At 50.8% G+C, this 222329-nt stretch carries 188 protein-coding genes, 2 tRNA genes and 1 pseudogene (2 of these 191 cut by a window edge); 112 read left to right on the forward strand and 79 right to left on the reverse strand.

Annotated elements, in window-relative coordinates:
- The 4 genes from phnE (R0134_RS01800) to phnD all read right to left on the reverse strand — a co-directional run.
- On the reverse strand, positions 1–569 hold the 5' portion of the coding sequence (gene phnE, locus R0134_RS01800) for a phosphonate ABC transporter, permease protein PhnE (protein ID WP_319783204.1). Its footprint begins 247 nt before the window's first position; only the first 569 of its 816 coding nucleotides appear in the window; it begins with the start codon at positions 567–569; its stop codon lies beyond the left edge, outside the window.
- 13 nt (positions 570–582) lie between these two features.
- Positions 583–1392 (reverse strand): phosphonate ABC transporter, permease protein PhnE, encoded by an 810-nt coding sequence (phnE, locus tag R0134_RS01805; protein ID WP_319783205.1) that lies wholly within the window; start codon positions 1390–1392, stop codon positions 583–585.
- The gene (gene phnC, locus R0134_RS01810; RefSeq protein WP_319783206.1) at positions 1389–2222 is read right to left on the reverse strand and encodes a phosphonate ABC transporter ATP-binding protein; all 834 of its coding nucleotides are present in this window, start codon (positions 2220–2222) and stop codon (positions 1389–1391) included. The genes phnE (R0134_RS01805) and phnC overlap by 4 nt, the downstream gene beginning before the upstream one ends.
- A gap of 71 nt (positions 2223–2293) precedes the next feature.
- Positions 2294–3259: a phosphate/phosphite/phosphonate ABC transporter substrate-binding protein gene (gene phnD, locus R0134_RS01815; protein ID WP_319783207.1), complete on the reverse strand. Its 966-nt coding sequence runs from the start codon at positions 3257–3259 to the stop codon at positions 2294–2296.
- Between the two features lie 228 nt (positions 3260–3487).
- Between phnD and R0134_RS01820 the strand changes: the two genes are divergently transcribed.
- From R0134_RS01820 to R0134_RS01870, 11 genes are all read left to right on the forward strand, one after another.
- On the forward strand, positions 3488–3652 hold the full coding sequence (locus R0134_RS01820; RefSeq protein ID WP_319783208.1) for a hypothetical protein: 165 nt from the start codon (positions 3488–3490) through the stop codon (positions 3650–3652).
- A gap of 100 nt (positions 3653–3752) precedes the next feature.
- On the forward strand, positions 3753–4637 hold the full coding sequence (locus R0134_RS01825) for a LysR family transcriptional regulator (protein WP_319783209.1): 885 nt from the start codon (positions 3753–3755) through the stop codon (positions 4635–4637).
- A gap of 479 nt (positions 4638–5116) precedes the next feature.
- Complete coding sequence (locus R0134_RS01830; RefSeq protein ID WP_319783210.1) at positions 5117–6094, forward strand: DUF1852 domain-containing protein; 978 nt, start codon at positions 5117–5119, stop codon at positions 6092–6094.
- 42 nt (positions 6095–6136) lie between these two features.
- Positions 6137–7168 carry a methionine synthase gene (locus R0134_RS01835; RefSeq protein ID WP_319783211.1) on the forward strand — a complete coding sequence of 344 codons (1032 nt, stop codon included), beginning with the start codon at positions 6137–6139 and terminating at the stop codon, positions 7166–7168.
- Positions 7169–7383: 215 nt separating this feature from the next.
- On the forward strand, positions 7384–10269 hold the full coding sequence (locus R0134_RS01840; protein WP_319783212.1) for an ATP-binding protein: 2886 nt from the start codon (positions 7384–7386) through the stop codon (positions 10267–10269).
- A gap of 171 nt (positions 10270–10440) precedes the next feature.
- Complete coding sequence (locus R0134_RS01845; protein ID WP_319783213.1) at positions 10441–11271, forward strand: ATP-binding protein; 831 nt, start codon at positions 10441–10443, stop codon at positions 11269–11271.
- Positions 11268–11888: a hypothetical protein gene (locus R0134_RS01850; protein WP_319783214.1), complete on the forward strand. Its 621-nt coding sequence runs from the start codon at positions 11268–11270 to the stop codon at positions 11886–11888. Before R0134_RS01845 ends, R0134_RS01850 begins: the two co-directional genes overlap by 4 nt.
- Positions 11888–13147, forward strand: coding sequence for a hypothetical protein (locus tag R0134_RS01855; RefSeq protein ID WP_319783215.1), 1260 nt, complete (start codon positions 11888–11890; stop codon positions 13145–13147). Before R0134_RS01850 ends, R0134_RS01855 begins: the two co-directional genes overlap by 1 nt.
- Complete coding sequence (locus R0134_RS01860) at positions 13144–13587, forward strand: hypothetical protein (RefSeq protein ID WP_319783216.1); 444 nt, start codon at positions 13144–13146, stop codon at positions 13585–13587. Before R0134_RS01855 ends, R0134_RS01860 begins: the two co-directional genes overlap by 4 nt.
- Before the next feature lie 70 nt (positions 13588–13657).
- On the forward strand, positions 13658–15268 hold the full coding sequence (locus tag R0134_RS01865) for an IS1634 family transposase (protein WP_319783217.1): 1611 nt from the start codon (positions 13658–13660) through the stop codon (positions 15266–15268).
- Positions 15269–15350: 82 nt separating this feature from the next.
- Complete coding sequence (locus R0134_RS01870) at positions 15351–15695, forward strand: hypothetical protein (protein WP_319783218.1); 345 nt, start codon at positions 15351–15353, stop codon at positions 15693–15695.
- A 320-nt stretch (positions 15696–16015) separates the two neighbouring features.
- Here R0134_RS01870 and R0134_RS01875 read toward each other — a convergent pair.
- From R0134_RS01875 to rpsU, 5 genes are all read right to left on the reverse strand, one after another.
- Positions 16016–16092 (reverse strand) — tRNA-Ile (locus R0134_RS01875).
- Positions 16093–16281: 189 nt separating this feature from the next.
- Complete coding sequence (rpoD, locus tag R0134_RS01880; RefSeq protein ID WP_319783219.1) at positions 16282–18123, reverse strand: RNA polymerase sigma factor RpoD; 1842 nt, start codon at positions 18121–18123, stop codon at positions 16282–16284.
- Positions 18124–18399: 276 nt separating this feature from the next.
- Positions 18400–20184, reverse strand: coding sequence for a DNA primase (gene dnaG / locus R0134_RS01885; protein ID WP_319783220.1), 1785 nt, complete (start codon positions 20182–20184; stop codon positions 18400–18402).
- A 79-nt stretch (positions 20185–20263) separates the two neighbouring features.
- Positions 20264–20707, reverse strand: coding sequence for a GatB/YqeY domain-containing protein (locus R0134_RS01890; protein WP_319783221.1), 444 nt, complete (start codon positions 20705–20707; stop codon positions 20264–20266).
- Between the two features lie 14 nt (positions 20708–20721).
- Positions 20722–20937 carry a 30S ribosomal protein S21 gene (rpsU, locus tag R0134_RS01895; protein ID WP_087035180.1) on the reverse strand — a complete coding sequence of 72 codons (216 nt, stop codon included), beginning with the start codon at positions 20935–20937 and terminating at the stop codon, positions 20722–20724.
- A 176-nt stretch (positions 20938–21113) separates the two neighbouring features.
- Here rpsU and tsaD point away from each other — a divergent pair, with 176 nt between their 5' ends.
- Entirely contained in the window at positions 21114–22139 is a 1026-nt protein-coding gene (gene tsaD, locus R0134_RS01900; protein WP_319783222.1) for a tRNA (adenosine(37)-N6)-threonylcarbamoyltransferase complex transferase subunit TsaD, read from the forward strand.
- Between the two features lie 266 nt (positions 22140–22405).
- On the opposite strand, the gene plsY is transcribed toward tsaD, so the two are convergent.
- Positions 22406–23023, reverse strand: coding sequence for a glycerol-3-phosphate 1-O-acyltransferase PlsY (gene plsY, locus R0134_RS01905; protein WP_319783223.1), 618 nt, complete (start codon positions 23021–23023; stop codon positions 22406–22408).
- Positions 23024–23151: 128 nt separating this feature from the next.
- On the opposite strand from plsY, the gene folB reads away from it, so the two are divergent.
- Positions 23152–23508, forward strand: a complete 357-nt coding sequence (folB, locus tag R0134_RS01910; protein WP_319783224.1) for a dihydroneopterin aldolase — start codon at positions 23152–23154, stop codon at positions 23506–23508.
- An 86-nt stretch (positions 23509–23594) separates the two neighbouring features.
- On the forward strand, positions 23595–24392 hold the full coding sequence (locus R0134_RS01915; RefSeq protein ID WP_319783225.1) for an undecaprenyl-diphosphate phosphatase: 798 nt from the start codon (positions 23595–23597) through the stop codon (positions 24390–24392).
- An 18-nt stretch (positions 24393–24410) separates the two neighbouring features.
- On the opposite strand, the gene cca is transcribed toward R0134_RS01915, so the two are convergent.
- The 10 genes from cca to putA all read right to left on the reverse strand — a co-directional run bounded on the left by cca (position 24411) and on the right by putA (position 39183).
- Positions 24411–25559 (reverse strand): multifunctional CCA tRNA nucleotidyl transferase/2'3'-cyclic phosphodiesterase/2'nucleotidase/phosphatase, encoded by a 1149-nt coding sequence (gene cca / locus R0134_RS01920; protein ID WP_319783226.1) that lies wholly within the window; start codon positions 25557–25559, stop codon positions 24411–24413.
- A 22-nt stretch (positions 25560–25581) separates the two neighbouring features.
- Positions 25582–26376, reverse strand: coding sequence for a formate dehydrogenase accessory sulfurtransferase FdhD (gene fdhD, locus R0134_RS01925; RefSeq protein WP_319783227.1), 795 nt, complete (start codon positions 26374–26376; stop codon positions 25582–25584).
- A gap of 35 nt (positions 26377–26411) precedes the next feature.
- Positions 26412–26507: transfer RNA gene (locus R0134_RS01930), tRNA-Sec, on the reverse strand.
- A gap of 51 nt (positions 26508–26558) precedes the next feature.
- The gene (gene selB, locus R0134_RS01935) at positions 26559–28472 is read right to left on the reverse strand and encodes a selenocysteine-specific translation elongation factor (protein WP_319783228.1); all 1914 of its coding nucleotides are present in this window, start codon (positions 28470–28472) and stop codon (positions 26559–26561) included.
- Complete coding sequence (gene selA, locus R0134_RS01940) at positions 28469–29872, reverse strand: L-seryl-tRNA(Sec) selenium transferase (protein ID WP_319783229.1); 1404 nt, start codon at positions 29870–29872, stop codon at positions 28469–28471. Before selA ends, selB begins: the two co-directional genes overlap by 4 nt.
- 56 nt (positions 29873–29928) lie before the next feature.
- A complete protein-coding gene (gene fdhE / locus R0134_RS01945) occupies positions 29929–30873 on the reverse strand; it encodes a formate dehydrogenase accessory protein FdhE (protein ID WP_319783230.1) in 945 nt (314 codons plus the stop codon).
- A 132-nt stretch (positions 30874–31005) separates the two neighbouring features.
- On the reverse strand, positions 31006–31638 hold the full coding sequence (locus R0134_RS01950) for a formate dehydrogenase subunit gamma (RefSeq protein ID WP_319783231.1): 633 nt from the start codon (positions 31636–31638) through the stop codon (positions 31006–31008).
- Complete coding sequence (gene fdxH, locus R0134_RS01955; protein ID WP_319783232.1) at positions 31631–32581, reverse strand: formate dehydrogenase subunit beta; 951 nt, start codon at positions 32579–32581, stop codon at positions 31631–31633. The genes R0134_RS01950 and fdxH overlap by 8 nt, the downstream gene beginning before the upstream one ends.
- 9 nt (positions 32582–32590) lie before the next feature.
- Positions 32591–35653, reverse strand: a complete 3063-nt coding sequence (gene fdnG / locus R0134_RS01960; protein ID WP_319783233.1) for a formate dehydrogenase-N subunit alpha — start codon at positions 35651–35653, stop codon at positions 32591–32593.
- 242 nt (positions 35654–35895) lie between these two features.
- Positions 35896–39183 (reverse strand): bifunctional proline dehydrogenase/L-glutamate gamma-semialdehyde dehydrogenase PutA, encoded by a 3288-nt coding sequence (gene putA, locus R0134_RS01965; protein WP_319783234.1) that lies wholly within the window; start codon positions 39181–39183, stop codon positions 35896–35898.
- A gap of 403 nt (positions 39184–39586) precedes the next feature.
- Here putA and R0134_RS01970 point away from each other — a divergent pair, with 403 nt between their 5' ends.
- Entirely contained in the window at positions 39587–40537 is a 951-nt protein-coding gene (locus tag R0134_RS01970; RefSeq protein WP_319783235.1) for a hypothetical protein, read from the forward strand.
- Between the two features lie 491 nt (positions 40538–41028).
- Here R0134_RS01970 and R0134_RS01975 read toward each other — a convergent pair whose 3' ends face one another.
- From R0134_RS01975 to R0134_RS01985, 3 genes are all read right to left on the reverse strand, one after another.
- Positions 41029–41646: a TIGR04211 family SH3 domain-containing protein gene (locus R0134_RS01975; RefSeq protein ID WP_319783236.1), complete on the reverse strand. Its 618-nt coding sequence runs from the start codon at positions 41644–41646 to the stop codon at positions 41029–41031.
- 118 nt (positions 41647–41764) lie between these two features.
- Positions 41765–43030, reverse strand: a complete 1266-nt coding sequence (locus R0134_RS01980; RefSeq protein ID WP_319783237.1) for an inorganic phosphate transporter — start codon at positions 43028–43030, stop codon at positions 41765–41767.
- Between the two features lie 21 nt (positions 43031–43051).
- Positions 43052–43732, reverse strand: a complete 681-nt coding sequence (locus R0134_RS01985) for a TIGR00153 family protein (RefSeq protein ID WP_319783238.1) — start codon at positions 43730–43732, stop codon at positions 43052–43054.
- A gap of 167 nt (positions 43733–43899) precedes the next feature.
- Between R0134_RS01985 and R0134_RS01990 the strand changes: the two genes are divergently transcribed.
- Together R0134_RS01990 and glnE are read left to right on the forward strand one after the other, a co-directional pair.
- Entirely contained in the window at positions 43900–44934 is a 1035-nt protein-coding gene (locus R0134_RS01990) for an inorganic triphosphatase (RefSeq protein ID WP_319783239.1), read from the forward strand.
- 208 nt (positions 44935–45142) lie between these two features.
- Positions 45143–48016 (forward strand): bifunctional [glutamate--ammonia ligase]-adenylyl-L-tyrosine phosphorylase/[glutamate--ammonia-ligase] adenylyltransferase, encoded by a 2874-nt coding sequence (gene glnE, locus R0134_RS01995; RefSeq protein WP_319783240.1) that lies wholly within the window; start codon positions 45143–45145, stop codon positions 48014–48016.
- Between the two features lie 186 nt (positions 48017–48202).
- Here the strand turns inward: glnE and lpxL are convergent, their stop codons facing one another.
- Entirely contained in the window at positions 48203–49126 is a 924-nt protein-coding gene (lpxL, locus tag R0134_RS02000) for an LpxL/LpxP family Kdo(2)-lipid IV(A) lauroyl/palmitoleoyl acyltransferase (protein WP_319783241.1), read from the reverse strand.
- Positions 49127–49364: 238 nt separating this feature from the next.
- Between lpxL and hldE the strand changes: the two genes are divergently transcribed.
- Positions 49365–50792 (forward strand): bifunctional D-glycero-beta-D-manno-heptose-7-phosphate kinase/D-glycero-beta-D-manno-heptose 1-phosphate adenylyltransferase HldE, encoded by a 1428-nt coding sequence (gene hldE, locus R0134_RS02005; RefSeq protein WP_319783242.1) that lies wholly within the window; start codon positions 49365–49367, stop codon positions 50790–50792.
- Positions 50793–50850: 58 nt separating this feature from the next.
- Here hldE and R0134_RS02010 read toward each other — a convergent pair whose 3' ends face one another.
- From R0134_RS02010 to R0134_RS02020, 3 genes are read right to left on the reverse strand one after another with little or no spacing between them, the layout of a single operon-like run.
- Positions 50851–51921: an ABC transporter substrate-binding protein gene (locus tag R0134_RS02010; RefSeq protein WP_319783243.1), complete on the reverse strand. Its 1071-nt coding sequence runs from the start codon at positions 51919–51921 to the stop codon at positions 50851–50853.
- Complete coding sequence (locus R0134_RS02015; protein WP_319783244.1) at positions 51918–53327, reverse strand: sensor histidine kinase; 1410 nt, start codon at positions 53325–53327, stop codon at positions 51918–51920. Before R0134_RS02015 ends, R0134_RS02010 begins: the two co-directional genes overlap by 4 nt.
- Complete coding sequence (locus tag R0134_RS02020; protein WP_319783245.1) at positions 53324–53995, reverse strand: response regulator transcription factor; 672 nt, start codon at positions 53993–53995, stop codon at positions 53324–53326. Before R0134_RS02020 ends, R0134_RS02015 begins: the two co-directional genes overlap by 4 nt.
- A 124-nt stretch (positions 53996–54119) precedes the next feature.
- Between R0134_RS02020 and R0134_RS02025 the strand changes: the two genes are divergently transcribed.
- From R0134_RS02025 to R0134_RS02040, 4 genes are read left to right on the forward strand one after another with little or no spacing between them, the layout of a single operon-like run.
- Positions 54120–55109 (forward strand): Bug family tripartite tricarboxylate transporter substrate binding protein, encoded by a 990-nt coding sequence (locus R0134_RS02025; protein WP_319783246.1) that lies wholly within the window; start codon positions 54120–54122, stop codon positions 55107–55109.
- 11 nt (positions 55110–55120) lie between these two features.
- On the forward strand, positions 55121–55555 hold the full coding sequence (locus R0134_RS02030; RefSeq protein WP_319783247.1) for a tripartite tricarboxylate transporter TctB family protein: 435 nt from the start codon (positions 55121–55123) through the stop codon (positions 55553–55555).
- A gap of 4 nt (positions 55556–55559) precedes the next feature.
- Positions 55560–57083 (forward strand): tripartite tricarboxylate transporter permease, encoded by a 1524-nt coding sequence (locus tag R0134_RS02035; RefSeq protein ID WP_087035152.1) that lies wholly within the window; start codon positions 55560–55562, stop codon positions 57081–57083.
- Positions 57080–58093, forward strand: coding sequence for an AbrB family transcriptional regulator (locus R0134_RS02040; protein ID WP_319783248.1), 1014 nt, complete (start codon positions 57080–57082; stop codon positions 58091–58093). Before R0134_RS02035 ends, R0134_RS02040 begins: the two co-directional genes overlap by 4 nt.
- A 352-nt stretch (positions 58094–58445) precedes the next feature.
- Here R0134_RS02040 and tolC read toward each other — a convergent pair whose 3' ends face one another.
- Entirely contained in the window at positions 58446–59750 is a 1305-nt protein-coding gene (gene tolC, locus R0134_RS02045; RefSeq protein ID WP_319783249.1) for an outer membrane channel protein TolC, read from the reverse strand.
- A 235-nt stretch (positions 59751–59985) separates the two neighbouring features.
- On the opposite strand from tolC, the gene nudF reads away from it, so the two are divergent.
- The 6 genes from nudF (at position 59986) to parC (ending at position 67373) form a co-directional block, all read left to right on the forward strand.
- Positions 59986–60600 (forward strand): ADP-ribose diphosphatase, encoded by a 615-nt coding sequence (gene nudF, locus R0134_RS02050; RefSeq protein WP_319783250.1) that lies wholly within the window; start codon positions 59986–59988, stop codon positions 60598–60600.
- A gap of 501 nt (positions 60601–61101) precedes the next feature.
- Positions 61102–61470 (forward strand): DUF1249 domain-containing protein, encoded by a 369-nt coding sequence (locus R0134_RS02055; RefSeq protein WP_413641444.1) that lies wholly within the window; start codon positions 61102–61104, stop codon positions 61468–61470.
- Positions 61471–61601: 131 nt separating this feature from the next.
- Positions 61602–62399, forward strand: a complete 798-nt coding sequence (gene cpdA / locus R0134_RS02060; protein ID WP_413641445.1) for a 3',5'-cyclic-AMP phosphodiesterase — start codon at positions 61602–61604, stop codon at positions 62397–62399.
- A 1-nt stretch (position 62400) separates the two neighbouring features.
- Entirely contained in the window at positions 62401–62982 is a 582-nt protein-coding gene (locus R0134_RS02065) for a YqiA/YcfP family alpha/beta fold hydrolase (RefSeq protein WP_319783252.1), read from the forward strand.
- A 232-nt stretch (positions 62983–63214) separates the two neighbouring features.
- Positions 63215–65110 carry a DNA topoisomerase IV subunit B gene (gene parE / locus R0134_RS02070; RefSeq protein WP_319783253.1) on the forward strand — a complete coding sequence of 632 codons (1896 nt, stop codon included), beginning with the start codon at positions 63215–63217 and terminating at the stop codon, positions 65108–65110.
- 13 nt (positions 65111–65123) lie between these two features.
- Positions 65124–67373, forward strand: a complete 2250-nt coding sequence (gene parC, locus R0134_RS02075; RefSeq protein WP_319783254.1) for a DNA topoisomerase IV subunit A — start codon at positions 65124–65126, stop codon at positions 67371–67373.
- Between the two features lie 66 nt (positions 67374–67439).
- Here the strand turns inward: parC and R0134_RS02080 are convergent, their stop codons facing one another.
- From R0134_RS02080 to R0134_RS02110, 7 genes are all read right to left on the reverse strand, one after another.
- Positions 67440–68978 carry an aldehyde dehydrogenase (NADP(+)) gene (locus R0134_RS02080; protein ID WP_319783255.1) on the reverse strand — a complete coding sequence of 513 codons (1539 nt, stop codon included), beginning with the start codon at positions 68976–68978 and terminating at the stop codon, positions 67440–67442.
- Between the two features lie 10 nt (positions 68979–68988).
- Entirely contained in the window at positions 68989–69984 is a 996-nt protein-coding gene (gene araD1, locus R0134_RS02085; RefSeq protein WP_319783256.1) for an AraD1 family protein, read from the reverse strand.
- A 4-nt stretch (positions 69985–69988) separates the two neighbouring features.
- Entirely contained in the window at positions 69989–71161 is a 1173-nt protein-coding gene (locus tag R0134_RS02090; protein WP_319783257.1) for an L-rhamnonate dehydratase, read from the reverse strand.
- A 113-nt stretch (positions 71162–71274) separates the two neighbouring features.
- A complete protein-coding gene (locus R0134_RS02095) occupies positions 71275–72300 on the reverse strand; it encodes a 4-hydroxythreonine-4-phosphate dehydrogenase PdxA (RefSeq protein ID WP_319783258.1) in 1026 nt (341 codons plus the stop codon).
- Positions 72297–73598, reverse strand: coding sequence for a TRAP transporter large permease (locus tag R0134_RS02100; RefSeq protein ID WP_319783259.1), 1302 nt, complete (start codon positions 73596–73598; stop codon positions 72297–72299). The genes R0134_RS02095 and R0134_RS02100 overlap by 4 nt, the downstream gene beginning before the upstream one ends.
- Positions 73595–74215 carry a TRAP transporter small permease gene (locus R0134_RS02105; RefSeq protein ID WP_319783260.1) on the reverse strand — a complete coding sequence of 207 codons (621 nt, stop codon included), beginning with the start codon at positions 74213–74215 and terminating at the stop codon, positions 73595–73597. Before R0134_RS02105 ends, R0134_RS02100 begins: the two co-directional genes overlap by 4 nt.
- 3 nt (positions 74216–74218) lie before the next feature.
- Positions 74219–75190: a TRAP transporter substrate-binding protein gene (locus tag R0134_RS02110; protein WP_319783261.1), complete on the reverse strand. Its 972-nt coding sequence runs from the start codon at positions 75188–75190 to the stop codon at positions 74219–74221.
- Between the two features lie 276 nt (positions 75191–75466).
- Here R0134_RS02110 and R0134_RS02115 point away from each other — a divergent pair, with 276 nt between their 5' ends.
- A complete protein-coding gene (locus R0134_RS02115) occupies positions 75467–76204 on the forward strand; it encodes a FadR/GntR family transcriptional regulator (protein WP_319783262.1) in 738 nt (245 codons plus the stop codon).
- 321 nt (positions 76205–76525) lie between these two features.
- Here the strand turns inward: R0134_RS02115 and R0134_RS02120 are convergent, their stop codons facing one another.
- The 11 genes from R0134_RS02120 to R0134_RS02170 all read right to left on the reverse strand — a co-directional run bounded on the left by R0134_RS02120 (position 76526) and on the right by R0134_RS02170 (position 84992).
- The gene (locus R0134_RS02120) at positions 76526–78484 is read right to left on the reverse strand and encodes a methyl-accepting chemotaxis protein (protein WP_319783263.1); all 1959 of its coding nucleotides are present in this window, start codon (positions 78482–78484) and stop codon (positions 76526–76528) included.
- Positions 78485–78735: 251 nt separating this feature from the next.
- Positions 78736–79179, reverse strand: coding sequence for an 8-oxo-dGTP diphosphatase MutT (gene mutT, locus R0134_RS02125; RefSeq protein WP_319783264.1), 444 nt, complete (start codon positions 79177–79179; stop codon positions 78736–78738).
- Positions 79169–79360 (reverse strand): DNA gyrase inhibitor YacG, encoded by a 192-nt coding sequence (gene yacG / locus R0134_RS02130; RefSeq protein ID WP_319783265.1) that lies wholly within the window; start codon positions 79358–79360, stop codon positions 79169–79171. The genes mutT and yacG overlap by 11 nt, the downstream gene beginning before the upstream one ends.
- Positions 79357–80091 carry a cell division protein ZapD gene (zapD, locus tag R0134_RS02135; protein ID WP_319783266.1) on the reverse strand — a complete coding sequence of 245 codons (735 nt, stop codon included), beginning with the start codon at positions 80089–80091 and terminating at the stop codon, positions 79357–79359. Before zapD ends, yacG begins: the two co-directional genes overlap by 4 nt.
- A 51-nt stretch (positions 80092–80142) precedes the next feature.
- Positions 80143–81288, reverse strand: coding sequence for a radical SAM family heme chaperone HemW (gene hemW / locus R0134_RS02140; protein WP_319783267.1), 1146 nt, complete (start codon positions 81286–81288; stop codon positions 80143–80145).
- Complete coding sequence (gene rdgB / locus R0134_RS02145; RefSeq protein WP_319783268.1) at positions 81288–81974, reverse strand: RdgB/HAM1 family non-canonical purine NTP pyrophosphatase; 687 nt, start codon at positions 81972–81974, stop codon at positions 81288–81290. The genes hemW and rdgB overlap by 1 nt, the downstream gene beginning before the upstream one ends.
- Positions 81975–82085: 111 nt before the next feature.
- Positions 82086–82508 (reverse strand): DUF4426 domain-containing protein, encoded by a 423-nt coding sequence (locus R0134_RS02150; RefSeq protein WP_319783269.1) that lies wholly within the window; start codon positions 82506–82508, stop codon positions 82086–82088.
- Between the two features lie 39 nt (positions 82509–82547).
- Positions 82548–82844, reverse strand: coding sequence for a DUF167 family protein (locus R0134_RS02155; protein ID WP_319784284.1), 297 nt, complete (start codon positions 82842–82844; stop codon positions 82548–82550).
- A gap of 2 nt (positions 82845–82846) precedes the next feature.
- Complete coding sequence (locus tag R0134_RS02160) at positions 82847–83407, reverse strand: YggT family protein (protein ID WP_319783270.1); 561 nt, start codon at positions 83405–83407, stop codon at positions 82847–82849.
- Between the two features lie 9 nt (positions 83408–83416).
- On the reverse strand, positions 83417–84238 hold the full coding sequence (gene proC / locus R0134_RS02165) for a pyrroline-5-carboxylate reductase (RefSeq protein WP_319784285.1): 822 nt from the start codon (positions 84236–84238) through the stop codon (positions 83417–83419).
- Positions 84239–84299: 61 nt separating this feature from the next.
- Positions 84300–84992, reverse strand: a complete 693-nt coding sequence (locus R0134_RS02170) for a YggS family pyridoxal phosphate-dependent enzyme (protein WP_319783271.1) — start codon at positions 84990–84992, stop codon at positions 84300–84302.
- Between the two features lie 35 nt (positions 84993–85027).
- On the opposite strand from R0134_RS02170, the gene R0134_RS02175 reads away from it, so the two are divergent.
- The 3 genes from R0134_RS02175 to yaaA all read left to right on the forward strand — a co-directional run bounded on the left by R0134_RS02175 (position 85028) and on the right by yaaA (position 88085).
- Complete coding sequence (locus R0134_RS02175; protein WP_319783272.1) at positions 85028–86065, forward strand: type IV pilus twitching motility protein PilT; 1038 nt, start codon at positions 85028–85030, stop codon at positions 86063–86065.
- A 12-nt stretch (positions 86066–86077) separates the two neighbouring features.
- On the forward strand, positions 86078–87187 hold the full coding sequence (locus R0134_RS02180) for a PilT/PilU family type 4a pilus ATPase (protein WP_319783273.1): 1110 nt from the start codon (positions 86078–86080) through the stop codon (positions 87185–87187).
- 124 nt (positions 87188–87311) lie between these two features.
- Positions 87312–88085 (forward strand): peroxide stress protein YaaA, encoded by a 774-nt coding sequence (yaaA, locus tag R0134_RS02185; RefSeq protein ID WP_319783274.1) that lies wholly within the window; start codon positions 87312–87314, stop codon positions 88083–88085.
- A gap of 556 nt (positions 88086–88641) precedes the next feature.
- Here the strand turns inward: yaaA and R0134_RS02190 are convergent.
- Positions 88642–88794 carry a hypothetical protein gene (locus R0134_RS02190; protein ID WP_319783275.1) on the reverse strand — a complete coding sequence of 51 codons (153 nt, stop codon included), beginning with the start codon at positions 88792–88794 and terminating at the stop codon, positions 88642–88644.
- Between the two features lie 205 nt (positions 88795–88999).
- Between R0134_RS02190 and R0134_RS02195 the strand changes: the two genes are divergently transcribed.
- Positions 89000–90325 (forward strand): IS4 family transposase, encoded by a 1326-nt coding sequence (locus R0134_RS02195; protein WP_319782802.1) that lies wholly within the window; start codon positions 89000–89002, stop codon positions 90323–90325.
- Between the two features lie 75 nt (positions 90326–90400).
- On the opposite strand, the gene srmB is transcribed toward R0134_RS02195, so the two are convergent.
- Positions 90401–91762, reverse strand: a complete 1362-nt coding sequence (srmB, locus tag R0134_RS02200) for an ATP-dependent RNA helicase SrmB (RefSeq protein ID WP_319783276.1) — start codon at positions 91760–91762, stop codon at positions 90401–90403.
- A gap of 72 nt (positions 91763–91834) precedes the next feature.
- On the opposite strand from srmB, the gene R0134_RS02205 reads away from it, so the two are divergent.
- Both R0134_RS02205 and brnQ read left to right on the forward strand, forming a co-directional pair.
- Positions 91835–92578, forward strand: a complete 744-nt coding sequence (locus R0134_RS02205) for a tRNA1(Val) (adenine(37)-N6)-methyltransferase (protein WP_319783277.1) — start codon at positions 91835–91837, stop codon at positions 92576–92578.
- Positions 92579–92815: 237 nt separating this feature from the next.
- The gene (gene brnQ / locus R0134_RS02210) at positions 92816–94132 is read left to right on the forward strand and encodes a branched-chain amino acid transport system II carrier protein (RefSeq protein WP_319783278.1); all 1317 of its coding nucleotides are present in this window, start codon (positions 92816–92818) and stop codon (positions 94130–94132) included.
- A 183-nt stretch (positions 94133–94315) separates the two neighbouring features.
- Here the strand turns inward: brnQ and fldB are convergent, their stop codons facing one another.
- Complete coding sequence (gene fldB / locus R0134_RS02215) at positions 94316–94831, reverse strand: flavodoxin FldB (RefSeq protein ID WP_319783279.1); 516 nt, start codon at positions 94829–94831, stop codon at positions 94316–94318.
- Between the two features lie 74 nt (positions 94832–94905).
- On the opposite strand from fldB, the gene xerD reads away from it, so the two are divergent.
- The 3 genes from xerD (at position 94906) to R0134_RS02230 (ending at position 99654) form a co-directional block, all read left to right on the forward strand.
- Entirely contained in the window at positions 94906–95793 is an 888-nt protein-coding gene (gene xerD / locus R0134_RS02220) for a site-specific tyrosine recombinase XerD (protein ID WP_319783280.1), read from the forward strand.
- A 663-nt stretch (positions 95794–96456) separates the two neighbouring features.
- Positions 96457–98202, forward strand: coding sequence for a single-stranded-DNA-specific exonuclease RecJ (gene recJ, locus R0134_RS02225; protein WP_319783281.1), 1746 nt, complete (start codon positions 96457–96459; stop codon positions 98200–98202).
- Positions 98203–98685: 483 nt separating this feature from the next.
- On the forward strand, positions 98686–99654 hold the full coding sequence (locus tag R0134_RS02230) for an IS1595 family transposase (RefSeq protein WP_319781742.1): 969 nt from the start codon (positions 98686–98688) through the stop codon (positions 99652–99654).
- A gap of 422 nt (positions 99655–100076) precedes the next feature.
- On the opposite strand, the gene R0134_RS02235 is transcribed toward R0134_RS02230, so the two are convergent.
- Positions 100077–101960: a methyl-accepting chemotaxis protein gene (locus tag R0134_RS02235; RefSeq protein WP_319783282.1), complete on the reverse strand. Its 1884-nt coding sequence runs from the start codon at positions 101958–101960 to the stop codon at positions 100077–100079.
- 211 nt (positions 101961–102171) lie between these two features.
- The gene (locus tag R0134_RS02240) at positions 102172–104052 is read right to left on the reverse strand and encodes a methyl-accepting chemotaxis protein (protein ID WP_319783283.1); all 1881 of its coding nucleotides are present in this window, start codon (positions 104050–104052) and stop codon (positions 102172–102174) included.
- Between the two features lie 206 nt (positions 104053–104258).
- On the opposite strand from R0134_RS02240, the gene prfB reads away from it, so the two are divergent.
- The 4 genes from prfB (at position 104259) to R0134_RS02260 (ending at position 109855) form a co-directional block, all read left to right on the forward strand.
- Positions 104259–105357, forward strand: a protein-coding gene (prfB, locus tag R0134_RS02245) for a peptide chain release factor 2 (RefSeq protein ID WP_319783284.1) whose coding sequence is annotated in 2 segments (ribosomal slippage) — positions 104259–104333 and positions 104335–105357 — 1098 coding nt in all. Because the reading frame shifts where the segments join, the coding sequence is not laid out codon by codon here.
- A 22-nt stretch (positions 105358–105379) separates the two neighbouring features.
- A complete protein-coding gene (gene lysS, locus R0134_RS02250; RefSeq protein ID WP_319783285.1) occupies positions 105380–106867 on the forward strand; it encodes a lysine--tRNA ligase in 1488 nt (495 codons plus the stop codon).
- Between the two features lie 1071 nt (positions 106868–107938).
- On the forward strand, positions 107939–108754 hold the full coding sequence (locus R0134_RS02255) for an HNH endonuclease (protein WP_319783286.1): 816 nt from the start codon (positions 107939–107941) through the stop codon (positions 108752–108754).
- Between the two features lie 132 nt (positions 108755–108886).
- Positions 108887–109855 carry a hypothetical protein gene (locus R0134_RS02260; protein WP_319783287.1) on the forward strand — a complete coding sequence of 323 codons (969 nt, stop codon included), beginning with the start codon at positions 108887–108889 and terminating at the stop codon, positions 109853–109855.
- 257 nt (positions 109856–110112) lie between these two features.
- Here R0134_RS02260 and R0134_RS02265 read toward each other — a convergent pair whose 3' ends face one another.
- The 6 genes from R0134_RS02265 to R0134_RS02290 form a co-directional block, all read right to left on the reverse strand.
- A complete protein-coding gene (locus R0134_RS02265) occupies positions 110113–110523 on the reverse strand; it encodes a DUF3597 domain-containing protein (RefSeq protein ID WP_319783288.1) in 411 nt (136 codons plus the stop codon).
- Positions 110524–110718: 195 nt separating this feature from the next.
- Positions 110719–112788: a nitric oxide reductase activation protein NorD gene (locus R0134_RS02270; RefSeq protein ID WP_319783289.1), complete on the reverse strand. Its 2070-nt coding sequence runs from the start codon at positions 112786–112788 to the stop codon at positions 110719–110721.
- Between the two features lies 1 nt (position 112789).
- Positions 112790–113608, reverse strand: a complete 819-nt coding sequence (locus R0134_RS02275; RefSeq protein WP_319783290.1) for a CbbQ/NirQ/NorQ/GpvN family protein — start codon at positions 113606–113608, stop codon at positions 112790–112792.
- A gap of 1 nt (position 113609) precedes the next feature.
- Positions 113610–115052 carry a cbb3-type cytochrome c oxidase subunit I gene (locus R0134_RS02280; protein ID WP_319783291.1) on the reverse strand — a complete coding sequence of 481 codons (1443 nt, stop codon included), beginning with the start codon at positions 115050–115052 and terminating at the stop codon, positions 113610–113612.
- A 47-nt stretch (positions 115053–115099) separates the two neighbouring features.
- Positions 115100–115933, reverse strand: a complete 834-nt coding sequence (locus R0134_RS02285) for a c-type cytochrome (protein ID WP_319783292.1) — start codon at positions 115931–115933, stop codon at positions 115100–115102.
- Positions 115934–116437: 504 nt separating this feature from the next.
- The gene (locus R0134_RS02290) at positions 116438–117373 is read right to left on the reverse strand and encodes a metallophosphoesterase (RefSeq protein WP_319783293.1); all 936 of its coding nucleotides are present in this window, start codon (positions 117371–117373) and stop codon (positions 116438–116440) included.
- 297 nt (positions 117374–117670) lie between these two features.
- Between R0134_RS02290 and R0134_RS02295 the strand changes: the two genes are divergently transcribed.
- Positions 117671–117940: a YkgJ family cysteine cluster protein gene (locus R0134_RS02295; protein ID WP_319784286.1), complete on the forward strand. Its 270-nt coding sequence runs from the start codon at positions 117671–117673 to the stop codon at positions 117938–117940.
- Between the two features lie 177 nt (positions 117941–118117).
- Here R0134_RS02295 and R0134_RS02300 read toward each other — a convergent pair whose 3' ends face one another.
- The 3 genes from R0134_RS02300 to R0134_RS02310 are packed head-to-tail and all read right to left on the reverse strand — an operon-like array spanning position 118118 to position 121410.
- Positions 118118–118933: an ABC transporter ATP-binding protein gene (locus R0134_RS02300; protein ID WP_319783294.1), complete on the reverse strand. Its 816-nt coding sequence runs from the start codon at positions 118931–118933 to the stop codon at positions 118118–118120.
- The gene (locus tag R0134_RS02305; RefSeq protein WP_319783295.1) at positions 118926–120179 is read right to left on the reverse strand and encodes an ABC transporter permease; all 1254 of its coding nucleotides are present in this window, start codon (positions 120177–120179) and stop codon (positions 118926–118928) included. Before R0134_RS02305 ends, R0134_RS02300 begins: the two co-directional genes overlap by 8 nt.
- Positions 120166–121410 carry an efflux RND transporter periplasmic adaptor subunit gene (locus R0134_RS02310; RefSeq protein ID WP_319783296.1) on the reverse strand — a complete coding sequence of 415 codons (1245 nt, stop codon included), beginning with the start codon at positions 121408–121410 and terminating at the stop codon, positions 120166–120168. Before R0134_RS02310 ends, R0134_RS02305 begins: the two co-directional genes overlap by 14 nt.
- A 1077-nt stretch (positions 121411–122487) precedes the next feature.
- On the opposite strand from R0134_RS02310, the gene pgaA reads away from it, so the two are divergent.
- From pgaA to R0134_RS02350, 8 genes are all read left to right on the forward strand, one after another.
- Entirely contained in the window at positions 122488–124944 is a 2457-nt protein-coding gene (pgaA, locus tag R0134_RS02315) for a poly-beta-1,6 N-acetyl-D-glucosamine export porin PgaA (RefSeq protein ID WP_319783297.1), read from the forward strand.
- Between the two features lie 19 nt (positions 124945–124963).
- Positions 124964–126958, forward strand: a complete 1995-nt coding sequence (gene pgaB, locus R0134_RS02320; RefSeq protein ID WP_319783298.1) for a poly-beta-1,6-N-acetyl-D-glucosamine N-deacetylase PgaB — start codon at positions 124964–124966, stop codon at positions 126956–126958.
- Complete coding sequence (pgaC, locus tag R0134_RS02325) at positions 126951–128282, forward strand: poly-beta-1,6-N-acetyl-D-glucosamine synthase (protein WP_319783299.1); 1332 nt, start codon at positions 126951–126953, stop codon at positions 128280–128282. The genes pgaB and pgaC overlap by 8 nt, the downstream gene beginning before the upstream one ends.
- Positions 128279–128734: a poly-beta-1,6-N-acetyl-D-glucosamine biosynthesis protein PgaD gene (pgaD, locus tag R0134_RS02330; protein WP_319783300.1), complete on the forward strand. Its 456-nt coding sequence runs from the start codon at positions 128279–128281 to the stop codon at positions 128732–128734. The genes pgaC and pgaD overlap by 4 nt, the downstream gene beginning before the upstream one ends.
- A 309-nt stretch (positions 128735–129043) precedes the next feature.
- Positions 129044–130036, forward strand: coding sequence for a TRAP transporter substrate-binding protein (locus tag R0134_RS02335; RefSeq protein WP_319783301.1), 993 nt, complete (start codon positions 129044–129046; stop codon positions 130034–130036).
- A gap of 98 nt (positions 130037–130134) precedes the next feature.
- The gene (locus R0134_RS02340; protein ID WP_319783302.1) at positions 130135–130779 is read left to right on the forward strand and encodes a TRAP transporter small permease; all 645 of its coding nucleotides are present in this window, start codon (positions 130135–130137) and stop codon (positions 130777–130779) included.
- Positions 130776–132056 (forward strand): C4-dicarboxylate TRAP transporter large permease protein DctM, encoded by a 1281-nt coding sequence (dctM, locus tag R0134_RS02345; RefSeq protein ID WP_319783303.1) that lies wholly within the window; start codon positions 130776–130778, stop codon positions 132054–132056. Before R0134_RS02340 ends, dctM begins: the two co-directional genes overlap by 4 nt.
- A gap of 316 nt (positions 132057–132372) precedes the next feature.
- Positions 132373–133791: an L-serine ammonia-lyase gene (locus R0134_RS02350; protein WP_319783304.1), complete on the forward strand. Its 1419-nt coding sequence runs from the start codon at positions 132373–132375 to the stop codon at positions 133789–133791.
- A 165-nt stretch (positions 133792–133956) separates the two neighbouring features.
- Here R0134_RS02350 and cls read toward each other — a convergent pair whose 3' ends face one another.
- Positions 133957–135423: a cardiolipin synthase gene (gene cls, locus R0134_RS02355; RefSeq protein ID WP_319783305.1), complete on the reverse strand. Its 1467-nt coding sequence runs from the start codon at positions 135421–135423 to the stop codon at positions 133957–133959.
- Positions 135424–135787: 364 nt separating this feature from the next.
- Here cls and R0134_RS02360 point away from each other — a divergent pair, with 364 nt between their 5' ends.
- Positions 135788–136078, forward strand: coding sequence for a YkgJ family cysteine cluster protein (locus tag R0134_RS02360; protein ID WP_319783306.1), 291 nt, complete (start codon positions 135788–135790; stop codon positions 136076–136078).
- Positions 136079–136610: 532 nt separating this feature from the next.
- On the opposite strand, the gene R0134_RS02365 is transcribed toward R0134_RS02360, so the two are convergent.
- From R0134_RS02365 to R0134_RS02380, 4 genes are all read right to left on the reverse strand, one after another.
- On the reverse strand, positions 136611–138032 hold the full coding sequence (locus tag R0134_RS02365) for an aspartate aminotransferase family protein (RefSeq protein WP_319783307.1): 1422 nt from the start codon (positions 138030–138032) through the stop codon (positions 136611–136613).
- A 280-nt stretch (positions 138033–138312) separates the two neighbouring features.
- Positions 138313–139824 (reverse strand): NAD-dependent succinate-semialdehyde dehydrogenase, encoded by a 1512-nt coding sequence (locus tag R0134_RS02370; protein ID WP_319783308.1) that lies wholly within the window; start codon positions 139822–139824, stop codon positions 138313–138315.
- A gap of 460 nt (positions 139825–140284) precedes the next feature.
- Positions 140285–140767 carry an Lrp/AsnC family transcriptional regulator gene (locus R0134_RS02375; RefSeq protein WP_319783309.1) on the reverse strand — a complete coding sequence of 161 codons (483 nt, stop codon included), beginning with the start codon at positions 140765–140767 and terminating at the stop codon, positions 140285–140287.
- A gap of 85 nt (positions 140768–140852) precedes the next feature.
- Positions 140853–142040 (reverse strand): M24 family metallopeptidase, encoded by a 1188-nt coding sequence (locus R0134_RS02380; RefSeq protein WP_319783310.1) that lies wholly within the window; start codon positions 142038–142040, stop codon positions 140853–140855.
- A gap of 566 nt (positions 142041–142606) precedes the next feature.
- Here R0134_RS02380 and R0134_RS02385 point away from each other — a divergent pair.
- On the forward strand, positions 142607–143893 hold the full coding sequence (locus tag R0134_RS02385) for a dicarboxylate/amino acid:cation symporter (protein WP_319783311.1): 1287 nt from the start codon (positions 142607–142609) through the stop codon (positions 143891–143893).
- A gap of 131 nt (positions 143894–144024) precedes the next feature.
- On the opposite strand, the gene R0134_RS02390 is transcribed toward R0134_RS02385, so the two are convergent.
- Together R0134_RS02390 and R0134_RS02395 are read right to left on the reverse strand one after the other, a co-directional pair.
- Positions 144025–144462 (reverse strand): PACE efflux transporter, encoded by a 438-nt coding sequence (locus R0134_RS02390; RefSeq protein ID WP_319783312.1) that lies wholly within the window; start codon positions 144460–144462, stop codon positions 144025–144027.
- A gap of 144 nt (positions 144463–144606) precedes the next feature.
- On the reverse strand, positions 144607–145512 hold the full coding sequence (locus tag R0134_RS02395; RefSeq protein WP_319783313.1) for a folate-binding Fe/S cluster repair protein: 906 nt from the start codon (positions 145510–145512) through the stop codon (positions 144607–144609).
- Between the two features lie 124 nt (positions 145513–145636).
- Here R0134_RS02395 and R0134_RS02400 point away from each other — a divergent pair, with 124 nt between their 5' ends.
- Together R0134_RS02400 and R0134_RS02405 are read left to right on the forward strand one after the other, a co-directional pair.
- Entirely contained in the window at positions 145637–145912 is a 276-nt protein-coding gene (locus R0134_RS02400; RefSeq protein WP_319783314.1) for a succinate dehydrogenase assembly factor 2, read from the forward strand.
- Entirely contained in the window at positions 145881–146279 is a 399-nt protein-coding gene (locus R0134_RS02405) for a protein YgfX (protein ID WP_319783315.1), read from the forward strand. The genes R0134_RS02400 and R0134_RS02405 overlap by 32 nt, the downstream gene beginning before the upstream one ends.
- 192 nt (positions 146280–146471) lie before the next feature.
- Here R0134_RS02405 and nadB read toward each other — a convergent pair whose 3' ends face one another.
- Positions 146472–148112, reverse strand: a complete 1641-nt coding sequence (gene nadB, locus R0134_RS02410; RefSeq protein WP_319783316.1) for an L-aspartate oxidase — start codon at positions 148110–148112, stop codon at positions 146472–146474.
- A gap of 342 nt (positions 148113–148454) precedes the next feature.
- Between nadB and rpoE the strand changes: the two genes are divergently transcribed.
- The 10 genes from rpoE to pdxJ all read left to right on the forward strand — a co-directional run bounded on the left by rpoE (position 148455) and on the right by pdxJ (position 157185).
- Entirely contained in the window at positions 148455–149033 is a 579-nt protein-coding gene (rpoE, locus tag R0134_RS02415) for an RNA polymerase sigma factor RpoE (RefSeq protein ID WP_319783317.1), read from the forward strand.
- 28 nt (positions 149034–149061) lie between these two features.
- Positions 149062–149703 (forward strand): sigma-E factor negative regulatory protein, encoded by a 642-nt coding sequence (locus R0134_RS02420; RefSeq protein ID WP_319783318.1) that lies wholly within the window; start codon positions 149062–149064, stop codon positions 149701–149703.
- 113 nt (positions 149704–149816) lie between these two features.
- Positions 149817–150791, forward strand: coding sequence for a MucB/RseB C-terminal domain-containing protein (locus tag R0134_RS02425; protein WP_319783319.1), 975 nt, complete (start codon positions 149817–149819; stop codon positions 150789–150791).
- 46 nt (positions 150792–150837) lie between these two features.
- The gene (locus R0134_RS02430) at positions 150838–151305 is read left to right on the forward strand and encodes a SoxR reducing system RseC family protein (RefSeq protein WP_319783320.1); all 468 of its coding nucleotides are present in this window, start codon (positions 150838–150840) and stop codon (positions 151303–151305) included.
- Between the two features lie 156 nt (positions 151306–151461).
- Positions 151462–153258: a translation elongation factor 4 gene (gene lepA / locus R0134_RS02435; protein WP_319783321.1), complete on the forward strand. Its 1797-nt coding sequence runs from the start codon at positions 151462–151464 to the stop codon at positions 153256–153258.
- A gap of 2 nt (positions 153259–153260) precedes the next feature.
- A complete protein-coding gene (gene lepB, locus R0134_RS02440) occupies positions 153261–154175 on the forward strand; it encodes a signal peptidase I (protein ID WP_319783322.1) in 915 nt (304 codons plus the stop codon).
- Positions 154175–154843, forward strand: coding sequence for a ribonuclease III (gene rnc / locus R0134_RS02445; protein WP_087036946.1), 669 nt, complete (start codon positions 154175–154177; stop codon positions 154841–154843). The genes lepB and rnc overlap by 1 nt, the downstream gene beginning before the upstream one ends.
- The gene (gene era / locus R0134_RS02450) at positions 154840–155745 is read left to right on the forward strand and encodes a GTPase Era (RefSeq protein ID WP_319783323.1); all 906 of its coding nucleotides are present in this window, start codon (positions 154840–154842) and stop codon (positions 155743–155745) included. The genes rnc and era overlap by 4 nt, the downstream gene beginning before the upstream one ends.
- Positions 155745–156455 carry a DNA repair protein RecO gene (gene recO, locus R0134_RS02455; RefSeq protein WP_319783324.1) on the forward strand — a complete coding sequence of 237 codons (711 nt, stop codon included), beginning with the start codon at positions 155745–155747 and terminating at the stop codon, positions 156453–156455. The genes era and recO overlap by 1 nt, the downstream gene beginning before the upstream one ends.
- Positions 156448–157185: a pyridoxine 5'-phosphate synthase gene (gene pdxJ / locus R0134_RS02460; RefSeq protein ID WP_319783325.1), complete on the forward strand. Its 738-nt coding sequence runs from the start codon at positions 156448–156450 to the stop codon at positions 157183–157185. The genes recO and pdxJ overlap by 8 nt, the downstream gene beginning before the upstream one ends.
- Before the next feature lie 148 nt (positions 157186–157333).
- On the opposite strand, the gene barA is transcribed toward pdxJ, so the two are convergent.
- Complete coding sequence (barA, locus tag R0134_RS02465) at positions 157334–160099, reverse strand: two-component sensor histidine kinase BarA (RefSeq protein WP_319783326.1); 2766 nt, start codon at positions 160097–160099, stop codon at positions 157334–157336.
- Between the two features lie 80 nt (positions 160100–160179).
- Between barA and rlmD the strand changes: the two genes are divergently transcribed.
- The 5 genes from rlmD to R0134_RS02490 all read left to right on the forward strand — a co-directional run bounded on the left by rlmD (position 160180) and on the right by R0134_RS02490 (position 166253).
- Complete coding sequence (rlmD, locus tag R0134_RS02470; protein WP_319783327.1) at positions 160180–161496, forward strand: 23S rRNA (uracil(1939)-C(5))-methyltransferase RlmD; 1317 nt, start codon at positions 160180–160182, stop codon at positions 161494–161496.
- A gap of 14 nt (positions 161497–161510) precedes the next feature.
- On the forward strand, positions 161511–163724 hold the full coding sequence (gene relA / locus R0134_RS02475; RefSeq protein WP_319783328.1) for a GTP diphosphokinase: 2214 nt from the start codon (positions 161511–161513) through the stop codon (positions 163722–163724).
- A gap of 104 nt (positions 163725–163828) precedes the next feature.
- The gene (gene mazG / locus R0134_RS02480) at positions 163829–164641 is read left to right on the forward strand and encodes a nucleoside triphosphate pyrophosphohydrolase (protein ID WP_319783329.1); all 813 of its coding nucleotides are present in this window, start codon (positions 163829–163831) and stop codon (positions 164639–164641) included.
- Positions 164642–164814: 173 nt separating this feature from the next.
- Positions 164815–165636, forward strand: a complete 822-nt coding sequence (locus R0134_RS02485) for a flagellar protein MotX (protein WP_319783330.1) — start codon at positions 164815–164817, stop codon at positions 165634–165636.
- Positions 165637–165797: 161 nt separating this feature from the next.
- On the forward strand, positions 165798–166253 hold the full coding sequence (locus R0134_RS02490) for an Rrf2 family transcriptional regulator (protein ID WP_087036965.1): 456 nt from the start codon (positions 165798–165800) through the stop codon (positions 166251–166253).
- Between the two features lie 93 nt (positions 166254–166346).
- On the opposite strand, the gene R0134_RS02495 is transcribed toward R0134_RS02490, so the two are convergent.
- Both R0134_RS02495 and R0134_RS02500 read right to left on the reverse strand, forming a co-directional pair.
- On the reverse strand, positions 166347–167612 hold the full coding sequence (locus tag R0134_RS02495; RefSeq protein ID WP_319783331.1) for an HlyC/CorC family transporter: 1266 nt from the start codon (positions 167610–167612) through the stop codon (positions 166347–166349).
- A gap of 96 nt (positions 167613–167708) precedes the next feature.
- The gene (locus tag R0134_RS02500) at positions 167709–168497 is read right to left on the reverse strand and encodes an inner membrane protein YpjD (protein WP_319783332.1); all 789 of its coding nucleotides are present in this window, start codon (positions 168495–168497) and stop codon (positions 167709–167711) included.
- Positions 168498–168641: 144 nt separating this feature from the next.
- On the opposite strand from R0134_RS02500, the gene ffh reads away from it, so the two are divergent.
- From ffh to R0134_RS02530, 6 genes are all read left to right on the forward strand, one after another.
- A complete protein-coding gene (ffh, locus tag R0134_RS02505; protein WP_319783333.1) occupies positions 168642–170030 on the forward strand; it encodes a signal recognition particle protein in 1389 nt (462 codons plus the stop codon).
- Between the two features lie 215 nt (positions 170031–170245).
- The gene (gene rpsP, locus R0134_RS02510) at positions 170246–170497 is read left to right on the forward strand and encodes a 30S ribosomal protein S16 (protein WP_087036974.1); all 252 of its coding nucleotides are present in this window, start codon (positions 170246–170248) and stop codon (positions 170495–170497) included.
- A 25-nt stretch (positions 170498–170522) separates the two neighbouring features.
- Positions 170523–171044, forward strand: a complete 522-nt coding sequence (gene rimM / locus R0134_RS02515; RefSeq protein ID WP_319783334.1) for a ribosome maturation factor RimM — start codon at positions 170523–170525, stop codon at positions 171042–171044.
- A gap of 30 nt (positions 171045–171074) precedes the next feature.
- Entirely contained in the window at positions 171075–171824 is a 750-nt protein-coding gene (gene trmD, locus R0134_RS02520) for a tRNA (guanosine(37)-N1)-methyltransferase TrmD (RefSeq protein ID WP_319783335.1), read from the forward strand.
- 33 nt (positions 171825–171857) lie between these two features.
- Complete coding sequence (rplS, locus tag R0134_RS02525; protein ID WP_319783336.1) at positions 171858–172235, forward strand: 50S ribosomal protein L19; 378 nt, start codon at positions 171858–171860, stop codon at positions 172233–172235.
- Between the two features lie 140 nt (positions 172236–172375).
- Positions 172376–173557 (forward strand): MFS transporter, encoded by a 1182-nt coding sequence (locus R0134_RS02530; protein ID WP_319783337.1) that lies wholly within the window; start codon positions 172376–172378, stop codon positions 173555–173557.
- Positions 173558–173665: 108 nt separating this feature from the next.
- Here the strand turns inward: R0134_RS02530 and mutH are convergent, their stop codons facing one another.
- Positions 173666–174328: a DNA mismatch repair endonuclease MutH gene (gene mutH / locus R0134_RS02535; protein WP_319784287.1), complete on the reverse strand. Its 663-nt coding sequence runs from the start codon at positions 174326–174328 to the stop codon at positions 173666–173668.
- 688 nt (positions 174329–175016) lie between these two features.
- Between mutH and rppH the strand changes: the two genes are divergently transcribed.
- The 7 genes and pseudogenes from rppH (at position 175017) to R0134_RS02570 (ending at position 182676) form a co-directional block, all read left to right on the forward strand.
- A complete protein-coding gene (gene rppH, locus R0134_RS02540) occupies positions 175017–175529 on the forward strand; it encodes an RNA pyrophosphohydrolase (protein ID WP_319783338.1) in 513 nt (170 codons plus the stop codon).
- Positions 175530–175695: 166 nt separating this feature from the next.
- On the forward strand, positions 175696–177957 hold the full coding sequence (gene ptsP / locus R0134_RS02545; protein ID WP_319783339.1) for a phosphoenolpyruvate--protein phosphotransferase: 2262 nt from the start codon (positions 175696–175698) through the stop codon (positions 177955–177957).
- A 316-nt stretch (positions 177958–178273) separates the two neighbouring features.
- On the forward strand, positions 178274–179101 hold the full coding sequence (gene lgt, locus R0134_RS02550; RefSeq protein WP_319783340.1) for a prolipoprotein diacylglyceryl transferase: 828 nt from the start codon (positions 178274–178276) through the stop codon (positions 179099–179101).
- Position 179102: 1 nt separating this feature from the next.
- Positions 179103–179897 carry a thymidylate synthase gene (gene thyA, locus R0134_RS02555; protein ID WP_319783341.1) on the forward strand — a complete coding sequence of 265 codons (795 nt, stop codon included), beginning with the start codon at positions 179103–179105 and terminating at the stop codon, positions 179895–179897.
- A 194-nt stretch (positions 179898–180091) separates the two neighbouring features.
- Positions 180092–181285, forward strand: coding sequence for a Na+/H+ antiporter NhaA (nhaA, locus tag R0134_RS02560; RefSeq protein ID WP_319783342.1), 1194 nt, complete (start codon positions 180092–180094; stop codon positions 181283–181285).
- A gap of 125 nt (positions 181286–181410) precedes the next feature.
- Positions 181411–182354: pseudogene (nhaR, locus tag R0134_RS02565) on the forward strand (transcriptional activator NhaR).
- 22 nt (positions 182355–182376) lie between these two features.
- Positions 182377–182676 carry a metalloregulator ArsR/SmtB family transcription factor gene (locus R0134_RS02570; protein ID WP_319784288.1) on the forward strand — a complete coding sequence of 100 codons (300 nt, stop codon included), beginning with the start codon at positions 182377–182379 and terminating at the stop codon, positions 182674–182676.
- Positions 182677–182833: 157 nt separating this feature from the next.
- Here R0134_RS02570 and rpsT read toward each other — a convergent pair whose 3' ends face one another.
- Positions 182834–183094, reverse strand: coding sequence for a 30S ribosomal protein S20 (rpsT, locus tag R0134_RS02575; RefSeq protein WP_087037002.1), 261 nt, complete (start codon positions 183092–183094; stop codon positions 182834–182836).
- Positions 183095–183333: 239 nt separating this feature from the next.
- Between rpsT and murJ the strand changes: the two genes are divergently transcribed.
- The 6 genes from murJ to ispH all read left to right on the forward strand — a co-directional run bounded on the left by murJ (position 183334) and on the right by ispH (position 190608).
- Positions 183334–184848 (forward strand): murein biosynthesis integral membrane protein MurJ, encoded by a 1515-nt coding sequence (gene murJ, locus R0134_RS02580; protein ID WP_319783343.1) that lies wholly within the window; start codon positions 183334–183336, stop codon positions 184846–184848.
- A gap of 67 nt (positions 184849–184915) precedes the next feature.
- Positions 184916–185863: a bifunctional riboflavin kinase/FAD synthetase gene (gene ribF, locus R0134_RS02585; protein ID WP_319783344.1), complete on the forward strand. Its 948-nt coding sequence runs from the start codon at positions 184916–184918 to the stop codon at positions 185861–185863.
- A gap of 5 nt (positions 185864–185868) precedes the next feature.
- Positions 185869–188688, forward strand: coding sequence for an isoleucine--tRNA ligase (ileS, locus tag R0134_RS02590; RefSeq protein WP_319783345.1), 2820 nt, complete (start codon positions 185869–185871; stop codon positions 188686–188688).
- Positions 188689–188723: 35 nt separating this feature from the next.
- Positions 188724–189206: a signal peptidase II gene (gene lspA / locus R0134_RS02595; protein WP_319783346.1), complete on the forward strand. Its 483-nt coding sequence runs from the start codon at positions 188724–188726 to the stop codon at positions 189204–189206.
- Positions 189199–189633, forward strand: coding sequence for an FKBP-type peptidyl-prolyl cis-trans isomerase (gene fkpB / locus R0134_RS02600; RefSeq protein WP_319783347.1), 435 nt, complete (start codon positions 189199–189201; stop codon positions 189631–189633). The genes lspA and fkpB overlap by 8 nt, the downstream gene beginning before the upstream one ends.
- Positions 189634–189663: 30 nt before the next feature.
- Entirely contained in the window at positions 189664–190608 is a 945-nt protein-coding gene (gene ispH / locus R0134_RS02605; protein WP_319783348.1) for a 4-hydroxy-3-methylbut-2-enyl diphosphate reductase, read from the forward strand.
- 105 nt (positions 190609–190713) lie between these two features.
- Here ispH and R0134_RS02610 read toward each other — a convergent pair whose 3' ends face one another.
- Positions 190714–191139, reverse strand: coding sequence for a type IV pilin protein (locus tag R0134_RS02610; RefSeq protein WP_319783349.1), 426 nt, complete (start codon positions 191137–191139; stop codon positions 190714–190716).
- Between the two features lie 97 nt (positions 191140–191236).
- On the opposite strand from R0134_RS02610, the gene R0134_RS02615 reads away from it, so the two are divergent.
- The 14 genes from R0134_RS02615 to R0134_RS02680 all read left to right on the forward strand — a co-directional run bounded on the left by R0134_RS02615 (position 191237) and on the right by R0134_RS02680 (position 203764).
- A complete protein-coding gene (locus R0134_RS02615; RefSeq protein WP_319783350.1) occupies positions 191237–191740 on the forward strand; it encodes a GspH/FimT family pseudopilin in 504 nt (167 codons plus the stop codon).
- Positions 191734–192387 carry a type IV pilin gene (locus tag R0134_RS02620; RefSeq protein WP_319783351.1) on the forward strand — a complete coding sequence of 218 codons (654 nt, stop codon included), beginning with the start codon at positions 191734–191736 and terminating at the stop codon, positions 192385–192387. The genes R0134_RS02615 and R0134_RS02620 overlap by 7 nt, the downstream gene beginning before the upstream one ends.
- Positions 192387–193496, forward strand: coding sequence for a PilX N-terminal domain-containing pilus assembly protein (locus tag R0134_RS02625; RefSeq protein ID WP_319783352.1), 1110 nt, complete (start codon positions 192387–192389; stop codon positions 193494–193496). The genes R0134_RS02620 and R0134_RS02625 overlap by 1 nt, the downstream gene beginning before the upstream one ends.
- An 11-nt stretch (positions 193497–193507) precedes the next feature.
- The gene (locus R0134_RS02630) at positions 193508–193969 is read left to right on the forward strand and encodes a type II secretion system protein (protein WP_319783353.1); all 462 of its coding nucleotides are present in this window, start codon (positions 193508–193510) and stop codon (positions 193967–193969) included.
- A gap of 123 nt (positions 193970–194092) precedes the next feature.
- On the forward strand, positions 194093–195721 hold the full coding sequence (locus R0134_RS02635; protein ID WP_319783354.1) for an NAD+ synthase: 1629 nt from the start codon (positions 194093–194095) through the stop codon (positions 195719–195721).
- A gap of 111 nt (positions 195722–195832) precedes the next feature.
- The gene (gene glnB / locus R0134_RS02640; protein ID WP_087037032.1) at positions 195833–196171 is read left to right on the forward strand and encodes a nitrogen regulatory protein P-II; all 339 of its coding nucleotides are present in this window, start codon (positions 195833–195835) and stop codon (positions 196169–196171) included.
- 137 nt (positions 196172–196308) lie between these two features.
- Entirely contained in the window at positions 196309–196818 is a 510-nt protein-coding gene (gene luxS, locus R0134_RS02645) for an S-ribosylhomocysteine lyase (RefSeq protein ID WP_319783355.1), read from the forward strand.
- 136 nt (positions 196819–196954) lie between these two features.
- Positions 196955–199291 carry a ribonuclease R gene (gene rnr, locus R0134_RS02650; protein WP_319783356.1) on the forward strand — a complete coding sequence of 779 codons (2337 nt, stop codon included), beginning with the start codon at positions 196955–196957 and terminating at the stop codon, positions 199289–199291.
- 85 nt (positions 199292–199376) lie between these two features.
- Complete coding sequence (gene rlmB, locus R0134_RS02655; RefSeq protein WP_319783357.1) at positions 199377–200111, forward strand: 23S rRNA (guanosine(2251)-2'-O)-methyltransferase RlmB; 735 nt, start codon at positions 199377–199379, stop codon at positions 200109–200111.
- 476 nt (positions 200112–200587) lie between these two features.
- Entirely contained in the window at positions 200588–201514 is a 927-nt protein-coding gene (locus R0134_RS02660; RefSeq protein ID WP_319783358.1) for a DMT family transporter, read from the forward strand.
- A gap of 304 nt (positions 201515–201818) precedes the next feature.
- Positions 201819–202187: a 30S ribosomal protein S6 gene (gene rpsF / locus R0134_RS02665; RefSeq protein WP_087037044.1), complete on the forward strand. Its 369-nt coding sequence runs from the start codon at positions 201819–201821 to the stop codon at positions 202185–202187.
- 28 nt (positions 202188–202215) lie between these two features.
- Positions 202216–202443, forward strand: coding sequence for a 30S ribosomal protein S18 (rpsR, locus tag R0134_RS02670; protein WP_086963916.1), 228 nt, complete (start codon positions 202216–202218; stop codon positions 202441–202443).
- A gap of 38 nt (positions 202444–202481) precedes the next feature.
- Complete coding sequence (gene rplI, locus R0134_RS02675) at positions 202482–202931, forward strand: 50S ribosomal protein L9 (RefSeq protein ID WP_087037046.1); 450 nt, start codon at positions 202482–202484, stop codon at positions 202929–202931.
- 95 nt (positions 202932–203026) lie between these two features.
- Positions 203027–203764: a ferredoxin--NADP reductase gene (locus R0134_RS02680; RefSeq protein ID WP_319783359.1), complete on the forward strand. Its 738-nt coding sequence runs from the start codon at positions 203027–203029 to the stop codon at positions 203762–203764.
- 89 nt (positions 203765–203853) lie between these two features.
- Here the strand turns inward: R0134_RS02680 and R0134_RS02685 are convergent, their stop codons facing one another.
- On the reverse strand, positions 203854–204021 hold the full coding sequence (locus R0134_RS02685; RefSeq protein WP_169712996.1) for a hypothetical protein: 168 nt from the start codon (positions 204019–204021) through the stop codon (positions 203854–203856).
- A gap of 276 nt (positions 204022–204297) precedes the next feature.
- Here R0134_RS02685 and R0134_RS02690 point away from each other — a divergent pair, with 276 nt between their 5' ends.
- The 6 genes from R0134_RS02690 to R0134_RS02710 all read left to right on the forward strand — a co-directional run bounded on the left by R0134_RS02690 (position 204298) and on the right by R0134_RS02710 (position 211776).
- A complete protein-coding gene (locus R0134_RS02690; RefSeq protein ID WP_319783360.1) occupies positions 204298–205230 on the forward strand; it encodes an NADP-dependent oxidoreductase in 933 nt (310 codons plus the stop codon).
- A gap of 49 nt (positions 205231–205279) precedes the next feature.
- Positions 205280–208090 carry a pitrilysin family protein gene (locus tag R0134_RS02695; protein WP_319783361.1) on the forward strand — a complete coding sequence of 937 codons (2811 nt, stop codon included), beginning with the start codon at positions 205280–205282 and terminating at the stop codon, positions 208088–208090.
- Positions 208091–208154: 64 nt separating this feature from the next.
- Positions 208155–209744 (forward strand): glutamate--cysteine ligase, encoded by a 1590-nt coding sequence (gene gshA / locus R0134_RS02700; protein WP_319783362.1) that lies wholly within the window; start codon positions 208155–208157, stop codon positions 209742–209744.
- A 241-nt stretch (positions 209745–209985) separates the two neighbouring features.
- Positions 209986–210135 carry a DUF5522 domain-containing protein gene (locus R0134_RS16505; protein WP_413641420.1) on the forward strand — a complete coding sequence of 50 codons (150 nt, stop codon included), beginning with the start codon at positions 209986–209988 and terminating at the stop codon, positions 210133–210135.
- 112 nt (positions 210136–210247) lie between these two features.
- A complete protein-coding gene (locus R0134_RS02705; protein WP_319783363.1) occupies positions 210248–210928 on the forward strand; it encodes a helical backbone metal receptor in 681 nt (226 codons plus the stop codon).
- A complete protein-coding gene (locus R0134_RS02710; protein WP_319783364.1) occupies positions 210925–211776 on the forward strand; it encodes a hypothetical protein in 852 nt (283 codons plus the stop codon). Before R0134_RS02705 ends, R0134_RS02710 begins: the two co-directional genes overlap by 4 nt.
- Before the next feature lie 297 nt (positions 211777–212073).
- Here R0134_RS02710 and R0134_RS02715 read toward each other — a convergent pair whose 3' ends face one another.
- From R0134_RS02715 to R0134_RS02725, 3 genes are all read right to left on the reverse strand, one after another.
- Complete coding sequence (locus R0134_RS02715; RefSeq protein WP_319783365.1) at positions 212074–214671, reverse strand: autotransporter domain-containing protein; 2598 nt, start codon at positions 214669–214671, stop codon at positions 212074–212076.
- A 613-nt stretch (positions 214672–215284) separates the two neighbouring features.
- Positions 215285–216253 (reverse strand): IS1595 family transposase, encoded by a 969-nt coding sequence (locus R0134_RS02720; RefSeq protein WP_319782237.1) that lies wholly within the window; start codon positions 216251–216253, stop codon positions 215285–215287.
- A 225-nt stretch (positions 216254–216478) separates the two neighbouring features.
- A complete protein-coding gene (locus R0134_RS02725) occupies positions 216479–217225 on the reverse strand; it encodes an outer membrane protein assembly factor BamD (protein ID WP_319783366.1) in 747 nt (248 codons plus the stop codon).
- Between the two features lie 111 nt (positions 217226–217336).
- Between R0134_RS02725 and rluD the strand changes: the two genes are divergently transcribed.
- The 3 genes from rluD (at position 217337) to clpB (ending at position 221894) form a co-directional block, all read left to right on the forward strand.
- Complete coding sequence (gene rluD / locus R0134_RS02730) at positions 217337–218317, forward strand: 23S rRNA pseudouridine(1911/1915/1917) synthase RluD (protein WP_319783367.1); 981 nt, start codon at positions 217337–217339, stop codon at positions 218315–218317.
- A gap of 26 nt (positions 218318–218343) precedes the next feature.
- Positions 218344–219090 carry a peptidoglycan editing factor PgeF gene (gene pgeF / locus R0134_RS02735; protein ID WP_319784289.1) on the forward strand — a complete coding sequence of 249 codons (747 nt, stop codon included), beginning with the start codon at positions 218344–218346 and terminating at the stop codon, positions 219088–219090.
- Between the two features lie 230 nt (positions 219091–219320).
- Positions 219321–221894: an ATP-dependent chaperone ClpB gene (gene clpB, locus R0134_RS02740; protein ID WP_319783368.1), complete on the forward strand. Its 2574-nt coding sequence runs from the start codon at positions 219321–219323 to the stop codon at positions 221892–221894.
- Between the two features lie 145 nt (positions 221895–222039).
- On the opposite strand, the gene R0134_RS02745 is transcribed toward clpB, so the two are convergent.
- Positions 222040–222329, reverse strand: partial view of an NnrS family protein gene (locus R0134_RS02745; RefSeq protein WP_319784290.1) — the 3' end only. Its footprint extends 913 nt past the window's final position; the window shows 290 of its 1203 coding nt (coding positions 914–1203); the start codon falls outside the window, past its right edge; it ends in the stop codon at positions 222040–222042.

A 222329-nucleotide genomic window follows, 5' to 3' on the forward strand; every position in this document is an offset into this window, starting at 1 on the left:
ACTTGTGCTTGGCTGGCGCCGGTGGCATTAATCGCCTCTACCGGTGCCGGGTTTATCTCTTCGATGGCTTCATAAAGCAGTTTGCCTACAAAACCAATGGAGCGCAGGGCGATGGCAATAATACCCGCCAACACACCCGGCCCAAGCATAGTCACCAGCAGCATGGCCCAAATTAATGAGTTGATAGAACGTGAGGCCACAATAATAACCAGTGCGCCACTGCGAATTAAAGGATGTGGGCTGGTGTTGCGGGCAGCTAAAAAAGCCACTGGAAAAGCCATCGCTACTCCCAGTGCAGTCCCTAGGGTGGCGATATTAAGCGTGTCCCACATCGGTTTCCAGAGATGCTGTGCATAGCTCCATTCGGGTGGCAGCATACGGCCAACCAGATCGACACCTTGTTTACCCGCATCCTCTACAAACACCCACATGGTGTTGTCAGAAATCTGTTTCCAGCACAGCAAAAAAAGACAGGCACCCGCCAGCCAAGCTAAATAGGTCAGCCATTGGGCACGAGTAGTGCGCAGGCGCCAAGTCGGTACACTTTGCTTGGAGTTATCTACAAACATAACGATATCCTATTCATTGGGTCCAGCGACGCACATAGCTCGAGCCGTACTCAGACAGCAGCACAAACGCAATGATGATGAGTAAGATAGCGGCCGAGGTATCGTATTCATAACGGCTGATGGAGGTGTTGAGGGTAGCGCCAATGCCGCCAGCTCCAACAATGCCGATGATTGCAGATTCGCGAAAGTTAATATCCAGACGATACATAGAGAGCCCAATTAAGCGCGGCATCACTTGTGGTTGCACGGCTTGATTGATGGTTTGCCACCAGCTTGCCCCAGTGGCGCGTATCGCTTCCACTTGGCGCCAGTCAAGATCTTCAATATCCTCAGCCAGCAGTTTCGCTATAAAGCCAATGGTGGCAAAGGCGAGCGTTAGCATCCCCGCCAAGGGGCCAAAGCCGAACATCACCACAAATAGAATCGCGATAATGATCTCTTGGAAGGTGCGTGACACCGTAATAATACTGCGGCAGAGATAGTAAACCGGCCACGGTGAGATATTACGCGCAGCGCCCAGCCCAATTGGCACGGCCATTGCCACGCCAATGACGGTGGCGGTGAACGTCATGGACAAACTCTCGAGAATACCTTCGTAAATGTCGCTGGAGCGACTGACGAAGTCCGGTTGCGCAAATGCCGCCAAAAAGTTAAGACCGCGACTCGCACCTTCAATGACCCGGGCCCAATTAACATCGACCGTTGACAGGGCAAGGACCACATAAGCCGCGAGACCCAATGTTAATCCCCAGCGTAATTTAGCACTCTTGATTATCGGCAACCGCCGCCAGTGCCCCCGTTCTGCTAGCTGCTGACGATTCATATAGCTTCGCCTGTGGTGAAAGATAACGGCCGCAAGACCTGCTGATTTGCGGTTCGTTTCTCTCCCACCTGTGCATTTAATCGGCTATCCCACTCCTCCTCCCCATAAATAGTGGTGAGCGCCTGTGCATCAAGCTCTTGAGGAGTGCCATCGAACACAATTTTACCGGCGCGCAGCCCGACGATACGGTCAGCAAATTGCTGAGCTAAAGCGACGTCGTGGATATTAATAATGGCCGCCAGCTTACGCTCGTTACAGAGCTCGCGGATCAGGCGCATGATCAGCCGTGATGTTTTAGGATCAAGGCTTGCGGTCGGTTCATCTACCAGTAATAAGTTAGGTTGCTGGATCAGTGCCCGAGCAATACCGACTCGTTGGCGCTGACCACCAGAAAGGGCGTCGGCACGTTTGTCCATGGCATGGGATAAACCAACCCGCTCCAATAATCGAAAGGCTTCGGTGATATCTTTTTGAGCATAACGGCGTAAAAAACTGCGCCAGAAACCCACATAACCAAGCCGCCCCGAGAGCACATTTTCCATTACCGTTAGGCGCTCCACCAAAGCATATTCCTGGAAAATCATCCCCATGGCGCGACGTGCTCTACGCAGGTTCCCACCCGATAGGTGGGTTAACTCAGTGCCCTCTAGACGAATGCTGCCACTCGAGGGTTCTACCAAACGATTAACGCAGCGGATCAGGGTACTCTTACCTGCTCCAGAAGGACCAATCAGCGCCATCACTTGGCCCGGAGGTAAATTGAGATCTATTCCTACCAAGGCATGATCACCCGTGGGATAGCGCTTATTAACCTGAGATAGAGTCAGCACAGCGTTACTTCCTTTATTTAAATGTGAGACAAATGGGACTCGATAACAGTATCCGGTCAGCGTTATCGGGCTTAGTCACATTGGTAAGTCACGTCGTTCGCTTCATCTATGCTACGGATCACCGCCCAGTGCTCCTTAAAGTTCATCGGGATAAATTTCGACTCACCAGAGTTGGCGAATTCCTCTTTTAAGGCGCTGCCTTCCCAGTTATAGCTAAAAAAGGCCTCTTGCACTTTTTTGGCAAGATCTGGGTGCAGGTTGTAGACGTGCCCGTAGCCAGTAGTGGGGAAGGTTTGGGAGGTGTAGAGTATTTGGTAGTCATCGGCACTGATCACGTCACGCGCGAGCATGCGCTTGGATACAGAGTTGGCGATAGCCGCCGTTTCATAATCTTGATTGATAACCCCCAAGATAGAGTTGTCATGGGAACCGGAAAAAGCCGTATCAAAGTCTTTTTCAGCTACTAAACCAAACTCACTCTTTAGCAAGGCAGAGGGGGCTTTAAAGCCAGAGTTAGACGTGGGCGACGTGAAAGCCATACTGCGCCCTGCTAAGTCAGACATCTCCTTAATGCCACTGCCAGGGTAGGTGATAATCTCCATCTCGTAGCCAAAACTGTCATCGGCAGCGGCCATCATAGTGAAGGGTACAAAGCCGGCGCAGTTCACTGCAATAGGGTTAGAGCCTGTGTTAAAGCCCGCTACATGAAGACGTCCTGCGCGCATCGCCTCCAGTTGGGCAGCATTAGACTGCACTGGGAAAAACTGCACCCGCTTACCGGTGACCGACTCCATATGCTTGAGAAAATCAGCCCATACCTCGCCATATACGGCAGGGTCTTCTACTGGCGTATAAGAAAAGACTAAGGTGCTAGGGTTGATCCACTGCGACTCATCAGTGGGTACATCCGCCACCAAGTCGCCATTGGTATCAGTGAAGCGCGAAGATAAATTAGCGCTGGCCGTCATGCTTATAGTGGCAAGGACGCCTGCGATGGTGGCGGCCAGCAAGGTACGAGATAAGGGGGCATTAATCATGGTAACTCCGCAGTTTAATAAATGTTTGATAACAAGTGCACAACTGCAGCAACCATGACGCTTAACTATGACAATCCCGAGTCTGTGGGGTGACAAGCCTGTTAAGGGCAGCGCTGGCAAGCCCAGAACTCCCCTTTAGGGTGAGGTAACGAACGTTTTTTAAACAATGTCGCTTTGTTTGATCCACAGATTACATTGTGATCTGATACTCCCTTTTGTCGGACAACAATGAACGTTGATGCCTTTTCTGAGTACTTTGGTGAGCTGAAAACCCGACGTAATAACGCTAAAATCGACTATTCCCTGTTCGATCTACTATTTTTCTTAATCTGTGACGTTATCCCTAGTGCAGAGGACAGGGTAGATATCTTGGCAAGGGTGATGGTATTTTAACCAATTTTCAATCAGGCTTTAACAATGAAAGTAATAATGGATTTGCAATAACCCATGAATTATATTCATGGTATTAAGAGCAAAAGACAGGAGTTATGTGATGTTAGAGCGGTTTCACCTTGAAGTACTGGCAGCAATAAAAGAGCAAGGAACGTTAACCCAAGCGGCTGAGTCGCTAAACTTGTCTCAGTCTGCATTGAGCCACAGCATCAAAAAATTAGAAGGCCAGATAAAAACTCCTGTTTGGCAAAAAGAAGGCAGAAGCTTACGTCTTACTCATGCAGGTGAACAAATATTAACGCTGGCCAGTCGGGTATTGCCGCAATTTAAACACACTGAGCTGCTATTGAGTCAGATAGTGAAAGGCGAAATGGGTTCACTGCGCATCGGCATGGAATGCCACCCTTGCTATCAATGGTTGTTAAGAGTGATTGAACCTTATCTTGATAAATGGCCAAACGTGGACATTGACGTGAAGCAGGAATTTCAGTTCGGCGGTCTGGGTGCTCTCCATAGCTACGAGATAGATATTCTGGTCACACCTGATCCCTTATATAAACCTAATTTGACGTTTATACCGGTATTTGACTATGAACATAGGCTGGTCGTTGCATCATCTCACCCCCTTGCCATGCAAGACTCCATCATGCCCGAGCAGCTAAGTGAAGAGGTGTTATTTAGCTATCCGGTAGAGCCTGAGCGGTTGGATATTTACAGTCATTTTTTAAATCCTGCTAAGTGCACCGTCAAAAAACACAAGACCATCGAAACCACGGAAATAATGTTACAAATGGTGGCAGCCGGTAGAGGTGTGTGTGCCTTGCCGGGTTGGTTGGTGGATGAATTCGCTAAAACCATGGCCATTAAAAGTCTCCGGCTCGGTAAACAGGGAGTTAAAAAACAGATTTTTGTGGGGATACGAAAAGGCGAAGAGCAGATTAATTACCTAAGCGATTTCATTGCTCAGGCTCAGGATGTTAGGTAATAACTCAGTTTTCCTTGCAACTCACACACTTCTGCAATCGTGGTTCATTGACCTTACGGATAGATGAAGGGGCTATCCGATAGTAATACTACCATCCACATCATGGCCGCGAAGGGGCGGTTTTCGCTTTATTGGCGGCGCCATCGACATCGCTCTCGTGCAGATACAGCTGCATCTGCAAGCGACTCCAAGCTGTGAAGGTGACATACCGTTTGCCTAAGAGAGCATAGATTGGCGTTACTCATGACGTTTACTCATGCATTGATGAAATAATATCACTTTTGTTCATGCCACCATCCGCGTATAAATATAGCTATTCGCAGCTCTAGACATCCAGACTGCCAAGAGCATTACAGTGGATTATTAATTAGCTATAAACCAAAACAGACTGTGCAGACTACTGGCCAGAGCAATCGGTAAGCCCAGCAACAGCCAGCACACCTTCAGGTTTTATTGCCGGAAAAGGGATACCAAACATCATGAGCAACGACTTTAGCTTCGCTATCAACAGCATTAATTTCGACGAAAATTATCTTCCTTCAGACAACTCGCGCATTACTACTAACTTTGCCAACTTGGCCAGAGGCGAGAGTCGTCAACAAAATTTGCGCAACACCTTAGCGATGATCAACAATCGTTTCAACGCCCTAGCACACTGGGATAACCCCAAGGCCGATCGTTACTCTGTAGAGCTGGAAATCATTTCCGTTGATATGAAGGTACAGGGCAATGAGATTGCCTTTCCTAGCATTGAAATCTTGCAGACCTATATTGTTGATCACATCACCAAGCAACGTATTGCAGGCATTGTAGGCAATAACTTTTCCTCTTATGTGCGAGATTATGACTTTAGCGTTTTGCTGTTGGATCATAATAAAGGCCAAGCTAAATTTAGTATTCCAGAGGACTTTGGTGATCTGCATGGCAAACTCTTCCAATACTTTTTGAGCTCAGATACTTACCAGCAAAACTTTAAGAAACTGCCGGTAATCTGCCTCAGTGTTTCAGATAATAAGACCTATCATCAGACTGAAAATCAGCATCCTACCTTAGGTGTTGAATATCAGCCTAATGAGTCATCGTTAACTGAAACCTACTTTAAGAAGATGGGCTTTGAAGTGCGCTACTTTATGCCGCCTCATTGTGCTGCACCGTTGGCGTTCTATTTCTTTGGTGACTTGTTAAACGATTACAGCAATCTTGAGCTGATAGGCACAATCAGCACCATGGAATCGTTCCAACGAATTTACCGCCCAGAAATTTATAATGCGAACGCTACCGCTGGAAAAATCTATCAGCCAAATTTAAATAATTTAGATTTTTCATCAACGCAAATTGTTTATGATCGAGCAGAGCGTAATCAGTTAGCAGTGGCTCAAGGGAAGTTTACGGAAGAAAACTTCATCAAGCCCTATCAAGCGATTCTTGAAGAATGGTCCGCTAGCTACGCTTCTTAAGTTCGGTCTTTATAATTAACGAAAATATAAACGGTACTTATTATGAAAAAATTATTACCTACATCAACGGCAGGCAGTTTACCTAAACCTTTATGGTTGGCAGAGCCGGAAAAAATTTGGTCACCTTGGCGACTAGAAGGTGAAGAGTTAGTTGAAGGCAAGCAAGATGCACTGCGCGTGTGGCTGCAAGAGCAGCAGCACGCCGGCATTGATATTGTCAGTGACGGCGAGCAAACCCGTCAGCACTTTGTGACGACTTTTATTGAACACTTGAATGGCGTGGATTTTGAGCAGCGCAAAACCGTAAAAATTCGTGACCGCTACGAGGCCAGCGTGCCTATGGTAGTGGGTCCGGTGAGCCGCCAAAAGCCGGTGTTTGTGGAAGACGCTAAGTTCTTACGCCAGCAAACCAAGCAACCGATCAAGTGGGCGCTGCCCGGCCCCATGACCATGATAGATACCCTTTATGACGATTATTATAAAAGTCGCGAAGAGCTAGCCTGGGAGTTTGCTGCCATCCTCAACCAAGAAGCCAAAGAGTTAGAAGCGGCGGGTGTGGATATTATCCAGTTTGATGAGCCTTCATTTAACGTGTTTTTTGATGAAGTGAACGACTGGGGCATTGCCGCGTTAGAAAGAGCCATAGAAGGTCTTAAGTGCGAAACTGCCGTGCATATTTGCTATGGCTACGGCATTAAAGCCAATACCGATTGGAAAAAGACGCTGGGCTCAGAGTGGCGCCAGTACGAAGAAGTGTTCCCAAGACTGCAAAAATCTAACATCGATATTATCTCATTGGAATGTCAAAACTCTCATGTGCCTATCGAACTGTTAGAGCTGATCCGTGGTAAAAAGATAATGCTGGGCGCCATTGATGTGGCCACCAATGTTATTGAAACCCCAGAAGAAGTGGCCGCTACCCTGCGCCGCGCCCTGCAGTTTGTGGATGCGGATAAGCTGTATCCTTCTACCAACTGCGGCATGGCACCTTTGTCTCGTGCTGTAGCAAGAGGCAAGCTACACGCCTTAAGTGCCGGCGCCGAGATCGTGCGCCAAGAGCTGCTGGCCAAGTAAGCCATTGTCGATGAATTAATACTGCACAGAGCAAAAAGCCGCTACCTAAGTAGCGGCTTTTTTTATGCGTGTTTATAACTGGTCGCTGCCACTTGTTTATTACTTGTGTCCGGACAACTATAGTGATTAGCTAAATAATACGAACGTTGGCGCGCACTAACTCTATTTTTCTAAAAAAGTCAGGCCCTAATTAAAAAGGATACCTTAGGATGCAAATGGCGAAATTACTGAAAGTTATTATGATCCATGGACATATGCCTGGAGTGGTAGAATTAGAGTTAGATGGTCATACCAATATTTGCGGCGATAATGCCTCTGGTAAAACGACTTTGCAGCGAATGATCCCTGTATTTTATGGAGAGCAGCCTAATAAAGTGGTGCCGCGCACCCGGTTAAGTTTCGATAAATATTATCTGCCCCATAAAAACAGCTATGTGATTTATGAATACCAGCGACCCCAGCATGGTGCAGCTCAGGTAGTACTCACTAAGCGTGTCGATGGCATTGATTATCGCTTCGTGGATGCGCCGTATCAGCCTGAACATTATTTGCTAGAAAAAAAAGACGGAGTCGTAGCCCGTGAATACCGCGACTGGACACAAGCAATGCGGTCCCTCGGTATTGATATAACGGCTAAAATGTCCAGTACTACCGAATATCGTAATATTATTCTTAATGATATTAAAAACGATCGAAGCAGCCGTAGTGAAAATTTAAGACTTCGCCAATTGGCTGCGCGCTATGGCTTGGCTGACGATAAACACAATTTACGCCATATGGAAAAGCTAGTGTCAGCGGTACATGCCAAAGAAGGCAAAATGAGCACACTAAAGAGTATGTTGGCGGCCATTCTGGAAGAAGATGGCTATCAGCATCCGACTAACACCATGACCGGCGACAAAATCCGTAGCTGGTTGCGAGATCTTAAGCAGTTTATGAAGATGGATAAACTGCAGCAATCGTTGACAGATATTGAACGGGTAAGTGCCGAGCGTATAGAAAACTTAGCCCTGCTTTGGCATTTAAAAGACTTGGTAGACACCAGCTTTAGCCAACAGCGACAACACAAAGCAGATACAGAAGCTGGCCTTCAAGCGCTAAAACGGGCAATCAGTGAGGCTGGTAGCAGCTATGAACAAGCTCGCAGTAGGTTGCGCGAACAGAAAAATGATGCAGCTACGGATCTAGATAAAAGTCAACGACAACTGGCAGACGCGCAAATTCAATACGATGCCTACCGCGATGCGGATATGGAGCGCATTGGCCGCGAATTAATACAATTGCCCGAGCGCCGTAACGAGCTACAAGGCCTTGAGCAGCATTATCAGCTAATGACAGCCGCGCACCAAGGTGTCGTGCAAGAATTACAAGCACACCAATTGCAACTCGCGCAGCAGCTACAGCAGGCAAACGCTAAGATCCAGGAAAGTATCAAAGATCACACCGCACAGCAGCAGCGACTTCATCAAGATGAATTAGAAGCCACTAAGGCCCTAAGCCAAGCTGGGTTACACCAACAAACTGCGCTGCACAGCCAGTACGAAGCTCGGCTGACCCCGCTTCAAAATGAGCGGGCGGCAAAGCAAGCTCAAGTTGAATGGTCGATGCTGAATGTCGACGAGCTTGAGCAGCGCAACCTAGCGGATCTGCGCTTAGAAAAAACCCAAGCACAGCTGGACGACCAAGCAAAGTTGGTGAGTAAACAGCAACATGCTCTCACTGAGGCTCTTAGTCTGCGCGAAAAAAGCGCTCAGCATGAACAAGCAGCACGTAGCGCCGTAGCGCAAGGAGAACTGCATCTTGAACAGTTGGGTCAGCGTTTAGAGCCAGTTTCTGGGAGCTTACAGCAGTTTTTATCACAACATATAGAGCACTGGCAGCATAGCTTTGGTCGGGTGCTAGCCGAGCCCTTGTTGCAACGCACCGACTTAGCGCCGCAATTGCGTGAAGCTGTCTTGCCGGCCAATCCTGCACTCCACTCAGTATTTGGCGTACAGCTAGACTTACACGCCATTGAGCTGCCAGATTATGCCCTTACCGAAGAGCGAGTGCGTGAGCAGCTTGAGCAAGCCAGTGCCCAGTGGCAGCGCCAAAAGGTGCAGCTTAGCGATACCGAAAAAGCCTTAACAAAAGCCGTAGAGCAGGCCAAAGGTCAGCAACAAGCACTGGATGCGGCACAGTTACAAGAACGCAGTCTGGTGCGTGATGTGGAGTTTGCCCGAGATCATAAACAGCGCTTAACTCATGAACATAAGCAGTTGGATCAAGCACGTAAAAAAACCATTCAACAGCGTATTCAACAATTACAGCTGCAGTTAGAGCAGCTAAAGCAACAACAGCACACCGCCTTAGCTGAACTTGAAGCCGAGCAAGCCGCGCGGGCAATAGAGCAAACCGCAGATTTTCAAGAGCGCCAGCAAATGCTGCAAGAGGCCATTGATGACTTAAATAAGGAAAGTTCTCGCTTAGACGTCAGTTATAAAGAGCGAAACAAAGAGCTGGAACAGGCGTTTAGCGCCAAGTTGGCGGAGCAGGGCGTAGATGACCAAAGGCTACGCCAGCTTAAGCTGCAAATCGCCAGCTTACAGCAGGGTATCCGGGATATTAGTAACCAAGGGGACGCCTTTAGTACTTATCAGCAGTTTATGAACGTCACTTGGCTGGGCTTGCGGCCCACTTGGTTGCACACCGAGCAGTTGGCACAACAGCAATTGCGTACAGCAACCGCGGCCTTAGTGCAGCATGAGACAGAATATAACGCTAAACAACAAGTAAACCGTACCCAGCTTATTGAGTTAACGGCACAATTAGAGAAAGTCGAAAAGCGCGTGCAAAGTTTACAGGCCGTAGTGTCGCGCATGGCAGGTTTGCCAAATGCCGGGCGGTTGCCGTCACCAGAAACCATGGCGGGACTTGAGCGGGGCGATGTTAGCGAACAAATAGCCCGAGCCCATCAGTTGCTTGACGAGCAACAAAAACTGGCTAAGCGGTTAGAAGACGGAGTGAACGCATTAGAGGCGGATATTCGCAAAGATGCTGATTTACAATTTGTGCGCTTTATGGAAGATGCTTTCTCCCAATTAGGCGAAGCTCCAGGGTGAGATCTCACACATTTTGCAAGGTTTAATTGTATGGTTTTCATACGAATATAGAAGCTAATGATCCTTCTTTAATCATGGGTTAGTATGCTGGTCGGGTGAATATCACCCAAAATATTATATTTGGTTGAAATATGAACAAAGTTAAATCCCGCCCTGGGCGAAGCTCCGGATATGCAAGCCCGAGTAAATACGTTAGCCGACATTATTAGCGTACTAGAAGCTAAGCAACAGCAAACCCTTGAGCAGGGCAGAACCATAGGTGATGCCTTATTTAAGTTCTTTACCGTGTTTAACGATATTCATAAGCGAGTGAGTGACTATAGTCGCCGTTTAACCCAAGCGGTAGGCGATGAATTAATTCTGGATGGCATTGATAAAGCGGAAGTTAAAATCAGCTCAACCATTGATGAACTGGGCTTTTGGCAACCGTTAAAAGAAATGACTTATTATTATCGACAATGGCAAAGCTCTGGTGATCTTATTCCATCCAGCGAGTATTTAGAGCGTGTCAGTGATGTGGCCGAATTACTTAAAGCCAATCAAGAGTACAGTATTGAGTCTTTGTTAAAGCTGCAGCTTAATTTAATTGAAAACGGCGAGTCGGTGGTGATCCGTAACGACCGCCAGCTAACCGACTCATCGAGTAATGGCATGGCCTACTTGATCTTATGTAAATTTTTATTGGCCTTTACCCGCTTACTAAGGCCTGAGGCGGCTGGCGTAACAATTCATTGGCCGATTGATGAAATTGGTACCTTGGCATACCACAACGTTGAAAAGCTATTTGATGCCTGCGACCATAATAACATCAATATTTTAGGCGCCTTTCCTAACGCCGAGTCAGAGGTGCTGCTGTTGTTTAAGCATAGATATTTAATAGAGCCGCACCTAGATCAGCCCAATAAAGGGCAACTAAAGCGTATTAAACCCCGAGTTTCTGAACTATCAAAGAAGCTACAAGAACTGCAGCTCAGTGCTAAGGCGCAGGAGGTACAAGCATGATGTTGCTGGGTCCGTTACTGGAAACCATGTTAGCTGGCCAGTTTGTGTGCGCCATTACCTACGAAGAGCTATTTGCTAAGTTACAGGACGACGAAGTGCGTGAGCGCATTGATGAGTACTTAAAACCATTGAATCGACGGTTGGCTGCAAACCATGATCACAGCGTGTATTTTTTGGCCTATCGTGATATCGACGACCCTGCACGAGCGCATTTAAAGCAACAGCTGGCGGTGGTGATGAGTTCCTTATTGCCCCTGCTTGAATGGCTTGCTTATGTGCAAGAGGCCATGGGCAGTGATGCTGTATTAAGCGCCGACGATACTTTAAAACTGCAAGAGCTCATTGTAAAAACTGAAGATAACCCCAGTTTGCGTCAGCGTTTACAAGATCTTGCCAATGATAAATTTTTTGGCTCAAGTGCAGACTCGGTTGATGCACAAGCCAAACAAATTGCCCGACGCTTAGTAGAGCACGGTTATCTTATTCAACCCCATGGTCACCGTTTATACTTTACGGTCACTGGAAAAATAGATTATTTACTCGATCTAGTGCGTTTTATTAGAGACGAAGAAAACATCCCGCTCGATGACAGCCCTCGGCAAACGGAGCTGTTGTAATGGCCAAATTTAATGACAACAAACATCATGTCAGTAACTTGTTCGAAGTGGGCACTGAGCGCTTAAAGCTGATTGGCGATAACGCCAAGCTACTGATGCAAGGCTATTTAGCTGGTGGTATAGATCCGAGCACAGTAAGTGAACGCACCTTGCGGCGGCTTATTAGTGCGCGAGTGTTATACCAACCCGACGATAGCCAAGCTTTAAAGTTGCGCCACCCAGTAACCCAGTTGGTGGCCGCCTTGGTGACCGATGAAAGCCGCCGTGCTATTCATGCCGATATCGCCGATAAGCTGATGAGCATTCATAGCTTCGTTGAAGGGTTACGGGAAGCACAGCGTACAGGCGACAGCCTGCGAGTAGATAGCCAAATGTTGCGCATAGACGAGGCGGTGTATGATTTAACTTCTCAATTTGAGGAGGCAATTTTTAGTTTGTGGCACCGGCTTAACAGCAACTTTGGTTTTGTTAATAACTTAAGCGACAAGATCCGTGAAAATAACCGAGCCCAGCAGCAAATAAATCGGTTAATCGATGGCTTGTCGTTAATTGATTTTGATGAGTTGATTGAACTGGCCGCCAACAATCCGGCACTGCGAAAAATTTTGGTGACGCGATTACAGCAACAAATGAGTGCGCACCAAGGAAGCTTGCTGGAAGTGCAAAAGCGCTTAGTGGAACTAATGACCCGTTTTCGCGAGCAGCAAGAACGAAGCTTGCTAGTATTGAATATGGTCGGCTTCTTACGTGAACACCCCAGCTTTATGGTGGGCGATTACTCTTATCGTAGCCAGGTGCCCACTTTAGTGAATTATGCAGCGCCTATTGTGCCTGCGGCGGCAGTGGCGCTAGATAAACCCGAGCAGCAACCCGAATTGGTAAATTTGGTACATACCTTGTATCGCGAACTAGCTATTAAAGCCAAAACAGAGGTAGTGAGTGTGACCGCTGCCGCTGTGAATATATCAGCGCAGCAGCAAGTAGTAGAGGCACGACAGCAACAGCTAAAAGAAGATGCCATGCGCTATTTTATTCATGTGTGTGAAGCAATACAGCCACCCTCGGCTTTGGTCTTTTTAGTCGAACAGCAGCTGCAATGGTCGCCAGAAGTCTGGCTGTTTCAAGTGCTAGCCGAATACAATACCTTGCCGCGCCACGAGCAACAGTTATTTAGCTTAACGCGTGCAGAGCGACAAGAAAGTCGGTTTAACCACTTACAGATCATTGAAGATATAGAAGTGAGGTATCAAGCAGCATGAACCGTGATTTGACCCCTCGTGAACGTAAGCTACTGCACTTACTAAGTAGTAAGCTGCAGTATAAAAGTCGTGTAATACGAAAGCTTAAGGGAGCGGATCTGAGTATATTAGCTTGGTGCGAAGCGCAAGACTTACTGCTGCATTCCGTCGTTCCGTTAGCCAACAGTGACGTAGAATATGGTTATAACGCGGAACTAATCCAAGCTATTGAAATGCGTTTAGTCTTGCTCGGCTTAGCGCCACTAGTGGCCGACATGAAAGTCTCAAGTTTAGAACAGGCTAAGTTAGGCACAGCCGAGCATAAATCAGTACGGATTAAGCCCCGTGAACAGCGAGTGCTGCACTTAGATAACATTCAAATAATTGACCAAGACCAAAGCGAGCTGGCAGTAGAGCAATACTCAGAAATAGTAGTGGTTGAACCGACATTCCGCACCTAATTTCCTGATTTGTTTTTCTTGACATGGATCCGCCAGTTTGATCCTATTACTTCTATTTGGCGGCAGTATCATGACCACTCCTTCTTATCGCATCAAGAATCTCGACCATCTAGGCCTAGTGGCTGGAATGTGCCGTGAGCTCGGGCTGGCACGGATGGTTGACGCTATCCTGCCGAAGCAGGCGGAGCATTATGTCACCCATGGCGAAGCCCTTGTTGCCATGATAATCAATGGCTTAGGCTTTCATAGTCGCACCTTACACATGGTGCCCCAGTTTTTCGCCGACAAGCCTACCGAGCGCCTACTGCGTCCGGGGATATTACCTGAACACCTTAATGATGATGCGCTAGGCCGGTGCCTTGATGCGCTGTTTGATGCCGATGTTTCCCTGCTCTATCAAGCCATGGCCGAACAAGTCGTCACACAGTTGGGTTTGAAGAGCAGCGCCGTTCACCTTGATATCACCAGTTTTCATGTGGATGGGACTTATGCTCAGGATGAAGATGCAGCAGGTATCCAGCTCGTTAAAGGCTACAGTCGTGATCATCGGCCCGAGCTGAACCAAGTGGTGCTGGAGCTCATTTGCGAAAATATAGCCGGAATCCCCGTGTATATGCAGGCGATGAGCGGGAATACCAATGATCAGAGGGCCTTTTCTGACGTCATTCGCCACCACGTCCAGTCTTTAAAGTCGGCTCAACAAAGCCGTTACTTTATCGGTGATGCCGCCTTGTATACCGCGGAGTCTATCTTAGCGTTACATCAGCAAAATCAATTGTTTGTTACCCGTGTGCCAATGACTTTAAAAGACTCAAAGCACGCCGTCTCGTCCCTCAAAACAGACCAGCTGGCAGCGCTGGGAGAGGGCTATTATGGCTACTGGCTCGAGGCTGACTATGCCGGCGTTCCCCAACGTTGGTTGATGGTGCGTAGTGAGCAGGCAACGCATCAGGAACAAAAGACCGTTATCAAGAACCTGCTTAAAACGGGTACTCAAGAGCTCAAGCAGTTCCAAAAGCTATGTAAAAAAGTCTTTGCCTGCCAGCAAGATGCCGAACAAGCATTGACTGACTTTTGCAACGGGCTCAGTGTGTTACGGATAGAAGATGGCGCATCAATAGCCCGCCCAGCCTTTAGTGGCAAAGGCCGACCTAAAAAAGGTCAAGCTCCGGATAGTATCGATTACCTTCTTACCGGACAGGCCGTGACTTGTCTCAAAAAAGTCGCTAAGGCCAACGAGCAATCAGGCATTTTTATCTTAGCCACCAACGACATGAGCGATGATCTTGATATGGCTGAGCTGCTTGCCGCCTATAAGTCTCAACAGACTGTTGAGCGCGGCTTCCGATTCTTGAAAAGCCCTGACTTTATGGTCTCTTCTCTGTTTCTGAAAAAGCCAGAGCGCATCGAGGCATTGTTGATGATCATGACCTGTAGTCTGATGGTTTACGCTGCGTTAGAGCACCGGATCCGCCAGTCTCTGCGGCAGAAAGACCTGACTTTCCCCGACATGAAAAATAAGCCGAGTCAAAACCCTACTGCTCGCTGGGTATTTCAGTGCTTCGGTGGCATTCATGAGCTTGGTGTAGGAGAAGCGCCACCCCTCGTTGTGAACCTTCAGCCTCCGCAGCAGACTATCGTTAACGCTCTCGGGGAACACTACCTCACTATTTATTCTTAAATCAGGTGCGGAATGTCGGGTTGAAAATCTTGATTGTTTCTACGAGTTTGCACGCTTTAATTTACCGTTGGGCGCCACTAGTTTGGTGATTTACCGCGGTGATGCACATTACAGCCAAGGTCGTGCCAAGCTACTTAAGCGCTGGAAAGAGGGGGCTTACGGGCCGTTAAAATACTTTGGTGACTTAGACCCAAAAGGTTTACACATTGCTATGAGCGAAGGCTTTAGCCACATTGCCGTGCCTAAGTTTACTTGGTTCACTACCCGTGCAACCGCACAAGCATATCCGAGTAAGCAACACGACACGGCTGTAAATCTGCAACACAGTGGCCAACTACAACCTTATATCGCCTTTATGCAACGTCATCAGCGGGCATTGTTGCAACAGTGGTTGCAAAATGTATCACTTCAATGGCTGCCTCTCTAATCGGGCTAGTTTAGTTATTTTTTGTGGAGTTGAGGTTCGATGTAGTGGGGCTATAAGTATAAGGGATTCCGCTTGGTACTGTTTCTTGTAATGACAGTTTTCCTTACTAACTCATGAAGTTATGAAGAACGATAAAAAATGAAAATATGTGTTTTTAGCCGCCCGTATCTTCAGCTAAGAGGGCTTCGGCAGTCTTGCGAAGTAGGATAATATGCTCTGTTAGTTTTACAGATTGGTGTTACTTGACCCACTCTTTATCATAGGAGTGCAGGCAACAAAAAAGGGTTAGCAGATATTAACCTGCTAACCCTTGCTGTATATGGTGGCCCCTCCCAGACTTGAACTGGGGACCTAACGATTATGAGTCGTGTGCTCTAACCAACTGAGCTAAGGGGCCAAAAGTGGTGAGATTATAGGTAAAGCGGCTCTTGCTGTCTAGTCGGGTGGGCTGATATCAGTTTGATTTTTAAGCAGTTGGTACAATATTTTACAAAGAGATTGGGCGAACGAAAATCAGGCAAAGAAAAAGGGCGCTGTTGCGCCCTTTTTGGTGTGGTATTCACTCTTTATTCGAGACTGGTATTGCTTACTCGTCGAGGAAGCTGCGCAGTACTTCTGAGCGGCTAGGGTGGCGTAATTTACGCAGCGCCTTAGCTTCAATTTGGCGAATACGCTCACGGGTTACGTCAAACTGCTTACCCACTTCTTCCAGCGTATGATCGGTATTCATGTCGATACCGAAACGCATGCGCAAGACCTTAGCTTCACGGGCGGTAAGGCCAGAGAGCACGTCTTTAGTGGCGTTACGCAGGCTTTCGCTGGTGGCTTGATCCGCAGGCAACGACAAGGTGGTGTCCTCGATAAAATCACCCAAGTGGGAGTCTTCATCATCACCAATTGGCGTTTCCATGGAGATCGGCTCTTTGGCGATTTTCAGCACCTTGAGTACTTTGTCTTCTGGCATCATCATGCGGTGTGCCAGTTCTTCTGGCGTCGCTTCACGGCCCATCTCTTGCAGCATTTGGCGGGATACACGGTTGAGCTTGTTGATGGTCTCAATCATGTGCACCGGAATACGAATGGTGCGCGCTTGGTCAGCAATAGAGCGGGTGATGGCCTGGCGGATCCACCAAGTGGCGTAAGTTGAAAACTTATAACCACGACGGTATTCAAACTTATCCACCGCTTTCATCAAGCCGATGTTGCCTTCTTGGATCAAGTCGAGGAACTGCAAACCACGGTTGGTGTATTTTTTGGCAATAGAGATAACCAGACGCAAGTTAGCTTCAACCATCTCTTTCTTAGCACGGCGAGCCTTGGCTTCACCTATGCTCATGCGACGGTTGATATCTTTAATCTGCAGTATGGTCAGATCCGCTTCTTCTTCAACGATTCTGAGCTTGCCAATCGAGCGCAGCACATCTTCGGCTACGTCGTTTAAGCGCACAGCCCAGGCAGTTTTTCCGGTGGCCAGCAGAGTGTTAAACCACTCAGGATTACTTTCGTCTTTAGAAAAAGCCTGTACGAAAGTTTTCTTTGGCATCTTGCACTGTTCAACACACAGCTTAAGGATCAAGCGCTCTTGAACGCGTACGCGGACCATAGTATCGCGCATGGCATTGACTAAGCGGTCAAACTGCTTAGGGATCAGGCGAAATTCACGGAAGATATAAGCCAGTTCGGTAATTTCTTTCGCGGCTTCTGTGGAAGCTCGGCCTTTGCTGTCAATAACGCCACGCATAATTTCGTACTGCTCACGCAGCACACTAAATTTTTCGCGTGCTAATTCAGGACAGGGGCCGGTATCTACTTCTTCCTCATCCTCTTCATCCTCTTTATCTTCTTCGTCGTCTTCTTCTTTCTCTTTTTCGCTTAACTCAGAGCCAATGTGCGTGGCCATGGGGGCTGCAGGCTCGGTGGCGTCCGGGTCGAGAAAGCCGGTGATGATGTCGGTAAGTTTGATTTCACCGGCTTCAAAACGGTCGAATTGGTCTAACAAGGTCGTAATGGTGGCCGGGTATTCAGACACCGAACTTTGTACCTGGTTAATGCCTTCTTCGATACGCTTGGCGATTTCAATCTCGCCTTCACGGGTCAATAGTTCAACCGTGCCCATTTCGCGCATATACATACGCACAGGGTCGGTAGTACGACCAATTTCAGACTCTACAGAAGCCAGTGCTTGAGCGGCGGCTTCGGCGGCGTCTTCATCGGCCGAGGTTTCAGACATCATTAAGTCATCGGCATCGGGGGCGGTTTCTACCACCTGAATGCCCATGTCATTGATCATTTGAATAATATCTTCAATTTGATCTGAGTCGACAATGTCTTGAGGAAGATGATCGTTAACATCGGCATAAGTCAGGTAGCCCTGTTCTTTACCTTTGGCAACGAGAAGTTTAAGCTGTGACTGAGGGGTTGGCTCCATAGAACTCGTCCGATTTAGATAGTGCAAGAGGGTGTAAGCAATGAGGCACACTAGTACTTAAAAAGTAATAACTAGTGGCGCACAAATAGCCGATTATAACAAAACTTGACCAATGCTTTTTGCGTTGGTGTGCTTGCTAACACTCCAGCCTTGATGTTCGGAGAGTGTGTTGCAGCGTTAATTGGGTCTAATTACCCATAAATGGCCGTATTTCAGGCTTAAATATCTATATTGGGACGCAAGCGCCCCTTTTCAATGTTCAGTTTTTTCTGTTTGTTAGTTCCTACTGGCTTTGCTTTCGCTAAGCAGTAGCATCAATTCTTGTTTTTCTGCGGTAGTTAGACCGCTTTGGCTGCTTTTTTGTTGCAGCGCCTCAATACGGGTCGCGAAATAATCTTCGATTAATACCGCAAATGTATCTTTTAATTCTTGTTCTATTTGATCTCCTGCAAACAACTCGTCGGCCATGGCCAAGCGAGCCAATGCGGGCGCTGAGCTGTGTCCACGCCAATGTTCGAGTAATTGCGCTGTGGTCATCAAAGGCTGGCCTTGTACTTGGGCCAACAGCATTTGCAGTAGATCTATGCCTGCTAACGGTAGCAAAGCCACCTCTTCGGTGTCTGCTGTTTGCAAACTCGCAGCGGCAGCCGGATATTGTAGCACAAGGGCAATGGCGCGGCGAATAGGGGTCAGCTTAATCTTTTTGCTCTTGGGGCGCGCAGGCGTGCTGGCAGGCTTAGTTTCTTGCTGCAAACGGCTAAATAATTCCCGCACTCGACGCTCATTTTCTCCCCAATTAAGCTGGCGAGATAACTGCGTGATCAAGCCTTCACGGCTAAAGCCTTCTGGTACTTTTAAGATGGCGACCGCGGCTTGATTGGCCAGTTCATGCTGGCCTGCATCGCCCGCCATGGCATCTTGCCCAAGCCGCTCGAACAAAAAGTCACCAAAGTTTTGCGCCTCATCTAACAGCTTGCCAAAATTCTCGGCGCCTAATTGGCGCACTAAGCTGTCGGGATCTTCACCATCGGGTAAAAAAACAAACTTTAAGCTGCGGCCATCTTGTAACAAGGGTAGAGCATTTTCCAGTGCGCGCCAGGCGGCTTCGCGGCCAGCGCGGTCGCCGTCATAGCAACAGATCACTTCGCGCGTGGTGCGAAACAATAGCTGCAAATGCTCGGGCGTGGTGGCGGTACCTAGGCTGGCTACGGCATAGTCGATGCCAAATTGCGCCAATGCCACCACGTCCATATAACCTTCAACAATCAAGATGCGCTCTGGATTGCGGTGGGCTTGGCGTACTTCATATAAGCCGTACAGCTCGCGGCCTTTATGAAATACCGGCGTTTCCGGCGAGTTTAAGTACTTAGGCGTGCCATCCCCTAATACTCGACCACCAAAGCCGATCACCCGGCCTCGGCGGTCGTGAATGGGGAACATAATACGATCACGAAAACGGTCATAAACCCGACCATTCTCGCTTTTTATGAGCATACCGCCTTCAATGAGTTGCCCTTCTGCCTCGTTGTTACCGGCAAATTGGCGCTTCACCGCATCCCAAAGGTCTGGCACATAACCAATATTAAAGCTTTTAACCACTTCGCCACTTAGGCCGCGTTTTTTAAGGTATTGAATGGCGGTTTGTGATTGGCGCAGCTGAGTTTGATAAAAACGACTGATGTCATTTAGCTGGGCGTATAAGTCTTGGCGTATGGCCTTGGCGGCGGCTTGTTGTTGAGGTGTTTGTGATGAATGGGCATTTTCTCGCGGCACCGTGAGTCCGTGCATGCCGGCCAGTTCGTCTATGGCATCCAGAAACTCTAGGCCATCGTACTCCATTAAAAAACCCAGCACAGTGCCGTGCGCGCCACAGCCAAAGCAGTGATAAAACTGTTTTTCGTGACTAACGGTAAAGGAGGGGGATTTTTCATTATGGAAGGGGCAACAGGCTTGGTAGTTTTTGCCTGCTTTTTTCAGCTTAACCCGCTGATCGATAAGATCGACTATGTCGGTTCTGGCCAACAAGTCGTCGATAAAAGATTGGGGGATTCTGCCTGACATTATTCACCGGGGTAGCGAAAAAAACAAAGCCGTGCATCTAAAAGAGGCACGGCCCGTTGGTAAGATAAAACGTAAACCCTTAAGCCAGTCTGGCTTTAATGCTCGCGCTTACCTTGCCCATATCTGCACGCCCCTGGATTTGCGGCTTTAACACCGCCATTACTTTGCCCATATCTTGCATGCCAGTAGCGCCGCTAGCGGCGATGGCATTAGTGAGCAAAGTTTCCAGTTCGTCTGCGCTGAGAGGTTGCGGCAGAAATTCCTGCAGCACCACGATCTCTTGAAGCTCACCATCAGCTAACTCTTGGCGACCGGCCTGCTCATAGAGAGTGGCGGCGTCTTTGCGCTGTTTTACCATTTTGGTAACTATGGTGATGACGTCGTCATCGTTCAAGGTTTCGCGGCTGTCTATCTCTTTTAAATTGATCTCTGCCAGCAGCATTCTCAACGTACTAAGGCGCGCCTTGTTTTTGGCACGCATAGCAATTTTTTGCTGTTCAGACAGTTGGTCTTTTAAGGACATGAGATCAATAACTGTTAGTACAGACGAATGCGACGTGCGTTTTCACGAGACAGCTTCTTAGCATGACGCTTAACAGCGGCAGCTTTAGCGCGCTTACGCACTGTAGTTGGCTTCTCGTATTGCTCACGACGACGCACTTCAGACAGGATACCGGCCTTTTCGCATGAACGCTTGAAGCGTCGCAGAGCTACGTCGAAGGGCTCGTTTTCACGTACTTTAATTACTGGCATGTGCCTCTCACCTCGGTTAACTGATTTTTTATTAAACCAGTCTGACTATAAAATGGTGCGAAATTCTACTCCGAAGCCTTACCTAAAGTAAAGTCCGAAGGCGGTCCGCTGGTTAAAAAACCACTAGAAGTGTAACATAAGCTCCTCTTGTTCAATAGTCCAGCGATAAGACCAACATGCGTGTATTAGGTATAGAAACCTCCTGTGATGAAACTGGCATTGCCATCTATGACGATAAGCTCGGCATTATGGCCCATCAACTCTACAGTCAGGTGGCGCTGCATGCGGACTATGGCGGTGTGGTGCCTGAGCTTGCTAGCCGCGACCACATTCGTAAAACCATTCCTTTAATTGAAGCCGCACTTGCAGATGCGGGCTGCACCAAAGACGACATCGACGGCGTGGCTTTTACCGCTGGCCCTGGTTTAATGGGCGCGCTGTTAGTGGGTGCAACCATAGGCCGCAGCTTAGCTTTTGCGTGGGGCAAGCCGGCAGTGGCCGTGCATCATATGGAAGGTCATTTGCTGGCCCCCATGCTGGAAGAGCGCGCGCCTGAGTTTCCGTTCGTGGCGCTGTTGGTCTCTGGCGGTCACACTTTATTGGTGCGCGTGGACGGTATTGGCCGTTACGAAATCTTAGGCGAGTCCGTAGACGATGCGGCCGGTGAAGCCTTTGATAAAACTGCCAAGCTGATGGGTTTAGATTACCCCGGCGGGCCACGGCTAGCCAAGCTGGCAGAGCAGGGCACACCAAAGCGTTTTGTTTTTCCGCGACCCATGACCGCAAAGCCGGGCTTGGACTTTAGCTTCTCTGGCCTAAAAACCGCCACCGCGACCACCATTGCCGCAGAAATTGCCGCTGGCAATTACTGCCTGCAAACTCGAGCCGACATTGCCCATGCTTTTCAGCAAGCGGTAGTGGATACGCTGGCTATTAAGTGCAAGCGGGCGTTGATACAGACGGGCTTGAATCGTTTGGTAGTAGCGGGTGGCGTGAGTGCTAACATATCGTTGCGTGAACAGTTGAGTGAGCTGATGGCGAGCTTAAATGGCGAAGCTTTTTATCCGCGCAATGAATATTGCACCGACAATGGCGCCATGATCGCCTTCGCCGGTTTGCAGCGCTTAAAAGCCGGGGATATTGAGCCATTAGCAGTACGGGCACGACCGCGTTGGCCGCTGGATGAGTTAACGGCGGTATAAAAGTAGCGCTGAGCACTAAGCGCCCGGCTAAATAAAGGGCGTAAAGACTAAAGAATTTTTCGCCACGGAATACACGGAAGAACACGGAAAAATTAAGATAAAAACCAAGGACGAACTTTTACTGGGTTAAGACCCTACAAGCCATACGCGCTTGTCGTTTTTGATTTTTTTTACGTCCCCGTGTTCTTCCGCGCCTCACGTTACAAAGATGGTCTTGTGTCTTGCTCTGGGTGTTTAGTTTTCAGCTGAGCACTTAGCGCTCGGCGCTATTCTTCACCTGTGTTATCTTCGCGCTTAAATCTATCAAGCATCGGTTTTTCTTGGCGGTGATAGAGGCGGCTGATGTTGCCGTGGTGGCGTAGGATGATCAGGCAAGACAGTAACGACACCGAGAGCGTGTATTCGGGCTTAATGAAATAGACATACAGCGGCGCCACTAAGGCGGTGAGCAAAGAGGCTAACGACGAATAACCGAACAGGCCTAAGCACACCAGCCAAGTCAGCATCATCAGGCCGGCCATGTCCATGCCGAGCGGCAACAGCGTGCCCAGTGCTGTGGCCACCGCCTTACCGCCGCGAAAGTGGAAGAACAGCGGAAACATATGGCCCAAGCAGGCGGCCATGCCAATAAAGGCCAAATACAGCGGCCCTATTTCTAAAAACCATCCTAAATAAACCGGTAATGTGCCCTTCATAATATCGAGCAATAGCACCCACACCGCGGCGCTGCGATTACCGGTGCGCAACACATTGGTCGCACCCGGGTTACCAGAGCCGTGGCTGCGGGGGTCGGGTAGGCGGTAGAGGCGCGAGATCAGCACGGCGCTGGAGATGGATCCCCCCAGGTAGGCGAGCACTATCATAAAGAAGATGAGGGCCGTCATTGCGGTTTATACCTCGGGATCAATCCGTTACTATGGCGAGCTTAAACCGAGTTAAGAATTAAGCAGCTAGAGTGCTGCGCGCTTGGCTCGATTCCGAATATTACTCAGCTTAACAGAAGATAGAGACGATGGATAAAGTGTTTGTAGAAGGCCTAGAAGTGCTCACTACCATAGGCGTTTATGAGTGGGAAAAGGGCATTAAGCAGAAGCTGCGCTTTGATCTAGAAATGGGTCACGATAATGCGCCAGCTGCACAAAATGACGATATTAACAAGGCGCTCGATTACGCCACCTTGTCGCAGCTAGTCACCGAATATGCTGAACAGCATCAATTTGAACTGATAGAAACCATGGCCGAGCGCGTAGCTGAGCTAATCTTCGCCCGTTTTGCCGTGCAGTTTGTAAAAGTGCGCCTTACTAAGCCTAATGCCGTAGTGAATGCCGCCGGTGTGGGCGTCGAGATTTTAAGAACGCGTAAAGTATAAAGGTGAGATAAGCGCAGTTTAGCGGTCATTAAATTGTCATCTGCGCTCATTAAGATGAAACCGTTAGCGGCTAAGAGAGTGAGCAGATGGAAGTGCATGTAATTTTACTGGCGTTGATCCAAGGCTTTACAGAGTTTTTACCTATCTCTAGCTCGGCCCATTTGATTTTGCCCTCGGTATTATTGGGCTGGCAGGATCAGGGCATGGCCTTTGATGTGGCCGTGCATTTGGGCAGTTTGTTGGCGGTCTTGTATTACTTTCGTGTCGAAGTGGTCAGCCTCACTCACGCTTGGGTGGGCTCGCTAGCAGGGCGAACGGCGACGGGGGAATCTCGCTTAGCTTGGTGCATTATTTTGGCCACTATTCCTGCTTGTGTTATCGGGGTCTTGTTTGGTGGTTTCATCTCAGACTTCTTACGCTCCGGCTGGGTCATCGCCGTCACCACCATAGTATTTGGCTTGTTGTTATGGTGGGCTGACAGGCGCGCGCAATATCTTAAAAGTGAATATCAAACCGGTTGGCGCGGCGCCTTTCTATTAGGTTGCGCGCAGGCGATAGCCCTGATACCCGGCACGTCACGCAGCGGCATTACCTTAACCGCCGGCTTAATGTTGGGCTTGACCCGCAGCGCCGCCGCGCGTTTTTCTTTTCTGATGTCGATCCCGATTATCTTCTTAGCGGGCAGCCACCAAGCCGTGGGTCTGTTAAGTGAAGGCGCAGTCATTCCCTGGTCGGTGATGGGCTTAGGCGTGCTGGTGTCTTTTATCAGTGCGCTGGCCTGTATTCACCTGTTCTTGGCCTTGATCAACCGCATTGGCGTACTGCCGTTTGTGCTGTACCGATTAGGCCTAGGCGCCGTGCTTATTTGGGTGATGGCTGGCTAGTCATGTGAGCCCGACAGCTTAAGTCAGCCAAAGCTGTAGTTGCGCTAATCGCGCTTGTTTAATGGCCTCGCCAATGGCGGGGCCTTTCAGTCCTTGGGCGACAAAGGGACCGGCAGTAATGGCTTGTAGCTCTTGAAACCACTGCCACAATTGCGCGCGCTGCGGGTAGGATGCAGATGCTGTACTTGAATCTAATGCGGTACTGGCTTGCCAATCCGCTTGAGCGCACAACAGTAATTGCGCAAAGCGCTCGGGCCTGCGCCAGCTATCGGTTGCTTGGAATAACGCCAATATATCTTCTGCATCATCTCGGTTTGGCTCTCGCAGCGAATGAATTATTTGGTGCCAACGACTGCTTAATATCGCCAACTCTTTATGCTCGGTGGGCACCTTGCTGCGTTCGCACAGAGCGGTGAGCGCAGCCACGTCCAGTTGCAAAGTGAGGGCGGCAAAGCGACAAGCTAACTCGGTGGTGAGCTGGGTGCCATGCCATAAGGCTTGCAGGGCATGGGCCTCGGTGGGCGAAAATAGTTTTTCCAGTTCTGGGAACAAGGCGTCAAGCGCATTACAGCTGCGTAATACTTCAAAAAACACCTGTGGCTGCTCGCAGGCTAAGGCCTTTTCTGTTTCTTTCCATACTCGTTCAGGTGTCAGTGCGCTTAACTCGCCGCTGGCGGCAATTTGGCGCATTAGCATTAATGTTTCATCGGCCACCCTAAAGCCTAGATGATGAAAGCGGGCGGCAAAGCGTGCTACGCGCAATACGCGCAGTGGGTCTTCGCTAAAGGCATCGGATACATGGCGCAAGGTGCGCGAATCAAGGTCTGCTTGGCCGCCATAAGGGTCATACAAGGCGCCAGCTTCATCTTGAGCGATGGCATTAATGGTGAGATCGCGGCGGCTTAAGTCTTCTTCCAGGGTGATATCTGGGCCAAATTCGCAGATAAAACCGGTATAGCCAGATCCCGCTTTGCGCTCGGTGCGTGCTAGCGCGTATTCGTTTTTACTTTTGGGATGCAAGAACACCGGGAAGTCTTTGCCCACTTGCTGATAGCCCAGTTTTAACAGCTGCTCCGGCAGGGCGCCCACCACAACATAATCTCTGTCAACAACGGGCAAGCCTAACAGCGCATCGCGCACCGCGCCGCCGACTAAATAAATTTCCACTTTCTATCCTTTACATACGTTTTTAATCAAGAGTAGAGCAGGCAGACGCCGCATAGACTCTGGGCTGCTGCTGATAGGGCAAGTGTATCAAGTTGAGCTGATAGTGCCGAGCCTGCTCGACTGCCAACACAGTAGGGGCGCTCAGGGTGATAAGTGTAGGATTATAAGTACGCACCATTTTTAGGATCAGCTCTATGCTGCAACGGCTGGTGACTAACATCATACCAGTCGGATTGGACTGGCGGTGATGCCAACCTAATAGTTTATCGAGCGCATTATGGCGACCCACATCTTCACTGGCATGCTGGATTTCACCCTGCATATTGGCAAAAAAAGCGGCGTGCAGAGCGCCACAATGTTGATTCAGTTTTTGCCAAGCAGGCAGTTGCGCGCGCAGGCTCATCAGCGCGTCGATATTGGGCAGTTCGCTGGTTGGTAAAGGTGGCAACTTAGGGATAGCTGCTTCTAACGATTCGATACCACATAAGCCACAACCGGTACGGCCAGCCAGATTGCGCCTTTGCTCCTGCCACGGCTGATGGCAGCGATTAGCCAGCGTGACGTTGGCGATGATGGCGTTTTGTTGACTAATAAACTCGAGGTCGTGAATATCTCTGTGGTGCAGAATGATGCCTTCGGTTAACAAAAATCCAATGATAAAAGCTTCCAGCTGATAGGGGCTGACCATCATAACCGCGTGATTCACGCCATTGAGAGTAATGGCTAACGGGACTTCATTGGCGAGGATGTGCTCTGTGCCTGCCTGTGTGCGCACAGCTTGGCTGGGTGCCAAATTATCTAAGGTCGCATCGTCCATCGAGAGTCCTGTACGAAAAGATGAGAGCAAATAAATGGCGGAAAGTAGTAGGAGTCGAACCTACCTAGGAGCGTCTAACACCCCCAACTGGGTTTGAAGCCCAGCCGCACCACCGGATACGATTACTTTCCATTTTCTATACATAGGCTACAAGAGCCAGCACTCACAATGCCCCCATCAGGCTAGCTTGTAAATAGCATATTGTCGGGCCGGATCACATGTCTATCATGTAGTCGTCGGCTATAGCCAATTCGTTGAAAAAATTCGAGTATTTGCAGCGTTCTCTTGCGCCCCAGCGCCAATTGATCCCGCAGTTCGGCGGCTTTTATGCCCTGATTTTTGGGATACTGGCGCAACAGCTGTGCCAGCTGCTCGATATGCTGATGATGATAGAGCAAGTCGGGCTGTACCTGATACAGCTTGCCCTGTTGCACCAGCTTACGGCCCAGTTGGCGGATTTCTTGTTCTGGTATTTCTAATAGGCTTGCCAACTCGCGTACCCAAGGTGGATCGTACTGTCCTTGGTGAGATAACAGCAGGATTTTCTCCGCCAACTGCTGCTCTTGCTCACTGAAGCTGACCGTATGCTGAGGCAAGTGATACCAAGCGCCTTGTAACTTAAGTCGCTGGGCTTGCACCAGCGTCTGTAAGGCACTTTGCCACAAAGAGATCGGCATAGCGGGAGCCGTCATGCGGCGCAGTCGGTCGGCGCCGATACCTGGCTCATCCGGATAGCGCAAATGAGCCTGCTCAAGCGTGTTTTCAATTTGGCTTAACAGAGCTTCCCACTGCGATTTATCCATCATCACGGCCGACTGCTTATTGGTCGTAGGCTTTACCCAGAGTGCAGAGTCGAGAATTACCAGCTGCTCGACATCTCCGTGAATTAGGCGCTGTAAGTCTGGGTAGGAAATGCCGTAAGGCGCTTGGCTGAGTAAGGGGGGCAGCTGCTGGTCAGTTAGATAATTAGCTATGCTCGCCAGCCAGCTCAAGCGCGCGGGAGTCCGGCGTTTTCGATCTGGGCCATTGGCATCCAGTACCCGCCCGCCGCCTAGAGTCTGCTTGGCTTGGGCGTTGCGAATAATAAAGCGGTCGCCGGGCATGGCGCACTGGGGGCTATCAAAGACCAGTTGCGCATAAGCCTGCTCGCCTGCTTGGAGGGTCTCTTTGCTGAGCGGCACCACATGCGCCATCACATGGGCCGCGCCTAGGTGCACATGTACCGGCATCCAAGTGGTGATGGGCTGCGCAAGATTACTCAGTAGCTGTAATTGCACATCGACACGGATTGACGGTGTAAAGCAGCGTTCATCGGCGAGCCAGTCGCCGCGCTCTATCGTCTCTTTGGCGATATTGGCAATATTAAAAGCGCAGCGCTGGCCGGCATACGCGTTGGTGCTAGGCAGGCTTTGCGCATGAATACTGCGCACTCTTATGGGCGTGTTGGCAGGCATTAAGCGCAGTTTAATATCACCGCTTTGCAGATCAAATACGCCACCGTGTACCGTGCCGGTGACCACAGTGCCTTGGCCGCTTAAGGTAAAAGCGCGGTCGATGGCGAGGCGAAACAAACCACTACGATTCGTCATTTTTTGTTGGTGGGCTTGCTGTTGTAAAAAATCACTTAAGGCAGGGATACCTGCACCCGATAAACTATCGACGATAAATTGCGGCGCCGAGCCTAAAAAGGTATGGGCCAGTGCTTGGCCCAGTTGCGCTTGAGTTTGCGCCAGTTGCTCGGGTTGTGCTTTATCTTGCTTAGTAATGACTACACAACCTTGAGTGAGGCCGAGTAGCGATAAAATAGCAATGTGCTCAATAGTTTGCGGCATGATGCCGTCATCTGCCGCTACCACCATCATGGCATAGTCGATGCCAGTGGCACCTGCCACCATGGTATGGATTAAGCCTTCGTGCCCCGGCACATCCACAAAGCCGAGGGTGATATCATCAGCCAACTGTTGATAGGCATAGCCCAAACTAATGGTAATGCCTCTCTCTTGTTCGTCTTTTAAGCGGTCGGTATTCACGCCGGTGAGCGCGCGTATCAGCGCCGTTTTACCGTGATCAATATGCCCGGCAGTGCCAATAATCATAATCGCGTCTGGCTCCATGTGGCCTTTAGCTGTTGTGCTTGCTCATTACTTAAACAGCGGAAGTCTAAATAAAGGGCGTTTTTATGGATGCGGCCAATAATGGGCTGGGCTTGAGTGCGCAACCCGCGCTCAAGCTGCATGATTTGATGGCTGGCTTTGTCCAAGCCTTGATAATTAACCACTAAGCCGAAGCTCGGTAACGATTCAATCGGCATGGCACCGCTGCCAATCTGGCTCAGCATGGGCTCGCAGTTGACCAAATAATCGCTACCCACTGCGTGCTGCAAACTAGTTTGCAAGCTTTCTGCTTGCTGTTGTATCTCAGATTGAGCGCGCGTTAGCAAGCGCAGAGTGGTTAATCGCTCGGGTAATAATTCGGGGCTGCGATATAACGACAGCACGGACTCCAGTGCCGCCATGGTCAGCTTGCCGACTCTCAGCGCGCGCTTTAAGGGATGTTTCTTAATGATGTCGACTAGTGACTTGCGCCCGACGATAAACCCCGCTTGTGGTCCGCCCAATAGCTTATCGCCACTAAAGGTCACTAGATCTGCACCGGCTTGTATGGTTTCTTTCACCGTAGGTTCATGAGGCAGGCCCCACTGTGCCAAATCCACTAGCGTGCCGCTGCCTAAATCTACCGTCACCGGAATCTGATGTTGCAGGCCAAGTTTGACCAGCTCAGACAGTGCCGTTTCTTTGGTAAAACCCACCACCGCATAATTGCTGCAATGCACTTTCATCAGCATGGCGGTGTGCTCACCGATGGCGCGCTCGTAATCTGCATAATGAGTGCGGTTAGTGGTGCCTACTTCCACCAACTTGCTGCCAGCGCTGCTCATAATATCGGGAATACGAAATGAGCCGCCAATTTCCACTAACTCACCGCGGGATACGATCACTTCTTTGGTTGAGGCCAAGGCGTTAAGCATCAGTAGCACGGCGGCGGCGTTGTTATTGACTACGGTGGCGGCCTCGGCGCCGGTCAATTCGCAGATCAGCTCTTCAATCAAACCGTCTCGGTCACCACGCTTTCCGCTGGCTAAGTCAAACTCGAGGTTAGTGGGCTGAGTCAGCACCTGAGTGACGGCCTCTACGGCACAGTCGGGTAATAAGGCGCGGCCCAAATTGGTATGTAGCACGGTACCGGTGAGGTTAATAACGGTTTTTAGCTTAGAGGCTGTTAAGGCGTTGAGCCGCTCGATGAGCTGCGCGATTATGTAGGCGGGGTCTACATCGGCTGTGGTCAGTTGCTGTTGCAGGACCTGAGTGCGCAGCTCCGCTAGGAGCAAGCGCAGTTGCTGTGTAACCAGCGTCAGTCCGTACTGGATGATAGTCGCAGCTAATTCAGGCTTGTGCAGCACCTTATCCAGAGCCGGCAAATCTGCCGGCTGGGCCAAGGGAGCCTGAGCCGAAGAGCATGAGACTAGAAGAGGCGAGGAAGTAGAGATGTTCATTATTGTTCAGCAGCTTGCCATAAATAAGGATTGTTATTGGCGCGATAAAACTGCGCTTCGCCCATTAAAATATCCAGCGGAAGACTGGCTAGATCATCGGCGAAAGCCTCAGCGAACTGCTCTTTATCGAGATAAAAAATCTTGCGGTAATGCTGGCAATGATCGCAAGACTCCGCCTTGATACCGGCACTGCCTTCCTCCAACGAGTGATAAGCCAGCTTTTTGGTATCTTCACAGTGAGTGCAGGTCACGCGCACAATATGCCATTGGCTCGAGCATAACGAGCAGGTAGCGTAGCGGATCTGCTCTTTGGGCCCGCCCAACATAACGGTGCTGGACACCGGCTGGCTGCCACAGCAAGGGCACAAACCAAAAGGTGTGTGCGCAGGAATTTTCTGGCTCTCTAGCCCTGCGACTAACTGGCTCCAGTAAACTTGTAAACCGGCCATGATAAAAGGCGCACGAGCCGCATCGATTTTTTCTAGTTTTTGGTTGAGCAAGTCGTCGGCCTGTTGCTCAATAAGCTCAGGCTTATTGTTAATATCATCAGCCAATTTCACTAAATTGTTGCGTACCGCATCGGTTAGGGGTTTGGTATGAGCCGCTTGCTGCAACAGCTGCTCGAGAATGGCGCTTAGCATAGCGCGCCAAGTGGCGTCTCGCTTAATGCCGCTGGCGCTAAAAGGCGGCATACCGTGAGCTTGCGCTTGGGCAAGCTGTGATTCATCGATGGCGGTTAGTGACCAGTCTTGGGCAAATACCTGTTGCTGGGCATCTGCCAGCTGAGCAATCAATAGCAGATAATCCTCAATCGGATTATCGGTGGCTAAATCTCTCAGCCGCTGGGCGCGCGTGCTAAAGGTGTCCGGCATGGGGGACATAAGGCGCACTACGCTGGTGCGATCCAGCGTTTCTATTTCGCCACGGGTAAGAATTCGCTGCATGAGCACTCCTTGAGTGAAGTCGGTATTTGTCTATTTATAAAAAATTGAAGCACAAAAACCTAAGATAAAAAGCCGTCAAACGAGTCTGGTTATTTGACGGCAGTCGGATAATTATGATGCGAACTTACCCGCTTACTTTAGGTTGGAATCACGCATTTTCTTGCGATACCACTTACGGTGATGCTTCCACGCCCAGCCCGGGGTTACCGTGCCGCGGGTCATGGCGCGTACCGAGCCTTTCACCCAAATGCCCGCGTAAGCGTGCACTATGATGGCGCAAATAAGTACGAAGGCAAACAGTGCATGCAGCAAAGATGCCCAGCGAATCAGTTCCACCGGAAAGGTGAAATAGGTCCGCCACATCAGCACGCCCGAGACCAACAAGCCCAACATCAGCACGATTAATACCCAAAATAGTACCTTTTGGCCACCGTTATAACGGCCGGCTTCCGGCACGCCTTCTTCTTGATGAGAGATAACCTTAGGCACGGCTTTCAACCAAGCTCGGTCGTCCGCCGTCATGCGGTTATCTCGCCACAGCTGCAGCGCAAAGCTGAAGAAGCTGACAAACATCACCACCCCAATAAAGGGGTGCAGGATCCGCGTCCAAGTACCACCCCCTAATAGGTTGCTCAGCCAAAATAGGCTTGGGTGAAATAATGCCACGCCAGAAATGGCCAACAGTACGAAGCTCAGGGCAATCAGCCAGTGATTAAGTCGCTGATTAGCCGTGTAGCGCACAATTTCTTGGTCATCGTTAACCATGTTTGTCCTCCTCGGCCGCTTGTTCTGCAGCCTGCAGCGCCACCAGCTCTGCCGCATGCTTGGCAGCCAGCTCGTCAGCCTTCGTCACCTCTGAAGGGCGATTGCGGATATAGTGCGCCGCGCCCACCAGCGCGGTTAGCACCATGGCCGCCACCCCAATTGGTTTGGCCGGACCTTTCCACAGCGAAACAATCGCGCTGATCTTGGGTGCTTTTGGCAAATCACTGTAAAGCTGTGGTTTGTCCGCGTGGTGCAATACATACATCACATGAGTACCGCCTACGCCTTCGGGATCGTACAAGCCCGCATTGTCATAACCGCGAGACTTGAGATCGCTAATACGCTCGTCGGCGTGATGCTTCATATCATCCTTGGAGCCAAACGAAATGGCGCCCGTGGGGCAAATTTTCACGCAGGCCGGTTCTTGGCCCACCACTACTCGGTCCACGCACAAGTTGCACTTGTAGGCTTTTTTGTCCGTTTTAGAAATGCGTGGCACATCAAACGGACAACCGGTTACGCAGTAACCACAGCCGATACAGCTGTCTTGGTTGAAGTCCACTATGCCGTTGGCATGCTGCACTATGGCACCGGGAGAAGGGCAGGCTGTTAAGCAGCCTGGATCTTCGCAGTGCATGCAGCCATCTTTGCGGATCAGCCATTCCAAATCGCCGTCGTCTTTTTCATATTCAGAAAAGCGCATTACGGTCCAGCTGTTCTCGGTCAAATCGGCGGGGTTGTCGTACACGCCCACGTTATGCCCGACCTCATCTCGCAGGTCGTTCCACTCCATGCATGCCACCTGACAGGCCTTGCAACCTATGCATTGCGACACATCAATAAGCTTGGCAACGCCCCCGCCTTGCACGGGGGAGTTACGAACGCTAGGTGAAGGTGTGGTGGTCGCCGAGCGACGCTTAATATCCATTCCTTGTGAAGCCATGACTTCCTCCTACACCTTTTCTACGTTGACGAGAAAGGACTTAAACTCAGGTGTTTGTGAGTTAGCGTCCCCGACCGAAGGCGTGAGCGTATTGGCCAAGAATCCAGGTTTGGTCACGCCGACAAAGCCCCAGTGAATGGGGATGCCGATGTGATGTACCCGCTTGCCGTCTATGTCCATGCCTCTGATCCGCTTGGTGACCACCGCCTTGGCTTTAATGTAGCCACGGTTGGATGACACCTTCACTACTTCCCCTTGGTTGATGCCCAGCTCGCCTGCCAGCTCGGCGCCAATTTCCACAAACTGCTCTGGCTGAATAATGCTATTGAGCAGCACGTTCTTACTCCAGTAGTGGAAATGCTCGGTTAAGCGATAAGTCGTACCCACATAAGGGAACTGCTCCACTTTACCCATTTCAGCTCTGTCAGCCTCAAACAGGCGCGCGGCTGGGTTATTGGTCGCTCGTGCGTTGTCTTTAAATAAAGGGTTATAACCGAGCGGCGTTTCAAAAGGCTCGTAATGGGTTGGGAAAGGACCTTCGGCCATGTTGCCCTTGGCAAAAAAGCGTGCCACGCCTTCGGGGTTCATGATGAAGGGGCCCATACCTTCAGTGGGTGGCTCATTGGCTTTGAAGTCTGGCACATCTGCGCCTGTCCATTTGCTGCCATTCCAGTGCACCAGCGATCGGCTTGGATCGAAGGGTTTGCCTTCGATATCGCAGGAAGCACGGTTATATAGCACGCGGCGGTTAGCCGGCCATGCCCAAGCCCAGTTTAGTGTCTGACCAATACCGGTGGGGTCGCTGCTGTCGCGGCGCGCCATCATATTGCCTTCTTCGGTCCAAGAGCCCGAGTAAATCCAGCAGCCACCTAAGGTGGATCCGTCATCACGCATTTCGCCAAAGCCTGATAATTGCTCACCAGCTTTGCGAATGACCTTACCTTCACCGTCCATAAGATCAGTTAAGGCGCGGCCATTCAGCTCTTTAGCCAACTCTTCGGCCGTGGGCTCGTAGGGATTAGCATAGGGCCAAGACAGCTGAGTAATAGGCTCGGCAAAGGTGCCGCCCTCGGTTTCGTAGAGCTTGCGAATATGCTGATACAGGGTGGCCATGATCTCGATATCGGTCTTGGCTTCTCCAGGTGGCTCGGCGGCTTTCCAGTGCCATTGCAGCCAACGGCCCGAGTTAACTAAGGTGCCGGCTTCTTCGGCAAAACAAGAGGTCGGTAAGCGATATACTTCAGTTTGAATATCCTTCGAGTTCACATCATTGGACTCGCCCATGTTGCGCCAAAACTCGGAAGTTTCGGTCACCAGAGGATCCATGATCACCATGAACTTCAGCTGAGATAATGATTTGATCATCTTGGCTTTATTTGGCGCTGCGGCTAGCGGGTTAAAGCCTTGACAGATATAACCGTTCATCTTGCCTTGGCTCATCAGCTCATAAACTTGCAGCATGTCGTAGGGTTTATCCAGCTTAGGCAGCAGGTCGAAGGCATAGTTGTTTTCTGCTTGCGCATGATCGCCCCACCAAGCCTTGGCCAGGCTGACATGGAACTTCTTATAGTTCTGCCAATAGCTCAGCTGGTTTTGGCGCAGCGGTTTTTGGGTGCGCTTGGCAATGTAATTATCAAAATCTTGCTCTGCTTCATTAGGCAGCGTCATGTAGCCTGGCAGCAGATTGGTCATTAGCCCTAAATCCGTTAAGCCCTGGATATTAGAGTGACCGCGCAGCGCGTTCATGCCGCCACCGGCAATGCCAATGTTACCCAGCAGCAGCTGCATCATGGCGCCAGTGCGAATGATCTGCGAGCCAATGGAGTGCTGAGTCCAACCCAATGCATAGAGGATGGTTCCGGCACGATCGGGGGTATGAGTGGAGGCCAGTAGTTCACAGATTTGATTAAATTTAGGGACAGGCGTGCCACAAATTCGTGCCACCATCTCGGGGGTATAACGCTGATAATGTTGCTTTAATAGCTGATACACAGAGCGGGGGTGCTGCAAGCTAGGATCGGCAATGACCTCGCCTTGCTCATCCAGTTGGTAATCCCAGGTGGATTTATCGTAATGACTGGTGTCTTCGTTATAGCCGGAGAAAATTCCATCTTCGAAGTCGAAATCTTCATGTATCAAGAACGACAGATCTGTGTAGTTTTTCACGTATTCGTGCTGGATCTGGTTGGTATCAAGCAGATACTTGATAACCCCGCCTAAAAAGACGATGTCGGTACCGGTGCGGATCGGCGCATACACGTCGGCCACCGAGGCTGAGCGGTTAAAGCGCGGATCGACCACGATCAGCGTGGCATTATTATGTGCCTTCGCTTCTGTTACCCATTTAAAACCACAAGGGTGGGCCTCTGCAGCGTTGCCGCCCATAATAAGAATAACGTCGGCATTTTTAATATCGACCCAATGATTCGTCATAGCGCCACGGCCAAATGTTGGGGCAAGACCTGCCACCGTAGGACCGTGTCAAACGCGTGCTTGGTTATCGAATGCCAATATCCCTAAGGGACGTATTACTTTATGGGTGATGTACCCCACTTCGTTACTACTGGCGGATGCGGCCAGCATGCCAGTGGTGAGCCAGCGGTTAACGGTTTTGCCATCGTCAGTCTGTTGAACGAAGTTCGCATCGCGATCTTCCTTCATTAATTTTGCGATGCCGCTATAGGCTTGTTCCCAAGAAATACGCTGCCACGTATCTGAACCGGGAGCGCGATATTCAGGAAAGGTCAGACGGTTAGGGCTGTGAATAAAGTCCACGAGTCCCGCACCTTTCGGGCACAAGGTGCCGCGGTTAACCGGATGGTCATGATCGCCTTCGATGTGCATCACACTTGGCTTGGCGTTCTTGGCGCCATCACCCATGCTGTACACCAAAATGCCACAGGCAACGGAGCAATAGGGGCAAGTGCTGCGAGTTTCGGTGGCGCGCAATAGCTTATATTGTCGCGCCGCCGCAAGAGCGGGGGTGGGTGTCATACCTAACACCGCCATGCTCGACGTTGCTAGGGTGGCACCTGTTATCTTAAAAAAATCGCGTCGGCTGATATTGCTCATGACGCTCTCCTTATGACACAGCGTTTCAGTGGTAAGGGTCTATTGACCCTCATTATTATGCGATACGGTTTCGATAGTGCTGTTAACCCATATTGCGTTTTAATCTATAGATGTGAGTAATATGAATCCCATCAAGCTAACTGTCAGCCTAGTTCAGCACATTCCACTTAGCTATCAGACCATAGTAATAGTGTGAAAAAGATAGGACGCTAATCGTTCTCACTTTTATACCGGCACCAGTACTAGTCCCCTTGGCCGAGCGAGAGCAAGCTGGCATTGCCGCCGATGGCGGTGGTGTTATTGGTAATGGTTTTCTCGGTAATAAAACGGGCCAGATAATGAGGGCCGCCGGCTTTAGGGCCGGTGCCAGACAAGCCTTGCCCACCAAAAGGTTGCACGCCGACCATGGCACCAATTTGGTCACGATTAATGTAGATATTGCCCACGTTGGCGCGCCGCGCAATATGCTCGGAAAACGACTCATTGCGGCTGTGAATACCGAGCGTTAGGCCATAACCGCTGGCATTAATGTCGTCTATCACTTGTTCTAGCTCAGCGGCCTTAAAGCGCACCACGTGCAAGATGGGGCCAAAGTGCTCTTCACTGAGTTCCTTGATGCTATTAATAGCCAGCGCCGTGGGCTGAATATAGTAGCCATGATCACAGTCTGGGCTTAGCGGCGTTTGAGCGATGACTATTTTGCCGGCCGCCTGCATCTGATTCAGGTGCTCGGTGAGCTTAGCTTGCGCTTGGGCGTCGATTACCGGACCCACATCCGTAGACCACAAAGCCGGGTCGCCGACGCTCAGCTCAGCCATGGCACCGCTTAATAGTGCTAATACGCGCTCGGCGATGTCGGTTTGTAAATACAATACCCGCAGTGCCGAGCAGCGCTGGCCGGCACTTTGAAAGGCGGCGCGTACCACATCGCGCACCACTTGCTCAGGCAGGGCGGTGGAGTCCACAATCATGGCATTTTGACCGCCGGTTTCGGCAATTAAAGGAATAATGGCGGCATTTTGTGCGGCTATGGAGCGCTCGGCTAAGGTGCGCTGGGCCAGGGTAAGATTGATATGGTGAGCGGTGGTGGTGGAGCCGGTAAAGCAAACGCCGGCGATCCTCGGGTCTGAGGTCAACGCTTGGCCTATGGTGGCACCACTGCCCGGTAACAGCTGTAACACGGCCGATGGAATACCCGCCTGATGGGCAAGCTGAGTCGCCAAGTGAGCAATTAAACAGCTTTGCTCGGCAGGTTTAGCGATCACCGTATTGCCGGTTACTAAGGCGGCGCTTATTTGGCCTAAAAAAATGGCCAGCGGAAAATTCCACGGGCTAATACAGACAAACACGCCACGGCCTTGAGCTTGTAAAGTATTGCGCTCACCCGTATAACCGGGCAGTAAGGTGGTGGTCATTAAGCGGCGCGCCTGATTGGCGTAATAGCGGCAAAAGTCTACGGCTTCTCGTACTTCGTCTATGCCATCTTGTAATAATTTTCCTGCCTCTCGGGTACACAGTGAAATAAGTTCAACCCTATGCTCTTCTAATAAATCTGCCAAGCGCTCAATCATTTTCGCACGCTGTTCCACGGGTGTATCGCGCCAATCCGTAAAGGCCGCCAACGCGCAGGTGATGGCAAGCTCTGCCTGCGCTTCGCTTGCCATCTGCACCTGACCCAACACTTGCTGTGTATCCTGCGGGCTGAGCACGGCTTGTAATGTGGGGGCTGGCGCTACTGCAGGTGCTGATTTAGGTGTAAGTGCTTTGTAGTCCGCTAACGGGCAGGCTGCCAGTAACGGCGCTGCTTGCCATTCTTTGCTTGCTAACTGTTCCAATGCTTGAAACAAGGGCTGGCGCTGGCCGGCAATATTGAGGTTGATACCTTGGGAATTCACGCGGTCAGCAAAAATGGCCAAGGGCAGCGGGATTTTCTCATTGGCTAAGCTTTCGCACTCTTTCAAGCGGGTGAGCGGATGTTGGATAAGGGAGTCGATGGGTGTTTTAGGATCCAACAATTTATGCACAAACGAAGAGTTGGCGCCGTTTTCTAATAATCGGCGTACCAAATAGGGCAAGAGATCTTTATGGGCGCCGACGGGGGCGTAAATACGACAATTTAGCTCAGGATGCTCAGTGAGTACGACGTCATACAGCTCTTCGCCCATGCCATGCAGGCGTTGAAACTCGAAAGCAGGTAAGACGGTGTCAGCACTAGCATCATGCATGGCTTGAATCGCCACCACCGTATGGGCGTTATGAGTAGCAAATTGTGGGTAAAGCGCGCCTTGGCAGGCGGCACTCAGCAAGTAGCGGACGCACACTAAATAAGAAACATCGGTGGCGGCTTTGCGGGTAAATACCGGATAACCCGTGAGCCCCCCTTGCTGGCTAAACTTGATCTCACTGTCCCAATAGGCACCTTTTACTAAGCGCAGCGGTATCATATCCCCTTGCTCGCGGGCTAAGGCAGACAGCCACATGAGTACGGGTAAGGCGCGCTTTGAATAGGCTTGTACCACTAAACCTAAGCCGCCCCAGCCTTGGTTGGCGGGGTGGCGATAAAGTTGCTCAAATAAGTCCAGTGACAGCTCAAGCCGGTCCATTTCTTCCGCGTCTATGGTCACGAATACGTCTAAAGCACGAGCCTGCTCCAGCAACTTCAGCACTGTGGCAAATAGCTCGCTGAGCACCCGCTGCCGATTGGCTTCTTCGTAACGCGGGTGTAAGGCCGACAATTTGATGGAAATAGACGGGCGCGGCACGGCATCATTATTGAGCTTGGTCTCACCTAAAGCAGCAATGGCGTTGGCGTAGGCCTGGTAATAATGCTGGGCATCCAAGGCGGTCATGGCCGCTTCACCCAGCATGTCGTAAGAATGTGAGTAGCCTTGGTCGCGCGCCTTGCGGCTGGCCTTAAGTGCCTCTTTAATGTCTCGGCCGAGTACAAACTGCTTACCCATGATCTTCATGGCCGTCATCATGGCTGAACGCACTAAGGGCTCGCCTAAGCGATTCAGTAGGCGGTCTAATAAACGAGCAGGATGGCCATCGAGTTTACTGTCGGTGCGGATAACTTTGCCGGTTAGCATTAGGCCCCAAGTGGAGGCGTTGACTAAAGCGGAGTCGCTTTGTCGAAAATACGGTGCCCAGTTGGCGCCTGAGAGTTTGTCTTTGATTAAGGCGTCTATGGTGTGTTTATCGGGAATGCGTAGCAAGGCTTCCGCCAAGCACATCAAAATAATCCCCTCTTGGGTATCCAGGCTATATTGCTGTAAGAATGCCTCAATACCGCCGCTCACTTCACCACTGGCTTGGCGTACTTGGCTGACGAGTTTGTGTGCTTTTTCGGCCAGCTCCGCATTATCTCCTGCACTATTACCTGAACTATCACCCGCATAGCCTGAAAGCTGCTCGATGAGCTCGGCCACATAGGCGTTTTCGTCCACCATATACTGCTCGGTAATGACTTGGCGCAGGTTTAATAGATCACGGGGGACATCATCAGTAAAAGCGGTGGCGACGGTAAACATAACGGCACTCCTCACATTAGAACTTGCTGACCCCTGGAGATGGCTTATAAAACTCTGCAGGTGCGGTTAGCTGCGATACGGTTGTAACGCCAATAACGCGGCACCGCGTCAGGTCAACAGAACCTAATAACCTATACGATTTAAAAGCCAATAACAGTCGCGCCAATGGGGTTTGCCAAGATTTGCGATCTCGATGGCGTTATTCGCCAATGTTTGGCGTGCGCTGGGCTAAGCCTAGTTGGCAAATTAGAAGATTAGAAGGGTTCCTAATGGATATGGCTATGGCTTGTTTGGCCTGCTGCGAGTCCAATAAGCCAGTAAAGCGCGCTTGGGGTGCATTGTTTGCGTGGCGGACTCCTTCTATAATGTGCGCTCTTTTATTTGTAGTAAGCGAACACTGCCTGTGCATTATCAACGTCTTCCTAAAGGGCACTTTGCCCTGACCGTGGTTTATTTGATCACTGGCGCTTCCATTGCAGCCTCCATGGTCTTTTCTCTGTTGTTGTTTTTGTCTCTCGAGCAAGGCCTGCTAATGAAGCTGATGTTTGGCGGCTTAGCGTTGGTATTTGAGATCGGCAAGTTTTATATCTGGTATGAAATGGGCGAGCGTATCAGTCGCCATGATTCTATGGGGGCGGCCAAGGCGCTGTGCTTTTACGCCGTGTTGGCAGGGCTTTCTATCGCGGGCAGTGTGGGCGGCATTAATGCCGCGACCAATACCCTGCTAGAAGGCGACGCGGCCAAAGCCGGAGAAGTGCAAAGCTATAACGATAAAATTGCCGGTCTAGAGCGAGAAATAGACATTAATGAGCAGGCAGCACAGGCCTACATTGATATGAAGCGCATCGCCAATGGCATGACAGATATGCTGGCGCGTAATGCTGATTTACGTCAACGCCAAGATGAGCTGCGCCGCGAGCGAGACCAAGTAGCGGTGACCAGCCAAAGCTCATTGATGGGGCTGATGTCGGGCTTAGCGGAAGGTTTGGGCTGGCCGTTATCAAGGGTGCAATTTGGCATAGTGGTGGTGCTGTCCATATTACTGGATTTTTTTGCGGCCTTTTTTATTGCCTTATTAGGGGATGAGCTGCGCTTTCGGCGTAATCTCAAGCAGCCACCATCAACAGCTACTCCTAATGTTATAAATGACGAGTCGCCTGCGATGCCGGAGCGCCCCGACTATTACCATGAGGTGGTCAACAAGCTGCGCGCCGGCGATCTGCGCTGTGCTAAAGGCGCGGTATCACGGATGTTAGAAAAGCCGATGGAAGAAGTAGAAGATATTTTTCACTGGCTGCTACAAGACGACATTGTGTATCGTAAACCCAACCGACACTTTGCGCTTAAGGGCTAATACAGCGCCAAGCTGAAGATGGCACCAAGCTCTGATATGCCGAGCCTTAGTTTTGGTCCAATGAATTGGATCTAAAAAAGACCAGAGCCAAACCCTAACCTTGGTCATTGCGAGGAGTGCAACGACGCGGCAATCCATGGTTATGTCCCGCGCCGTTGTAGCATGGATTGCCGCGCTACGCTCGCAAAGACGTGATAAGGGCGCATCACAACAGAGCGCAGAGCTAACGCGAAACCTTGATGTCCAACAGAGTATCTACAAACAGCCATAAAAAACACCGTCATCAGACGGTGTTTTTGTTTGCGTTAGCTAAGTGTTGCCTTGGATAATTTCACGCCTTACGCCTTACGCCTTACGCCTTACGCCTTACGCCTTACGCCTTACGCCTTACGCCTTACGCCTTACGCCTTACGCCTTACGCCTTACGCCTTACGCCTTACGCCTTACGCCTTACGCCTTACGCCTTACGCCTTACGCCTACACGAAGGATATTAATTCATCCAGCGGCTTTGATGGCGGCTTTTGCGACGTGGGATCAAAGGTAATAAAAAACCAAACAGTGCACCTATGCCGGCTACCATGCCGCCGTAGAGCAGCCAATCTAAACGCATTTGATGTTGTTCATTGTCCATCAGGCTGGTTAAGCGTTGGTTTTCGCTGTTGAGCTTGTCGTGTTGCTGGCGCAACGCACTTAGCTCGGCTTGCACCTCGGTAAGCTCTTGGTCTTGCAGTTGTAAGCGATTAGTTTTATCGAGCACATCTTGTTCATGGCGCTCATCGACTGAGCTCAGTTGTGCTTTGGTATTTATCAGCTCGCTTTCAATCTTGGGTAGCTTAGAACGAAAGCTCTCTTCGCTTTGTACAAAGGTACCTTCTACCCAACCGGTGCGGCCCTCAGCGTCGCGAATATGCACGTATTTGGTTTGTGCATCGCGCGCCAGCTCAGTGACGGTTTCACCCGCCTTGATGGAGCCAAGAATACGAAATTTATTGCTGGGGCCCGCATGCAGATAGGCATACACGTCATCGGATATATAGCGGTCGGCGGCGTTAGCCATGCTCAGCCAAGACAAGCTGCACAGCAGTGCCACAAGAAGTTTCGATTTCACCTGATGTTCCTTTACTCTTTTCGATAAGGTCATGGTAATAGCTGGGAGGGGGTAGGACAAGAAGAAGGGGGCAAATATGCCCCCTTAAAACGGTACTTCAACGGTAGCTTTCGATGGTTTAGCTAAAAGACCATTGAATAATATAGAAGAAAATAATGGCCAAAATAGCGCCTGCGGGTAGGGTAATTACCCAAGAAACCACTATGTTACGCAGTACGTTAAGGTTTAGTGCCGCAATACCGCGTGCCAAGCCTACGCCCATTACCGCGCCCACTAGGGTCTGAGTCGTGGAAATTGGCAGGCCAGTGCCGGATGCGATCACCACTGTCGCAGCCGTGGCTAACTGAGCGGCAAAACCTCGGCTAGGCGTAAGGTGCGTAATACCCGTGCCCACTGTGGCCATGACTTTATGACCCATAGAGGCTAAACCGATTACAATACCAATGCCGCCTAACGGCAGTATCCACCAAGCAATGCTGGATTGCGCGGCAATTTCGCCCGAGCTTTGTACTATGTTCACCACGGCCGATAACGGACCGATAGCATTGGCCACGTCGTTTGAGCCGTGAGCAAACGCCATGGCACAGGCGGTGACCACCATTAAGATACCAAACACCTTTTCTACGTTGGTGTATTGCATGTCTTTATCGTCTTCACTGTCGTATTGCTTGCGCTTGATGTAAACGCCACACAATATGGCAGAGGCCAAAGAAATCAGCGTCGCCAGTACAAAGCTTTCGGTGTTGTTCATATCAAGGCCGACGTGCTTAAGACCCTTTTGTAAGGTGACCAAACAAATCACCATCACCGTCATAAAGATATAAGCGGGGACGTATTTCTTAGCGGCCGCCAGCGGCTTGTCGGCGTTGAAAATAAGCCGTTGCACGCTAATAAAGATAAAGTAGGCCATTAACCCCGAGATAGCCGGCGTGACTACCCAAGAGGCAACGATGCCGCCAACCTTACTCCAATGCACAGCACTAGAACCTAATGACACCAGTGCGAAGCCGACGATGGCACCTATGATGGTGTGCGTGGTCGACACCGGCCAGCCATAGTACGAGGCTATTAACAGCCAAGTACCAGAGGCTAATAGCGAGGCGATCATGCCAAACACCAGTAAGTCTGGATGACCGGCAAAGGCTTCTGAGTCTATGATGCCGTTGCGTATGGTGGAGGTTACTTCACCGCCCGCCAAGTAAGCACCGGCGAACTCAAAGATCATGGCGATAATAATCGCCTGCTTGATGGTTAGTGAGCGCGTACCCACAGAGGTGCCCATGGCGTTCGCCACATCGTTGGCACCTATGCCCCAAGCCATAAAAAAGCCAAAGGCAGCCGCTATTAAAATAAGCAGAGTGCCGTAGTTAGCAATGATATCCATTTGTATACCTTGTTATGTCGCTCAGGAACGAGACAGCATCAGCTCTAAACGGGCACCAACCCGCTCGGCTTGGTCTGCCAGCTCACCGACCCACTCAATGATTTTGTATAAAAACATGATATCGATAGGATTATAGCCATCCTCAATGAGATGCAGCTGTTTACGCAACTTAGCTTGCATGACATCGGTATCATCTTCTATGCGATCAAGTTGGTTGATCATATCTGAGACCAAATCCATTTCGCGCCCTTTAAAGCCGGTTTCTAACAGCTCGTCGAGTTCGTCAATGGCTTTGGCTGCCTGCGCGGTAGCATCAAGGCACCGGCTGAGGTAATCCATAAAGGCAGCTTGGAGTGGCAGCGGAATAGCCATCTGGCGACCGATAATACGGCCTGAGATGTCTTTCGCTTTGTTAGCAATCTTATCTTGCTGCGTGAGCAGCTCTAACATGTCGGTACGTGCCACTGGCATGAAAAGACCGCGAGGGAGTTTGAGGCGGATTTCCCGTTTTAAGGCGTCGGCTTCCCGTTCGAGCTGAGAAATCCGGCGTTGGATCAGCTCAGCTTGTTCCCAATCTCGTTCCCACATGGCGTCGAAGAAAGGAACCAACTGCTGAGCCGCTTCATGTACTTTCGCCACATGCTTTTGCAAAGGCTTGATAGGGGACTTAGCAAAAAGCCCCAAAATAGTATTTACTGGCATGTCCAATCCTGTGTCGGTGAAAAAACACTCGATACATCTATGTGGCGCGAATGGTAACTTAACTATAAAGGCAAGAAAACAGCATTTTTAATAATACTCTTGGGTTTGTCCCTTGTTATTTATTTTTCACATTAAGAATCAATCGTTTGGAGATTTAGGGCGCGCCTATGAATACTGAGATAGAGCTGAAATTTCTGCTGTCACCCGAGCTGGTGAGTCGCTTACCCGCACTGCTAGCTAAGCATGAAATCTGCCAACACGACCAAAAAACGCTGGCCAATACCTACTTTGACACGCCAAATTTAGCGCTGGGCCGCATGAAAGCAGGACTGCGTATTCGCTGCCAAAACGGCAAGTTAGAGCAAACGGTAAAGCTGGCCGGTAGCCAAGTGGGTGGCCTGCACCAAAGACCCGAATACAATGTTGACTTAGCCGAGCCCCAGCCAGATTTAGCGCGTTTCCCGGCCCATATTTGGCCGGCTGACTTTGTGCTTGCCCAAGTCCAAGCCGACTTGCAGCCGTTATTCAGTACCGACTTTTTACGCCAACGCTGGGTGGTGAAGTTTAATGAGACCGAGATTGAACTGGCGTTTGATACCGGCGAAGTTCGAGCAGGAAAAAAACAGAATCTCATTCAAGAATTAGAGTTAGAGCTGGTGAGCGGTGAAGTTGCTGATATGTTTGCCTTCGCAGCGCTACTGTTGAGCGAGGGGGGGTTACGCTTATACGCGGTATCTAAGGCGCAGCGCGGTTATTATTTGGCCGGCTTAAGCGTCGGTCCGCAGTTACAAACCCTTACTTTAGCGGCTGGCACTGATCTGTCTGAGACAGCACTGCCAGAGACAGAGCAAGATAAGCGCATCTTGCTAAGCAGGCTCGCGCAAGGCGTCGAGCATTGGCAGCATCATGAGCAGGGCGCACTCAGCACCACAGACCAAAAAGACGACTGGCTTGGCCAAGTCCGCGTCGGTGTAGCCTTAGTTGAGCAGAGTCTGGCGTCGTTAAATAGCGCATCGTTAAAAAACAGGTCGTTAAACAATGGCGCATCTGAATCCGTACTGGCTGGTTGGCTTGAAGATCTGACTTGGCTGCAAGCCCAGTTACAAGAGCACAAGATTTTAGACGAGCTGTTCTATAACCCCCGCTACGGTCGTTTATTGTTGCAGTTAACCCACTATTTATATGCCGAGGGCGGCCATTAAATCGCGGCCATAAGCGATCAGTAAAAGAAGAAACGCGGCCCTCGTAGCCGGCAATTTATTCGCCGGTTCTGCGTAGCAGAATGTTTCGACGGGCCAGCTTGTCTTGCTGCTTCTGAGGTTTAGATATAAAACATAAAATCGTGCTGAAGTCCTCTTCACCGAAGAGACGGGCATCTACAGTGCCGCACCCAAGAATTAAGGATTACCCATGATTGCCATGCCCGCTTTGCTGCAACAACAGGCCGATAAACAATGGCTGCGTTTTAAAGAACGTGCGCCTGAGCTGGCCGAGAAAGTAACAGATGCGCGATCTGCCCAGTTAAAAATGCTGTTCGCTTGCAGCGACTTTGCCGTACAAAGCCTCTGTCAGCAGCCTGAGTTGGCGCTGGAATTTGATGATGCCACTGAGCTTAATAATAGTGATCGTGCGGGCGATTATGCGAGCGTTTTGGCGACGCTACTTGATGGCGTGACCGATGAAGCGACGGTGTTGAGAGTGTTACGCCAGTTTCGCCGCAAGCAATTACTGTTGATCGCATGGCGGGAAATGTTGCTCGGTGGTGAGGTAGAAGAAAGCTTTGTGCATATCTCGGCCTTGGCGGATGCACTGATTTTGGCGGCATATCGTTGGTATTACCAAAAGCTATGTCATGAAGTCGGTACGCCGACAGACGCCCATGGTAAAGCGGTGCCCTTGTTGATTATTGGCATGGGCAAGTTGGGCGGGCGCGAGCTGAACTTTTCCTCAGATATTGACCTGATTTTCACCTTTCCCCATAACGGCGTTACCCAAGGCGGGCGGCGCGAGCTGGCTAATCAGCAGTTTTTTATTCGCCTCGGCCAAAAGTTAGTGAATGCGCTGCATCAAACCACGGCGGATGGTCAGGTATATAGAGTGGACATGCGCCTGCGCCCCTTTGGCGAGTCGGGCCCGCTGGCGGTGAGCTTTAACGCCATGGAAGAATATTACCAAAATCATGGCCGCACTTGGGAGCGCTACGCCATGGTGAAGGCGCGCATTATTAATGGTGAGGGCCAATACAGTGACCAGCTGCGGGCCATGCTCAGGCCCTTTGTGTTTCGCCGTTACATCGACTTTGGCGTGATTGACTCATTGCGCCAGATGAAAGCCATGATCGCCGCCGAAGTGCGCCGCAAAGGTCTGCACGACAACATTAAGCTGGGTGCGGGTGGCATTCGTGAAGTTGAATTTATTGCTCAGGTGTTTCAGTTGATCCGCGGTGGCCGTGAGCCCTCACTGCAAGTGCGCCACTTGCCCGCCGCCCTTGCCGCCATTGAAGCGCTGGGCGATTTACCGAGCGAAGATGCCAAGCAATTACATGAAAGTTATCGTTTACTGCGCCGCGTCGAAAATTTCTTGCAGGCCTTTGACGATCAACAAACTCAAACCCTGCCCTTTGATGAGCTGAATCAAGCGCGCTTGGCGTGGCTCACCGGCTTTGATAATTGGCAAGACTGTTATCAGGCCATTCAAGCGACGATGAGCCGCGTGCATCGCCAGTTCGAGGGCTTAATTGGTGATAATACCGAAGCGGAAGAAGAAGGCGCGCCGCAAATTTGGTTCGATATTTGGCAAACTGAGCTCGATGAAGCCGAGCTGCTGCCTTTGTTGCAAGAACAAGGTTTAAGCGAGCTTAAAGCCCGCGGGTTGGCGGTGGGCTTGCTGAGCTTTAAAGCCGAATACTCGCGCCGAGCCATGGGGCCGCAAGGTCGCCAAGCCCTGGATAAGCTGATGCCGGTGTTGCTCGATAAAATTCACGCCACAGAAACCCCCAATCGGCTATTTGCTCGCGTGCAGCATATCTTGCTGCATATTGTCACCCGCTCTGCTTATTTACAGTTATTAGTCGAAAATTCCGGCGCGCTCAAGCAATTGCTCCGTTTGTGTGAAGCCAGCTCTTTGGTGGCCGAGCAGTTGGCGCGCTTTCCGATTTTGCTCGATGAACTGTTATTGCCGCAAACCTTATATGAGCCGATTCCATTAGAGTGCTATCGGGATGAGTTACGCCAATTTTTGCTGCGAGTGCCGGAAGAAGACGTAGAGCAGCAAATGGAAGCATTGCGCCAATTTAAGCAAATTCAGCTGCTGCGCATCGCCGCCGCCGATATCGCCGATACCTTGCCGTTAATGAAAGTGAGTGACCACTTAACCTGGTTGGCCGAGGCCATAGTGGATGAAGTGGTGAATCAAGCCTGGGTACAAATGACCGAACGCCACGGTGTGCCAGAGGCGTTAGTTCATAGCACGGATCGCGGCTTTGGCGTGGTGGCGTACGGCAAGTTGGGCGGCATTGAGCTGGCCTATAGCTCGGACTTGGATTTGGTGTTTGTGCAGCAATCGGACTTGCGCGGCCACACCAATGGCCCTAAGCTCATAGATGTGCGCCAATTTTACTTGCGCCTCGCTCAGCGCATTATTCACTTATTTAGCACGCGCACCGCCAGTGGTGTGCTCTATGAGCTTGATATGCGCCTGCGCCCCAGCGGCGATTCGGGCTTGATGGTGAGCCCACTGGATGCCTATCAGCAGTACTTGCTGAATCAAGCTTGGGTATGGGAGCAGCAAGCGTTGGTGCGCAGTCGCTTTATCGTCGGCGACGCTACTTTGGAGCAGCAGTTTATTGAGATCCGCCAGCAAGTGCTGAGCCAACCGCGGGAGCAGCCATCGCTGGCCGAAGAAGTGATCAAGATGCGCGAGAGAATGCGCGAGCACCTCATTAAAGCTAAAGAAGAAGAGTTTGATTTAAAGCAATCAAGCGGCGGCTTAGTCGACATTGAATTTTTAACCCAATATCTGGTGCTGGCCTTTAGCCATCAGCACCCACAAGCACTCACCCGTTGGTCGGATAATATCCGCATCTTAGAGTCGGCAGTGGCGGTGGGCTTGTTGGAGGAACAAGAAGCTGAGCGACTGAAAACCGCCTATTGCGCGATTCGTAACCGCGGCCACCGTTTAAGCCTACTCGACGAACCCGGCCGCGTGCCCGACAGTGAGCTGTGCACCGAGCGCGAATGGGTAGTAGAGAGCTGGGAGAAATGGCTTAAGCCCGGTGAGGAGTAAGGCGAGAGGAGTGAGGGGTATAAGCTTTGAATCAGCAAGTCCCGCGTAGCGTGACGTATAGCCGTCATACCGGACTCGCTCCGGTATCTTGTCCTAGTTACTAAAACCCAAGGACGAGATCCTGATGTGCATCAGGAAGACGGCAAAACAAAAAAATATCGAGTCAGTTTTAGCTAGGCGCTGCCCTCAATACCTATACGGTATCCCTTTCGGTGTGGTTTTAAAGCGTCTATGTAGCCACATATATTGCTCAGGCGCTAACCGAATGGCGGCTTCTATTACCTGATTGCTGGCGATGGCATCGGTAATGTCGTCACCAATGGGGAAGTTAGTCATAGGCGCTTGGATCAATAACCGATAGCCGTTTTTCTCGCGAATGGTAAAACAGGGCAGGGTGACGGTTTTTTTCACCCGAGCCAAAGTGGCGGTGCCGGTAATGGTCGCCGCTTGCTCTACCGCAAAAAAGGGTACAAACACACTGGCATGACGACCGTAGTCATGATCGGGCGCGTACCAAAGTGCATCGCCTTGGCGCAGCGCCTTGAGCATGCCTTTAATATTTAAGCGGTCCACCAAGTATTTATTCGAGCGGCAACGGCCTTCCACTTGTGCATATTCCAATACCGCATTGGTGTTGGGTCTATACACGCCTACCCCTGGGCGATACAAGCCAAATTGGCGCGCGTTGAGCTCCAGTGTTAAAAAGTGTGCCGATAACAACAGCATACCTTGGCCATTGGCCACGGCCGCATCTACATGCTCGGTACCTTCCATGCGCGTGATGGCGCGCATCCGCCAATCTGGCCAAAACCACGCCATGCCGGTTTCAAATACCGCACAACCCACGCTCTCAAAGTTAGCGGTAAGTGTGCGCTCACGTTCAGCTTCATTGAGCTCCGGCAAGGCCAACTCAAGGTTGCGCCGAGCAATCTTTACCCGAGATTTCAGTACGCGCATCGATAATCGGCCCAAGCTACGGCCAAACGCCATTTGTGCACGCCACGGCAGCAGCGTCACTAATAGCCACAATAGGCTCAAGCCCAGCCAGTTAAACAGGTAACGGGGATGTAATAGCGCTAAAGAAAAAGAAGAAGGTCGAGAATCTCGCATAGCTATTGCCATAAAACAGTTATCGCCATAAACAATTAATGACCGAATTCTAATTAACTTGGAGGCCAAAGACTAGCCCTTCGGGCAGCAGTGCGCCATACGTCGTACGCTTTACGCTGTAAGCACAGAAAATAACTGCGTCTTTTTACGTATGGCGTGCGGCGTAAGGCTTACGGCTATGTTTTAAAGTCGTTTGTGATAAGATTTCGGCTTTCCCCTGTTCAAAAGAGTCGGAACCATGAAGATCAAGTTACCGGAATTCGATAGCGCCAAGGTGCTAGTGGTCGGCGATGTTATGTTAGACCGCTACTGGTCTGGCCCTACCATGCGCATCTCACCGGAAGCGCCTGTGCCCGTTGTTAAAGTTGAGCACAACGAGGAGCGGCCAGGGGGAGCGGCGAACGTGGCGCTCAATATCGCAGCATTGGGTGCAAAGGCTCGCTTGCTGGGCTTAACCGGTAACGATGAAGCGGCCACTGCCCTACAAGATAAAATGCAAGGCGTGGGCGTGGAGTGCGACTTTGTGCGCTTAAACAGTCATCCCACTATTACCAAATTGCGGGTGATGAGCCGTAATCAGCAATTGCTGCGTTTAGACTTTGAAGACAGCTTTGGCCCAGACGATGCGGCGCCGTTAACCGAGAAAACCCGTGCCGCCTTAGATCAGGCGGGCGTAATCGTGCTGTCGGATTATGCCAAAGGCGCCTTAACGCAAGTGCAAGCGCTGATACAGGCGGCAAACCAAGCCGGCGTGCCGGTATTGGTGGATCCGAAAGGTTCCGACTTTGAAAAATATCGTGGCGCTACTTTACTCACGCCCAATATGACCGAGTTTGAAGCGGTAGTGGGTAAGGTAAAAGACGAGCAAGAGTTGGTGGCCCGTGGCCGCGAGTTGATTAAAAAATTCGAATTTAAGGCACTGTTGGTGACCCGCTCTGAGCACGGCATGACCTTAATTCATGCAGACGATCACGAACTGCACTTACCTGCTCAAGCCCATGAGGTGTTTGACGTGACCGGTGCCGGCGATACGGTCATTGCCACGCTAGCGACCGCGCTGGCCGCAGGACTACATTTGGATGAAGCCTGTGCGTTGGCTAACGTGGCTGCCAGCATAGTGGTAGGCAAACTGGGCACCTCGACAGTGTCTGCCATTGAACTGGCCAATGTGCTGTATGGCTCGCCGGAGTCGGGTATGGGCGTGGTGACCGAGCAGCAGCTGAAACAAGTCATGGACGCGGCTCGTCGCCGAGGTGAAAAAATAGTGATGACTAATGGCTGTTTCGATATCTTGCACGCGGGCCATGTGTCTTACCTGAGCCATGCGCGCAAGCTGGGTGATCGCTTAGTGGTGGCGGTGAATATCGATGCTTCGGTACGGGCGCTTAAAGGCGATGGCCGTCCGGTAAACACCGTTGATCGACGCATGGCGGTATTAGCCGGTTTGGGCGCGGTAGATTGGGTAGTGCCCTTTAGTGAGGACACGCCGCAGCGTTTGATTGCCGAAACCCTGCCCGACGTATTGGTGAAAGGCGGCGATTATAAGGCCGAAGATATCGCCGGTTTTGACGAAGTCACCGCCAACGGCGGTGAAGTAAAAGTACTGAACTTTGAAGAGGGCTGCTCCACCACCGCCATTATTCAAGCTATTCGTACTCGAGGCTAATACCTGAGTAAGTAGCTCAAATGTGAAAGAGGCTTGCCGTGACTGGTAAGCCTCTTTTTTATGGCTGGCTTTTGGTCGGCGCCGTGGTGACCGAGCCGGACCAGGCATCAATAAAATGCTGTTTGACCAAAGGGTCTTGAGGCGGCAGCAGCGCGGGCGTGAGTGGTATCAGCGTGACCGGCCCCTGGGCCTGAATAGCGAGCCGCAGTTGTCCTGAGTCTGGCTCCAGCACCGGATGCAGGCCGCTTTGTGCCAACAGGGCTTGACCTTGAGCCGACAGCATCAAGTCGATGAGCTCACCGGCAAGGGTAGGGTGAGGCGCGGTTTTGGGGATCAGCGCCAGTCGCATTAGCATCAAGGTATAGTCGTTGGGCGCCATTGCCACTAACTGGGGGTAACGCGGCAACGCCGATGCCACATAAGAGCCCAGTAGATTATAGCCGATGGCGGCTTCCCCCCTAGCGATGCGGTCCAGCATATCATTACTGCTGTCATCGAGTTGCAGCTTGAGGCCACCGAAAGCTTCTAACAGCCGACCATACATCAGCCCTTGCTGGCTATCTTGACTGGCCAGCAGATAGCCCACGCCGCTGGTCGCAACATCGTAGGTGATAATCTGATTGGCAAACCGGTCAGGGTCTTGTCGTAACAGGGCCAGCAGTTGCTGGCGGCTGTGAGGCTGTGGATGAGGGCCAAGCCGCTCTCGGTTGAACACGGTCAGTATCGGCTCGAAGGTAAAAGCAAACAGCTCGTGCCGCCAGTGTACTTGGCTGGGCAGAGACAAGGTTCGGATCGAGCGATAGGGGCGAGCATGGCCATCGTTGACCAGCTTAAGCTGTAAATCCATGGCCGAGCTGAGCAGCAAGTCCGCCGGTGAGTGCGGAGATTCCTGTAGAAAGCGCTCGTATAACTCTTGTGAGTCGATATCCACAAAACGGATGCCCAGTTGGGGATGCTGCTGCTGAAAGTGCTGTAGCAGTGGTTGTAGATAGCGATAGTCGGTGGCGCTGTAAATAACCAGTTGCTGTTGCATAGGGGAAGCGGCGGGTTGTAAAAACTCCTCTGCCGCTTGTGTGGGGGCGGCTAACAATAACGATAGCCACAGCAAGGCTAAACGAAGCCGATTCATGGGGTGCTCCTGTAAGTGTTAAAACGGATCTCGACTTCCAGCCCACTCGGCTCATTGTCATGCAGATGAATGCCTGCGCCGTGATGCTCGGCGACGTCCCGTGCGATGGCCATGCCGAGCCCCGAGCCCAGATAGCGATGCTGACTGCCCCGATAGAAGCGGGCGAATACCTTTTCTCGCTCCTCAGGGGGAATGCCGGAGCCTAAGTCGCGAATGAGGATGGCCGGTGCCGGCGAGGTACGTAGCACAATCTCTACCCGAGTGTGGGCGGGCGCATGGGCCACGGCATTATCGATAAGGTTATTTAGCATCTGGGTGATCGCTATCTCATCCCCTTGGATCCACAGGGGCGAGGTTGCCGGCTCGAAAGAGAGTTCGACTTGCCGTTGCAGGGCCGGTACCGCCAGAGCTAGGCAGACCTTTTTAGCGATGGCATTTAGCTCTAGCGGCAGTAACTCTTGACTGTGAAAACGATGGTCTAGCATGGCCTGATTCAACAGATGATTCACCGTGAGTGACAGCAAATCGCATTGTTCTATTAATCCGGCTAATAGTCGTTGTCTTTTTGCAGGTTCAACTTCATCGCGCGCGTTTTCGCTTAAGGCGCGCAGGCTGGCTAGCGGCGTACGTAGCTGATGGGCGGCCACCGAAGTGGTGGACTCCATACGTTCCAGCATCTGCTGCTGGCGGGCAATAAAGTGATTGATGGTGTGCAGCAGCGGCAGTGTTTCTTTGGGAACCGGCAATAACAGTGGCGTGAGATCCCGCGGGCGTCGCCGTGCCAGAGCACGAGCAATCAGGGTAAAAGGGCGCAGGGCATAATAAATTCCCAGCCACAGCAGCAATAGGGCGCTGAATAACAACCCCAGAATAAGCTCCAGTGCTGGATACAAAATTTCATCCTTGAGCTGCTCACGAGCGAGGCGGGTTTGTGCCAGTTCGATTTGAATTTCATCAAAGGGCTGGCGCTCAGTATTCAGCCGAGTCAAGCGGGCCACCCGCACCGGCTCACCGGAGAAGTGAGCATCAAAGAAGTCCGGCTGTTGCTGGGTCAGTTGTTGTTGCGAATGTGTGCGGGCGGGTGCAGTGGGTAATGAGTGATAGCCGGTCAAGAAGCTGCCGTTAACACTGATCCGATAAAAAACGCGATCCTGAGGTGCTTGGGCCAGAGTGGCAAACGCGGAGACGGGCATATCGACCACAAAGCCTTGTTCATCGTGGCGAACTGCATTGGCCAGTTGCAGTATGGCGCTGTTGAGCATGAGGTCGTAGCTACGATCGGCGGTTTTTTTGCTGTAAGACACCATCAGTCCCATGGCCAGCAGGCTCAAGCCGATGAGGACCACAGCGCTCAGTAATAGCAGCCGCCGACGCAGATGTGGGTGATGGTTAACCACAGCGCTCACGAATCGATGACCCGTGCTACATAGCCCAAACCGCGCAGCGTCTGTATCTGCAGTGAACTACCCACCAGTTTTTTACGCAATCTTGCCACATACAGCTCTATGGTGTTGGCCGAGGGGGTTTCATCGGCGTTAAACAGCTTTTCAGTCAGCTCCTCCTTGCTCATCACCCGCTCTAACCCACCCAAGAAAATCTCCAACAACCTGAACTCCCGATTAACCAGCGCACAGGGTAATTGATCTATGGTGACGGTTTTCGCGTCACGGTTAAAGATTAAGTTACCGTGCTCACTGATGTTAGAGGCATAGCCTTGCTGGCGCCGCAGCAGGGCGCGCACTCGGGCTTCCAGCTCGCCAAAATCGAACGGCTTAGTGAGATAATCGTCCGCGCCCAGATCCAGCAACTTGATGCGGTCATCAATTTGATCCCGTGCGGTCAGGATCAATACCGGGGTGCCGGTTTTGCGCTGGCGCAGCTCTGCCAACACCCCTTCGCCGCTGAGACCGGGTAAGTTGAGATCCAGAATAATTAAATCGACAGACTGATTGCGTAGCCAGTCGGCGGCCTGGCGGCCATTGCCAATCAAGTCAGTGCCATGGCCCAGCTTCTGTAATCGGTCGGCGATGGCTTCACCCAGTACTCTGGTGTCCTCTATCACAAGAATACGCACGATTTTATCCTCTGTTGGGTCATGACAGCTTGGTGACAGCTTAGAAAGCTAGTATGTCAGATGTTAAGAACTTGTTTCTAGATGAAACAAGTAATAGATGGAATTACCTCAAGGAGATAACGAGATGAAATTAACCCCTCTGGTTCATGCTTTGCTGGGTGCCGGCTTACTCGTGATGGGCACCGGCGCTGCCCATGCCGATTTTACTCCCAAAAAACCGGAATGTATCGCACCGGCCAAGCCGGGCGGCGGTTTTGACTTAACCTGTCGTATTTTAACCTCCAGCCTGGACAAGTCCGGCCTGCTGGACCAACCCATGCGCGTGACCTTTATGCCCGGTGGTGTAGGAGCGGTAGCCTATACCCACATGAACAGTAATCGGCGCACCGATGACAATGCGGTGGTGGCGTTCAGCTCGGGATCTTCTCTTAATCTGGCCCTCAGCAAGTTTGGCAAGGATCTGGACGTAGACGACGCACGCTGGATAGGCGCCATTGGTACCGACTACGGCGCTCTTATCGTCAAGGCCGATGCGCCCTGGAATAATTTAGCCGAGCTGGCTGCCGATATCCAGGCCAATCCGGGCAAGCAGGTATTTGGCGCAGGCGGCACTGTAGGTAGTCAGGACTGGATGAAGGCGGCGTTCTTCTATCGTCAGTTGGGACTGGATCCCCGCACCATGCGTTATGTAGCCTACGAAGGCGGTGGTGATGCCATGGCGGCCGTGCTGGGTAATCACATTCAGGTATTTCCTGGTGACATGTCCGAAGTCAAGGGGCAGCTGGATGCAGGAATAGTACGGGTGTTGGCGGTGTTATCACCGGAGCGCCTGGACGGTGACTATGCCGAGATCCCGACTGCAACAGAGCAGGGCTTTGATATTGAATGGCCGATAATGCGTGGCTTCTATATGGCGCCAGAAGCGTCCGATGAAGCGTACCAATACTGGGTTAATCAGTTTGATGCACTGTATCAGACCGAGGCCTTTACCGAGGTGCGTAACAAGCAAGGCTTGTTCCCCTTGTCCATGTCTGGCGATAAGTTTGAAGCCTATATCAAAACAGAAGTTGAGAAGTTTCAGGAGCTATCTCGTGAAATGGGTCTGCTCAAATAAGAGGTAACATCATGGCTGATCGTCTTTTTTCTCTGGTCTTGATGTTGGCAGCGGTGGCCCTAGGGGTCGCCGCTTGGCAACTTGAAGTGCCTTTTCAGTACGAACCCGTTGGGCCCAAGGCGATTCCGCTGATCTTGGCGGTATTGCTATTTTGCTGCTCGGCTTGGCTAGTGGTTAGGCCAGACCGCTTTAAGGGGGTGTATGAGCGTAGTCTCTTCGGGCGCCACGTGATGGTGGTACTGGGTTTACTGCTCTATGCCTGGAGCTTTGAAATACTGGGCTTTATGTTGGCTACTTGCTTGGTGAGTACCGTGTTTGCGCGCCTGTTTGGCTTAGGGCTACGTAATGCCCTGTTGTATTCAGTGGCGCTGGGTGCGGTGGGCTATGTATTGCTCAGTATCGTGCTGGAGCTAAACGTGCCTACCGGCACCCTATTTGGAGGTTAAGGGTATGGATATCTTATCGGATCTGGCCACGGGGTTTGCGGTTGCCTTAACGCCAATGAATTTGGCACTGGTACTGGCTGGCTGTTTTTTCGGCACCCTGATGGGAGCACTGCCCGGTATAGGGCCGATTAATGGCATCGCTATTTTATTGCCGTTAGCCTATTCCTTTGGCCTTGAGCCTGCTTCTGCCATTATTTTACTGGCGGGTGTCTATTATGGCGCCGAATACGGTGGTCGAATTTCCAGTATTTTGCTGAACGTGCCCGGTGATGCGGGGGCCATTATGACCACACTCGATGGTCACCCTATGGCCAAGCGAGGCGAGGGCGGTCGCGCCTTGGCCTTATCGGCGGTGTCGTCATTTGCAGGCTCCATGGGTGCTTTGCTGTTACTGATCATTCTTGCCCCGATACTAACGCGTTTGGCGGTCACCTTTGGCCCGGCTGAGTTTGTGGCCTTAATGGTGTTTGCGCTGTGCTGCTTGGCCTCCATGGTGGGCTCTCGGCCGGTAAAAACTGTGATTGGTACCATCATCGGCCTAGCGTTGGCTACGGTGGGCGTAGACTCGGGTACCGGGGTATTACGTTTTAGCTTTGGTCTCACCAACTTGTTTGATGGTGTGGACTTTTTGGTGGTGGTAATCGGCATGTTTGCCATCAGCGAAATCTTACTGCTGGTTGAGCACCATTACGGTGGTAACGGCAAAGTCGACAAGGTGAGTAAGTCGTTCGTCAAGGTCGCCGATTTGGTGGCGGTACGTTGGGTCGTACTGCGCTCCACTGTGGTTGGTTTTGTGATTGGCGTGCTACCCGGCACCGGTGCGTCTGTGGCCAGTGCCGTGGCTTACGGTACCGAGAAACGGCTCGCCGGTGAAGACAATGAATTTGGCGAAGGTGATATTCGCGGCTTAGCCGCACCGGAAGCGGCCAATAACGCGGCGGCAGTGGGCTCTATGGTGCCTATGTTAACGCTGGGTATTCCAGGCTCTGGCACCACGGCTATTTTACTGGGCGCGCTCTTGTTGTTTGATGTGACGCCAGGGCCCTTGTTGTTCAGTCAACAGCCCGATATTGCTTGGGGTCTGATTGCTTCCATGTTTATCGGCAATATTGCCTTGTTGGTGTTGAACTTACCGTTGGTCGGTATCTTCGTGCGCATGCTGAGCGTGCGCCAAGCCTACTTGGTACCCGTTATCGTGATGCTGACTTTCGTCGGTATCTACTCGATTCATGGGGCCAGCTTCGATCTGTTCTTTATGATTCTGCTGGGTGTGTTTGGCTTTATCTTGCGCAAACTGGACTTCTCACTGGCGCCGGTCATTCTGGGTCTGGTGTTGGGTTCGGTGCTAGAAGATAACCTACGCCGTGCCTTGTCGATGAGTGCCGGTGACTGGAGCATCTTGTTTCATAACGGTGTAACTATCAGCCTGTGGGCCTTTAGTGTGCTGGTATTGGTGATGCCGTTAATGATGGCGTGGCGCAAGCGCCGCCGCGCGGCTTTGCTGCAAAGTGAGGCGCCGCAGGCATGATGATTTGGCTGCGCACCTGTGCTTTGGGTGCGGCGGGTGGTTGGCTGGCCCATCGGGCCGGCTTTCCATCCGACTGGCTGCTGGGGGCCATGTTAATCGTGGCCCTTGCTGCCATGGCCGGGTTAGATGTACGTTTGCCTAAGACCTTGTTGGCGCCTATTCAGGCCTGTTTAGGCGTGGCGGTCGGCTTACGTCTGGAGTTTGATTTTCCGGCTCCCAGCTCATTGCTGTTTAGCGTGGCGGGCTTGCTGTTGTGTTTGGCTACCCAAATTCCGCTGGGGCAATATATGTTGCGGCGGCTGGGGTGGTCATCTCAAGAAGCGGTGATGGGCGCCTCACCGGGTGCGCTGTCTATTATGGCGGCGTTGGCCACCCAGCTCGATAACCCAATACGGGTGATCCTGTCGCAAACGGTGCGGGTGATTGCCTTGGTGGCTTTGGTGAGCGTCATTATGCTGCTGGAATGGGTGCCCACCTTGGGTATTCCCACCAGCCAAGAGCTGAGCCTGACTCAGACACTGGGCTTAGTATTCGCCGCTTGGCTACTGGGCAGGGGTGGCGCTTGGTTAAAGATCCCCGCCAGTTATATTCTGACTGGCGTGGCCGTATCAGCTACGTATGGAGCCTGGCTGGGCACGCCTGCGGTGCCGGTCAACGGGCTTATTCCGGTGAGCATGATACTGCTGGGTGCTTTGGTCGGTAGCAGGTTAAAGCCGTTGCCTGCCAAAGATATGCTGCAGCTGTTGCTGGTCGGATTATTGATCAGCGTCTCCAGCTCTGTGATCTCTTTGTTGTGGGCTTTTGTGGTGGGCACTTGGTTAGGACTGCCGGTATTTCAGGTGTGGTTGGCCTATGCGCCAGGGGCGGTAGAAGCCATGATTTATCTAGCACTGGTAACCGGTTTAGATCCATCTTGGGTTATTTTCCATCATGTGTTGCGTATCTTGCTACTTGGCCTGTGTGCCGGCTGGCTGATGCGCCGCGCCGGAGCAGGCACGGCACCCGCTTAAAGAGCGCGTGAAGCAAAGCCGTAAACTAAAAATAAAAAAAAGGCATCCAGAATTTGCTCTGGATGCCTTTTTTATATGGAGCACAAAGCGAATCGCTTTGACACGCTTTACGCCTAACATGAGTGACCAAAATAAAAAGGCCAACAACCAGCTCCTGATTGTCATCAGGAAGACGGCATAAGGGCGAGATCCTGATTTTCATCAGTAAATGGCACAAAAAAAGCACCGAACCTGCAGGTTCGATGCTTTTTGGCGTGAAGAGTAAATGGTAAAGGGTGAGGTGTAATACACAGAGCTGGCAGATTCAGGGTTAGCTTGTTCGCTTCACCCTTTACCCCTCACATTTCACACATTACTTTCTAATCAAGCCGTTATTGATTTCTACTAAGTCTTGCTCAGTTAAGTTGCCGGCTGCCTGTTTTAGCTGTAACTGGCTGATAATATAGGCGTAGCGGGCTGCAGCTAGGTTTTGCTTGGCGTTATAGAGCTGGCGCGTAGAGATCAACACATCAACTATGGTGCGGGTACCCACTTCGTAACCGGCTTCGGTGGCATCCAGCGAACTTTGAGCGGAAATCACAAACTGTTCAAAGGCGCGCACCGAGCCTGCAGCGGCACCTACGTCGTTATAGGAAGAGTACACGCGGCTTTTCACTGCGCGAAAGCTACGTTCCAATTGCTCGCTGGCGGCCACATAGTTGAACTGGGCTTGTTTCACCTGTGAGGTGGTGGCGCCACCGCTGTAGATAGGCAAGTTAAAAGATAATCCCAGTGCGGCTTGGTTGTTGCTGCCACTTCTCGCTGATGCTGATTCATCGGCGTAATCATTGTATTGGCTGCCAATACCCGCATTTAGATCCAGCGTAGGAGCATATCCTGCTTGAGCTAACCCAATTTGTTCGTTAGCAATGTCTTTACCGATACGCTGCTTGTGCAGTTCTAAGTTTTGCTCAAGCGCTATCTCTAACCAAGCGTCTGCATTAATAACGGATTTTTCTGGGCTAAACAATTCGGTATTTAGCTTTTCGAGCTGTGCATAACCCATATTGGTCAGCTCACGCAGTACTTCTTTGGTGTTGTTAACCGAGTTTTCGGCGCTGATCTCTTCGGCCAGCGCTTGATCATACTGTGCTTGGGCTTCATGTACGTCCGTCATGGCGCTTAAACCCACTTCAAAGCGTTGCCTCGTTTGTTCAAGCTGGCGGCTAACTGCTTCTTTATTGGCTTGTACGAAGCTCAGCGAATCTTCGGCACTTAGCACATCAAAGTAGGCTTGGCTGGCGCGTAAAATGAGGTCTTGTTGAATTTGTTTGTAATTAACATCTGCCTGAGTGGCCAACTTTTCGGTGATGTCTAAATTTACCCACGCTGATTTACGATACAGTGCCTGACTCAAGCCTAAATTAGCGCCTAGCGTGCCCACATCACTCATGGCGCTATTTGTCATATAGTTAGCATCGGCGCCTAAATTTACCTGCGGCAATAAGGGGGCGCGGGACTCATTAATTTTCTCAAACGCTGCATCGCGCACGGCTTTAGCTTCCCTTACATCAGGATCATTTTGCGTGGCTTGCTGGTAGACATCGAGTAAGTCTTCAGCCTGAGTTGGGCCTGCAGCGCAAAGCAATATTAGGGCCGACAAGAGCGTTTTTTTCATTATTTTTGCCTTATGTAACAGGTGAGCCATGAAGCCGAGCGGGGCAGACTGAGTGTTTTTGTTGGTTAAGTATAAGGGTAACATCACTATTCTTGGTTTAGGCAGCTTATTAGCTAATATCCAATTCACTATCTAACTGGCTATCCTAAGGTGTTAAATCAATTGTGAATGAACGTTCATTCATTTTGAGCGGTAGTCTAAAATATACCGCTTAAATGTCAAGAAAGGAGTCGCTATGAGTACGAACGGGCCTACCCAGTTTGGGCACCTAGATGTAAAATTATTGGCGGAAGACGTCGGCTACCGAGGCTTTTTTCGATTACTGCGCTTAACGTTACAGCATAAGTTATTTGCCGGCGGTTGGAGTAAAGAGATCACCCGCGAGCTATTCGTGCGCGGCCACGCAGCGGCGGTGTTGCCTTATGACCCAATACGGGATGAAATTATCTTAGTGGAACAATTTCGCGTTGGCGCCGTCTATGGTGAAGGCAATCCTTGGTTACTCGAAGTGGTGGCGGGCATTATAGATGAAGGTGAGACGGCCGAAGCTGTGGTACACCGCGAAGCCCAAGAAGAAGCAGGCTTAACTTTCACCTCGCTTACCCCGATCAGCAGTTACTACCCAAGCCCAGGTGGGTGCAGTGAGCGCATTAGCTTATTTTTAGGCGAAGTAGATGCCAGTTTAGCGCCCAAGCACGGTGGTTTAAGTGATGAAAGTGAAGATATACGCGTGCATCGCGTGCCCAGAATGCAGGCTATGCAATGGTTGGCGGAGGGTAAGCTAGACAATGCCAGCACCATTATTGCCTTGCAGTGGCTGGCGCTAAGGCGCGCGGGAGTGATTAAATAGTAGTGAAGAGTGAAGGGGACGAGCTCCAAAACTAAACCTAAGGCCATTTTTGCCACGGAATACACGGAAGAACACGGAAAAATAAGGATTAAATCTGAAAGTGATTTTAATGGTAAGGGCAGAGATTAGAGTCAAGAAACCACGCCCGCCGATTTTGCACAGCAAAATAATAAGGTTAATAGCCAATCGTTACTCAGCAGGTTTGTGTGTGTGCAGTAAATTGAAGTGTCGCTAATCTCGTCGCGAGCGAGAGCCGCTATTCTTAGCCGTTAGAACAGAGGCAGGACTGCAGACTCGAGTGACTAACTTGGCGTGAGTCATAAAAACAGGTGTAATAGTAACGTCGGTGTGGCTGGTCAACCTGCCAGTGGTAGCAGTCGGCGTGCAAGACAACGTCATCAGTAAAGGATGGCAAGGAGCAATGATTTGAATACCCCTGTGGTTCCGCGTCGGTATGTACCGAACTTAAAAACATTGCAGCGTACCTGTGATGTTAACTACATGGCGCTGATGAAGTTACTGCCCCACGACGCCAAAGTGGGCGACTGTGTATCGGTGGGCATCAGCGAACAGGTACTCTTTGTGCTCAAGGTTTTAGAAGTGGCGCCTTACACGTGGCATGTGTCGATTGAGCAATGTAGCCCCCATTTACCGTTTTTTATGCGCATGAAGGTCACAGTTCGCATCTATCACGACGTAAGAATGGCCGAAGTGTGTGCTAGTCAACAGATATTAACCCTGCGTTCGAGTTACTATTACCCAAATGACAAGATGCATCAGCGCAATGAAAAAGAGCAGGTAAACCTATTTTTAGCCGAATGGCTGAAATGTTGCCTACAACATGGATTTAGCACGGTTAAACAAATTTGAATCAGACGCCTATTCAGTTACAGACGCCAACCCTAACACCACACCATGCCGACGGCGTGGTGGACTTGCTGCAGACCACCGATGCTCAGTTACAGACCTTAACGCTCACACCACACCGCGCAGACGGCGTGGTGGATCTGCTGCAGATCACGGATACGCATCTGTTTGCCGATAAAAATGCCGACTTTTTGGGTATCGCGCCTTGGTACAGTGCGCGCGCCGTGGTGGATGCTATTTTAGAGAATGCCCGTGAACTGGATGCCACGCCGCAGGACTTTATTTTAGCGACCGGCGATTTATCCCAAGATCAAACGCCTGAGTCTTATCGTCACTTTAGCGAACTGATGGGCGAGTTGGCACCACCCATATTCTGGTTGCCTGGCAATCACGACGATGGTCATTTGATGCAAGCCGAGCTGGATGCCGCGGGCATCAGCAATGCCAAGCATTTATTGTGCGGCCAGTGGCAGATTTTATTGCTAGATACCCACCTGGATCATGAAACCTTTGGCGAGCTCTCAGCGGCGCAGTTAATCTTGCTTGAACAAGCCATCACTCACTACCCTGAGCACCACTTATTGCTGGCGGTGCATCATCAGGCAATCCCCGTGGGCTGTGCTTGGTTGGACCAACATAATTTGCGCAACAGCGCGGCCATGAAAGCCATCTTGAGCCAGCATCAGGCTTCAAAAGTGGTGATGTGTGGCCATGTGCATCAAGGCTTTGATCAATACGAGCAGGGCATTCGCTATCTGGCCAGCCCTGCGACCTGCATTCAATTCAAACCCTTATCCGATAATTTTGCGCTTGACAGCATGGCACCGGGCTGGCGCGCATTATCTTTGTATCCCGATGGTCGTTTAAGCACCCAAGTGTGGCGCCTTCCCCATCATGCTTTTGCGCCTGATTTTAGTGCCACCGGATATTAAGATGTCGACACTCCTTTATTTGCATGGTTTTAATTCCTCGCCCCAATCCATGAAAGCCCGCGAGATGCAGGAATACTTGCTGCAAAAGCGGCCTGATATCAACTTCATTTGCCCACAATTGGCCACCACGCCAGCCGCCGCATGGGCGCAAATTTCCGAGATTTGTGAGGCGCTTGCAGTTAGAAATAACGGCCACTTTGGTGTGGCTGGCAGCTCACTGGGCGGTTTTTTGGCGACCCGAGTGGCAGAAGTGTGTGGGGTGCGCGCGGTGGTGATTAATCCCGCGGTTAATCCGCAAGTCTTGCTGCAAGATTACTTAGGCGAGCAGCTTAACCCTTATACGGATGAGCGTTATTTACTGACCGCGCAACATATGCAGGAGCTCAGTGAGTTACGCGTAAATGAGCCTAGCTGTATGGCGCGAATATGGCTGCTGCAACAACAGGGCGATGAAGTGCTAGATTATCGAGAAGCGCTGGAGTACTACCGCTTCGCCCGCGTATGCATTCAAAAAGGCGGTGACCATTCCTTTATCGGCTTTAATCACTATTGCGCCCAAATTATCCGCTTTTTGGAGTTGTAAGCTAAACGCCGTGAGGGGTGAATGGTGAGGCGTGAAGCGCAAAACACCGAATCTGCAGATTAAGGATTAGGCCCTCATCCCTTACGTTTTTAGTGTCATTCAACATTAAAAATTAAGCATTCAACATTGTTAATCCCGCTTCATCCCTTATGCATCACCGCTCTTAAAGCTGACAGCCCCTAGGCCTAAGTAGTAAGATGGCGCCCACGAATTCTGATTATTTAGGGTCAACATGTCATCGAGTCAATATACCGCTGATGCCATTGAGGTGCTCAATGGCCTAGAGCCGGTGCGTCGTCGTCCCGGCATGTATACCGATACTACGAGGCCCAATCACCTCGGCCAAGAGGTCATCGACAACAGTGTTGATGAAGCCCTCGCCGGCCACGCCAATAAGATAGAAGTGATACTGCACGCGGATCAATCGCTGGAAGTCATCGACAACGGTCGTGGCATGCCGGTGGATATTCATCCGGAAGAAGGTATCTCGGGCGTGGAGCTTATTTTTACCAAGCTGCATGCGGGCGGTAAGTTTTCTAATAAAAATTATCAATTCTCCGGCGGCTTACACGGCGTGGGTATTTCCGTGGTGAGTGCCTTGAGTACGCGCTTGGATGTGACCATACGCCGCGCCGGTGAAGTGTATGAAATGGCCTTTGAGCATGGCACTAAGGTCAGCGAGTTAGCCGTCACCGGCACCTGCGGCCAGCGCAATACCGGCACCCGCATCCGCTTTTGGCCGGATGTCAGTTACTTTGATTCACCCCGATTCTCGGTATCGCGGCTCAAGCATTTATTAAAAGCCAAGGCGGTATTGAGCCCAGGTCTGACGCTGCGTTTTGAAGATAAAGTTAACGATGAAAGCCTAGAGTGGTATTACGAAGACGGTCTGCAAGACTATCTTGTAGAGTCCGTGAAAGACTATACCTGCCTGCCAGAAGAGCCCTTTGTCGGTAACTTTAGTACCGAATTAGCGGCGGCAGAATGGGCGCTCACTTGGCTGCCCGAAGGCGGCGAGGGCATAGGTGAAAGTTACGTAAACCTGATCCCGACCACTCAAGGTGGTACTCACGTTAACGGCCTTCGCCAAGGCTTGCTGGACGCGATGCGTGAGTTTTGTGAGTTTAGAAACTTACTGCCGCGCGGCGTGAAATTAACGCCAGACGACATTTGGGAGCGCTGCTCCTATATTTTGTCGATAAAGATGCAAGATCCGCAGTTTGCCGGCCAAACCAAAGAGCGACTGTCGTCTCGCCAAAGCTCGGCTTTCGTGTCCGGTGTGGTGAAAGACGCTTTTAGTTTGTGGTTAAACCAGCACACCGAATTGGCCGAACAGATTGCCGAGCTCTGTATCAACAGCGCTCAACGCCGTTTGCGCCAAGCCAAAAAAGTAGTGCGTAAAAAAGTCACCCAAGGGCCGGCTTTGCCCGGCAAGCTAACCGACTGTGCCTGTTCGGATCCGATGCGCGGCGAATTGTTCTTAGTAGAAGGTGACTCGGCGGGCGGCAGTGCCAAACAAGCGCGAGACCGCGAGTTTCAGGCGATCATGCCGCTGCGCGGTAAGATCTTAAACACCTGGGAAGTGGACTCCGGCCAAGTGTTAGCTTCTCAAGAAGTGCACGATATCTCGGTGGCCATCGGCTTGGATCCTAACTCGGAAGACTTAACCGAGCTGCGTTACGGCAAGATCTGTATCTTGGCGGATGCGGACTCGGATGGTTTGCATATCGCCACCTTGTTGTGTGCCTTATTTGTGCGTCATTTCCGCCACCTCGTCGAACAAGGTCATGTGTATGTGGCTATGCCGCCTTTATACCGCATTGATATCGGTAAAGAAGTGCATTACGCACTGGATGAAAGCGAGCGTGACGCTGTGTTGGCGCGCATTAAAGCGGAAAAGAAGCGGGGCAAGATACAGGTCACGCGCTTTAAAGGTCTGGGTGAAATGAACCCCAAACAGCTGCGCGAAACCACGCTGGATCCCAATACTCGTCGCTTAGTACAGCTGACGGTAGACGATATGGAAGCCACCGAAACCTTAATGGATATGCTGCTGGCTAAGAAACGCTCTAGTGATCGTCGCGAATGGCTAGAAACCAAGGGTAACTTGGTCGATCCGCTGGTCTGAGGAAAGAGATTAAATGAGTACTAACGACTTTACGATGGAAGGCGTCGAACGCCTGCCCATGCACACCTTTACCGAGCAGGCGTACCTTAACTATTCCATGTACGTGATCATGGACCGAGCCTTGCCGCACATTGGCGATGGCCTGAAACCAGTACAGCGGCGCATTATTTATGCCATGAGCGAGTTAGGCTTATCTGCCAGCTCTAAACATAAAAAATCCGCCCGTACCGTGGGTGACGTGCTGGGTAAGTATCACCCCCACGGCGACTCGGCCTGTTATGAAGCCATGGTATTGATGGCGCAGCCGTTCTCTTATCGCTATCCATTGGTAGATGGCCAAGGTAACTGGGGCGCACCGGATGACCCTAAATCCTTCGCCGCCATGCGTTATACGGAAGCGCGCCTGTCGCGCTACGCCGAATTATTGCTCTCGGAATTAGGCCAAGGCACGGTTGAATGGATCCCTAACTTCGATGGCACCATGGACGAGCCGCGGGTGCTACCCGCCCGTTTGCCGCACATCTTGATGAACGGCATTACCGGCATCGCCGTGGGCATGGCCACGGATATTCCGCCCCATAATATTCGCGAGCTGGCCGCCGCCTGTGTGCATTTATTGGATAACCCCAAGGCCAACGTGGCCGAGCTGATGCAGTTTGTGCAAGGCCCGGATTATCCGACCGATGCGGAAATTATTACCCCGCGCGCCGATATTCAAAAGATCTACGAAACCGGTCGTGGCAGCATCAAGATGCGCGCCGTCTATGAGATGGAGCACGGTGATATCGTCGTCACCGCTCTTCCTCATCAGGCCAGTAGCGGCAAGATTTTAGAGCAAATCGCCGCACAAATGCAGGCCAAGAAGCTGCCGATGGTGGCGGACTTGCGCGATGAAGCGGATCATGAAAACCCCACTCGTTTGGTGATCATCCCGCGTTCTAATCGCGTGGACGTTGAACAGCTGATGCAGCACTTGTTTGCCAGCACCGATCTTGAGAAAAGCTATCGGGTTAATCTGAATATGCTGGGCTTAAATAATAAGCCGCAAGTTAAAACCCTGGAGATGATCCTCGACGAATGGCTGGTGTTCCGTCGCCAAACCGTGCGTAATCGCCTGCAATATCGACTCGATCGAGTAGAAGCGCGACTGCATATTTTGGAAGGTTTGTTGGTGGCGTTTTTAAGCATCGATGAAGTGATCGAGATCATTCGCGGCGAAGATGAACCTAAGCCGGTATTGATGGATCGCTTTGGCTTATCGAGCATTCAAGCGGAAGCCATCTTAGATCTTAAATTACGTCATTTAGCCAAGTTAGAAGAAGTGAAGATCCGCGGTGAGCAAGATGAATTAGCCGCCGAGCGCGATAAGCTAGCCGCCTTGCTGGGATCTGAGCGTCGCTTAAGTACTTTGATCAGAAAAGAGATCCAAGCCGACGCCGAAAAGTTCGGTGACGACAGGCGTTCGCCGTTAGTTGAGCGCAGCGAAGCCAAAGCCTTAAGTGAAAAAGAGTTGATCCCCAGCGAGTCGGTCACGATCGTGTTATCAGAAAAAGGCTGGATCCGCTCGGCTCGCGGACACGATGTGGATGGTGCGAGCTTAAGCTATCGTGCTGGCGACAGCTTCTTATCGGCGGCTAATGGCCGTAGTAATCAGATGGCGGTGTTCCTATCTAGCATTGGGCGCGCCTACGGCCAAGAAGCTCATGGCTTGCCTTCGGCTCGTGGCCAAGGCGAACCGCTGTCGGGTCGTTGCAGCTTAAGCCCTGGCGAGCAGCCGAACTTCGTGCTGATGGGTGAAGACGAGCGCTTGTTCTTATTAGCGTCGGATGCGGGTTATGGTTTCGTGTGTCGTTTTGCTGACATGGTGAGCCGCAATAAAAACGGCAAGGCGCTGCTGACCGTGCCTAAGGGCGGCTTGGTGCTGCAGCCAGTGGCCATTGACCAGCTTGCCAGCAGTCAGTGTTTAGCGGTGACCAATGAAGGCCGTATGCTGTTGTTCCCACTGCAAGACTTGCCACTGCTCGGCAAGGGCAAGGGCAACAAGATCATCGGCATTACCGGTGCCAAGGTGCAAGCGCGCGAAGACTTCATCAAGCAACTCGTGGTGGTGCCAGCAGGGGCCAGCGTGACCTTGCATGCCGGCAAGCGCAAGCTCACCCTCAAGCCTACCGATCTGGCTCACTATCAGGGTGAACGCGGCCGCCGCGGTGCGCTGTTGCCCCGAGGTTTGCAACGAGTGGACAGTCTGGAAATTGAAGTCTGATCTTCTGCGTTAACTCAGCCTAAATGAACCAAGGCCCACGATGTGGGCCTTGGTGCTTTCTGTAGTTCAGTAACGCCCGACCTGCAGTGCTTCGGGCAGCAGTTCCGGTGGGCAATCCTGGTAGCAGACCGGACGGAGGAAACGCTGTATGGCCGCCGAGCCGACCGAGGTAGTGCGGCTGTCTGAGGTAGCCGGCCAGGGTCCGCCGTGTACCATGGCATGGCAAACCTCGACCCCGGTAGGGAAGCCGTTGAATAGCACTCTGCCTGCTTTACGTTCGAGCAGGGGGAGGAGTTTTCGGGCTAATTCGCTGTCTGGCTCGTCCATGTGTACGGTGGCGGTCAACTGACCTTCAAGGGCGGTTATCACCATAACCAGCTCGTCTTCGTCCTGGCAACTCACGATCAGAGCGCAGGCACCAAACACCTCCTGCTGTAATGGCTCGTTTGCCAGAAAGTGCAAGGCTGTGGTGCGAAACAATTGAGGTTGACAGCGGTTCGGGTCAGTACTGCCCAGTCCTGTTGCCAGGCTTTTTATTCCCTCGGCCCGGGACAGGCTGTTCACTCCCTCTTCATAGGCTTTATGAATACCCGGGGTCAGCATGGTCTGGGCTTCGGCCTGGGTTAGTATTTGGGTGACCAATTCGGCGAAGCGATCAAGTCTCGGGCTGTCCAGCCCCAGTATCAGGCCGGGGTTGGTGCAGAATTGTCCGGCACCAAGCTGGAGCGAGCCGACGAAGCCTGAGGCCAGCGTTTCGGTGCGGTTGGCCAGCGCAGTGGGCAGCAGCAGCATCGGGTTGATACTGCTCATTTCCGCGTAGACCGGGATCGGCTCGGGACGGGCCTGTGCGGCGGCGAGCAGAGCCCGGCCTCCGGCCTGGGAGCCGGTAAAGCCCACCGCCTTGATGCGCGGATCCGCCACCAGCGCCTGACCTACGATGCTGCCGCTACCGTAAGTCAGGGAAAAAACGCCTTCCGGCATCTCAGTCTCCCGGGCCGCTGCCGCCACCGCCCGGCCAACCAGCTCGGAGGTACCCGGATGGGCAGAATGGGCCTTGACTACAACCGGACAGCCGGCGGCCAGAGCCGAAGCGGTATCGCCACCGGCTACGGAAAAGGCCAGCGGGAAGTTGCTGGCGCCGAATACCGCTACCGGTCCCAGGGGAATGTATTGCAGTCGCAGGTCGGCACGGGGCAAGGGGGAGCGATCCGGTTGTGCGGGGTCGATGCGCACGCCTTGCCAGTCCCCGGTACGAACGACCTCGGCGAACAGGCGTAGCTGACCGACGGTACGCGCCCGCTCTCCTTCCAGACGGGCCCGAGGCAGGCCGGTTTCCAGCATGGCTCGCTCGATCAAGGTATTCCCCAGTGACAGTATCTGTTCGGCAATGGCGTCGAGAAAGGCAGCCCGGGCCGCCAACGAACCGTGGCGGTAGGGCTCGAAGGCGGCGTCGGCCAAGGCGCAGGCTTCCGCCACTTGAGCCGGGCTGGCGCCGGCATAGCCAGGTTCGAGTCGCTCATTGGTGGCCGGGTTGATACCGTAAATAGGGGCGGCTTCGCCGCTGGCCGCGCGGCTGCCCAGTAGCAGTTGTGCATTTAATGTCATGTTTTCCTCTTCAGGTCCAGTGGTTGACGGTGGGATGAGCTTCTTTCTGTTGCCAGGCAAGGGAGTTGCGTAACGGGCGACCGAAGGCTGGCAGGTGGATCTCGAACACATCGCCGTCTTGGGTCTGGATGCCATCGCCAAAGCTCAGGGTTGAGGTGCCGAAAAAGTGCACGTGCACATCGCCCGGTCGACGAAACTGGGCGTACTTGAAGTGATGATGTTCCAGGTTGGCGAAACTGTGGGCCATGTTGCCCTCACCGGTGACAAAGGGCTTGTGCCACAGCAGCTCGCCATCACGCAGAATTCGGCTTTGCCCTTCGAGCCGTGTCGGTAATGGATCCAGCAGCAGTTCTGGGCCAAAGCTGCAGGCGCGCAGTTTGGAATGAGCCAGCCACAGGTAATTGGCTTTTTCGGTGACGTGATCGGAGAACTCGTTGCCTACTGCATAGCCCAGGCGCCAGGGCTGGCCTCGGTCGTCGATGAGGTAGAGCCCCACCAGTTCCGGCTCTTCGCCTGCATCCTGGGCGAAGGCGGGTACCGGCAATGGGGCTTCAGGATTCACAACGACGTCACCATCGCCCTTGTAGAACCACTCGGGCTGAGCTCCCTCCTCTCCAGCAATTGGCTTGCCGCCTTCCAGACCCAGCTTGAACATCTTCATCGAGTCGGTGAGCTGCTCTTCGCCCACCGCCAACTTGGCGTGCATGGCGGCGCGGGTGTCGGCGCTGCCCAGGTGGGTCAGGCCGGTACCGGTCACCAGGCAGTGAGCCGGATCAGGATGGCTAAGGGGCACTCGCAACCGGCCTTCGTGCACAATCTGCTCGTAGTCGAGGCGGGTATCGCCGGCACGCAGCAGCGCTTCGTCCGCCACAGAGCGTTCATTAGCCAGGGCATCTTGGGCCAGTTGATAGGTGCCGCCCTCAACCTCGAGCAGACGGATCTGCTCGAGGTTTTCCACCAGGCCAACGGCCAGTCGGCCCTGGTACTCAAATTGAATCAAACGCATGGCTTTACTCCACTATGTTGAACTGGTCGAGGTAGCGTTGGGAGATAGTGATTCCCAGACCGGGCTTGTGCTCGTCGAGATCGATAAAGCCGTTTTCTGGGGTGGGGTCTCCTTCGAAGATGTAATAGAACAGTTCGTTGCCCACCTCGACGTCGTGTACCGGGAAGTATTCGGACATGGGGGAGGCCAGGGTGGACATGGTCAGGTGATAGTTGTGCATCTGGCCGGCGTGGGGGATGACGGGGACGCCGTACACCTCAGCCAGGGCGTTGATCTTGTGGGCCGCGGTAATGCCGCCAACTCGGTTGGTATCGTACTGGATTACCGACACCGCCCGCTTGTCCAGTAATTGCTTGAAACCGTGGCTGGTAAATTCATGCTCGCCGCCGGAGATGGGAATGGAAGTGAGCTGGTTCAGCTCGGCGTAGCCATCGATGTCGTCGGCAAGCACCGGTTCTTCCAGCCAGCGCGGCTCGAATTTTTCCAGCTTGGGCAGCATGCGTTTGGCATACTCCAGGTTCCAGCCCATATAGCACTCCAGCATCAGGTCTACGTCCGGGCCTATTACCTCGCGTACTGCTGCCACGCTGTCCAGGTTCTTGCGCATACCTTCGGGGCCGTCATTGGGGCCGTAACCGAAGCGCATCTTCATGGAGGTAAACCCCTGATCCAGATAGCGCTGGGCTTCGGCCTGCATCTCATTAAGATCGGTGCGATAGAGTTTGGAGGCATAGCAGGGAATTTTTTCCTTGGTGCGACCGCCCAGCAGTTTGAACACTGGCCGTCCGGTGGCCTTGCCCATCAGATCCCAGAGTGCGATGTCGATGGCGGAGATGGCGGCCATAGCCACGCCTTTGCGGCCCCAGGCGTGGGTGGAACGGTACATGCGCTGCCACAGGTATTCGTAATCGAAGGGGTCGTGGCCGAGCACCAGTGGAGTTAGGTACTGGTCGATAATCGCCTTGGCGATGCGCGGTGCCAGGGCGACGTTGCCGATGCCGACCAGACCTTCATCGGTCTCCACTTCTACCACTGTCCAGCCGTGGAAGCGGAAGGTGCCCATGGAGTCACCCTTGTCCCACAGCAGATCCATGGCGTTGGAACAGAAATGGGGTTGTGGCGGTACGGTATGGCCTTTCCATTCAAATACCCTGGCGCGTACATTGGTGATTTTCATATTGGTTATTCCTTATAAAACAATATGTTGTGATTGGTTGTCAGCTTGCTGCGGGCAGAGTCTGCCCGCGAGGCCCCGATTTCTGGGCCACCTTGCCTCATTGATATTCGAGCTTAGTCAGTCGCGGCCAGGGTCCGTCTTCGTTGTGCAATCCCCATTCTGCAGGCGATATCGAAGGCGTTGCGGGTCGGACCCACCTTAGCTTTGCCCTGGCCGGCGATGTCGAAGGCGGTGCCATGAGCCGGAGTGGTAATGGGAATGGGCAGACCGCCTTGCACCGTCACCCCCTGGGAGAAGCCGAGCAGCTTGATGGCGATCTGACCCTGGTCGTGATACATGGTCACCACTGCATCGAAGTCGCCGTCCCGAGCGCGGATGAACAGGGTGTCGGCCGGATAGGGGCCGGTTATCGGGTAGCCTTCGGCCTGGCATTGAGCCACCGCAGGCATGAGTACCTCGATCTCTTCCCTGCCGCAGGTGCCGCCTTCGCCCGCATGGGGGTTAAAGGCGGCCACCGCCACCCTGGGAGCTTCAAATCCGCTCTGTTGCAGCGTCTGGTAGAGCAGCTTGGAGGCGGCCTTGACCCTGTCCACCGTCAGATACTTATAGGCGTCTTTCAGCGGAACATGCGAGGAAATACGTGAGGTCCACAGATGCCCGAGGGTATTGAACTCGCAAAAGTAGCCCTCAGCCCCAAGATACTCGGCAAAAAAATGTAGCTCGTCTTCATGTTCAAGCCCACCCAGCTTCATGGCGTGCTTGTTGAGTGGCGCGAAGCAGATGGCATCCACCTCACCGGCCTGGGTTGCATCCATGCACTGGCGCAGAATTTCCAGGGTGGCAGCACCGCAGGCACCGCTCACCTTGGCATAACGGGCCTGTTCCGGTGCCAGAGTATGAACCGGCAGTAGCACAGGGCCCTGATGTTCATGTACCTCGGTAAAGCGGGTAATTATCGGTAATTGGTGGGCGGTGCCGGCCACGTGTTGGCCCTGCTGCCATTGCCATTCGTCGGCCACCAGTACTATTTTGGCCTGATCGGTGACACCTGGCTCGGACAGCAGTTTGGCGATTAGTTCGGCGCCGATGCCGGCGGCATCGCCCAGAGTCAGGGCCAGCACGGGTTTTAGTTCAGTCATAACGCAGCTCCAGCAGGAGGATAGAAGTAGTCAACCAGGCCCATGGGGATAAAGGGTACGTAGGTCACCAGCATGAGGATAAGGAAGAGCATGAAGATCATTGGCAGGTTGACCCGGGTGACTTCCCACATGTCCGCCTTGGCGATGGAGCAGGAAGTAGCCAGTACCGAGGCAACCGGAGGAGTTTGCTGACCGATGGCCAGGTTGAGAGTAACTATGATGCCGAAATGGATGGGATCGATACCGATCTGCTGTATAAGCGGCATGACGATGGGTACCACCAGTATGATGGCGGCGGCACCATGCAGAAACATACCGAGCAACAGCAGCAGTACGTTGAGCAGGGCCAGCACCAGCATAGGTTCTGTGGTGATTTCCAGTATCTCTCGGGCCAGTTGCTGAGGTAGCTGCATCTCGGTGAGAAAGAGCCCGAGGATGGCGGAAGTGGCGACCAGCAGCATCACCACTGCGGTTTGCACTACACCATCCAGCACAGCCCGGTACAGCAGTTGCAGGTTGAACTCCCGGTAGACACAGCCGCCGATGACGATGGCTGCCAGAACGGCGATGCCCGCGCCTTCGGTGGCGGTGACGAAGCCACCGAAGATGCCACCCAGGATAATTAACGGCAGCAGCAGGGCCCAGAAAGCTTCCCGAAAGGCTTTACCTAGCCGACGGAGTGAAAAGGCCTCTTCTCGGGGCAGATCGTATTTCACCGCATAGTAATAGCAGAAGCCGGCCAGCATGGTCGCACCGAGCAGGCCCGGGATGATACCGGCCACGAACAGCTTGATCACCGAGGTGTTGGAGATGGCGCCATAGAGGATCATCGGGATCGAAGGCGGAATGATGATCGCCAGCGAGGCTGAAGACGAGGTAATAGCGGCGGCGAAGTTCTTGTTGTATTTGCGCTTCTTCATCTCGGGAATCAGGATAGAGCCGGTTGCGGCCACATCTGCTACCGCCGAACCGGATATTTCGGCGAAAAACAGGGATACGCCGACGTTGACCATGGCCAGGCCGCCGCGTACGAAACCGACCAAGGCTGTGACCAGATTGATCAGCCGTTTCGACAGGCCTGAAGTGTTCATCAGGGCGCCGGCGAAGATAAACAGCGGGATGGCGATCAGCGGGAAGCTGGTGGCGCCGTTGAACAGGGTGAGCGGGGCGTTAACTAGGGCATCCCAGCCCATGGTGAGCCAGACACCAACCACCGCTACTACACCAATGGCCACGGCGATCGGCACGTTGATCAGCACCAGAGCGAACAGCGCCAGTATGACGATCAGTAGCATCATGACTTGCTCTCCTTTAGATCTTCCTCGGCCTGACGAATAGCATCATCGATGGCTTCGTGTTCGGGGTCGATGCCGCTGCGCATTTTCTGCCAGGCGCCGGGCATACTGATCAGCTCGCAGATAATGAACAAGGCGGCGCTGATTGGAATCACCGACTGGGTCATATCCATGGTGATACCAGGTAATGACACCATGCGATCCCAGGCAAGTACTTCCAGCACCTGGTAACCAAACCAGGCCATGATGGCGAAAAAACCAATTACTATAATTTCAGATAGAGCAAACAGCAGGCTTCTCAGAACCACGGGGGCTGCGGTGATCAAGCCGGGAAAGCCCATATGCGCTCGTTTGAGTGTGGCCAGACAGGCACCATAAAAGCTGAGCCATGCCAGCCCGATGGAGGCTACCTCGTCATACCATATCAGCGAGCTGCCAAAGGCCCGGTAAAACACCGCCGCCAGCACTATGGTGGTCAGTGCTAGCAGCAGGCCTATGGTGAACACCTCGAGTCCCCGCTCGAGCCAGGTTTTCAAGGACGTGAGCAAGACCGGCATCCTTGTTTCTTGAGTTTGATAAGGTGCCGCCGTGGCGGCACCTTGGGTCAGGGTTCGAGGCATGAGTTATTTCCCCAGGGCGATGGCTTGTTCTACCAGTTGTTTACCACTGGGAACCTGCTTGGCAAAATGGTCATAGACCGGCTGGCTGGCGGCGATAAAGGAAGCTTTGTCAGCCTGATTGACGGTCATACCGGCAGCCTGGAATGCGACCAAAAGATCCTTATCCATTCGTTCGCCTTCGCTAAGTGACCACTGTTGAGCTTCCTTGGCGGCTGCGTGAATGGCGCTCTGTATTTCTTCTGGGAATTTGCTCCAGCCGCCCATGCCGGCCATCAGCCAGATGGGGGAGTAGACGTGATCGGTCATCGACAGATACTTCTGTACCTCGTTGAGTTTGGCTCCCTCGATATTAGTCAGCGGGTTTTCCTGGCCGTCTACTACGCCGGTCTGTAACCCGACAAAAACTTCTGAAAAGGCCATGGGGGTGGGGTTGGATCCCCACTGGCTGAACATCATGGTGCGCCATTCGCTTTGCGGGGTGCGGATTTTCAGGCCTTTCAGATCTTCCGGGGTATTTATCGGTCGGTCGTTATTGGTGATCTGGCGAAAACCGTTTTCCCAGGTGGACAATACCTTGAGCCCCCGGGCCTCGGCCGAGGAGGCGAGTTTGGTCATAACTATCTGTTCGTCTATCTTGAGCAGGTGCTGCCGGTCTTGTACCAGGAAGGGCAGGTCGAACAACGCGAAGTCATCGGAAATGGATGACATGATGGAAGAAATGGCCGCCAGATCCACGGTACCCAAACGCATTTTCTGCACCAGCTGACGTTCGTCACCCAACTGGGCACTGTCGTAATATTCCACTTGATGGGCTTCGCCGAGTCGTTGTTGCAGCTTGTCGGCAAACAGCTTGGCAGTCTGTCCCTGCAGGCTCTGCGGGCTGCCGCCGATGGCGAATACTATCTTGTCGGCATGGGCCTGGGTCGAGGCTAGTGCAAGGGTCAGGGCAGAAGCAGTAAGCAGTTTCTTAAACATGGCATGGTTCCTTGTGATTCCTGTGAGCCGGAGCTTGGCAGGAGAGTGTCCTACTCGTATCGGGTGATAAATCCTAACTGGTATGCTGGTTGGTTTACCGTACCAGTTGGCATTTAATTTAGTCAGGACGAACCAAGGGTGTCAAGGTGGTTGTTAATATTTTGTTATATTTTATTTTTAAAAATGTTTTGGTGTTCCTGTCTGTCAACAAGGTGATGACTTGCTATGATAAATTGAGTGGTCTAGTATTCAGTCCAGTTGCTTGCGGAGGCTCTCATGAAGATGACACAAGATACGGTGTTTGCCTTTGAGCAGACTCTGGAAAACAAGACCAAGAAAGATATTCTGGCGGAAAAAATCATCGAGATGATCGTCACGGGCCTACTCAGGGATAACGATGTTTTGCCTAGTGAGCGGGAGCTGTCGCAGCTATTCGGAGTCAGTAGAGAAACTGTACGTGGCGCTTTACGGCTGGTGGCTGCTTATGATCTGATATCGGTTTCTCACGGTAGTAAAACCAGAATTAACGCAGGTGAAGTCCAGTTGGCGCGTTTCCATGATAGTTATGCTCAAATGAATTCTCTTGGTGTCAACCAATACAATGTCGATACCGTATTCGAAAGCCGCAGCCTGATTGAAGCAGGCATTGCTCGCAAGGCGGCGAAGCGCATCGATGAAGCGGGGCTTGAACAGCTGCACAAGATGCTGGATGCCCAGGCGGAGATGTTCGACAATCCGGTGCACTTCCAGCTGTCGGATAAGAACTTCCATAAGCTCATTGCCGAATATGCCGGCAATGAGCTGTTGCTCAAGTATTCGGAAGAGCTGTATTCCTACGGGCTGAATATTCGCCGCAGTGTCATGTTGGAGTCTGGAGCTATCTCCCGTAGTTATCAGGAGCATGTATTGATTGTTGATGCGTTGGCCAAGGGGGACGAAGATGCAGCAGAGCAGGCTATTCTCCGTCACCTTAATAGTGTTGATAGAACCACGCGAGAGAAAATGACGGACTGACTGAAAGTGCCTTTTTTTGTCTGTTGGTTTGCAACGAGTGGATAAAGCGCCAGGCACCAAGCCAAACATGAACACCGAACTAGCCAGTTCGGTGTTTTTTTTCGTCGTCATCCAGGCGGATGTCAGGAGAATACCAATGGTGAGTTGTGGGAGGGGACTGTGTAGCCTCTGAAACGCAGGCTTAAATATGCTCAGACCTTTATTCAGATTGGTATAAAACGGGGTTTACGAAAACCGAGGGTTGGTTCTCTGCTACAAAAAAGCCGCAAGCTGTGTTGGCTTACGGCTTACGGCTTACGGCTTACGGCTTACGGCTTACGATCAGATCCGGAACTGATTGACCAATTTCCCTAGCTCACCGGCCAGGTCGGCCTGGCGGCCGGCGTGATCGGCAACCTGATTCGATACCTGACTGACCTCACTGGCAGCGCTATGGATGGCACCAATATGGGAGTTGATGCTCTCTGCAACCATGTGCTGCTGCTCGGCGGCGCTGGCGATTTGGGCGGTCATGTCGGTGATTTCATCTACCGATACTTTGATAGCATCGAATGCCTCTCGCGCCTGTCCCGAGCGTAGCACGACTTGTTCCGACTGCTGCTGGCTGGTTTCCATATTTTCTACTGCCCGACTGGTCTGCAGATTGAGTCCGGCCAGCAGGCTGTCGATCTCGGCGGTGGACACCTGGGTGCGCTGTGCTAGGGTGCGCACCTCGTCTGCTACCACTGCGAAGCCTCGGCCATGTTCCCCGGCCCGGGCTGCCTCGATGGCGGCGTTGAGAGCCAGCAGGTTGGTCTGTTCGGCGATGCCGCGGATCACATCCAGAATGGAGTTGATTCGACCACTTTCCGCTTCCAGCTGGCGGATATGCACCGCCGACTGTTTCAGCTGGTCGCTCAGGGCCCGCACGCTTGCCTCGGTGTCCAGCATAACGGCCTTACCCTGATCGCCGGCTAGCTGGCCCTGGGCCGCCGCCACGGCCGATCTGTTGCAGCTGTGAGCCACCTCATTGGCGGAGGCTGACATTTCGGTCAGGGCGGTGGCCATGCGCTCTATTTCCTTCAGCTGATGACCGCTGGCGGTGTCTACCGCCGTTGCGTTCTCGCGGCCGAGGGTAGACACGGCGTCAACCTGATGGGCAGTGTCTTTGATACGGACTACCAGCTGCAGGATGGATTCCAGAAACTGATTGAACCAGCGAGCCAGCTCGCCGGTTTCATCCCGGCTGCTAATGGTCAGGCGTCGAGTCAGATCTCCTTCACCCTGAGCGATGTCCTTGAGCCCCCGGCTCACCGCCAGTATGGGTTTGACCAGCAGTCCGGACAACCACCAGGCCAGCAGTAACACCAGGAGCACCACCAGGGCAGTACTGCCCAGAGTCGTCCATAGCATCCGCTGGGCTGGAGCCAGAATCTCGCGTTCCGGCATCAGGGCAATGAACTTCCAACCGAGGGAAGGAGAGGGATATACCAGAGCCCGAAAGTCCTCACCGCCGAGTTCCATCTCAAGCTGGCCTGAGTGGGTGTTGGACAGGAGGCGGTAATCAGCGTCATCCAGATCGGTCAGGAGACGGGTGTTGTGCTCCGGCCTAGCGGCATCTACTAGCACGGTGCCACCATCGTCGATCAGCATCAGATAACCCTGCTCTCCGAGTCGGGCCTGTTGAGTCATGTTGGTCAGCTCTTTTAGAGACACGTCTATCGCCATAACTCCGTAATCCTGGCCATATTGGTTCTTGAAGCTGCGCACTATCCCGACCATGGTGTCGTCGACCGCCTCCCAGTAGTCGGCACCGGTGCGTACCACCTGGCCGGGAGCAGACATGCCGCTCTGGAAAAAGGGACGAGGACGGGGGTCATAGCCGGCGGTTATATCGCCCAGAGGCCACTGAACATAGCCGCCGTCTTGGGTGCCCATATAGATGTATGCAAGGCCAGAATGACTCTCTGCGAAGCGTTCAAATTCTCGATAGATTTCGGTCTCGGTGCCACCGTTACGATCCGGCGTCATCTTTCGAGCCGGGCTCTGGTGATAAGCGCTGATGCTGGCGTCGGCTCGAGCCAGCAAGGGAGAAGAGGCGAGAAATTCCACGTCTTGGCCTATTTGCTCGAAATGGGCACTGAACGCTTGATCCAGCTTATTAATTTCACTCTGGCCTTGTTCTAGAAAGCGTTCCTCTGCCAACTGTCGAGCCTGATGGATGGTGAAGGCGGACAGCAGTCCTACCGGTAGCAGAGTCGTCAGCAGCAAGGCTAGGATCAATTTATGTTGGATACGCATGGAAATATGACTCACGAGACGAGAAGGAGTCAGTCTAATCAGGGGACACAAAGAGAGTCAATGATGGTTGTTAAGTTTTTGTTTTAGGGATGTGTCTTTCTGTGAAAACTGTGAGCTCGGAGCCGTTTGTGTCGGGTGAGGGTGGGCGCGATATTACCTGCGACCGACGTTATCTGTTCCGTTTACGGCATTCATCGGAATAAAAGCGGTCGCCGGGCCTATATTTTGTTGATGTGGAGTGGATTCCGGCTTCAGTTTCCGGCCTCGGTCTGGAGCATGTCGACAATCGAGCTGTTGGCTGCGGGAAAGTCGTACTGGCTTAGCTCGCTGATTGGCACCCAGCGGCTGGGTTGGCCCTCAAGCCCACTGGGCTCACCGCTAAAAGCGGTGACTTTGCGGATAGCCAGGGTAACGTGCTTGTCGCCGTAGTCGTGCTCGATTTGCATAAGCGGCTCACAGGCCAGCACGGTAATACCCACTTCTTCGGCCAGCTCACGTGCTAGCGCTTGGGCTACGGTTTCGCCGGTTTCTACCTTGCCACCGGGAAACTCCCACTTGTCAGCCTGATGCTGACTGGCGCCGCGGCGACAGATAAATATCTCGCCTTGCTTGTTCTCAATAACGCCTACCGCCACCCACACCGAGTTTTTATTGGCGTTAGCAGGCTGGGTTACAGCCGATGGCTCAGTACTCATTTTCATTATCTTGATCTGGCATCCAGGCCGGTTCGCCCGCAATGCGCTTTTCTTCGTCTGCCCACTCGCCTAAATCAATCAGCTGGCAGCGCTTGCTGCAAAACGGGCGAAACTGACTTTGTTCGCCCCATTCAACAGTTTTATTACAAGTGGGGCAGGAAACGGTTAAGGGAGTGCTCATTTTATATTCGCCAATTCAAATTCTACATTGCCGATATCATGATTATCGACCGGCATGAAACGTACGGTATAGCGGTATTTATTGCCACTGACCACCGGATAAATAGCTTGGTCGGCAGGCACGCGTACCCGAATAATATGGGTGTGCGCCGCATCGTCTTGAAAAAAGCCATTATGCGCGATTTGCGGCTGAAACTGGCCCACATCGCGCCACAAGGTCAGTTGTAGCTCTAATCCTTGCTGCAGCAGCTGCAATTGGCTTAGCCAGCCATCAATATCTTGCTGCTGATTAACCTTGGGCTGGTGCAACCAATAATGTAATTGAGGCACATCAAACGAGCATAAACCGCCCGGAATGGCGAAACGGCTGCGTACCGCGACTAACAGCTTCTCTTCGCGCAGCTGTTGACCAAAACGCGGGGATCGGGGCAATTGCTGGCTTAAATCGGCCAATTGTTGTTCTAGTTCGCTGAGTGCAGCGGTATCTATGCCCGGCACTTCGGCCCACGCGGCTAATTTTTCTTTTTCAATACTTAAATCTTTGGCCAGATCGGAGCGAATATCGCACCGCTCCAGCAACTCAATAATATCCAACAACGCCTTAAACAGCGCCACGGCTTGGCCGTTGGCGCTTAAGCTACGGCACTGTTTAATTTGCAGTAGTAAATCACTCAGGCGTAAATAATTGCGGCATTTTTCGTTTAGAGGATATTCGTAAATAAGTGCTGACATAAGGCTCCGGCCTGCAGAGTGAAGGCTGTAATGAGAGTAATGTTACTCGCATTAGTCGGTAATAAACAAATCGAGCAAGCGATTAAGAAAGCGTCGGCCCAACGGCGTTAACTGCCAATGGTTGTCGGTTTCGCTCAGCAGCTCTAAGCGCAAGGCCTCAGCCAGTGGGGCTTGCAGCTGGTCGGTGCTCATGCCGGTCAGCTCAGAAAACTCTGACTTAGGTATAGCTTCAAATAAGCGTAGCCGATTCATAAAGTATTCCAACGACAGATCCTGCGTGGCTATCGCGTTGTACTGATCCAGATAAGGCCGGTTTGGCTCTAAGTAGCCTTTCGGATGCTTAACCTTCACGGTGCGCACTAACTTACCTTCTAAGGGCAGGGTAATTTTACCGTGGGCGCCACAGCCGATGCCCAAATAGTCACCAAAGCGCCAGTAATTCAAATTATGCTGAGCCTCAAAGCCCGGCTTGGCATAGGCAGACACCTCATAGTGCTGATAGCCGTTGGCCAGGAGCAGTTCATGACCTTGCTCATAAATGTCTGCCAAGGTGTCGTCTTCGGGCAGCACAGGCGGGCGCGAAGCGAAAGGCGTGTTCGGCTCTATGGTGAGCTGATACCAAGATAAATGCGGTGGCGACAAGGCAATGGCATGCTCCAGATCCGAGAGCGCATCATTTAAGCTTTGGTCGGGTAAGCCGTGCATTAAGTCGATATTAAAGCTATTTAAGCCGACGCTGGCCGCCTCTTGTGCGGCAAAGCGAGCTTGCGCTGGGTCATGAATACGGCCTAAACGCGCGAGTTTTTCTGGCTGAAAGCTTTGAATACCAATGGAGATGCGATTCACCCCTGCAGCTTTAAAACCGGCGAAGCGACCGGCTTCGACCGTGCCGGGATTGGCTTCAAGGGTAATTTCCATTTGGTCTTTAAAGGGAATTAGCGCCTTAACGCCGTCCAGCAGTTCTTTAATGGCCGCTGGGCTCATTAGGCTCGGCGTGCCGCCGCCAATAAAAATGCTGTGCAGTGGGCGCCCTTGAGCAAAGTGTAGATCTTGGCGCAAGTCCTCTAACAGGGCGGCAATGTAGGCCTGCTCTGGAATCGCCTCTTTCATAGCGTGAGAGTTAAAGTCGCAGTAGGGGCACTTTTGTACGCACCAAGGAATATGGATATACAGGCTCAGCGGCGGTAATTGCAGCATTAGTTGGACTCTTTAAACGGGGTTTGCAGCGGCGCTTGCTGCGTTAGGTCTTGCTGGCTTTTATCTTCTAATTTTAGGTCTTCTAGCTTTAGATCTTCTAACAAGAGCGCTTGCAGCTGACGCAGTGCTTTGCCTCTGTGGCTTAAGCGATTCTTCTCGGCACTCGAGAGCTCAGCGGCAGTTTTACCAGCCTCTTCTACCCAAAAGATCGGGTCGTAGCCAAAACCTTGAGTACCTTGAGCCAAGGTGGTGATTTCACCTGTCCAAGAGCCACTGCAAATCAATGGCGTGGGATCATCAGCGTGGCGCATATAAACCAGTACGCACCAAAAGGTGGCTTGGCGTTGTGCGCGGGGTACACCAGTCAGCTCGCTCAGTAGTAGTTCAAGATTTTGTTGATCGGTGGCATGCTCACCGGCAAAGCGCGCCGAGTATACACCGGGGCGGCCATCGAGTGCGGCTACGCTAATGCCAGAGTCGTCGGCAATGGCTGGCAAGCCGGTTTTTACGGCCGCATGGCGCGCCTTGGTAATGGCGTTTTCGACAAAGGTAGTGCCGATTTCGATAGCGTCACTCACGCCAAGCTCGGTCTGCGGAGTCACAGTCATGTGCAACTCACCGAGCAGGCTTTGCAGCTCGGCTACCTTCTTGGCATTACCTGACGCTAATACTATCTGTTTGCTCATGATTGCTCTCGTTTTCCCTGCGGACTGTTATACGTTTAACGCCGTACGCTATACGTAAAAAGACGGTGTTGTTCTTTACGTACGGCGTACCACGTAAAGCGGTGTTAACGCTTAATCCGTATAAAAGGTATGACGAAAGCTCAGCTCGCCGCCTTGCTCTGGGCTTTTAATGTCGATGGTAAACAACACGTTGTCTTCATTGCGATACGGATACTGGGCGATGTAATAAATAGCGTCGCCTTCGCGAATGGTCTGAAACTCCAATTTGCGTATGGTACCAATCAATGACTTGCCTTGGCCGGTCATGTTCACTTGCAGCGTTTTCCCGTTTTGGTCGAGCACGGCAATGTTCAACAGACCATTATAGCGGCTACGCTCGATGCGATTAGCACGGGCTATGTCTGGCGTTAAAAAGGTGGAAGGCAGGGCGGTGTAATGCACGGTCCAAGCGCCAATTTTCTGCTCAGCGGCTTGGGCTAAGGCGGGGATGAATAACAGGCTCAGCCATAGGCTGCGTACGAGAGTTTTTAACATGATTGATCCTTAGTAATAATGCGTATCGCCTAACTCAGTTTAGGTTAAGTTGGTGAGCAGTTGCGCCAAGGCCGGCGGTATCACTCGCGGTGACTGCAGCGCGACGCGTTTGTGTCGGCTGCTGTCACCGCTCAGTAGTTGCACTTGAGACTGAGTGACGCGGCATTGCTTGGCTAACCACTTCAATAAATGAGCATTGGCTTTGCCATCCACGGGCGGGGCGGTAATGGCGATTTTTAACGCATCCCCATGCTGGCCAAGAAATTGATCGCGGCAGGCTTTCGGTTGCAAATAAATACGCAAATACAGCACATCCTCGAGAAGCTGTACCGGCAGGGTTAGAGTCCCAGCCAGAGCGAGCCAAAGAGGTCGCTCATTAAGAAGTTCAGCACCTGCAGGATAATAAAGAACACCAGCATGGATAGGTCAATCCCGCCCATGGCCGGAATAATACGGCGGATGGGGGCCAGCAAGGGTTCGGTGAGCTGAAACATCAGGTATTCGACTGGGTTATTACCCTGACTCACCCAGCTTAAGAGCGCACGAATAATTAATACCCAGAACAGCATGGTGCCGATTTTCTTCACTATGGTGAGCACTATTAATAACACCCACTCAAACCAGCTTGCGGCTTCGGCACTAATAATATGTAACGCGTACAGCAAGGCGAGTTTGAGCGCCACCACCAGCACCGCTAAGACCACTGCGGCCATATCGATGCCAAAAAAGCCCGGGATAAAGCGGCGCAGTGGCGTTAATACCGGATTGGTCGCCTTAAGCACAAACTGACTAACCGGGTTATAGAAGTCGGCGCGGGCCAGTTGCAACCAAATGCGCAGCAATATCACCATCAAATACAGATCGCACAGGGTGTTAATTAGATAATAAGCGGTGTTCATTTATTGTCCTTAGAGCTGAGTTTCGAGTTCTCGAGCGCGCATTAGGGCGGCCGTCATGGCATCGCCGACCAGTTGTTCTAGCCCTTGCGCTTGAAAATGCTCAATAGCTTGTGCCGTTGTGCCTCCCTTAGACGTCACTTGGGCTCTTAGCTCACTTAAAGAGACATCTGGGTTGGCCGCCACCATATTAGCGGCACCGAGTGCAGTTTGCTGAACTAAAAGCCGAGCATCGGCCTCATTTAAGCCAAATCGTACCGCTTGCTCTGCCATGGCTTGCATAAATAAGAAGAAATACGCCGGTGCACTGCCGGCCGCGGCGGTAACTTGGTTAATGCCGTCCTCTGCTGCTACCCACAAGGTTTTGCCTACGGCTTGCATCAATAGCTCGGCGTAATCTCGGTCGGTTTGCGCCACAGTCGCCCCCGCATACAAGCCAGTCATGCCTAAGCCCACTAAAGAAGGGGTGTTAGGCATGGTGCGAATAATGCGCGTTTGACCGCTAAGCTCCGTTAAGCGCGCCACCGACATACCGGCGGCAATCGAGATCAGCAATTTACCGGATAGGGTGCTTTCGACATTAGAAATTCCACTCAGCATACTCGCCATCATCTGTGGTTTAACGGCCAGCACTATCACCTCTGCCCACGCGGCGGCTTGGTTGTTATCTTGGCTAATGTGAATACCAAAATCATTGGCCAATTGGTCTAACTTTCCGCGCGAGGGGTTGGACGCCATAATGGCCGAAGCGGGATAACCGGATTGGGTCAGGCCTGCAATTAAGCTGCGTGACATGTTACCTGCGCCAATAAAGGCCAGTTTTCTCTTTTCTATTACAGACTTAGGTGCCATGACAAATAGGGTCTCTTAACGATTAGGCTCAATAGCAACTCGCTTACGCGTTGCGTGAGCCAAAGATAGCCGTGCCCACCCGAACTAGGGTGCTGCCACAAGCCACTGCGACTTCCAGATCATTGCTCATGCCCACGGATAGCGTATCCATGGCGGGGTATATTTGTGCCATTCTATCAAACAGTTGCTGCAACTCTAGTAATTGCGTCGTTAGTTTTTCGTGATCGTCTGTGGCCTCTGGTATAGCCATCAAACCGCGCAAGCATAACTGAGGTAATTCGGCTACTGCCGCCGCTAAAGCAGGTATTTCTTCTGGTAACACGCCGGATTTATTAGGCTCGCGGCTGATATTAACTTGTAAGCAAATATTTAAGGCCGGTAATGACGCTGGGCGCTGAGCGCTTAAGCGTTCGGCAATTTTTAACCGCTCCACGGTTTGCACCCAATCAAAATGCTCGGCGACCGGCTTGGTTTTATTGGACTGCAATGGGCCAATTAAATGCCAGATAATGTCTGGGCAGGGAGTGCTTAAAGCCTGTATTTTATCAATCGCTTCTTGGACGTAGTTTTCACCAAACTGGCGCTGACCCGCACTATAGGCGGCTTCAATATCGGCAATAGGTTTAGTTTTGCTGACCGCCAGCAAGTGCACGCTGTGGGCGTCGCGCTGGCATGCAGCCGTGGCGGCGGCAATTCTATCGTGAACCTGCTGCAGCTGTTGTAGGATAGTATTCATATGGATAATAAAACCAAGGGCAAGAGGGACAGAGAATGGATATTACGGAACTATTGGCGTTTAGTGTAAAGCATAATGCCTCGGATCTGCACCTGTCTGCGGGCGTACCGCCACAAATCAGAGTGGACGGTGAAGTGCGCAAGATTAACTTGCCGATATTAGAGCATACCGAAGTGCACCGTTTGGTGTACGAGATTATGAATGATCGCCAGCGTCAAGAGTTTGAAGACAACCTCGAAGTCGACTTCTCGTTTGAACTGCCAGGCTTGGCTCGCTTTCGTGTTAACGCCTATCACCAAGCACGCGGGGCGGCCGCCGTATTCCGAGTAATTCCCAGCGAAGTGCTGAGCTTAGAACAACTGGGCGGACCGGAAATCTTTCGGCGCATTGCCGAGTATCAAAGAGGCTTAGTGCTGGTCACAGGTCCTACTGGTTCGGGTAAATCCACCACCCTCGCGGCCATGGTGGATCATATAAATGACAACTATAATAAGCACATTCTGACCATCGAAGATCCCATTGAATTTGTGCACAGTAATAAAAAATGCCTGATCAACCAGCGGGAAGTACACAGAGACACCCACTCCTTTAGTAACGCACTGCGCTCCTCGTTACGAGAAGATCCGGATATTATTTTGGTGGGCGAGCTGCGCGACTTAGAAACTATTCGCTTGGCACTCACCGCCGCCGAAACCGGCCATTTAGTGTTTGCGACCTTGCATACCTCGTCCGCCGCCAAAACCATAGACCGTATTGTGGATGTGTTTCCGGGCGCGGAAAAAGCCATGGTGCGCTCCATGCTATCTGAGTCACTGCGTGCGGTGATTTCTCAAACCTTGCTGAAAAAGCCCAATGGCGGACGCATCGCGGCTCATGAGATCATGCTCGGCACGCCGGCCATTCGTAACTTGATCCGCGAAGATAAAGTCGCCCAGATGTATTCGGTGATCCAAACCGGTCTGGCGCACGGCATGCAAACCATGGATCAATGTTTGAAGCAGCTGGTGAACGGTGGTTTGATCTCAGCGGTGGATGCGCGAGCTAAAGCCACAGATCCTCAGAGTATTCAGTAAGCGGAGCAAGTCATGCAGTTAACCTCTTTTTTGCAGGCCATGGTGGAGCAACAAGCGTCAGACTTGTATATCTCGGTGGGCGTGCCTGCCATGATCAAAAGCCACGGCAATTTAGTTGCTATTAGTGATACTAAACTGACCGCCGCCGATGCCTTGGCGCTGGTGGAGTCGTGCATGACGCCGGAGTGGCACATGCGTTTTCATCAGCAGAAAGAAGCCAACTTCGCCATTAGTGATGAGCAGCATGGCCGTTTTCGGGTCAGTGCTTTTTGGCAGCAAGAGAAAGCCGGAATGGTGATCCGGCGCATTGAAAGCAGGATCCCCTCCTTTGAAGAGCTGTATTTGCCCGATAGCCTGCGCGAAGTGGCCATGGCCAAACGCGGTTTAGTACTGTTTGTAGGCGGCACGGGTACCGGTAAGTCGACCACGCAAGCTGCCATGATTGGGCATCGTAATCGCCATGCAGACGATCATATTTTGACCATCGAAGATCCGATTGAATTTGTGCATCAGCATGAGCGTTCTATTATCACCCAGCGGGAAGTGGGCATAGATACTGAATCCTTTGAAGCCGCACTCAAAAGCTCCTTGCGCCAAGCGCCGAACGTGATTTTAATCGGTGAAATTCGCTCCGAAGAAACCATGGGCTATGCGCTGGCCTTTGCTGAAACCGGTCATTTGTGTATGGCGACTTTGCACGCTAATAACGCCAACCAAGCACTGGATCGCATTATGCATTTAGTGCCTGAAAGTAAGCATCGGCAGTTACAGTTTGATTTATCTTTTAACCTGCGCGCAATCGTGGCCCAGCAGCTGATTCCCACTCGTGAAGGCGACAAGCGTCGTGCGGCCTTTGAGGTGCTGCTTAATACGCCGTTAATGGCGGATTTGATCCGCAAAGGTGAGCTGCACCGTTTGAAAGAGGTAATGAGCAAGTCTCGTGAACAGGGTATGCAGACCTTCGATCAAGCCTTATTTGATCTCTATAACCAGAATCAGATCGGTTACAGCGAAGCCCTGGCTTATGCAGACTCAGCCAACGACTTGCGCTTGATGATCAAGTTGCAAGGCGGCGGCACAGGACTGGACGCGGGCTTGATGGATAACGTGACCATAGAGTAGTGAGCCTCAAGTAATGCAAGGGGTGAAGAGAGAATAGTGAGGGGTGAAAACCGCCTGCATTTTATTGATCAAGTTGCATGCTCACGTAATAACATTTTTTATAAAAATCATTTAGAGGTAGCTCATGCTGATCGTCGTTTCCCCTGCTAAAACGCTGGATTTTGATACGCCACCCGTTATCAGTGATTTTACTCAGCCGCAATTATTGGCTGAGTCTGAATTACTGATTGAACGCGCTCGGCAACTGAGCCCAGCTGACATTGGTCAGCTGATGAAGATCAGCGACAAGCTGGCGGGCTTAAATGCGGCGCGCTTTGCCGACTGGCAGCCAAATTTTACGCCCGACAATGCTAAGCAGGCGCTATTGGCCTTTAAAGGCGATGTGTATACGGGGCTAGATGCCGAGAGCTTGAGCGCCAAAGATTTTGAATTTGCACAACAGCATCTGCGCATGTTATCGGGTTTATATGGCCTGCTGCGGCCACTGGATTTAATGCAGGCTTACCGACTAGAGATGGGCACTAAGCTGGATAATGTGCGCGGCAAAGACTTGTATCAGTTTTGGGGCGACATCATCACCGATAAGCTCAATATTGCGCTGGAAGAGCAGGGCGATAACGTGCTGATCAACTTGGCCTCTAATGAATACTTTAAAGCGGTGAAGCCCAAAAGCTTGAGCGGGCAGATCATTACGCCTGTCTTTAAAGACTGCAAAAACGGTCAGTACAAGATCATCAGCTTCTACGCGAAAAAAGCCCGTGGCTTAATGGCACGTTACATCATTCAAAACCAGTTGCGAGAGGTGAGCGAGCTTACCGCCTTTGATACAGACGGTTACTACTTTGTGGAGGCTGAGTCCACCGCCACCGAGCTGATGTTTAAGCGCGACGAGCAGTAGCCCGAAGGGCTGTCCTACGCTTTACGTTATACGCCCTACGGCATCTGGTCCAATAATAGAGAGAGATGCTGAATCCATCTTTCACGGACGGCGTACAGCGCTGAACGTATAGCGTTAAGCGCTCTTTAAGAAAAAGCAAAAAAGTGTGAACCTTTTGCCAAGCTACAGCTCTGATTAGGTGTGCTTACTGAATTTGAATACTCTCTCTTCAGTTTCTTTTTGACCGGTCCTTATGGGCCGGTTTTTTTATGGGCATTAACCGAGGTGAACGGCCCTTTCATGCGCATCAGATAATTATTTTATAAATAATGTAAAAAGCTGGAACCTTTAGCGCAAGCCGCGCTCTGATATTATGTGCTTACTGATTTTATGAATACTCTCTTCTTCATTTGCATTTTTGACCGGCTCTTATGAGCCGGTTTTTTTATGGAAAATTTTTGATAAAAGGAAAGCGTGAAGCAGCAGCTATCTAGGCTATGCCATACCGATACTGAACCGAGTTCAACATGACGAAGATTCAGTATCGGTATGACCATCAAAAGAGGCTGTGTAGTTTTTAGGCAAAGGATTTGCTCACGTCTCTGTGACGGCGACCTTCTATAGCGCGGCGTTCATCGTGTTCTGGCTGCCAGCGCAGCAAGTCGCGTCGGTCGAGGATTTGTCTTCTACAATGCTGGCGCCGCTCTGGGCCCGTGTAAAATTTCAACATGCGGCTCCCTCCTTGGGGTTAGCGTATCCATGAGTGATAAGCATAGCTAACGCTCGCCATATATTTGTCGCTTTATTCAAAAAATTAAACCAAAACAGGCACCCTAGGGTTAACACCGATCAGTTAAGAAATTTTGGCGATCGGTTGACCGATCCTTATACGGCGTCAGAATACCCTCATCACCACATGGTATGAGGGTATTTTTTTGCTTGCTCACTGGTTACTCGACACCGATACATTTGCCGTTCCTGAGTCGTTATCGACCTTTCACAAACACCTTCCTCTGGACTGGATTCATACCGCGCTAGAGCAAACGGATAAAGCGAGTGTCAGGCGGCGAAAGCTCCCCGCCGAGCTGGTGGTCTGGTTGGTTATCGCCATGGGATTATTTCGTGACCGTTCGATTAGTGATGTGGTAGACAAGTTAGATCTTCAACTGACCAATAAGCTGGGAGAGTCCGTCGCGCCCAGTGCCATTCCCCAAGCTAGACAACGTCTGACTAGCGAGCCATTAGCCGCCTTGTTTAACCTCACGGCTGCGCGTTGGATTGCAGAAGAAGACGGTAAGGATACCTGGCATGGACTTCGACTTTATTCTGTCGACGGCACCCAATTTCGCACTGCGGATACCCCCGAGTTAGCCAAACACTTCGGTTACGTTAAACACAGTAAAACGGCCCATACTGAATACCCCGTTGTTCGTCTGTGTGCCTTTAGTTCTCTGCGTAGTCGCATGGTTCATCATGTTGCTTTTGGCCCGAGTCATCAGGGAGAAGTCACTTATACTAAGCAACTGCTTGCGCATGTCCCCGATCACAGCCTAACGATATTTGACCGTTGTTATCTCAGTGCAGAATTATTGATTAACTGGCAACGCCAGCATCCTCACGCGCACTGGATGGTACCCATAAAAAGTAACACCCAATATACGGTGCTGCACTCGTTTTCAGAGTGCGATCATCTGGTGGAAATGAAAGTGTCACCTCAGGCAAGAAAATTAGATCCTTCCTTGCCGGAGCACTGGCAAGCGCGGCTGGTACTTTACCCTGAGCCGGTTAGCAGCAACCATATCAAGGGCGTACTGTGCTCGTTAGTCGATGGACAGCAGCACTCAGGCCAAGCGTTACTGGATGTCTATTTTGAGCGGTGGGAGATCGAAAATAGTTATGGGGAAATTAAACATCGGATGCTGGAGGATACGATTTTATTGCGCAGTCAGTCGGTTGAAGGTGTCACGCAGGAGCTGTGGGGGATTTTACTTGCCTACAATTTAGTGCGGGTGGAGATCAGCCGCATTGCTCACGAGGCAGACGTCTCACCGCTGCGGATTAGTTTTATGATGGCGTTAAGAGATATTCAGGATGAAGTAATGTGGTGTGCCATCGCCGCCCCCGGCACGATCCCCAAAAAGCTGAGGGCCATGCGCGAGCGAGTGAAGCGCTATATTTTGCCTGAAAAAAGAAAACGGCCCAAGAGTAGGACCGTTCGGATATCAAAAACTCGGTACCCCATTCGCTCTAAACACGCTTAACTGAATGGTGTTAACCCTAGGGTGCCTGTTTTGGTTAGCTGTTTTTGTTAGATAAAACGCTAAATAGCCGAGAGTTTACTCGTCGTCATCCTCGTCGTCCCAGTCGATAACGGGGGCGGCCTTTTTCTTCGGCTTAGGGATCACAGCTTCACCAGGTTTAGGACCGGCCCACTTTGGCTTGCCCTTGGCCTTAGTATCACGCAGGCGCACTTTTTCTTTCTTTACTGGCTCGTCTAATTTTTTGCCTTTGGTGTCTTTTCGCTTGCGCGAGTTCACCTTGGCTTCTTTATGCTTAGGTCTGAGCTCTTCAATGATGCGGCGCTTGAGCGCTTCTTCAGTGTATTTCTCCACTTTCACCAGCAGCGGCATATCGTGTGCTTCAACCAAGCTAATGGCGGTACCTTTTTGGCCGGCACGGCCGGTGCGGCCAATGCGGTGCACATACACATCTGCGGTGCGTGGCATATCGTAGTTAATCACGTGGCTGACTTCCGGTAAGTCGATGCCGCGGGAGGCCACGTCTGTGGCCACTAAGATATTCACCCGACCGATGCGAAACCGAGCCAGCGCTTCAATCCGCTTGTCTTGATCCATTTCACCGCGCAGCCACGCATTGTGTAAGCCTTCTTGCTGCAGGCGGCTGGCCAGCTCCATTAAGCGGTCGCGAGTTTTTACAAAAACAATGCTGCGGGTCACATCAGGCTGGCGCAACAAATGCACTAACAGCGCAAATTTATGCTCAGGATTGTCGGCTAAGTGCACCCACTGATTGATTTTTTTACGCTCACTGCGCGGCGGCTCGGCGGCGAGTTGCACTGGATCTTTTAATAGATCGGCGGCAAAGCTCATCAAGCCTCGGCCTTCCAAGGTGGCAGAAAACAGCATGGTCTGGCGGCGCCAGCGCGCTTCGGCGGCAATGCGGTCAACGTCTTTAATAAAGCCCATGTCTAGCATGCGATCCGCTTCATCAAGGATCAGCATCTCGATATCGCGGCTATCAAATGACTCACGGTCTATGTATTGCAGCAAGCGCCCAGGGGTCGCCACTACGATATCTGTAGTTTTGGTGAGTGCCGGCAGATGTTGGCTTTCATGCACGCCGCCAGTGATCACTTCTACACGCAAGTTGGTGTGCTTCACGATTTTTTTCGCGTCTTCGCCAATCTGGATAGCCAGCTCGCGGGTGGGCGTTAAAATCAGCACGCGAGTCGGGCCTGCGTTACGGCGTGGAAAGTCCAGCAGGTGTTGGCAAATCGGCAATAGAAATGCCGCCGTCTTGCCAGTGCCGGTCGGGGCAGATGCCATAATGTCCCGTCCGCTCATGGCTTCGGGGATGACTTGGCTCTGAATAGTGGTCGGTTTTGCATAGCCCATGTCAGCCAGTGCGCGGACCAGGACGGAGTCCAGTTCCAGTTGCTCGAAGGTCATACTGCTCATGATCGGTCTCGTCAGCCTACTAAAAGGCGGTATTATAAGGGAATTGGAATAAAAAAACCTGACAGGATCAGCATGAGTAGCCGTGGTTTTACATTTAAGCAGTTTCACATCAATCATGACCGCTGTGGGATGAAGGTGGGCACTGATGGGATCTTGCTTGGCGCTTGGGCTCACTTGGGTTCTTCGCGGCGTATTTTAGACCTAGGCACAGGCTCTGGCCTAGTGGCACTTATGTTGGCGCAGCGCGCAGCTGATAAGACGAAGTGCCTATCTGCAGTTGAAAAAACAGCTGAGATAGAAATTGTGGGCTTAGAGTTGGATGAGGCGGCGGCAAGCCAAGCCGCCGACAACGTGGCCGCCTCACCGTGGTCAACAAAAATAATGATCGAACAAGGCGCGGTGCAAGATTATCAAGCACCAAGCTTTGATTTAATTGTGTCTAACCCGCCGTATTTTACGCCAGGCCAGTCGTTTGAGAGCCAAGCTCGGGCCAATGCGCGCCACACCGGCAGCCTCAGTTTGGCAGACTTGTTTTCCCACGCTCGGCGGTTATCTGCCCCGCACGGGCAGCTGGCGCTGGTATTACCGCATCAGGCGTTGGCGGTCGCCTTAGTAGAAGCCGAGCTACAGGGCTGGCATTTAGCGCAGCAGGTCGCCGTTTGCACCAAAGTGGGTAAACCGGCGCTGCGTTTTCTCTTATTATTCTCTAGTGTTAAATGTGGTTTTACAGCGGGTGAGCTAGTGATAAATGCTGCTGATGGCGGTTTTGATCCCGCGTATGTTGCTTTAGTGCGCAGTTTTTACCTAAAGATGTAAATTTCGCCTTGAATCTCAGGCTCACACTATTATGCTAACGGGCTGCGCGTCGGCCAGCAGAAACCAGCATATTCCAGTAATACATAGATTATAACTCTAGTCATCTTTCTAGTTATATCATTGTGTGGATAACCAATGTGTGTTCCTAGGAAGGAATCTCTGGTGGCCAGTCGTCTCGTCATTATCGTTTGACTGCAAATGAAGCTCGCGCTTTGCTAGCTGCCGCAAGAGGTGTTCGTGAACAAGTCGTTATCCACTTTTGATGTATTAGGTTTAGGTTTTATGACCTTTGCCTTTTTCTTGGGCGCCGGAAATATTATCTTCCCGCCGCTCACGGGTTTTTTAGCCGGTGAACATTTAACCAGCGCCATGAGCGGCTTTTTGCTGACCGGCGTAGGTTTGCCGTTAGTCACGCTAGTGGCAGCGGCACTGGCAGGGGGCGGCTTACCCACCATGGCTCGGTACTTGCCGCCTATGGTCGTTACTGTGATGGCCACGGCCATTTTTATTATCATAGGCCCCGCCTTTGCTACGCCTCGCACGGGCTTAGTGGCTTATGAAATGGGCTTGAAACCCTTTTTAGCTAACCCTACCCAAACTACCTTGACCCTGTACACCATCGGCTTTTTTGGCTTGGTATTATTGTTGTCGTTGAATCAAGGACGTTTATTGGATGCGGTAGGCAAGGTATTAACGCCGATTTTATTATTGCTGTTAATAGGGCTGGCTTTAGCGGTATTTATCAACCCGCAGGGCACACAGCCGCCGATAGATGATCTCTATTTAGCCCAACCGTTCGTGAAAGGTTTTCTCGAAGGCTACAACACCATGGACACCTTTGCGGCGCTGATTTTTGGCATGCTGATTTTGGACGTACTGCGCCAAAAAGGCGTGACCGATAAGCGGGCACAATCACGCTACTTGATGATAGCGGCGCTGATTGCCGCCGTCGGTTTGGGCTTTGTGTATGTGTCGCTGTTTATTTTGGGTGGCACCAGCTTAGGAGTGGTGGACTCAGCTAACAATGGTGCCGAGATCATCAGCGCCTACGTGTTAGCGCTGTTTGGCCCCCCAGGCTTGTGGATTTTAGCCGCCATCGTGTTCTTGGCCTGTATTACTACCGCCGTAGGGCTTGTGTCTGCTTGTGCCGACTATTTTTATCGCTTAACCGGTAAACTCAGCTATCGCAGCTGGGTGGTGATTAACGCGCTGCTCTGTATGTTGGTGGCTAATGTGGGGCTGGATACCTTGATTGCGGTGTCGGTACCGGTATTAGTGGCCTGTTATCCGGTGGCGGTGGCCTTAGTGTTGGCGACCTATGTGCGGCCGTTAATACGGGCACCCATCTTCGCCTTTCGCTTTATCTTAGCGGTGGCCTTTGCTTTTGGCTTAGTTGATGGCTTGCAAGCGGCGGGTCTAGAAATGAGCGTTTTTCATTGGCTACCAATGTTTGATATCGGCATGGCCTGGGTATTGCCCACCGTGGTCGCGACTGTGATTGGGCTGGCCGTGAATAAGACAGCGCCCAGCGCCCAGCACCAAGCACCAAGCTAAGACCAATAAAGCCCCACATCCATGCTCTACGTGGATGTGGGGCTTTGGCCGCTTGGCGCTATCCTTCTTACTGCGCCGAGCGAAAAGACGTTTCGCTGCGCAAAGCCGGCCGACTAAAGATGGCCTCTACCAGCGCGGTGTTCTCGCCTCACCCCTTACCCCTTCACCCCTCACCGTCTTTAGCTACAGCGCCGAAATCTCTTCCAAGATCTGTGCTACCCAAGTTTCAATGCGCGTATCTGTGTCGTCGTACTGGTTGGCTTCATCCAGCGATAAGCCCACAAAATATTCACCGTCTTCGGTGAGCGCCTTAGAGGCTTCAAACTCATAGCCAAGGTTCGGCCAATAGCCCACTACAGTAGCGCCACAGGCCACTACTTTATCGTGCAATAAGCCGAGTGCGTCTTGAAACCATTCGCCGTAGCCGAGCTGATCGCCCATACCAAACAAGGCTACTACTTGGCCTGCTAGATTGAGGCTATCGATGTCGTTCCAGTGTGACTCCCAGTCTTCTTGCAGCTCGCCAAAATCCCAAGTGGAAATGCCAAAAATCAGGATCGGGTAGTCTTGGGCGCGCGCCAACGGCACATCCTTGATATTATGCAGATCGACCAAGTCAGCGCCGAGTTGCTCGCCAATTTTTTCGGCGGCCATCTCGGTATAGCAGGTCGTTGAACCGTAAAATAAACCGATATTCATGGGATCCCGTTATCATTTCGGACAATGGAACTATCATAACAGAAGCTTTTCTGTGAGCAGAGTTTGGAGTGGTAATGAGTTATCCATTAATTGAACAATTTGTAGATACGCTGTGGTTGGAAAAAGGGCTGGCGGATAATACGCTGGCGTCGTACCGCAGTGACTTAACGCACTTTGCTCGCTGGTTAGACGGCGAGGGCGATAGCTTGGTCGCCGTAGAAGGTTTAACCCTGCAGCAGTATTTAGCCCATCGTTTGGACTTAGGATTTAAGGCCAGCAGCACGGCACGCATGCTCAGTGTATTGCGGCGCTTTTTTCAGTATCTGCACCGCGAGCAGCTGCGTATGGATGACCCTAGCATCTTGATTGCCGGCCCTAAATTACCGAAACGCTTACCCAAAGATTTAAGCGAGCAACAGGTCTTAAATCTGTTGGACGCGCCCGAGGTCGCAGATCCGCTTGAGCTGCGCGATAAAGCCATGCTGGAGCTGCTCTATGCTACGGGGTTGCGCGTTACTGAGTTAGTCAGTCTTTCTATGGAAAGCATCAGCTTGCGCCAAGGCTTAGTGCGCGTCACTGGCAAAGGTAATAAAGAACGCCTAGTGCCGATGGGCGAAGAGGCATTGCACTGGCTGGAGCGTTATTTAAAAGAAGCCCGCGCTTTTCTTCTGGGCGAGCAGCCGTCTGATGTGGTATTTCCGTCGCGCCGCGCCCGGCAAATGACCCGCCAAACCTTCTGGCATCGCATTAAAATTTACGCCCTGCGTGCCGGCATTAACAATGACTTGTCGCCGCACACCCTGCGCCACGCCTTTGCTACCCACCTACTGAACCACGGCGCCGACTTGCGCGTGGTACAAATGCTCTTGGGCCACTCAGATTTATCCACCACCCAAATCTATACCCACGTCGCCACCCACAGACTCAATGCCCTACACCAAGAGCACCATCCGAGGGGATAAGCGCAGCGCCGAGCTAAAAGATAAAGATCAAACCCAAGAGCTATTTTTGCCACGGAACCCACTGAATCCACGGAAAAATTAAGATGAGATAAGAGCGAAAGTACCAAAGGATCTAATTGGTACCTGATTACCCACAAAGCTCAGCCATATTTCAGTGAATTCAGCATCAATGAATTCAATAAGTTACAGGAAGATGCCCGTCTCCTCTCTTGTAGGTGCCCGTCTCTTCGGCGAAGAGGACTTCGGCACGGTTTTGGTTTTATTCTTAAACCTCACAAACAGCCAGCAGAGCTGGCCAGCCGAATAAATTGGCTGCTACAAGTGCTAGACCCTTGGCCTTGGAGCCAACCGGGCAGTGAGAAAAAATAAACCCAAACATTGGGCATAATGGCTGAGGTTCATAAGTAATCAGGAATTGGTAAGAGAAAAAACTAATGGCCTGAAGAACGCAGCATTACTTTAATTAAGTTATTACCAATAAAATGTTTTTCAGATTTGATCTCTATTTTTCCGTGTTCTTCCGTGGATTCCGTGGCGAAGAAATTTTTAGTTTCTAAAGCTCATGTTTAGCTCTGAGATGAGCGCTGCCCTCATTGCATAATTTTTGCTTGGCAGTTAGTGTAAACTCCCTGTTTAAATAACCAGTACTCATGTGACAGCCCTATGCCAGCCCCTATGACCACACCTGCACGCCTGACTATTCGCCGCCGCCAAAGCCAAGACCATCAATTGCCCAGCGACTTGCCCGCTATTATTCAGCGGCTCTATGCCAGCCGTGGCGTGGTTAGCCCCGAGCAACTTAATTTGAGTGCCAATTCCTTACTTAAACCCACCTTTAAGGGCATGAGTGAGGCGGTCAAGGCACTAGTGCAAGGCTTGAGCGAGCAGCGCAGCATAGTGATAGTCGGGGATTTTGACTGTGATGGTGCCACCAGCTCGGCATTGATGGTGCACGGCTTGCGCGCCATGGGCGCAGAAAAAGTGCAGTATTTGGTGCCCAATCGCTTCGATTATGGGTATGGCTTAAGCCCGAAAGTGGTCGATGAAGTGGCGATGATGGGCGGCGAGCTGCTGATCACAGTCGATAACGGCATTTCCAGTATTAGCGGCGTGGCGGCGGCCAATGCGCTGGGCATGACAGTTATCGTCACCGACCACCACTTGCCCGGCCATGAAGTTCCAGATGCCGCGGCCATTGTTAACCCCAATCAGCATGGCTGTGATTTCCCCTCTAAGAATTTAGCTGGGGTGGGCGTGGCCTTTTATTTATTGCTGGCCCTGCGCGCCGCTCTTACCGAGCAAGGTTGGTTTACTCGCCTTGGCCTCACCGCACCTAACATGGGTGAATATCTGGACTTAGTGGCGCTGGGTACGGTGGCCGATGTGGTGGCGCTGGATGATAACAATCGGGTATTAGTGCACCAAGGCTTGCAACGCATGCGCGCGGGTCGGGTGCGGCCGGGTATTCAGGCATTGCTTGATATCTCACAGCGTAATCAAGCGCGCTTAGTGGCCAGTGATTTAGGTTTTGCCTTGGGGCCACGGCTGAATGCGGTAGGGCGGTTAGATGATATGTCGATGGGCGTGGCCTGTTTGCTGAGTGAAAACTTAGATGAAGCCCGCAAGTTAGCCGCCATGATGGACGACCTTAACCGCGAGCGTAAGGCGATAGAGGCCAGCATGCAGCATGAAGCGTTGGCCAGCCTCACCAAAATTCACATCAGCGAAGGCGAGCTGCCAAACGGCTTAGTGTTGCACCAAGATGATTGGCATCAGGGCGTGGTGGGCTTAGTGGCATCCCGCATTAAAGAGCGTTATCACAGACCGGTGATCGCCTTTGCTGAGGCCGGTGACGATGAGCTAAAAGGCTCGGGCCGCTCTATTCCTGGCGTGCATTTACGGGATTTATTAGAAGAAGTCGACCGTCAACATCCAGGTGTAATTGATAAGTTTGGCGGCCATGCCATGGCGGCGGGTTTGTCACTGCGCAAGTCGGCTTTAGCGCCGTTTAAGGCGGCATTTGAGAGCATCGTCGCCGATTGGGTGAGCCCAGAATTATTAGCCGGAGAAATATTAACGGACGGGCAGCTTGAAATCTCAGAACTTAACTTACCGCTCGCCGAGCAACTACGACTCGCCGGCCCTTGGGGCCAGTCATTTCCCGAGCCGTTATTTGATGGTGACTTTAGAATTATCAAGCAACGCTTGGTGGGTGAGAAACACTTAAAGCTAGTGCTTAGCCCAGACGAAGGCCGCACCTTAATCGATGCCATCGCCTTTAATGTGGATCTCAAGGTGTGGCCCAACGCCGCCATCAATGTGGTGCAGTTGGTTTATAAGTTGGACATTAACGAATGGCAGGGTAAACAATCGCTGCAGCTCATGGTCGATAAAATCGCGCCGCTGTAGCCGATCGTGAGGAGTGAGGAGAAAACAGCGTTTGGGTTGTTTTGCTGTCATCCTGAAGCCAATTAGTATCTTGCTCAATGCCGTCATCCTGACGGACGTCAGGATCTTGCTTTAAAGCTTTAATACCTAAGAACGAGATACCGGGGCAAGCCCGGTACGACGGCAAAGTGCTGAGTTTGTGTTTAAGCCGTCATCCTGACGCACGTCAGGATCTCGCATTAGAGCCTTAATACCTAAGAACGGGATACCGGGGCAAGCCCGGTACGACGGCAAAGTGCTGAGTTTGTGTCTATGCTGTCATCCTGATGCCCATCAAGATCTTAGTCTATGCCGTCATCCTGACGCACGTCAGGATCTCGCTTTAGAATCTTAATGCCTAAGAACGAGATACCGGGGCAAGCCCGGTACGACGGCAAAGTGGCTATGTTTGAGTTAATCGTTGAAAGCTATACTTGAATCAGTCACCTCGTGGGAGGCAAAAAGATGAAAAGTACAGGTTTCGCCAAACTTAAACGCCAACTGACTGAACTCCAGCCTCGGCAGCGGCATGAACTGCTGATACTGCTTCAGCAACCAGACTCGTTTCCCGAGCTCATTGCTCGACTAGAAGAACTCACTGCTTCACACCCAACATGCCCTCATTGCCGCGATGATGCTCCCTATAAGTGGGGAAGCATGAATGGTAGACAGCGTTACCGCTGCCGGGCTTGCAAGAAGACATTTACCTCTCTGACCGGCACGCCACTTGCTGGGCTTCGAATGGCTGAGCGGTGGTTGGAATATGCGGAGCAGATGATGGAATCCACAACACTTCGCAAAGCCGCCAAAAAGTGTCAGATAAACTTAGGTACATCATTCAGGTGGCGACACCGCTTTCTGCAACTGGTTGATTATACTAAGTCTTCTGAGCTGGGCGGTATCGTCGAAGCCGATGAAACGTTTATACGTGAATCCTTCAAAGGCAAGCGGGATCTCAGTAAGAGAAAACCTCGCCGCCGTGGTAGCGATAAGAAAAACATTAAGTGGGTCAAAGTGATGGTACTGCGCGACCGCAACCACAACGAAGCCGACTTTGTAATGAAACGCTTTACGCTCAGAAAGCTGGAACGCTGCCTGCTGCCGCGATTACGGTCTGGCGCTGTGCTCTGTAGCGATGGCCATCTTAACTACGAGGCGTTGGCAGCCAAACATCACTTGCTTCACAAGCCGGTTAACAGCAGTGTCGGTCAGCGGGTACGTGAAGAGATATTCCATATCCAGGGTGTGAATGCTTATCACAGTCGACTAAAGCAATGGATAATGCGTTTTCATGGTGTCGCCACCAAGTACCTTCATCGTTACCTTGGTTGGTTCAGGTGGTTTGAGCATACTAGGAAAGCTGATGCTCAACCTATTGATTTTATATGGCAATGTGCGGTTCAGCCGCGTTTTCAACAACTAAAGCGAACATAGCCGGCAAAGTGCTGAGTTTGTGTTTAAGCCGTCATCCTGACGCACGTCATGCTCTCGGTTTAGAGCCTTAATACCTACGAACGAGATACCGGGGCAAGTCCGGTACGACGGCAAAGTGCTGAGTTTGTATCTATGCCGTCATCCTGATGCCCATCAAGATCTTAGTCTATGCCGTCATCCTGACGCACGTCAGGATCTCGCTTTAGAATCTTAATGCCTAAGAACGAGATACCGGGGCAAGCCCGGTACGACGGCAAAGTGCTGAGTTTGTGTTTAAGCCGTCATCCTGACGAACGTCAGGATCTCGCTTTAGAGTCTGAGTGCCTAAAAATAAGATACCGAGTACTAAGATCGAAATAGGGAGCAAATTGCTCCCTATTTTTTATGGTTCGGCGGTGTAATTAGCGCCTTGTGCTTTGCGCTTACTTCAGAATAAAAGCGCTCACTAAGCCGTTCAATTTTCCTGCTTGTTCATGCAAGTCTTTTGATTGCGCCAATGATTGACTGGCTTCTTCGGCTAACTCATCGGCCACGTCTTTAATGGCTGTGGTATTTTGCGTGATTTCACCCGTTACTTGGCTTTGCTCTTCGGCGGCGGTGGCAATTTGGCTGGCCATGTCGGAAATCAGACTCACGGCGGTGGTGATTTCGGTGAGGGCGTCGGCAGCGGCTTCTGCATCTTCCACGCTTAGCTCGGCTAAATTACGGCTGGTCTCCATCAATTTTACCGCTTCTTTGGTGGCCTTTTGTAAGTTAGTGATGGTTTCTTGGATCTCCTCGGTAGAGGCATGGGTGCGTTGTGACAACACCCGCACTTCGTCTGCCACTACCGCAAAGCCGCGGCCTTGCTCGCCGGCGCGCGCCGCTTCTATGGCGGCGTTGAGTGCCAACAAGTTGGTTTGATCGGCAATGCCTTGAATGGTCGACAATACACTGGAGATATCTCTGGCATGCAAGTCCAAGCGCTGAATCACCTCCGCTGCCTGTATCATTTCTCGTGACAGCGATTGAATGGAGTCGCGGGTTTTATTCACCTGCTGTTTACCGTGCGCGGTGCTGTTGCTCGATTGCTGGGCGGCGGTGGCGGTTTGCTCGGCGTTATTGGCAATTTCTTGAGTGGCCGAGGCCATTTCGGTGACGGCGGTGGCCACCATGGTCACTTCTTCTTGCTGGCGGCCCAGCTCGGTGACGGTTTGATTGGCGCGCACCGAGGCTTGCTCCGCATTGCTGCCCAAATATTCGGCTTGGCTACGAATTTGTCCAATCAGCTCCGCTTGGCTGGCTACAAAACGGTTAAAGTTGGTGGCGAGCATGCCCACTTCATCTTGGCTTTGAATGTCGATACGGCGGGTTAAATCCCCTCTACCACTGGCAATTTGTTCTAACGCTTGGGAAACGCGCAATAAAGGCGCCAGTAACCACTGTACTAATAAGCTGATCAGTACCGCCGCCGCAATCACCACTAAGGCAGCGATGCCGAGCTGTTGCAATAACATGGGCGTTAACGGTGCTTCCAGTGCCGCTTGGTCAAGCACCATTAGCAGCTGCCAGTCGGTACCCGACACGGCTTGGCTATAGACCAATTTATGCTCGTCTTTGAACAGCACCTTATGTAAGTGCCCGCTTTGCAGCCAGTTATTTTGATTGGCCACCGTAATATTGTCATCAATGCGAGTGGCAGATTGCAAAATCATCGACTCATCTTTATAGGCGATGATGGTGCCATCGTTACTCAGCATCATGGCATAGCCTTTGGCTGGCAACTTAATGGCATTCACATCTTTAATCAGCTGGCTGATACCGATGTCGCCCGCAATCACGCCACTGACTTGACCATAGGGACGCACGGGCTCTGCCAAGGTGACGACGGTTCCTAGACCGGTGGCATCTTCATAAGGCGCGGTAATAATTGCCTTATTTTCTGCCATTGCTTGCTTGTACCAAGGGCGGCTACGGGGATCGTAACCGGTACGATCGATACTGGGATCGCTGTCGTACATGACGCCGCCTTTACTACCAAAATAGCTAAGCTGAAAGTGGCCGGCTTCTTTAGTTTGTTGTAGAGCGGGTAGCAGTGCCAGCTCAAGCTGTTGCGCTGCGGCAGTCAGCATGCTCTGGCGTATCTCAAACCAGCTAGTGACTTTCTCGGCTTCGAGAACACCCAAGCTGGCGACCAAGGTTTCACTGTCCGCATAAAGTCGAGCTTTCAGATTATGAAAGCTAATCGCGCTTAGTGCCGCAACCGTGATGGTAATGGCAACGATGAAACTCAATAGAATCTTATGCTTTAATTTTAGTTTGTTCATTTTTGATCTTAAACAACGACAACAGGCGGGATGCCGTGATATCGACCGCAACCAGGAAAGCTTTAACTGAATTTTAATATTGTTTAACTATCGAGGCGTCTGCACGCCAAATACCTAGTACAATAGGAGCCCATTTGGATCACAATTGAAGCAAGCCAAACAAAAACAGCCATCCCGACGAGAGTCGAGATGGCTGTTTTTTATTGACCCGTTACAGAATAAAAGCGCTGACCAAACCGTTTAACTCACCGGCCTGTTTGTGCAGATCTTTCGACTGGGCGAGTGACTGCTCGGCATCGTTGGCCAGCTCGTCGGCTACATCCTTGATGGCGGTGGTATTTTGCGTGATCTCGCCAGTCACTTGGCTTTGCTCTTCGGCGGCGGTGGCAATTTGGCTGGCCATGTCGGAAATTAAGCTCACGGCGGTGGTGATCTCGGTCAGAGCTGCGGCGGCGGCTTCTGCATCTTCCACGCTTAGCTCGGCTAAATTACGGCTGGTCTCCATCAATTTTACCGCTTCTTTGGTGGCCTTTTGTAAGTTAGTGATGGTTTCTTGGATCTCTTCGGTAGAGGCATGGGTGCGTTGTGATAACACCCGCACTTCGTCTGCCACTACCGCAAAGCCACGGCCTTGCTCGCCGGCGCGCGCCGCTTCTATGGCGGCGTTGAGTGCCAACAAGTTGGTTTGATCGGCAATGCCTTGAATGGTCGACAATACACTGGAGATATCTCTGGCATGCAAGTCCAAGCGCTGAATCACCTCCGCTGCCTGTATCATTTCTCGTGACAGCGATTGAATGGAGTCGCGGGTTTTATTCACCTGCTGTTTACCGTGCGCGGTGCTGTTGCTCGATTGCTGGGCGGCGGTGGCGGTTTGCTCGGCGTTATTGGCAATTTCTTGAGTGGCCGAGGCCATTTCGGTGACGGCGGTGGCCACCATGGTCACTTCTTCTTGCTGGCGGCCCAGCTCGGTGACGGTTTGATTAGCGCGCACCGAGGCTTGCTCTGCGTTGCTGCCCAAATACTCGGCTTGGCTACGAATTTGCCCAATCAGCTCCGCTTGGCTGGCCACAAAACGGTTAAAGTTGGTGGCGAGCATGCCCACTTCATCTTGGCTTTGAATGTCGATACGGCGGGTTAAATCCCCTCGACCGCTGGCAATTTGCTCTAACTCTTGAGACACGCGCAATAAGGGGGCCAGCAACCACTGTACTAATAAGCTGATCAGTACCGCCGCGGCAATCACCACTAAGGCAGCGATGCCCAGCTGTTGCAATAACATGGGCGTTAGAGGAGCTTCCAGTGCTGCTTGGTCAAGCACCATCAGTAATTGCCAGTCGGTGCCGGGTACGGCTTGGCTATAGACCAGCTTAGATTCGTCTTTTAATTGCACATTATACAGTTGTTCGTTTTGCACCCAAGTGGCGAGATTACGCACAGTAAAGTTGTCGTCGATGCGCGTGGCGGACTGTAAGATCATCGCTTCATCGTGATAGGCGATAACGCTGCCATTGCTACTCAGCATCATGGCATAGCCTTTGGCCGGTAATTTAATGGCGTTAACATCTGCAATCAAGCTGCTAATGGCTATGTCACCAGCCATTACGCCGGTGAGTTGGCCGTTAACTTTAACCGGAGTGGCCAAAGACACTACGGTACCTAAGCCTGTGGCATCTTCATACGGGGCAGTAATAATGGCGTCGTTTTTTTGTACGGCTTCTTGATACCAAGGGCGATTGCGTGGGTCGTAATCGTTGTCATAAACAGAAGAGTCGGTGTCGTGCATCACACCGTCTTTGCTACCAAAGTAGCTTGCGAGAAAGCGACCAGCCACTTGTGCCTGTAACATAGCGGGCATAGGCGCCTGATCGAATTGCTGGCCAGCCGCGGCCAACATGCGTTGGCGTATATCAAACCAGCGTCTTATCTTTTCGCCTTCGCGCTCGCTTAAGCTGGCGACTAGGGTTTCGCTGTCTTCGTAGAGTCGAGTTTTTAGATTATGAAAACTGATGGTACTCAGTGCGGCAACGGTAATGGTAATGGCCACGATGAAGCTGAGTAGAATCTTATGCTTTAATTTAAGGTTATTCATTTTGTATATCTGGCAGCGAGGGGGGTATGTTGCTATCGACCGCTAGAAATAAAACTTTAACTGAATTTTAATCTCGAGGGTGTGGTGAAATGTCGGCAATGACTACTGCGTTTGTGGTCAGCTTTCGGTAGAATTGACGCCTGATGTTGGCACAGCGCCGCATACGCTCAGTACACTTACTCAGTTAATAGAGAGTTATTAGACCCATGTTAGAAGTTAACCCTGTGAATAATAAACTTAAGGAGCTGTCCGAGCGGGCAGAGCTTCTTAGGGGGTACCTTTGACTATGACGCTAAGAAAGAGCGTCTAGAAGAGGTAAACGCCGAGCTAGAGCAGCCGGATGTATGGAATCAGCCCGAGCGTGCCCAAGCACTGGGTAAAGAAAGATCCGCACTGGAAACCGTGGTCGAAACCTTAGATGAGTTAGATCGCGGCATCGTCGATATCGCTGAGCTGGTTGAACTGGCGCAAGAAGAAGACGACGAAGAAACCTTCGAAGAAGCGAAAGCCGACGTAGAAGTGCTGGATAAAAAGCTTATCGATCTGGAATTTCACCGCATGTTCTCCGGTGAGCACGACTCTGCAGACTGCTATCTGGACTTACAGTCTGGCTCTGGCGGTACCGAAGCCCAAGATTGGTGCGACATGGTACTGCGCATGTATTTGCGTTGGGGCGAATCTCGCGGCTTTAAAACCGAAATTATCGAACTCTCTGACGGTGATGTGGCTGGCGTTAAATCCGCAACCGTGAAGTTTAGCGGTGAATATGCCTTTGGCTGGTTACGTACCGAGTCGGGTGTGCACCGTTTAGTGCGCAAATCGCCGTTTGACTCCGGCGGTCGCCGCCACACCTCATTCTGTTCAGCGTTTGTGTATCCAGAAATTGACGACGATATTCATATCGAAATTAATCCTTCTGAGATCCGCGTCGACACCTATCGCGCCTCGGGTGCTGGTGGTCAGCACGTTAACCGTACCGATTCCGCCGTACGTTTAACCCACGAGCCTACTGGTATCGTAGTGCAGTGCCAGAACGACCGCTCCCAGCATAAAAACCGCGATCAGGCGATGAAGCAGCTAAAAGCCAAGCTTTATGAATATGAGCTGCAGAAAAAAAATGTAGAAAAGCAGGCGATGGAAGACAGCAAGTCCGACATCGGCTGGGGCAGTCAGATCCGCTCTTATGTATTGGACGACTCGCGCATTAAAGATTTACGCACTGGCGTTGAAACCAGTAATACTCAGGCCGTACTCGACGGTGGTCTAGACAAGTTTATTGAGGCCAGCCTCAAGTCCGGACTCTAATCAGTTTTTATAAAGGCAAATCATGACAGACCAGTTACTAGACGAAAATAAGCTGATCGCCGAGCGCCGTGCCAAGCTTGATCACATTCGCAAAGATTGTCCGGCCAATGGCCACCCGAATAATTTTCAGCGCGAGCACCTGAGCGCGGACTTGCAAAGCGAGTTTGGTGAGCTTGATAAAGAGGCCTTAATTGAGCTGAATAAAACCGTGTCTGTGGGCGGCCGTATTATGGCTAAACGCGGTCCGTTTTTAGTGTTGCAAGATATGAGCGGTCGCATTCAGGCTTACACCACTAAAGGTGCGCAAGCCATTATTAAAGACCAGTACATCGGTTTAGACATCGGCGATATTATCGGCGTGACCGGTATCTTGCACAAGTCTGGTAAAGGTGACTTATACGTGAGCATGGATAACTTCCAATTGCTGACTAAAGCGCTGCGCCCACTGCCTGAGAAATTCCACGGTTTAACCGACCAAGAAACCCGCTATCGCCAGCGCTATCTGGATTTGATCACCAATGAAGACTCGCGCCATACCTTTATGGTGCGCTCACAGGTGATGGCCGCGATTCGCCAGTTTATGAATGGCCATGGCTTTATGGAAGTGGAAACGCCCATGATGCAAGTGATCCCAGGTGGTGCTTCGGCTCGTCCGTTTATCACGCATCACAACGCGCTGGATATGGACATGTATCTGCGTATTGCGCCTGAGCTATATTTGAAGCGCTTGGTAGTCGGCGGTTTTGAGAAAGTATTCGAAATTAACCGTAACTTCCGAAATGAAGGCCTGTCGCCGCGTCATAACCCAGAATTCACCATGATGGAATTCTACTGGGCTTATGCCAACTATCAGGATCTGATGGACTTCACCGAAGAAATGCTGCGCACCGTCACCACAGAAGTGCTGGGCAGCTCAACCGTACAATACGGTGAAGAAACATTTGAGTTCGGTCAGCCATTTGCACGCATGGGCATGAAAGATTCGATCTTGAAATTTAACCCAGAAGTGACGATTGAGCAGTTGGCCACCTTAGAAATTGCGCTTGAAGTCGCCAAAGACCTGAAGATCAAGACCGAGAAAAGCTGGGGCCTAGGCCGTGTGATCACCGAGATCTTTGAAGAAACCGTTGAGCACCGTTTGATCCAGCCGACCTTCATTACCGAATACCCAGCAGAAGTATCACCGCTGGCGCGTCGTAATGATAACGACCCTAGCATTACCGAGCGTTTCGAGTTCTTTATCGGCGGTCGTGAAATTGCTAATGGTTTTGCCGAGCTGAATGACGCGGAAGATCAGGCGCAGCGCTTCTTAGATCAAGTAAACCAAAAAGAAGCCGGCGACGACGAAGCCATGTTCTTCGACGAAGACTACATCACCGCCCTCGAGCACGGCCTGCCGCCTACTGCCGGCCAAGGTATCGGCATCGATCGCTTAGTGATGTTGTTAACTGACTCACACACCATCCGTGACGTGATCCTGTTCCCAACACTGCGCCCCAGCGCTAAGTAAGGCTTTGCTCGTAAAGCCCGTGAGGCGTGAAGAGTTAGGTGTGAAGAATTAGAAATAAAGAGTAGGCGTGAAGGGTAAAATCTTCACGCCTTTTTTGATCCTGTTTTTTACCGTCATCCTGAAGCCTGTCATGATCTCCGTTTGTCTTTTGTAGGCGAATGCTTGCTCTCGCATTTCGCCGAAGGCGGAAATATTTAAACCTTCCTGCTCTACAAGACCAACAGCTAAAACGTCGGACTACAAAAGGCGGTATCTAACAGCTTATAGCCGTCTGTTAACCGTCATCCTGATGAAAATCAGGATCCCGCTTTTTATTTGATCTTTACGTCAAGAGGCAGCAGGATTATCTCCGCCAACTCGCTACGGGCTAATGACACTCACAGTATAAGCCTACTGCGAACATTCACTGGATGTTCGTTAGGCTGATACAGTTCGTCATGGCGAGACAGGCTCGCCCCATGCGGCGCTCGACAAATGCCATCGATAGCCATGGATGGCGAGAATGTCTGCATTGCAGGAGCCTTTGCTGACTCTGGCATTTAACGGTTGGCTACGATAATTCCTGCCGCTTCTTTCTAATGTGTGGATCCGCCTGAAGGTAGTAGTTGTTAGACAGCGCAGCGTTTTATTTTCTGAAAATTAATAAATTAACAGTACATTTTGTATGGCTTTTCAATTGAACTTCACACTCACTCCGTCCAAAATGGTCACATATGAAAACCATGCTTCATAGTAATGAAGATGCAGCACGTTGCAGCCAGAAAGCTTGAGCGTTTATACAGTATATTTACCCTTGCTCGACTAACATGCTCGTATTTCTGAAACCTGATGCCTATATGTGCTCAATAATATTTTTAAACTCTATATTTATCAATAGTTTGAATCTGGTACGTCCGTTGATGTTGAGCATGAGCAAGCAGTAAAATGAGCATGCGCGTTTTATCGCATGGCAAGGTGCGTGATTATTAAAAATAACCAGCAAGATCAGTTGGTTCTTTGTTTTTTGCTCTGTGGTTTAATGAACGTAAGTACGCATGCTTACAATTAAAATGTTATAACAACGAGTCAAATTTGGCGATTGAAATGAAGAAAAGAAAAAATCATGGCTTGAGTACTCGGGACAAAATTGAACGTTTGGAAAGCAGACTCAAGAACAAGAAAAAAAGCAAAGATCTTTATTACTTGTTAGCGGAGAAAGAACTCCAAGATCGAGCGCGAGAAAAAGAACAGAAACGTAATGCCGAAGTTGCACGTTTAGAAAGAATAGAAGCTGCAAGAATTAAGGTTGAACAATTAGACGCATATATTGAAAAAAAGAGTATTGAAGAGCTCAATATTCTTTGGAAAGTTCGCGAAGAAATTCTGAGCACAAAGCTTTGTTGTGCCAAATTACTTTCTAAAATTCGCTTCCTAAAAGGTATTGATTCTAGCCCAATTAACCCTTTGAGCTTGGTTCTGCACGAGTCGATCGAAGAGCTTGATTTAGACGATGGTTACACTCACCCAGTAATACAAACTGAAAGTAGTAAAGTTCAAACTCTTTCAAAGGTGACTACACGAACTAAACAAAGTGAGTTTCGTTCAATAGTTCTTGAAGCCTATGGTGCTTGCGCCATAACAGGAAGTAAATTACCGCAAGTACTTGAAGCTGCGCATATAGTTCCGTTCAGTGGCAAAAATGACACGTTGGAAAATGGTATTCTACTTCGAGCTGACATACACAAACTATTTGATAGATTCTTACTCTCCATAAATACCAAAACTAAAATTTTAGAGCTAAACCCAGTGCTAGAATCTGAATATGGGGAGTATAGAAAAGTAGTGCAGACAACAGGTAGTATCGATAATTTGTCGTGGCACTATAGTGAGTTCGAAAAGTTGTTATAACAAAGCATTTAAGAGTGATGCCCAACGCTTGGCATTTTCAGTGCAAGGTTGGGTTGTGTGTTTACGGTGCAATGGTCTAGGTTGGGTGGTAGCGTTGCTCACACCTTAATTCGGCGTTATACGGTACATGAAATGAACAAATTTTTGAACAATGGTTATCACAAGATCTTTACTCGTTGGTCGGTTTCTATCTTGCTGCTGGCAACATTCAACATATATGTACCACCTGTGTCGGCCGATAGCTCTTCTCCGTTACTAGCAGCTTACTATGACAATTTTCTCGCTATATGCGGAGCCAAGGTATACGCATGGAGTGACTTTAATGCGCCACGGGAGAGCTTTTCAGGAGTTATCCAGGTCGGTGTGGGTAAACGAAATCGATATGCACTTACAGATCAAAACAAGCTACTTGCCTGGGAAGAAGATCCAACGAAAAGCAAAATTTTGATGGAGAATGTTAAATCTTTTTACGCAGGGAAATCGGGATTATTTGTGATTCGCAATGATGACTCTTTGTGGAACATTCAGACTAAAGACCTGCTAGGTTTTGGTGAAAATCTTTCTATGGACTCTCTACCTATTGCCAGCAACGTTATTACAGCGTCCATAGGAGATAGTGCCAATTATTATGTTACTCGAGGAGGGGCTTTGTTCGTGCAAGGTTTGGCACACCGAGGGCAGTATGGTGATGGTAAGCTCACTTCAACAGATTACTACATCCAAACCTCAGAAAATGCGGTTCAGGTTGCATCACATACTGGACACGCTCTCGTTCTAAAGCAAGACGGTAGTGTTTGGGGAACTGGTGGTAATATCTATGGGCCTTTGGGCAATCACGGTTATGGTGATAAAGCCATTCAATGGGGGCGTATTATGGATGGAGCCAACGCTATTGCCACAGGTAGCAGCCATTCGCTTGCGATAAGACCGGATGGCAGTCTCTGGATTTGGGGGCGCAATGAAAGTCTTGAGCCGAGAAAAGTAATGTCTGACGTCATCGCGGTGGCAGCAGGTAGCCGAAGTACCATTGCGCTAGCTAAAAACTCACTATGGCAATGGAACACTGGTGGAAACCCAAAAAGAATCATGAGTTGCAGATGATGTGCATTAATTGCTTACAGCCGTATAACAAGGCATTTAAAACGTAACTAAAATAGTGGGTTAGGTTTCGCTTCGCTACACATTATAACCCACTATTTTAGTCAGTTTAATGCGGCGTTATAAGTCTTGAATGTATTTCGGTAGAAATGGAGTTGAAAATCTAAAGGCGTGCGAGTTAACACTATCACGCCTTATTTATTTGTACTTTTAGTTACCAGTGACGTCTCTTCCACATGCTAACGCAAAGATCCGCAAGATCAGTCCAATAGATCTTGGGGTACGTTACCGCCGTTGGCGGCGATGCGTGCCAGCACGGCTTTATGTAACCACGTATTCATCTTGGCGGAGTCTGCCATTAAATCTGCAGGGCAGCCGAGTTCGGTGGCGAGCTCTTTGCGTGCCGTTAAACTGCTGTCGATATCGAGCAGCTTTAATAGATCAACGATAGAGGTGCGCCAGTTTAACTTCTGCGAGTTGGCCGCCGCACGCTGTTCTAGCTGAGCAGTAACATCGACGGTTTGCACAGGAGCGGGAGCGGCCGATTCATGCGCAGGGGTTTCAACTGGGCTACCAGCGGTGGGCGTGTCAGTGGGTTTATCAGGAGCTGTTGTTGCAGCCTGAGCCTTGCCCATGCCGAGTTTCTCAAGAATGTTATTAAAAAATCCCATAGTGCTCTCCTTAATTGATGGGTTTTGGCACAAGCCAACCTAATTATTAATGTGACAGCAAAGGTGCGGCTTATTACCAACATTCAAGTGTAGTGTAAATAAACGCAGCCTCAGCTTACTAAGCGCTATGCCTAAAAAATGCGCGCTGCTCAGATGCACGTTATGGCTTTAATTTAAGATTTAGCAGTTATTCACTCAATGAATAACCAATCGCTTTAACCAATCGAGCAGGGCGGTGGGCAGGTTCTCTGGCCGTGGTAGTAGGGCGTAATGATGGGCACCAAAGATGCGCGGCAGGTAGCTGGGTGCTTGCCGGTCGATAGTCAGGCAGAAGGCGGAAATGCCCTGCTGGGTGGCCTCTACAACCGCTTGGCGCATGTCTTCTACGCCGTATTGGCCTTCGTAATCATCTTTATCGTTGGGCTTGCCATCTGATAACAGCAGTAGCAAACGATGGCTGGCTGGCTGCTGCATCAATGACTGCGTAGCATGACGAATAGCGGCACCGGCGCGGGTGTAGCGCTCGGGCTCTAAGGCACTGATGCGTAGCGCAATCTCGTTGCTGAACGGCTCTTTAAAGCCTTTTATCTCGCGTACCATCACCGTATCTGGGCCTTCTCCAGAAAAGGCCTGCACGCAATAAGGCTCACCCATGCTTTGCAGCGCTATGCAGACCAGCAGCAGGGCTTCGCGCTCCACATCAATAATGCGTTTATTGTCACTTACCCAACTGTCGGTAGAGCCACTCACGTCGATCAATAAGGTGATCGCCAGATCGCGATCCGCAGTGCGGCGCGTTTGATATAAGGCATCAGATAAGGCACCGCCGGCGCGAAAGTCTGCGTAGCTGTCGATCCAAGCATTAAGATCGATATCGTCGCCGTCTAATTGTTTGCGCCGAGTGACGCGCTTGGCACTGAGTATCTCAAAGTTACGGCGGATTTGATTGAGCAAGGATCTATGTTGTTCTTGGATGTCGTCTACCCAGGCTTGGGTACCGAGTAGATTCGGCAATACTCGCACCGTGGCACCGGGATCCCGATAGGCTTGGGCGCGAAAGTCCCATTCTGGATATTTGATGCCGCGGCCTTCACGTATCGCGCGCTTGAGTTGCATAGCGGTATTGGTATCCGGCGGATCGTCGGCGATCAGCACTTCTTTCGGCGTGCCAGGCGTAGAGACTAAGCGTGCTTCCGGTAAGTCTGACAGCATGTCGCCAAAGTCATCGGCACTGGTGTCTTCATCTTTATCGGTAGGCCGGTTGAGGCCAAAAGGATCTTCGGCCTGCTGGTGTGGCTCATCAAGCTGAACCATCAACATGCCATCGTCACCTTTGTCCCCATCTTCATCTGCTACCGCTTCTCGTACTTCGGGCCGACGAGGTAGGTGACTGCTGCGCGGTGCCTTAGTGTCGGCGGCTTGCTTATTGCCATCTGCGTCTTCTGCATTCTTGGTACTGGCTTTAGCCGCATTGGGTGTGCGCAGCTCGCCGGTCCACCAGTCTTTTAATAGCGGCGAACCGCCCAAGAGTGACTCGTTTACTTTGGCATTTTCAGCTTGTGGTTTATTAGGCAGCAGCCGCAGGCTATGAATAAGCTCATTGGCGAGCCAACAAGACTGCGCAGACTGTTTACTCAATGGAATGACGGAGTCGGTGATTGAGCTTGCGAGTAACTGTCGTAACCACAGTTCTAACGGTTGGCGTGCTTTAGAAAAGCTCTGCAGCGGCGGGCGGCTTTGCAGCGCATGTTTTCGCAGGTGCATAACAGCATCGTGCATGCCGGGCAGTTGGCGAATGAGCTCGGCATCGGTCGCCCAAGCTTCCAACAACAAATACACGTCTTGTTGTAACGCCGAATCTAGCGCTTGTGGCGGCTTAGCACTGCCACGCACGGCGCGCAGTGCTTGTTGCAAGGCCATCACCCGATACAGCTCGTTGCCGTGATCAATATCAGAGATGCGAGAATCAGCGGGCAACCACAGATAACTGCCATTGGTAGCGGGCAGCGCCTGTTGTAACCAAGGTGCTTGTACCCGACCAAATAGGCGGGACAAAAAAGTAGGGTGTGCCGGATGCTGAGCAATGCGCAGTGGATAACTGTGGCCGGTAATGGCAGTGATCAGTAAGTCTAAACGCGGTGCCACATCGGCTAATAGGGCAGTGGGCGGCCCCACCGGCAAGGGCCGGTAGCGCCGCCACATTCTGCGGGTATAAATGGTGGCGTGACGCGCCGCATCGCTAAGCAGATCTTCGGGTTCTGCCATATTAGATGAAGGTGCCGTCAACCAGATCGCGAAGAGCGGCGATCATCGACGGTTCATCAGATAAGGGTGAAACAATGGCGGCGTAGCAAGCTTCACGCAGCCCAATACCACAGGCCGACAAAGTGGCAGCGGCAATCAGTAAGCGGGTGCTGGGTACTTCTGCTAAGCCTCTATCTTTAAGTTGGCGAATTCGCTCGGCCAGTGCCACCAGTCCGGTGGCAGTGGCATGATCGACGCCGCTTTCGTGGCGCACAATCACGGCTTCGTGTTCGGGAGCGGGAAAGTCCAAGTCCATGGCCACGAAGCGCTGGCGAGTACTGGGTTTAAGATCTTTAAGCATGCGTTGATAACCGGGGTTATAAGACACCACCAGTTGAAAGCCGGGCGCAGCCTGCAGATTTTCGCCTGTTTTATCGATCGGTAAAATGCGTCTGTGATCGGTGAGTGCGTGTAGCACCACTACCGTATCTTGGCGCGCCTCTACTACTTCATCCAGATAACAGATGGCCCCTTCGCGGACGGCCCGCGTTAAAGGACCGTCTTGCCAGACGGTGCCATCATGTTGAATAAGGTAGCGGCCAATTAAATCACTGGCCGCTAAGTCGTCATGACAGGCAATGGTAATTAACGGGCGTTGTAAGCGCCACGCCATATGCTCCACAAATCGAGTTTTACCACAGCCAGTGGGGCCCTTGAGCATCACCGCCAGATTGCGCGCGTGGCATTGCTCAAACAGCGATACCTCGTTGCCTGCCGGCTGATACCAAGGCTCAGTGGTTGGCACCGGTGCCAGCTGGCGTAAGTCTTGAGTGATGCCCATGTTAAAGCCTGCGCTTAGGGCTACTCGGGGCTTGGACCGAGGCATGCGTTGGAGTTTGAGCTGAAGTTGGAATCGGAGCTTCGGCTTGCTCTTCAAACACATCGTAAGCTGGGTCTACTTCGGTCACTTCAAAGCGCGGGCGGCGGCGGAAGAAGTCATAGATAAATAAGCCCACACCCAGCGTGAATAAGGTGGCGGAGGCAATCAGCATAATAAAGTGCACTTGGATTTTCAGCTGTGCATCCAAGTAGCCCATGCCCATAATGCGCTCCAGATAGACTTGGCCGATGCCGGCGGTGGCAAACGACAGCGTCATGCCAAACATACCGCCCAGCTGCAGCCAAAATGACCAGTAACCAATGGAATTATTTTGATTTTTGCGACTGTGCGTCAGTGAAGGCAGGGCATAAGTGATCACGGCCATGACTATCATGGCGTAAGCACCGTAGAAGGCCGCATGACCGTGCATGGCGGTGATCAGCGTGCCGTGAGTCCATTTATTTACGCTCGGCCAAGTATGAGCAAGACCCAGCAAACCGGCGCCAAACAGTGTAAAAATGGCACTGCCCAAAGTCCAATGCAGCGCTAAGTTATTAGGATGCGATAGGCCTGAGCGGCGCAGGGCGCCATAGGCATACATGGCCATCCCCACGATGGCCAGCGGCTCCAGCGCACTAAAGAAACCACCAATGGGTAACCAATAATAAGGTACACCCACCCAATAATAGTGGTGCGCCGTGCCCACGATACCGGCCAGAAATACTAAGCCGACAATGATATACAGCCATTTTTCCATCACTTCTCGGTCGGCGCCAGACAAGCGGATCAGCAGATAAGCCAGAAAACTACCCATGATCATCATCCACACGCCTTCTACCCACAGGTGAATGGTCCACCAGCGATAGAAGATAGAGATGGTGTAGTTATCGTATTCGAGTAAGGCGGGGAAGAAGAGTACCGCGGTACTGACCAAACCCAGCACCAGTACGCCTTCTGTGGTGGTGAAGCGGCCAGATTTTTTGATGGTCATGCTAATGTTATACAAAAATATCAGCATGCAGATAACGATAACAATCTTGTGCGGCAAGGGTTGTTCCAGCAACTTATTGCCAGTGCCGTAGCGAAACAGATAACCGATAACGGCGGCGACACCCATTAGCGTCCACAGCACCAGTTGAATGTAGGCCAGCTTAACGCTGTGCAACTCGGTGCGTGATTCATCGGGGACGATCCAATAGGTGGCGCCCATAAAGCCGGTTAATACCCACACTATCAATAAGTTGGTGTGGATAACCTTAGTCACGTCAAAGGGCAGTATATAAAGTAAGGGATCCGGACCTAAATACTTGGTGGCCGACAGCAAGCCAAACACCAGCTGCAAACCGAATAACACCATGGCCACGGCAAAGTACCAATAGGCAACCGACTGGGACTTATAGCGCATTATCATTCTCCTTATTCACGTTTCCGCTTGTGCGGCAGTCGCGAGCATTATTTTAGAGTAGCGAGAAACGCAACTAGCTGGTCAACTTGTTCGGCCGTTAGGCTGTCCGCATAACCGATTGGCATAAAAGAAGTGCCGCCTGCCGAATACATAGCACCCGGCACTAAGTGCGCAGAAGGCTGAACAATAGACTCATGCAGATAAGCCTCTACATCTTTTGCTTCACCCTGATACTCATCGCTTGCGAGTAGCTGTTCGGTGCGCGTCACTATGCCCGCCAAGCTGGGGCCGGCGCCGTCTGCACCCGGTGTTAAGGAATGACAAGCCTTACAGGTGGGGACTGCAGTAGAAAATAGTTGTTCGCCTAAGGCGCGTGGATCACTGCCGCTGCCTGCCGTAGTAGCCGAGGCTTCAGTGCCGCTCGGGCCTGCACTTGCGGCTTGGCTAAAGCCACCGGTCACTAAAATTGGCCTTGGCGGCCAGTCTTGATTATCTACTTCACTTACCCAGCCTAAAAAGGTGACCAGATCGACGATTTCTTTTTCGCTAAGATCTTGTTTGGGCATTAGGCGGCGATGCTTGTTCTCGTCGTAAAATTTTGAAGGATCTCGCATATAGGCATGCAAATAAGCCTCACCTCTGTGCTGAGTAATCTTGGTGAGATCGGGCGCGTAATAAGCCCCTTCACCAAATAAGGTATGGCAGTTAATGCAATTGTATTTGTGCCACACGTCTTTACCGTGGATCACTTCTGGTGTGATCTTATCGGCGTTGGTGAGTGTGGGAAACTGGCGGTGGCTGTCCAATGTCATACCCAAAAACAAGATGGCAGCAAAGGCGGTAGAACCAATTGCGAACAGCCTAGCTTGTCTATTGTTCATAATGGCGCCTCATCCTAGACGTTGATCCCAGTCCAGTGCAGGACTGTCATGGTGAACGCATAAAGCACTGCGACCAGCATCAAGCCGAGCACGACAAAACTCGCGATGCGTATGGGTTTATAGAACTTATTAGGTTGCATTCAGCTTTCTCCCTAAAGGTTTATCATGCACTGCTAATATGCTGATTTCACTGCACAATAACTTAAGGTAGGAAACATTTTGCAGGCTCGCCAGTACTAAGAACCGGCTAATAGGCAGGCGAACATCATAATATGAGTTTCAAAAGCAAGATAAGCCTAGTGCTGGCGCGAGACACCTGACTGTTAGCGGGCTACAAGATATTAATTTTTAGAGGCTGTTTTGAAGAACGAATACCCTTGCTGAATTTTTTGCTGTGGCGTTTGCGTGTAGAGAACTGGCTGGAAATAAAACGGTGTGGCGATTTATATTCCAGCTCGCGAGCACAAAAGTTAACTGGGTTATTGATGCGTGATTTAAGTGCGCTTAGCGCTCCACCCACACTAGGTGATCGGCAGTGAGCTCGCTTTCACCGCTCCATTGATAGGCACATAACTTGGGGCTGGGGATATTCTTGGCCGCAATACTCCAATCCAGGCAGGCGATATGCTTATTAATTAAATCTGGGGTGCCGTTCATCCAATAATGACCAATAAACAATGGCTTATCGCCATCATAGCCCGCTTGTAAATGGGGTGGCACAGGCTCATGGGGAATTTTCGAAATCACATCGCTGGGCACCATGGCTAAATCGCGATAGGTAATATGATTGCCCGAAAGCCACCAGCTAGTACGAGTACGTTTGCGTACATGGCCATAATTATCGGTAAACTCAACGCCTGCCGGCAGGGCAATTTCCATCCCTTTAAGAATGGTTTCCAGCGCTTCAAAGGCGGCACTGCCGTCACGGCAGAGTTCAGGCCAAGCGCTTTCTAGCACTATTGCGTGTTCGTTTAAGTAGGGAGCTAAGGTGGTGAGATATTCCTGATGCCAACAAGCATGCACCACTCGTAGGCCGGGCAAGTCTAAATACAGCGGCAGCTGTTTAAACCAAGCAATGGCTGCCTGATGAGCAACCGAGCCCTCGCGAATTTGATTTAAAAAGGCCTCATGCTGGTTAAAGTTGTTCTTGGTGTGCGTTCTTAAGAACTGGCCCGGCTGTTCTTTATCGGGGGTCGCCCAAGCGATGGCATTAAATTCGTGGTTACCCATTACCGCTAAGGCATGATTATTATCGACCATGGTTTTGGCAATAGTAATGGTTTTCACTTGTTCGGGGCCGCGGTCCACAAAGTCACCTAAAAAGATCACTTTACGCTCATCGTGTTGCCAACCGTCGGCTTTTTCTTCATAGCCGAGTTTGGTTAACAAGCGCTCCAGCGCGGTGGCATAACCGTGAATATCACCGATAATGTCAAACATATTCATATCCTTGAAAGCGCCGATAAGGGAAACCAGTGACCGTGCCAGTAGATCTTATCAACTTAATAGATCTAATCAAAACCAGCTAATTAAAGTACTTATACTAACAATTTTTCCGAGTAAGGATTCAAGCAAAACTTAGCAGCAGTTAGTTGGTTTTTTGCACCGCTGAAGGGTGCTAAGATACGCTCCATCAGTACTTCAAACAGCGGCCAAAAGCGAGCGTTTGGGGGAATGTTCAACGTAAGATACTTGGTAATCAGCTTGGTAAAATTAGTGACTATTGACGTTAAAAATATAGCGGCAGAAGAAGTAACCTGCGCTACCTGTCGGGCATGCTGCTGCCGGTTAGAAGTGATGCTGATTACGGATACCGGCGTGCCTAAAGAGCACATTACTGAAGATAAATGGGGCGGCGAAACCATGCTGCGCTTAGACGATGGCTGGTGCTCGGCCATCGACCGCGAAACCATGTTGTGCACCATTTATGAACAGCGGCCGTGGATCTGCCGCGAATTCGAGATGGGCTCTGATGAATGCCTTGATGAAAGAGCCGAGCTTTTGTGAGAGAAAGCCGTACGTTTTGCGCTGTACGTTCTACGCCGTACGCTTTACGTAAGTGAAAAGCCTGTCTGCGGTCTTTAGCTTAAAACGTTTAACGATGGTTTAACGGTCAGCGTACGGCGTAAAGCGTTCAACTGTGGTTTAACGTTCAACGTACGGCATAAAGCGCTTAACGGTGGTTTACGGTAAGTCTGCCGAGGCGCCATCATAAACTACGCGGCCATCACTTAAACGGATGGTGCGCGGGCAGCGGGCACTAAGGCGAGGGTCGTGAGTGACAATCACAATGGCGCATTCATGCTCTAGGTTAAAGCGCTCAAATAAGTTAAACACTTCATCTGCGGTTTGGGTGTCTAGGTTACCGGTGGGCTCATCTGCTAATACCAATGCGGGGCGCGTAACCAGTGCGCGGGCTATCGCCACTCGCTGCTGCTGACCACCAGATAAACGGTTAGTGGATTGGCGGATAAAGTTGCTTAATCCCACCTCATTTAATAGATATTCAGCATAGGCGGTTTGCTCTTTTGAGGGTTTCCCGTAGCGCAGCATCAGTGGCATTAGCACATTATCCAATACGCTAAAGGCACTAATTAAGTGGTGAAACTGAAACACAAAGCCAATGGATTCACTGCGCAGTTGCGTACGTTGCTGCTCGCTCAAGCCTGAAGGCAAATGGCCTTGAATTAACTGCCCTTGAATACGCAGCTCGCCTGTTGAGGCTACATCCAACAAACCCATCACATTTAGTAGCGTACTCTTGCCGGAGCCAGAGGTGCCAACCAAGGCCACTAATTCGCCGCGACTGACTTGCAGCGAAATATCATGCAACACATGGTTTTCTAGCGGCGTGTTGGGGTTAAAAATTTTATTTAGCTTATCCAGCTGCAGCACTATTTGCGGCTTGTTTTGCTGTTTGCTTTGATAGCTGTCTTGCTGATTTTTTTGTAGAGAGCCATCACGCGTTAAACGCTCTGAGTTAGGCATAGAGTTAGACATAACGAATCGCCACTGCAGGATCGTATTTCGCTGCCCGACGGGCCGGCACCGCGGCTGCTACAACGCCGGCCACAGTGGCAATTAAAATTGCCGACAGCAGCATGGAAGGCTCTAATCGAAGAACAAATAAGCTCTTGCCCAAGTTGTTAAACAGCAGCACCAAGAGAAACCCCACCAACACGCCGAGCAGCGAGCCTGCTAAGCCCAGCAAGCCGCCTTGTAAGAGAAACACCCGTAAAATTTGCTGCTGAGAACTGCCCATGGCGCGCAAAATACCAATCTCTCGGGTGCGCTGCACCACGCTCACTGCCAACACACTGGCGATGCCAAAGATCACCGACATGGCCACAAATACACGGATCATCTGGGTGGTCATGCTTTGAGATTGCAGGGCATTGAGCAGCTGGCCGTTACTTTCCATCCAACTTTGTACATACAGGCCCGTGAGCTTGCCGATGCGTTGCGCCCAATATTCGGCGGCAAATACATCGTTAATTTTTAGTTCTAAAATGGTCACGCCACCGGGTAGGTCGAGCAGCGCTTGCGCTTGTTTGAGGCTGGTATAGACATAACGGCTGTCTAGCTCGCGTACTCCTAGCTCAAAGATACCCACCACATTCACCACCGTTTGGCGGTTATCTCCGGCATTTAAGCGCAACTTATCACCGGTGCGCAGCCCTAAATCTGTGGCTAACTGACTGCCAATTAACACATCACCGGCATCCACACTAAAGCGACCTGCTTGCAGGTAATCGTTGAGATTAATAATGCCAGAATAACGTGTCGGATCTATGCCCATTAAGGCCACAGAGGCGCGAGCCGTGCCTTTTTGCGCAAAGGCGGGGCCAGAGATTAGCGGCGATACGGTATTTAATATGCCATTAAATGCGCCATAGTTATCTAGCGCATCACGCACTTCTTGCCAGTTATTAATGGTTTGTAAGCGCTGAGCGCGCGGGCTTTCTAATGCCCACAGGTATTTATTATCAGGCGGGGCCGACAAATTATTATGCTGGCGCGTGGCCTCAATCCGAATATGCGCTTGGGTGCCCAAGGTTTTATCGATCACGTTATTTTGCAGGCCAACGATGAGTGCGGTAATAAACACTATGACCGCCGCACCCACCGAAATGGCCACGCTGATCAGCAAGGTTTGCAGCGGATTATCGGCGAGAAAGCGCAGCGCAATGCGCCACTCTATCCACAGTGAATCGCGCAACCGCGCCAAGCGCTTAACGAATAACATGAGGTGCTTGCTCAAAACGCACTCGCGCCGACTTGCCGTCACTAAGCTTATCCGCTTGTAGCTTGTCTGCGTGCACCACAACGTCGCCTTCGTTAAGGCCGGCAATAATCTCACTGTGGGTCATATTGCGTAAGCCTAATTGCACCGGCACAGCGTTCACCTTGCCATTTTTCCAGCGCAATACTTGTGTTTTTCCGCTGGTATTTGTTAACAGATAATCATTGGGCAGCACTAAGGTCGCGTCTCGCTGGTTGGCAATAATATTGGCCGATACCGTCATGCCCTGTAAAAATGCATGGGGCTTTTGCTGGGTGGCTAAAGTTTGAGTTGAGGCATCTGCCAGCACCTTAATATGCACATCTATAGTGCCGCGCCCGCTATCCACGGCTGGTGCGATAAAGCTCACCATGCCTGCTACCGTTTGCTCGGGCCAGGCATCGGCAATCAGTTGTACGGGTTGGTTTAATTGCAGCGGCGCAAAGTTTTTCTCATCTAATGCGACTACTACCTCTAAGCCATCCTCTAATCCGTCACGGGTATTTTCTGTATTGCTGCGGGCGATTTCCAGCAAGACTGTGCTGGGTTGCACTAAGTCGCCGGGCTCCACATTGCGGGTTTGCACGCGGCCAGCAAAGGGCGCATAAATGCGCGTCTTGGCCAAGTCTGCCTCGGCACTGGTAATGCGCTGGCGTAATAATTGTTCTTCGATGCTATTGGCCGCTAAGGAGTTGGCCGTTAATTGGGCACGGGTGAGCAGGGTGTTGGCAGTCAGCTCTAAACGCCGAGCTTGCTCGGCTTGCTCGGTAGAAATAGTGCCTTTGCTGGCCAATGCCTGTCGGCGGCGGGCTTCTCGGCTGGCTTGATTAGCATTTTCTTGCGCCTCTTTAAGTGCGGCTTGCGCTTGAGGGCGACTGATTTTTTGTAACTGCTGCAGTAAGGTTTTTGCTTGAGCTAGGCCAGACTGTGCTTGATCGCGATTTAGCTCAATCAGCAAATCACCTTTATTAACACGGTCGCCTTCACGCACATGGCGGACGAGAACCGTGCCGGTTATCTCACTGCCAATACGGGCTAAGGTCTGGTAGCGCACCTCGCCACTGGCCACAATGCGCAGCTCCAGCGGCTTAAGCTCCACCGTTATTGCGGGTAACACAGGCCCGCGCCATTTTTGCACGCCCACCAAGAGCGCTACGCCCAGCGCGGCAATAATAAGTCCATAAATTATGCGCATGTAAGCCTCGTTAGCACGCAACAAAACCCGAGTTTCTCATTAGCAGAGAGCCATTGGCAGAGAGTAATCGGGGAAAATAGCTATTATCGCTTCATTACTGCTGGTTGCCGTTTATTAACTGAGCTTGCCAACAGCTTTTATCACCAATCGCTAATTAACAAATATTGTCACAGTTGAGCTCGGATAGCTGTCACTCTGTCAGCTTATATAAGCCAAGATCTCATTTTTAGTTTTATGCTCGGCATGCAGACATAACTATGGCTAGCTGAATCCGTTCGAGTGCCCACATTTAGGTGCAGATAGGAGCATTGTTTAAGTTGTATGTGTTGTTTCGCTGTTAACCAGAACCAGAACTTGGGCACAAGGCATCCTTGCTCGATTTTAGTGCTATCACGTTAAAATAATTATTTTCGATATTACGTGATAATAATTTAAATTATCAAGGTTGTTACTGCTGTAAGTATTTTATAAAGTCTGTAATTGGTGGTTAATAATTATTGTTCTTAAATATTTATGTTAGTTAATAAGCAATCGGCCATAACATGTGTGGAAACATAGTCCTTAGCGTCAACGCTGCTGGGCCATACGGTTGAACACTTCCACATTAGTTACAATGGATTACTTATATCCTCGAGATTTTTAGTAAAATATGAACACGTATTCGCTTGGTTGTTGAGCATTTTTAGGTTGAATGAAGCGGTCGTTGCTGTTAATTTAAGCAAGTTCAACAAACTATCTGAATTAATCATCACGCTTTACGATTGGTATCTACGCTTGCAACATGGAGTTCGAACTTTGAGAGGCACGGATGCCTAGACCCCCCGTTTACCCCAATGAACTTAGGATCTGCGTCCTTTATCCTGCCATTTATAGTATGCATCTTACTCGCTCGAGAGCCTTAAGTCGTAACAGAGCTACAGCTGTTATAGAACAACTACCAATGATTAAAAACTTCGTTGATCAGCTTAGCCAAATAGAGTTCTTGCATATCATAGGCGAAGCGTTGATTGACCTTAAAAACTATGGCAGGCCTAGACTGTGAAATTTAAAACTAATGTTGTAAATAAGCTAAGAAGAATGGTCTTACCTAATCTGCACTCAGGCTGCTTTGTGCTGGCTATGGTGTTGTCTGCTATTCCCGTGATGGCCGCTGATGCTACCTATGACAGTTTGGTGAGTCAGGCTAGGGCTGGAAACACTGGCCCTTTATTATCTTGGTTAGAGCAGAATCGTAAGCACCTTAATACAAGCATGCAGGCCGACTGGCTGCAGGTAGCCAACTGGGCTGGTGATGACCAACAAGTGATCTTGGTTTGGGAGGGCCTGCCGCATACCGTCCGTAACCGCATTCCCGAGCGCGGCGTGTTAGCGGTCGCCCGTTCTTATCGAAACCAGCAACAATGGCAGAAATCCTTAGCCATCTGGCAGGAAGTATTGCGCAGTAACCCACAGCAGCAGGATGCTCGTGCCGGTTGGATCATGAGTCTTACAGATGCCGGTCAACAGCATCAAGCTCGCCACGAAGCGGATCGTTTTGTGCTGGAAAGTGGCAGTGATCTTAGCCATCAAGTGTTTGTTTATGTTATCAAAGGTAATGGTAACGGTTGGGATGAGCTTTTTGCTTTAACTCAGTTACAAGAACTTAATCAAGGCGCTGAACAGGCTAACCTCAATCCTATGTTGATGAATGCTTTGGCCGTGGAACAGGTGTCTGCACCTGCGCTTCAGCTTGGGCAACAACTGGATCCGAGCGCCACCACTCTACGCAAGTTGGAGCTGGATCAAGCCGCTGAGCTGGTGCGTATGGCCCAGACTGATAGTCGCGGCGAACAGGAGCAACATCGGATTGCAGACCGCGCTCTAGCGCGCTACACCACATTGCTACAAAACTGGAAAGCTCAGATAGGTACTGATGCCTCTGTTGATGCGGCTATTGAGGCAGATAGTCGGCGTGCGCGCATTGATCGTCTCGGAGCCTATCAGGCGCGTAACCGTTTTACGGATGTCATTGACGAATTCGAACGCCTGCAACAACAGGGAAATTCGATCCCCGCTTATGCTCAGCGCTGGGCCGCCAGTGCTTACCTGTCCAATAGACAACCGGATAAGGCTTATCGTATTCTCAGCGAACTCTTTGTCGGTCAGCCTGCTTCTCAGCTGCCCTCAGAAGATGCACAAGATTTGTTCTTTGCGGCACTGGAAAGCGAGCGTCTTAACGAAGCCGGACAGATCGCGCGGGATATCACTGCCAATACTCCTCAATACCGTTATTACCATGGTTCGACCTCTCCACAGCCCAACGATAACTGGCTCTCTGGCCAAGTACTAGAATCGTATTATTTACAAAAAATTAATCGCCTAGATGCTGCAGAGCTGCATAACCTAAAGCTGAGTGATAGTGGGCCTGGCAACCAAGGCTTACGTATTAACGTAGCAGAAGTATTGTTAGCTCGAGGTCTGCCAAGAGCCGCCGAACGGCAGCTAAAAATTGGTGAAGTGCTAGAGCCTGCCAACTTGGGTTTAGAGCGCCAACAGGCTTATGTTGCACAAAGTCTGCAAGAGTGGGATCAGTTTGACCTGCTGGTTGAAGATGTCATGCAGCGTAGTGCCGATGAGCCAGCTACGCAGCAACTGGTACGTAGCCATCAAGTTGAAAACTTGTCGGAATTTAGGCTTGGCGGCAGTAAAGGTATCTCTTCTGACAATCCGGTGAGCGGTGCTCATGACTTGAATCTGTATTCGGCACTTTATGGCCCACGCATGTATGAACACTGGCGGCCCTTTATCGGTTTCGACTATCGGGCAGGACGCTTTGACGAAGGGAAGGGCAGCGAACGTATTCAAGCTCTAGGGGCGGAATATAGCAGTCGCGATAACTGGGGCGAGCTGGAACTGTCTAACCATAATGCCCGCGGTGACAATGAAACGGGGCTGCGTTTTTCATACTGGCATGATTTCAATGATCACTGGCGCTTGGGTACGGATGTTGAACGGCTAGCGCGTGATACACCACTGCGTGCGATTCGTAGCGGGGTGACGTCTAATCAGGCGGGAGGGTTCGTGCGTTGGTATGAAAACGAACGTCGTCAATACCAATTCAGTTTTGGGCTAAGTGATTTTTCTGACGATAACCAGCGACTCAACTATGCCATCAGCGGTTTAGAACGCCTGTTCACGGGTCCCTATCTGACGGTTGATTTGTTGCCATCTATTAGTATGAGTAGCAACAGTCAGCAGGATGGCGCGTATTACAGCCCTAAACGAGACCTTAGTGTTGCGCCGACTCTATTTGCCGACCATGTGTTGTACCGTCAATATGATCAAGTCTGGCGTCAACAATTTGTGCTGGGTGCCGGTTATTACTGGCAGCAAGACTATGGTGGCGGAATAAGTACCACAGCGGGCTATGGGCAGCGTTATGGGACCAATCAAGTATTTGATGTGGGCGCTATGTTGCTCTGGAGCAAGCAACCCTATGACGGTAAGCGCGAGCATGATTTAAGTCTCGTCTTTGATGTTAACTATAGATTTTGAGGCTGAAATGAAGAGATGTGTGCTACAGGTTGCAGCCATTGTGTTGGCATTGCTCTCAACCATTGCTGCTGCTAAGCCAGCAGATTTTTTGCCGCCCCAACAGCGCGCGCTGCTGAACATGAACAAACCTTGGCCAAAGAATCACTTTTTGGCGTTGGGTTATCACGATGTGGAAGACGAAATAGCCGATGAGCGCTACCTATCGGTCAGAACTAGCGCGCTTAACGATCAAATTGCTTGGCTGCATGATAACGGCTATACCGCCATTAGTGTGCAACAAATTCTCGATGCCCATAACGGCGGCAAATCATTGCCTGAAAAATCGGTATTGTTAAGCTTTGATGACGGTTACAGCAGTTTTTATACCCGAGTCTATCCGCTGCTGAAGGCTTATAATTGGCCGGCTCTTTGGGCACCGGTAGGCCAGTGGCTGGATACTCCCGCTGATCAATCCGTGGATTTTGGCGGCTTGCCGACTGAACGTGAGCGTTTTGCTAATTGGGAAGTGGTGCGTGCACTGAAGGACTCTCCTTTGGTGAATATTGGTTCTCATACTTGGGATTCACACTATGGCGCTCAGGGTAATCCACAAGGCAGTAACCAGCCGGTTGCTGCCCATCGCCAGTACGATCCCGATAAAAAAGAGTATGAAAGCGAAGCCGCATTTCGTAACAGGATCGAGAAAGACGTACGAAAAATCACAGAAAAAATCAAAGAGGTGACCGGTAAATCGCCGATTGCGTGGGTTTGGCCCTACGGTGCGGCTAACGGCACTACGCTGTCAATTGCCCAGGAATACGGTTATAAAATGGCTTTTACCCTGCAAACTGGGCTGGCGAGTGTGGAGGATTTAAGCAATATTCCACGCTTGCTAATCTCAGGCAATCCCAGCATTGCTGAGTTCGCTAGAAAGGTGACTCAATTTGAGGAGCAAGGCGAGACACGTGTAATGCACGTCGATTTAGATTATGTCTACGACAGTGATCCCGCGCAGCAGCGTAAAAACATCGATGCCCTGATCCAGCGCGTATATGACATGAAAGCATCTCATGTTTTCTTGCAAGCGTATGCAGATCCGCAAGGCGATGGCACAGTGAAAGAGTTGTATTTCCCCAATCGCTGGTTACCAATGCGCGCCGATTTGTTCAATTTTATTTCTTGGCAGTTACAAAGCCGATCCAGCGCCAAAGTATATGCTTGGATGCCTGTGCTGGCTTTTGATTTGGATAAGCAGATCCCTCGAGTGCAACGCTGGTCTGAGCAAGGCATTAGCACAGACCCCGCACAATATCGGCGCCTCTCCCCTTGGAGTCCAGTGGCTCGTCAGCAAATTACTGAGATCTACGAAGATTTGGCGTCTCATGCCACATTTCACGGCATCCTTTTTCATGACGATGCATTGCTCTCAGATTTTGAGGATGCAGGTAGTGATGCGCTAGCGGCTTATCAAGCGGCGGGCTTAGGTAATAACATAGCGAGCATTCGTCGTTCTCCTGAACAACTGCAAGCATGGAGCCGTTATAAATCGCAATTTCTGATTGATTTTACAAAAGAACTCACCCAAGCGGTGCGCGATATTCGCGGGCCTCAAGTGAGAAACGCACGCAATATTTACGCTATGCCGATACTCGAGCCAAACGCAGAGGAGTGGTTCGCGCAAAATTTAAACGACTTTATACAGACTTATAATTGGACTGCCGTCATGGCCATGCCGTTGATGGAAGGCGTGTCGCTCAAGCAGAGCAATCAGTGGCTTAAGCAATTAGTCAACACCGTTATGGAGCAGAAAGATGCGCAAAAGAAAGTGTTATTTGAGCTGCAGACCCTAGATTGGCGTAAAGAAGGCGGTCACACGCCGATCCCTACTAGCCAGCTGGCCGAGTGGATGTATTTACTACAAACGAGCGGCGCTCGTCACTTTGGTTATTACCCCGATGACTTCTTGAGTAACCATCCGGATTTGAAAACCATCCGTCCTGCATTTTCACCCTACTGGTACCCAGACTATGACTGATCGAATCTTTGCTTTTTTAGTGTTGTGTATTGCGCTCAGCCTACCGTTAGGTGTGGCCAGCGTATTTACGGGTGAAGTATTGCTTAATTTCGTTTTTTTCTGGCCGTTGTTTATGTCAGGGCTGTGGATCACGGGCGGAATTTATTTCTGGTTCTACCGTGAACGCCATTGGGCGTGGGGAGAGGATGTGGCGCCCCCCGAGCTGCTGGGTAATCCACTGATTTCAATCTTGATCCCCTGCTTTAACGAGGGAGTTAACGCCCGAGAGACCATAGCTGCAGCCATGGCACAGCGCTATGACAATATCGAGGTGATTGCCATCAATGATGGCTCTTCTGACAATACCGCTGAGGTGCTAGATCAGCTGGCACAGGAATACCCACGGTTACGCGTTATTCATCTGGCAAGCAATCAAGGTAAAGCTATAGCCCTGAATACCGGCGCCATGGCTGCTCGCAGCGATTTACTGGTGTGCATAGACGGTGATGCGATGCTCGATCGAGATGCCGCCGCTTACATGGTGTTGCCATTGCTGGAAAATCCGCGTGTGGGGGCGGTCACCGGCAACCCACGCATTCGTACTCGTTCAACACTGGTTGGCCGAATACAGGTAGGCGAGTTTTCTTCAATCATTGGTTTGATCAAGCGTACCCAGCGCATTTATGGGCAGGTTTTTACGGTGTCGGGCGTGGTTGCTGCCTTTCGTAAGCGCGCCTTGGCTGAAGTCGGTTTTTGGAGTAACGACATGGTCACCGAAGATATTGATATCAGCTGGAAATTACAGCTCCAACACTGGTCTATCTTCTTTGAGCCGCGGGCGCTGTGCTGGATCTTGATGCCCGAAACTCTAGCCGGACTGTGGAAGCAACGTTTGCGCTGGGCACAAGGTGGCGCAGAGGTATTTCTTAAAAATATTCGCAATATGTGGGTATGGCGTAATCATCGTATGTGGCCCTTGATTGCTGAGTTTTGTCTATCAACAATTTGGGTGTTTACCTATTTTGTTAGTCTGTTCATCTTTATAGTTGGTCTGTTTGTATCTTTACCTGAAAACCTAGCGATACCACAAATTTTCCCGCCCGCCTTTACCGGATTGCTAATAGGCATTGTTTGTTTGGGGCAGTTCTCGGTCAGCTTATTGATTGAGCGACGCTATGAGAAAAATTTGGCCAATTCATTATTCTGGATTATTTGGTTCCCAGTGGTGTACTGGATGCTCAGTCTATTTACCACTCTGATAGCCTTTACTAAGGTCATGCTTAACGATCGTAGAAAACGAGCCCGCTGGGTTAGTCCTGACCGTGGTATCGGGAGGATTACATGATGAGCCATCCATTGATTTTTACCGAACGCCGCATGTTGCCAAGACTAATTGATAGCCTGTTGACCCTAATCGCTTGGGGCGGATTTCTCTGGCTGATATATCACGGCGTGATTTCTGTCCTGCACATTCAGCCAGAGGTCGAGATACAGCCGTTTAGTCTGACCATTAGTACTATTACTCTCTATTTATTGATCGCATTGGCCAACAGCTTGCTGTTAATTTTATGGGCAAAGTACAATCAGCGCCGTTTTCGCACCGAGCGTCGTACTCGGCGCGAAGAGTTATCTGATGAGCAATTGGCTATGCATTTTGGATTGACACCGGAAATCCTACAGCAACTTACCCAATCGCAAATAATGGTGGTTAGTTACAATCATGACGGGACCACATTGCAAGTTAGCGTCAAGCGTAAGCTGCCCGTCTTAGGCTCGGGTAAACAGTTGTTGCTTTAGTGGCCGTACTTACGTTAGTCGCTAATTATCATTACTTATTTCGTACATACCTCAACGCCAATAAGCCACTCGTATTGATGAGTTAGTCGGGTGGTTTTGCTTGGTATCTTCAGTTTTAAATAATTTGATTGCCCTCTAATAAATGCAATTATTTTTTTCAAAAAAGCTCTTGCGATCGACTTTAGCCGATCCCGTTATGTTTTGGCGTATAAATTGCTGTATAGATAAAAGAGCCTGAGTGTATCTCATGGCTCTAACACCCAATGTCGCCCGTGCGGCATTAATCGTTCTAAGGAAGAGGAAATTTTAATGCTTAAAGTGACCGCTAAAGTACTAGTTTGTGCTGTCTCACTGGGATTGGCTGGGTTAGCGAATGCTGCCGAGCCGATTATTATTAAATTCTCGCACGTGGTTGCCGAGCACACGCCCAAGGGCCAAGGTGCATTGCTGTTTAAAAAGCTGGCAGAAGAGCGTTTGCCAGGCCAAGTAGAAGTTGAGGTGTATTCCAACTCATCTTTATTTGGTGATGGTAAAGAAATGGAAGCCTTATTGTTGGGTGATGTGCAGTTGATTGCTCCGTCGTTAGCTAAGTTTGAGCATTACTCAAAGCCGATCCAGATTTTTGATTTACCCTTCTTGTTTGACGATATTGCCGCCGTTGACCGCTTTCAAAAAGGGCCGGTAGGTCAAGAGTTGTTAACCAGCATGGAAGATAAAGGCATCACCGGTTTAGGCTATTGGCACAATGGTTTGAAGCAGTTATCTGCCAATAAGGCGCTGCGCGTACCTAAAGATGCGCGTGGTTTAAAGTTCAGAGTACAAGCTTCTGCGGTACTGGATGAGCAGTTTAAAGCGTTGCGCGCTAACCCTCGTAAAATGAGCTTTGCAGAAGTGTATCAAGGCTTGCAGACCGGTGTAGTTAACGGTGCAGAAAACCCGTACTCCAATATTTACTCGCAAAAAATGCACGAGGTACAAAAGTACATTACCGAGTCTAACCACGGTTTGCTCGACTACATGGTGATTACTAACACCGAGTTCTGGAATGGTTTACCAGCTGATGTGCGCACTGAGCTGACTGAAATCATGAGTGAAGTAACGGTTGAAGTGAATAAGCTTGCTGAAGAAATTAACCAGCGTGATAAACAGTCAATTATTGATAGTGGCAAAAGCGAAATTATTACATTAACGAAAGAGCAGCGTGATCAATGGCGTGAGCAGGTTAAGCCGGTGTGGAATATGTTTGAAGAAGACATTGGTGCAGAGCGCATCAAGGCAGCAGAAGCCTCTAACCAGCAGTAACTGAGCGAGTCGTCACGCGGCCATTGTGCTGCGTGACGACTGATTTAGCGTTCGTTAGTCGTGTCTGAGTTTTGCTATCCGTTTCGGGGTGAATATTTATGAATGCTGTGCGCCTGATTTGGGACCGCTTTGAAGAAGGTTTTATTGTTTTTTTACTGACGGTAATGACGCTAGTCACCTTTGTTTATGTAATTTTTAATAATTTTTATACTTTTTTTTATGCCGTAGGTGCGTATTTTTCAGAAAGATCTGAAGGTGTGTCTGAGTTTTTTTATACCATTGGTGACTTCATTTTAGACATAGTGCAAACCATGACGTGGAGTAATGCCTTAACCAAAGCCTTGTTTGCTTGGCTGATTTTCTTTGGTTTGGCCTATGGCGTACGTATTGGTGGGCATATTGGTGTTGATGCATTAGTTAAATTAGCCTCGCGGCCCGTGCAGCGCATTATTGCCATTGTTGCTTGTGTTGTTAGTTTGGCTTATGCCGGGCTGTTGAGTGTGGCCAGCTTTGAGTGGGTCAGTACCTTAATGGAAGTTTCGATTGGTGCTGATGATTTAGCTCAGTTTGGCATTAAGCAATGGTATATCGGTGCCATTGTCCCTTTTGGTTTTACTTTGGTATTTATTCGTTTTTTTGAGATTTTAGTGCGGATTATTCGCCACCAACAAGTGGGTTTAGGCTTGGCTGATGAAGCCGCCGATGCCATGAAATTGTCTGAGACAGAGGAGTCTAAAAAATGACAATTCTGTTTTTGTTTGTCGCGTTATTTGCGCTGATGTTTATTGGGGTGCCGGTTGCGGTATCGCTCGGCTTAGCTGGCTCTGTCACTATTATGCTGTTCAGCCCCGACTCGGTACGCTCCTTGGCGATTAAGCTATTTGAAACCAGTGAGCACTATACGCTGTTAGCTATTCCGTTCTTCTTGCTGGCGGGGTCGTTTATGACCACCGGTGGGGTAGCGCGGCGCTTAATTGATTTTGCTAACGCCAGTGTTGGGCACATTCGCGGTGGTTTGGCGATTGGTGCCGTATTGGCGTGTATGTTGTTTGCCGCGTTATCGGGCTCTAGTCCGGCAACGGTTGCGGCGGTGGGCTCAATTGCCATTGCGGGCATGGTGCGTTCGGGTTATCCCAAGCCGTTTGCCGCCGGCATTGTTACCAATGCGGGTACGTTGGGTATTCTGATCCCGCCCTCGGTGGTGATGGTTGTTTATGCTGCTGCCACGGAAACCTCAGTGGGCACCTTGTTTATGGCCGGTGTGGTACCGGGCGTATTACTGGGCGTGGCCTTGATGGTGGCGATTTACATCATTGCCGTGAAGAAGAACTTACCGGCATTACCTCGAGCCACTTTTCGTGAGTGGTTAAGCTCGGCGCGCAAAGCCGTGTGGGGCTTACTGCTGATGGTGATCATCTTGGGTGGCATTTACTCAGGGATGTTTACCCCTACCGAAGCCGCAGCAGTGGCGGCGGTGTATTCTGCTTTTATTGCGTTGTTTGTCTATAAAGACATGCGCGTTAGAGAGGCGCCAAAGGTGGTGTTGGAGTCGGCAAAACTCACCATTATGCTGATGTTTATTATTGCCAACGCCATGTTGTTTGCGCACGTGTTAACCACGGAGCAAATTCCGCAGCAAATTACCGAGATGGTGTTAGAAGCGGGATTACAGCCTTGGATGTTCTTGTTGGTGGTGAATATTGTGCTGCTAATCGCGGGCGCATTTATGGAGCCCTCGGCGATTATTTTGATCTTGGCACCCATCTTATTCCCGATTGCGGTACAGCTGGGCATAGACCCCATCCACCTCGGTATCATCATGGTGGTGAATATGGAGATCGGCTTGATTACACCGCCGGTGGGGCTCAACTTGTTTGTGACCTCTGCCGTAACCGGTATGCCGTTGTCTGAAGTGATTAGGGCAGCGATGCCGTGGCTGATGATTCTGTTGGGCTTCTTGATGCTAGTGACCTATGTGCCAAGTATTTCGATGGGTTTACCACGTTTACTCGGAATGTAGCTGGATGGCGTAAAGCCTGAGGCGTGACACAAAGCGGCTGATAGCGACAGCTCCAGCCGTTTTGTATTAAAAAATTAAGCAAGAGATCCACTAACTCATAAAATAAATAGCTAGATATTATTGTTGTAAATTTAAAGTTATTATTCTCTATGTTACTTCAATGGTCTGTGTTACTCAGTAGGTTGTTACTCTGCTGATTTTTGTTGAAAATAGAATTAAATTACACTGGAAGAAGGGTCACGTATATTTAAATTAGACGATACTTCAGGTGGTTTAATGTCGGTATTGTTTTTTAAAGTTAAATTTAGAGGTTGAAATGAAATCGATTAGTGTGTTTGAAATTATAAAAGTAGGTATTGGTCCGTCTAGTTCTCATACTATGGGGCCTTGGAATGCTGCAGAGTTGTTTTTGAATATCATTCGCAAAGACCATAAGCTATCTGAAGTTAAAGAGGTGTTTGTTGAGTTTTTTGGTTCGTTGGCCAAAACGGGCATTGGACACGGAACCGATATTGCCGGAATGCTGGGGCTTTCGGGTGAAGATTTTAAAACGATTGATACTAAAAAAATCACAGAAAAAATAGACGCGATAAAGTCAGCGGGTGCGCTTAAATTAGGTGGTGAAGTAGAAGTTCCATTCGTATATGGCCATCACTTAATTTTAAATAAGTCTAGAAATTTAGATTTTCATCCAAATGGGATGATTTTTAAAGCGATTTTTAATGATGGAACCGAGCTGGAGCAGGATTATTATTCAATTGGCGGCGGGTTTGTAGCCACACAAGAAGAAACTTCGGCCGATGAGGTTCTTACGCAGACTTTGTATCCATGTCATCATGGCAAAGATATACAATTTTATTGTGATAAATTAGAAATTTCATTTTCAGATTTAGTTTATATTAATGAAGAAAGTTGGCGCACGAGGGACGAAATAAATGCGCACGCATTGGATATTTGGGAAAATATAAAGAACTGCATTTACAAAGGAGTAACTCAAGAAGGTATTTTGCCCGGAGGTTTAAGGGTCGTTCGTAGAGCGGCAGGATTAAATCGGAAGTTGTTAGGGGCAGATAATAAATATAGAAATCAAGCGCAATGGTATAAAATGGTGTTTGATGCCGAGACAAACTTTGTAAATATAAATAAGTGGATTTCTTGTTTTGCATTGGCAGTTAATGAGGAAAACGCAAGCTTTGGACGAATTATTACGGCGCCAACTAATGGTGCAAGCGGAATTATTCCTGCCGTCTTAATGTACTCACAGGCGTTTACTGAGTTTTCAGGAGACGATGCAGTTGTTCGTTTTTTATTGGTCGCAGGAGAAATAGGCACTTTATTTAAGAAGAACGCGACAATTTCTGCAGCCATGGGCGGATGCCAAGCAGAAACTGGCGTATCGTCAGCAATGGCAGCGGCAGGTTTAACTGAAATTATGGGTGGAACACCTGGGCAAGTATTGATGGCAGCTGAAATAGCAATGGAACATCACTTGGGATTAACTTGTGATCCAGTCGGTGGCTTGGTGCAAATACCGTGTATTGAGCGAAATTCAATGGGTGCTATTAAAGCGATTACTGCTGCAAATATTGCCATTGAAAGCGACCCTGCCAATGCCCGAGTTACTTTGGATGAGGTGATTCAAACTATGTGGGAGACCGCTCAAAGTATGAATGATCGATTTAAAGAAACGTCAGAAGGCGGACTTGCGATTGCTGTAAATATTACAGAATGTTAATTGATAAGTAAGTTTAATTAACTGACAAGACAACCATGTTAACTGGTTTGTTCTTTCGTTTGATATTGGCCACTATTGTGGCCAATTTTTTGATCAGTGCCAACGTGAAAAATGCTTCTAACATGGGTGGTTATGTAAGCGATAAGCTGCGTTTCACGTTGCGACTTATAGTACGGGGCCAATGGTTGCGATGACGTTATTCCAGATCCGTCGGTAATAGGGCCAGGCAAGCACCGTGGCCAGTTCCACCGTTTCGGAGCTGGCGATATAAGTTTGCTGGCGTTCGAAAATTGCCATGGTCATGGCTGGATCTTGCAGCAAAATATTGTTCTCGTAATTAAGGTCAAAGCTGCGCAGATCAAGGTTTGAAGAACCAATCAGACTGACACAGCCGTCAATAGTCAGGGTTTTTGCGTGCAGCAGACCGCCTTTAAATTCATAGATGACACAACCCGCATCAAGCAGTTGATGGTAGTAACTGCGGCTAGCAGCAGAAACAATCCAGCTGTCATTCACCTTCGGATAAATTAGCGTAACGGCAACGCCGCGGTGTGCAGCAGCGCACAGCGACTCTAAAAGCGTGGCATCAGGCACAAAATAAGGTGTAGAAATTGTCAGCTCGGTTTGTGCACTGGCAATTAGGTTGGCGAACAGCTGTGGTGTTGCGCCACGACGTTCCGTCGGGCCGACGCCCATTACCTGCGCCGGAAATCCCCCTGCAATGGGTGCGGCTGATGGCTCGGGTTTTGGCTCAGCGTTCAGCTCTACTTTTAATTTAAATCGATCCAACGATTCGCCGGTGGAGTGCATCCAGTCACTGGCGAATAATAGCTGGTTTTGGGCGACCACTGGGCCTTCAAAGCGCAGCATGATATCTACCCACGGGCCGTATTTCGCCTTGGGCAAAAACTCGGGGTCTGCCGAGTTTCGGCTGCCACAATAGGTGATACTTGCGTCAATAACGGTGATCTTGCGATGGTTTCGTAGGTCGAAGCGACTAAGCAGCATGGTGCGGATCAGGTTTCTGAACGACAGCGCCACCGCAAGCTCTACTCCGGCATCTTGCATGCTTTGCCAAAGCTTGGATTTGATTAACGCCCGAGAACCGAGCCCGTCCGCCATTGCACGGCAGGTAACGCCTCGTTGTGCGGCCCGAATCAATGCTTGTGCGACATCTCCGCCGGTATCGTCGTCAAGCCAGATGTAATAGAGCACATGCACGTGATCGGTGGCGGCATCTATGTCTGCGACCAGCCGTGCTCGTGTTTCATCGCCGTCAGCCATCAGTTCAGCGCTATTTCCGTCCACGGTGTGAAACCCGTTAATTGATCCGGCATAGCGAAACCCCGGGCGATAGAGTGGATCGATCAGCTGATCGACACTGGTTCTGTCTCCCATAAAATCCAGTGCTTTCGCCCGAATTTCATCAAAAATTTCATCGTGACGTTTGACGGCGCGTTTGCCAATATCAATTTCACCAAACAAAAAATAAGCGGCAACGCCAAAATATGGCAGCACGTTCAAGACGATAAACCACGCCAAGCGTCCGGGTGGTGATAAGTCATCGCGAAGTAAAATTCGAGCTGTAAATGTCATAACCAAAAGAAAGTGAAGAGTAAGAACAACGGTCATTTATTTTTCTATCCTATCCTATCCATATTCATTTAGGGCCTGCATTTACAGCATAATATTTTGTTCTGGCAGCACTTTGGAGCCGTCATAGCGAGATTACGCAGGCGCCTAATTTCAGGCATCAATAACGCTCAACCATAGCATGAGGCCTAGTGCATGGCAGAATAAAACTAACAAGACACTGATGTTAAGGACACTGCCAGAATGATGCTAATATCTCCGGTGTTGCTTTAACATCAGCATCATCCCCTCAACTATTTGGCTAGGTAAGCTGGGATGATCACCGTCGTCGCAGAGCGACGAAACTTGAGTTCTCACGCTGCAGCGTGGGAGAAATGCGCAATTATGAAGATTGGTAATATACGTGGTTATTGAAGTTAAAAATGTATCAGTAGGCGAAGTGACTTGTGCAACGTGTCAGGCGTGCTGCTGTCGTTTAGAAGTCATGCTAATTAGTGACACCGGTGTTCCCAAAGAGCACATTACCCAAGATCAATGGGGAGGAGAAACCATGCTGCGGTTAGCAGACGGCTGGTGCTCGGCAATAGACCGTGAAACCTTTCTGTGCACTATTTATGAACAGCGGCCGTGGATTTGCCGAGAGTTCGAAATGGGTTCAGATGAATGTCGTGATGAAAGAGCAGATTTTTTATAAGGCATTATCGTACGCCATAAATAAGCTAGGTAAATCTGCCGAGGTACAAGATCGTCCCTGCGGGATTCTTTTGCCGTCATCCTGACGAGCTTGCGAAAGTCAGGATCCCGCTTTTGCCTTAGCGCCCGCATAAAGACAGCTAATACTTTAAATAAGCGAACAGTCAGCACGTTGAGTGGCACAAAGAGGCAGCAGGATTGCCTCCGCCAACTCGCTTAAGTTTAAGGACACTCACCATTTCAGCCTACTGCGAACATTCACGGGACGTTCGGTTAGGCTGAAATAGTTCGTCACGGCGAGACAAGCTCGCCCCATGTGCTGAGCGTTACAGGGAGGTACTTGAAGCGTGTTGGAGGAGTGGACCCTTTATCCGACTTTACATTGCCGCAAAATCAAAACGATCAAACCCGAGATCCTGGCGTGCGTCAGGATGACGGCAGAAAGCACCGAACCAGCAGGTTCGGTGCTTATTTTTTAGTTTGGCGCTATCTCGCTTTCCTGACCGCTTGCGGCCTTAAGCTTACCGCGGCTATTAAGCGGTGACCTTGTCTCTTGTTTTAAAATCGCCACTGCGCACTAATTGATCGGTGACTTTATTCACCGCCTTGGCGGTGCGCTCGACTATGTTGTCGATATCATCTCGGTTGACCACCAGCGGTGGGGCAAAGCCAAGAATGTCGCCGTGGGGCATAGCGCGGGCGATTAGACCTTGTTCCAAACACGCGGCGGCAACTTGTGGGCCCACTTTAAGACTTGGGTCAAAGTGCTGACGTTCGGGTTTATTGCTCGAAAACTCCAGTGCGTGTAACAAACCGACGCCGCGAGTGTCGCCGATAAGCGGATGATCGGCAAAGGTCTCATGCATGCGTTGCTGTAAATAAGCACCGGTGTCGCGGGCGTTTTCGGTTAAGTTCTCGCGGGCAATAATATCTAAGTTACACAAAGCCGCTGCCGCACCAATAGGGTGGCCAGAGTAAGTGTAGCCGTGACCGAAGGCACCCCATTCATCGGTACCTTGCTCTAACACCTTCCATACTTTATCGCCGACAATTACCCCAGATAATGGCTGATACGCCGAGGTTAAGCCCTTGGCAATGGTCATTAAGTCGGGCTTCATATCGTAGTGCAACGAGCCAAAGTCTGATCCTAGGCGCCCAAAACCACACACCACTTCATCGGCAATTAACAAAATGTCGTATTTATCGAGCACGTGATTAATTTCAGCCCAGTAGCTTTCGGGGGGGGGCACTATGCCGCCGGTGCCTAGCACGGGTTCGCCGATCATGGCGGCAACGGTGTCTGGCCCCTCGGCCAAGATCATTTTCTCTAACTCATTGGCACAGTGGTGAGAGAATTCGCGCTCGCTCATGTCGTGATCCGCGCGGTGATAATACACAGGTGCTAGCGTGTGCTTGATGCGGGGCAAGGGCAGGTCGAAGTGAGCATGAAAGGTATCTAGCCCAGTGAGTGAACCCGCTGCAATGGTCGAGCCGTGGTAGCCGCGGTCTCGCGAGATAATTTTCTTCTTCTGTGGCAGGCCGCGCACGTTGTTGTAGTACCACACTATTTTCATTTGAGTTTCGTTAGCGTCACTACCCGACATGCCGTAGTACACCTTACTCATACCAGCCGGTGCCATTTTGATGATGCGATCCGAGAGCTCAATTAGCGCCTCGTTACTGTGGCCCACATAGGTGTGATAGTAAGCCAGCTTTTTTGCCTGCTCATAAATGGCTTCGGCCATTTCGGTGCGGCCATAGCCGATGTTTACACAATACAGCCCAGCAAAAGCGTCGATCAGCTCGATGCCGGTGGAGTCGGTAATACGAATGCCTTGGGCGCCGGTAATAATGCGGCCTTTAATCTCGCCATGGGCATACTGCTTAAGGTGCGTTGATGCGTGAAATATATTCTGGCGATCCATTTCTAACCATTTTTGAGTGTCTAAAGTCATGATGATCTCCTTAATTTTCATGATGCTAAATGGCAATAATTTTTTCTTAAAGACTAAGAAATTCTTTGCAACGGAATCCACGGAATCCACGGAAAAATTAAGATGAGATAAGGTCGAAAAATTCTTATGGGTTAGACCTTACAAATAATGATCTTTTTTCTCCTTTGATATGGATCTTCGTCCGTGCGTACGTACTGTGCTTCTCGTAGCAACAATGGGTTTTTCTGGGGTTAGTGTGAAATATCGTCCCCTTCACCCTTCACCCTTCACCCTTCACCCTTCACCCTTCACTCATTAATCCGCCTAGGCAGTAGTATTTAAGTTGGCTGTATTCATCGAAGCCGTGGCGGCTGCCTTCTCGGCCTAAGCCGGATTGTTTAACGCCACCAAAAGGAATGCCGTGGCCGGTCATTTTCACCGAGTTCACCGACACCATGCCAAATTCAAGGCCGTGTAATAACTGCCAAATGCTGCGAATATCGTGGCCGTATACATAAGCGGCTAAGCCATATTCGGTGTCGTTGGCTTGAGTAATTAGGCTGGCAAGATCGTGGTAAGGCAGTACGCCGGCCACGGGGCAAAAGTTTTCTTCGCGAAATACCTTCATCTGCGGCGTGATATCCGCTAATAACACCGGCATAAAGAAGTTGGTGCCAGGGGCGTGTTCTTGGCTGCCGGCAATAAGCCGTGCACCTTTAATAATGGCGTCATCTACTAACTCTTGAGCTTTGTCGACCGCTTCGCGAAAGATAAGCGGGCCCATAGTCACGTCTTTATCGAAGCCATTGCCGACCTTGATATGGGCCATTTCGTCGGCAAACGCCTGTAAGAAAGCCTCGTATTTCGCTTGAGGTACAAAGATACGGTTGGCGGCTAAACAGTCTTGGCCTGAAGTTTGAAATTTAGCGGCCACGGCGGCTTTGGCGGCCTCGGTAATATCCATGTCTGGCAGCACAATAAAAGGCGCGTTGCCGCCCAGTTCCATCGAGCATTTCTTGACGGTACTGGCCGCTTGGGCGAGCAGGATTTTCCCCACACGAGTAGAGCCGGTAAACGACAGGGCGCGTACGTGTTCGGATTGGCACAGCACTTGGCCAATTTGGCTGCCTTTGCCGGTGATGACGTTATAGACGCCGGCCGGAAAGCCCGCGCGCTCAGCCAGCTCGGCTAAGGCGAGGGCAGAAAAGGGCGTTTCGCTGGCGGGCTTAATAAGTACGGTGCAACCCACTGCCAATGCTGCCGCGGCTTTGCGGGTGATCATGGCGTGCGGAAAGTTCCACGGCGTGATCAGTGCTGCCACACCAATGGGTTCGCGAATAGTGGCCAGCTGTGCATTTGGGATATGGCTGGGAATGGTGTCGCCATAAGCGCGGCGGGCTTCTTCGGCAAACCAGCGTACGAAAGAGGCGCCGTAATCTATTTCGCCACGTGCGTCCGCCAGTGACTTGCCTTGCTCCAGCACCATCAGGCGCGCCAAGTCTTCTTTGTTTTCTAAAATCAGATCGTGCCAGCGCAGTAAGATGGCGGCGCGTTCATCCATCATTAAATCGCGCCAGGGGGCGAAAGCCGCTTGTGCGCCATTTATGGCCTGTTCAATTTGGCTAGGCTCAAGCTGAGTGCAGTGGCCAATCACATCTTCGGTGGCAGGATTAAGCACATCAATATCATGGGGGCCATGCACCCATTTGCCGTTGATGTAGGCCAGCTCGCGCACTAAGCGAGCATCGTTTAAATACGGCATGATGGCGTCGGTCACTTTGCTGGTGATCACGGCTTGTAGTTGTGGACTCATAGGCGCACCTCTAATCGTGAGATAGCGAGTGGCTGCTCGCTCTGTGGTGATGCTTTAAGTCTAGGGGTAGGGCGTTAAGTTACTTTTTGTAAGCTGGGGTAAAAATGCAGGATTCTTCTGTTTGTGAACGGGGAAGTGGGTGTTATTTCTACTGTCTTGCTGACGAAAGTCAGGATCTGGCTTTTGAATTTTAAATCATTCCGCTTCTCAGGACTGCCAAATACTCTTTGTTAAAATAGGGCGGCTACAAAAATAGTGTTTTCTGTAGAGGCCCCCTTTTTGCAATAAGAGTATTCGGCCGGTTTTGCGCAGCAAAACAATAAGGTGAATAACCATAACCCTCGTCATGCTGAAGGTTTAGTTTTTAATGTTTTGTTGCACAAAACCGGCCGGCTGAAGCGGCCTCTACAACAGACGATATTTTTATAGCACCTCACACCTCACAATTCACGCCTCACATTCATGACAGCAACCCCTGCGCATCTTGGATGGTGACGCTGGTGGTGTGTTTGATGGTTTTGGTGACAATGTAGGTAAAGTATTTGTCTATGCCAAGCTCGGAGTCTAACCAATGATCCATCAGGCGTTGGTATTGATCTATGCCGTCACAGAGCACGCGCAGTACGTAATCGACGCCGCCGCCGGTGGCGTAACAATCGACGACATGTTCGGAGGCGAGCATGGCTTGTTCAAAGCGCTGCATGCTGCTGGCGCTGTGACTATTTAGGCTAATTTCTACCAGTACTGTGGTGTGTTTACTTAATACTTGGCCATTAATTCGCGCGCCGTAACCTTCGATAATACCCGCTTTTTCGAGGCGCTTAACGCGCTCCCAGCAAGGACTAACCGACAGGTTAATGGCTTGGGCTAAGTCAGTTTTAGTGATGCGGCCTTGCTGCTGCAAGATTTGTAAAATTTGAATGTCGTATCTGTCTAAGCGCATAGCGTGGCTGACTCCTGTACCCACTTATTTATTAAGAGCTCACTTCCCACAAGCTTCTTTCTTCACGGCTTATTTCTTCGCCCTCTTATTTTTTAACAAAAAGACGCCTTGGATATTGGCTAAGGGTTTCGGCGCCGGTGTCGGTGATCACGATACTTTCAGTGGTCTCCATACCCCAGTCATCTAGCCAGAGGCCGGGCATAAAGTGAAAGGTCATGCCGGCTTTTAATAGGCTTTGGTCGGTATTACGCAGGCTCATGGTGCGCTCGCCCCAGTCGGGCGGATAACTCAAGCCAATGGGATACCCACAGCGGGCACCGTCGCGATTAAAGCCGTATTTTGCCAACTTCGCATTAAGCGCATCGGCAATGTCGGCACAACGATTGCCGGGTTTAGCGGCGGCCAGTCCTGCCTCTAGGCCGGCATTCAAGGCTTCGTTGGCACGTAAGAAATTAGAGGTGGGCTTGCCTAAATAGATAGTGCGCGATAACACACAGTGATAGCGGCGATGGCAGCCGGCTAACTCTAAGAAGGTGCCCTCGTTGTTATTAAAGGGCCGCTCATCCCAGGTGAGGTGCGGGGCGGCGGCATCTTCACCCGAGGGCAGCATGGGCACTATGGCCGGGTAATCCCCGTAATGACCCTCATGACCCTTCATGGCTACCCGAGATATTTCGGCCACCAGCAGATTTTTGGGTAAGCCAGGCTCTATCATATCGAACGCCGCTTGGTGCATGTTTTCGACGATACGCGCGGCAATGCGCATATAGCTGAGCTCGGTTTCTGACTTAATGGCGCGACACCAATTAACGAGGCCGGTGGCGTCCACTAACTGGGCGTTAGGCAAGTTAGCGCGCAATGAAAAATACGCCTTAGGGCTGAAATAGTAATTATCCATCTCCACGCCCACCTTGCCATAAGCCCAAGCTCTCGGTTTGAGCTCTTGGTTGGCCAAGTATTCCATGGCATGCAACGACGGATTCATCACGTAATGATCCGGATACCAGGTAATATTTTCTTCGCGTAGATATACGGTGCGCTTCGCCCCATTGGCATCCATTTGTCGGCCAAACCAAATAGGCTGGCCCACCGGCCCCACCACCACCACCTGAGGCGTATAAAAAGACCAACCGTCGTAGCCGGTCAGCCACGCCATGTTGGAAGGATCATGCACGATCAGCGTTTGGATGTTCTTGCGCTCCATGGAGGCTCTAACCTTGCTTAGGCGCTGCTGATATTCCTTGCGTGAAAAGTTCGGTGTTGAATGCTGCATATGCGGTCTCGCTGCCAGTGTGGGTGTGGGTTGCTGCGTGGGTCGTGGCTGTCTGCCGGACCAGACACAGTACTTATCCCTGCTCCTCTTTATTTGCATCGGCTCAATGTTATGGGGCGGCTACGGGGGTAACTATGAGTGTGACTATAGATGTAGTTAGGGTGACCGATTGTCCGAGTTGTTATTGCTGCTGTTATTGATGATGTTATTGCAGATCGGTATGCCAGTCTGAGTCTTCATTTGAGCATAGCAATGAACTGAGTCTCTGCTGGCTGATGGCGACTAGGGAATTATGTGGTGTTTTTGGGTGCGGTAAGGTTAAGCCGCTGGTGCCGGCGTTAGGATGTGAATAAAAGTCTTCAAATTGCTCCCAATCCGCGAAAAACAATCGGCGGCAAGCTAAAGTTTTGTGACCTCGATCACGAACTCAGGATGAGTGGTGTAAGTTTGGTTGCTGAGCTGTTCTTTAAATGTAAAATCCTGCCACTAGCAAAATCGCCAGCTTACTTCACTGCTTGAGTGGAGACTGGCAGAGGAATTGCTTAGACCTTATTGAGGAAGAAAAAATGCAGGGTTCACTCTCAACTCGTATCTTCGCTGGCCTAATAGTGGGCTTAGTGATCGGTAGCATGATCCAATATTTATTTGCCGATGTGTCGTTATTAAGCAATAGCTTAGTGGGCTTAGCCGAAGGGCTGGGCGGCATGTTTGTGTCTTTGATTAAGCTGATGGTCGTGCCTTTGGTGTATATCTCCATTGTGACTGGCATTTGTGAGCTGCGGGATATCGCCAGCTTCGGCCGTTTAGGCAGCAAGACTTTCGGCCTGTATATCGTGAATACTATCTTGTCGATCATCGCCGCCATTGGCGTGGGCATGATTTTTCAGCCTGGCATGGGTGCAACTCTGCCCAACGGTGCTTCTAAGACCATGGAGTTAGCGACCACAGAAACTCCCGACATTGGCGCCATGCTGGTTGGTATAGTGCCCAGCAATCCGGTGCAAGCGTTTGCCTCCGGCGACATGCTGCAGATTATCTTTATGGCCATTATTACCGGCTTGGCAATTCAAGCCATGGGTGCAGCGGCAGCCCCGGCGATGCGTACTTTCCGCGTAGCCAATGAAGTGATGATGAAGCTGGTTGGCTTGGTAATGACGCTGGCGCCTTACGGTGTGTTTGCGCTGATGATTAGCCTAGGCGCCACGCTGGAAGCCAATACACTGATGTCGGTAGCCGGTTACGTGGGCTTAGTGGTGTTGGTATTAACCTTTTGGATTTTGGTGGTCTACCCAATGGCGGTGTGGATGTTCACGGGTGTTAAACCTAAGGTGTTTCGCCAAGCCACTCGCGAGCAGTTGCTGTTTGCACTGTCTACCGCCAGCTCTAACGCCACCATTCCGGTCACCATGCGTACCTTAACTGACAAGCTGGGCGTATCTAAAGCCATTGCCGGTTTTGGCGTGCCGCTGGGTGCCACCATTAATATGTCGGGCTCGGCCATTTACATTACCCTGGCCGCCATGTTTGCCGCTAATATTTCGGGTACGCCGATCCCAACCGGTGATTTGATCACAGTGGGCGTCACCGTATTGTTAATGTCGGTCGGTGTTGGTGGTGTGCCGGGTGGTGCTGTGGTGATGGCCGGTGTGTTACTGCACCAAATGGGCCTGCCAATTGAAGCCATGGCCATTATTATGGCGGTGGACAGGATCAACGATATGTTCTGTACGGCGTCTAACGTAGTGGGCGACACGGCGGTGAACACCATAGTGGCGAAGATGGAAGGCAACCCTGAGCCCATCACCGCAGAAGAGCGCTTCGCTGAATTGCCAGTGGATGAGAAAAACTCTTAATAGAAGCTTGATTGTCAGACATTTGATCGTCAGATAAAAAAACGGCCCAACAAAGGGCCGTTTTTTGTTTATTTCTTTACTGACAGCGTACGACTTATAGCTTACCGCGGTATTTTATCTTAACGCTCTTTTCAAGTTTGCTGCGCTTGGGATAAGTTATCGGGGATTGGAAATACCTTGTCGTAAATCAGGTTATAAACAAAGGCGTAGCACAAATAAAACGCGGACATGGCCATGCCCATGGTGAAGGCTTCCCAGATGCTTATCTCTAAATACCAAGCAATCATCGGTAAAAACAGCACCAATAAGCCGCCTTCAAAAAGACCAGCATGTAACACGCGGATCAGCGTAGTTTTATGTACGTTGTTACGAATTTTTACCATGGCGTGGTCAAACAACAGGTTATAAATGTAGTTCCACACGGTGGCAATCACCGAGCCCACCACCGCCATCAGGCCCATTTCAAACATGTTGTAGCCGAATACCAGCATGGCGAAGGGGGTAAAAATAAGTAGGCCGATAAATTCAAAGCCTAAGGTATGACGAATACGATCCAGCGTATTACGCATGAAGACTCCTATGTGACGGCTGTGCTCACGCCTCTTGGGGCGTGAACACAGCCGCCGTTAATGGCAACATCAGCGAAACCGAGTGCAGAGCTCGCTGCACTCGGTTGATGGTTGTTTGTGTATCTGGATTTTAGCTAATGAGGCTTAGTCTACCAGATTGTAGGGTAGGGCTTGCAGGCTGAGGCGGCTGTCGTCTTGGCCTTTGATGCGTAACACTGCATCGGGCTCAAGGTTGTTATTCAGCACCGACGTTAAGATGCACTGCTCGCCGTCTTGATAAACACTCAGCACAGTGCCAGCACGGCGCCAGTTTTCACCCAGCTGTAATTCCAAATCTTGATTGGCGCTAATGGGAGCGCTGGCGTGGCCTGACAATACAAACATGGCCTTTTTATTGGCGCCCCGATACTTAGCGCGGGCCACGGTTTCTTGGCCTAAGTAGCAGCCTTTGGTAAAACTAATGCCGTTCAAGGCCTGTAAATTTAGCATCTGCGGAATATATTCCCCCTGATGCTCGGCCTGCATATCTGGCAAACCGGCTTGGATCATTAAGCCGCGCCAATCGGATTCATTGCCCAGTGGCAATTCGGGAGGCGGGGTTCCTGCAGGCAGCAGCAAGAGCGCGTGCTCAGCCGCTACCGGAATAACAACGCCGCCTTGCAGCAGGTTGTTTGAGCCTTCAAATTGCTGATCTAACCAGTAGGATAAGCCCTCACCGGCTAAACCAAATACCTGCCACTGCTCAGTGACTGCCTCAACGTCGGTTTTAGCGAACACCGCGAATTTTTTTAGCTCAGGCAATTGACGCTCCAATAAAGAGGCGTTTAATACCAATAACAGCTCTTCGCCGAGATTAGCCAGCCAAAAACTGGCCCACAAACGGCCTTTACTGTCACAGTGGCCGCCTAGGCTGGCGTCACCGGCATTGAGTAAGTCTACGTCACAGGTAACTTGGCCCTGCAGGTACTTGGTGCGGTCGGCACCGGTTAAGCTGATCACGGCTCGGTCGGTCAGCGGATACAGCACGGGAGAAGAAGAAAGAGTCAACATGGGCGCTCCCCTTAAAGGTTATCAATTAGTTAAGTGTGACCGCCATGGTAAAGATGGCCAACACATTTGTCAGTAGTCATAGGAGCTTATACTATGAGTTTTGTTTTATCTTTTGGAAACAATCATGCTCAAGACCTCGCTCAATGCTTCAAATAAGCCTCGTTTAAGATGGGCGTGCCGCCGTGGCATGCTGGAATTGGATGTGATTTTAGGCCCCTTTGTGGAGCACGAATACGATGGGCTCAACGAGGCGGAACAAAAAACATTTGAACGCTTATTAGAAAGTGATGATCCAGACTTATTCGCTTGGTTAATGAGGCATCAACAAGCGCAAGTACCCGAGTTTCAAGCCATGGTGGAATTCATTCTTGAGCGTAACCAGATTCGAAATCAGCGCTAAACCCTCGCTGTATCACCTGTATTATTTGTTAGCGGTGGCCAGCCTATGGTGGCTGCCCGCTAGCTTTTTGTTACGCGCAGATATACTGCCTTGGTTTACAACCGTGTGGTTATTGGTGTGCGGGTTACTTTATTATCGCAGCCGCGCTTATGCGCTAACCGGCGAATACAACCAAGGTGTGATTAGCTTAAATACACGCAGCGGCCGACTATCCCACCACAGCCGAGTAGGCCCCGGCTTTTTAGTGCTGATGCTGGACGAGCAGCGCTTGCCGGCCTTTTGGCTGTTTCAAGATGCGCTACCCGAACCCGTATATCGACGGCTGACGCAATTAATACTGCAAGCAGATCCCTCCAGAAAACTGTGAGGCGATAAGCGTAAGGTGTGAGGCGAAAGACACCGAATCTTTAAACTTGGTGTCTTTTGTATTGGCCGTCTTCCTGATGTAAATCAGGATCTCTCTTTTTGGTTTTAGTGCCCAATAACGAGATACCGGGGCAAGCCCGGTACGACGGCCACAACAAACTTACGGCGTAAGGCGCAAAACGTACCGCGGTTTCTATGGCTCTAAAATCGTTGGCTTAGGGTTAGGCAGTTTATCTGGGTAATCCAAGGTGTAATGTAGGCCACGGGATTCTTTGCGCGCCATGGCGGAGCGTACGATTAGCTCCGCCACTTGGGCGAGATTGCGCAGCTCCAGCAGGTTATTACTGACCCTAAAGTTGGCGTAATACTCTTGGATTTCTTGCTGTAATAATTCTATGCGCCGTTTGGCACGCTCTAAGCGTTTGTCGGAGCGCACTATGCCTACGTAGTCCCACATAAATAACCGCAATTCATGCCAGTTATGGTGGATCACCACTTCTTCATCAGAGTCGGCCACTTGGCTTTCATCCCACAACGGCAAGATAGGAGGCTCAGGCGTGGTGGCCAGCTTGGCTAAGATATCTTGGCCGGCGGCGCGGGCAAATACAATGCACTCCAATAAGGAGTTAGACGCCATGCGATTGGCTCCGTGCAGGCCGGTGTAAGATACTTCACCGATGGCATATAAACCCTGAATGTCGGTTTGGCTGTGCTCATCCACCATAACGCCACCGCACGTATAATGAGCGGCGGGCACCACAGGCATGGGTTGGCGGGTAATGTCGATGCCGACTTTTAAGCAGCGCTCATAAATAGTGGGGAAGTGCTTGAGGATAAAATCTGCCGGCTGATGGCTAATATCTAAATACATGCACTCGGTGCCAAGGCGTTTCATCTCATGATCGATAGCGCGCGCCACTATGTCACGGGGGGCTAATTCGCCTCGTGAGTCATAATCTGGCATAAAGCGACTGCCATCCGGGCGTTTAAGCAGCGCCCCTTCACCGCGCAGCGCTTCGGAGAGTAAAAAGTTGTTATCATCGGGATGAAACAAGCTGGTGGGGTGAAACTGATTAAATTCCATATTGGCCACCCGACAGCCAGCGCGCCACGCCATGGCAATGCCGTCGCCAGAGCTGACATCTGGGTTTGAGGTATATTGATAAACCTTAGAGGCGCCGCCCGTGGCCATGGCTACGAAGCGGGCGCGAATGGTTTCTACTCGTTCTTTATTGCGGTTCCAGACATAGGCGCCCAACACTCGATTGCCGGTTTGGTTTGTTTCTTGAGCAGGTTGGCCAGTGTCGTTAGCGGCAGGCTCTAGTTTGGCGCTGGTAATTAAGTCGAGTGCGTTAACCCGTTCGAGAATATGAATGTTAGGATGTTGGCGTACGCGTTCGTTTAGCGTGAGTTGCACCGCTTTACCGGTGGCATCGGCGGCATGAAAGATACGTCTGTGGCTGTGGCCGCCTTCACGAGTGAGATGGTATGCCTCTTTACCCTGCGCCGAGGGCTCGGTATCGAAGGGCACGCCTTGATTAATCAGCCATTGAATGGCATCCGGGGCTTGGCGGGCGGTGTATTCGACGACGGCCTCGTCACATAAGCCGGCGCCAGCAATCAGGGTATCGGCCACATGAGACTCTATGCTATCGGTTTCATCGAACACGGCGGCAATGCCACCTTGAGCGTAGAAGGTCGAGCCTTCTGCGAGCGGGCCCTTACTGAGTAAGTGCACTTGGGCGTGATCGGCCAGTTTTAATGCCAGTGAGAGTCCGGCGGCGCCACTACCAATAATGAGTACGTCGCAGAGATATTCAACAGGATCCTTCATAAGTATCATTGACCCACTGTGGATAATTTTTCTATGTTATCGCAAGCGGGCTGTCGGCGCAGCCAGAATCACCGTTCTTAACTGAGTTGAGGGGCTGCTGGTTTGTCACGGTGGTTTTTGCAGTGGTAGAGGGTGGCTTTATACAAGGCAAAGCTTAAGTAATGCAGTTATTCTAGATATATAAGCAATCGCGCCGTAAAAATGTGATTGGCGCAACCACCGTTGAACAGCGAATGGTTAACAGACACTTGAACTTTTCTTCGCATCCGTAGTCAATAGAGATGCGCTTATTACGAGCCGATGGGTTTTAGCATCGGACTATTCGGAGGTTACGCGGCTCCCATGAGCGATCAATTTACAGATCAGCAGCTGGTTGAACGGGTGCAGCGTGGTGACAAGAACGCCTACGGCTTACTGGTTAAAAAATATCAGCATAAAGTGGCGAACCTAGTGTCGCGATACGTGTCCAACTCAGGTGATGTACCGGATGTGACGCAAGAAGCATTGATTAAAGCTTATCGGGCTTTGCCCGGATTTAGAGGCGACAGTGCCTTTTATACTTGGTTGTATCGCATTGCGGTTAACACGGCAAAAAACTACTTAGTGGCGCAAAAACGACGCCCACCCAGTAGCGATGTTGAAGTAGAAGACGCAGAGTATTATGACGGTGGCAATGGCCTAAGAGACCAAGCGTCACCGGAACGACTCATGTTATCGGAAGAGATTAAGCGGGCCGTTTTTGACACCATAGACGCACTGCCCGAAGATCTTAAAACAGCGATAACCTTGCGAGAGCTGGAAGGGATGAGCTACGAAGATATTGCCAACGTGATGGACTGTCCAGTAGGCACAGTTCGCTCTCGAATATTTCGAGCACGCGAAGCAATCGACAAGCGAGTCCAGCCATTACTTCAGGGTTGAACGGAGAATAACTGTTATGGCAAACCACATGGCAAACCATGAAGCCACCAATGCTGCAAACCATGAAGCCACTAATGCGGCAAACAAGGCGGCACACAAAGAGCAGATTTCGGCTTTGGTTGACGGCGAGCTTCAAGACAAGGTCTTGCTGGAGCAATTGAGTAGCGAGCCTGCATTGGCAGATACCTTTGCGCGTTATCATCTGTATGGTGATGCCTTGCGCAACGACTTGCCTACGCATTTGCATCTGGATTTGAGTGATAACATCTTAGCGGCGTTAGCTGATGAAGCACCGCATTCGGTGAGCACTATTAGCACTGGCAGCGCCAATGCTCAGTCACAAGATTCAGCTGAGCAAGCCGTAGCGAGTAATGTGGTGCGAGGCCGCTTTGGTCGTTTGGCGCCCATGATGCGTTACGCCGGGCAATTTGCGATTGCTGCATCTGTATCGGCGGCATTAATTGTGGGCGTGCAACAATACAGCCAGCAAGATATGCAATCGCCAGTGCTCAATACCATACCCCTGAGTGGCAGTGCGACGCCCGTGAGCCTGAATTACCGAGCTCAGTCACAGCAGCCCACGAATGAACAAGTATTATTAGAGCAGCAACGACGTATTCATGAATTATTGATGGATCATGAGTTGCAGCAGCGGTTGCGCCAACACTAGCGCTAGCGTAAACGAGCGGTTGCGCCACACCTAGCAACCGTATAAAAACGAGCGACTGCGCCACACTTAGCAACTTCTTAGTAGCAACTTCATAAAAATTAAAGGTAAACAGTTTGAAAAAACAGGGGCTGAGTGCCGTTATCCTGATATTTGCATGGGTTTTTCCCGGTCTTGTCATGGCCGAAGATGGCTCGGCGCCCAGCTTGTTGCAGCGCATGCAGCAGGCTTATCAACAACTTAACTTTGAGCTGACTCTGATTGAATTTAGCCAAGGTGAACTTGAGCCTAAGCGACTGACTCGGGGCCACCTTGACGGCCAAGTGTTTACCCATCTCACTCACCTCAATGGTCGGCCTCGAGAGTTTGTGCAGCGCGGCGATGAAACCAGTTTCTTCGATGCCAGCCACAGTGGCTATACGCTAAAAAACTCTAATCTGCCTGGTCTTTTTTACCGACTACAACAAATGTCGCTCGACTCTTTATTAGCTAAATATGATGCGGTGTCGGCAGGGCGCAGCCGGGTATTAGGCAGAGTGGCGCAAGTAGTGCGCTTAGTGCCTAAATCAGCGGATTATTACGGCTATATGTTGTGGTTGGATCAAGAAACCGGCTTATTGGTGAGGTTGGATACGTTGAGTGAAGATGCTCAAGTGGTGGAGCAAAGCATGGGCGTGGCACTTAAAGTCAGCGATATGCCGAGCCCGTTAATTAAAGAATTAAAAGCCGCTAATTTGCCTGCATTGGTGTCTGTGTCTGACGTATATCCGGCACCGCAACAGCAGCTGCCTTGGCGTTTTGGCTGGATGCCTGCGGGCTTTGAGCTGCGCTCGCAAGATAAACATAAGCTGCCCATTACCGAGCAAGCGGTGGATTACGTGATGCTCTCTAACAGTTTGGTGGATGTGTCTGTGTATCTGTCTCAAGCCAAAGCGCAGACGGAAGTGAAGCAACAACTCGTGCGCCAAGGTGCCACCCATTTGCTGAGTGTTATTTCGCCTGCCGGTGCAGATATTACCGTGGTGGGAGCGATTCCTGTTGAAACCGCTCGCCAAATTGCCGAGTCCATTACCCGCGTTGAAACGCCCTAATGGTCTTATTGCTTAATGGACTTACAGATAAAGCAGAGGACCGCGCATGATTGAAGAAATAGCGACCGTCTCTGCCGTATATGACGGGCAGGTAGAAGTGGTGTGTTTTAGCAAGTCGGCCTGTGGTCAGTGCAAGCAAAACAGCAACTGCGGTACCGGCATCGTTTCTAAAGCCTTGCCTGGCCGCGACCATAGATTTGTGATCGCCACCGAACTAGCGCTCACCGTGAATCAACAAGTGCGCATTGGCATTCCTGATCACAGCTTGTTGCGCAGTGTGTTTTTAGTGTATTTATTCCCGCTGTTATTAGTGCTGACTGGCGCTTTGTTGGCCAGCATAGGTTTGGGCATGGGTGATGGCGGTACCATTTTGGGTGCGGCCATCGGCGGTACGCTTGGCTTCGTGTTAGCCTCCCGCTGGGCAGGGCGAGATGGGCGTTTAGCAACAGAGCCGGTGATCATCGCCGTCTTGCTGCCCATGGCAAGCGTTGCGTATGAGGCTGATACTCCCTGACTACCTTTGTTTATGCCGCACTAACCCTGACTCTAATGAACCTTGGCACTGCACAGTCGCCACCTAATATTGACTAAGGATTGGCCTCGGTAATGCTAATCCAGTAGAATCCTGCCTTTACCTTTGCTTTTCAGACTACGGACTCCTTATCTCATCATGAAGCACATTCGTAACTTTTCCGTCATCGCTCATATAGACCACGGCAAGTCCACCCTGTCCGATCGTTTGATCCAGGTGTGTGGGGGTTTGTCAGACCGAGAAATGCAACAGCAAGTGCTCGACTCCATGGACTTAGAGCGCGAACGCGGCATTACCATTAAAGCGCAAAGTGTGACCCTCAACTACCAGGCCGACGACGGCGAAACATACCAGCTTAACTTTATCGATACTCCGGGGCACGTAGACTTCTCTTATGAAGTTTCTCGTTCTTTGGCCGCCTGTGAAGGAGCTTTGCTGGTGGTTGACGCAGGTCAGGGTGTTGAGGCACAGACTTTGGCTAACTGCTACACGGCACTGGACATGGACTTAGAAGTGGTCCCGATCTTGAACAAGATTGACTTGCCGCAGGCGGAGCCTGATCGAGTAGCGGCCGAAATCGAAGACATAGTAGGCATAGTGGCCATGGACGCGGTGCGCTGCTCCGCTAAAACCGGTGTGGGTATGGATGAAGTGCTGGAGCGTATTGTCAGCCAAATCCCGCCACCAGAAGGCAACCCAGATGGCCCGCTGCAGGCGCTGATCATTGACTCTTGGTTTGACCCCTATTTGGGCGTGGTCTCTTTGGTGCGGGTGAAGCACGGCAAGCTGAAGAAGCACGATAAGATCAAAGTAATGAGCACCGGCCAAGTGTGGGGGGTGGATCGCATTGGTATTTTCACACCTAAGCAAACCGACACCGACGGCCTCGGCTGCGGCGAAGTGGGCTGGGTAGTGTGCGGTATTAAAGAAATTCACGGTGCACCTGTGGGCGATACACTGACCCACGCTAAGCACGGCGCTGAGTTTGTATTACCGGGCTTTCAGAAAGTGAAACCACAGGTATATGCGGGCTTATTCCCAATTTCTGCCGACGACTATGAAGCTTTCCGTGATGCGCTGGATAAACTCTCGCTCAACGATGCCTCTTTGTTCTATGAGCCAGAAACCTCTAATGCGTTAGGCTTTGGTTTCCGTTGTGGATTCTTAGGCTTGTTGCACATGGAAATCATCCAAGAGCGCTTAGAGCGCGAATACGACTTGGACTTGATTACCACGGCACCAACCGTAGTGTATGAAATCGTCAAAATTGACGGCGAAGTGATTTATATTTCTAGCCCGTCCAATATGCCGGCGCTGAACAATATCGAAGAGCTGCGTGAGCCGATTGCCGAGTGTAATATTCTGGTACCACAAGAATACTTGGGCAACGTGATCACCTTGTGCATCGAGAAGCGCGGTACCCAGAAAAACATGGTCTATCACGGCAAGCAGGTGGCCCTCAGCTACGATATTCCGATGGCGGAAGTGGTACTGGATTTCTTCGACCGTTTGAAGTCGTGCAGCCGCGGTTATGCCTCATTGGATTATGGTTTTAGCCACTTTGAAACCGCTGACATGGTGCGCCTGGATATTATGATCAACGGTGACCGCGTTGATGCCTTGGCCGTTATCACTCACAAAGCCAATGCCATTTATCGTGGTCGTATGTTGGTAGATAAGATGCGCGAGCTTATTCCGCGCCAGATGTTTGATATTGCCATTCAAGCCTCGATTGGTAGCCAGATAATCTCGCGTAGTACCGTTAAAGCCTTGCGCAAAGACGTAACCGCTAAGTGTTATGGCGGCGACGTTAGTCGTAAGAAAAAGCTGCTCTCTAAGCAGAAAGAAGGTAAAAAACGCATGAAGTCATTGGGTCGGGTAGATATACCGCAAGATGCCTTCTTAGCGATTCTTCACGTCGGTAAGGATAAGTAAGTATGGCGAGTAATTTTGCCTTGATTTTAGTGCTGGTCACGCTGGTGACCGGCATTATTTGGGCCTGTGATAAGTGGATGTGGGCCCCTGCCCGAGCGCGCAAGATAGCCGAGGCCCAAGTGGCCCACGGCAATAAAGTGGATGAAGCTGCCTTAGTGCGTGCCGCCAAAGTACCGGGTTGGATTGAGCAAGCACGCTCTATTTTCCCAGTGATTGCGGCGGTATTGATCTTGCGCTCCTTTATTTACGAGCCGTTTCAAATACCGTCTGGCTCCATGATGCCGACCCTGCTGGTGGGTGATTTTATTCTGGTAGAAAAATTTGCCTACGGCTTAAAAGAGCCGGTGGGCAATACCACCTTAATTGCTACCGGCCAGCCTAAGCGCGGCGATGTAGTGGTGTTTAAATACCCAGAAGATACCCGCGTCGATTACATCAAACGGGTGGTAGGCCTGCCGGGCGATAGAGTTATCTATCAAGATAAGCAGCTGTTTATCAAGCCGGCTTGTGATGGCACGGATTGCCCAGACTTTGCTCCTGTGGCCTTGACCCCAGGGCAAGCGGGCGAGTTTTCACAAATGGGCACAGCATTGGAGCGCTTTAGTGAAAATTTAACGGAGCGCGGCCACGATATTCTGCGCAATCCCATACAGCCAGACCGCGTGTCGCTCTATTATGGCCAGCCCAACACGGCTCAGAACGAGTGGCTAGTACCGGCCGGACATTATTTTACCTTGGGTGATAACAGAGACAACAGTACCGACAGCCGTTTTTGGGGCTTTGTACCCGAAGAAAACCTAGTCGGTAAAGCTGTGGCCATCTGGATTAGCTTTGAATTTGAACGTAACGCAGACAGCTGGTTACCTGCTTGGGTGCCCAGTAATGTCCGTTTTAGCCGCATAGGCGCTATTCATTAATGAAAAATTTGCACATTTTAGAAAAGAAAATAGGTTACACCTTTAATGACCAAGCCATGTTGGTACGGGCGTTAACCCACCGCAGCGCCGGCTCACGCCATAATGAACGCTTAGAGTTTTTGGGTGATTCACTGCTGAGCATGGTGATTGCCGATGCGCTGTTCCATCGTTTTCCTCGGGTTAACGAAGGTGACATGTCGCGAATGCGCGCTACGCTGGTGCGAGAAAAAACCTTGGCCGAGCTGGCCCGTGAGTTTGAACTGGGCGAGTATTTAATCTTAGGCCCCGGTGAGCTGAAGAGCGGTGGTTTTCGCCGTGAGTCGATTTTGGCTGATGCGGTAGAAGCCATTATTGGCGCCGTGTATCTGGATGCCAATATTGAGCAGATGCAAACCATGATGCTGGGCTGGTATGAAGACCGCCTTAATGCGATTCAGCCGGGTATCGACCAAAAAGATCCCAAAACGCGCCTGCAAGAACTGTTGCAGGGCAAGCGCAAACCCTTGCCTACCTATACGGTGGAGCAAGTGATTGGTGAAGCTCACAACCAAAAATTTACCGTGCATTGCCAGATTGAAGGCATGGCACAACCTGTGATTGGCATTGGTACCAGTCGTCGCAAGGCCGAACAATCAGCGGCCGAACATGCTTTGGAAGTCTTGCTATGACAGCACAAGAACAAACTTATTGCGGTTTTATCGCCATTGTCGGTCGCCCCAACGTGGGTAAATCGACGCTGCTGAATCAGCTGTTAGGGCAAAAGATCAGCATCACCTCGCGTAAGCCACAAACGACGCGCCACCGCATCATGGGCATCGACACCGAGGGCGCTTATCAGGCTATCTATGTGGATACGCCCGGTTTGCACATCGAAGAAAAGCGCACCATTAACCGCTTAATGAACCGCGCCGCATCCAGCTCTTTGGGCGATGTGGAGATGGCGGTATTTATGGTGGAAGGTACTAAGTGGACGCCGGATGATGAGATGGTGCTGAACAAGCTGCGTCGTTTAGAGTGCCCAGTCGTGTTGGCCGTGAATAAGATTGATAACGTTGAGACCAGAGAAGAGCTGTTGCCGCACCTGCAATGGCTGGCCACTAAGATGGACTTCGCTGATATCGTGCCTATGTCTGCCGAGAAGGGCACTAACGTCGATGTGATTGCTAAGTTAGCTCGTGGCCGTTTGAAGCCGTCACCCCATCACTTTCCCGAAGACTACATCACAGATAGATCGTCGCGCTTTATGGCGGCGGAAATTATCCGTGAAAAGATCATGCGCTTTATGGGTGAGGAATTACCTTACTCTGTAACCGTAGAAATCGAAACCTATGAGGTGAACGACAAGGGCGTGGTCTGCATTAACGGCTTGATCTTGGTGGAGCGAACGGGTCAAAAACGCATGGTGATCGGCAACAAAGGTGCAAAACTAAAAGTGATCGGCACCGAAGCCCGCTTAGATCTGGAACGATTGCTGGAGCAAAAAGTGTTTCTCGAGCTGTGGGTCAAGGTTAAATCCGGTTGGGCCGATGACGAGCGAGCGCTGCGCAGCTTGGGGTACGGTGACGATTGATGAAGGGGCAGGCGGCGTTCGTTATTCACAGTCGCCCCTACCGAGAAACCAGCCAGCTGGTCGAGGTATTCACTCAAGAGCAGGGGCGCCAAAGCATAATCGCTAAAGGCAGCCGACAACCTCGCTCGCCACTTAAAGGGCTGTTACAGCCCTTTGTGCCCTTAAGTCTTACCTTTGGTGGCAAGGGGGAGCTTAAAACCCTATTTAAAGTGGAATCCACGGCACCGGCCATTCGCCTGACCAGTACCGCTTTATACAGTGGCTTGTATCTCAACGAGCTCATTTATTACCTGTTAGAAGCCCACACCCCCTTCGACGAGGTGTTTGATGCTTATCAAAGCACCTTGCACAAGTTAGCGGCGGGTGAGAGCCTTGAGCCTTGCTTGCGCCACTTTGAGTTTTATATGCTCAGTGTCTTGGGCTATGGCGTGGACTTTACCGTCGATGCACAGACGGGGGAGGCGATAGACGCCAACGCTTGGTATCAGTATCAATCGGAAGCGGGCTTTAGCCGTTTATTGAAGCCACAACCCGGCGCCTATGTGGGCGCACACCTAACTGCCTTGGCGGAGTTAGACTTTAGCACCGCTGAGGTACTGCAAGCCGCCAAACACTTTAGTCGCCAAGCGTTGGCCCCCTATTTAGCGGGTCGACCTTTGCGCAGTCGAGCGCTGTTTATCAAAGGAAAGAGAGGAAGTCGCAGTGAGTGAATTATATTTAGGCGTTAATATCGATCACATTGCTACCTTGCGTAATGCGCGGGGCACCAGCTATCCGGATCCTGTGTATGCGGCCACGCTGGCAGAGCTTGCCGGTGCCGACGGTATTACCGTGCACCTGCGTGAAGACCGCCGCCATATTATTGACCGCGATGTGGAAATATTAAGTGACACTATCCAAACGCGGATGAATTTGGAAATGGCAGTCACCGAAGAAATGCTCGATATCGCTTGTCGTATTAAGCCTGCCTTCGTCTGTCTCGTGCCAGAAAAACGCGAAGAAGTGACCACCGAAGGTGGCTTAGATGTGGCCGGCCAGCTAGATAAAGTGACCGCCGCCGTGCAACGCTTGAGTAAAGCTGGCATTAAGGTGTCGCTGTTTATTGACGCCGAGCACAACCAAATTGACGCTGCCGTGGCTACCGGTGCGCCCTTTATTGAAATTCACACCGGCCATTATGCCAATGCCTTAACCGAAGAAGAGCAAGCGGCAGATGTGCAGCGTATTGCCGCCGCCGCCACTTATGCGCATAAGGCAGGCTTAAAGGTAAATGCCGGTCACGGCCTGCATTACCACAATGTGAAACCCATTGCCGCCATTCCTGAGATGCATGAACTGAATATTGGCCACGCGATTATCGCCCGCGCCGCCTTTGATGGCCTAGAAAAAGCCATCCGCGACATGAAGCGTTTAATGCAAGAAGCAAGACAAGGGATTTAATCGTGAAGGGTAAAGGGTGAGGAGAGAGGTGTAACAGGCACTGACCATAAAGCCAAACTGTACGACAGACCTTGAACGAAGAGAAAACGCCGAGCGAATTGCTCGGCGTTTTTATTGCATTATCTTTTCACGCTTCACGCTTCACGCCTTACAAATAAGCCTTCGCCTCTGCTCGTACTTGAGCGAGTCGCTCTTCGAGTTCGAGTAATTCTGGCTCTAATTCGCTAAGCGATTGTTTGGCTAATAAGGCCTGTTCTAGCTCAGACACTAACGACTGTAACGCCGGTACGCCACAGTAGGCGGTCCCGCCATGCAGCTTGTGCAAGGCAGTATACAATTGTTGCTCGCCTAATTCGCCCGATAGCGCCGCATTGAGCAGGGGTTCAAATTCATCAAAGCTCTCTAGCAACAGCCTCAGCATGTCTTTGGCTAGCTCAGGTTTATTGCCCGCTTGTTTCATGGCCAGTTGCCAATTAATTTGGCTGTGCCCTTTATTGGGTTCGGCTGGCTGGGCGAAGCGCTGGATCAGCAGAGCCAGCATATTTTCATCGAGCGGCTTGGCCAGATAATCATCTATGCCTTGCAGTATTAAGCGCTCGCGCTCACCGGCGATGGCATGAGCGGTCACCGCCACTATCGGCGTTATCGCATTGGGGCCCTGACCGGCGCGAATTTCTTGGGTGGCTTGTATGCCATCCAGCAAGGGCATTTGAATATCCATAAAAATGACGTCGTAGTGATTCACGGTCGCCAAATTCAAGGCTTCTTGGCCATTAGAGCAAGTATCAACTTGGCTGACTTGCTCGCGCAGCAGGGCGCTAATCAGTTTAAGGTTGGCGGGGTTATCATCCACGGCTAACACGCGCATCTGCTGCTTTTGGCTGGCGGGCAGTAAAGGAATTTGCAGTAAAGTGACAGGCTCGGTTTGGCCTTGAGCGTCTTGTTCCAAATAGGTTTGTTGATAACTGATTTGCTTTGGGCGGGCGGTTGTGTGATTGAGCAGGGCCTGCGCTAAGCGTTGATAATGAACGGGCTTAGTAAGGCACAGGTGGGCACCGTGGCGCACCAAAGCGTCGGCTAAAATAGGGTCTGTAGAGCTCAGTAACACCACCACCTTACGGCCTTGTGCTTTGTGTTGCTCAATACTCTGCTCCATTTGGCTGGGCAAGGCGTTGGGGCCAAAGCCGAGTAGTACGCAATCTAGGTGCGTATTCTCACTGTGCTCATGTAGTAGCTGCACGCCCCATTCACGCAGTAAGGCATTGGTGGCGCGGCGGCTAAAGTTATCTTCTTCGATATAGAGCACGGTTTTTCGGCTAAGTCTGGCCAGTGGCAGGGGTTCGGCCAGTGGTAATACGGCCCGATTGAGTTCTAGGGTAAAACTAAACACTGAGCCTGCACCTAATTCAGAGTGCAGCTCAATGTTGCCCGCCATCTGATGCACCAGCTTTTGGGTGATCACCAAGCCTAAACCGGTGCCACCATAGCGGCGAGAAATACTGGAGTCCGCTTGATTAAAGGCTTGAAACAACTGGCGACGCTGCACGTCCGAAATACCAATTCCCGTATCTTGTACGTGAATGCGCAGTGCCGCGCGTTCGGGCTGTCTGGCCGGACAGGCATCGACGCGCACATCCACGTTGCCTTGCTCGGTAAACTTAATGGCGTTGCCGACCAGATTGGTCAGCACTTGCTGCAAGCGCAGCGAATCACCCACTAGGCTGTCTTGCACAGCCGCATCTACCCGTAACGAGAGCTCCAGCCCTTTATCATGGGCGCTGGGGGCAAGTAACGTCATCACTTCTTGTAAGGCATCACGCAAGGAGAAAGGCAGTTGCTCCATCTTCAGCTTGCCCGCTTCAAGCTTAGAAAAATCGAGAATATCATTAATGATGCTGAGCAGATTTTGTGCCGACTTTTCGATGGTGGTGAGATAATCGAATTGATTCGCGGTAAGGCGAGTTTTTTGTAATTGCCGAGCAAAGCCGATCACGCCATTGAGCGGGGTGCGCAATTCATGGGACATATTGGCCAAAAACTCGGTTTTGACCCGCGCCGCTTCTTGAGCGCGCTTTTTGGCCATGTCTAATTCAATATTCTGAATCTCAATTTGCTCTAACGTTTCGCGCAAATCCGAGGTGGCTTGATCGACGTTTTGCTGCATTTCATCGTGATATTCAGACAAGGATTTGGCCATGGCGTTAATGCCACTTTTTAGCATGTCCATTTCGCCGGTAAACTCACCGTGCACCCGGGTGTCGAGCCGACCTTCACGAATTTTATAGATGGCGGTGATCATATCGGTGACAGGCTTAGATACGCCCTTAATTAAGCGCAAACCAAAGAGCATGCTCAAGAGCACGCCCAACAGCACTATCAGGCTGGCAAAAAAAGTATCTCTATAATGCACCAGCATGGCCGAGTCGTTGGTCAACTGCATGGCGATGTAACCGATGGAAATAGTCGAGACGTCTTCCCAAGTCGAGTCGGTTTGAATATTGTCGCTAAGTACTGGGGTGCGCAAAATAATGCCGTCCTCACCACTTTCCACCTCGGTGGCGTACGGGATAGGCTCGCCTTGTGCTAAGCGCAGTTGCGTGAAATCTCGATGATAATTAGAGGTGACTAATAAGTGCCCCTGCTCATCAAACAAGGCGATGGCTTTGACCAGCGGGCTATTATTACGATGAATATTACTGAGCAGCCGATTCAGCGCCTCGCGATTGCGGCTGGTTAAGGCCAGCTCGCTGGCCAGCGCCATGGGCTCGATCACGTTGACCCCTTGGCGGATCAGCGACTCTTCTAATTGCTGATAGCGGCTCACAGAAAAGTAGCCGGCTAAAAATATACCAATCAGCAGGGTAGGAATTATGGTGTAGGCGAGTATTCTGGCTCGCAGGCCGTATTTGGTCATAGTGGGCTAATGTGGGACAATACGCGCATCAAATCAACAGATGCTTATGATGACATAGCCGGTTCGAGGCCTCCACGTTTATGGTTCAGTTCTTCAAGCAAAGCAAACCCAAGCTCGCCACTCAAGCGCCGTTAGACGTGACCATCGCTGAAGTGAATAGCCATGGGATAGGTGTGACTCGCCATCAAGGGAAGCCGCTGTTTGTACCGGCCGCCCTTAAAGGCGAGCAAGTGCGAGTGCGCATCGAGCAACAAAATGCCAAGTATCAAACCGCGCGGTTACTAAAAGTGCTGACCCCAGCCGCTACCCGAGCAAAGCCTTTTTGCCCTTATATTAATGAGTGCGGCGGCTGCTCTTTGCAGCATATGGCGGTATTAGAGCAGCGCGCACTCAAGGCGCGCACGCTGGCACAGCTTTTTTCTCGTCAAGGCATCACAGACTTGCCCGAGCCCGAATGGTTAACTGACTCGTCCACCCAAGGCTATCGACGGGTGGCGCGCTTGTCGATCCGCCTGCAAGGCAAGGGCGTGGCGTTAGGGTTTAGACGCAGTCAGTCCCATCAATTGGTGGAAATCGAGCACTGTGGCGTGTTGCGCCCGCAATTATCTGCGTTGATAGCGCCGCTGAGAGCCTTATTAAATGCGCTCAAGGCCACCAAGCAATTGGGTCATATCGAGCTTTATGATGCGAGTGAGGGCGTGGCGGTATTGTTGCGCCACACGGCCAGTTTGTCGGCTCACGATCTGGAATTACTGGTGTCTTTTGCGCAGAGTCGTAATCTGGCGTTATTTTTACAAGACGATAATAATCGTCGGCCTTTACATGTACCTTTTTCACTTTATTATCAGATAGATAATATAAAGCTCTCTTTCACTCCCGGTGATTTTATTCAGATCAATGGGCCGCTTAATGGCCAATTGGTGGTCAAAGCTCAAGACTGGCTGGCACCCACCCCTAATCATGCGGTATTGGATTTGTTTTGTGGTGTGGGCAACTTCTCTTTGCCGCTAGCGTCCGCCGGGCATGCGGTGATTGGCGTAGAGGGAGTGATGGAAATGGTGGAGCAAGCGCGCGGTAACGCAGAAGACAATGGCTTAGATCAAGCGCAGTTTTATCGGGCTGATTTAGCCGCAGACTTCACCCAAGAACCCTGGGCTCAGCAAGGATTTGAGCGGGTGTTATTGGATCCCGGTCGCGCCGGTGCCGAGCAGGTGATGCCTTATTTGTGTGAGTTAGCACCTGAGCGTCTGTTGTATGTGTCTTGTAATCCGGTGACCTTGGCGCGCGACAGCTTGCCATTGTTGGCGGCGGGTTATCGTCTAACACGCTTGTGTTTAATTGATATGTTTCCCCATACGGTGCATTGCGAAGCAATGGCCTTGTTCGAATTGAGTTAAGTTAAGGGATAACTATGGTTGCAGTACGCAATACTCATCTTACCGTCACCTTCAATCTAGAAGAATGGGCGGCGAGCTTGCCGTTCTTGGCAGAAGAACAAGGGCAGTTAAAAGCGCTGTATGAGTGTTGCTTAAACTTGAAAGCGCCGCTGCCGGATTTATTGCAATTACAGGCCCAAGGGGTCGAGATGGTGGGCATACTGCTCACTTTGAGTATGGACATCGAGACCATCAAGGCCGCGATGCTATACCCCTTTGTGGAAGCCGGTCACCTAACTTTGGCGGAAATTGAACCCAAGTTTGGCGCTGCCATACCGCGCTTATTGCAAGGCGTGATTGACATGGAAGCCATCCGCTCCTTGCAGCACGTGCAGAATGAGAAAAACTCAGAAGTACAAGTTGATCGCGTGCGGCGCATGTTGATGGCCATGGTGGAAGACGTGCGCGCCGTGGTAATCAAGCTCGCGGAGCGCATCACCTGCCTGCGTGAAGTGAAAGGTGCCGATGAAGAAACCCGCGTCTTGGTGGCCAAAGAAATTGCCAGCATCTACGCCCCCTTGGCCAACCGTCTTGGTATCGGCCAGCTAAAGTGGGAGCTGGAAGATTTATCGTTTCGCTATTTACACCCCGAGACCTACAAGCGCATCGCGTCTTTGTTACATGAAAAACGGTTGGCGCGCGAAGCGTACATTCATGACTTTGTCAGTGGTTTAAAAGACGCGTTAGCCGAGGCGGGTGTGGTGGCGGAGGTCTATGGCCGACCTAAACACATCTACAGTATTTGGCGCAAAATGCAGAAGAAGCATCTGGATTTTGACGAGTTGTTCGATGTGCGCGCAGTGAGGGTGATCACCCCGCATTTGCAAGACTGCTACGGCGCACTCGGGGTGGTACATACCCAGTTTCGGCATATTCCACGCGAGTTTGATGACTATGTGGCCAACCCTAAACCTAACGGTTATCAGTCGATTCACACGGTAGTGTTAGGCCCAGAGGGCAAAACCGTTGAAATACAAATTCGCACCAGTCAGATGCATCAAGATGCAGAGCTGGGTGTGGCCGCACACTGGAAATACAAAGAAGGCGGCGGTAATACCAAGCAAAGTGGCTTTGAGGATAAAATCACTTGGCTGAGAAAGCTGCTGGCCTGGCAAGAAGACTTGACTGAAAGTGGCTCTTTAGTAGACGAGCTGCGCAGCCAAGTGTTTGAAGACCGCGTGTATGTCTTTACGCCTAAAGGCGAGGTGGTGGACATGCCGCTGGGTGCCACGCCGCTGGATTTTGCTTATTACATTCACAGTCAAATTGGCCATCGTTGTATCGGTGCCAAAATTGATGGTCGCATCGTGCCCTTTACCTATGCGCTGCAAACCGGCGATCAGGTGGAAGTCATTACCCAAAAGCAGCCTAATCCGAGCCGCGATTGGATGAACCCGAATCAGGGTTTTTTACGTACCAGCCGCGCCCGCGCTAAGGTCAGCACTTGGTTTAAGAAACAAGACCGCGATAAGAATATACTGGCCGGCCGTGAAGTATTGGATAAAGAGCTGGAGCGCGTGGGCCTGCAATTTTCCTTGATTAACAAAACGGTATTAGAGCGCTATAACGTCACCCATATCGATGATCTGTTGGCCGGTATTGGCGGCGGCGATCTGCGTATTAACCAGCTGCTTAATTACCTGCAAGGGCTGCATAAAAAGCCCACCAGCGCGGAAGAAGACGAAGCGGTACTGCGCCAATTAGTCTTAAACGCCGCTAAAAAGCCCACCACTGTTAACTCTAAGGGCCATATAGTGGTGGAGGGCGTGGGTAATCTGTTGACCAATATCGCCCGTTGCTGCCAACCGATACCGGGTGATGAGATCACTGGCTTTATTACCCAAGGTCGGGGTATTTCCATTCACCGTGACGATTGCGAGCAATTAAAAGAATTACAAAGCCAGCACCCAGAGCGCGTGGTAGAAGCAGTATGGGGCGAAAATAACGCCGGAGGCTATAAAATCACCTTGCGCGTGGTGGCCACCGACAGATCTGGCTTATTGCGCGATATCACCACTATTTTGGCCAACGAAAAAATTAATGTGGTGGAGTTCAGCAGTCGAGCTAGTCGTAAACAACAAACCGCGACCATGGACATGGCACTGCGCATTTACAACATAGATAGCTTAAGCCGCGCTTTAGCCAAAATCAGCCAATTGCCGGATATTATTGAAGCGAAACGGCTTTAAGAGCCGCGATACGCTTTACGCGGTAGGTTAACACAAGGCGCTGTTCGTCTTTCACGTAAGGCATACAGCGCATAACGTACGGCTATTTTTCTCACAGGAACCCCATGAAATCTTATTCTCTCGACGACTTGCTTGGCATTATGGCGGCGCTGCGTGATCCCGTATCTGGCTGCCCCTGGGATCAAAAACAAGACTTTGCCAGCATAGTGCCGCACACCTTAGAAGAGGCTTATGAAGTGGCGGATACCATTACTCGCAATGCGCTGGATGAGTTGCCGGGTGAGCTGGGTGACTTGTTATTTCAAGTGGTGTTTTACGCACAACTCGGCAAAGAGCAGGCGCTATTTGATTTTAATGATGTGGTACAAGCGGTTAGCGAAAAGCTGGTTCGCCGCCATCCACACGTGTTTGTTAACCATGAGCTTGGTGAGAGCCGCTTTACCAGCGAAGAGGAGATCAAGGCCAACTGGGAAGCCATTAAAGCCGAAGAGCGTCGTCAACAAGATGCCAATGCCACCAGCGCCTTAGATGATATTCCGCGTAATCTACCGGCTCTCACCCGTGCCAATAAAATACAAAAGCGCTGCTCGGCGGTGGGCTTTGACTGGCAAGCGTTACCGCCGGTGCTGGCAAAAATATATGAAGAGCTGGATGAAGTGATGGCCGAGCTAACGCAGCCAGAGCAGGACTCGGCCCGCATCGCCGATGAACTGGGTGACGTGCTGTTTGCCTGTGTGAATTTAGTACGCCACTTGAAACAAGACCCAGAAGCCGTGCTGCGCGGGGCCAATGATAAATTTGAGCGTCGCTTTCGGGGTGTTGAACAAGCTTTGCAGGCCGAGGGTAAACACAGCCAAGATTGTAGTTTAGAAGAATTAGAGGCCTATTGGCGACAAGAGAAGCTAAAAGAACGCTAAGAGAACGTTAGCCACGCCTGACGTTATACGCCGTACGTAAACACCAGTGAGTGTGAGGCGGTATTTTGTCCTTTAACGTATAGCGTACGGCGCGAAACGTTCAGCGGCCGAAGATTGAGTTTCACTTTTCTGGCACCAAGCCGATAGCCAATGTAGGCCAGAGGAAATTGTTGATGATAATAAGATTAGGGCTATTGCTGCTGTGCGTGGTGATTGGCGCGAGCGTTGCCCAAGCACAGACACAAGAAGAAACGGCTAGCCCAAGTGTGGCTACCGCGAGCAGTAAGACCATGGCTGAACGGATTACCACGGCGGCCACGGCCGCCAAGCTCACTACCGCTACTCAAAGCCCTGGTGCAGACGATATACAGCGCCATGATGCCACCGAGGCCAGAGCGGCAGCAGACTCGGCGGTGGCGGCCTTGGCAGATGGCGAGCTGCGTGCCGTGCCCTTATATGAAGAATATGAACTGATTGAATGGATCAATGCCAACCGCCATTTACAGCAAGTGCGAGATAAAGATAACTGCCAGCTAACACAAGACATTGAAGCCAGAGCCGAAGTGTTGCGCCTGCCGGCCTATCAATTTTTATGGGGGGATATGTTGGCTTGGGGCGTCTGTGTGCCGCAGCAATCGCGCCGTGGCTTGACCATGCTCTGGAAAGCCGCCGAGCAAGGCTTGCCAGCAGCGTTAGAGCAGTTAGGGCGTTATTATTACGACGGCACTTTGGTGCAAAAAAACCGCGAGCGCGCCGCGCCTTTGATGCAAGAAGCAGCCAGTTTAGGTTTTGAAAAAGCCCAGTTTACTTGGGCTAAATGGCTGTTGAGTGGTAGCGGCAGCCCGCTGGATTATCCGCAAGCGTATTTGTGGCTTAAAGAAATGGTGCTGAACGATAAAAAGCAGCATCAAGAGGCACAGCGCCTCAGTGCCGCCTTGGCCGCCAGAATGCCAGCACCCAAGGTCAAAGAGCTGAATCATCGTTTGATGTTTTAATGCAGGGTTTTAATACTGTGATTTTAACAGCTAGGTTCTAATACTTAAGTTTAATACTTGGATTTTAATGAATGCACTTAATGCTTAGGTGGGTATTTAATGCCACACTGCTGCACTAATCTGTATTATATATGTACCTTTTACTCACTCAGGAACTGCTCATGAAGTTGACCACCTACACGGACTTTGGTCTAAGAACGCTAATGTACTTGGCGACCTTGCCTGAGGGAGAGCTGAGCTCAGTGGGGCACGTGTCCAAACTGTATGACGTGTCGCGCAATCATCTGGTAAAGGTGGTGAACCAGCTGGCGCGCGAAGGTTATATTAAAGCGGTGCGCGGTAAAAATGGCGGTATACGTTTAGCCAAACCGGCTAGTGATATCAATGTAGGCCAAGTGATCCGCTCTCTAGAGAATAATCTTAATGGCATTGATTGCGGCAGTCCCGCCTGTTATTTAGTGCGGATATGTCTGTTAAAAGACGCGCTGAAAGAAGCCATGGAAGCCTTTTTGGCCGTGATGGAAAGCTATACGCTAGCAGATTTGATCAGTAACCGTGATGAGCTAATGAGCGTGTTCAGCGAGTTAGAGCCTGCGGTTAACATCGAAGTTAAATAAACGCGATACGCTATCAGCTGATAAGACTCGGAATGATTCTTTATTGACGGCGTAAGGCGCCAAGATCTATTTTTAAGCCTTACGCCTTACGCGCTACTTAAAGTAATACGGCAGTACGCGCACCAGCTTGATCATGTTGTTTTCGACTTCTAAGATTTCCAGCGGGTAGCCCGATAAGCGCAGGCCAATGTTTGCCTCAGGGATTTCTTCCAAGTATTCCAGTATTAAGCCATTGAGAGAGCGGGGGCCATCACAGGGTAGCTGCCAACCTAACTCTTTATTAATATCACGAATGCTGGCCGAGCCTTCAATCAGGTAGGAACCATCGTCGAGCGGCTTAATCTCGTCGCTTAAGGTGGGGCTAATAGTCGTGGTGAAATCACCCACTATTTCTTCCAAAATATCATCCAGCGTCACCAAGCCTTGAATATCCCCGTACTCATCGACGATAAGCCCAATGCGCTCTTTGTTGCGCTGAAATTTTACCAGCTGCACGTTAAGCGGCGTGGCTTCGGGAATATAATACAGCTCACGCAGCGCGCGCATTAAGTTGGCTTTACTAAATTCATCTTTGGCTAATAAGCGCAGCGCATCACGGGCGTGGATAAAACCTAAGGCATCGTCGATGCTGTCGCGATAAAGCAGCACTTTAGTGTGCGGGCTTTGCAGCAGACGACGACTCATGTTCTTCCAATCTTGAGTGATGTCTATGCCATAAATTTCATTACGTGGCACCATGATGTCATCCACGGTGACCTTCTCAAGATCTAGGATCGACACCAACATATCTTGGTGGCGACGGGGTATTAGGGCACCCGCTTCGTTGACTATGGTGCGTAACTCTTCGGAGCTAATGGCGTTATCTTCTTGGTTACGCGGATTAATGCGAAACAACATTAATAAGCCATTAGAAATGGCATTAATCATCCATACCGCCGGATACAGCAGCCACATCAAGGGCTTAAGTATAAAGGAGGCAGGAAACGCCACCCGCTCAGGGTAGAGTGCGGCGAGCGTTTTTGGTGTCACTTCAGCAAAAATCAGCACCACTATGGTGAGGCCCACGGTAGCGACCGCCACGCCTAAATCGCCGAACAGACGAATCGCAATCAAGGTGGCAATGGCCGAGGCCATAATATTGACTAAGTTATTGCCGATTAAGATCAGGCCGATTAAGCGATCAGGGCGCGCCAGTAGTTTTTCAACGCGAATCGCAGATTTGTTGTTGTTTTGCGCAAGGTGGCGCAACCTGTAGCGGTTGAGCGACATCATGCCGGTTTCTGAGCTCGAAAAGAAAGCAGAAAGAAAGAGTAAGGCTATCAGGACACCCGTGAGGGTGCCCGTGGTGATTTCGTCCAAGCAGACCATCCTGTGTCATAAAACTAAATAATTACTAAAGTGTGAGCTGTACTTATTGGTCTTTTAGAAAAGCTAGCCCCTCGGTGATTAACAGGTTTAGCCCAATAATACCTCGCGTACGAAACGGCTGCCAAAATAGGCCAGCGTCAGTAATAGGCTGCCGACCACACTGGCCCAAATGACTTTTCGGCCACGCCAGCCCAAACGATAGTGCCCCCAGAGTAAGCCCACATACACACACCATGCAATGATAGTCAGAATTGCCTTGTGCGCTTTACCAGGGCCAAACATGTCTTGTAAGAAAAACAAACCGCTGGAGATCGACAGCGTCAGCACCACCACACCGATAAAAATTAACCGAATTAAGTAGCGCTCTAGCGTCATTAAAGGTGGCATAGAGGGCAGGTTAGTCAGCTTATGGGACTTGAGGCGGTGCGTTAAAAAGCCCAATAAAATCGCCAACAAAGAGGCAATCGCTAACAGCGAGTAAGACATCAACCCTAAGCCGATGTGCAATAACACCTCAGGGCGAGTTTCTAGATACATGCTGTAATGGCTAGGAATAAGCCAATCGGCGGCTAACAATAACGCGGCAAAACCATAGACCAAGGGCATTAATAGCCACACTTTAAAGCGCGCGACCAGCACCGTCATCAGAGCGGCAATAATCAGGCTGATGAGCGATGCCACATTAAGCATGCTCAGGTTTTGTCCTGGCACTAACACTATGATGTCGAACAGCCACAGGCCGTGTAGCGCCATGGCGCACAGCGCAGCCAGCACACTGGCGCGGCCGCTGCGATGCTGCGGGTTGAGTATATTATGCACACAGGCAAAGGCTGCTAAAAAGTAAAAAGCCATCGCCAAAATAGCAAGCAATTCCATAATGAATTTAAGCCATTAATTGGTGAAATAAGAAGAAATATCAGTATACCCTTAACCTAAAGCATATCGCTACCCAAGGTGACTTAAGTTACGCGGATAACTTGGGTATACTAGAAGTAATTTTCGCCAACTGCGGGCTATATCATGTTTGAAAATCTTACCGAAAGGCTGTCGCTGACCCTGAAAAATATCAGTGGTCGTGGTCGTCTGACTGAAGACAATATCAAAGAGACCCTGCGTGAAGTGCGCATGGCATTACTCGAAGCAGACGTAGCGCTGCCAGTGGTGCGGGATTTTGTTAATCGCGTCAAAGAGCGCGCGGTGGGCACGGAAGTGTCCAAGTCCTTAAGCCCAGGTCAGGCCTTCATTAAAATAGTGAACGCTGAGCTGGTGTCGGTAATGGGTGAGGCTAACGAAGACCTTAACTTATCCACCACGCCGCCTGCGGTGATCTTGATGGCGGGCTTACAGGGTGCGGGTAAAACCACTTCAGTGGCCAAGCTGGCAAAATTTTTAAAAGAGCGCCATAAGAAAAAAGTATTAGTGGTGAGTGCCGACGTTTATCGTCCGGCCGCTATTAAGCAGCTAGAAACCTTGGCCGCCGATTTAGGCGTAGAGTGCTTCCCCAGTAATATCGAGCAAAAGCCGGTAGAGATTGGTCGTAACGCGCTGGACTATGGCCGTAAGCAGTTTTTTGATGTGTTGATCGTCGATACCGCCGGTCGCTTGCACATTGATGAAGCCATGATGGATGAAATCCAACAGCTGCATCAGGCGATCAAGCCTATCGAAACCCTGTTTGTGGTGGACGCCATGACCGGCCAAGATGCGGCCAATACCGCCAAGGCCTTTAATGATGCGCTGCCGCTGACCGGTGTGATCTTGACCAAGGCCGACGGTGATGCCCGTGGTGGTGCCGCGCTTTCTGTGCGCCACATTACCGGTAAGCCGATTAAATTTATCGGTATGGGCGAAAAAATTGACGCCCTAGAGCCTTTCCATCCCGATCGCATTGCCTCGCGTATTTTGGGCATGGGCGACATGTTGTCCTTAATCGACCAAATGGAACGCTCGGTTGATAAAGACAAAGCCACCGAAATGGCGCAGAAGCTTAAAAAAGGCAAAGGCTTTGATTTGGAAGACTTTCGCGACCAGTTAGCGCAAATGCGCAGCATGGGCGGCATGATGAGCCTGATGGATAAGTTGCCGGGCATGAGCCAGCTGCCAGACAACGTAAAAGATCAGGTGAACGACAAAATGAGCGTGCGCATGGAGGCCATTATCGGCTCCATGACCCCGCGCGAGCGTCGTCATCCGGATTTAATTAAAGGCTCACGCAAGCGCCGTATCGCCTTGGGCTCGGGCACTGAAGTACAAGAAGTGAATAAATTGCTTAAGCAATTTACCCAGATGCAAAAGATGATGAAGAAGATGTCTGGCAAAGGCGGCATCCGCAAGATGATGGGCCAAATGAAAGGCATGATGGGCCCCGGCGGCATGGGTGGCATGGGCGGTGGCGGTCGACCGTTTTAAGCGCCGAGCCTAATTGTTAGCGTGCTGCGCTGGGCTTTAATAGCTCGGCGGCAAGTTTTGAAATCAGCACGACTAAAATTTAACCGCGTAAGGCCAACAGGCCGCTACCAATTTTGTTGCAATGACAGCCTATTGGAGTACAATTACGCGGCTTATTTTAAGCCAAGGTTCGCACTGTTTGCGAACCTTGTTTGTTCCGTTATATAGAGGACGATATGGTAACCATTCGTTTACAACGTGGTGGCGCTAAGAAGCGTCCGTTTTACCAAGTAGTAGTGGCAGACAGCCGTTACGCACGTGACAGCCGTTTCATCGAGAAAGTAGGCTTCTTCAACCCATTGGCTGCTGGCCAAGCTGAAAAGCTGCGCATCGATCTTGAGCGCGTTAATCACTGGGTTGGTCAAGGCGCGACTTTATCTGAGCGTGTTGCCAAGTTAGTAAAAGACGCAACTAAAGCTGCGGCTTAAGTCTGAATCAAGGTAGGGAATTAAAGTGAGCGAACCTGTAGTAGTAGGCCAACTGGGCGCCGTTTATGGCATTAAAGGTTGGTTGAAGGTCAACTCCTTTACCGACCAACCCGATGGCATTTTCGAATATCAGCCTTGGCTGATGAGAGTTGGCAGTGGTTGGCGTGAAATTAAGGTTTCGGCCTGGAAACGTCATAATAACGGCCTAATTTGTAAGCTCGACCATGTTGAGCAGCGCGAAGAAGCCCAATTGCTAACTGGCTCCGACATTGGCGTAAATGCAGAATTATTTAAAGCACTGCCTGATGACGAGTTCTACTGGCGTGACTTGATCGGCTGTCGAGTGCAGAACACCAAAGGCTATGATTTTGGCCAAGTGACGCAGTTGATGGAAACCGGTTCTAACGACGTATTAGTAGTCAAAGCGAATGCCAAAGACGCTTTTGGTCAGCGTGAACGGTTAATCCCGTTTATTGTTGATCAAGTGATAAAGTCTGTAGATCTTGCAGAGCGCATCATAGAAATTGATTGGGAACCGGATTTTTAACTTAAGTCATCTAGCACGGAGAAAATCATCATGTGGATAGGGGTGGTTAGCCTCTTCCCGGAGATGTTCCGGGCTGTGTCTGACTTTGGTGTAACCGGGCGGGCCGTTAAAGATGGTCTGTTGACATTTGAATGCTGGAATCCACGAGATTTCGCCCAGGACAAACACCGCACTGTCGATGACAGACCTTATGGGGGCGGACCTGGGATGCTAATGATGGTGCAACCCTTGCGTGATGCGATAGCCGCAGCACGAGAGGCAGCCGGTGAGGGAGCTAAGGTCATTTACCTGTCTCCTCAAGGCCGTAAGTTGGATCAGCAAGGCGTCGCCGAATTGGCCCAACAGCACAAGCTGATTTTGGTGGCCGGTCGGTACGAAGGAGTGGACGAGCGCATTATTCAAGCCGACGTCGACGAAGAGTGGTCGGTGGGTGATTATGTGCTCAGTGGCGGCGAATTGCCGGCCATGGTGCTAGTAGATGCGGTGGCCCGTTTGGTGCCGGGTGTATTAGGCGACATGGCCAGTGCGGAGCAAGACTCTTTCAGTGAAGGACTCTTGGATCACCCGCACTACACGCGCCCTGAACAACTGGCGGGAATGGCCGTTCCTAAAGTGTTGTTGAGTGGCAAACACGCCGAGGTAGCCAGTTGGAGAATGCAGCAATCGTTAGGTCGTACCTGGTTAAGAAGACCGGAACTATTAAACAACCTAGCTCTGACTGACACGCAAGAGCAACTTCTTGCCCAATTTATTCGTGAACATCACGAATCTAAACAGTAGAGTTTTCAGTTTACCCTAGGTAAAGGAAGTATCATGAGCAAAATTATTAAGCAGTTGGAAGACGAACAATTACGTACCGACCACCCTGAATTTGGTCCTGGTGATACCGTACGCGTATTAGTACGCGTGGCCGAGGGCGGTAAAGAGCGTCTGCAGGCATACGAAGGTGTAGTTATTGCCATGCGTAACCGTGGTTTGCACTCTGCTTTTACCGTTCGTAAAATTTCTAACGGTGAAGGCGTAGAACGTGCTTTCCAGACTCACAGCCCGTTGATCGGCAGCATTGAACTGAAGCGCCGTGGCCTTGTACGTCGCGCTAAATTGTACTATCTGCGTGACCGTACAGGTAAGGCTGCTCGTATTAAAGAGCGTCTTGTTGCCCGTGGCGCTGCTCCACGTAAAGCTAAGTAATAGCCGACCGGTTGTGTCAAAAGGCCCGCATTTGCGGGCCTTTTTGTTTTTATAGCGTGAGGCGTGAGGGGTTAATTGTGAGGCGTTATCCCTCACTCCTTACCCTTCACCCCTGACGTATTCAAAACAAGGAAATCTCAATGCCGATTACCGTATGGGGACTGGCGATAGCGCAGGCGTTATTGATGTCGGGCAATATTTTGCTGGTGTCGATCTCGGCCTTAGTGGGCAAAGAATTGGCGGCACACCCCGCCTTGATGACGCTGCCGATTGCTTGTCAATTTATCGGCTTAATTTGTGCCACCTTGCCCGCGGCGCATCTAATGCAACGCTTGGGGCGCAAAACCGGCTTCGTGATCGGTAACCTAATCGGTCTGTTTGGTACTTGGGTGGCGCTACAAGGACTGTTAGAAGTGAGCCTAAGCTTATTTGCGCTGGGCACCTTCTTGATTGGTATCGCCATCGGTGTCGGTCAGCAATATCGTTTTGCAGCATTGGAAGCCTGTGCTCAGCCATTGCATGCGCGTGCTATTAGCATGGTGATGGCCGGCGGCGTATTAGCGGCCATTATCGGGCCTAACTTAGCAATCCACTCTCAAGACTGGCATAGCGCTAGCCCTTACGCGGGCGCATTTTACGGCTTATTTGGCCTCTATGTGCTGGCCTTACTCTTGATCCTGTTGTTACCTTTGCCTAAGCCTGCGGTGATCAATGCCGAGGCTCAAGTAAGAAGTTATGGTCAGTTGTTTACTCAACCCTTACTGCTGGCGGCGGTAGCGTCGGGCATGATCGGCTACGGCATTATGGTGTTGATCATGACCGCCACTCCTTTGGCCATGAACCATGATCTGCATGACTTTAGTGCCACGGCCTATGTGATCCAATGGCATGTACTGGGTATGTTTGTGCCGTCTTTCTTTACCGGCGCGCTGATCCGACGTTTCAGCACGCGGCGGGTGATCCTCTGGGGCTGCGGTGCTTTATTATTGAGCGTGCTGGTGAATCTCACGGGGCAAGGTTTTTGGAATTATTGGTGGGGCTTATTGTTATTGGGCGTGGGCTGGAATTTCACTTTTATTGGTGCCACCCATTTATTGACCTTTAGCTACCAGCCGGCAGAAAAAGCCAAGGTGCAGGGCATCAACGAGTTTATGGTGTTTAGCGCCGCCGCCGTGGGCAGCTTATTCGCCGGCCAAGGCTTAGTGCTGCTGGGCTGGGCTTGGTTAAACCTGTTCGCCATCCCGTGGATCTTGCTGGTGGCCTGGTTGATCTGGCGACTAAAAGAGCAGCCCCTTCGGGGAGCGGTAAGCGATCAGCACTGAGTGCCAACCGGTGTGGGTTTGTAGGCGAACGCTTGCTCTCGCATTTCGCCGCAGGCGGAAAGGTTTAAATAACAGTGCAGCGTAAAGAGTCGCGCTCTGCGCTGTCACTCAAAGCATAAAATGCCGGGCCAGTAGGGCGGCGGTAAAGCCGGTTTTAAGGTAGAAGCCGCGCGGTAGCGTCATTATGGGCTGGCCGTGCAGACCCACGGCTTCGGTTAGCGCCTTACTGTTGGCGGCTTTGGGGCGCAATTGCAGTACTTGGCCATGGCGCGCACTTAAGGTCTGAATTTTCCCTAGGCTGATCAGCTCCATGATCTCTTCCCAATCTTGGCGTAATAGCTGTTCTTCTTCTGCCGTGGGTTGCCACCATAAAGGAGGCCCGACGATCCGCTCGCTTGGTGGCGTTTGGCGGGTGCCGATAATGGGGATCCACAGTACACAAGAAAGTTTATTGCGCACGTTTGAGTCTTGCCAGCGCAAACCACTGATGCCGATGAGGGGGGCCACACTGACGAAGGTGGTTTCTAGCGGTTTACCGCGCTCATCCACCGGTATGGTTTTAAGCTCCACGCCCAATTCTGGAAAGTCTTGCTCAGGCTTGGATCCCGCACTGGCGCCTAAGGCTAACTCCAATAATTGACCTATCCAGCCTTTATCTCGGCGCAGGTTCTCCGGCACCGAGAGCCCTAACTGCTGGGCAATTTCCGCTAACGATAAGCCGGTTAATTGTTCGGCACTGTGCAGCAAGGCGGCACGGTCAAGGGGGCGCATTCCTAAATTGTGCAAAATATAATCAACCTTAATATAAAAGATGAATACTGACTGGAAAGACAGTAATCGATGCAAGGTAATGATTTGAAAGGCATTATAACTAACGACGGATCCATCTAACCTAATAACGTTATCATATACGGTTTTTTGCTTACAAAAACAGCCGGCTACACAGGCTTATCCACAGAAATTCTGGATAAGTCAGGTGAATGCTGATTTTAGCATTTTTTTGGGGAAAATTTGCCGAGCACGGCGGTTGTTTTGTTTTGTTAACACTAATTTCACCTTAATGTTGTGGATAACTTGAGGGTGGTTATTTTTTGTACAGGTCAACTTGCTCACAATCAAATAAGTTTAAAATTGCCTGTGCAAAGATCCAGTTAGATCCTTTTTTTTGTTTTTAAGATTATGATTATATTGGTTTATTATTATTGAGTTTTAGGATCAAGCTCTGGCTTACCGATCGGCTTGCTGCACACTTGTGCAAGCTATACAGCCTTTATCACAAGCTTATCCACACAATATGGGGGCAAGTGATCCTTGATGGATCCTTTTTTGTTCATAACTATTGACAAAAACACAAGTTATTCAGAATTGGCTATTTCAGCTATGTGGACAGCATCATTTGCCGCGAATAGGGGAATATGGAACAATCCTCAGTATGTTATTTTTTTAGTCTGGTGATTGCGTGATAGATGGCGACGGTTTTCGTCCCAATGTAGGCATAGTGATCTGCAATCGCAAAGGCCAGGTGCTGTGGGCAAGGCGCTACGGCCAGCATTCTTGGCAGTTTCCGCAAGGTGGTGTGGATGACGGTGAAAGTCCGGAACAATCCATGTATCGGGAACTGTACGAAGAAATCGGGCTGCGACCTGAGCATGTAACTTTGCTTGCGGTCACGCGCCACTGGCTTAAATACAAGCTGCCTAAGCGCTTGGTTCGATGGGACAGTAATCCGGTTTGCATTGGTCAAAAGCAGAAGTGGTTTCTGTTGCGATTGGAATCAGAACAAGAGCCACATATTGAGTTTGGCTGTCATGGCCAACCGGAATTTGATGATTGGCGCTGGGTCAGCTATTGGTACCCGGTGCGCCAAGTAGTGTCTTTTAAACGAGAAGTATATCGACGGGTGTTAAAGGAATTTGCGCCTATCGTGATGGCGGAGCAAGGTCGGCGCGAGTTGCGTAAACGGCCGCGCTAAGCAGCGCCTTACGCTGCACGTTATACGCTGTAAGTGATTGAGGCGTCGGCGTTTTGGCTTGAAGTTCGTGTGCTTCGAGTATGAGAAATCGTAAAATTAAACGTAAGTTGCTTTACGTATAACGTAAGGCGTTAAACGTACGGCGCAACTTAAGGAGTAGGCGGCTGTGTTAAAGGAATTGCGGGAAATCGTCCAGCAGGTTACGGCCAGCTCTGACCTTAATGAGGCCATGAATGAGCTGGTGCGCCAAACCCGCTCTGCCATGAACGTTGACTGCTGCTCTATTTATCTACGCCAAGCACATCAGCAAAACTACCTGCTGGCCGCCACCGATGGTTTGGCGGCCAGTGCGGTGGGTCGCGCTAAAATCCCGCTGGGTGAGGGCATAGTCGGCTTAATTGGCGACAAAGAAGAGCTGATTAACTTGGCCGATGCCCGCTCCCATCCCAAATTCAAATATTTACCTGAAGCCCGCGAAGACGCCTTTATCTCCTTTTTAGGCGCGCCCATTATCCACCAGCGTAAAACCTTGGGCGTGCTGGTGGTGCAGCAAAAGCAGGAACGCTTGTTTGAAGAGGGCGAAGAATCTTTCTTAGTTACCTTGGCCTCCCAGCTGGCCACAGTGATTGCCCACGCCGAAGCCAAGGGCAACTTACGCTCACCTAACTGGCATGGCATGCTAAAGGGCCTAGCGGGCTCCCCTGGGGTGGCCATTGGTCGCGCTTGGGTATGGCGACCACGGATTGCGCTGGCTCAAGTCACCGAGCGCAAGACAGACGATCCACAGTTGCAACATCAGCGGCTGGATAAAGTCTTGATCCAAGTGGAAGATGAACTGAACGGCATGGCGCTGCGGCTGCAAGAATCACAAGCCAGTGAGTCGGTAGCCGTGCTGGAGGTGTATCAATATCTGCTGAAAGATCCGATATTTATTGCCTTGATCCGCCAGCAAATCGATCAAGGTTGGATTGCCGGCAGTGCGGTAAAACGTATCTGTGAACAGCAAATTGCGCAGTTCGGTCATATGTTGGATCCTTATTTGCGTGAGCGAGCGGCAGATATTCGCGATCTCGGCCAGCGGCTGCTCACGCGCTTGATCCACGAAGACGAAGGCATGCACAGCTTGTCGCTCGATGAGCCGGTGATCTTGGTAGCTGATGAAATTAGTGCGACCTTAATCGCCGAAATCCCACCCAATAAACTCAAAGGCATTGTCTCCGCTAAAGGCTCGGTGAATTCACACGCGGCCATTTTGGCACGCTCCATGGGCGTGCCGGCGGTGATGGGCATTGACCATAACTTTGAGTTGCTTGAAGACCGCTTGCTGATTGTGGATGGGTATAACGGTGAGCTCTTGGTCGAGCCGGTGGCGTCTGTGCTGCGCGAATATAAACGTCTGATCAAACAAGAACAGCAAATGGATGCGCTGTTTGCTAGTGTGGGCAATGATAAGGCGCACACCCTAGACGAGGTGCCCGTGACCTTGTTGTTGAATGCGGGTCTCAGCGCGGACACCACCATCAGTGCCAACGATACCGTGGATGGCATTGGCTTATTTCGTACCGAAATCCCTTTTATGCTGCGCGACCGTTTTCCTTCTGAGCAAGAGCAAATCACCACCTATCGGCGGGTAATGGCCAATTACGCGGGCAAACCCGTGTGCATGCGCACCTTGGATGTGGGCGGCGATAAGCAGTTGCCGTATTTCCCCATTGTCGAAGAAAACCCCTTTTTAGGTTGGCGTGGCATTCGGTTAACCCTGGATCATCCGGAAATATTTTTGGTGCAATTAAAAGCCATGCTGCGCGCCAGTCATGGGTTGGATAATCTGTCGATTATGTTGCCCATGGTCACTAACCTCGATGAAGTACGGGTGGCCAGGCGCATGTTAGATAGAGCCTGGCGAGAGGTGTCGGCTGAAACACCCGAGCAGGTGGTGATCCGCTACCCCAGCCTAGGTGTGATGATCGAAGTGCCGTCCTTATTATATCTTTTGCCAGAACTGGCCCCGCTGGTAGATTTTTGGTCGGTGGGCACCAATGATCTCACCCAATATTTACTGGCGGTGGATCGCAACAATGGTCGGGTAGCCAATATTTATGATGCGCTGCATCCGGCGGTATTACGCGCCTTGCAGCAGATTATTGACACCGGTGAGCGTTTTGGTAAGCCGGTATCAATTTGCGGTGAGCTGGCGGGGGATCCGATTGGCGTGTTGATCCTGCTCGCCATGGGTTATCGGCGTTTTAGTATGAACAGCAGTAATATTTTGCGCATTAAATACATAGTGCGCCAATCACGCTGCGACGAGCTAAAAAAACTGTTAGCTGAAACCGAAGGCCAGCAGCAATTGGGTTCGATCAAACAGATCTTCGGTCGCTACCTAGAAGAGCGCGGCCTAAGCGGCTTGCTGCGCGGGCCGCGTTGATTATTGAGAGTGAGGCGTAAGGCGTGAGGCGTAAAGTGGGAAGAAGACGAGATAACCTCAGATTCCGCGTTCTTCTGTTGAAATAATGTTTAGATTGCTTCATTCCAAACCATCCTGCTGCGCAGGACCGTCGAACAAGTTGACGGCTACAAGCAAGGGCTCTTGCCATTAAGATCTCTTTATTCCGTGTATTCCGTGGCAAAAAGAAAGCTTTAATTTTTAACTTTGCGCCCAGCTCGCCAAAGGGCTCGTTTTTCTGGCAATTATTCCTGTGCGATCGCACAATACCCCCTTTTTGTTGTTTCTGGAGAAAGGCATGTCTGAAGGCCACTGGGTGTTCCCCGGTTTCGATCCCATTGCTATCCAAATAGGCCCGCTGGCGGTGCATTGGTATGGTTTGATGTATTTACTGGGCTTTGTGTTTGCTTGGCTAATGGCGACGCGACGTGCGGGCCAGCCCGGCTCCCAATGGACCAAAGATCAGGTGTCGGATGTGCTCTTCTATGGCTTCTTAGGCGTGATCGTCGGTGGTCGCCTGGGTTATGTGTTCTTCTATCAGTTTGATGCCTTCTTGGACGACCCCCTGTATCTGGTTAAGATCTGGACCGGCGGCATGTCGTTTCATGGCGGCTTAATTGGTGTGATCATCGCCCTGTGGTTATTTGCCCGTAAGCAGAAAAAAACCTTTTTTGCGGTGTCTGATTTTATCGCGCCCTTGATCCCCTTTGGTTTAGGCGCAGGGCGTATCGGTAACTTTATCAATGGCGAGCTTTGGGGCCGAGTCACTGAAGTGCCGTGGGGCATTATTTTCCCCGCCGCCGGCATGCTGCCCCGCCATCCTTCCCAGCTGTATCAATTTGCGCTGGAAGGCGTGGTGTTATTGATAATCTTGAACTTGGCTTGGCGACTGCGTGCGCCCCGTGGTGCTATCTCTGGCTTGTTCCTCGCCTGTTATGGCCTATTCCGCTTTATGGTGGAGTTTGTGCGGGAGCCGGATGCGCAGTTAGGCTTGTACCTTGACTTGTTCAGCATGGGCCAGTTGTTATCCATGCCCATGATGTTGGCCGGTGGCATTATGTTGTGGGCCGCTTTTGCTCGCCCCCAGTGGTACACCCGCAATGATTTACTAACGGAGAACAAATAGCGTGAAAGCTTATCTTGATTTAATGCAGCATATTTTAGACAAAGGTGCGGTTAAAGAAGACCGCACCGGCACCGGTACCTTGTCCGTATTCGGCCATCAGATGCGCTTTGATTTGGCTGAGGGTTTTCCGTTAGTCACCACTAAAAAGTGCCATCTCAAGTCGATCATTCATGAATTGCTGTGGTTTTTAAACGGCGACACTAATACCGGCTATCTCAAAGAGCACGGCGTGCGCATCTGGGATGAGTGGGCCGATGACAATGGCGATTTAGGGCCGGTTTATGGCCATCAGTGGCGCAGCTGGCAAGGGGCTAACGGCCAAGTCGTTGACCAAATCAGTGAAGCGCTGCACACCATCAAGACTAATCCCGATAGCCGACGCATTATTGTCTCAGCCTGGAACGTGGGTGAGCTGGATCAAATGGCGCTCGCACCTTGTCATGCACTGTTCCAGTTTTATGTGGTGAACGGCAAGTTGTCTTGTCAGCTTTATCAGCGCAGCTGTGATGTGTTTTTAGGCTTGCCCTTTAATATCGCAAGCTACGCGCTGTTAACGCACATGATGGCGCAACAGGCGGGGCTGGAAGTGGGAGACTTTGTCTGGACCGGTGGCGATGTGCATTTGTATCGTAATCATCTGGAGCAAACGGCGTTGCAGTTAACGCGCCAGCCTTTCGCCTTGCCTCGTTTAACCTTGGCCAGAAAACCGGACTCCTTATTTGATTATGCCTTTGAGGACTTCGTACTCGAAGGCTATGAAGCACACCCGCATATTAAGGGCGCAGTAGCCATTTAACTCAAGATCCAATATGTTATGGGGGCGTTGCTAGAGGCAACAGACCCTAAGGTGTTTGCTTTTTTTTTAATTGAAAATCTATAATTAACGGCAAAGGTGACGTCGTCTGAGCTAGATAACGCAAGGGAATGCCCTTTAGGGATGAGCCGAGTATATTCGGTGGCGGATCGTTGATGAGAAGGAGTCTCTATCATATGGCCTATGTACTAAAACGTTTCCTGGCAATGGAATCTTCTGGCGGTATTTTGTTAATTATTGCCGCCATTATTGCCATGCTGATGGCCAATACGGGTTTGTCTGATATCTATCAGAACGTACTAAATACCCAAATTCAGCTGCGCATCAGTAGTCTTGATTTGGATAAAACCCTCGCTCATTGGGTAAATGATGGCCTAATGGCGATTTTTTTCTTGGTGATTGGCCTAGAAGTGAAACGCGAGCTGGTCTCGGGCGCGCTCTCTAGCCGAGAAAAAGCCATGTTTCCCGCGATAGCTGCAATAGGCGGCATGCTGTTTCCGGCCTTGTGGTTTTTGTTGTTTAACGTTGGCGAAGGCGCAAGCCAAAATGGTTGGGCCATTCCGACCGCCACCGATATTGCGTTTGCGTTGGGCGTGATAGCTTTGCTGGGCAAGCGAGTACCGCTGAGTCTTAAAGTGTTTTTACTGGCGTTGGCCATTATTGATGACTTGGGCGCTATCATCATCATTGCGCTGTTTTATAACCATGGCATATCGATACCCGCGCTGTCGGTGGCGGCATTAGGTATTGGTGGCTTGTACTGGCTTAACCGCGCGCAGGTGAAGAACCTAGTGCCGTATCTGATCTTGGGCTGGGTAGTCTGGGTGGCGGTACTGCAGTCTGGGGTGCACGCTACGATAGCCGGCGTAATTTTGGGCTTTTTGATCCCCCTACATGGAATTAAGTTCTCACCGTCTCAAGAGCTAGAGCGCTTTTTGCATCCTTGGTGTGCCTTTTTTATCTTGCCGTTGTTTGCGTTTGTGAATGCGGGAGTCTCACTTAAGGGCTTGTCTTTATCTGATCTGGCAGCACCGCTGCCGCTCGGCATAATGGCCGGCTTACTGCTAGGCAAACCGATGGGCATCTTTTTAAGTGCTTGGTTGGCGGTACGCTTAGGCTGGGCACAGTTGCCGACTGGCGTCTGTATGAGACAGATATTTGCCGTGTCCGTGCTCTGTGGTATCGGCTTTACGATGTCTATTTTCATCGCCTCTCTTGCCTTCGCACAAACCCCTGAACTGGCTAATCTATCGCGCTTAGGTATTTTATTGGGCTCGACCTTGGCGGCCAGCTTGGGCTACACGCTCTTGTATGTCATTTTGCCACGGCATCAGTTAAAGCCGGTGGGGGAAGTGGAAACGCAAAGCTAACTCGCGTGTAAAGCTTACCTGTTTTGGCTTAAACGGCCATTACGACCGTGACCAAGAACAAAGCGGCTGGGTATTCAAACCCAGCCGCTTTTATTATGATGGGGCACATGTCGTGGAGATTTCCTTTGTCACACCTTAATTACAATCATCTGTATTACTTTTGGATGACGCAAAAGAAGGGCTCGGTGACCAAAGCCGCCGAGGCCTTATTCTTAACACCGCAAACCGTCACCGGACAGGTCCGCCAGCTCGAGCAACGCTTGGGCGGTAAGCTATTCAAACGCAAAGGCCGGCAATTGGAAGCCAGTGAGCTGGGCCAATTGGTGTTTAAGTATGCGGATCGCATGTTTAGCTTGTCCTATGAAATGCTGGATATCGTCCATTATCGTAAAGAAGATCATCTGATTTTTGATGTGGGTGTCGCGGATGCGCTCTCTAAGCGCTTGGCGAGCCGGGTGCTAATGTCGGTGATCCCTAACGACGGCTCGATTCACCTGCGCTGTTATGAGTCGACCCACGAGATGCTGCTCGAGCAATTGAGCGAGCATAAGTTGGATATGATCCTATCGGACTGCCCCGTAGACTCCGCACAACATGCCGGCTTGTTATCGAAGAAGCTCGGCGAGTGTGAAATGGGTTTTTATTGTCGTGAGCCGCTGCCCACTAAACCCTTTCCTGAGTGCTTAGAAGAGCGCCGCTTGCTGATACCGGGTCGTCTACCGCCATGGGCCGACAATTGCGCCATTGGTTAGAAGTACAGGGCTTAAAGCCGCAAATTCTCGGTGAGTTTGATGATGCAGCCTTGATGAAGGCGTTTGCCTTTTTTAATCAGGGCATCTTCGTAGCACCAGCCATTTATCGAGACGCGATTTTGCAATATCAGCCGGTGGTCGAGATTGGCCGAGTTGAAGAGCTAAAAGAAGAATATTACGTTATTTTCGCCGAACGTATGATACAACACCCTGCGGTGAAGCGATTATGCGAAAGTGATTTTAGTATGTTGTTTTCTGGTTTAGACGATTTTTCTACTGGTATTGCGCCCGTCAGCTTTGACGGCGAATTTAGTTAAACATCTTAACGTGGGCATAATGATGGATATGGATGCAATGCGAGCGGGCGCGGCCAATGCCGTTAAGCTGCTGAAGGCGCTGGCGAATGAGCGCAGATTATTTATTTTGTGTCATCTACTCGACAAAGAATTGTCGGTAGGGGAAATGAACCAACACTTAGGTCTAAGCCAATCGGCACTTTCCCAGCACTTGGCCTTGCTCCGTAACGACGGTTTCGTTCGCACCCGTAAAGAAGCGCAAACTGTGTATTACTCACTAAAAAGTGAAGAAGTACGAGAAGTGATCAGCCTACTGCATAAGCTGTATTGCAGTGAGAAGTAATGTTGAAAACCACGCGGTACGCTTTACGTTGCGCGCTTTACGTAATTAACTAACGTAAGGCGTAGCACGTACAGCGTAAGACGTTATTTTCACAAAAATCAGACAATAAAAAACCGGCGTGAGCCGGTTTTTTTTTACGCTGCATAAAGACTGTAACTTACAGAGCTTTAATTTTTGCGTTCAAGCGGCTCTTATGACGAGCAGCTTTATTCTTATGGATCAGACCTTTAGTGGCCATGCGATCTAAAAGAGGTTGTGCAGTGTCAAACGCCTGTTGAGCGTTTGCTTTATCGCCAGTCGCGATAGCTGCAAGTACTTTTTTCATGTAAGTGCGAACCATAGAACGACGGCTGGCATTGTGCTTACGGCGTTTCTCAGATTGAAGCGCGCGTTTCTTAGCAGACTTGATATTAGCCAAGGTAAAACTCCTAAAACTGTCTTAGCGAGTGAGAATAAAAGGCCGAGGAATATGCCTTTTTCACTACGGATTGTCAATTGGTTTGTGCAAATAAACATCGCCCTGTGGTCAGATACAGAGCCGAAGGTTAAACTGTCGGCCGAATTCTACCAGCATTACCCCACCTTCAGCAATTTTCTTACTACGAGGTTTTCATTTTGAGTAAGGTGCTTTTACGATCAGGTCTAATTGTATCGGCCATGACACTGATTTCTCGGGTGTTAGGCTTGGTGCGAGACGTAGTGATCGCTAACTTGTTAGGCGCTGGTGCGTCTGCAGATGTGTTCTTTTTTGCCAACCGTATTCCCAACTTTTTACGTCGTCTATTCGCCGAAGGTGCCTTCAATCAGGCCTTTATTCCGGTGATGACAGAATACAAACAAACTCGCAGTTTTAAGGATACGCAGGACCTAATTGCCGCCGTTTCCGGCACCCTTGGCATGATAGTGACGGTGGTGACCTTAATTGGCATGGTCGGTTCTGGCATTGTGACCGCCATATTTGGCATCGGCTGGTTTTTAGAATGGATGAATGATGGGCCTGAAGCTTATAAATTTGAGCTGGCCTCAGTACTGCTAAAAGTGACCTTTCCCTACCTGTGGTTTATCTGTTTTACCGCCATGTCTGGGGCGATTTTAAATACCTTTGGCAAGTTTGCGGTGTCGTCTTTTACGCCGGTGTTTCTGAATCTGGCCATGATTGGTGCCGCACTCTGGATATCGCCCAAGATGGCGCAACCAGAAATGGGCTTGGCCATAGGGGTGTTTCTCGGTGGCTTGATACAATTTTTGTTTCAGTTTCCGTTTTTGCGCCGCATCCACATGCTGGTGCGCCCCCGCTGGGCTTGGCATCATCCGGGAGTGGTAAAAATCCGCACCCTGATGATCCCCGCCTTGTTCGGAGTGTCGGTCAGCCAAGTAAACCTGTTGTTTGATACCATGCTGGCGTCCTTTCTCGCCACCGGCTCCATTAGTTATTTGTATTATTCGGATCGCTTGTTGGAATTTCCACTAGGCCTATTTGGCATTGCCATTGCCACTGTGATTTTACCGGCCTTATCCAGCCGCCATGTGGAGCAGTCTAAAGAGGGCTTTGCCGCCACCATGGACTGGGGCGTGCGCATGGTGTTGCTGATGGGCTTTCCGGCCATGTTAGGCCTGATTGTATTAAGCGAGCCCATGCTGCGGGTACTGTTTATGCGCGGTGAGTTTGGGGTGGTGGAAGTGACGGCGGCCAGTAAGAGCTTGATTGCCTATGGCGTGGGCCTGCAAGCCTTTATGCTGATCAAGGTGTTGGCGCCGGGTTACTATGCCCGCCAAGACACCAAGACCCCGGTGCGCTTTGGTATTATTGCTATGGTGGCCAATATGGTGATGAACGGTATCCTGATTTTCCCTATGGGCTACGTGGGCTTAGCCTTGGCTACCGCACTGTCTGGCATCTTGAACGCGGGCTTGCTGGCATGGGGCTTGAGTAAGCGTGGTATTTACCATCCGAGCCGTAAAACCCTGTGGTTTGCCGGTAAAGTTGCCCTAGCAAGTACGGCAATGGCTGCGCTATTAGTCTGGTTATCGCCGCCGCTTAGCACGTGGGCACAGTGGGGCATGCTGAGCAGTGCTGGGCATCTGCTGGCCTATATTGGAGCGGGTGCTGTGTGTTACGGTGCCTTACTGGTGCTCACTGGTGTGCGCTTGTCGCATTTTAAAAGCCTATAGAGCTGATCCTAGCGGCGGCCTGAGGTATAATCCGTCGCTTTACAATTTAAGGTCGGCCTTGGAGTCTATGGAGCTTATACGCGGCATTCCCAACATCAAACCCTGGCATAAGGGTTGTGTGCTCACCATAGGTAACTTTGATGGGGTGCATTTAGGGCATCAAGCCGTGCTGCGACGCTTAATTGAGCAAGCGCGCCGCTTACAAGTGCCGGCGTGCGTGATGGTGTTTGAACCTCAACCCAGAGAGTTATTTAGTGGTGGTCAGGCACCGGCACGACTTACCCGCTTGCGTGAGAAATATCAGCAACTGGCACGTCTTGGCATCGACCGTTTATTGTGCGTGCGCTTTAACACTGAGTTTGCCGCCCAAAGCCCGGATCATTTTATTCGCGATTTATTAGTGGATAAACTTGGGGTGCGGTTTTTAGTAGTGGGTGACGATTTTCGCTTTGGCCAATACCGCAACGGCGACTTTGAATTACTCACCCGCGCCGGTGCCGCCTTTAATTTTGACGTGGTCAGCACTCAAAGTTGGCGCAGAAACAGCCAACGCGTGAGCAGCACGCTGATCCGTGAGGCGCTGGGTAATGACAAGCTCGCGGATGCCACCGAGATGCTGGGCCGGCCTTATAGTTTATGTGGGCGCGTGGCACACGGTGCCAAGTTGGGCCGCACCATTGGTTTCCCTACCGCTAACGTGGCATTAAAGCGCCAAGTCAGCCCAGTGTCCGGCGTGTATGCGGTTGAGCTGTGGTTGGAGGGTAAGCCTTATGCGGGTGTGGCCAATATCGGCAATAAGCCGACGGTGAATGGCAGCCAAGCCTTATTAGAAGTCCATCTGTTTGATTTTTCCGGTGATATTTACGGTAAACAGGTGGAAGTAGAGCTGCGCAAAAAATTGCGCAGTGAACAAAAATTCGCTTCCTTTGCGTTGTTAAAGGAGCAAATTCAACGCGATGCCGTTGCAGCCCGCCATTGGTTTGGGTTGACGGCATCAGAACCGAATGGAATGTAGGACTCATGAGCGACTATAAAAACACCCTGAATTTGCCCGAAACAGAATTTCCGATGCGCGGTAACCTGGCCCAACGTGAGCCGGTGATGCTGGCGCGCTGGATTGAGCAGGATCTATACGGCGCCGTGCGTCAGGCTAAAGCCGGCAAAAAGCCGTTTATCCTGCATGACGGCCCTCCGTACGCCAATGGCAGCATTCATATTGGTCACTCGGTAAACAAAATTCTGAAAGACATTATCGTTAAGTCTAAAGGCTTGCAGGGCTTCGACTCACCCTACATTCCCGGTTGGGACTGCCACGGTCTGCCGATTGAGCTCAAAGTAGAAGAAAAAATTGGTAAGCCCGGCGTTAAAGTGACGCCCGCAGAGTTTCGTGAAGCCTGCCGTGCTTATGCTAAAACCCAAATTGCCGCGCAAAAAGCCGATTTTATTCGTTTAGGCGTGCTGGGCGATTGGGAAAATCCGTATCTGACCATGGACTTTGGCACCGAAGCCAACATCATTCGCTCACTGGGCAAGATTATCGATAACGGCCATTTGCACAAAGGCTCAAAGCCGGTGCACTGGTGTACTGATTGCGGCTCTGCATTAGCGGAAGCAGAAGTTGAATACGAAGACCGTCGCTCACCGGCCATCGACGTGCGCTTTAAAGCCGTGGACCAAGACGCTGTGGCGGCACTGTTTGATTGCCCTACCGATCATTTTGGTCAAGGCGCGATTTCAGTGGTCATTTGGACCACCACGCCTTGGACGCTGCCGGCTAACCGCGCCGTGGCTTTGAACTCTGAGCTGAGCTACGCGCTGGTACAAGTAGAAGGCGAACATCCGGAGCGCTTGATCTTGGCCGCCGACTTAGTGACCGATGTCATGGATCGCGCCGGTATCAGCCAGTATCACAACTTAGGCTTCTGCCAAGGCAGTGCGCTTGAGCTGAGCCGTTTTCAGCATCCGTTCTATGACTTCTCTGTGCCTGCTATCTTAGGCGAGCACGTAACCTTAGATGCAGGTACCGGTGTCGTACATACCGCACCAGGACACGGTCAAGAAGACTTCGTGGTGGGCCAGCAGTATGGCCTAGAAATTGCCAACCCCGTGGGTGGCAATGGCGTGTATTTGCCAGACACAGAACTGTTTGCCGGTCAGCATGTATTTAAAGCCAACGATTCAGTGATAGAAGTGCTGAAAGAGCGCGGTGCACTGTTGCATCATCAAGCTTACATGCACTCTTACCCGCATTGCTGGCGCCATAAGACGCCCATTATCTTCCGTGCTACGCCCCAGTGGTTTATCAGCATGGAGCAGGGCGGCTTGCGTGAAAAAGCGCTGGCTGAGATCAAAAAAGTACAGTGGGTACCAGAATGGGGTCAAAACCGCATTCAGGCCATGGTTGAGAACCGCCCGGATTGGTGTATTTCGCGCCAGCGTACTTGGGGCGTGCCGATTGCGCTGTTTGTCCATAAAGACACTCAAGCACTGCACCCCCGTGCCACTGAGCTAATGGAAGAAGTGGCCAAGCGCGTTGAGCTGGCCGGTATTCAAGCTTGGTGGGATCTGGATCCGGCCGAGTTGCTGGGTGAAGAAGCAGAACAGTACGAAAAAGTATTGGATACCCTGGATGTGTGGTTTGACTCAGGTTCCACTCACGCTACCGTGGTTGATCCGCGTCCCGAGTTTGGCGGTCACAGTGCCGACCTGTATCTGGAAGGCTCGGATCAGCATCGCGGCTGGTTTATGTCGTCCCTGATGATCTCCACCGCCATGAAAGGCCATGCGCCTTACAACCAAGTGCTGACCCACGGTTTCACCGTAGACGGCGACGGTCGTAAGATGTCTAAGTCAATTGGCAACGTGGTTAGCCCACAGCAGGTAATGAACAAGCTGGGCGCGGATATCTTGCGCTTATGGGTGGCGGGCACGGATTATTCCGGTGAAATGACGGTGTCTGATGAAATATTAAATCGCAGTGCCGATGCTTATCGTCGTATTCGTAACACGGCGCGCTTCTTGTTAGCCAACTTAAACGGCTTTGATCCGACCACCGATATGGTTGCACCGGATGATATGGTGTTGATTGACCGTTGGGCCGTGGGGCGTGCGCAGGCGATTCAGCAAGAAATCGTCACCGCCTATGACGAATATAACTTCCACTTGGTTACCCAAAAGCTGATGCAGTTCTGCTCGGTAGAAATGGGTTCTTTCTATCTGGATGTGATCAAAGACCGTCAGTACACGGCGAAAGCCGATGGCTTAGCCCGTCGCTCTTGTCAGACAGCGCTGTTCCACATAGTGGAAGCGCTGGTGCGCTGGATGGCACCTATCATGAGCTTTACCGCTGATGAAATCTGGAACTTGTTACCGGGCGAGCGCAGTCAATTTGTGTTTACCGAAGAGTTCTACGAAGGACTATTTGGCTTAAGCGCGGACGAACAGCTCAATGATGGTTACTGGGCGCAATTGCTCACCGTGCGTCAAGCGGTAAACAAGGCCTTAGAAACAGCTCGTAAAGAGAAAGTGATTGGCGGTGCGCTTGAATCCGAAATCACGCTGTTTGTGGATGAGTCATTGGCCACCATCTTGGGTCGTTTGGGCAGTGAGCTGCGCTTTGTGCTGTTAACCTCAAGTGTAACGGTTAAGCCGTTACCGGAAGCCGTTAACGCCCAAGACACCGAGCTGGAAGGCTTGAAGATTACCGTGGCTAAGAGTGAGGCGCAGAAGTGCGGTCGTTGCTGGCACCATGTTGCTGATGTAAGCGCAGAGCATGACCATATGTGTGGTCGCTGTGTGTCTAACGTCTCCGGAGACGGCGAAACTCGCCGGTTTGCTTAATGGCGAACGTGCGAGGCTCACTGCTAGGCGGCTCTATGTTAAATTCTGGTCTGCGCTGGTGGTGGTTGGCCCTAGTGGCCATAGTGCTCGATCAAGTGAGCAAGTGGTTCACCGTGACCTATTTAGAGTTTGGTTATCCAGGGGTGCAAATCACCCCCTTCTTTAACCTTGTTCACGTCTATAACCCAGGTGCGGCTTTTAGCTTCTTGGCGGATCAAGGCGGTTGGCAACGCTGGTTTTTTGCCGGCCTCGCCACCGCTGTTACTGTGTTATTAAGCGTGTGGATGGCTAAAATGCCCAAAGCCGCCCGCTGGCTACCCGCCGCTTATGCATTAGTGATTGGCGGCGCCATCGGTAACGTGATTGACCGACTCTTGCTGGGCCACGTGGTCGACTTTCTCGACTTTTACGTGAACGCTTGGCATTGGCCGGCCTTTAACTTGGCGGACAGCTTTATCTTTATTGGTGCCGCCATGATCATCATCGACAGTCTGAAGAAGGACAAAGTAGATGAATAACCAGATAGGAAACCAGAGTGAAGTGTTATTTCACTTTACGCTTACCTTGGCCGACGGCTCAGTGGCCGACAGCACCAAGTTGCAAGGTAAACCGGCCAAGCTGAAGATGGGCGATGGCAGCTTAACTGCCAACTTCGAAGCCTGCTTGTTGGGCTTAACAGCCGGCGATCAGCACAGCTTTGAGCTGGGCCCTGATGATGCCTTTGGGCCGGTTAACCCCAATAACATTCATTATATGGAACGCCGCCAATTTGCCGCGGAGTTGGACTTAAGTGAAGGCGCTATCGTGGCCTTCACTCAGCCCAATGGTGCCGAAATACCCGGCATTATTCGCGACGTGGCCGGCGATTCGGTGACCGTAGACTTCAACCATCCACTGGCGGGTCAACGCGTTACCTTCGACGTAGAAATACTGACCGTTGCATAAACGGTTTGTTTAGATATTAAGGAGTCTGGCATGGATATTCTACTGGCCAACCCGCGCGGCTTTTGTGCCGGCGTGGATCGCGCCATCAGCATAGTGGAAAGTGCGCTAGAGAAATTTTCCGCACCCATTTATGTGCGCCATGAAGTGGTGCATAACCGCTATGTGGTCAATAAGCTGAAAAATGCGGGCGCCGTGTTTGTGGAAGAGCTAGATCAGGTGCCAGACGATAATATCGTGATTTTTTCGGCTCATGGTGTGTCCAAAGCGGTGCGCGAAGAAGCCAAGCGCCGCGGTTTAAAGGTGTTTGATGCTACTTGCCCCTTGGTGACCAAGGTGCACATGGAAGTGCACAGAGCCAGTAAAAAAGGCATAGAAACCATACTGATTGGCCATGCGGGCCACCCAGAAGTGGAAGGCACCATGGGCCAGTATGAAAGTGTTGAGGGGGGCATCTACTTAGTAGAAAACCCAGCCGATGTAGAAACACTGGCGGTTAAACATCCGGATAACCTGACCTTCGTGACCCAAACTACGCTTAGCGTGGATGAAACCTCGGACGTAATCGATGCGCTGCGCGCGCGCTTCCCCACTATTGAAGGGCCGCGTAAAGATGATATTTGTTATGCCACGCAAAATCGCCAAGATGCGGTACGCGAGTTAGCCGCCAAGGCGGATGTGATGTTAGTGGTGGGGTCTAAAAACTCCTCTAATTCCAACCGTTTGCGCGAGCTGTCAGAAAAGATCGGCACCCGCGCTTATTTAATCGATTGTGTCGAAATGATTGATGCCAGCTGGTTAACCGGTGTGGAGCGAGTGGCGGTGACCGCCGGCGCCTCTGCACCGGAGATCTTAGTGCAAGAGGTGATTAATCATCTGAAAACCTTAGGCGGTAACACGGTTACCGAGCACCCAGGACGCGAAGAAAATATCGTGTTTGAAGTGCCCGCCGAGCTTAAAATTAAAAACGTAAGCTAAACAGTGCTAAGCCAAAAAATAAAAAGCCGAACTTTATAGTTCGGCTTTTTGTTGCTTGTGATCCGGCTTAATGGGGTAATTGAGCTTCCAGCTTGCTAAAAAAAGCTATTCCCAGCACTCGGCGGGTGTTTTTTCATGACTACGGCTTAACGTTAGCGTCTGGCAAGATTGCGTACCTTGGCGGTCTTGCGCTTGGGCTGAATCGGATTTGACGGTGGCGGTTAATTGATAATGGCTGCTGCTGGCTTCGGTGATGCTAAAGCTGTAGTGGGTGTGGTCCGCAAGGTTTGGGGCTAGCACGCTGATATCGGTTGCGTATTGCGCATGGCTGATCCGCCATTCTTCTTGTTGTAGCTGCAAAGCATATAAGGATTTTTGAGCTGCCGCGCGTTGGTTTTTTAATAAGTACGCCGAGAGGCTGGGGTAGGCGAGGGCGCCCAAGATAGCGATTATGGTTGCCACAATCAGCAGTTCTACTAACGAAAACCCTGCCATTTCAGCTGCTCGCGGTACTTGCTCAGTGCGACTCATGTGCTTGCCTTGTTGAAAAGAGGGTCCTGAGCCAAGCTTAGCCTTAACCTTGTAAACAGGGTGTGTATGGTAAAGGCGAGTACTGCAAGGAGGCAGTATGCAAGTGAGTCAGGCAGGACTAACGCTCATCGAGCTCTTACTGAGCTTAATGATCATGGCCATCTTAGGCATGCTGGCTCTGCCCAATTTTCAGAGCTTTGCTCAGCAATATCGTGTGCGTGGCGCCGGCAGCTTGGTGTATACGCATTTGCAGCAAGCGCGCAGTGAAGCCATTAAGCGCAACACCAGTATTACCGTTTGTTTTAGCGGCTCGGGCACTGCCGCTTGGCAATATAAAATGCTAGAGCTGAGTCAAGCGGGGGACTGCGATAGCCAAGTCATTGATGCTATTGAACAGGTGAGTGGTCAGCAGTTTCTTGGCGTGATCCTCACTGCCGCTTATCCAGCTCCCTACCTTATTTTTAAACCCAGAAGAAGCGCCTTGCTATCGGGCAATATCACCTTGGAACAGGGGGATCATCATCTTAAGGTGATCACTTGGAATAACAGCATTATTCGCACCTGCTCTGACAGCCAACTACCCGGTGTGCCGCCATGCTAAAAGCGGAGTCAGGATTTTCATTACTCGAAACCTTAATAGCCATGGCAACCGGCTTGGTGGTATTGGCGACTGTGCTGTCCTTATTTATCAGCTTATTGGGCACGGCCAATACCACCTTGCAGTTGTCTCGACTGAATCAAGAAGTACACAGCATCAGTGACGTGCTGAGCCGAGATATTCAGCGGGCTGGCTTTCATCCTGCCGCCGTGACGGAGACGGCGTTGAATCAGGTGGGCCCAAGTGCTATCGCCAAGCACTTGGTGTTTTCTCCGAGTGAAGACTTATATCCTTCCGCTAATGCGGCCCACTGCATTCGCGTTAAATTTTGGGACGCCGATGCGCCTTCGGGTCAACAAGCAGTGGTGCGGATTTATCATTTTCAGGCCAGCACGGGTGTGCTGCGCGTACATCGCCATGTTGATGTGCAAAGTGTAGAACCGCTCAATATTCTATGTGGTTCAGGCAGCCAGCTTACCTCCAGTAAAGAAATTCGCGTACAGCAGTTATCTTTGCGTTTAACGCCTAACAGCCACGCTCAGGGTGCGCGCAGTATTGAGTTAGTCATGAGTGCCGCTTATGTGAAGCGGCCCGATTTAGCGCAAACCTTACACAGGCGGGTACTGTTAAGAAATCAAGGTGGCGGGTAATGACGCCGCAAGCGGGATTTACCACCTTGGCCATCAGCCTGTTATTGCTGGCGATCTTAAGCTCATTAGCGCTATTTATGGGCCAAACGTTGGTGTCGGAGCGGCGATTGACACTCAATGAAATAGAGTATCGGTTAACCCATGCCGCCGCCGAGCAAGGTTTGGCGGAGGCCATAGCGCAGCTCAAGGTTGAGCCCAACATCCACAGCTTGTCGAGCAGTGTGACTCATGACTTAGGCGAGGTCAGTTATGAGGTTAACATAGCGCCCCATGGCTCTTTAGCCGGAGTACGACAATTAACGGCCACCGCGAGCATGAATAGTGGTGCGCGCAGTCGCGTCAGTCTAGCCTTGGCCGAGCGTACTGTATTGAACCCGCAGCACGCAGGGCCTAAGTCTCCACTCATGTTAGGTGGCGCTAATACCGTCGTTAATGGTCAATTGCAGATAGTGGCGCATCAAGATAATGCCGATATGTTCTCGGTATGGTCTGCCGGAAACTTAACTGTGCATGGCGAGCTGCACACCTGTTCTTTGGCCGATTATGACACTCAGTCTCGACGCTGCTTGGTGAGCTTGAGTCAAGTGGACGCGATAGAGGAGCGTCTTGAGCAGGATATGCGGCTGGCAGATGCGAGCTTTCCTGCTGAGCTATTAGATTATGTGTTTGGTTATGACGCCAGCCAATGGCTACACCTAGCGCGGCTAGCCACAGCTGTGGTGCAAGATTGCAGCCACATTCAGCGGGCAGGGTTTTATATAGTTAGCAATGGGGCGAGCTGTCAGTTAGATCAAGTGGTGAGCTCATACGCCGCTCCCGTGATCTTGCTGGTCAAAGACATGGCGGTAACGACTAATACGCCCACCCAGTTTCATGGCCTGCTGGTGTTATATGGCACAGATAGCACCGCTCGTTCGTTGAGCTTAGCCAATGGCAGTGAGCTTATCGGTGGTCTTATCATGGGGGCGGGCAACGCTGAACTGAATGGTGATTTTGCCCTGCGCTATGATGCGGACTTGCTGTGCACGGTGAGTGCTTGTCAGCCCGCTGCGGGCGTTAGCCCTTTTCGATTATTCAGTGTGATTGCCGGCAGTTGGCATGACGACTAACGGGAGGCTTAATGAGGAGCGCGCGAGGCTTTGGCTTGATTGAGGTAATGGTGGCCTTAGTGCTTATCGCCGTGATGGCGGCGGCTCTTCTACCACTCAGTCAGCGTTATTTAAGCATCAGCCGAGACGGCAGGCAACGTGAAGTGGCACTGCGTTTAGCGGAGTCAAAGCTGGATGAGCTACGACACTTTGCTCAGCAAAATCAGCCGCAGCTAGTCGTGAGTGGCGAAGGTAGTCAATTTATTATGCACACCGAATTTAGCCTCGATTGGGCGGTGCATGCTTTTAACTGGAGCTCGTCGCAGCAAGCGTGGCAGCCGGCGGTTACCGATGCACAATTTAGCGGTAAGCAAGACGCATCAGTGACGGTAGCCTGGCATAATACTCAGGGTGAACCACAGACTTTTACCCTACAAACGGCTTTGGTCGCCTTACCCACTCTTACCGCTGGGCCCTTTGGCAGTCGGCCTTGAGGGATAAATGGTCCTTGGGCGTTGAAATTATGCTGTACATGAAGCGAGCTTGGGCTTTTAAACTGACAAGCAAGGCTAGTTTTATTACTATGCGACTATCGCAGAATATAAGTGGAAGGATTCATGCCGTCACACCTGACTCTGGCACTGGCGCAGTTAAATTTTACTGTGGGTGCCATCGAAGCTAATACCCAAGCCATGCTCGGCGCTATCACAGACGCCCAAGCTCAAGGCGCCGACTTAGTGTTATTTTCTGAATTGGCCATTAGCGGCTATCCGCCAGAAGACTTACTGCTGCGCGACGATTTGTATGAGCGGGTGAACGCTGCCTTGGCGCAACTGGCCGCGGCCAGCAGTAATATTGCGGTCTTGGTGGGGCATCCGTGGCGTCAAGGCGGGCATTGCTATAACGCGGCCTCATTTTATGTGCAGGGTCAGCTACAAGAGCGTTACTTTAAACAATGTTTACCGAATATCGGCCTTTGTGATGAACAGCGCTACTTTAGTGCAGGGGAACAAGCTGGGGTAGTGAGCTTTAAAGGTCATCGCTTTGGTATCTTGCTGGGCGAGGATATTTGGGGCACTAAGCCTGTTGAGCACGCCAGAGCGGCCGGTGCGGAAATATTACTTAGCCTAAATGCGTCGGCTTTTCATGGCCAGCAACCGCAGCTGCGCCATGAAAAATTGGCCAAGCGCAGCCGTGATGCAGCTATGCCTTTGGTGTATGTCAATCAAGTGGGTGGCCAAGACGATCTGGTGTTTGATGGTCACTCGCAAGTATTTGATGCCACCGGCGAGCTAACCCAGCGTTTAGCGGCCTTTGAGCATGAGTTAGCTTTGGTGCGCTTTGAACAAAAATCGCCGCAGCCGGCGGCCATTAGCCCAGAGCAGGAGCCCTTAGCCGAGTTGTATCAGGCGTTGGTATTGGCCACCCGCGATTATGTGCAAAAAAATGGCTTCGCGGGCGCCGTATTAGGTTTATCGGGTGGCATTGACTCGGCCCTCACCTTGGCTATCGCCGTGGATGCGCTAGGCAAAGATCAGGTGCAGGCGGTGATGATGCCGTTTCGTTATACGGCCGCCATCAGCGTGGATGATGCACAAGAGCAAGCTAAGCTGTTAGACATTGAATATGATAGCGTGCCGATTGAGCCTATATTTGAAGCCTTCGTGCAGCAGCTAACACCGCTGTTTTCCGGTGAAGAAAAGGCGGCTGGTGATACCACAGAAGAAAACTTGCAGGCGCGAGCGCGCGGCATGTTATTAATGGCGTTGTCGAATAAAAAGCGCCGTTTGGTGCTATCTACCGGCAATAAGAGTGAGCTGGCCGTGGGTTATTGCACGCTTTATGGCGACATGGTGGGCGGTTTTGCGCCCCTAAGAGACGTGGCTAAAACAGTGGTGTTTGCCTTATCGCGCTATCGTAATACCTTAGGCTATGTGATCCCTCAGCGAGTGATTGACCGCCCGCCGTCCGCCGAATTAGCCCCCGGTCAGCTAGATGAAGACAATCTGCCCCCTTATGAGGTGTTGGATGCCTTGCTCGAAGCCTATGTGGAGCAAGATAAATCCTTAAACGATTTATTAGCGGCGGGCTTTAGCGAAGCGGATGTGCGCCGAGTGATAAAGTTGGTCGATATTAACGAACATAAACGCCGCCAAGGTGCCGTGGGGCCGAGTATCAGCCCGCGTAGTTTTGGCAAAGGCAGACGCTATCCCATTACCTCAGGGTTTGGCCGTATAAATTGGTAAAGAGCAGCGCCCAGCGCCCCGCACCAAGCTGTGTAGGGTTTTGTAGGCGAACGCTTGCTCTCGCATTTCGCCAATGGCGGAACTCTCATTACCTATATTAAGGAATCCACCGTGAAGAAAATTGAAGCCATTATTAAACCCTTCAAATTGGATGATGTGCGTGAAGCCTTGGCCGAGCGCGGCATTACCGGCATGACGGTATCGGAAGTTAAAGGCTTTGGCCGCCAGAAAGGTCACACCGAGTTGTATCGTGGTGCTGAATACATGGTGGATTTTTTGCCTAAAGTGAAAATCGAGCTGGTGGTACAAGATGACTTATTAGAGTCCTGTATCGAAGCTATTGAAGCGACGGCGCGCACTGGTAAAATTGGTGACGGTAAAATCTTCGTGTTTGATGTGGGCCAAGTGATCCGTATTCGCACCGGTGAACAAAATGAAGACGCAGTGTAATTGACGATGTTTAGCGTCAAAATGTGGAAAAGTAACGTATAACTCAAGGCGCACAAGGCGTTATCTGTTGAATTACCTTGGCCATTGCCCTTTTCTTTGTCACAATCTCTGTGACATCTAAATAGAGGAATAACCTAATGCCACTGCTGGACAGTTTTACCGTTGATCATACCCGTATGGAAGCACCGGCGGTGCGAGTAGCCAAAACTATGGCTACGCCGAACAATGACACCATTACCGTGTTTGATTTGCGCTTCTGTCTGCCTAACCAAGAGATACTGTCTGAGAAGGGCATACATACTCTGGAGCATTTGTTTGCCGGCTTTATGCGCGATCACTTAAACAGTGAACAGGTAGAGATCATTGACCTGTCGCCCATGGGCTGTCGTACCGGCTTCTACATGAGTTTGGTGGGTGCTCCCAGTGAGCAAACAGTGGCCGATGCGTGGCAAGCGGCGATGCGTGATGTACTCAAAGTTACTAATCAGTCAGAAATCCCTGAGCTCAATGAATACCAGTGTGGCACTTATGTGATGCACTCACTGGATGAAGCTAAAGCGATTGCTAGCAACATCATTGAGCGTGGCATCGGCGTTAACAGCAACGAAGTGCTGGCATTGCCCGAAGAGATGCTGAAGTCTCTGTAATGCATGGCGACTGCTGTCAGTAACGAAGCGCCCGGTTTAAGCAAGCACTGGCTTAACCGGGCGCTTTGTCACTTGTTATTCTTATCTTTATTTTTAGATATACTTTCCTTATTCCAGTGCTCAAATGGACAACTTTATGTCAGAACAACAAGATCCTTTCCTTAAGCGGGAATCCGAAAAATACGAAAACCCCATTCCCAGCCGCGAATTTATTATCGAGCTGATCAAAGCCAAGCAAAGCCCAATCTCGCGTGACGAGATTTTTGCCGAGTTGGACTTAGAAGGTGAAGAGCAGACCGAAGCCTTGCGTCGTCGACTGCGCGCCATGGAGCGTGACGGCCAATTAGTGTTCACCCGCAATAAATGCTACGCCTTGCCAGAGAAAATGAACCTGATCAAAGGTCGCGTTATCGGCCACCGCGAAGGCTTTGGCTTTTTACGCCCCGAAGAGGGCGGCGACGATTTGTTTTTATCCCAGCGCGAAATGGATGCCTTAATGCATGGCGACCAAGTATTGGTACAGCCGCTGCGTTTTGACTCCAAAGGCCGACGCGAAGCCCGCGTAGTGCGCTTGCTGGAATCACGCGATCTTGAAATAGTTGGCCGTTACTTTATTGAAAACGGTGTTAGCTATGTAGTACCCGACGACAGCCGTGTGGCTCAAGATATTTTGATCCCCCAAGGTGAAACCCAAGGCGCACGCATGGGCCAAGTGGTGGTGGTCACCATCACCCAAAGACCGACTAAGCGCATGACCGGTGTCGGTAAAGTAAAAGAAGTGCTGGGTGAGACCATGGATCCGGGCATGGAAATTGAGATTGCACTGCGCACTCACGGTATTCCACATATCTGGCCAGAAGAAGTCCTCCAAGAAACCTCTTCCCTGTCCGAAGAAGTGCCAGAAGAAGCCAAAGTTGGCCGTAAAGACTTACGCGACTTACCTTTAGTGACCATTGATGGGGAAGATGCCCGCGACTTCGATGACGCCGTGTATTGTGAGCCTAAAGCTTCCGGTGGCTGGCGCTTATGGGTGGCCATTGCCGACGTGTCTTACTATGTGCGCACCGGTACTGCGTTAGATAATGAAGCTTACTTGCGTGGTAACTCTGTGTATTTCCCCGCACAAGTGATCCCCATGTTGCCAGAGGTATTGTCGAACGGCTTATGTTCGCTAAACCCACAAGTAGACCGCTTGTGCATGGTGGCGGAAATGAGCATTTCTGCCAGCGGCAAGTTATCGGACTCTAAATTCTACGAAGCCGTGATGAATTCTCACGCACGTTTGACCTATACCAAGGTTGCCGCCATCGTTGACGGTGATGAAGACCTGCGCGAGCGTTATGCTGCTGTAGTGCCGCATCTTGAAGCGCTGAACACTATGTATCATGCGATGAAGCATGCCCGCCATGAGCGCGGTGCGGTGGAATTTGAAAGCGAAGAAACCAAGTTCGTGTTCAACGCCCAGCGCAAGATTGAAAGCATAGTGCCGGTAATACGTAACGACGCCCATAAGATCATCGAAGAATGTATGATAGCGGCCAACGTGGCGGCGGCGCGCTTTATTGAAAAGCAAGATGCCCATGCGTTGTTCCGAGTGCACGAAAAGCCAGGCGACGACAAGCTGATTAACTTCCGCAGCTTCTTGGCTGAAGTTGGCTTAGAGCTTAAAGGTGGCAATGAGCCAGAGCCGGCAGATTACGCTTTATTGGCTGAGCAAATCAAAGACAGACCCGACGCTCAGCTGATCCAAACCATGCTGTTACGCTCCATGAAACAAGCCGTGTATCAGGCTGACAATAATGGACACTTTGGTTTAGCGCTCGATTCTTATGCGCACTTTACCTCGCCTATTCGTCGTTATCCGGATCTTATCTTGCACCGTGCCATTAAGGCGCAGCTGAGCAAGATGCAGAGCGATAGCGGCAATAAAATCGGCGGCGTACCTTATCAGCACGACGAAGTGGCTCCCATGGGCGAACATTGCTCCGTGACTGAGCGCCGCGCTGATGATGCGACCCGTGATGTGTCCGATTGGCTCAAGTGTGAATACATGCTGGATCATGTAGGCAGCGAGTTTATGGGTACCATCGCCAACGTCACCGGTTTTGGTTTCTTCGTACGCTTAGATGAAATTCACATCGACGGTTTAGTGCATATCTCTAGCCTGCAAAACGATTATTATCAGTTTGATGCAGCGCGCCAAATTTTGATCGGCGAGAACTTCCGTCGCAGTTATCGCTTGGGCGATAAGATCAAGGTTAAGGTGATGGCGGTGAACTTAGACGACAGCAAAATCGACTTTCAAACCGTGGAAGAGCCACTACCAGCCGGTGCTAAAAGCGGCAAAGGTGCGAAAAACTTAAAATCGCGCCAGCGCGCCAAGCCGAACCGCAGCAACAAGCCTAAAGGTGACGGTAAAGCCGCCGAGCCTAAAGGCGATGCTAAGCCTAAAGGCAGCAGAAAGCGCCACTAAGATACTGCACTAAATAGGGGGTAATCAGCCAGCGGCAACGTTGCGCGGGTTGCCCCCGTTTTTAATTAAACGCTGAGTAAAATTTATGAGTAATGAACTAATTTTTGGTTTTCATGCCCTCGATGCACTGTTAGACGTTCATCCAGAAACCATTTTAGAAGTGTGGATGCTAAAAGGCCGTGACGATGAACGCCTCAATGGTCTACAAGCCCGCTTATTAGAAGTGGGTGTGAAAACCCAACTGGCTAACCGCACCGCGCTGGATAACAAAGCCAAAGGCGGCCAGCACCAAGGTGTGGTGGCCAAGGTACAAGCGGCACCAATTCTCAATGAAACCGATCTAGAGCAGTTATTGGCAGGCCAAGACACGCCGTTTCTGCTGGTGTTGGACGGCGTCACCGACCCGCATAACTTAGGCGCTTGTTTACGTACCGCCGATGCGGCGGGCGTACACGGCGTTATCGTGCCGAAAGATAATTCTGCAAGCCTTACGCCAGTAGTGCGCAAAGTAGCCTGTGGCGCCGCCGAAGTGGTGCCCTTGTTCCAAGTGACGAACTTGGCGCGAACCTTGCGCATGTTGCAAGACAAAGGCATCTGGATTGTGGGCACCGCAGGTGAGGCGGATCACAGCGTGTATCAGTCCACCTTCAAGGGTGCACTGGCACTCGTGATGGGGGCCGAAGAGAAAGGCATGCGCCGCTTAACCCGCGAGCATTGCGATGAGCTAGTAAGCATCCCGATGGCCGGCTCTGTATCCAGCTTAAATGTGTCAGTCGCCACCGGCGTGTGCCTGTTTGAAATGGTCCGCCAGCTGGGTTAAGTATTCAGCGCCGAGCACCAAGCTCGACAAAAAATAAGGTGTTTTGTAGGGTCGAATTTATTCGACCAACAATCATCGCTCGGCCTTAAACCTTCCTGATTACCCACAAAGCTCAGCCATGTTTCAATGAATTCAGTACTAATGAATTTAATAGGTTACAGGGAGATACCCGTCTCTTCGGTAAAGAATATGAGGCTCAGTTTGGTATTTTGACCTTGTAGGGGCCAATTTATTCGGCCCGGTTTGGTGTTTTGGTTTAAATCTAAACCTCAGTAACAGCCAGCAGAGCTGGCCTGCCGAATAAATTGGGCAGCTACAAAGAACAAACCGAAACAGGGTGCATTATGGCTGAGGTTCATACGTACTCAGGTAAACCTTTGTAGGGCGCCTTACTTTGGATAAAAAATATTTGTACAAAACTGGTCCAATGAATTGGACCCTACGCTAAAGTAGGTGCCCCCACAGGATTCGGATCGATGTCCGTCTTTAGCTTGGCGCTGCTTTCTCCCTTGACCCCTCACTTACTATCGAGAAATACCATGCAACAGCTTATGGCGCGCATGACGGCCGATCGGCAAATACTGGCCATTTTATTGCTGATCCTCGGCAACTTAACCATCTCTTTTGGCGATGTGGTGGTGAAGCTGCTGGGCCAAACCCAAGTCACGCCTTATCAATATATAGCGCTGCGTTTTTTGATGACTTCCTTATTGTTACTGCCTTTTTGGTTGCGTTTAGCCCCCGAGAAAAAAGGCTGGGGCCAATGGAAAGTGCATCTGATCCGCGGTCATTTATTATTGTTCGGCTCTATTTGCGTGTTTATCAGCTTAATGTATTTACCCTTGGCCACCGCCAATGCGGTGTTTTATGCAGCTCCCTTAATGACACTGCCGCTGGCGGCCTTGCTCAGTAAAGAGAAGGTGCGACCCGCTGCTTATGGGGTGAGTTTGCTGGGGTTTGGCGGCATATTATTAGTGCTTAATCCGGGCCAATGGCACTGGGCAGGCTGGTTGGCCTTGTTTACGGCGTTCTCGATGGCTGCCAGTAATGTGCTAGTGCGCCGTTTACCTCAAGGGCGCTCGGTACTGGCGACCTTATTTTTAACCCAAGCCTTAGCAATACCGGTGGGCTTTGCCTTGGCCATTCCCGGCTGGCAGCCGTTAAACGGTGAGATTTGGTTGCTGCTAATCGGCATCAGCTTAATTGGCATCGTCTATCAGGGGGCTTGTATCTTGGCCTACGCCATGGCCGATGCCAGTAAAATTGCCGCCAGTGAATACTCAGGTCTGCTGTTTGTCACCGTCATGGGCATGCTGATGTTTAACGAATTCCCCGCACTGCACGTCTATCTGGGCGCGGCCGTGGTGATCATTGCTATCGGACTGCAAAGAAAATTGAAATAGCTCATAGCGTTCAGCGCCGAGCGCCCGGCGCCAAGCTAGATAAAAGAGACGCTACTCGTCCTATCTCAGCTTTTTTGAAAGCCATTCCGCTGCGCTGAATTTCGCAGCTGAAGCAGTGGCTACAAAATACAATGCCTGTATTGAGCTGGGCGCTTAATGCGCGGCGCTGTCTTTTTAAGCTTTCCTTTAGCCTCTTTATCCTTTACACTCCGCCTCCTTAAAATCAGTCGTTTTAGCTATAAGTTCCTTGCCTCCGATGGTGTGACTGAGCCCGCGAAGAGGCTATACCCGTAAGGAGCAATCCATGCGTCACTACGAAATCGTATTTATGGTTCACCCTGATCAGAGTGAACAAGTTCCAGGCATGATTGAGCGTTATACCGCTGCAATCACTACTTCAGGCGGTCAAGTTCACCGCATGGAAGACTGGGGCCGTCGCCAGTTAGCTTACCCAATCAACAAGCTGCACAAAGCACACTATGTTCTGATGAACGTAGAAGCTGACCAAGCTGTGATTGATGAGCTGGAAACTAACTTCCGCTTCAACGATGCGGTACTGCGTAACATGGTTATGCGTACTAAGAATGCCGTTACTGAGCCTTCTGAAATGGCAAAAGCCAGAGAAGAACGCCCACGTCGCGACGACGCTCGTGCAGAAGCATCTGCTGAGTAATTCACGTTTAAGCTGAGGAATTAGAATCATGGCAAGTTTTTTCCGTCGTCGTAAGTTCTGTCGTTTCACCGCTGACGGTGTTACTGAGATAGATTACAAAGACATCGCAACTTTGAAGAACTATGTTACCGAGTCCGGTAAAATTGTACCGAGCCGTATCACTGGTACCCGCGCTAAGTTTCAGCGTCAGTTGGCTCGCGCAATCAAACGCGCTCGTTACCTGGCCCTGCTGCCTTACACCGATCTGCACAAGTAAGCAGCGGCCTAACTCTTTTATTTTTTTGAGGAAAGGTAATGCAAGTTATTCTTCTTGATAAAATCGCCAGACTTGGCGGCCTGGGCGACCAGGTAACCGTTAAATCCGGTTATGCTCGTAACTTTTTGCTGCCACAAGGCAAAGCTGTATTAGCCACCAAAGACAACGTAGCGACTTTCGAAACTCGCCGCGCTGAATTGGAAGCGAAATTAGCTGAGCAATTGGCTGCTGCACAAGCCCGTGCCGATCAGTTATCTGGTTTGGAAAACGTGGTAATTGCATCTAAGTCAGGTGACGAAGGCAAATTGTTTGGTTCTATCGGTGCTCGTGATGTGGCTGATGCCATCACGGCTGCTGGTATTGAAGTGAACAAGAGCCAAGTACGTCTGTCTGACGGCGTACTGCGCAACACTGGTGAATTTGAAGTGGGTGTGCAGCTGCACGCCGACGTTAAAGCTACCGTGAAAATTCAGGTAGTTGCTGCCTAAGTTTTGCCGCTCGTTAAAAAAGCCCGCGCTTGTCGCGGGTTTTTTATTGCCTGCAATAAGGCTAGAGTAGGGGCAGGCCTTTAGGGAGAGACTACATGGCAGACTGGACAACCGGTATTGTTAAAGCACGCACGCAATGGACCGACACCTTATTCTCAATCGTGGTGGAAGCGGACGTAGCGCCCTTTCAAGCAGGGCAATTTACCAAATTAGCTTGGCACAGCGCCGATAAAAAAATCGCGCGCGCTTATTCTTACGTTAATGCCCCCGGCCAAGATTGTGAATTCTATGTCATTACCATTCCCAATGGACAGTTAACACCGTATTTAGCCGGTCTTCAGGTGGGCGACGAGTTATTGGTCGAGCACTCGGCGGCGGGGTTTTTAACGCTGGATGAAGTACCAGCAGGCCGAGACCTGTGGCTGATGGCGACCGGCACCGGCGTGGGGCCTTTTGTGTCCATGCTCGCGGAAGGTAGTTGCTGGCAGCGCTTTGCTAACATAGTGCTGGTGCATGGTGTACGCTTGGGCGACGAGCTGGGTTATCAACAGCGTATTATTGAATTAACTCAATATCAGCCTAATTTTCACTATGTGCCTTTTGTCTCCCGCGAGCAAATAAGCGATGCGGAGCCTGGCCGTATTACTACTGGGATTACCAATGGCCGCTTAGAAAAAAGAGTGGGGCTAGAATTTAGCGCCGAGCACAGCCGAGTATTGATCTGCGGTAATCCGCAAATGGTGCGTGACACATTGGGTGAGCTAAAACTTAAAGGCTTACAAAAGCACTTGCGGCGCAAGCCCGGCCAAGTGCTAATGGAAAATTATTGGTAAGTTTGAAGTGACCGTAAGGTGTGAGGGTAAATGGTGAGGCGTTAGGTCTGAGACAACGCCTCACTCCTCACGCTTTACGCCTCACGAGATTAACGCGTTACATAAATCATTAGGCTCATAAAGGCGGCTAAGCCCCAACCTAAGCCAATAATCCAATAAAAACCCCGCGCGCCCTGTTTCAGAGGAATGTGGTTATAAAATAAGAACAGCGACCACAATAAAGCGGGCAACAGCGGTAATAAAAAGAGTCGAGCCATGGCAGAGTCCTTCTTTGAGCGTGAACGCGCATTCGATAATAACAGTCTTATTTGAGCACTGTAGCTTATATACTCTCCCTTATGCACCCGCATTAAGGGAGCGTCTTACCCTTGGTGCATTACTCTTGGCGCTTAACAAGTAAACTTATCACTCTTATCAAACAAACAAATAAACAAGTATGCGGCACAATCGGTTCCTTATGGTGTGGGAGCTGGGAGTGACATGTTAGGTTACGAGCCGAGTCTCGTGGATGGTGAATAAACAAGGAATAGCACATGAAGCAGTTGATGATTAAGGCGTTTGGTGATGCTAGCCAGCTAGGTTTAGTAGCGCGCGAACCCGCGCCGCTGGCCACCAATGAAATTCGCGTGAAAATGCATTTTGCGGGTGTAAACCCCGTCGACGCTAAAACCCGTGCCGGTCTTGGCTGGGGAGCCGAGGCCATTAAAGACCAGCTGCCTTGGGCACCGGGCTTAGAAGTGATGGGCACTGTGTTGGAGCTGGGCGCCGAAGTCAGCATTTATCACATTGGCGACCGCGTATTTGGCTTACTGGGCGGTGGCGGCTATAGCGAACAGTTAGTGGTGCCGGCCAATGCCTTGCTACGAGTGCCCAGAGCCGTGAGTGATGAAACTGCAGCAGGTTTATCGTTAGCGGGTATTACTGCTTGGCAAGGGCTTACCGAGCACGGCGGCCTTAAAGCCGGTGAGCGAGTATTAATTTCGGCCGCTGCTGGCGGTGTGGGACATTTGGCAGTGCAGTTAGCCAAAGACTTAGGCGCCACCGTTATCGCACTGGCCTCTCCCTATAACCATGAGTTTTTACGCAGCTTAGGTGCGGATCAAGTGTTGGATTATCGCGAGGCTGCGCAATTGGCGGCACTGGCACCGGTCGATTTATTACTGGATCTGGTGGGTGGCGAGTCCGGTCTTAGCCTGTTATCTCAGGTTAATAAAGGGGGGCGAGTCGTGACCGTGCCCACCAATACCGCCGATCAAGTGATTGCTGCAGCTCAAGCTCTGGGCCTAAGTGCCACCGGCATGCTCAAGCACAATGACAACCAACAACTGGCTAAGTTAATGCAGGCGGTAGTCGAGCAGCGACTGCGGGTTGAAATCAGTCATGTTTATCCGCTCGCTGAGGGTGAATTAGCGCATCGCCAGATTGAAACGGGCCATACGCGCGGTAAAATCTTGCTACAAGGTTAATTTTGACTTGCGGCTTTCAACATCTCGGCCTTTAACATAAGGAAACCCCATGAAGTTTTGGTCTCTGTTATTGCTCTTAAGCCCCATGTTTGTCTCGGCTGCCCCCACATTAGTGCAGCAAGTCGAGAAATCAAAAGATGGCTTAGTGATCCCCTATCAAATGTATCAATTGGATAATGGACTCACCCTGCTGCTCAATACCGATAAGTCGGATCCCTTGGTGCATGTGGAGATGACCTACCACGTGGGTTCGGCGCGGGAAGAGCCAGAGCAAACCGGCTTTGCGCACTTTTTTGAGCACATGATGTTTCAAGGCTCCAAGCACGTGGGTGATCAAGAGCACTTTCGTCTGATCAACGAAGCCGGTGGCAGCATGAATGGCAGCACCAACCAAGACAGAACCAATTACTATCAAACGGTTCCCGCCAATCACTTAGAAAAAGTGTTGTGGCTAGAAGCGGATCGCATGGGTTTTTTACTCGAAGCGGTAAGTCAGCATAAGTTTGAAATTCAGCGAGATACGGTGAAAAACGAACGCGCCCAGCGCATCGATAATCAGCCTTATGGTTTGGTGGGCGAGCGCATGGGCGAGTTACTTTATCCCCGCGACCATCCTTATAGCTGGCAGCCGATTGGCTATGTGGAAGATTTAGACCGCGTTAATGTGGATCACCTAAAGGCGTTCTTCAGCCGCTGGTATGGCCCTAATAATGCCACCTTAGTGATCAGTGGTGATTTCGATACCGAGCAAACGCTCGCTTGGGTCGATAAATATTTTGGTAGCATTCCCCAAGGCCCCAAGGTGAGCTCGGCCAAGCCACAACCGGCCAAACTTGAGGGCAATCGCTATCAAACCTTAGTGGATACACGTATTCGCATGCCGATGCTGTATCTGTCTTATCCCACCGTATGGTTGGGCCACGAGGACGAAGCGGCGCTGGATGTGCTGGCCAATGTGTTGGGCGGCGGCAAAAGCTCGCTGTTATACCAAGAGCTGGTTGAAACCGGCAAAGCGGTGAGCGCCGGTGCTAGTCATTATTGTGGCGAGCTGGCTTGCACCTTAAGCGTGTGGGCGTACAGCAACCCGTCAAAAGACGGCTCTTTAGTGCCACTTAAAGCAGACATTGAGCTGATCATTGGCCAATTGAGCGAGCGGGGCATTAAAAAATCTGACGTAGATAAAGCGGTAACCGAATTGCGCGCCAATCTGATTTTAGGGCTCGACAGTACCAGAGGTAAGTCTCGGCAACTGGCGAGCGGTCAGGTGTTAAAAGGAGATCCTTTGTTTGCCATTAATGCGTGGCGTCAGTTAGCCAGCACCACGCCAGAGCAGGTGAGCGCTGTGTATGAGCAGTATTTACATAGTAAGCCGCTGGCGGCCTTGAGCGTGGTACCCAAAGAGCACCTTGATTGGCAAGCCGCCGAGCCAAACTATGAAACGCCTAAGCGGGATTTACCTAATGCAGACCAGACTCCACAGACGGATTTCGTGGCGCGCGAAGTGAAAGACGATTTTGATCGCAGCAAAATGCCCGCCGCCGGCGAGCCCGTCACCATTAAAGTACCTGAGTTATGGCAAGCTAAGCTTGGCAATAATATTCAGCTGCAAGGTACTGTAAATGACGAGATCCCAGCAGTGTCCATTATCATGGCCTTCCCCGGTGGCCAGCGCACAGAAAGCCCTGAGCAAGTTGGCGTGGCCAGCTTAACGGCCAGTATGATGAACCAAGGCACCAAGAAGCTTAGTTCAGGCGAGTTCAGTGAAGCACTGGAGCGATTGGGGGCGAGTGTCAGTGTTAGTCACGGTTTTTATACCAACCTCATCAACATCACCACCATGACCGAAACCTTGCCGCAAACGCTGGCGTTAGTTGAAGAGCTGTTATTTGCGCCGGGTTTTCGCGAGCAAGACTTTGAGAAAGTAAAAGCGCAGACCTTAGAAGGCATGGCACAAAGCCGTCATCAACCTTCTTGGTTAGCGCAACAAGCCTTTCGCCAACTCATGTACGGTGAAACCCGCATGGGGCTACCCGATGATGGTCAGGCCGAGTTGGTCGCCGATATTACGCTCGCGCAAGTGCGTGATTATTATCAGCGTTATTACAATCCCGCTAACGGCCATGTATTGATTGCCGGCGACTTATCAAAAAGCCAAGCCCAACAAGACTTTGCCTTTTTAACCCAGTGGCAAGGCGAGGCGCCCGAGATTAGCGCCGTTGAGGTGCAGCCACAGCCTGCCAAGCCGGGTATTTATATCGTTGATGTGCCAGGCGCGGTGCAATCGGTGTTAAGAGTTGGCCGCCGAGCGTTGCCGCAAGACGCCACCGGGCCCTTCTTTCATGCCAGCTTAATGAACTTTAACTTGGGCGGTAATTTTAATAGCCGCATCAACTTAAACCTGCGCGAAGACAAGGGCTACACCTATGGTGCCAACTCGTACTTCACCGGTAATCGTGATGCGGGCGTGTTCTTGGTGGCCAGTGATGTGCGCGGTGATGTAACGGCTGACGCCATTAAAAACATCTTGCAAGAGTTTGAGCAGTTTAAGAAAGAGGGCCCCAGTGATGCGGAGCTGGCGTATTTACGCAGCAGCTACTCGCAGCAAGACGCTTTGTCTTACGAAACATTAGGCGACAAAGCCGGTTTCTTATTACAGCTGGCGATGATGAAATTGTCACCGGACTACTTGGCCAAGCAGCAACAGATAGTGGCCAAGGTAGACAAGGCACAGCTTACTGAGCTGGCCGCACAGTGGCTTGACCCCGCAGAAATGGTAATAGTGGTGGTTGGTGATAAGGCTAAGCTTGAAAAGTCGCTGAAAGGACTCCATCTACCCTTATACGACTTTACCATTGAGTAACGAGGCCAGACCTCTCACGGCCTCAACCACCCTTGGTTGAGGCCGTGCTAAAGAGTAACTAATTATGACTAAATCAAATATAACACTGGCCGAACGGATTCAAGCTTGGTATCAGCCCCAAAGTTTGCCCACCATAAAAGGCATTCGTCGCGGCATTGAGCGCGAAAGCTTACGTATTAATCCCGACGGCAACTTAGCACAGAGCCCTCACCCTCAGTCTTTGGGCTCAGCCTTAACTCACGGCTACATTACCACCGACTTTTCTGAGTCACAGATGGAGTTTATCACGCCCGTTTCTGATTCTGTGGATGTGCTACTGGCACAGCTGGGCGATGTTCACGGCTATGTGATTCGCCACTTAGGCGGCGAACAACTGTGGCCGTTAAGCATGCCTTGTTTGCTAAAAGGCGGCGATGAACCAATCCCCTTAGCCCAATATGGCAGCTCTAATACAGGAAGGATGAAAACCTTATATCGCCAAGGCTTGCACCACAGATACGGCAGCCGTATGCAGGTGATTTCGGGCGTGCATTTTAACTTTTCTATGCCCGATAGTTTTTGGAGTGAATGGCACAACACAGAGGGCACGAATGACTGCTTGCAAGATTTTGTGTCGGATAAGTATTTAGGCCTAGTACGCAACGTCTATCGTTTTGGCTGGCTAATCCCTTATCTGTTTGGCGCCTCTCCGGCCTTGTGCGGTTCATTTTTAACCGGCACCGACCATAAACTGCCCTTTGAGCGCTTAGGTAAAGGCACCTTGTATTTACCCTATGCCACTTCGTTGCGCTTATCGGACTTGGGCTACACCAATAATAACCAAGCAGATCTTAATATCTCCGTCGACAGCTTGGATCAATACGTCTCCTCGCTGCGCCGCGCCATCAATACCCATGCGCCGGAATTTGCCAAAATTGGCGTTAAGGTGGACGGCGAATACCGCCAGCTTAACGCCAATGTGCTACAAATTGAAAATGAGCTGTATGCGCCTATCCGTCCTAAGCGCACCGCAGACAGCGGCGAAAAGCCCTCAGATGCGCTCAATACCCGCGGTATTGAATACATAGAGCTGCGCTCTGTGGATGTAAATCCTTATGCAGCCGTGGGTATAGATGCGCCGCAAGTTCGCTTTCTCGATACCTTCTTATTGTGGTGCTTATTAACGCCGTCGGCACCCTTAGAGCAAGATGAAATCGCCCTTAATCGCCGTAATTTTAATAAAGTGGTGCTAGAAGGGCGCAAGCCTGGTCTGGAATTAGAGCAGTGGGGCGGCGAGTCTTTAAGCTTAACCGCCTTGGGCGAGCAGTATTTTGGTGAGCTGAAAGACGTGGCTGATTTGCTGGATGCCTGTTGTGGCAAAGGCTGTTATGGCAAGGCTTATCAAACGCACTTGGCCATGATCCAAAATCCTGAGCTAACGCTTTCGGCACGGTTATTGAGTGAGCTTAAAGCAAGCCAGCAAGATCTCTTGCCCTTTGGCTTGTCTTTGGCGAAACACTATCACGGTCAGCTACAAGAAAGTCGCCCCCGTTATTGGGAAGACAGTTTCTTCGATGAAGAAGGCACCCGCTCTCTGGCGCGCCAGCGCAAAACTGAGCAATCAGATCTCGTAGACTTCGATACTTTTTTAAAAGACTACTTTGCGAAAATCTAAAAAGATGATGGGCCTTTCTGCCACGGAATCCACGGAAAATAGAGATCAAATCTGAAAGAGTATTTTATTCGTAAGACCAAAGAGGGACCTATAAACCGAAAGTTTGTAGGTCTTTTAAGATTTGCACTTATTAAATAAAATTTTTTACTTCTCGCACTTATCTCATCTTGATTTTTCCGTGGGTTCTGTGGATTCCGTGGCGAGCAATCTTTAATTTTTAAATGTTTTAACTGAGACCCTAATGAATCAAGAACCTCCACCCGAACCAGAACCTTTGCGAGAACACGAAGATTATTACATCGAGAATGGATTTTGGATCTTTACCGCCGCCTTTCATTTAAAACGTGGCCATTGCTGCGGCAACGGCTGCCGACATTGCCCTTATAAGTAAGTGAGGCGTAAATGGTGAGGTGTGAGGAGATAAACAATCTTAATCTGCAAGTTCGGTGTTCGCCTCACTCCTTACGCTTCACCTCTCACCTTCTGTACGTAAGGAAATTTAAATGCGTGTTGTTTGTATGGTGCCGTCTTGGACCGAAACCCTGCTGGCTTGTGGCGTTAACGTAGTGGGGCGCACGCGTTACTGCATTCATCCGGCCGACGAAGTAGCCGATATTGCAGTGGTGGGCGGTACCAAAGATGTGCAATGGGACAAGGTAGCCGCATTGTCACCAGACTTAGTGATTTTTGATAAAGAAGAAAACACCAAGCCCATGGCAGACAGCTGCCCGTATCCGTATTTCGCCACGCACGCCGAGTCGGTGCAAGACATGCCCCGCGCACTGCGCTTATTGGCGCAACAGCTGAATAATTACGGCTTAATCGAACTGGCGGCTCGTTTTCAATTGCTGCTCAATCATCCCGTCGCTATTGAGCCTGCTGCTTTACCACTGCTGGCACATAAAGACGCCGTACCTAATTCAGTGTTAACAGATGAGCGACCTTGGTTGTACCTGATTTGGCGCAAACCCTATATGAGCATCGGCCGCCATACTTTTATCTATTCGGTATTTGCCCATTTAGGTTTAAGCCATAAGCTGCTGGCCTTTGAGCCTAATTATCCTGAGCTCAGCTTTGAGGATATAACCAAGCTTAATCCAATACTTTTATGCTCCACCGAGCCGCTGTGTTGGTACGGCATCCGCTGCCTGCGCTTTCTCGAATCAAGAATGGAATCTTTATGAAAACCAGCTTTAGCCTTGCAGCTATCTTGCTTACCAGCTTAATACTGACCGCTTGCAGCTCTCAATCCGCAGCCCAGCGCAATTTACAGACCGAGCAGCTAGCCGAACGAGGCAATTTAACCGCCCTTGCTGTCGAGACGCGCTTGCCGATTAAAGCCTGGGGGCGCATAACGGCAGGCTCGCCGATACATGTCTATATAGAAGGGGATGGACGCGCTTGGCGTAATGGCCATCTGCCATCCCTCGATCCCACGCCTCACGACCCAGTGGGCCTTAAATTAGCCGCTGCCGACACACATAGCTCAGTGTTATATCTAGGGCGCCCTTGCCAGTATCTAATGGATACCTCACGCGGTTGCCACTTTAGCGTCTGGACCGATCGCCGTTTTGCGGAAACCGCAGATATTAAAGCCGCACTGCAACAGCTAACAGGCGAGCAAGAAGTTATACTCATCGGCTTTTCTGGCGGCGCTAATATTGCCATTCAGTTAGCGATCCAGTTCCTGCAGGTGAAAGAGCCGAATATGAAAGGGCCACAAGTAACAGGCTTAGTCACGGTTGCCGGTAACCTAGACGCGGAGAGCTTTAATCGCTTTCATCGTACCGCACAAGAAAAGTATGGCCATAACCAAGCTCTACTAGCAGCGTTAGCAGACTTACCACAACTGCATTACACCGGCAGCAAAGATAGAATAATACCGCCTGAATTAACGCACCAGCAGTTGGCCGCCATACAAAGTAGCCACTGCGTGCAGATAAATGAGGTAGCCAACGCCAATCATAATGGCCCTTGGGCAATTGATTGGTCGGCATTCTCTGCACTGCAAAAAGCCTGCGAAGTTAAGTAAAGGATGAAGTGAGAAAGCTCTTCAGCCCAGCTGGCATGTGGCTGCGAGTTCTTGTAGTTTCGCGCTTTAGCTGCGAATTCTACGAAGCAGAACGGTTAGAAATCTTTTGTAAAATATGGGTACCCTACAAAGATCATAGCCAAAAAACAGTGAGGGTTTGGCTTTCCGGGAGACGGGCGCTTGTTTTATTTCTTTATATTTTCCTCATAAAAAAAGCGAACCCTAGGGTTCGCTTTTTGGTTAGTATTTAGCTTAACTGGGCGCGTAGTGCTGGGCGCCGGGCGCTAATTTTTCGGCTTAGAAATCCCAACGGAATTTCAGCGCGCCTGAGTTGGCGTCAAAGCCATCGTTATTCCAGTTGTAGTTATACTCTGCACTCACGGTCAGCAGTTCATTGCTGACAATGTCTAGGCCCACGCCGGTTACATAACGCGTTTTCTCTGGCTTAGAACCGGTAACCTTAAAGGTTTCAGCCGGTGCAGCAGCAAAGGCTACCGTGCTGTTTTGCGCTTTACCTTCAAAGTCATGGAATACACCGACGTTAACGCTTGGCGTCAGCATGGCATTACGTAACTGATAGTCTTTGCTCAACTCGGTGTTTAAGCCTAACTCTAAGCGGTTAAAGTTCTGGCTATCAATCTGTAGCGCGGCAATAGAACCGGTTTCAGTGTAACCATCTACGGATAAGCGAGATGCTTCTAGAGACAATGTTGGTATTAGGTGAGTAGCAGGAGCAACGTCATACTGATAACCGGCACCTACGCGCGCACCGTACAGGCTGCTGTCGTAGTTGGAGGTGGTGCCAATGTTACGACGACCATCGTTGTCACCCCAAGCGTAGTAAGCCTGACCGTCTAATAATATTTGATTTATGGCTTGCGACGCATAAGCGGTGGCCATGTGATAGTCAGAGTCGGTATTGCTGTTTTGAGTGGTGCTGTCTGTATTAATGAAGCTATAAGCCGCACCTACAACTAAACCGGTATCGAGTTTAGTATCGGCACCCAGCACAAAACCGTTGCTCTTTACGTCGTAAGCTTCACCATTGCGGTTATCTTGATCACCTTTAGACACTAAGCCCTGAACCCACATGCCGCCGTTATCCAGCATATCGCCGGATGCTAAGCTAGTCGCGCGCACAGAAACCAGTGAGCCAGATTGGCTTACAGCACTCATGGCACCGGCTACGCTTGCACCAGACACGTCTGGCAGTAAAGAGGTAAAGCTTTCAGGGCTACCATCTAGGCTATTTAGTAGTTTGGCTATAGCTGGGTTGGTTTGAGCGAGAGTATCAAGTTTTTGCAATACAGTGGCCATACTGGCCACGTTATTAGCTTGCAGGCCGTTGAATTTACCGGTTTTGATAGCATCAGCTACTAACTGAGTAAAAGAAGTCCTGTCAAACGTCAATACTAAGTTACCGGCTACGTTGCGCTCGGTAGTAGCTACTTTTACTAAGTTAGAGTTAACAGCGTAGTTAACACCGGTATCAGTAACGTTACCTTTTAACAGCTCAACTTTAGTGCCGTTCTGCACGTAAAGATCGCCTCGGCTCAGATCAATTAATACTTTGCTGCCTTCTGCTAAATTGAAGTTATTAGCAGTCAAACTGGTTTCTTTATGCAAGCCCATTGCTAAAGTAGAGCCTGAAGTTTGAACGTAATCACCAGCAATAGTACGGTTACCTTCTACGTAGAAAGTACCGCCATTATTTTCAACATTGCCGTTGATCTGGCCGCCGGTATAGTTAGTTCGAGTGACCTTGTTCATACGCAGTGCAGTATCACTGCCGGATAATTCGCCTGCCCGCTGATTAACGGTGATATTGCCAGTTACGCTATCGGCAATATGGATACCTTCGCTCCCACCAAAAATCAAACCTTCGTTGTTAATAGTACCATTGAACGCTGTATTACCACTGAGGCCTATGCCCACTCTTCCGCCGACGATAGAGGCTGAGTTTTCAATATTTCCAGTGTACTTAGTATTTTTTTCACCCGATGTGAATAAAGCAATGCCGTATGAGCCAGAAATAACACCATTATCTTCGTTGATAATAGCACCATCGAAGTCTGTGTTGATAAGTTCGATACCCGCTATGTTGCCTTCAATCAAAGAGTTATCGTTGACCACACCACCACGCCATTTACTGTCTCTTACTGAAATGGCTGATCCGGTCATTGAGAGAATTTCAGCTGATTTTTGTATATTCTCGGTATTGCTCCAGTTGTCTTCGTTAATAATCAGACCATCTATGGTGCTGCTGCTGATATCAATTGCGTTGCCACCGGTAGGATATGAATCTGGAAGGTTGTCGGTATTATCGGTAACGATAGAGCCGCCGTTATTAACTATGAGTTCCTTGTGGCCTACAAAAATTTCTGGGATAGGGTCATCGCCAGGCTCTATGTCAAACTCATAGCCAGTTAAATTACTGTTTTTTATTTCGATAGCAGCGGCGTCACCGTCTTGGCCAATATGGGCACCATTTGTTTCAATAAAAGCTTGCTTAGCGACAACATTATTGATTAAAAAAGTACTTTTCTTTCCTTCGGTAAGAAATTCTTCTTTTTGGTCTGAACTGTTAGCATCACGCAGGTCGAAATCCATGCTGTCTAAGTTAGCATCTTTAATTTCGATCAAAGAGCTATTTTTGCTGAAATAAAGAGCATTACTAGAATGCTGACCTTTGTTGCTATCACTTGGACGTTGATCAGCAAATAAATCTGCAGTTGCACTTGGAGCTACGTTAATATTTTGTGCGCCTGCGCCGCCAATGATGACCTGACCTGTACCTGTTAGGTCGATGTTGCCAGCGTTAGTATCAACTGCAAACACAGGTGCAGAAATAGCAACGGCCACGGCCATTGCCAAAACAGATTTATTAAACGTCATGCTATCCAATTCCTTGTTGTTTTTATTCGGTGCTTACCGATGTATGCCGTGCAGGCTTTACTTAGTTAAACCACTTATTTTAGTGGAGCATAAGTAGCGCCGCAGCAGAGGCTGGCTTCATTTACTTTGAATGAAAATCTTGGGGCTTCAGGCTATTTATCGACCTAGTGTTATTACTGTGTTTACACGGGTAGGCACCGCATATAGGCAGTAAACGTCTTAAAATTGACTCAAGCGGAGCTATTTTTAGCAGGTTATGATTTTATTGCAACTTTAAATAGCGAAATGCAAAGCGATTTGTTGATCCTGCGCAAGTTAGTGACGCAGCAGTTTTGTTTCTGTGAATTTATTTTTATTTGAATTTAATTGGTCGATTAGCGTTAAGCATCGCTATGGAGTTATTTTCGGTTAAATAATTTTAAAATTGAATGAGAAATAGCATTTTTGGTGGGGTGGTTATGGGTGCGCTAGCGGGCATGTTAGAACTAATTTTTCTGCTTCGCAGAATTCGCAGCTAAAGCGCGAAGCTACAAAATGGCGCGTAGCGGCACTACGAATAAATCCATCAACGTCATCTTTACAGATAGAGCACCCCTGTCGGATCGGGGGGGGGCTATGTTCGCTTTAGTTGTTGAAAGCGCGGCTGAACCGCACATTGCCATATAAAATCAATGGTTTGAGCATCAGCCTTCCTTGTATGCTCAAACCACCTGAACCAACCAAGGTAACGGTGAAGGTACTTGGTGGCGACACCATGAAAACGCATTATCCATTGCTTCAGTCGACTGTGATAAGCATTCACACCCTGGATATGGAATATATCTTCACGTACCCGCTGACCGGCACTGCTGTTAACCGGCTTGTGAAGCAAGTGATGTTTGGCTGCCAACGCCTCGTAGTTAAGATGGCCATCGCTACAGAGCACAGCGCCAGACCGTAATCGCGGCAGCAGGCAGCGTTCCAGCTTTCTGAGCGTAAAGCGTTTCATTACAAAGTCGGCTTCGTTGTGGTTGCGGTCGCGCAGTACCATCACTTTGACCCACTTAATGTTTTTCTTATCGCTACCACGGCGGCGAGGTTTTCTCTTACTGAGATCCCGCTTGCCTTTGAAGGATTCACGTATAAACGTTTCATCGGCTTCGACGATACCGCCCAGCTCAGAAGACTTAGTATAATCAACCAGTTGCAGAAAGCGGTGTCGCCACCTGAATGATGTACCTAAGTTTATCTGACACTTTTTGGCGGCTTTGCGAAGTGTTGTGGATTCCATCATCTGCTCCGCATATTCCAACCACCGCTCAGCCATTCGAAGCCCAGCAAGTGGCGTGCCGGTCAGAGAGGTAAATGTCTTCTTGCAAGCCCGGCAGCGGTAACGCTGTCTGCCATTCATGCTTCCCCACTTATAGGGAGCTCCATCGCGGCAATGAGGGCATGTTGGGTGTGAAGCGGTGAGTTCTTCTAGTCGAGCAATGAGCTCGGGAAACGAGTCTGGTTGCTGAAGCAGTATCAGCAGTTCATGCCGCTGCCGGGGCAGGAGTTCAGTCAGTTGGCGTTTAAGTTTGGCGAAACCTGTACTCTTCATCTTTCTGCCTCCTACGAGGTGACTGATTCAAGTATAGCTTTCAACGATTAACTCAAACATAGCCTCGGGGGGGAGTTATTGTTTTTTAGTTTTGTTGCACAAAACCGGCCGGCTAAAGTCGGCCTCTACAAGGAAATTACGTATTACGCGATTTTTATCTTCAGAAATAAAAAAACCCCGCTAATGCGGGGTTGATGGTTATTGCTTAATGCTTGGCTAAATCAGTTAATTGCCGGCGAAATTGGCTCGCTGCACCGCTTTGGCGTTGTTGGCCATTTCGGTTAAACCGAGGGTGTTATAAGCGTTAGCCATTATGGTTAATGCTGGCTGCAAGGTGTCGGTGTCTGGGTAAGACTCGACTACCTGTTTGGCGCGGTTGGCGGCGGCTAACCAAGCGCCGCGCTTCATGTAAAACTGGGCGACCGCTAAATCGTATTGAGCTAAACGATTTTTAAGGCTGATCATGCGTAAACGCGCATCTGCCGCATAGGCGCTGTTGGGGTATTGGCGCAGCAATTGGCGAAAATCCGCAAAGGCTTGACGAGCGTAGGCCGGATCTCGGTCGGTACGGTCGATATTAAGCAGTTCTTGGAAGAAATTATGATCGATGGCCATGTTTGTGAGGCCGCGCATATATTGCGCGTAATCCACGCTCGGATGGTTAGGATTTAAGCGAATAAAGCGGTCAATGTTGGCCAAGGCGCGGGCCGAGTCATCTTGCTTATAATATGCATAGATTAAATCCAGCTGCACTTGATTAGAGTAAGCCCCAAACGGATAACGGGAGTCCATGGCTTCGAGTAGCTCAGCGGCACGAATGTAATTGGCCGACTGTAAGCGAGCTTGTGCGTCTTGATACAGTACTTCTGGTGGCTCATCTGGCACCGAATCTTTTTTAGTGCTCGAGCAGCCAGTGGCCGCTAATGCCAAGGCAAGGGTCAAAGTGAGCCATACGCGTCGTTGTTTAGCCATGTAAAGAGTCCATTTTTGCGATTTAAGCGTCAAGTTTGCGGAAACTGATTAACTCAGCGTCAAGAAACGCTAGAATACCCAATTAAACATCATTTGGTAACCAGTGTCGCTATGAGCCAGCAAATCGAATTAAACGGCACCGTCGCCGAACACCAACATGGTCAACGTTTAGATCAGACCTTGGCGGAAATGTTTACAGATTATTCTCGTACTCGGATCAAGACGTGGATCCAGTTGGATCAAGTAACAGTGGATGGCGAAGTCGCCAATACGCCCCGGGCTAAAGTGACCCTAGGTCAGCAAGTTCAGATCAATGCCGAACTTGAAGACGATGTGCGCTTTGACCCGGAAGATATCCCGTTAGACATCGTCTATGAAGACGATGACATCATGGTCATTAACAAACCTGCGGGTTTAGTGGTGCATCCTGGTGCGGGTACGCCCGGTGGCACCATGCTCAATGCCTTGTTGCATTATTGCCCAAGCATTGCCGAAGTGCCGCGCGCCGGCATAGTGCACCGCCTAGACAAAGACACCACCGGACTGATGGTGGTGGCGAAAACCATACCCGCGCAAACCCATCTGGTGACTGCGCTGCAGGGCCGAGAAATCACCCGTGAGTATGAGGCGGTTGCTATCGGCCACATGACCTCGGGCGGTACGGTAGACGCCAATATTGGTCGTCATCCTACGCAACGCATCCTAATGGCGGTGGTGCCGTCCGGTAAACCGGCCCGCACCCACTATCGAGTGATGGAAAAGTTTCGTGCCCATACTCGCCTACGCCTGCGCCTGGAAAGTGGCCGCACGCACCAAATTCGCGTACACATGGCGCACTTACAGCATCCGTTAGTTGGTGACCCGACTTACGGTGGTCGTATGAAGCCACCGCGTAGCGCCGAGCCTGAATTGCTGGCCTTTTTACGCGAGTTTAAACGCCAAGCCTTGCATGCGGTATTATTGCGCTTAGAGCACCCCATTACCGGCGAAATGATGGAGTGGCAGGCGCCATTACCTGATGATTTTGTAGAGCTGATTAAGCTGTTAAAAGCCGACACCGCCGCTCATCCGGATGAGTTGGTGTGGACCTAGCTCTGTAAAGCTAAGGAGCTAACGTGATGAACGTGATCCAGCCACACTGGCCGGTACCGTCCAATGTGCGCAGTGCGCAAACTCTGCGCAGCGGTGGCGTGAGTGCGCCACCTTATACCAGCTTAAATTTGGGCACCCACGTCGGCGATAACCTTGCCGATGTGCAGCGTAATAGAGCGCTGTTAGCGAGCCACTTAGATTTATCCAATGCGCCGGTGTGGTTAGAGCAAGTGCACGGCACGGGCGTGGTTACTTTGCCCTTGTCTTTGGATGCCACAGCCACGCCAGTAGCTGATGCCGTACTGAGTCGTACGCCAGGGCAGGTGTGCGCCATTATGACCGCCGATTGCTTGCCGGTATTATTTTGTGATACCGCTGGCACGGTAGTGGCGGCAGCTCACGCGGGCTGGCGTGGCTTAGCAAATGGCGTATTAGAAGCCACTTTGCAGGCTATGAATGTGGCTCCTGCCACCGTAATGGTGTGGCTAGGCCCTGCCATTGGCCCGAGCGCTTTTGAAGTAGGCGGCGAAGTGCGTGCTGCTTTTATCGCGCACTCGCCGCTGACCGCTGCGGCTTTTGTGGCGCATAGTGATAAAGATAGTGATAAGTGGCTGGCGGATATATATCAGCTGGCGCGTTTACGTTTGGCCGCCGCGGGCGTAACCCAGTGTTACGGCGGCGGCTATTGTACTTATACCGACTCTGAGCGTTTTTTCTCGTATCGACGCGAGCCAAAAATCGGCCGCCAAGCCAGCTTGATTTGGTTGGAGTGACTCTACGCTGCGCGAAAATGTTGAATTTTAAATGCTGAATGTTGAGTGAAAGGCGATTTCTTTTCATTCAACATTAAAAATTAAGCATTCAACATTCTCGCTCAGCGGGTAAGCGCGGCGCTATACTTTCTTTCACCCAAAGCTTGAATTTTCACCATTCCCCCCCATCTTTAGTATCAGTAAACATCTATCTTTTCCCGCTGTGAGCGGGTTGTTGGAGGAAAGCTCTGATGCGACTCGATCGTCTTACCAGTAAATTTCAACTTGCCCTGCAAGATGCTCAGTCGATGGCGGTGGGGCGAGATCATGCCTATATAGAGCCTGCACATCTGCTGATTGCCATGCTTAATCAAGAGGGCGGCTCTTTGCGTCCGCTGTTGAGCAATGCTGGCGTTGATGGCAACACCTTGCGTGTAGAGCTAGATAAATCCGTGGAGCGCTTGCCCAAGGTTAGTGGTTCAGGCGTTGATGTGCAGGTCTCGCCGGTATTGGCGAGATTGCTAAATCAGTGCGATAAATTAGCGCAGCAGCGCAAAGATACTTACATCTCATCAGAATTGTTCTTGTTGGCTGCCGTAGGTGAACAAGGCGAGTTGGGTGAGCTGCTTAAACGCTCGGGCTTAAGCAAAGAGAACTTAAGCAAGGCCATCGAAGAAGTGCGTGGCGGGCAAAAGGTCGACGATCCGAATGCGGAAGAAAATCGCCAATCGTTAGAAAAGTACACTATTGATCTCACCGAGCGCGCCGAGCAAGGCAAACTGGATCCTGTGATTGGTCGTGACGATGAAATTCGCCGCACTATTCAAGTGCTGCAACGTCGTACCAAAAACAACCCAGTGTTGATAGGCGCACCGGGTGTGGGTAAAACGGCGATTGCCGAAGGGCTGGCTCAACGCATCATTAATAATGAAGTGCCCGAAGGCCTAAAAGGTAAACGGGTATTGTCCCTCGATATGGGGGCGCTGATTGCTGGCGCTAAATATCGCGGTGAGTTTGAAGAGCGCCTTAAATCACTGCTCAATGAGCTGGCCAAAGAAGAAGGCCAAGTGATCTTGTTTATTGATGAGCTGCACACCATGGTCGGCGCCGGTAAAGGCGAAGGCGCCATGGATGCGGGTAATATGCTAAAACCCGCCCTTGCCCGCGGTGAGTTACATTGCGTGGGCGCCACTACGCTGGATGAATACCGTCAATACATTGAAAAAGATGCCGCATTAGAGCGCCGTTTCCAAAAGGTACTCATTAACGAGCCGTCAGTGGAAGACACCATTGCCATCTTGCGCGGCCTAAAAGAGCGCTATGAGCTGCACCATCATGTGCAAATCACCGATCCGGCCATAGTGGCGGCCGCGGTACTATCTCACCGTTATATTGCCGACCGTCAGTTGCCTGATAAAGCCATCGATTTGATTGATGAAGCGGGCTCGAGCATTCGCTTACAAATTGACTCCAAACCGGAGCCGCTAGATAAACTTGACCGCCGCATCATTCAGCTTAAGTTAGAAGAACAAGCGCTGTTAAAAGAAGACGACGAAGGCAGCATTAAGCGCTTGCAGATCATTCGAGATGAACTGACCACCAAAGAAGCCGAATACGCTGATTTAGAAGAAATCTGGCTGTCAGAGAAAGCCGCCATGGCGGGCACGCAAAACATTAAATCGGAACTTGAACAAGTGCGCCGCGAATTAGAAGTGGCCCGCCGTGCCGGTGACTTAGGCCGTATGTCTGAACTGCAATATGGCCGTATTCCAGAATTAGAAAAGCAACTGGACCTAGCCGGCCAAGCCGAGATGCAAGAACAGCATCTATTAAAAAACCGCGTTACCGAAGAAGAGATTGCCGATGTGCTGTCCCGCTGGACCGGTATTCCGGTGGCGAAGATGCTCGAAGGCGAGAAAGATAAATTGCTACGTATGGAAGACAGCCTGCACGATCAGGTGATTGGCCAAAACGAAGCGGTGGATGCGGTTTCAAATGCCATTCGTCGTAGTCGTGCTGGTTTATCGGATCCTAATCGCCCGGTGGGCTCCTTCTTATTTATGGGACCAACTGGGGTGGGTAAAACCGAACTCTGTAAGGCGCTGGCTGATTTCCTGTTCGACAGCCGCGATGCCATGGTGCGTATCGATATGTCGGAATTTATGGAAAAACATTCAGTGTCGCGTTTAGTGGGCGCGCCTCCGGGTTACGTGGGTTATGAAGAGGGCGGTTACTTAACGGAAGCGGTGCGTCGCAAACCCTATTCGGTAATTTTGCTCGATGAAGTAGAGAAGGCCCACCCGGATGTATTCAATATCTTATTGCAGGTATTGGATGATGGTCGTCTCACCGATGGCCAAGGTCGCACCGTGGACTTTAGAAATACCGTGGTGATCATGACTTCGAATATCGGTTCAGAGCTTATTCAAGAGCATAACGACGACACCGGTTATGAAGACATGAAAGCGATGTTGATGGGCGTGTTGAGTCAGCAATTTAGACCCGAGTTCATCAACCGTATCGACGATATAGTGGTGTTTCATCCCTTGGCGGTCGATCAAATTAAGTCAATTGCCCGTATCCAGTTGCAGAGTTTAATAGGGCGCTTAGAGGACAAGGGCTTCGAGGTGACGATTACTGAGGCGCTGTTAGACCAGCTAACCGAAGCCGGTTTCGATCCGCTGTTTGGTGCACGACCTTTAAAGCGCGCCATCCAGCAAAGGATTGAAAACCCGCTGGCGCAAGCCATATTGTCTGGCAAAGTAGTGCCCGGCAAACCGCTGGCGCTGGATGCAGATGATAAAGGCTTGGTATTTAGTCAGTAACTCAGCGCCCAGCTAAATTGAAATCAAAGGCCTAAAAAGAAAAGCACCGAACTCAAAGGTTCGGTGCTTTTCTTTTAGCTATGTGTGTTTTTTTATTCAACATTAAGGATTTAACACTCAACCCTCAATATTCCCGCGCAGCGGGTTACCCCGGATGGCCATCTGCTCTTGGCTGACTCAAAATTGGCCAATAAACCCAGCAGAAAAGTCCGTAGGCGATAATCCAACAGGCGGCACTGCTGTGATAAGCCTGCATGGTCATACTGGGCGCTATCATGGGCAGCAAAGTACGTAATAGTGTGGCGAGTATCATAAAAGCAAAAGCGACCACCATAATACGGGTGATTTCCAGCGGTCGGCCGGAATGCCCTAATGACACGCGAGCAATCATGCCTAAGATCACCGCTCCCATTGCGCCTGCCGTTAGCCAATGGC

The sequence above is a fragment of the Oceanisphaera sp. IT1-181 genome (assembly GCF_033807535.1).
Lineage (GTDB): Bacteria > Pseudomonadota > Gammaproteobacteria > Enterobacterales > Aeromonadaceae > Oceanimonas.

Coding starts and splice junctions, on each gene's coding strand:
- phnE (WP_319783205.1), bottom strand. CDS start 1,392: ATGAATCGTCAGCAGCTAGCAGAACGGGGGCACTGGCGGCGGTTGCCG.
- phnD (WP_319783207.1), bottom strand. CDS start 3,259: ATGATTAATGCCCCCTTATCTCGTACCTTGCTGGCCGCCACCATCGCA.
- R0134_RS01820 (WP_319783208.1), top strand. CDS start 3,488: ATGAACGTTGATGCCTTTTCTGAGTACTTTGGTGAGCTGAAAACCCGA.
- R0134_RS01825 (WP_319783209.1), top strand. CDS start 3,753: ATGTTAGAGCGGTTTCACCTTGAAGTACTGGCAGCAATAAAAGAGCAA.
- R0134_RS01830 (WP_319783210.1), top strand. CDS start 5,117: ATGAGCAACGACTTTAGCTTCGCTATCAACAGCATTAATTTCGACGAA.
- R0134_RS01835 (WP_319783211.1), top strand. CDS start 6,137: ATGAAAAAATTATTACCTACATCAACGGCAGGCAGTTTACCTAAACCT.
- R0134_RS01840 (WP_319783212.1), top strand. CDS start 7,384: ATGGCGAAATTACTGAAAGTTATTATGATCCATGGACATATGCCTGGA.
- R0134_RS01845 (WP_319783213.1), top strand. CDS start 10,441: ATGCAAGCCCGAGTAAATACGTTAGCCGACATTATTAGCGTACTAGAA.
- R0134_RS01850 (WP_319783214.1), top strand. CDS start 11,268: ATGATGTTGCTGGGTCCGTTACTGGAAACCATGTTAGCTGGCCAGTTT.
- R0134_RS01855 (WP_319783215.1), top strand. CDS start 11,888: ATGGCCAAATTTAATGACAACAAACATCATGTCAGTAACTTGTTCGAA.
- R0134_RS01860 (WP_319783216.1), top strand. CDS start 13,144: ATGAACCGTGATTTGACCCCTCGTGAACGTAAGCTACTGCACTTACTA.
- R0134_RS01865 (WP_319783217.1), top strand. CDS start 13,658: ATGACCACTCCTTCTTATCGCATCAAGAATCTCGACCATCTAGGCCTA.
- rpoD (WP_319783219.1), bottom strand. CDS start 18,123: ATGGAGCCAACCCCTCAGTCACAGCTTAAACTTCTCGTTGCCAAAGGT.
- dnaG (WP_319783220.1), bottom strand. CDS start 20,184: ATGTCAGGCAGAATCCCCCAATCTTTTATCGACGACTTGTTGGCCAGA.
- R0134_RS01890 (WP_319783221.1), bottom strand. CDS start 20,707: ATGTCCTTAAAAGACCAACTGTCTGAACAGCAAAAAATTGCTATGCGT.
- rpsU (WP_087035180.1), bottom strand. CDS start 20,937: ATGCCAGTAATTAAAGTACGTGAAAACGAGCCCTTCGACGTAGCTCTG.
- tsaD (WP_319783222.1), top strand. CDS start 21,114: ATGCGTGTATTAGGTATAGAAACCTCCTGTGATGAAACTGGCATTGCC.
- plsY (WP_319783223.1), bottom strand. CDS start 23,023: ATGACGGCCCTCATCTTCTTTATGATAGTGCTCGCCTACCTGGGGGGA.
- folB (WP_319783224.1), top strand. CDS start 23,152: ATGGATAAAGTGTTTGTAGAAGGCCTAGAAGTGCTCACTACCATAGGC.
- R0134_RS01915 (WP_319783225.1), top strand. CDS start 23,595: ATGGAAGTGCATGTAATTTTACTGGCGTTGATCCAAGGCTTTACAGAG.
- fdhD (WP_319783227.1), bottom strand. CDS start 26,376: ATGGACGATGCGACCTTAGATAATTTGGCACCCAGCCAAGCTGTGCGC.
- selB (WP_319783228.1), bottom strand. CDS start 28,472: ATGATTATTGGCACTGCCGGGCATATTGATCACGGTAAAACGGCGCTG.
- fdhE (WP_319783230.1), bottom strand. CDS start 30,873: ATGCAGCGAATTCTTACCCGTGGCGAAATAGAAACGCTGGATCGCACC.
- R0134_RS01950 (WP_319783231.1), bottom strand. CDS start 31,638: ATGGTTAACGATGACCAAGAAATTGTGCGCTACACGGCTAATCAGCGA.
- fdxH (WP_319783232.1), bottom strand. CDS start 32,581: ATGGCTTCACAAGGAATGGATATTAAGCGTCGCTCGGCGACCACCACA.
- putA (WP_319783234.1), bottom strand. CDS start 39,183: ATGTTTACCGTCGCCACCGCTTTTACTGATGATGTCCCCCGTGATCTA.
- R0134_RS01980 (WP_319783237.1), bottom strand. CDS start 43,030: ATGGATATCATTGCTAACTACGGCACTCTGCTTATTTTAATAGCGGCT.
- R0134_RS01985 (WP_319783238.1), bottom strand. CDS start 43,732: ATGCCAGTAAATACTATTTTGGGGCTTTTTGCTAAGTCCCCTATCAAG.
- R0134_RS01990 (WP_319783239.1), top strand. CDS start 43,900: ATGAATACTGAGATAGAGCTGAAATTTCTGCTGTCACCCGAGCTGGTG.
- glnE (WP_319783240.1), top strand. CDS start 45,143: ATGATTGCCATGCCCGCTTTGCTGCAACAACAGGCCGATAAACAATGG.
- lpxL (WP_319783241.1), bottom strand. CDS start 49,126: ATGCGAGATTCTCGACCTTCTTCTTTTTCTTTAGCGCTATTACATCCC.
- hldE (WP_319783242.1), top strand. CDS start 49,365: ATGAAGATCAAGTTACCGGAATTCGATAGCGCCAAGGTGCTAGTGGTC.
- R0134_RS02010 (WP_319783243.1), bottom strand. CDS start 51,921: ATGAATCGGCTTCGTTTAGCCTTGCTGTGGCTATCGTTATTGTTAGCC.
- R0134_RS02025 (WP_319783246.1), top strand. CDS start 54,120: ATGAAATTAACCCCTCTGGTTCATGCTTTGCTGGGTGCCGGCTTACTC.
- R0134_RS02030 (WP_319783247.1), top strand. CDS start 55,121: ATGGCTGATCGTCTTTTTTCTCTGGTCTTGATGTTGGCAGCGGTGGCC.
- R0134_RS02035 (WP_087035152.1), top strand. CDS start 55,560: ATGGATATCTTATCGGATCTGGCCACGGGGTTTGCGGTTGCCTTAACG.
- R0134_RS02040 (WP_319783248.1), top strand. CDS start 57,080: ATGATGATTTGGCTGCGCACCTGTGCTTTGGGTGCGGCGGGTGGTTGG.
- tolC (WP_319783249.1), bottom strand. CDS start 59,750: ATGAAAAAAACGCTCTTGTCGGCCCTAATATTGCTTTGCGCTGCAGGC.
- nudF (WP_319783250.1), top strand. CDS start 59,986: ATGAGTACGAACGGGCCTACCCAGTTTGGGCACCTAGATGTAAAATTA.
- R0134_RS02055 (WP_413641444.1), top strand. CDS start 61,102: ATGGCGCTGATGAAGTTACTGCCCCACGACGCCAAAGTGGGCGACTGT.
- R0134_RS02065 (WP_319783252.1), top strand. CDS start 62,401: ATGTCGACACTCCTTTATTTGCATGGTTTTAATTCCTCGCCCCAATCC.
- parE (WP_319783253.1), top strand. CDS start 63,215: ATGTCATCGAGTCAATATACCGCTGATGCCATTGAGGTGCTCAATGGC.
- parC (WP_319783254.1), top strand. CDS start 65,124: ATGAGTACTAACGACTTTACGATGGAAGGCGTCGAACGCCTGCCCATG.
- R0134_RS02080 (WP_319783255.1), bottom strand. CDS start 68,978: ATGACATTAAATGCACAACTGCTACTGGGCAGCCGCGCGGCCAGCGGC.
- araD1 (WP_319783256.1), bottom strand. CDS start 69,984: ATGCGTTTGATTCAATTTGAGTACCAGGGCCGACTGGCCGTTGGCCTG.
- R0134_RS02090 (WP_319783257.1), bottom strand. CDS start 71,161: ATGAAAATCACCAATGTACGCGCCAGGGTATTTGAATGGAAAGGCCAT.
- R0134_RS02095 (WP_319783258.1), bottom strand. CDS start 72,300: ATGACTGAACTAAAACCCGTGCTGGCCCTGACTCTGGGCGATGCCGCC.
- R0134_RS02100 (WP_319783259.1), bottom strand. CDS start 73,598: ATGATGCTACTGATCGTCATACTGGCGCTGTTCGCTCTGGTGCTGATC.
- R0134_RS02105 (WP_319783260.1), bottom strand. CDS start 74,215: ATGCCTCGAACCCTGACCCAAGGTGCCGCCACGGCGGCACCTTATCAA.
- R0134_RS02110 (WP_319783261.1), bottom strand. CDS start 75,190: ATGTTTAAGAAACTGCTTACTGCTTCTGCCCTGACCCTTGCACTAGCC.
- R0134_RS02115 (WP_319783262.1), top strand. CDS start 75,467: ATGAAGATGACACAAGATACGGTGTTTGCCTTTGAGCAGACTCTGGAA.
- R0134_RS02120 (WP_319783263.1), bottom strand. CDS start 78,484: ATGCGTATCCAACATAAATTGATCCTAGCCTTGCTGCTGACGACTCTG.
- mutT (WP_319783264.1), bottom strand. CDS start 79,179: ATGAGTACTGAGCCATCGGCTGTAACCCAGCCTGCTAACGCCAATAAA.
- yacG (WP_319783265.1), bottom strand. CDS start 79,360: ATGAGCACTCCCTTAACCGTTTCCTGCCCCACTTGTAATAAAACTGTT.
- zapD (WP_319783266.1), bottom strand. CDS start 80,091: ATGTCAGCACTTATTTACGAATATCCTCTAAACGAAAAATGCCGCAAT.
- hemW (WP_319783267.1), bottom strand. CDS start 81,288: ATGCTGCAATTACCGCCGCTGAGCCTGTATATCCATATTCCTTGGTGC.
- rdgB (WP_319783268.1), bottom strand. CDS start 81,974: ATGAGCAAACAGATAGTATTAGCGTCAGGTAATGCCAAGAAGGTAGCC.
- R0134_RS02150 (WP_319783269.1), bottom strand. CDS start 82,508: ATGTTAAAAACTCTCGTACGCAGCCTATGGCTGAGCCTGTTATTCATC.
- R0134_RS02160 (WP_319783270.1), bottom strand. CDS start 83,407: ATGAACACCGCTTATTATCTAATTAACACCCTGTGCGATCTGTATTTG.
- R0134_RS02170 (WP_319783271.1), bottom strand. CDS start 84,992: ATGAATACTATCCTACAACAGCTGCAGCAGGTTCACGATAGAATTGCC.
- R0134_RS02175 (WP_319783272.1), top strand. CDS start 85,028: ATGGATATTACGGAACTATTGGCGTTTAGTGTAAAGCATAATGCCTCG.
- R0134_RS02180 (WP_319783273.1), top strand. CDS start 86,078: ATGCAGTTAACCTCTTTTTTGCAGGCCATGGTGGAGCAACAAGCGTCA.
- yaaA (WP_319783274.1), top strand. CDS start 87,312: ATGCTGATCGTCGTTTCCCCTGCTAAAACGCTGGATTTTGATACGCCA.
- R0134_RS02190 (WP_319783275.1), bottom strand. CDS start 88,794: ATGTTGAAATTTTACACGGGCCCAGAGCGGCGCCAGCATTGTAGAAGA.
- srmB (WP_319783276.1), bottom strand. CDS start 91,762: ATGAGCAGTATGACCTTCGAGCAACTGGAACTGGACTCCGTCCTGGTC.
- R0134_RS02205 (WP_319783277.1), top strand. CDS start 91,835: ATGAGTAGCCGTGGTTTTACATTTAAGCAGTTTCACATCAATCATGAC.
- fldB (WP_319783279.1), bottom strand. CDS start 94,831: ATGAATATCGGTTTATTTTACGGTTCAACGACCTGCTATACCGAGATG.
- xerD (WP_319783280.1), top strand. CDS start 94,906: ATGAGTTATCCATTAATTGAACAATTTGTAGATACGCTGTGGTTGGAA.
- recJ (WP_319783281.1), top strand. CDS start 96,457: ATGCCAGCCCCTATGACCACACCTGCACGCCTGACTATTCGCCGCCGC.
- R0134_RS02230 (WP_319781742.1), top strand. CDS start 98,686: ATGAAAAGTACAGGTTTCGCCAAACTTAAACGCCAACTGACTGAACTC.
- R0134_RS02235 (WP_319783282.1), bottom strand. CDS start 101,960: ATGAACAAACTAAAATTAAAGCATAAGATTCTATTGAGTTTCATCGTT.
- R0134_RS02240 (WP_319783283.1), bottom strand. CDS start 104,052: ATGAATAACCTTAAATTAAAGCATAAGATTCTACTCAGCTTCATCGTG.
- lysS (WP_319783285.1), top strand. CDS start 105,380: ATGACAGACCAGTTACTAGACGAAAATAAGCTGATCGCCGAGCGCCGT.
- R0134_RS02260 (WP_319783287.1), top strand. CDS start 108,887: ATGAACAAATTTTTGAACAATGGTTATCACAAGATCTTTACTCGTTGG.
- R0134_RS02265 (WP_319783288.1), bottom strand. CDS start 110,523: ATGGGATTTTTTAATAACATTCTTGAGAAACTCGGCATGGGCAAGGCT.
- R0134_RS02270 (WP_319783289.1), bottom strand. CDS start 112,788: ATGGCAGAACCCGAAGATCTGCTTAGCGATGCGGCGCGTCACGCCACC.
- R0134_RS02275 (WP_319783290.1), bottom strand. CDS start 113,608: ATGGGCATCACTCAAGACTTACGCCAGCTGGCACCGGTGCCAACCACT.
- R0134_RS02280 (WP_319783291.1), bottom strand. CDS start 115,052: ATGCGCTATAAGTCCCAGTCGGTTGCCTATTGGTACTTTGCCGTGGCC.
- R0134_RS02285 (WP_319783292.1), bottom strand. CDS start 115,933: ATGAACAATAGACAAGCTAGGCTGTTCGCAATTGGTTCTACCGCCTTT.
- R0134_RS02290 (WP_319783293.1), bottom strand. CDS start 117,373: ATGTTTGACATTATCGGTGATATTCACGGTTATGCCACCGCGCTGGAG.
- R0134_RS02300 (WP_319783294.1), bottom strand. CDS start 118,933: ATGTCTAACTCTATGCCTAACTCAGAGCGTTTAACGCGTGATGGCTCT.
- R0134_RS02305 (WP_319783295.1), bottom strand. CDS start 120,179: ATGTTATTCGTTAAGCGCTTGGCGCGGTTGCGCGATTCACTGTGGATA.
- R0134_RS02310 (WP_319783296.1), bottom strand. CDS start 121,410: ATGCGCATAATTTATGGACTTATTATTGCCGCGCTGGGCGTAGCGCTC.
- pgaA (WP_319783297.1), top strand. CDS start 122,488: ATGGTCTTACCTAATCTGCACTCAGGCTGCTTTGTGCTGGCTATGGTG.
- pgaC (WP_319783299.1), top strand. CDS start 126,951: ATGACTGATCGAATCTTTGCTTTTTTAGTGTTGTGTATTGCGCTCAGC.
- pgaD (WP_319783300.1), top strand. CDS start 128,279: ATGATGAGCCATCCATTGATTTTTACCGAACGCCGCATGTTGCCAAGA.
- R0134_RS02335 (WP_319783301.1), top strand. CDS start 129,044: ATGCTTAAAGTGACCGCTAAAGTACTAGTTTGTGCTGTCTCACTGGGA.
- R0134_RS02340 (WP_319783302.1), top strand. CDS start 130,135: ATGAATGCTGTGCGCCTGATTTGGGACCGCTTTGAAGAAGGTTTTATT.
- dctM (WP_319783303.1), top strand. CDS start 130,776: ATGACAATTCTGTTTTTGTTTGTCGCGTTATTTGCGCTGATGTTTATT.
- R0134_RS02350 (WP_319783304.1), top strand. CDS start 132,373: ATGAAATCGATTAGTGTGTTTGAAATTATAAAAGTAGGTATTGGTCCG.
- cls (WP_319783305.1), bottom strand. CDS start 135,423: ATGACCGTTGTTCTTACTCTTCACTTTCTTTTGGTTATGACATTTACA.
- R0134_RS02365 (WP_319783307.1), bottom strand. CDS start 138,032: ATGACTTTAGACACTCAAAAATGGTTAGAAATGGATCGCCAGAATATA.
- R0134_RS02370 (WP_319783308.1), bottom strand. CDS start 139,824: ATGAGTCCACAACTACAAGCCGTGATCACCAGCAAAGTGACCGACGCC.
- R0134_RS02375 (WP_319783309.1), bottom strand. CDS start 140,767: ATGCGCTTAGACAGATACGACATTCAAATTTTACAAATCTTGCAGCAG.
- R0134_RS02380 (WP_319783310.1), bottom strand. CDS start 142,040: ATGCAGCATTCAACACCGAACTTTTCACGCAAGGAATATCAGCAGCGC.
- R0134_RS02385 (WP_319783311.1), top strand. CDS start 142,607: ATGCAGGGTTCACTCTCAACTCGTATCTTCGCTGGCCTAATAGTGGGC.
- R0134_RS02390 (WP_319783312.1), bottom strand. CDS start 144,462: ATGCGTAATACGCTGGATCGTATTCGTCATACCTTAGGCTTTGAATTT.
- R0134_RS02395 (WP_319783313.1), bottom strand. CDS start 145,512: ATGTTGACTCTTTCTTCTTCTCCCGTGCTGTATCCGCTGACCGACCGA.
- R0134_RS02400 (WP_319783314.1), top strand. CDS start 145,637: ATGCTCAAGACCTCGCTCAATGCTTCAAATAAGCCTCGTTTAAGATGG.
- nadB (WP_319783316.1), bottom strand. CDS start 148,112: ATGAAGGATCCTGTTGAATATCTCTGCGACGTACTCATTATTGGTAGT.
- rpoE (WP_319783317.1), top strand. CDS start 148,455: ATGAGCGATCAATTTACAGATCAGCAGCTGGTTGAACGGGTGCAGCGT.
- R0134_RS02420 (WP_319783318.1), top strand. CDS start 149,062: ATGGCAAACCATGAAGCCACCAATGCTGCAAACCATGAAGCCACTAAT.
- R0134_RS02430 (WP_319783320.1), top strand. CDS start 150,838: ATGATTGAAGAAATAGCGACCGTCTCTGCCGTATATGACGGGCAGGTA.
- lepA (WP_319783321.1), top strand. CDS start 151,462: ATGAAGCACATTCGTAACTTTTCCGTCATCGCTCATATAGACCACGGC.
- lepB (WP_319783322.1), top strand. CDS start 153,261: ATGGCGAGTAATTTTGCCTTGATTTTAGTGCTGGTCACGCTGGTGACC.
- rnc (WP_087036946.1), top strand. CDS start 154,175: ATGAAAAATTTGCACATTTTAGAAAAGAAAATAGGTTACACCTTTAAT.
- era (WP_319783323.1), top strand. CDS start 154,840: ATGACAGCACAAGAACAAACTTATTGCGGTTTTATCGCCATTGTCGGT.
- recO (WP_319783324.1), top strand. CDS start 155,745: ATGAAGGGGCAGGCGGCGTTCGTTATTCACAGTCGCCCCTACCGAGAA.
- barA (WP_319783326.1), bottom strand. CDS start 160,099: ATGACCAAATACGGCCTGCGAGCCAGAATACTCGCCTACACCATAATT.
- rlmD (WP_319783327.1), top strand. CDS start 160,180: ATGGTTCAGTTCTTCAAGCAAAGCAAACCCAAGCTCGCCACTCAAGCG.
- relA (WP_319783328.1), top strand. CDS start 161,511: ATGGTTGCAGTACGCAATACTCATCTTACCGTCACCTTCAATCTAGAA.
- mazG (WP_319783329.1), top strand. CDS start 163,829: ATGAAATCTTATTCTCTCGACGACTTGCTTGGCATTATGGCGGCGCTG.
- R0134_RS02485 (WP_319783330.1), top strand. CDS start 164,815: ATGATAATAAGATTAGGGCTATTGCTGCTGTGCGTGGTGATTGGCGCG.
- R0134_RS02490 (WP_087036965.1), top strand. CDS start 165,798: ATGAAGTTGACCACCTACACGGACTTTGGTCTAAGAACGCTAATGTAC.
- R0134_RS02500 (WP_319783332.1), bottom strand. CDS start 168,497: ATGGAATTGCTTGCTATTTTGGCGATGGCTTTTTACTTTTTAGCAGCC.
- ffh (WP_319783333.1), top strand. CDS start 168,642: ATGTTTGAAAATCTTACCGAAAGGCTGTCGCTGACCCTGAAAAATATC.
- rpsP (WP_087036974.1), top strand. CDS start 170,246: ATGGTAACCATTCGTTTACAACGTGGTGGCGCTAAGAAGCGTCCGTTT.
- trmD (WP_319783335.1), top strand. CDS start 171,075: ATGTGGATAGGGGTGGTTAGCCTCTTCCCGGAGATGTTCCGGGCTGTG.
- rplS (WP_319783336.1), top strand. CDS start 171,858: ATGAGCAAAATTATTAAGCAGTTGGAAGACGAACAATTACGTACCGAC.
- R0134_RS02530 (WP_319783337.1), top strand. CDS start 172,376: ATGCCGATTACCGTATGGGGACTGGCGATAGCGCAGGCGTTATTGATG.
- mutH (WP_319784287.1), bottom strand. CDS start 174,328: ATGCGCCCCCTTGACCGTGCCGCCTTGCTGCACAGTGCCGAACAATTA.
- lgt (WP_319783340.1), top strand. CDS start 178,274: ATGTCTGAAGGCCACTGGGTGTTCCCCGGTTTCGATCCCATTGCTATC.
- nhaA (WP_319783342.1), top strand. CDS start 180,092: ATGGCCTATGTACTAAAACGTTTCCTGGCAATGGAATCTTCTGGCGGT.
- R0134_RS02570 (WP_319784288.1), top strand. CDS start 182,377: ATGGATATGGATGCAATGCGAGCGGGCGCGGCCAATGCCGTTAAGCTG.
- murJ (WP_319783343.1), top strand. CDS start 183,334: ATGACACTGATTTCTCGGGTGTTAGGCTTGGTGCGAGACGTAGTGATC.
- ribF (WP_319783344.1), top strand. CDS start 184,916: ATGGAGCTTATACGCGGCATTCCCAACATCAAACCCTGGCATAAGGGT.
- ileS (WP_319783345.1), top strand. CDS start 185,869: ATGAGCGACTATAAAAACACCCTGAATTTGCCCGAAACAGAATTTCCG.
- lspA (WP_319783346.1), top strand. CDS start 188,724: ATGTTAAATTCTGGTCTGCGCTGGTGGTGGTTGGCCCTAGTGGCCATA.
- fkpB (WP_319783347.1), top strand. CDS start 189,199: ATGAATAACCAGATAGGAAACCAGAGTGAAGTGTTATTTCACTTTACG.
- ispH (WP_319783348.1), top strand. CDS start 189,664: ATGGATATTCTACTGGCCAACCCGCGCGGCTTTTGTGCCGGCGTGGAT.
- R0134_RS02610 (WP_319783349.1), bottom strand. CDS start 191,139: ATGAGTCGCACTGAGCAAGTACCGCGAGCAGCTGAAATGGCAGGGTTT.
- R0134_RS02615 (WP_319783350.1), top strand. CDS start 191,237: ATGCAAGTGAGTCAGGCAGGACTAACGCTCATCGAGCTCTTACTGAGC.
- R0134_RS02620 (WP_319783351.1), top strand. CDS start 191,734: ATGCTAAAAGCGGAGTCAGGATTTTCATTACTCGAAACCTTAATAGCC.
- R0134_RS02625 (WP_319783352.1), top strand. CDS start 192,387: ATGACGCCGCAAGCGGGATTTACCACCTTGGCCATCAGCCTGTTATTG.
- R0134_RS02630 (WP_319783353.1), top strand. CDS start 193,508: ATGAGGAGCGCGCGAGGCTTTGGCTTGATTGAGGTAATGGTGGCCTTA.
- R0134_RS02635 (WP_319783354.1), top strand. CDS start 194,093: ATGCCGTCACACCTGACTCTGGCACTGGCGCAGTTAAATTTTACTGTG.
- luxS (WP_319783355.1), top strand. CDS start 196,309: ATGCCACTGCTGGACAGTTTTACCGTTGATCATACCCGTATGGAAGCA.
- rnr (WP_319783356.1), top strand. CDS start 196,955: ATGTCAGAACAACAAGATCCTTTCCTTAAGCGGGAATCCGAAAAATAC.
- rlmB (WP_319783357.1), top strand. CDS start 199,377: ATGAGTAATGAACTAATTTTTGGTTTTCATGCCCTCGATGCACTGTTA.
- R0134_RS02660 (WP_319783358.1), top strand. CDS start 200,588: ATGTCCGTCTTTAGCTTGGCGCTGCTTTCTCCCTTGACCCCTCACTTA.
- rpsF (WP_087037044.1), top strand. CDS start 201,819: ATGCGTCACTACGAAATCGTATTTATGGTTCACCCTGATCAGAGTGAA.
- rpsR (WP_086963916.1), top strand. CDS start 202,216: ATGGCAAGTTTTTTCCGTCGTCGTAAGTTCTGTCGTTTCACCGCTGAC.
- rplI (WP_087037046.1), top strand. CDS start 202,482: ATGCAAGTTATTCTTCTTGATAAAATCGCCAGACTTGGCGGCCTGGGC.
- R0134_RS02680 (WP_319783359.1), top strand. CDS start 203,027: ATGGCAGACTGGACAACCGGTATTGTTAAAGCACGCACGCAATGGACC.
- R0134_RS02685 (WP_169712996.1), bottom strand. CDS start 204,021: ATGGCTCGACTCTTTTTATTACCGCTGTTGCCCGCTTTATTGTGGTCG.
- R0134_RS02690 (WP_319783360.1), top strand. CDS start 204,298: ATGAAGCAGTTGATGATTAAGGCGTTTGGTGATGCTAGCCAGCTAGGT.
- R0134_RS02695 (WP_319783361.1), top strand. CDS start 205,280: ATGAAGTTTTGGTCTCTGTTATTGCTCTTAAGCCCCATGTTTGTCTCG.
- gshA (WP_319783362.1), top strand. CDS start 208,155: ATGACTAAATCAAATATAACACTGGCCGAACGGATTCAAGCTTGGTAT.
- R0134_RS16505 (WP_413641420.1), top strand. CDS start 209,986: ATGAATCAAGAACCTCCACCCGAACCAGAACCTTTGCGAGAACACGAA.
- R0134_RS02705 (WP_319783363.1), top strand. CDS start 210,248: ATGCGTGTTGTTTGTATGGTGCCGTCTTGGACCGAAACCCTGCTGGCT.
- R0134_RS02710 (WP_319783364.1), top strand. CDS start 210,925: ATGAAAACCAGCTTTAGCCTTGCAGCTATCTTGCTTACCAGCTTAATA.
- R0134_RS02715 (WP_319783365.1), bottom strand. CDS start 214,671: ATGACGTTTAATAAATCTGTTTTGGCAATGGCCGTGGCCGTTGCTATT.
- R0134_RS02720 (WP_319782237.1), bottom strand. CDS start 216,253: ATGAAGAGTACAGGTTTCGCCAAACTTAAACGCCAACTGACTGAACTC.
- R0134_RS02725 (WP_319783366.1), bottom strand. CDS start 217,225: ATGGCTAAACAACGACGCGTATGGCTCACTTTGACCCTTGCCTTGGCA.
- rluD (WP_319783367.1), top strand. CDS start 217,337: ATGAGCCAGCAAATCGAATTAAACGGCACCGTCGCCGAACACCAACAT.
- pgeF (WP_319784289.1), top strand. CDS start 218,344: ATGAACGTGATCCAGCCACACTGGCCGGTACCGTCCAATGTGCGCAGT.
- clpB (WP_319783368.1), top strand. CDS start 219,321: ATGCGACTCGATCGTCTTACCAGTAAATTTCAACTTGCCCTGCAAGAT.